Raw genomic sequence first — 227,921 nt, forward strand, 5'->3', positions numbered from 1 at the left:
TGACCGGCGACCGCAACCCCTGGAAATCGCCGATGATGAGGCGCCCGTTGACGCCTTCGGCATCGATCTCGGGAAGCCTGAGCGCTCCTGTGTTCTCGAAAACCGGTGCCACCTCTTCCTTGTCGTCCGGCAGCGCCAGCCATGTCTGCAGGCCGGATACCGACATCGGCGCGCCACGCAGTTCCTCCGGCGTACGCTCCGAATGGACGATGCCGCGGCCGGCGGTCATCAAATTCACGTCGCCGGGCTGAATGACCATTTCGGTGCCGAGTGAATCGCGATGCCGGATCTTGCCGTCGAACAGATAGGTGACCGTCGACAGGCCGATATGCGGATGCGGACGGACGTCGAGCGCCTGGCCGGCCCGCAGGATGGCAGGACCCATGCGGTCGAAGAAGATGAACGGCCCGACCAGCCGCCTTTTTGCCGTCGGCAGGGCACGGCGCACCTGAAAACCACCGATGTCCTTGGCGTTCGGAATGACCATCAATTCGATCTGGTCGCTGGCAAAGGCGTCGCCTGCCTCAGGGTCTTTCCCGGGGAAGAAGCTCATGGACTCTCCTTGTCGGCCGTCGAAGGCCGCCTGGCCGCGTCAGGCAAAGCGAATGGCCGCCTTTGCCCGCAGCTTGGCCGCCACCTCTCCGCGATTACGCGGATGCTGATGGGTTTCCAGGGAATCGAGCAGTTCGCGCGCCGAGGCCGCGATGGCTTCGACGGCATGGTCGAAGGCGTGCTGGTTCTGCTTCGAGGGCCGCGTCGTTCCGCTCAGCTTGCGGACGAACTGAAGAGCCGCGTCGCGCACCTCGTCAGGGGTTGCCGGCGGATCAAAATTGAACAGGGTCTTGATGTTTCTGCACATCGCTTCCGTATCTCCTCTTGTCCTTGAGCTCTTTCAATTGGGACGAGTTATATCCTCGATCATGATCATGTCCAAAAACCGGTGAGGCGAGGCCATCGTTCGGACCGGGCCTCAATCCGCGTCGAGCGGCTCCGTTCCGACCGGCTTGCCGTCGCGCGACAGCCTGATCTTCTCGACCTTGTCCTCGGCGGCCTTCAGCAGCCGGTCGCAATGCGCCTTCAGCGCCTCGCCACGTTCATAGATCTTGATCGACTGGTCGAGCGGCACGTCGCCACGCTCCAGATCATCGACGATCTTCTCCAGCGCATCGAGTGCCTGCTCGAAGCTCATCGCCTTGACGTCTTCGTTGGTCTCATCGGCCATCATTCATCCTTTCATCAGTCGCCCGACATGGGCGGCGACCGAAAATGCCAATCCCTGCAGATCGTAGCCGCCCTCGAGCAGGCTGACGAGCCGGTTGCCGCTGTGGCGTGCCGCGCGCTGCATCAGTTGGCCGGTCGCCCAATCGAAATCATCCTCGGTCAGATTGATCTCGGCCAGCGGATCGCGGTGGTGCGCGTCGAACCCCGCCGAAATGATAATCAGGTCGGGCGCGAAATTGTCGAGCGCGGGCAGGACGCGCGACAGGAAGGCATCGCGAAACACCTCGCTGCCAGTCTGCGGCGCCAGCGGCGCGTTGACGATGTTGCCGGCGCCCGTTTCGTTCTTCGCTCCGGTGCCGGGATAAAGCGGCATCTGGTGTGTCGAGCAATAGAGCACCGACGGATCGTCCCAGAAAATGTCCTGCGTGCCATTGCCGTGATGCACGTCCCAGTCGACGATGGCAACGCGTTCGACACCGTGTTTCTTCTGCGCATAACGCGCCGCGATCGCCGCCGTGTTGAACAGGCAGAAGCCCATGGCCGTGGTCTTTTCGGCATGATGGCCGGGCGGCCGGGCGGCGACGAAGACGTTGTCGGCGCGGCCCGAAAAGACGTCATCGACGGCGGCGTTGGCGGCGCCGATCGCGGTGATCGCCGCTTGCCAGCTCTTCGGACTGGCAGTGGTGTCGGCATCGATGCGGGCAATCCCCTCGTCGGGAATGGCGGCGCGCACGCGGGCGACGAAATCGGCGGGATGCGCGTAGAGGATGGTGGCCTCGTCGCCTTCCGGCGCCTGGATACGATCGAGCCCGGCAAAGGCTTCCTCATCGAGCACGCGCTCGATGGCACGCAAGCGGTCGGGCCGCTCGGGATGTCCGGGCGGCGTGAGATGCTCGAGGAAGATCGGATGGGTGTAGAGACGGGTGGTCATCGTCCTAATCTAGTGACCCGGATCGACAAAGGCCATGCACGGGCGGCCGATGACTGGGGAAAATCGCGACTGCGTCCATTCGCGTCGCTGCAAGCATTGGCGTCCTCAGCACTTCGGCGTAAGGTTTTTGGTACTGCCTGGTGCCCGCCGCAAGCGGGAGAATCGGGAACACGGTTGAATTCCGTGGCGTGCCCAACGCTGTGAGGGGGACCGCGCCGGTAAAATGCCACTGTCGATGACGGGAAGGCACCGGACGCGGGTTGATCCCGAGCCAGAAGACCGGCCTGGCAGGCATCGTCATCCGCATGGTCAGGCGGATGATATCAATTGCAATCGCAAGGGGACAAGCGATGCCGGAACACCTGACCGCTGCTGTTGGCGACGGATTTGACCAGAGTGCGCGCGATGCGGTCTATCGCGCCATGTTCACACGGCGCGACGTGCGCAGCCATTTCCTGCCCACCGCGATCGATGACGACGTGCTGGCGCGGCTGCTGCTTGCTGCCCATCACGCGCCATCGGTCGGCTTCATGCAGCCATGGAATTTCATTGTCATTCGTGACATCGAGCGACGGGCGGAGGTGCGCGACCTGTTCCTGGCCGCGCGCGAGCAGGAACTGCCGGCGATCGACGAAGAGCGGCAGGAACTCTACCGCAAGCTCAAGCTGGAAGGCATCTGCGAAAGCGCGCTCAACATCTGCATCACCTGCGACCGGCAGCGCTCGAAGGGTTCGCCGCTGGGACGCTGGCACAATCCGGAGATGGATCTCTACAGCACCGTCTGCGCGGTGCAGAATTTCTGGCTGGCCGCGCGTGCCGAGGGCGTCGGTGTAGGCTGGGTCAGTATCATCGAAGCGCAGGCGCTAAAGCGGCTGTTGGCCATTCCGGACCACGTAACGCCGATCGCCTATCTCTGCGTGGGCCGTGTTTCCGAGTTCGCTCCCAAACCGGACCTTGAAACGCATGGCTGGGGACGGCGGCTGCCGCTGCCGGAGCTGATCATGAGCGAGACCTTTTCCGGGCAAGGCGAGACACAGCTCAAATCCACCGTGGCGCGCCTCAACACCGTTTCTGCCTCACCAGACATCACCCGCCCGGCCGATCAGGGTGTGGCGCCGGCCGTAGCCCAGCGCGAACCGCCGAAGGAGGCGAGCGCCTTGTCCTTGAGCTCCCTGAACTTCGACGACGCCTCGGCCAGCCGGGCGTCCCAGGCCGGATCCGGCACCTGGCCCGCGATGGTCTTGAAATAGACCTGCATCAGGCAGGCGATGGCGAAGGGTTCAATGAACGCCGCCTTGAATGCCCAGGCGAAGACGATGGCGAGCACAAAAGCCCAGCCGGCGAGCTGGCCAGGCATCAGGAACAGAATCGCGCCGGCAGGCGCCAGCATCATCAGAAAGATGATGAACGACACGCCCCACATGATGACCGCCAGCCAGACGGCGTTCTTGACCATGACCTTGCCGTTCTGGGCATAGAGCACGACGCCCTGGCGCGCCGTCTCGAAGGGCGAGGCTGAATTGATGCGGATGTTGTAGCCGAGGATGATCTCGTCGACATAGGTCAGCGACAGGCGGATCACCGTGTTGATGAAGGAGACCAGGCCGCTCAGGCCCGGTATCGGCAGGAAGGCGGCGATGCCGCCGAGCAGGCCGGTGATGGCGCGGATGGCGCCCTTGACGAGTTGGTCGACGACGAAAAGGATGTTGGCCTCGGCGAAACGCTGGGTCACGATATCCCTGGCATAGGCGATCTGGTCCTGACCGCCGGGAATGTCGCGGCCGTCGATCAGATGAACCATGACGGCGATGTGGCCGGCCTTGACGACATAGAGGATGTATTCGCGGATCCAATACACAGCGATCGAGACGAGGCCAAACCCGACCACGCCGCCCCACAGGGCAAAGGACATGGGCCCGTCGGGATCAGTGGAGATATGGCCGACGCCATAGCCGACCGAGGCGCCGGTGCCCGTCGCCATAATGTAGGCCAGCGTGATGCCGAAATAGACGATCATGCGAAAGACGATGAACGGCCAGGTCCGCATCATGATGGACACCGACCGGCCGATCTCAAAATCCCACATGTGCCCCGAATCTCCGCCTCAGAGATGGTGGAAGAGGATGGACTCAACCCGGCGATTGTCAATTGACGGCCCTGACGCCAAAGGGCAACGAATTCGGGCTAACGGGTTTCTTCGGAGCCTTCGCCGGCGCGTAGGCTGACGGAGCATCAAACGAAAAACCCGCCTGTGCGGCGGGTCACTGGCGCAAATCAGCACCATGGACGAATATGTACCTTAGCTGAGGTCACCGAGTCAAGAAAAAATTCCTATCGTGAACAGCTGCCGGCACGAAAGCTCCGGTGAGAACTTCAATTCGACTGCGGATCCGGCTTCTTGAGCAGGCCTTCGAGCAGTTGCTTGAACGCCGTCACCACCTTCTTCGACGTCGCTTCGGGGTCGCTCGAATTGGCGATCCGTTGCGCTGCCTGGCTGCTCGCTCCGTTGATCAGTCGCGAGGCCGTCTCGGGGTCGAGGCTGGAGACAACGACCCCCTCCTCCTGCAGCGCGGTCAGATGGTCGGTCATTGAAGCGATGCACGCACTGCAATTCGGCCATTGCGCTGGATCCCCCAGCACGGCCGGGCCATCCCGGAACATGATGCGCTGGATTTCCGGCTCCAGCGCCATCTCGATATAGGTCGAGCACTCGTCGACGAAATGTTGCCAACGGGTCGGCGCTCTCGACGCGACCTCATTGATGCGCGCCGCCATCTCGCCGTCAATCTGGGCTATGACCGCCTGCAGCAGCCCCTTCTTGTCGCCGAAATGATGATAGAGCGCGCCGCGCGTCAGCCCGGCCGAAGCGGTGAAATCATCCATCGAGGCTTCCGCATAGCCTGTTGTGCCGAAGGCATGACGGGCCGCCGCGATCAGCTTGGCGCGCGTCTCGGCGATCATCTCCTTGCGGGGTCTGTGCATGGCTTCTGGCCCTATTCACATACGCAACGTATGCCAATTGACATACGCGACGTATGGCCTATTTAATGATCATACGCTCCGTATGTAATTGTCCAATCGTCCTTTGTCGAGGAACCAACCGATGCAAAATCCCTACGCGGAAATCTTTCGTGCCCCCGGCGCCAAGGGCTTTGCGGCCGCCGGCTTCATGGCGCGCCTGCCGATCGCCATGGCGCCAATCGGCATCGTGGCGATGCTGTCGCAGACGCGCGGCGAATACTGGCTGGCGGGTGCGGTCTCGGCGACATACGCGCTGGCCAACGCCTTCGCCGCGCCGCAGATATCGAGACTGGTGGACCGCCTGGGCCAGACACGAATCGTGGTGCCCACCACCATCATCGCGGTGCTGGCTTTCGCGGTCCTGATAGCGGCGGCCAACCAGAACTGGCCGGTTTGGACGCTGTTCGTATCGGCACTGCTGGCCTCCGCCATGCCAAGCATACCTGCGATGGTGCGCGCGCGCTGGACGGAGATTTTCCGGGGGCGGCCGCAGATGAACACCGCATTCGCCTTCGAGTCCGTGGCCGATGAACTGGTCTATATCGCCGGGGCATCGCTGTCGGTCGGCCTCAGTGCCGCCCTATTCCCGGAAGCCGGCGTTCTGGTGAGCACATTATTTCTCGCATTCGGATCAGCGGCCTTCATCCTGCAACGCTCGACGGAGCCGCAAGTGCGGCCGGTGGACCATAACTCAAGCGGCTCGGCGATCCGCCTGCGGCCGGTTCAGATCATCACCCTCGCCCTGATCTTCATCGGCGCGACCTTCGCGACGACGGAAGTGACCACCGTGGCGATCACCAAGGAGCTTGGCCAACCGGGCGCCGCCAGCCTTGTCATCGGCGTTTATGCGCTGGGATCGTTCGTGCTCGGCATCATCGTCGGCGCGCTCAGCCTGAAGGCGCCGCTGCAACGCCAGTTGGCCATCGCAGTCGCCCTCGTCGCGCTCGGCACGCTGTTGCCGCTCACCGCCGACACCGTGCCGCTGCTGGCGCTGACCGTGTTCATCAGCGGTGTGGCGATCTCGCCTACCTTCATCACCGCCTTCGGCCTGATCGAGCGGCATGTGCCGGAAGCGATGCTGACCGAAGGCATCACCTGGGTCATGACCGGCATCGGCATCGGCATGGCGCTGGGCTCGTTCGCCGCCGGTGCGATGGTCGATGCGTTCGGCGCCCAGAGCGGGTTCTGGGTGTCGGTGGCTTCAGGCACGATTGCACTGATCGCCGTACTGCTTGGCCAGCGCAGCCTTGCCACGACTGAGTGCGAGATGGACGGATGTGAAGCAGCCGCCGTTCCGGCCGAGTGACCGCCAGGATATGTTGAGATTCAGGTCAGGCCGAGCCGAAAATGATGGATTTCGAGAACCGGAGCGCAGCGGACTTCCCGGTCCGTGAGCACCGGAAAGCGCAGAAAGCCGCCATTTGCAGGCCGGCCTCACCTGAATATCGATATATCCTAAAGGATCTCGGTCTTGGCGATGTGGATGCCAAAACCTTCGAGGCCGACATAGTGGCGTTCGCGCGAGGCGATCAGGTTGATCGAGGAGATGCCGAGATCCTTGAGGATCTGCGCGCCAAGCCCGATCTCGCGCCACTCGTTTTCGCGGCGGCGGGCCTCTTCGTGATCCTCGCGGTCGCCGCTTGCCGGTCGTTTGCGCTCCTGATGCGCAACGCCGACGGAACCTTCTCTGAGATAGACGATGACACCGCGCCTGCGCTCGCCCATTTCCTTCATGATGGCGTCGAGCCGGTGGCTGGTGCCGAACACATCGGTCACCACATCCTCCGAATGCAGGCGCACCGGGACCTCCTCGCCGTCACGAATGTCGCCGAAGACGATGGCGACGTGGTGCATGGAGTCCCACGGCAGCGTGTAGGTGAAGACCTGTGCCTTGCCGCCGAGCGTGTCGATTTCCGAGCAAGCGACGCGTTCGACCAGAGTTTCCTTACGTTGCCGGTAGGCGATGAGGTCGGCGACCGAAACCTGCTTCAGCCCATGCTCCTCGGCGAAAGCCTGCACCTGCGGGCCGCGCTTGACGGTGCCGTCATCATTGACCAGCTCGGAAATGACGCCGACCGGCGGCAGGCCGGCGAGCTTGCACAGATCGACCGCTGCTTCGGTATGGCCGGAGCGCATCAGCACGCCGCCTTCGCGCGCGATCAGCGGGAAGATGTGGCCGGGGCGGACGAAATCCGAGCCACCGACATTGCCGTTGGCAAGATTGCGTACGGTCAAAGTGCGATCTTCGGCCGAGATGCCGGTCGTGGTGCCATGCTTGAAATCGACGCTGACGGTGAAAGCGGTGGTGTGGGCGGAATCGTTGTCGGCGACCATGGGCGCAAGGTTCAGCCGCTTGGCTTCTTCGCGCGGCATCGGCGTACAGACGATGCCGGAGGTGTGGCGAACGATGAACGCCATCTTTTCGGGCGTGCAGTGGACAGCGGCGACGATCAGATCGCCCTCGTTTTCGCGCCCGTCATCATCCATGACGACGACGATCTCGCCGCGTTCGAAAGCACGCAGGGCTTCGACGATTTTCTTCTGGTCGTAAGGCATGGGTACTCGCTTCGCTCGCAGGGGAATAAGGGAGTAGGGCAGTACGGGAGTAGGGAAAAGCAAAAAGATTGGCCGGCCGGGCTAAGAGCGCAACATATTCCCCTATTCCCTTATTCCCCTATTCCCCTATTCCCTTCCCGTCTGTCCCCGATGCCGCAGATAATGATCGGCGATAGCACAGGCAACCATTGCTTCGCCGATCGGCACGGCGCGGATGCCAACGCATGGATCGTGGCGGCCCTTGGTCATGATCTCGACGTCCCTGCCGTCCTTGTCGATAGACTTTCGCGGCGTCAGGATCGACGAGGTCGGCTTGACGGCGAAACGGGCGACGATCGCCTGGCCGGTCGAGATGCCACCGAGGATGCCGCCCGCATTGTTGGACAGGAACACCGGCTTGCCGTCATTGCCGATGCGCATCTCGTCGGCATTCTGTTCGCCGGTGATGCGGGCGGCCTCGAAGCCGTTGCCGATCTCGACGCCCTTGACCGCGTTGATCGACATCAGGCCGGAGGCGATGTCCTGATCGAGCTTGGCATAGATCGGCGCGCCGAGGCCTGGCGGAACGCCGTCGGCGACGATCTCGATCACCGCCCCGACCGAGGAGCCCGCCTTGCGGATGCCGTCGAGATACTGGGTGAAGACGGGTACGGAGGCCGGATCGGGGGTGAAGAACGGATTTTCGGCATCGCCGATGAAATTCCAGTTCCAGTTGGCGCGGTCTATGGATTTTTCGCCCATCGACACCAGCGCGCCGCGCACCACAACGCCCGGAACCACTTTGCGCGCCAAGGCACCGGCCGCCACCCTGGCTGCCGTCTCGCGGGCCGAGGAGCGGCCGCCACCGCGATAATCGCGCACGCCGTATTTGACCTCATAGGTGTAGTCGGCATGGCCCGGCCGGTATTGGCGGGCGATCTCGCCATAATCCTTTGAACGCTGGTCGACATTCTCGATCAGCATCGACACCGGCGTGCCGGTGGTGATCATCGTCTCGCCGTCCTCGTCGAAGATGAAGCCGGACAGCACCTTCACTTCATCCGGTTCGCGACGCTGCGTCACGAAACGTGATTGCCCCGGCCGGCGCTTGTCGAGGTCGGCCTGGATGTCGGCTCGAGTGAAGCGGATGCCGGGCGGGCAGCCGTCGACCACGCAGCCGAGCGACGGGCCATGGCTTTCGCCCCAGGTGGTGACGCGGAAAAGGTGCCCGAACGTGTTGTGAGACATGAAATGACCCTGCCCGGCAGCGGAGCCGGCTTGGCGCATGACCCCGAAAATCGGAGCGATTTTCGGAAAGGATCATGCGCAAAATCAACAATGCTACAGCGTCCTTTGCGCGTCCAAGAGGACGCGCGGCGCTGTAGGTTGCCTTCTATTGGCGTTTTTCACAGGGGTCAAACTGTGATCTGGCGGATTTAGTTTTGACACATTCGGTTGGTTTCTGCTCTGCTCCATCCGCCGTTGAACGCCCGCCGCCATGCCGGCGCAATGATAAAGAGGAACGATCATGCGTACCCTGATTGGCGCCATTGCCGCCACGCTGCTGCTTTCCACCGCCGCTTTCGCCGGCCAGACCGAAGGCCTGATCAAGAAGATCGACAAGGATACGGCGACGCTGACGCTGGATGACGGCAAGTCCTACAAGCTGAACGCCGAGACCGATCTCGACGCGCTGAAGCCGGGCATGGACATCGTCATCGCCTACGATGTGACCAATGGCGAAAACATCGTCACCGACATGGAACTGCCGGACAGCTCTGCCAACTAGAGCTTCCAACCTCAATTGAATGCTGTGTTTGCGGTTCAGCTTTCGCCGAGCCGCCTGCCAATGGCCTAAAGCGTGTCGCGTCTGAACGGATTCAGGCGACCCGCTTTAGGTCTTTGTTTTATGCATGCCGTTCTCCCAAAACCGGGGCCACTTTTGGGCGACATGCATTAAAGCCACTCCAGACTCTTGCCTTCGAGCTTGAGCAGGCGATCCTGCGGTATTTCCAGGTTCGCGGCCTCGTCCTCGGCCAGCCCCAGAACGAAGCGAAACAAGGTGCGCATGACGCCGCCATGGGTCACGCATATCGTCTGGCGTTCGATCGCGTCGAAGCATGGCCTCACCCGTTCGAGCAGCATCTGATAGCTCTCCGCACCTTCGCCGGGCGGCTGAAAGTTCCATTTGTCCAGAGCGCGCGTCCTGCTTGCTCCGGGATATCCTGTCTCGAGCTCGGGAAAGGTAAATCCCTGCCAATCGCCGAAATTGACTTCGACGAGGCGCGGATCGGTTCGATAGGCATCCGGATCGAGCTTCATCGCGGCGCGAACACGCTGCATCGTTTCGCGCGTCCGTTTCATCGGACTGGCGAGGAAATCGAATTCCCAGGGATTTGGGACCAACGCGGCTAGCCGAAGCCCGTTGCCGGTCGCCTGTTCGCGGCCAAGAGCGTTGAGATCGGTATCGGCCTGCCCCTGAAGTCGCATTTCGGCGTTCCACGCGGTCTGGCCGTGGCGCGCGATATAAACCAGCGGGTACATCAGGTCTTCCGGTGCGGGATCGGGACGGACGACGGTTGGCCGGGCGTTAGTCCTTGACCGTCGAAATATCAGGCGCGTCGACCGCCTTCATGCCGACGACGTGGTAGCCCGAATCGACGTGGTGCACTTCACCGGTGACGCCGCGCGACAGGTCGGACAGGAAATAGACGCCGGAATCGCCGACTTCCTCCTGCGTGACCGTCTGCTTCAGCGGCGAATTGTACTCGTTCCACTTCAGGATGTAGCGGAAATCGCCGATGCCGGAGGCGGCCAACGTCTTGATCGGGCCGGCCGAGATGGCGTTGACGCGGATCTTCTTGGCGCCGAGGTCGACCGCCAGGTAGCGCACGCTGGCCTCGAGCGCCGCCTTGGCGACACCCATGACGTTGTAGTGCGGCATGACCTTTTCGGCGCCGTAGTAGGTCAGCGTCAGCAACGAGCCGCCATCGGTCATCAGCGCCTCGGCGCGCTTGGCTATGGTGGTGAAGGAATAGACCGAAATGTCCATGGTGCGCAGGAAATTGTCGCGCGTCGTCTCGACATAGCGGCCGGTCAGTTCATCCTTGTCGGAGAAGGCGATGGCGTGGACCAGGAAATCAAGCTTGCCCCAATGTTTGGCGACATTGGCGAAAACCTCGTCCAGGCTCGCCGGATCGGTGACGTCGCAATGGCCGGCGACAAAGGCGCCCAGTTCCGCCGCCAGCGGCTCGACGCGCTTCTTGAACGCCTCGCCCTGATAGGTCAGCGCTATCTCGGCGCCATGGTCGACGCACGACTTGGCGATGCCATAGGCGATCGACCTATTGTTGGCGACGCCAAGAATGAGGCCGCGCTTGCCGGCCATTAGGCCCTGTCCACCCGCCATGTCAGCGCTCTCCGCAAGATTTCAGCTTTGTGGGTTGCCCTATCGCACAGGCACAGAGCCCCTTCAAGCGCTCAAACCGGACAGTTCAGGGGACAAAAGCCGCCGATCAGCCTTTTTGGCTGCGCAACAGCGCTTCGAGCGCGCTATCACCGCCTCCCGGCAGCATGATGCGCACATGAGCGTAGAGATCGCCGTGGCCGCCGGCCTTTTCCGGGAGGCCTCTGCCCTTCAGCCGCAGGACCTTGTCGGAGCTCGACCAGGCTGGAATGTTGACCGCGAGCCTGCCGGTCGGCGTCTCGACCGGCACCTTGGCGCCGAGCACCGCATCCGCCAGGGCCACCGGCAGATCGGCGTGCAGGTCGCGGCCCTCGATGCGGTAGCGTGGATGTCGGCGCAGATGGATCTTGACCAGCGCGTCGCCTGGCTGGCCCGGCCCCTGCTCGCCTTGGCCCTTGAGGCGGATGGTCTGGCCATCCTCGACATAGGCCGGCAGCTTGACCGCCACCTTGCGGCCGTCGGGGAACATCGCCGTCACCTTTTCGGCGGTCGCCGCTTCCTCGATGGTGACGTCGAGCGTCACGTTCAGATCGGCTGCTGTCGCCTGCTGGCGGCGATCGCCCGTGCCGGGACCGCGCGCGCCCGAAAAAGTGTCGCCAAAAATCTGGCTGAAGATGTCGCTGTTGCCGTCGAACGGATCGCCACCCGGTCGGCCGGAGCGGAATTCGAACCGCGAACCGCCCGGACCCTGCTGCCGGCGGAAGCCGCCGAAGGGATCGCCGCCACCGGCAGCGCCCTCAAAGCCCTGGAATCGCGGCTTGCCGTCGGCGTCGATCTCGCCGCGATCGAAAGCGGCGCGATTCTTTTCGTCGCCGACGATCTCGTAGGCCTGGTTGGCCGCGGCAAAACGGTCCTTCGCCTTGGGATCATTCGGATTCTGGTCCGGATGATGCTTCTTGGCGAGTTTCCGATACGCCGACTTTATGTCCTTGGACGATGCGTTCCTGGCAACGCCCAGCACCTCATAGGGGTCGCGCATGCTTACTGCCCTGGAGAAGAGTTGAGTCTCTGGTTGCCTCCTATATGCGCTCGCATAGGAAGAAATTCCAGTGCTGGAGCAGCATATCAGACGCGGAAAATCAGAGTGCCTTGAAGTCCTGCATGCGCCAGCCGCCGGCGCTGGCCAGGCACAGTTCGCCTTCGAACATGGCAACGCCGTCAAAGCTTTCGCGCGAGGCCTTGAAGCGGCGGCAGGTCTGGCCGTTGTCCTTCAATTCCGCCAGATCGGTGATGGAACCGCGCGAGCCGGTGCCGGCATTGGCCCACGGCACGGCCTGCCCGCCGAGCTGCTCGATATCGGCCGAGGAAACCGCATTGCCGATCGTCGTCTGGTCGGAGTCGCGATCCAAATTGGCCGGCGCGGCCGAGGCCGACGTGCTGCTGGTCAGGATCGAGCGGTCGACTTCGGCTTTTTCCAGGCTGAAGCCGCCGGCGCCACACGCGGCAAGCGGCAAGGCGACCGCCACGATCGCGGCTTTCGCGCTGGCCGAAGCGATAACGCTCCATTGCCTGCTGTCAAAAGCTTGCGCGATACGCGACAATCGGCAACCTCCCCCTTGCTTCGTTAAGAATCTTGGCTTTGTAAGATCTTGGCTTCGTGACAATTTGAGAAAAACTATGAGTGACACTGAGTTAACAAGCGGTGACTTTACCGAGGCTGCCGAGCCGTTTCGCCTCTTTGCCGCATGGCTGGACGACGCAACGAAAAGCGAGCCGAACGACCCCAACGGCGTGGCTCTGGCGACCGTCGATGCCGACGGCATGCCGGATGTGCGTATGGTGTTGCTCAAGGGGTTCGATGAAAGCGGGTTTGTCTTCTACACGAATTTCGAGAGTGCCAAGGGCCAGGAGATTCTTGGCAGCATGAAGGCGGCTATGTGTTTCCATTGGAAGTCGCTGCGCCGCCAGGTGCGCATTCGCGGACCGGTGGAGATCGTCAGCGACGCCGAAGCCGACGCCTATTACGCGACGCGGCCGCGCGGCAGCCGCATCGGCGCCTGGGCCTCGAAACAGTCGCGACCGCTGGAAAGCCGCTTTGCGCTGGAGAAGGCGGTGGCCGAATACACGGCACGCTATCCGATCGGCGAAATCCCGCGGCCAAAGCACTGGTCCGGCTTCCGCATCGTGCCCAGCACCATCGAGTTCTGGCACGACAGGCCGTTCCGGCTGCACGACCGGCTCGTTTTTACGCGCAGTGCGAAGGACGGCTGGGACAAGACCAGGCTTTATCCCTGAAGCGCCAATCTCCCCCCTCGTGGGGGAGATCGGCTGCTTCCACTTACGATTTCTTTCTCGTCATGAACGCGGTGAGCGCGGCGCGCGCCTCATCGGACTTCAGCCGCTCGCGAAAATGCTCGCTTTCCTCGCCGATGCGGGCGACGAGATCGTCGCGCGAACCACGCATCAGGTTGCGCGCGATCTTCAACGCCTGTGGCGGCTTGGCCGCGATCTGGCCGGCTGCCGCCAATACCGAAGCCTCCAGCGCTGCTTCCTCGACCACCTCGTAGATCAGGCCGGCGGCCTTGGCGCGCTCGGCCGAAAAACCCTCGCCAAGACCGAGCAGCGCGAAAGCGGCTTGCTGGCCCAGAATGCGCGGTGCCAGCAGGCTCGATCCCGCTTCAGGCACAAGGCCCAGGTCGACGAAAGGCGTCCTGAACACGGTGCGTGGCGTGGCGAAAGTCAGGTCGCAATGCAGGTTGAGCGTCGTGCCGATGCCGACCGCGATGCCGTCGACGCCGGAGACCATGGGTTTTTCGACCTTGGCCAGCGCCATCAGGAAATCCCAGACTTCGGTGCCGCCGTCGCCGCCGGTGGCGACGACCATGAAGTCGGCAAGGTCGTTGCCGGAGGAGAAGGCGCCGGGCACGCCGAGAAAGACATGGACGCGGATGGCCGGGTCGGCGTCGCCCTCGGCCAGGGTTTTTGACATTTTCGCATACATGGCGCGCGTCAGCGCGTTCTTCTTGTCCGGCCGATTCATGCGGATGATCTGGATGGCGCCCTGGCGCTCGACGAGGATATGGTCTGTCACGGTGTTTTCCTTGTGAAACGTCAGGCAGAGACGAGCGTCTTGCCGGCAGCGGCGAGGCTTTCGGCGCCATCGATGACGCGCGCCCTCAAGGCGCTGACCTCGCCGAGCAGGTTTTCGGCAAAGAAACGGCAAAGCGCTATGCGGTTGTGATCGGCAAGAGCACCGCGCGCCAGATAGGCGCCGCCGGCGGCAAGCGAGATCAGCCTGAGATAGGGCGTGGCGCCTGCCAGCGCCTCTTCCGATCGGCCATCGGCCGTCAGTTTTTGCAGGAAGCGGGTCGCTTCGCTGAGATCGCCAAGTGCCGCGTCGAGAGCGTCGGCGGTGCGGCCGAAACCCTGCATGTTCGAGGTCCGCACCGCTGCGGCCATATCAGCCAGTTCGGCGATGTAACCATGCACATGGTCGCCACCGCCGAGCGGCAGCTTGCGCATCACCAGATCGATCGCCTGGATACCGTTGGTGCCCTCGTAAATCGGGGCGATGCGCGCATCGCGATAGAAGGCGGCCGCTCCCGTCTCCTCGATGAAGCCCATGCCGCCATGAACCTGGAGGCCGAGCGAGGCAACCTCGACGCCGATATCGGTCGAGAACGCCTTGGCCAGCGGCGTCAGCAGATTGGCGCGATCGCGCCAGTATGCCGCCTCGTCACCGGCGGAGACACGGGCCATGTCGATGGCGTGGGCACAGGAATAGCTGATGGCGCGTGCGGTCTGGGTCAGCGCCTTCATGGTCAACAGGTTACGCTGGACATCGGGGTGATGGACGATAGGCGCCATACCCGTGCCAGTGTAGCTCGCGGCCTTGCCCTGCCGGCGCTCATTGGCATAGGCGATCGCCTTCTGCGTTGCGGCTTCCGCGACCGCCACCCCCTGCATGCCGACACAAAGCCGCGCATTGTTCATCATGGTGAACATGCAGGCGAGCCCCTTGTTCTCCTCGCCGATCAGCCAGCCGACGGCGCCGGGTTCGGCCCCTTCGAAGCCGTCGCCATAGATCATGGTGCAGGTCGGCGAGGCATGGATTCCGAGTTTATGCTCAAGTCCGGAACAGAAGACGTCGTTGCGGGCACCGAGCGCGCCATCGTCGCCAACCAGGAATTTCGGCACCAGGAACAACGATATGCCGCGCGTGCCGGCCGGTGCATCGGGCAGCCTTGCCAGCACGAGATGGATGATGTTGTCGGTGAAATCGTGCTCGCCATAGGTGATGAAGATTTTTTGGCCGAAGATGCGATAGCTGCCGTCACCCGCCGGCTCGGCGCGGGCGCGCAAGGCGGCGAGATCCGAGCCGGCTTGCGGCTCGGTCAGGTTCATCGTGCCCATCCACTCGCCGGAGACGAGCTTTTCGAGATATTTGGCCTTGAGGTCTTCGGAGGCGTGTTTGTCGAGCGCCTCGACCGCGCCCATGGTCAGCGTCGGGCCGATGCCGAAGGCCATGGCGGCGGAGTTCCACATTTCGAGCGCGGCGACGCCGAGCATGGTCGGCAGCGCCTCGCCGCCATATTCCTCAGGCCCCGAGAGCGCATTCCAGCCGCCATCGATCCAGCGGCGATAGAGTTCCTTCCAGCCGGGCGGTGTGGTGACGGCAGCGTCTTTCAGCACGGCACCTTGCCGATCGCCGATCTTGTAGAGCGGTGCGACTTCTTCGGTGGCGAAGCGGCCGGCCTCCCCAAGAACGGCATCGACCAGATCCTCGCCGAGATCGCCGAAGGTGCCGGCATCGAGCGCCGACTTCATGCCGGCCACGTGCTTGAGCGTGAAGGCGATATCCTCGACCGGTGCCCTATACATGCCGCCCACTCCTCCTGATGCCTCGGCCTGCCCAACCCTAGAACCGGTGCCGCTGCAAAACCACCCGCCGTATCAGCGGTCTCCCATCTTCTTTTTACGTAAACGTCAAATTTTGTCACGCGGATTTTGCAATCGCGGCGGCGCGTATTAAGTTCAACCCATGCCGGATCAAGTCGACCGGCGATGCAATCAGAACCAGCCAACCGGAACCGCCCATGCTTGCCAGACCCGACGCCTACCGCTGCATCGAATGCGGCCTGCCCTATCGAGCGGAGGGGTTCTGCTACCATGGGGGCAGACTGGACCATGGTGCCGCCTACTGGTCGGATCGCGGCATTTTGTGCTCGCCGCAATGCTCGCTCGCCCACCACCGCAAACGCGCCGCCGAAGGCACGCTGCGGCAAGAGCCGGCGCCTGACCCGTTTGAATTCTAGCGGCTGATGCGTCGCCAGCTCTTCTGGGAGCCAGCCCCCGAAAGCACTTCCTTAACCATAGGCGTTCAGGATTTGTTTTTGATCAACGGGGATTCCCTGTTTTGAAAAGGACGGCGCACCTCCTTCGCCGCTTGAAGAGTGTCGTACCGACACCCTTCAAGCCTCTGTTTCCTGCGCATGTCGTTGCCCCAAAACCGCTGCATACTTTTGGCCGGCATGCGCTGGCGATCCTCGCTCTTGCGGCGACGATGGCGCTTTCGACGGCGGCAACGGCCTCGGATTTTTCCGAGCCGTGGAAGAACGCCGACCGCGCTCTGGTCGTCGATGCCTACGAATATAATTCCATCGACTGGGCCCAGCTCGCCACCGACAAGCGGGTCGTCGGCTTCATCAACAAGGCCTCCGACGGCATGCCGCCGGCCTATTTCTGCCTGGGCAACGACATTGAGGTAAAGCTTTGCAAGGCGCTGTGGAAACGTCATGCGGTGACGCGCGAACTGTTCCAGACGCGCCGGGTGGTGGCCAAGGCACTCGGCCTGAAATGGGGCGCCTATCACCTTGCCCGTCCCGGCAATCCGGTCGAGCAGGCGAACAATTTCCTCGATTTCGCCGAGCCTGCGCCGGACGATCTCATGGCTCTCGACATCGAGGGCAATGACCCCTCGCAATGGATGTCGCTCGACGATGCCGAGGAGTTCGTACGCCAGGTGCATCGGCGCATCGGCCGTTTCCCGGTGCTGTACACCAACGGCAAGACCGCCCGCTACATTGCCGACAACAGCTACCGATACCGGCTCCTGTCGCGGCTGCCGCTTTGGTATGCGCGCTACACCAACGACATCGACGTGCATTTTCCGATGGGCAACTGGCAAGGCTACGCACTGTGGCAGTTTTCGGCGCAAGCCAATTGCGGCCGTTTCCGCTGCCCTTACAGGGTTGCCGGCACGCCTAACGACATAGACGTGAATGTCGCGCCGACAGACGCCGCCACGCTGCGCACGCAATGGCCGTTCGGTGGGCTTATCGACGTGCCGCCGGACTATCTCGCCTCGATACCGCTACCGGTTTCACGCGAGGCCGGCCTCGCCGGCAATGTCACCATCACCTATGCGTCTGTGGCCGCGCCGCCGACTCTCGAGGACATGGTTACAGCGTTGGGCACACGCTGGTCCCGTTTCCGCGACGGCTTCCGCATGCCAGTCGTGAAGACGGTGCCGCGACGGCCAAGCTTCGGCATTGTCCAATATGTCGCCTGGAAGCGGACCGAACGGCGTTCACCCGCACAACTCGACGCTGCCTTTGCCGTGTCCGATCCACTCAGCACCGCTTCCACCGAACTCGATCGCGGCCAGCGGTGAGCCAATGCGGAACTTCAGGTTCCCTGTTCGCGCGCTACGGCCTGCCAGCCGATATCGCGGCGGCAGAACCCGTCCGGCCAATCGATGCGGTCAAGCGCGGCATAGGCTCGTTTCTGTGCCTCGCCGACCGTGGCGCCTGATGCCGTCACGTTGAGGACGCGGCCGCCATTGGCAACCAGCGCGCCGCCATTGATGGCGGTACCGGCGTGGAAGATCTGGACGCCGTCGCTCGCCGCGTCTTCGACGCCGCGGATGACCGAGCCTTTTTCCGGCGTGCCGGGATAGCCTCTCGCCGCCATTACTACAGTGAGCGCGGCCTCGTCGCGCCAGCGCACCGAAGTATGCGCAAGCTGGCCGTCGGTCGCCGCATTGAGCAGGACCAGCAGATCATCCTTCAGCCGCATCATCAGCACTTGGCATTCCGGATCGCCGAAACGGGTGTTGTATTCGATCAACTTCGGTCCCTTGTCGGTGATCATCAGCCCGGCAAACAGCACGCCGGAGAACGGCGCGCCCAGTTCGGCCATGCCGCGCATGGTCGGCTCGATGATCTCGCGCATGGTGCGCTCGACCAGTTCCGGCGTCATCACCGGTGCCGGCGAATAGGCGCCCATGCCACCGGTGTTGGGACCGGTGTCGCCGTCGCCGACGCGCTTGTGGTCCTGCGCGGTACCGAAGGGCAGTGCGGTGGTGCCGTCGCAGAGGCAGAAGAAACTCGCCTCCTCGCCGGTCATGAACTCCTCGACCACAACTTCCGCGCCGGCGGCGCCGAAGGAACCGTCGAAGCAGGCATCGAGTGCTGCCTGTGCTTCACTGGGCGTCATGGCGACGGTGACGCCCTTGCCGGCAGCGAGCCCGTCGGCCTTGATGACGATCGGTGCTCCGGTCTTTTCGACATAGGCCTTGGCCGAGGCCAGGTCACTGAAACGGCCATAGGCGGCGGTCGGGATGTTGTAGCGGGCGCAGAGATCCTTGGTGAAACCTTTCGATCCTTCCAGCTGTGCGGCAGCCTTGGAGGGTCCGAAGACGCGAATGCCTTGCGCGCGCAGATCGTCGGCAATGCCGACGACCAGCGGCCCCTCCGGGCCGACCACGACGAGGTCGATTTTTTTCTCCCGGCAGAACGCGGCCACGGCGGCATGGTCGGCTAAATCCAGCTTCACCAGCTCAGCCTCGCTGCCGATGCCCGGATTGCCGGGAGCCGCATAGAGCTTTGTCAGCAGCGGTGATGCGGCGATCTTCCAGGCGAGCGCATGTTCGCGGCCGCCGGAGCCGAGAAGAAGAACGTTCATGGCCACCTCTTGATGCCGACTATCCGTTAGAGCACCCGCTATTGCTCTCTGGGCGACGGGTCAAGGCATCCGGGCGCATTGATGGGAACTGCGCACGGGAACGTTACCCCAGCCGAAAATCGGCGGCGCACATCGGCGTCGATTTTCTGGCCTCGCTTCAGCCCTGGTAGACCACCGGAAACCAGTCCTCGCGCAGCCTCTCGCCCGGCTGCATGCCGTGGCCATGATAGGGCGGCGAGGTGCGGCCCGGCCGCTCGACATAGCGCGCATCGTCACCCACCCAGCGCAGCGACAGCGCCCGGCGCCGCGCCGCGGTCAGGTTGCCGCGCGCGCCATGCGCGGTCCTGAAGTCGAACAGGATGGCGTCGCCCGGCTCCATTTCCCATTCGAGCACCTTCATCGACGGATCCTTGTCGGGATCTGGCACCGGGAGATAGTCGCCATCGCCGGCATAGAAATTGCTGTCGTCGAGCCAGCGCACTGGCAGGATCATCTTGTCCCATTTGTGCGAGCCGGCGATCAGGCGCAGCGTCGCCTCCTTCACCGGGTCGATGGGAATCCAGAAGCTCACGGTCTGCTGGCCATCGACGAAGTAATAGGGGATGTCCTGATGCCAGGGCGTCGGCTTCTGCGTACCCGGTTCCTTGACCAGCACATGATCGTGGAAGAACTGCGCGGTGCGCGACTGCATCACCGCGGCCGCCAGTTCGGCGGCCGGTGATTCCCGCACAACCTCGACGAATTCGGGAATGCGCTCCCAGTTGCAGTAGTCATCGAAGAAACTGCCGCGGCCGTTGGCGATGTCGGATGCGGTGACGCTGCGGTTCTGCATGTTGCGTTCGATGCCGGCGGCAATCGTGTCGACCCAGCCCTTGAAGGCGCCGCGAATGCAGACAGCGCCGTCACGCTGATAGTCGGCAATCGTGGACGCGCCGATCATGGTGGCGTCGATGGTGGCAGTCTGGGAAGCCATGGCGTTCTCCTCTGGAATGAAGCCACTATCGCAACACCTCTTCATTCGGTAAAATAATAACTTTCGATCTGACATATAGAGTGCCTCTATGAGTGTGACTCTCACGCAGCTGCGCTACCTGGTTGCCGTGGCGCGTCACGGCAGCGTCACCGGCGCGGCAAAGATGCTGAACGTCTCTCAGCCGTCGATTTCGGTGGCGATCGACGCGGTCGAAAAGAATTTCGGCCAGAAGCTGTTCGTCCGCCAGCGCGGAAGCGGCGTGTCGCCGACATCGTTCGGCCGCGCCGTCGTGGCCAAGGCAAGACAGGTTCTCACCGAAACGGAAGAACTCGTCGGCCTGGGTTCAAGCAAATCGGCTGTCAGCGGGGAACTCGTGCTGGGATGCTTCGAGGACCTGGCGCCGTTCTTCGCGCCGGCCCTGCTCCGCGCCTTCTCCGAACGCTATCCAGCCGTCAAGGTCGTCGTTCGCGACGAGACGTTCGAGACGCTGGGACGACGGCTGGGTGATGCGGCCATCGATCTCGGCCTGACTTATGATCTCAGCCTGCCGACGCATTTCGCCCGCATCCTGCTGCGCGAACTTCGCCCGCACGCGCTGTTGCCGGCAGGCCATGCCCTGGCGGACCGGCCAACGGTCAGCCTTGCCGATCTGGCCGCCTATCCGCTGATCACGACGGACCAGCCGCACAGCTGGCAGCACATGCTCGACCTGTTCCGCAGCCGCGGCCTTTCGCCGGTGGCCGATATGACGACAAGCTCGTTCGAACTGCAGCGTAGCATGGTCGCCAACGGCTTCGGCGTCGCGGTCAGCTATACCCGCCCGCACGGCGACCGCAGCTATGACGGCCTGCCGCTCATCTGCAAGCCGCTGTCCGATCCGCTGCCCATGCAGCGGATCCTGCTGACCTATGACACGCATCAGCGTGTGTCGAATGCAGCGCTGGCCTTCGTCGAGGTGGCCAGGGACTGGTTCGCTACCCGCGACATCTTTGCCTCGTGAAAGGCTGACGGGCACCACTCTCCCGCTTGCCGCTTGACGGTTTCTGCCGCTGCTGCCACTCCATGGACATGGAAAATATCCAGTCGAAAGCGGCCCAGGGCCGTGTCGCCGATGCGCCGAACGGCCATTGGGTCTACCGCGTGCTGCCGCACTCGATTTGGCCCTATGCGCAGCTTGCTCGATGGGACAGGCCGATCGGCTGGCAGTTGCTGCTGTGGCCGTGCTGGTGGTCGGCGGCCTTGGCGGCAAGCGCCTATCCGCGTCCGGGCGACCCGCTGCTCTCACTGCTGCCGGCACCAGTGTATCTCCTGCTGTTCCTGGTCGGGGCCATAGCCATGCGCGGCGCCGGCTGCACCTACAACGACCTCGTCGACGAGGACATCGACAGCCAGGTGGAGCGCACGCGCTCGCGACCGTTGCCGTCGGGCAAGGCGACGCGCCGGCGGGCATGGCTGTTTCTCGTCCTGCAGGCCCTGGTCGGCCTCGTCGTGCTCATCCAGTTCAACAGCTTCGCCGTCCTGCTCGGCATCTGCTCACTGGCGGTCATCGCCATCTATCCATTCATGAAGCGGATAACCAACTGGCCGCAACTGGTGCTTGGCCTTGCCTTTTCCTGGGGCGCGCTGATGGGATGGGCGGTCGAGTTCGGCGATCTCGATGGGCCTGCCATCATGCTTTATATCGGCTCGATCCTGTGGGTGATCGGCTACGACACGATCTACGCACATCAGGACAAGGAAGATGACGCCATTGTCGGCGTGCGCTCGACGGCACGCCTGTTTGGCGATAACACCAAATCGTGGCTGGCCGGGCTTTACGGCGGCGCGCTGATCTGCTTCGCCATCGCCTTCGCGTCGGCGCAAGCGCCGGTGGTGGCGCTGGCCGGACTGATCGCCGCCGGCGCCCATATGGCCCGACAGATCGCCGTGTTGGACATCGACAATCCGGACCAATGCCTGCGGCTGTTCAGGTCGAACAACCAGGTCGGCTGGCTGATCTTCCTTGGTCTGATCGGCGGCGCTGTGTGGGTGGCGCTGAAGCCGCTGGTTTAGTTGTCCAGCCGATAGATGGGTAACAGTTTGAACCGGATACATAGGTAACAGTTTTCCCCCTTATGATGGGTTCGCGGCAGCGCCAAGCGGTTGGGTTGGCGCGATGCCAGTCTCTCGCCAAACCATCGCCGGTCCTCCCGGCGGACAAGAAAACTGTCACCCATCTAATCAGTCCATTCTGTTACCTATCTATCCGGTTCGGACATAGTCTTCCTTCTCCCCGTCACTATACGGGGAGAAGGTGGCGGCAGCCGGATGAGGGGCAGCGCCGACCTTGGAGGGGAGGCAAGAGATTCATCGGCGACACAACGCATACCCAACTAAGTCTTAAAGTCGTGGCCAAACACTTAGGTCAGCGCTGCCCCTCATCGCCCTGCCGGGCACTTCTCCCCGTATAGGGACGGGGAGAAGAAGGCTAATCCCTCGAAATGATCTCCTGGCCGTCGATGACCAGCCTGAGACCGAGGGCGCCGGCCCTGCGGCGAGCGAGGAAACGCGGGCGGCGCGTGTTCGAAATCCGCCCCTTGCGCCGGTCCTGCGGCGGCAGCGTCTTGATGGCGGCACCGAGCGATTCTTCCAGGGTGCGGGCAACGCCGTCCGATTCGATCAGCAGCATCGGCAGACGGTAAGCGTCGGCCCAGGCGCGCCAGTCGGCGGCGACATCGTCGAGATCGTCGGCCACCAGCAGCGGCACCGACAGCATCGGGTCGTTGTGCAGGAGTTCCAGGGTCACCGTGACATTGCCGTCCGGGTCTTCCATGGCGCGGGCGGCAACGCCGCGGAACGCATTGGAGGGCAGAACGATGATCGCGGGCAGGCCGCTCATCTCGAGCAAGCGGCGGATCACGGCGCCGCGCTGGTCGATGGTGAAGGTTACATCGCCGTAGTCGTCGCGAGTCGCGTAGCTCACCACTTGCGGCAGGCGAAATGGGTCGAGACGCATGTTGCGTCCCGCCCAGACTGGCTTCAGTCCGGTGTTCATAGAGTGGCCTTCCTGTCTGTCTCCTGAGAGCCGGTGTCCGGTTCTCTCCGGGCCGGTTTTTCCAGCCTCGTTTGTATTGAGACAGTAGCGCGGGCTCCTTACCGCCCCGCTTAAGAAAGTCGGTTAAATTTTGCTGATCTCAGGGATGGTTATCGGAATCCCACCAGCCGCAACTTGTCGAAAGGTTCAGATAACCTTACCCGGATTCATGATGCCGGCCGGGTCGAAAGCGGCCTTCACCCTTCGCATCAGATCGATCGCCATTGGCGGCGCGGTGGCGATCAGTTCGTCGCGCTTCAACTGGCCGATGCCATGCTCGGCCGAGATCGAACCGTGCAGGCTGCGCACCACACCGTGCACCGCCTTGTTCATGGGGTGATAGAGAGCGAGGAACGCCTCATCGTCGCCGTCGACTGGCCGCGAAATGTTGTAGTGGAGATTGCCGTCGCCCATATGACCGAAGCAGACCACGCGGGCGCCTGCACTTACCGACGCCACGGCGCCGGCGGCTTCTTCGATGAAGCGCGGGATCGATGCAATAGGCACCGAAATGTCGTGCTTAATCGAGGCGCCTTCCGGCTTCTGCGCCTCGGGCAGCAGCTCGCGGAAATTCCAGAAGGCATCCCCCTGCCCGAGGCTCGCCGCAATGACGGCGTCGCCGACGAATTCCTGTTCAAGGCCGGCCGAGAGCACGTCCTCGATCAACGCCCGCGAATCCTCCGACGAACGGCCTGATGAAATCTGCATCAGCACATACCACGGCCAGTCCTCGATCAGCGGCCGCACCACGCCCTGGGCATGCGCCAGCGTGAAATCATATGGCCGTCTGCCGATCAGTTCGAAAGCGGTGAGTGCTGCCCCGGCACGGTCCATGGCCAGGCTGAACAGCGAAAGTGCGGCCTCGGGCGACGACAGGCCGGCGAAGGCGACTTCGCGCCCCTTCGGCTTCGGGAACAGCTTGAGCACGGCGGCGGTGATGACGCCGAGCGTGCCTTCGGCACCGACGAACAGGTTTTTCAGATCGTAGCCGGTGTTGTCCTTCTTCAGCTTGCGCAGATCGTCGAACACCTCGCCGGTCGGCAGCACCACCTCGACACCGAGACAGAGTTCGCGCGCATTGCCATAGGCAAGCACGCCGGTGCCGCCGGCATTGGAGGAAAGATTGCCGCCGATCTGGCAGGAGCCCTGCGCGGCCAGCGACAGCGGGAACAGCCGGTCGGCGGCGTCGGCTGCCTCCTGCAGCGTCTGCAGGATGACGCCGGCCTCGACCGTCACGGTGTTGGACAGGACGTCGATCTCGCGGATGCGGTTGAGCCGCGACAGCGACAGGACGATTTCGCGCCCGGACCTGTCCGGCACCTGCGCGCCGACCAGCCCGGTGTTGCCGCTTTGCGGCACGATCGGCGTTCCCGTCTCCGTCGCCAGCCGCATGATCCGGCTGACTTCGTCGACGCTGCCCGGCCGCAGCACCAGCGATGTCGCGCCGTGCCAGAGCCCGCGCCGCTCAATGAGGTAAGGCGCGATATCACGCTCGTCGCGCAGTGCATATTTGTCGCCGACGATCGCCGCGAAGCGATCGATGAGAGCGGGATCGAGTGTCTCTGTGATTTCGGTCATGGGGGAAAACTATGGTGTGGGCTGCGTGATGTCACGAGGGGCGGCGGCACGCGACAGCCGATCGTTGATGGCTTCACCGAGCCCGTCGAAGGGAATACGCTCGACGGCGATGGTCCGCGCGCCGCTGCGGTCGAGTTCCTGCATATAGGCGAACAGATTGCTCGCCGCTTCGCGCAGGTCCCCGGTTTCGGACAAATTGAGGAAGGCTTCGGCGCGGCGCCAGCCTTGTGCCCTCTGACCGCCGAAGCCGAGCAAAGCCTCGCCCTCGCCGACCGCGCCGGCATTGAGCCGCATCGCGGCACCCGGCGCGTAGTGCGAGGCGAGCATGCCCGGCGCCTCGACGCCGGCGGCACCGCCGCGCAACAATTCCATGCCGATGGCCGCCTCGATCTCCTCGGCGGCGATGCCGCCGGGCCTCAGCAGCCGCATTCTGTCCCCTTCGGCCTTGACAATGGTCGATTCCAGCCCGATCGGCGTCGCGCCGCCATCGACCACCAGCTTTATGCGCGTGCCGAGATCCGCCGCTACCGCTTGCGCGGTCGTTGCGCTGATTTTGCCGGATGAATTGGCGCTGGGCGCTGCAAGCGGGCGGCCGAGCCTGGCGATCAGCTCGCCGCCAAAGCCCCTCGGCATGCGCAAGGCAATCGTATCGAGCCCGGCGGTGACCAGCGGATGGATGCCGTTGCCGGGCCGTTGCGGCAGCACCAGCGTCAGCGGACCTGGCCAGAATGCCAGCGCCAGTTTCCTGGACAGCGGATCGAACAACGCGAGGCGCTCTGCCATCGCCATATCCGCGACATGGGCGATCAGCGGATTGAAGCGCGGGCGCCCCTTGGCTTCGAAGATGCGCGCCACGCCGATGCCGTTGGTGGCGTCGCCGGCCAGCCCGTAGACGGTTTCCGTCGGGATGGCGACGACATCGCCTTCCATGAGCAGCGCCAGCGCCCGCTCCAGCGCCTCGCCCGAGCCAAGTATTTCAGCCACTCTCGTCACCTCACAGATGCGGGGTGCGTAGTACGATGGCGGCCGTTGGGCAAGCCGCTGTTGGGTAACCGATTGTTGGCGAGCAGGAGCATTGGCGATTTATCAATCCCTAAAATGCTATGTTTCCACGAAAGCCGGCATCAATTCCGGCCTGCTATCGAAGAGCTTCTGGGCAAAGGGGAGCGACATCAGTGTCTGCGCGTATCCTGCTGGGTATCATTCTTGCTGTTGCGGCCGGCGAAGCCCAGGCGTCATCCCTGGTTTTTCCAGGCACGCCATCCTCCACACCATCGATCGTCAGGATCGGCGCCCCCAACCAGCCTGGAACCGCCGATGCGGTCAACGCCAGCGATGCGCTGTCGGTGGTGGCAAAAGGGGAAGCGCAGCCCGACGTCACCGATGAAAAGGTGGCGGCGATCCCGGACAAGCCCGCGACCGGGCACGGCTTCCAGCCAGGCCCGATGGTCATTCGTGGCGGCGTTACCGGTCCCGATTTCCCTGCACCGGCGCCAACCGCTGCACCAGCGACAGGTGCCGAGCCGGCCGCTGGCACGGCGCCGGCAACGGCCACCGCCTCCGCAGCCCCCTCAGGGAACGCCGAGAACCAACCCACGCCGCCGAGCGCTCCGGCGCCGGCAGCAGGGCAGCACATGCCTCCCAACGGCTACACCAAATAGCCCCGGCTCAAAGACAGCCGACATCGATGGCGTGACTTGACGGTGGTCTGGCGCCCGGCGCACCATTGCCAGGCAAACCCCGTTCTAGGCATTTCTGGCAGACGGGATTTCATCGCTAGGGGTAAAGGGGGTGATCATGAGAAAATCTGGAATCGTAACCGGGGCAGGCCTTCTGCTGGCGTCATTGCTTGGCGTCGTCGCGGCTCATGCCGACGATATGCTGGGATCCTATGTCGCGCGCATTTCCGATCGCGACCATCAGGCGAGTGACGGCTATGCGCTGGACAATGCCGCGCAGATGGTGCGGCAGGACCGCGCCAACTGGCACAAATTCCACCGCCGTGACAGCGACGACGAGGCTGATGGCTGGTTCAGGACCAACGGCCAGCGCGCCGACCTGCAACGCATGCTGGAACGCGGCGGTGCGATGAGTTCCTCGACCAAGCGCGCCATCGTCAATGGCGAACCGCTGATCCAGGTCGATGTCTACGAAAACAGCGTGCGCGTCAGCATTCTCGAGAACTGACCGTCGCCAGGGACGGCTGATCGTCGGCTTCGGGGACGGCTGATAGGAAAAGGCGGCGCCTCAGCGCCGCCTTGCCATCGATAGACTCGGCGGCCGAAAAAAATCAGGCCGCTTCTTCCTTATCATCATCTTCTTCGGACTCGTCGCCTTCAGCCTTCACGCTGTCCTCGGCGTCGTCTTCGTCCTCGTCTTCTTCCTCTTCATCTTCGTCGTCATCCGAGAGCGTGGCAGTTTCGGCGGACTCGTCGCCTTCCCCATCGTCGCCGTCTTCGTCGTCATCAGACAGGTCAGCGGCTTCGATCGCTGCGGCGGCGGCATGATCGAGGATGGTTTCGGAAGCGGATTCAAGCGCCCCGGCGGGAACCGGGGTTTCTTCTGTCACTTCGATTTCGTGATCGGAATTCATGGAAGCCTCCGTGGGGTTGGGGAACATGTCCCTTTTGCCACGGAGAGATCATCGCCATATGACTGTAAGCCGGCTCGAACGGCAGGTAGCAGAGAATATTTTCTTCGCCTTAACCTGCGATCCTGGAGAAATCCGCGACCTGGCCGGTGGCCGCGCGGATGCGGGCGAGCAGCGCGAGGCGGTTGGCACGCACCGCCTGATCCTCATCGTTTACAAGAACATGCTCAAAGAATGAATCAACCGGCTCGCGCAACACGCTAAGCGCCAGCAGGGCGCCGGAAAAGTCATCGTTTTGAATAGCTTCGCCGGCTTGCTTCTCAGCCTGATTCACCGCCGCAAACAGCGATTTCTCGGCATCCTCGCGCAAAAGTGCCGACTCAACGGTTTCGGCGACCACCGTTTTCTTCTTCTCCTCGGCGGCCAGAATGTTGGCCGCACGCTTGGTGCCGGCGAGCAGATTCTTACCGTCCTCGGTGTCGAGGAAGGAGCCCAGCGCCTCGACCCGGCGCACGATCTGCAGGAGATCGTCGGACTGCGATTGGCCAATCTCCCTCCTAGAGGGGGAGATGCCCGGCAGGGCAGAGGGGGGCGCTTCGCGCTGAGAGGTCGGCGGGACAGCGCCCCCCTCTGTCGGCTTCGCCGACATCTCCCCCTCTAGGGGGGAGATTGGGCGCGAACCTGTCGACAACACTGCGTCGATGAGATCATGCCGTGCGCCCTGGTCGCGCAGATAGACTTTTAGGCGGTCGTGGAAGAAGGCGAGGAGGTCGGAAGCCGTCCCGACAATGGATGTCAGCGCTAGTCGAATATTATTTTCGACCAATATTCTAACAACCCCGAGCGCGGCCCGCCGCAACGCATAAGGGTCCTTCGACCCCGTCGGCTTCTCGTCGATCGCCCAGAATCCGACCAGCGTGTCGAGCTTATCTGCGAGGGCCACTGCAACCGAGACCGGATCGCTCGGCACATAATCGGATGGGCCCTGCGGCTTGTAATGTTCCTCAATGGCAGCGGCCACGGACGGGTGTTCGCCCTGCAGCAATGCATATTTATGGCCCATGGCGCCCTGCAACTCGGGAAACTCGCCAACCACTTCGGTGGTGAGATCGGCCTTGGCGAGAACCGCGGCGCGAGCGGCAAGCGCGGTAATCTCCCCCCTCGAGGGGGAGATGTCGCCGAAGGCGACAGAGGGGGTCGGTACGACCGGACGCGACGCCCCATCGCGGTCAGAGGACGCCGGCGCTTCACGCGCGGCGACCCCCTCTGGCCTGCCGGCCATCTCCCCCTCAAGGGGGGAGATTGACTGCGCCACGATCGGCGCCAGTTCTTCCGCCAATCGCTTGATCCGCTCCACCCGTTCGCCCTGCGTGCCGAGCTTGGCGTGGAAAGTCACGCCGAGATGGTCGAGCCGGGCCATGCGCTGGTCGAGCGGCTTCTTGAGATCAAGCCCGAATTTTTCCGCCGATGCCTCGAGCTCAGCCAGGTCAGGCAAATCGCCCTGGTCGGTCGTCCAGAAATAAAGCGCGTCGGACAGGCGGGCGCGCACCACCTTGCCGTTGCCGTGGGCGATCTCCTTGCCGCCATCCTTCGCTTCGATATTGGCGGTGAGGACGAAGCGGTTGGAAAGCGCGTCGGCGACACCCTGTGGCCGCGTCACAAAGCATTTCTGGTTGGCGCGAATGGTCAGCCGGATCACCTCGGCCGGAATGGCGAGGAATGCCTCCTCGAACTCGCCCATCAGCACGACAGGCCATTCGACCAGCCCGGACACTTCCTCCAGTAGCCCTTCGTCCTCGACCAGATCAAGCCCGTTGGCGAAGGCGAGATTGCGGGCGTCGGCAAGGATGATCTCCTTGCGGCGGTCGGCATCGAGCACGACCTTGGCCGCTTCCAGCTTGGAAACATAGTCGTCGAAGCGGCGCACCGTAATGGCGTCAGGCGCATGGAAGCGGTGGCCGTAGGTGATGTTGCCGGAGCGGATGCCGTCGATCTCGAAATCGACCACGACAGGCTCCTCGGTTTCCGGACCGAAGGTGCACAGGATCGATTGCAGCGGCCGTACCCAGCGCAGTGAACCGGGCTTGGCCGAGGCCGGCCCCCAGCGCATCGATTTCGGCCACGGAAAATTGCGGATGATGCCCGGCACCAGGTCCGCGATGATCTCTTCCGCCGCCCTGCCCGGCTTCGAAATGTGGGCGACATAAAAATCGCCCTTCTTCGGATCGGAATGGACATGGGCCTCGGCGATCGAAGAAAGTCCGGCCTTGCGCAGGAAACCCTGGACTGCCTGTTCAGGCGCCGATGTCGAAGGCCCCTTGATCTCTTCGCTTATATCCTTCGAGCGCGCGGTGAGACCCCTGATATCGAGCGTCAGCCGGCGTGGCGTCCAGTACTCGCGCGCCGCCTCATAGGTCAACCCCGCCTCGACCAGGCCGTCGGTCAGCATCTTCCTGAGATCACCCGCCGCCTTGCGCTGCATGCGGGCAGGAATCTCTTCCGAGCGGAGTTCTAGAAGCAGGTCAGGCATGGATGGGGCTCACGCGGCAAAATGGTCCGGGCGGGGGCATAGCAACTCGGCTGGCCGCTGTCACCCTTTCCGCGCGGGGATCGCCGATTTGCGCCCGTTTCCAGAAATTTTGGCCGCCCTGTCGGGACAAGACCGCGCCACCCGTCCTTGGATCAAAAATTTCCATGAACCGAACGCAGCGCTGAAGCGACCCACGCTCAGGCAGGAAACTATTGGCTCAACGACCATGAAAACGGCATCCAGACTTCTGCAGATCCTCGCGCTCGGCGCCTGCTTCACGGCGCAGGCTCACGGTGCCTTCTCGATGCCGGGCGTTCGACAGGCATTGCGCACGATCGACGGTGCCGGCGGTCAGGCCGTACCGCCGATCAACGTTTCCCTCGAGATGATGAAGCGGGCCTGAAGCTCAGGCCGCCAAGCCACCCGCCTGCGTCTTCAAAAACGCTTCGCCGCAGGCCTTGGCCAGATTGCGCACCCGCAGGATGTAGCTCTGCCGCTCGGTGACCGAAATCACGCCGCGTGCGTCGAGCAGGTTGAAGACATGGCTGGCCTTGATGCACTGGTCGTAGGCCGGGAAAACCATGCGGTGCATCGGCAGATTGTCGTTCGATGCCGGCGCGCCGGCGTCGAGCAGCGCCTTGCACTCGGCCTCGGCGTCCTCGAAGTGGCGCAGAAGCATCGCCGTGTTGGCGTGTTCGAAGTTGTGGCGCGAATATTCCTGCTCGGCCTGCAGGAAGACATCGCCATAGGTGACCTTGTCGGCGCCTTCGCGGCCGTTGAAATTGAGGTCGTAGACATTGTCGACGCCCTGCACATACATGGCCAGTCGCTCCAGCCCGTAGGTGAGTTCGCCGGCCACCGGCGCGCATTCGATGCCGCAGACCTGCTGGAAGTAGGTGAACTGCGAGACTTCCATGCCGTCGCACCAGCATTCCCAGCCGAGACCCCAGGCGCCCAGCGTCGGGCTTTCCCAATCGTCCTCGACGAAGCGGATGTCGTGCAGCAGCGGATCGACGCCGATCGCCGCCAGCGAGCCGAGATAGAGTTCCTGTAAATTGGGCGGGTTCGGCTTCAGGATCACCTGGTACTGGTAATAATGCTGCAGCCGGTTCGGGTTCTCGCCATAACGCCCGTCCTTGGGACGACGCGAAGGCTGGACATAGGCAGCGTTCCAGCGTTTTGGGCCGAGCGCGCGCAGCGTCGTTGCCGGATGAAAGGTGCCGGCGCCGACTTCCATGTCGTAGGGTTGCAGGATGACGCAGCCATAGGCCGCCCAATAGTTGTGCAAGGTCAGGATCAGCCCCTGGAACGAGCGGCTGGGATGCATATGGGCGGGGATTTCAATTGTCACGGATGGCCTCGACAGCACAGGCTAGCTTGCCGGCACGTCCTAGAGACCCGGCAGCAAAGCGTCAAGCAAAGCACGCCGATGCGGTCACCCCGACATTATGGACAATGTTGAAAGCTTTGCAGGGGCTGGCCCATTGCCCATCTCTCGGGCCTGCGCTCTGTTCGCCTGTGCAGCAACGACAACAGGTTTCAGCCATGCCCAGCCCGATCGTCATCCGCCCTGTCGCGCGACAGGATTTCGAGCAATGGCTGCCGCTGTGGGACGGCTACAATGCGTTTTATGGCCGCTCGGGCGAAACGGCCCTGCCGGGTGAGATCACCCAGATGACATGGTCTCGTTTCTTCGATGCCTATGAGCCGGTCCACGCGCTGGTGGCCGAAGGCGAGGGACAGCTTCTCGGCCTCGTGCACTATCTCTTCCATCGCAGCACCACGGCGATCGCGCCGAATTGCTATCTGCAGGACCTTTTCACCACGCAGGCCTCGCGTGGCAAAGGCATCGGACGGGCGCTGATCGAGGGCGTCTACGAGCGCGCGCAGGCGGCCGGCTCAGGCCGGGTATACTGGCTGACGCATGAGACCAATCACACGGCGATGAAGCTTTACGACAAGGTCGCCGAACACTCCGGCTTCGTCGTCTATCGCAAGCTCTTCTGAGGCAGCCGGCCGAATCCGGTTCAAACGAAAACGGGACTCCGAAAAGAGCCCCGTTCGCCTTGAATTCAAATGGCTGACGTCACCCCTTCGGGGCGGGCACCGGCTCTGGCTTGACCTTCGGGGTTTCCTGCGCCGTGTTGGACTCGATCGGCGGCAGGCCCTTCATCAGCTTCTGCTGCAATTTGGCCAGCACATCGGGATCCGGCTTCAGGTCGCGAGCCTGGTTCCACTGGAAAGTGGCTTCCAGCTTGCGGCCGACGCGCCAGTAGGCGTCGCCGAGGTGATCGTTGAGAACCGGATCTTCCGGCTTCAGCGACACGGCGCGTTCCATTTCGCGCACCGCGTCATCGAACCTGCCGAGGCGGAAATAGGCCCAACCCAGCGAATCGACGATGTAACCGTCGCTCGGCCTGAGGTCGACGGCCTTTTGAATCATCGCCAGGCCTTCCTTGAGGTTCATGTTCATGTCGACCCAGGAATAGCCGAGATAGTTCAGCACCTGCGGCTGGTCGGGGAACAGTTCCAGCGCCTTGCGGAAGTTCGGCTCGGCCTTGGGCCATTCCTTCAGACGCTCATAAGCGATGCCGCGCTGGTAGAAGATGTTCCAGTTGGCCGCGGTCGGCGCCTTCAGCACCTCGACGGCCTTATCGTAGAGAGTGGCGGCCGAACGGAAATCGTCCTTCGAGGAATAGACGCCGCCGAGCGCCAGATAGGCGCGCATGTCATTGGGATGGGCGTCGACCAAGGCTTTCAGATGGGTGATCGCTTCTTCGTGACGGTCGAGATCGGCAAGATTGAGGCCGAGTTGCAGGTCCGAAAGCTCCTTCAGCGGCGAAGCGGCAGGAATCCGGCGATAGAGCGCGATGGCACCTTCGCCGTCCTTCAATTGCTCGGACACGGCGGCGAGTTGCACAAGGGCAGCGTCGCTGTCAGGCTTCAAAGCAAGCGCATATTGCAGATAGAGGCGCACGAACGGCTCGCCGCCGCCACGGTTGAGCGCGGTGGCGAGGTCGAGCAGGATTTCGGAGGCGCCATCGGATGGGCCGGCAACCAGCGGCGCAATCTTGTCGCCTTTTGCAATTCGGTCGCGCAAGGCGACGATTTCCAGCTTGCCCGGCGAAAACGCCTCGGCCTGGTCGAGCACCGACAGCGCCTTGGTCTTGTCGCCCTTGCGGACCAGGAACGAGGCGTAGGCCTGGGCATTGCGCATCCAGGTTTCGGGAGCGGCACCGCCGGCGGCGGTATCCTGCATGGTCGCGGCATAGATCGCCTCGGCCTTTTCGGGCATGCCGGATGCATCAGCGATCAGGGCGCGGTGGAACGACTTGAACAGGCCGAACCAATCCGGCCCCTGCAGCTTGTCGATGGACGCCATCGCATCGGCAGGCTCTCCGGCGCCTTGCTGCGCCCAGCCGGACATCACGCCGGAGATCAACCGGTCGAGATCGGATTCCAGCGACAGCTTGAGCCAGTACTGCGCCTTGGTGAAATCCTTCTTGTGGAAGGAATCGACGGCGAGCGCCAAGCGCGAGAAACGCTCGACGTCAGGCACTTCCTTGAGCTTGTCGGCATAGACCAGGGATTCGTCGAAGCGCCCTTGCGCGATCAGCGACAGCATCAGGCTCTGCTGCAGGCCGGTGTCGCTCGGGTCGAAGGCCAATGCTTGCTTGTAGTAGGCGATGGCGCTGTCGAGGTCGTTGTCGCCCTCGGCGATCCGGGCCGCCAGATAAGCGCCCGAAAACGACGTGATCTTGACCGGTTCGGTGGTTTGCTTGGCATAGGCCGGCAAAGCCGAGATCGCCATGCCGGTCACAATTGCCAGCCTTGTCAGCCAGCGCGCACGTCCTTGCCGCATCATATCCCTTTCAGCCAGGCGCCATCTCCGCATCAGCGGGATCGGCGTAGACTCGATCTTTCCAGGCAAAGCATGGCCTTTTTGGGGTCGCGCTTCAATCCGCCTCGAATTCACAATCCGGGCACCCGATTAACAAATCATGGCGACAGGCACCAGTTTTCCGGTCTTGAATTTCGGTGTTGGCCCTGCACGGCGCCGAAGATATCGCAGATTCGACCCCTGAGCTCGGCTTCGACCGCTAAGGCTCGGGGCCAATATCAACCCTCGGCTGGCGCGGCGGACCGCTGCACCAGCGTGTCGCTATATCCACCGGCCGCTATCGTGCTGCACAGTTCGTTCCATTCGCAGCCGCCGCAGGCCTTGCGTACAAGGCCAGCCGAAAACGCCTGCCGCATCCGGGCTAAGGTCCCCGTGTCGAGATCGAGGTGGGTGCCGACCCGGATTGGCCGCGCCAGCAATTCCTCTACATCCAGCCCGGCGAGCCGGTCCCGCTCGACGACGCTCTCGTTGAGGCAGTGAGGTTCCGTCTCGTCGAGCAATGGAGCGCAGACATCATCGGGGCCGGAAACGAGGAGGATGTCCTCGCCCCGGCCCAGGCGCTCCGCGACGCGATCATAATTGGCGGTGAAGGCGGGGCTGTATCCCTTGCCCACATAGGTGAGCAGGCAAAGGAGATGATGGGCGCGCAGCTTGATCGTCACGGATTGGCCGGCTTGGCCTTGCCGCCGGGAAGGGCCATGAGGGTCGCGGCACCCAGCGCTGACTTGAGCAAGCCGCCGACGATGAACGGCAGGAAGCCGAAGGTAACGGCCTGTTCGGCTCCAATCATGACGGCAAGCCATGCTGTGCCCAGCACAAGGCAGGCAAGGTTGCCAAGCAGCATGGCGACAAAGGCAAGCATCACCCTTTTGCCGTTCCAGCCGCGTTCTGCCAGCCAGCCGACCAAGGCGCCGACAAGCGGGAAGGCGAAGAGATAGCCACCCGTCGGCCCGACGAAATGCGCGGCACCCGCTGCCCCTCCGGACAGAACCGGAAAGCCGACCGCACCCTCGACCAGCCAGGCGACGATGGTGAGCGCGCCAAGCCGCCAGCCATAGAGCGCGCCGATCAGGGTCACGGCAAAGGTCTGCATGTTTACCGGGACCGGCACCATCGGCACCTCGATATAGGACGCCAGCGCCAGGAACAGGGTGCCAAGCACGACGGCTCCAACCTGCCAGGCAAGAGAACGATCCTGGAGCCGGAGCGGACTGAACGACGGCTTGCCGGGGGAGAATGCGACGTCTGTCATTGGGATTCCTTCGATCGATTGCAAATTATAGATAATTTCTGTTTTCGATCTATTATCGAATCCACAAATTCTGCGGGATAGCAAGCCTTGGCTTTTGCAGAAGTCGTTCAACCCACGATGGCAAAAGCTTCGCGCGTCGTCCCGGAGGCCGTCCTGACCGGCTTGCGGCCAATCCATTGGACGTGCCGCCCCAGTGTGACGGCCGCGGATTCGGTGTTTCCCTGCCGCAAGGCGGCGAGGATCGCGCGATGGTCCTGATCGGTGCGCGTCTCCCACTCCGACCGCCATGCCGCGAACAGGAAACGGGCGCTTGCCGCGTGCAGGTCGTCGATGGTCGCGAGCAGGCGCGGCATGCCGCATGGCGACAGGATCAAGCGGTGGAAGGCGCGGTTGGCCTCTTCCCACGACCTGACATCGCGGGACTTGTCGCCGGCCTTGGTCGCCTCCTCGGCGAGATCGAGAATGGCCGATGTCAGGTGCGGCGCGGCGTGGCGCAGCGCCAGCACCTCAAGGGCGGCGCGCATTTCGGCGACCTCCTTGACCTCGCCCAGATCGAAAGACGCGACGCGCACGCCGCGCCGCGGCTCGCCGATGGCCAGCCCTTGCGCCTCCAGACGCCGGAAGGCCTCGCGCACGGGAACATGGCTGGTTTGGAATTCCTCGGCGATATGATCCTGCCGAAGCCTGGCCCCCGGCTCGATCGCGCCCGAGATGATGCGGTCCGCCAGAACCTTGCTGATGCGCACCGCGATGGTCTCGTCCGTGCCCTTTGCCATGTTTTATAGATAATTTGCGGCAGGGCAGCTTGTCGAGCCAATTGCAGTCGAAATCGCGAGGCGCCAGAAGCAAGACTCAAGGCTGTGAGACGAAACCGTCGAGCGCAGGCATCGCCACGGTGACCAGGTCATGCAGCCGCTTCTTCGGCACCCCGTCGCGCGCCTGCACTGAGAGGCCAAACAACAGCGTGGTGTAGTAGTCGCCAAGCGCTTCCGGATCGGTATCCGGCTTGAGGTCGCCGTCGCGAACACCCTTTCTCAGGCGCTCCACAATCAATGCATTGCGCGCCAGTCGGCGCTCGGCCAGCCAATGCAGCACGCCGTCATTTTCGGTAGCGCAGTTGGTGGCGGCCGAGACAACCATGCAGCCCTTCGGCAGATCCGGCCTTGTGTAGATATCGATCGCATCGCGCAGCAGCCGCTCGACAAACCGCCGAGCGGTTGGTTCTTCGGCAAGGGCACCGGTGGCGAAGCTTCCTTCGCTGGTTTCGTAGAGAACAACGGCTTCGCGAAACAGATCCTCCTTCGAGCCAAAGGCGGCATAGATGCGCGCCGAGGCCAGGCCAAGCATGGAGACGAGGTCGGCCATCGAGGTGCCCTCGTAGCCGCGCATCCAGAAGGCATCGCGCGCTTTCTGCAGAGCCTGGGCTCTGTCGAACTCCCTTGGCCGTCCCGCCATCGCAACCTCCATTTCTTTATCGATCCACAAATAATCCGCTTGACTCAAGATTGCAAATTCAATTCTTTGTCGATCGATAAAGAATCGAAAGGAGACTGGCATGAGTTCACTCGATCAAGGGCTGCCATTCGGCGCCACTACGACACAGGGAGGGATTGGCGCGAAGCGCGGCGCCACGCTGGCATTGCTCGCCTTCGCCCAGCTTATCATCGCTCTCGACATCAACATCGTCTTCGTGGCGCTGCCCGAAATCGGGGCTGGGCTGGGCTTTTCCGGCCAGACCTTGCAATGGGTGGTGAGCGCCTACACCGTGTTTACCGGCGGTTTTCTACTGTTCGGCGGCCGCGCCGCCGACCTTATCGGTCAGCGCCGCATCTTCATCTTCGCGCTCTGGCTCTATGCGCTTTCGTCGCTGGTCGGCGGCCTCGCCTGGTCGCCGGAAATCATCATCGCTGCGCGTGCCGTGCAAGGCATCGGCGGCGCTTTCCTGTTCCCGGCGACGCTCTCGCTGATCAACCGCCTGTTTGCCGAAGGACCGGAACGCAACAGGGCGCTGGCGGTGTGGGGCGGTGCCGGCGCGAGCGGCCTTACCCTTGGCTCACTGGCCGGTGGAATCCTGACAGGCGCCTTCGGCTGGTCGTCGGTCTTCTACGTCAATGTGCTGCTGGCTGGCATCGCCATCATCGCCGCATTTGCCATCATTCCGCGCGATCCCAAGCGGCACCAGCACCGCAACTTCGATCTGCCGGGCGCGCTGACCGTCACCGCAGGCGCCACATTGCTGGTCTTCACGCTGGTCCAGGGACCTGAATATGGCTGGGGTTCGCCAGCGATCATCGCCAGCGCCGCACTGGCAGCGATCTTCGTTATCGCCTTCGCGCTGATTGAGGCGAAGAGCGCTGACCCGCTGATGCCGCTGCGGCTGTTCCGCAATCGCAGCCTCGTCGCCGGCATGACGATCACCTTCCTGTTCATGGGAACGTTCGGAGCCCTGCCCTATTTCCTGACCGTGCTGTTGCAGACCGTACATGGCTTCACCGCCCTGCAAACAGGCCTGGCGTTCCTGGTGCCGTCGATCGCCATCGCCGCCGGCACGCAGCTTGGTGAACGCCTGGCGACGCGCTTTTCTACACGCTCGACCCTGGTCGGCGGCATGATAGTCGGCGCAGCCGGCACAGCGCTGATGGTCCTTGGAGCATCAGCCGACAGCAGCTATGCCGCCATCGTTCCCGGCCTGATCATCTCCGGTGTCGGACAGGGCATCGTCTGGACCGCCATGTGGATCGCGGCCGCGTCGGGCGTGGCACACGACGAACAGGGCGTTGCCTCGGGAATGGCCTGCACGACGCTCAACATCGGCAACGCGATCGGCATGGCGACATTGATCGCGATCGCCAACAGCCATGTCGGCGGATTGACTGGCGATGCACTGAAGGCCGCGATCGCCGACGGCATACAGATCGCCTTCTGGCTGGCGGCGGCGGGCATCTTTGTCAGCCTGCTGGCCGCGTTCGCTTTGCCGGGAAAGGCGAAGCAGCCGGCAACCGGGTGACGCCGCTCAGTTCACCCGGCTGATGCAGAAATCGATGACGTCGATCAGCGCCGATTTCTGCGGCGTCGCTTCCAGCGGCGCCAGCGCGTCGCGGGCGATCTCGCCGAAATGGCGGGCTCGTCCGATCGTGTCGGCGATGGCGCCATGGCGGGTCATCAGGCCGATCGCCTTTTCCAGGCCGGCGTCATCGGTGACATTGTCCTCGATGGCACGCTTCCAGAAAGTGCGCTCGGCCTTCGTGCCCCGCCGATAGGCGAGAATGACCGGCAAGGTCACCTTGCCTTCGCGGAAATCGTCGCCGACATTCTTGCCGAGATCCTTGCTGGTGCCGCCATAGTCCAGCGCGTCATCGATCAGCTGGAAGGCAAGGCCGAGATTCATGCCGTAGGAGCGCAGCGCCGCACGATCGTTGCGGGTCGCCTGGGCAATGACGGGCCCGACCTCGGCAGCAGCCGAAAAAAGTGCGGCGGTCTTGGCCTTGATGACGGCGAAATGCTCGTCCTCGGTGGTTTCGAGGTTCTTGGCGGCGGCAAGCTGCATAACCTCGCCCTCGGCGATGATCGAGGCAGCACTCGACAGGATATCGAGCGCTTCGAGCGAGCCGACATCGACCATCATGCGGAAAGCCTGGCCGAGCAGGAAGTCGCCGACCAGCACGCTTGCCTGGTTGCCCCAGATCATGCGGGCGGTCTTCTTGCCGCGCCGCATGCCGCTTTCGTCGACGACATCGTCGTGCAGCAGCGTCGCCGTGTGCATGAATTCGACGGAGGTGGCGAGCTTGACGTGGCCTTCGCCGGCATAGCCGAACATCTGCGCGGCGGCCAGCGTCAGCATCGGCCGCAGCCGTTTGCCGCCGGACGAGATCAGATGATTGGCGACCTCCGGGATCATCTCGACGTCGGAGCCGGCCTTGGACAGGATCAATTCATTGACGCGCCCCATATCGGCCGCTGTCAGATCGATCAGATCCTTGATGGAGGCGGGCTCCCGCTTCCCGTTTTCGATGTTGAGAACGACACCCACGACAATCACTCCCGTCTTGGTATAGAGCGTGCGACGGCACCCTTAGTCCCTGCATGGACTCTAGGGCGGCGGACATGGCCACGGCAAGTGGCGAATTGGCGCGGCGTCGATGACGGAATGTCAACGACCACAGGGGGAACGGGGCTCTGCCTCGGAATCCCCTGCCCGTTTACATCAATAGCGCAAACTGCGAGTTTCATACGATGATAGAACTTGTCCGCACCAACGATGCCGTGATCATCTCCTTTGTGGAATCGCTGATGCGCGACGCCGGCATCGCCTGCTTTGTCGCCGATCAGAATATGAGCATTCTCGAAGGATCGATCGGTCTTTTGCAGAAACGCGTCATGGTCGACGCCGACCAGGCCGACGCGGCACGGCGCATCCTCAGGGATGCCGGTATCGCCAACGAGATCCGCGGAAAATAATGTCCGCCGCGCCCGCCGCCCTTGTTCCGGACACGCCGGCCCATACGGTCGACGCTTTCCATCGCGGCCGGTTCTGGCTCGTCCAGCCCAAGCAGGGCGGCCATCGCGCCGGCATGGATGCGATGATGCTGGCGGCATCCGTGCCATCGACCTTTGGCGGGCGCCTGGCCGATTTCGGCGCGGGAGCCGGAGCTGCCGGACTGGCGGTGCTGTCACGCTGCCCGGCGGCACAGGCGGTGCTTGTCGAACGAGCGCCGGAAATGGCGGCCTTCGCGGCGGCGACGCTTGCCCATCCCGGCAATGCCCATCTCAGCGATCGCGCATCCGTGCTGGTCGCCAATGTCACCGTATCGGGCCGGGCGCGGGCGGCCGCCGGCCTCGCCGACAACGACTTCGACTTCGTCATCATGAACCCGCCTTTCAATGCCCCCCGGGACCGCGCCACATCGGATCGCCTGCGAAAGGAAGCCCATGTCATGGAGGACGGGCTGTTCGAGAGCTGGATCAGAAGTGCGGCGGCGGTGGTGAGGCCGCGCGGCGGGCTCGCCGTAATCGCCCGGCCCGAACAGCTCGGCGCCATTCTCGATGCGATCGCCGGCCGCTTCGGCGATGCCGAGATGCTCGCCGTCCACCCTCGTCCCGATGCGGCGGCGATCCGCATCGTCGTGCGGGCAGCGCTCGGGGCGCGGGGAAAGCTTGCCATACGCCCGCCCCTAATGCTCCACACGCAGTCAGGCAACGGCCCCGACGAGCGCAGCGAAATGATCACCAACGGCCTCGCCTCGCTGTTCGGAGATTGAGCTATTCTGCCCGGCGACATTGCCGTTGGCCGGGAAATCCCTACATGCCTGCAACCCACCGACCGGAGACCGCGCCCTCGTGAAACGCCTTATCAACCGCCTGCTGCCGAAATCCTGGCGCTCCACCGTCGTCACCATTCCGGTCATCCGGCTGCACGGCACCATCATGGCAGGCGGTGGCCAGTTTCGGCCGAGCCTGTCGCTGGCTTCCACCGCCGGCCTCATCGAGAAGGCGTTCTCCTACGACGCGCCGGCGGTCGCCATCTCGATCAATTCGCCGGGCGGCTCGCCGGTGCAGTCTCGGCTGATCTTCAAGCGCATCCGTGACCTGGCCACGGAAAAGAACAAAAAGGTACTGGTCTTCGTCGAGGATGTCGCGGCGTCGGGCGGCTACATGATCGCGGTCGCCGGTGACGAGATCTTCGCCGATCCGTCGTCCATCGTCGGTTCGATCGGCGTGGTATCGGCCTCGTTCGGCTTCCCTGAACTGATGAAAAAGATCGGTGTCGAGCGCCGTGTCCACACCGCCGGCCAGAACAAGGCGGTGCTCGATCCGTTCAAGCCCGAGAAGAAGGAAGATGTCGAACGGCTGAAGGCGCTGCAGCTCGAGGTGCACGCAACCTTCATCGACCTCGTCAAGGAGCGGCGCGGCACGAAACTGAAGGACGACCCGGACCTGTTCACCGGCCTGTTCTGGACCGGCATCAAGGGCCTCGAACTCGGTCTGGTCGATGCGCTCGGCGACATGCGAACGGTGCTCAAGACCCGTTTCGGGGCGAAAACGCAGCTCAGGCTGATCACGACGCCGCGCGGTTTCCTTAGCCGCTTCGGCCTGTTCGGCTCAAGCAAGGGCTTTTCAGCGCCCGATATTGCCGCGGCTGCCGCCAGCGGCGTGATCGATGCGGCGGAAGAGCGCGCATTGTGGTCCCGCTTCGGGCTTTGAAAACCCGGCAAAACCGTCTAGCATGAGAGCTTGAGTTTCATGCATGTCGTGTCCCAAAAGCGGGTCGGCATGCATCAACCGACCCGACCGGCCGCCTTCGCCGGCCCAGCGTGGGAGGAGTTTTGGCATGCCGCAGATCATTTTCTTCGCCGTCGTTGGCGTTGCCGCTTATTTCGGCTACCGCACCTTCATTAGGGAAGCCGAGCGCGTGACCGCCAAGGTGCGGCGCACAGAAAAGCAGACGGCCAACGGCGCGATCGGCACTTTGATCAAGGATCCGAAGACCGGCGAATACCGGCTGGCCAAGGACTGAGCATCATCCCGCAGACGATTGTGGACACCGACATCGGGTCGCGTAGCTGGCACGCACACGCCAAAATCAATCTTGCGCTGCATGTCACCGGCAGGCGCCATGACGGCTATCATCTGATCGAAAGCCTGGCGGTGTTCACGCGTTTTGGCGACAGGGTCGAAATCGCGCTCGCCAACAGCGATGAGTTTGCCGTGTCCGGCCGCTACGCACCGGCCGTTCCAGTCGACGCAAGCAATCTTGTGCTTAGGGCGCGCGACGCCCTGCGACAGGCGGTCGGGCAAGAGCGCACACCGCCGGTTGCCATCCGGCTCGAAAAGAACCTGCCGGTTGCCTCCGGCGTCGGCGGCGGTTCGAGCGACGCGGCGACCGTGCTGCGCGGGCTGGTGGAGACATGGGCGCTGGACATCGACGGCGCAGAGCTGGCGCGGATCGGCCTTTCGCTTGGCGCCGATGTGCCGATGTGCCTGGCGGCAAAGCCGCTGGTAGCGCGCGGCATCGGGGATGAACTGTCGATGGTGCCGGATTTTCCGGCGCTTGGCCTGGTGCTGGTCAATCCAGGCACCCCGGTGTCGACGGCGGATGTCTTTGCAGCGCTTTCCCGGCGCGACAATGAGGCCTTGCCGCCGCTGCCGCGCGGCATCGATTTTCACAGCCTGCGCAACTGGCTGGAGATTACTCGCAACGATCTCGAGCCCGCGGCGCTGGCGATGCAGCCCGCCATCGGCAGGGCGCTTTCCTGGCTGAACAAGGCCGGATCGGGTTTTTCACGGATGTCCGGGTCCGGCGCCACCTGCTTCGGCCTGTTCGAGACCGGCAATGTCGCCAAGCGTGCCGCTGCCGAGATCCGCGGCCGCCAGCCCGACTGGTTCGTCGCGGCGACGCGCACCATCGCATCGGAGGGCGCAGATGGCCAGAATTGACGAGAGCCGCTCCTTCATTCCCGTGCGCATCGCGGTGCTGACCGTTTCGGACACGCGCAGCCTCGCCGACGACAAATCCGGCCAGACGCTGGCCGACCGCATCGCCGAGGCCGGCCATCTGCTGGCGGCCCGCAATATCGTCACCGACGACCGTGAGAAAATCCGCGACACAGTTCTGGCGTGGTCGCGGGATAAGAACATCGATGTCGTCATCACCACCGGCGGCACCGGCTTCACCGGCCGTGACGTGACGCCGGACGCGCTGGAGCCGATCTTCGAAAAGCGCATGGATGGCTTTTCGGAAGTGTTCCACCGCATTTCCTACGACAAGATCGGCACCTCGACGATCCAGAGCCGGGCGACCGGCGGCGTCGTCAACGCCACCTTCGTCTTCGTGCTGCCGGGCTCACCCGGCGCCTGCAAGGACGCCTGGGACAGCATCCTGAAGGCGCAGCTCGATTACCGGCACATGCCCTGCAACTTCGTCGAGATCATGCCGCGCCTGGACGAGCACTTGCGGCGCGGCAAATCGGCTCCGTAAAAGCCGAGGCAAAGCGCCGGTTCCACGCCGCGTTCGCCAGGCAAAACAGCACCGGCGCCTTTGAAACCCCATTCCAAACCGGACCTCGGAAAAGTACCTTGTCTGAAGGCGATCATCGCCGTTCACGACAAGGCAGCTACGATGACCGTGCACACCGGTGGATGCCATTGCGGCAACATACGCCTTGAATTTTCAACCGAGCTCGAGCCACCGCAAACCGAAGTTCGCGCTTGCCAATGCTCGTTCTGTGTCAGACATGGTTCGCGCGCCGTTGCCGATCCGAATGGCAGACTGGTCATCTCGGTCAAGGACGAGACGCAATTGCGGAGATATCAGTTCGGGCTGAGGACGGCCGACTATCTGATCTGCCGGCGGTGCGGTGTCTACGTCGCCGCAATCGCCAGAGATGACGATGCAAGGGCGATCGTCATCATCAACGCCCTGGACGACCGCGAACGGTTCAACCAGGAGCCGGTCCGCGTTGACTTCGATACGGAAAACAGGGCGCAGCGCCAAGCCAGACGCCGCACACACTGGACACCTGTCGAGATGAGCTTCGGATAGGCAGCTCTCAGCGGATGACCGGCTCGCCATGAAACCGTCGGCGCGACGGCGGCGATACGCCGAAGCCGACTTCCATCATCAGTCGCGGCGTGCGTGCCGGCACGGTGCCCATATGAAAGCCAAAGGGGTCCTCGACGAAGCCCAGACCGGCCTCGCCGGTGAGCGTCACCGGGCTCTGCTCGCCATAGACATCCAGCACCTGTTGCGCGGGATGGCCAACCAGAAGCGTGAGCTGATGCTTGAGGCTGCGGCGCTTGTGGCTGCCCCTGACATAGACATGCGGACCGGTGTCGGCGTCGACCGGCTTGAGGTAGAAGAAGAATTTCAGCATGCGCCAATCATCGAGGTCGAAATGATACTTGCCGAGCGAGGCGAGGTTCTTGTCGGCGTCCGAAGCCGCACCGGTTGGAAAACTCCACCAGACGCGCGTCGTGATCAGTTTTGCCTGGCCGCCGAGATAGTGCGCGGCAATATCCAGAAGCAGCGGATCGCGCTGGATGGCAAGCGCCGCCGGGCAGTCGAGGATGCGCTCGAAAAAATGCCCGCTAAGCAGCGAGCGGCCAAGGCGTTTCTCGGCCTCGGCATGTTCCCCCGGCATGAATTCGAGACGGCGGTCGAAATTGCCGAAGCAAGGCGTGCGCCCGGCGAAGTCGGCGATCTCTTCATGGATATCAGGCGGCAGGACCAAGCCTGAGAACAGCCCGTCGGAGCGCAACGCATCCACGACCGCTCCCCGTTCGACACCGGCAAACATCGTATCCCCGGCATTGGCGACCGGGCGGGCGCGTTTTGCGCCGAGCCAATGCATGCGGCGTCCAGGCATTGTGCGCGCCAGCACGAACATCGGCAGCCAGGCGGGGTTTTCGCGCAGGTCCGTCAGATAGGTTGGAATACGCACGGCGATGCGCCGCAACAGGCTGCCGTTGCGCGCAATGGCCTCGAGACTGGGCGCGCCGGATGTGTCGGGGGTTGAAAGCTTCATTGAGTCCTCGGCTATGAGAGCACCGCCGATGCCGCATCGGTGCTCGCCTCTCGGCATGACCCAAACCCAATTCCCGCTTGAACGGAAGCTAACCCCGCGTCAGATTTTGTGCAATGCACAATGACCTGAGCAACTGCAAAAATCACGTCGAGGAGCGGCGCTCCTGCTTGGCCGGCGCCATCCAGATCTCAGCGTCGAGCCGCTTCGTCGCGAGGCCGCGGGCGATGGACTCGGCACTGCCGGCGCTCTTTGCCGCGGCAGCCGCCTGACGCTTGCTGATCAGCAAGCCGTCGGCCAAGGCGCGGTTTCCCGAAAAGACCCGGGCCAGGAATGGCGTGCGACTGGCTCGCGTGCGCGAAAACCGTGCCGCCATGGTCTGCCTGGCCGTGTGGGCGACAACTTCATCGATCCAGCCCTCCACCAGCCGCGCGCCCGGCTCCAGGAGCAGCAACCAATCCCCCTTGGCCTGGCGGATGCCGGCAGCGACACCGCCCGTCACGTACTGACAGCCGGCATGCTCGGCCACATGATGCGTCTGATCGGTAGAGCCTGTGTCGCAAACGATGACTTCACGCACCACGCCTTCGACCGCGCCGCCAATCAGCGAGGCGAGCGTGCGGGCTAGGCCCTCCTCGTCATTGCGGGTTTCGATGAGAACACTGAGCATCCTCAGCCGAATAGCGGAAAGCGCCGGACAGCGCCAGTTTTTGCATCGCACCATAGAAAGTTCTTGCTTTGTTCTCTTCAACGAAATAGGAATAATTTCATGAGCAGAGCGATTCGACACAACATGGACAGTCCCTGGGAGCGGGCGAAGATGGAACAGATCGTGCGCGCCGACATTGCGGCTTTCGGAGCAGGAAGAGCCGAGATGGCCAACGCGATGGTCGAGCAGAGCGGCCTGCGTGTCCGCCCGGACCGCAACCGCGGCAGGTCAGCGGGCATCAATCCGTCCGGCCGGTTCGAGCCGGTCAGCCGGCACGTGTTCGACGATGGCTGGAATTCGCTGGAGGAACTGCCACCCTTCAAGACCGAAGTGCAGGTCGAGAAGCCGCGCACAATCATCACCCGCAACGAATCGCCCGACATTTCCTTCGATCGTTCGATCAATCCCTATCGCGGCTGCGAGCATGGCTGCGTCTATTGCTTTGCCCGCCCGACGCACGCTTTCATGGGCCTGTCGCCGGGTCTGGATTTCGAATCGAAGTTGTTCGCCAAGCCTGATGCGGCGCGCTTGCTTGACAAGGAGCTTTCGAAAGACAGCTATCAGCCGCGCACCATCGCCATCGGCACCAACACCGACCCCTACCAGCCGATCGAGAAGCAATACCGGATCATGCGCGAAATCCTCGAAGTGCTGGAAGCGCGCGGCCATCCAGTCGGCATCGTGACAAAGTCCGCTCTGGTGACGCGCGATATCGATATCCTGTCGCGAATGGCCGAACGCGGGCTGGCCAAGGTGGCGCTGTCGGTGACGACGCTCGACCGTATGCTGGCGCGCACCATGGAGCCGCGCGCGTCGACACCGACCAAGCGGCTGGAAGCGATCCGGCAGCTTTCGGATGCCGGCATCCCGGCCTCGGTCATGGTGGCGCCGATCATTCCGGGCCTGACCGACCCGGAAATGGAACGCATCCTCGATTCGGCACGCGCGGCCGGCGCGCGCGAAGCCGGCTACGTGATCCTGCGCCTGCCATTGGAGGTCAGCCCGATCTTCAAGGATTGGCTGCTGCGTCATTATCCCGACCGCTACCGCCATGTGATGTCGCTGGTCCGGTCGATGCGTGACGGCAAGGACTACGATTCGGAATGGGGCAAACGCATGAAGGGCGCCGGTCCCTATGCCTGGCAGATCGGCCGGCGCTTCGAGATCACAGCCAAGCGGCTCGGCCTCAATGCCGAACGGCGCACGCTGCGGACCGACCAGTTCGTTGCCGCCGGGAGAGACCAGGTGCAGCTGACGCTGCTTTGAGAGACAATTCGTCGCGGTGGTTTGATCCGTCGCGGCACCAGAATCCCGTCCGGCCTGCCCCGGCCTGCAGACGGTGCCCTCCCGGTCCGGCGCCCCACCCGACCCGGAGGGACTTGCGGAGAATCAGAGCCGATGCGAACCTCGCCGCAACATGGCTCGCGCGCGTTCTGATTCTCCGCCTCTCTTTGAGATCATCGAGAAGCCCGACTTCTCCTTCGAGACGAAGGCGATGGCGGAGGGCCTGTGGCCGGTTGCCGGGATGGACGAGGCCGGCCGTGGCCCCCTGGCCGGGCCGGTGGTCGCCGCGGCCGTGGTGCTCGATCCCGCCAACATTCCCGACGGCCTCGACGATTCCAAGCGCCTCAGCCATCTGCAGCGTGAAGCCTTGTTCCTGCGAATTCTCGGCTCTGCGCAGGCGATCTCAATGGCCTCCATCAGTGCCGAGGGTATCGACGGCAGCAACATCCTCAAGGCAAGCCTGGAAGCCATGCGCCGCGCCCTGGTAGGGCTGTCGGTCAGACCGAAGCTCGCCCTTGCCGATGGACGCGACGTGCCGCCTGGCCTGCCTTGTGAAGGGCGCGCGCTGATCAAGGGCGACCAGCGTTCGCAGTCCATCGCCGCCGCCTCGATCGTCGCCAAGGTGATGCGCGATCGCATGATGTGCGGCTGCGGCAACCATCACGATCGCTACGGCTTCGAAGTCCATATGGGCTACGCCACGCTTCGCCATCGCACGGCAATCGAGGCGCATGGCCCGGTGGCGCGGCTGCATCGCGTATCGTTTTCGCCGTTCAGGCTGGGTGGCGCTGAAGTGGTTGAGGAAGAGAGCTTCGTCGGAATGGACAGCTGATCTCCCCCCTCGAGGGGAGATGGCCGGCAGGCCAGAGGGGGTCGCCGCGCGTGAAACGCCGACCTTATCTGCGCTGCAAAATGACGTCGCGCCCGGTCGAGCCGCCCCCCTCTGTCGCCTTTGGCGACATCTCCCCCTCGAGGGGGGAGATTATCCCCGCCCACAACAAAAAAGCCGCCAGGTTGCCCGGGCGGCTTTCGATGATTGGCTAGAGGGACCCTCTAATTCAGCTTCGACTTCACGTCCGCAAGCGATGCCTTGAACAGATCGGCACCGGCCTTGGCGTCGATCTTGCCGGCAAGCAGCGCGCGCGCTGCCTCTACGGCGATGTCGACGGCGCTGGCGCGGACTTCGCTGATGGCGTCACGCTCGGCCTGGCCGATCTTCTGCTCGGCAAGCGCGGTGCGCCTGACAACATAGTCCTCGGTCTTCTTGTGCGCTTCGGCGGCAAGCAAGTCGGCTTCGCGCTTGGCGGCGGCGACGATGTCGGCGGCCTCCTGCTCGGCTTCCTTGCGCTTGCGCTGATACTGGCCAAGCAGTTGCTGGGCTTCCTCGCGCAGCCGGCGCGCTTCGTCGAGCTCGTTGCTGATCCTTTCGGCGCGGGCGTCGAGCGCCTTGGCGATCAGGCGAGGCACCTTGATGTAGACGGCAATGCCCAGGAAGATGACCAGGGCAACCGTGGCCCAGAGCGTCGCGAGAGATGTGGCGTCCATGATGCGCTCCTCACCGGGCCACGGATTTGACCGCGGCCGCGATCTCTGCCTTGCTGACCTTGCCGCCAACCAGGGCTTCGACAATCGCCGAAGCGGTGTCCTCGGCGATGCTGCCGACTTCCTTCATGGCATTGGCCTTGATGGAAGAAATGCGGGCCTCGGCTTCGCCAAGCTTGGCGTCGAGCGCGGCCTCGACCTTCTTGCGAGCGGTGTCGGCCTCGGCCTTAGCCGCGTCGTTGGCCTGCTGGCCGATCGCGTTGGCCTTGGTCTTGGCTTCCGCCAGTTCCTGCTCGTAGGCAGCAACGGCAGCGTCGGCCTCGCCCTTCAACTTGGCCGCCTGATCGAGATCCTGCGTGATGCGATCGTTGCGGACATCGATGATGCCGCCGACGCGCGGCATCACAACCCGCTTCAGGAAGAGATAGAACAGCCCGAAGGTGATCGCCAGCCACAGAAGCTGCGACGGGAACGTCGCCGGATCGAATGGCGGAAACGTGCCATGCGCTTCAGCAGGCACACCGGTGCTGGAATGCGTGTCGCCTTCCGTAGCAGCGTGGCTGGTATCGGCTGATGGCGCGGACTCTTGCGCAAAGGCAGATGTCACGAACATGGACTATCCCCGAAATTCAGGCCCGCCGCTCGCGCGGCCGGCCTGTCCAATCTTCCCGAGTGCTCAGCCGAACAGGGCCAGAAGCGCGATGAGAAGCGAGAAGATGCCCAGAGCTTCGGTCACGGCGAAACCGAAGATCAGGCGGCCGAACTGGCCATCGGCAGCCGACGGGTTGCGCAGTGCGCCCGCGAGGTAGCTGCCGAAGATGTTGCCGAGGCCAATGCCCGCACCACCCATGCCCAGGCAAGCGATGCCGGCGCCGATGTACTTTGCTGCTTCTGCGTCCATTTGTTCAACTCCTTTGGATCTAAAATTCCGTTGCGATTCCATCCGGCGCCAATGTTGGAAATTCTTGGGCCGGAAACTTTTGGACCTAGTGCCCGGGGTGCAGGGCGTCGTTGAGATACATGCAGGTCAACACGGCAAAGACGTAGGCCTGCAGGAAGGCGACCAGCAGTTCCAGTGCCGTCAGCGCCACCGCCATCGCCAGAGGCAGGATCGAGCCGGCGACGCCGACCGCGCCGAGCGCGCTCAGGCTGACCACGAAGCCGGAAAACACTTTCAGCGTGATGTGGCCGGCGAGCATGTTGGCGAACAGACGAACCGAGAGGCTGACCGGGCGCGACACGAAGGAGATCACTTCGATCAGCACCACCAGTGGCAGCAGGAAGACCGGCACGCCATGCGGCACGAACAGTTTCAGGAAGCCAAAACCATGCTTCATGAAGCCGTAGACGACCACGGTTGCGATCACCAGCACGGCAAGGCCGAAGGTGACGATGATGTGGCTGGTGACGGTGAAGAAATACGGGAACAGGCCAAGCAGATTGGCGACGAGCACGAACATGAACAGCGAGAACACGAGAGGGAAGAACTTCATGCCTTGCGTGCCGGCGGCATCGCGCAACATGTTGCCGACGAACTCGTAGGCCATCTCGGAGACCGACTGAAGCCGCCCGGGAACCAGGCTGCGGCTTGACGTCGTGAGAAACAGGAATCCAGCCGCGACGATAACGGTTGCGACCATGAACAGTGCCGAATTGGTGAAAGACAGGTCATAGCCGCCGATGTCGATCGGAATCAGCTTGTTGATATGGAACTGGTGGATCGGATCGACCTTGTCAGCTGCCACGTTCAAACCCCGTCAATGCCGCGTACGGCCTCGTTACCATTACCGCACATGGTGCGCGGTCATTTCTTGTCGTCTTGGCCACGGCGCGATTTATCGCCCTGTCCAAATTCTGCCACAACGCCGGCGGAACGCATCACATTGAGCACTCCGGCGCCAAAACCAAGCAGCAGAAACACGATCAGACCCCATGGCGATGTCCCCGCCAGACGGTCGATGATCCAGCCGATGCCGGCACCCACCACCACCCCGGCGATAAACTCGCTGGAGAGTTTGAGCGCCTGACCGTAACCGGCCACACTGCCCGCTTTCGCGTCGTCTTTCCCCTCGAGCCGGCCCGGCCGCCTTGTCGCAAGCGAAGCTTCCAGGTCACGGCGGCGCCGCTCAAGATCGTCGTCGCGGATATCGGGTTCATGCTGATTGCCGCGGCCGGTTTCTCCGGTTCCGTCTGGCCCATTCTTGTCGGCCATCGCAACCCCCCTGCCCGGTCAGACCATCACCGTCCGTCCGCTTCTAAAGTCGCCGGCAACATAGTTAGAGGGTTTGCGCCCGTCAAGCCACGGGCGGAAGTTCATTGCCATGTATTTTAGGCAATAAAATCAATGGATTACAAAGGTGCGACATCGTGCCCGCCATGATGACAAGGATGCATGGCGCGAATCCCCCGCGCAATGGCCCTTTGATCGGCTGCGCGCCACATCAAAGATCAGCGGCTGCTCCGCACTCAGCTCCAGCCGCCGCCATAGGTCCGATAGAAGATATGCAGGCCGATCTTGGTCATCTTCTGCATCGTGCGCGCCCAGCCGGGATGGACATATTGGGCATAGTAGTGGGTCGACGATCCGACCTCCGGGATAAAGATCTTGCCGGCAGTGACGGCCATGGCGATCTCCTGGGCGGTCTTGTAGGCGGCTGGGCTATCGATGCGCTTCTTCCTGCCGTCGCAGGCGAAGGAGAACTGGCAACGGTTGAACCAGCTGTCGTTCTGGTAGACGACGCCGCAGATCGAATTCGGATAGGTCGGATTGCGGACGCGGTTGAGGATGACCTGGGCGACGGCGGCCTGGCCGCGCACGGATTCGCTCCTCGCCTCGAAATAGATGCCGTTGGCAAGGCATGCCTGCTCCTTCTGGGAGAAGACACTGGCGGGCAGCGGGTTCTGGATCCACGAATGATCGCCCTTGGCCATCGGCGGAATGAAGCGGCCCTCATTGGGCTGCTCGTCCTGAAGCAGGGCTTCGAAGGGCGATGCCTTGGCATAGTCAGGCTCGGACTGCGCGTAGGCGGTGGCCAGCACGTCCGGATGGTCGTTGTTGACCAGCGCTGCCAGCATGGCCGGCACGCCGGGATCCGGCTTCTTGTCCTCGCGCGCATGGAATGCCGCGGCGATCTGGATTTCCTTGCCTTTGATCTGCGGCTTGGCGAAAGCCATTTTCAGGCCGCTGTCGATGCTGGGCCGCAGCAAGGAGGAGGTGCGCTCGAAGATCGAGCCGGCGTTGAAGTTCTTCGGCGGTGCGACGGGAGACATCTGGACGATGCGCCCTTTCTTCTCGGCGCGCACGACGCGGTCCTCATCGGGCGTGCCGCTGACCTTGCCGCCCTTTCCGCGAAACGACACGTTGCCGACACCGGCCAGGTGGACACCCGATCCGGAGATGGAGCCGGTGACATCAGAATCGACAAAGGGCATCTCGGCAGCATGGGTCGAGCCGGCGACGGATTTCTCGACATAGGAATTCCAGCGGGTGTTCGCTTCGAGGCCGGAGACAAGGCTCGTCATGTCCTGATAGGCGACGATGGTCGGAAAGCCGATCCAGATGCCGAGACCGATGACGAACGGGGGCAGAAAGCCACGTCTTCTCTCACCGGCGGCGGCAACCAGCCGCTTCAACACACGTCGATGCACGGAACACTCTCCAGGAACGCGACAGACCCCACTGGAGAGCAAAATGATGCATTAACCTTGATGGGACGTTAACGGCTTCGATCGGACTGTTCTCAGCCGGCTTCAGGTCGTGGTTCCGAAGTCGGGCGGTTTTGCGGCCGAACTCAGGCCGGACGCAGGAAGATCGGCCGGGCGATCAGCGCGCAGATGGCGGCCGCCAGCCAGACGCCGGACCAAGACCAAAGGTGCAAGAGCCCCGGAATGGCCACCGGCACCAGGAAGAAGCCTACGAAAACAAAGGTGTTGGCAAGGCTGAGCGCGGTCCCGACATGGCTGGCCCCGGCAAGGGTGGCAAGCTCGGTGTAGGCGACACCGTGCCAGGCGGAGACCGAGATGCCTGCGACAATAAGCACGACTGGAAGGACAGCCAACCAGATGAGCTGGCCGCCCGGAACGGTTGGGCCGAACAGGACCAGCAGCCAAAGCATGGCGAAGGCAAGGGCGCTGAACGCGCTGCACAAGCGAAGAAATTGGCGGCGGTTGCCGTGACGGTCGGTGAAGCGGCCGCTCCAGATGCGCATGACCATGGCGCCGATCTGAACGGCGGCGAGGCTCGCGCTGATTGCCGCCGTTCCCAACCCAACGAAATCGTGCAGGAATACGGAGGCGAAGGTGAGCACGGCCACCTGCGGAAAGCAGAGCAGGCCGATGGCGGTCGCGATACGCCAGACATCGCGATTGCGCAGCGGCGCCGGTCCGACCGCAGCCGAAGCGAGATGGCCCTCGCCCGCCGTCGGCGGCTCGTGCAGCCAGCGCCAGGCGAACAGGGCAGACAGAGCGGATGCGCCCGCCAGCACCCCGAACACCGCGCCAAAGCCGAAAGCCAGCGCAAGCGAGGGCAGCACGAGCGCGCCAAGGCCACCGCCAAGCGGCACCGCCGTCTGCCTGATGCTCATGGCAAAGCCGCGCTCGTTTTCCCGAAACCAGCCCATGATGGCGCGGCCGCTCGAACCGTTGACGCTGCCGCCGAGCAGTCCGGTGATGAGCAGGCTCGCGGAGAGCAGCGTGACGCCGGGAATACCGGCCTTTGTCGGCACAACCAGCATCGCCATGGCCAGGAGCCACACCGCCGTCGCGCCGAGCCCGATCAGGAGCACGCGGCGATCGCCCCAGCGATCGGTAAGCAGGCCCCAGGGCAACTCGCTGAGCGCGACCCCCAGCCCGAGAAGGCCGAGCGCCAGGCCGAGCTCGGCATTGCCCAAATGATAGCCCTGGCGAAGAACGACCGCCGTCGCCGGGATGCCGGAGAACGTAGCCGAGAAGGCGGCATTGGCGGCAACGCCGATGCCCAGAACCTTCCAGCGATGGCCCGGCTTGAAAACCCTCCCGGCGGAACCGGTATCTTCCAGGAGCTTCGGCGACTGCCGATCGGTGCAATTGACGATGGCGGACATGATTTCATTTCCCGTGCTGGCCAGTGGTCCGGCCTTGACGATCTGTCCCTACCGCCATAATTTCATCCTGAAAATCAGGAAGTTTTGAACTTACAATCCTGAAAATCGGGACTTCAGACATGCGACGCGTAACTTTCGACCTCGACGTCCTGCGCAGTTTCGTCACCGGTATGGAGCTGGGCAGCTTTGCCAAGGCCGCTGACCGGCTTGGCCGGTCGACGTCGGCGGTCAGCGCGCAATTGAAGAAACTGGAAGAACAGGCGGCGACGCCGATCTTCCGCAAATCAGGACGCGGCCTCGCTTTGACCGAGGCCGGCGAGACCATGCTCGGCTATGCGCGCCGGCTGATCGAATTGAATGACGAGGCGGCATCCGCCATCCATGATGTCGAGCTGGAAGGCTGGGTACGGCTCGGCTTGCAGGAAGATTTCGGCGAGGCGGTGCTGCCGGACGTGCTCGGCCGATTTGCCCGGGCGCACCCCAAGGTGAAGATCGAAGCCAGGATCGCACGCAGCCACGACCTTGCTGAAAGGGTCATGTCAGGCAGCCTCGACATCGCGCTCGCTTGGCACTGCGGCGAAACGCTGCCCTACAGCCAGCATGTCGCCGATGTGCCGATGCGCTGGATCGGGCCGGCAAAGCGCATCGAGACCAGCCTGCGCGACGGTGAGCCGCTGCCGCTGGTGGCGCTCGAAGCGCCATGCCTTCTGCGCACGGTGGCAACCGAAACGCTCGACCGCGCCGGGCTGTCGTGGCGGATGGCCTTTTCCAGCCCGAGCCTTGGCGGCATCTGGGCAGCCGTGGCGGCGGGGCTGGGGCTGACGATCCGCACCGACATCGGCCTGCCGGCCAGCGTCAGCGCGATGACGCCGGAGATCGCCGGGCTGCCGGCATTGCCCAAAATGGCGTTGGTGCTGCACCAGAAGGATGCTGAACTGGATCCGGTGGCAGCGCGGCTGGCCGACATATTGTTGCAGGCGGCGTTGCAGGCGCTGCCACGGGACGAGCGGTTGAAGGAGGTCGCTTAGACAGCCGGAACAGGTATCCAGTGTCGCGTTCCGTCCCCTCTGTCCTGCGGACATCTCCCCCGCAAGGGGGGAGATTGGATGTCGCGAGTGCTCTCGCGAATCTTCAACGTTGCAAGAAAGGCGCCGTCAGAACGAACTGCTGATCTCCCTCCTTGCGGGGGAGATGGCCGGCAGGCCAGAGGGGGGTGCTGTCCCGCCAATTTTGCGGAGAATTCCCGCGAGCAAAGGGGCTCATTCGAGCCCGACCGCTTATTTGCGCTTGTTCGACCTACCGGCGAACGGATTGTCCGACGTGCGCAGCGCAATGCGGATCGGCACGCCGGGCATGTCGAAGGCTTCGCGCAGGCTGTTGGAGAGATAGCGGACATAGGATTGCGGCATCGCATCGGGCCGCGAGCACTGGACAACGAAACCCGGCGGCCGGGTCTTGGCCTGGGTGACGTACTTGACCTTCAGCCGGCGTCCGGCCACGGCAGGCGGCGGGTGGTGCGCCAGGATGCCTTCCAACCAGCGGTTGAGCTTGCCGGTCGAGACGCGGCTGTTCCACACCTTGTGCGTCCTGATGACGGCATCCATCAGCTTGTCGAGGCCGCGCCCGGTCTCGCCGGAGACAGGTACGGCCTGGAGGCCGCGCGCCTGGGGAAGAAGCCGTTCCGTCTTCTCTCGCAGTTCGGCCAGAAGCTCCTGGGGATGGTCGATCAGATCCCATTTGTTGAAGGCGATCACCGGCGCCCGGCCTTCCCTGATGATCAGGTCGGCGATCTGCAGATCCTGCTTCTCGAAGGGGATGGTGGCGTCGAGCACGATGATGACGATCTCGGCAAACCGGATGGCGCGTAGACCGTCCTGCACCGACATCACTTCCAGCTTTTCATGAATCCTGGCCTTGCGGCGCATGCCGGCCGTGTCGAACAATTTCAGGCGGCGACCATGCCAATCCCAGTCGACCGAGATCGAATCACGGGTAATGCCGGCTTCCGGTCCGGTGAGCAGCCGCTCTTCGCCGATCAGCGCGTTGATCAGCGTCGACTTGCCGGCATTGGGACGGCCGACGACAGCGATGCGCATTGGCTTGGTGTCGTCATAGGTGTGCTCGGCATCCGGATCGGCGATATCCTCGCCGATCAGAACCTCGCCGGCAGCAACGTCTTCGTCTTCGCCTTCTGCTTCGCCGAAGGCGCGCGCTTCGCCGAGCGCGCCGATCACGGCGTCGCGCAAATCGGGCATGCCCTGGCCATGCTCGGCCGAAACAGGGATCGGCTCGCCAAGGCCGAGTTCCCAGGCTTCCAGCATGCCGCCCTGGGCGCCCTTCGCCTCGGCCTTGTTGGCGACCAGCACGACCGGCTTGCCGGACTTGCGCACGATCTCGGCGAAGGTCCTGTCGTCAGGCAAAAGCCCAGACTTGGCGTCGATGGTGAAGAAGATCAGGTCGGCCTCGCGGATGGCGATCTCGGTCTGCGCACGCATGCGGCCGGGCAAGGTCGAGGCGCCAGCGTCCTCGAAGCCGGCGGTGTCGATGACATCGAAGTGCAGGTCGTAAAGCTTGGCGGCATGGACGCGACGGTCGCGGGTGACGCCCGGCGTGTCGTCGACGAGCGCCAGCTTCCTTCCCACCAGCCGATTGAAAAGAGTCGATTTGCCGACGTTAGGTCTGCCGATGATGGCGACTTTGAAGGTCACGACGCACTGCCCGACCCGCGGATCAGCTCGGACATCAATGTTGCGCGCTCGCGGGTGTTGCGCGGGGCGCCGTCATCGGCGGCGATCTGGTCGAACAGTTTCAGCGCATCCTGCGTCTTGCCTTCCTTCCAGGCGGAAAGGCCGAGCGCCTCGCGCGCCGTGTGGCGCAGCGTGTTGGTGTCGGATGTCAGTGCCTCGACACGGCTGGACACGTCGGCGAAGGAGCCATGGTCGACGAGCAGCAGCGCTGCCCGCAGGCGCGCCATGTCGCGAATTCCCTGGGGAATGGCTGTGTCGGCGGCGACTTCGTCGAAATCCTTGACGGCGGCGGGAACATCGCCCTTGTTCGCCTTGACGGTCGCGCCGCGCATACGGGCGAGCAGCGGATAGGCGCCGTAGCCATCCTTCTCCAACTGATCGAGCGCAGTCAGCGCCTCATCGTTCTTGCCGTCATTGGCAAGCTTCAGCGCCTGCGAGAACGCATCGCCCGAGCGGTTGGCGCGCGTCTCGTCCCAATAGCGATAGCCGACGAAGGCGGCGGTGCCGAGCACCACGAGGACCGCAATGACAATCAAGGCCGGGCCAAAACGGTCCCACAGCGCCTGCGCCTGCTCGCGACGGATCTCGTCGTTGACTTCACGGATAAAACTGTCGTCGGACATCAATCAAACCATTCCTGCCCCGTCGGGCCTTTGTCAGCCCGCGTTTTAGCGAAATTTTGCCGGCATGGAAGGGGTTCAACCGGAAAATCGCCTATTGTCCGGGGCAAACGGATGTTTGCCCCGGACAAGCAGCCGAAAAGGCCAATCGCACCCACGCCACATTTAGGCGATAGCCGGCTTGCAGACGTTCCCCGAGTGAAGATCAGATTGCCTATGCTTCGTCCGTTCCGCGTTGTTGCGTTTTCGCTTGCGGCACTCGCCGCCGCCGGTGGGGCTTTGGCCGATCCACCGGCGCCGGCAAAGCCGAAACAGGTCGTCATCATCTCATTCGACAGTGCCCGCGACATTTCGCAGTGGAAACGCAGCCGGGCACTGGCTGAGCGCACCGGCGCGCACTTCACCTATTTTCTCTCCTGCGTCTTCCTGCTGTCGACGGAGACACGCAAGGAATACACCGCACCCGGCAAAGGCGCCGGCAAATCCAACATCGGCTTTGCCGCCTCGAAGCAGGAAGTCACCGAGCGGCTCGAACAGATCGGCCTTGCCGCGCATGAAGGCCACGATATCGCCAGCCATGGCTGTGGCCATTTCGACGGCAAGGACTGGAGCAAGGCCGACTGGCTGAAAGAGTTCAGTTCGTTCGAGCACATTCTCGAGAACGCCTATGCGATCAACGGCATTGCACCCGAACCACAGGGCTGGCGCGATTTCGCGCGGCATGCGGTGGTCGGCTTTCGCGCGCCGTATCTGTCGACCGGCAAGGCGCTTTACGAGGCGCTGCCGGCGGCCGGATATCAATTCGATGCCAGCGGCGTCTCGCAGGGCCCTGCCCGACCGACGGCCAGCAACGGCATCATGCACTTTTCCCTGCCGCAGATTCCGGAAGGACCGAAGTCGCGGCCGGTTATCGCCATGGACTACAATCTGTATGTCAGGCATTCCGGCGGCTTCGAGCGGCCAAGCCAGGCGGGCGAGTTCGCCAACCGGACCTATGCTGCCTTCCGCGCCGCCTTCGACAAGCAGTATGCGGGAAAACGCATTCCACTGGAACTCGGCTTCCACTTCGCGCTGATGAATGACGGCGCCTACTGGAACGCGCTGGAGCGCTTTGCCGGCGACGTCTGCGTCAAAGCCGATGTCGAATGCATCAGTTTTCGCGATTATGTTTCGCGACAGGACGCTGGCCAAAGGCAGGTCTCAATCGGCGGCTGAGCCGCCGACCCGGTTCGATTTCCAAAACCTTAGGCTGGGTCCTCGGCGCTCTGTCTTGCCAGATAGCGCTGGTCGATTTCAGGCAACGGCTCGCCTTGCAGCGTCGCTTCGAAGGCACGCAGGCGCTTGTGGACCGATTGCAGCTCGACGATGGTCGACCAGGACGTGAGCAGAAACTGCAGCGACCCCGTCACCTTGCCGAATGCGTTCGAAATCTGGTTCAGCGCGCCGAACGTTATCTTGTGCGCCACCAGTGAGGGACCAAGGATCAGCAGCGAGAAAATGTTGTCGGCCTGCAGGTAGGTGTAACGGACGACGTTGAAATAGATGTAGTGGAAATACAGCCTGAAATAATTGTGACGAACATTCTCGAACAGCTCGGCGGTGGTGGCCGGCTGGGCGCGGTCCGCATGATCCTCGCCGTAGACGAGTTCCTTGCGGTAGGCGGCTTCGACACGCTGGTTGCGGAACTGCAGCCCTGGAAGTTTCAGACCGGCAACCATGACCGAGATCGTCCCGAACAGACACCAGGCAAGGGCCGCGACAACCAATGGCTGCGGGATCGCGCCGATAATCGGCAACTCAGTGATATGGGCCTGCAACTGGATCATGACCGGCAGGAATGCGATCAATGTCATGATCGACTGGACGAAGCTGGAGCCGAGGTCTTCCATGATCTGCGAGAACCGCATCGTGTCTTCCTGGATACGCTGCGAGGCACCCTCGATATGGCGTAGCCTGCTCCAATTCTCGACGAAATAATTGTTCATCGCCGTGCGCCAGCGGAAAATCCAGTGGCTGACGATGAAGGCATTGACCACCTGCACATTCATGCCGACCAGCGCGAGCCACGAAAAATCCGCCAATCCGATATAAAATTCGCTGTTGGTCGACTTTCCAGTCCCCGACATCAGTCCCTGCACATAGTCGAAGAATGGTCCGTACCAGGCGTTGACGGCGACACTGACCTGCACATTGAAATAGATGAAGAACAGGATGACCGCGGTCATCAGGATCGACCAGCGCTGCCACGGATGCGGCGAATACCAGCTCCAGAATGCGTAGAAGACGGCCACGCAGAACACGAAATAGAGATAAAACCATAGAAACGGCGGCGACATGAGGATCGCGATGCCGATGATGGGCGGCGCGCCGGCCGCAGCCGGCGGCAATCCCAAAACCGCGCCCAATTGTTCACCACCGAAAAACCAGAACAGGATCGCCGCAAGGCTCCAGACGGCGGCCGAAGAGAAGAAGAGCTTCGGCTGCGGGAAAAAGGATACGAACACTGTGGCGAATTCCTCGATCTAGGCGCAAATCAGCTGACGGCAGCGGGCATAAAGTCACACATTAGTGGGAAAGAAAATGCCTGTGCCCGATGCCCGGCACAGCAAGCCCACAATCATGGCGATTTTGGCGCAGCCGACCATGTGATGGCCCCGGAGACGACCAGCGCGACCGCCGCGGTGATCGAGGCGAGGAAGAAATCGCCGGACATTTGCGCCAGAAATCCGGCCGCGACCGGCCCGATGATCTGGCCAAGGCCGAACGCAGCCGTCATCAGGGCAAAGATCCGGCGCGGCGCGCTTGGCGCCTGCTGCCGGGCGGCCTGCAGGCCAAAGGCGGTGATGGCAATGAAGGTGCCGCCGAGCAGCACGCCGGCAAGCAGCGGCCCGGTGGCGCCGCCGATGGCGACGCTGGCGGTGACGCCGGCAACTTCGATGAAGCACGCCAGCGCATAGGCGGCATAGAGGCCGGTCCGGGCCGCGATCTTCTGCCAGAGCCAGACCGAGGGAAAGCCAGCAAGACCGGCGACCATCCACACCATGGCCTCGAAGACGCGGCTGCCGCCGCCTTGCCGGACGATGGCGACCAGGAATGTCGCCGTCACCACATAGCCAAAGCCGAACAGGCCGTAGGCGATGATGACCTTGACCAACGACCGGTCCATCCGCAGTGCCGGCTCGCGGGCGACTTCGCCGCTGCCGAGCGGACCCTCATTGACCAACAGGGCCACGAGGACGAAACCGCAGGCCGAAATCGCCGCCGACCATAGCCAGCCTGCCGCCCAGCCGGAATGCTCGGCGACCAGCACCGCCATCATCGCCGCCGATGCCGCTATGCCGAGCCCGACGCCGCCGAAATGCCAGGCCTGCAGGTCGTTGCGACCGGCAGCCGCGATATGGCTGAACACGATGCTGGCCATGAACACCATGACGAAGGCGCTGGCCAGACCGGCCAGAAAGCGGATGGCGAGAAAGGCCGCCATCGCTTCGGTCAGCCCCATCAGCGCGGCAAGGACCGCACTGGCGCCAAGCCCCGCCAGCATCAGCAGGCGCTCGCGCCCATGCGCCCAGCCGCCCGCCGCCGCCAACGCGCCGACGAGGTAGCCGAGATAATTGGCAGAGGCGATCCAGCCGGCATCGGCAGGCGACAGATGCAGTTCCTGCATCATGCCGGGCAGGATCGGCGTGTAGACGAAACGGCCGATGCCCATGGCAATCGCCATGGCAATCATGCCAGCGAAGGCGAAACGCAGCGCTGTCGAGGTGGCTGATGTCATTGCACTGCACAATAAGTGCAGGGATCGCTGAAACAATCGCCATCTGTTGGGCCAGTGCGTGCGCGGGACGCGGTGCTCGCCTCGACTTTCCCCAAGCCGAACGCTTCGCGCCTGCTCAGCAGCGACCGCCGGCGCGTAGCGGAGCCGTTTCGTGCACTGTCCGCCGTGCCGTCAGCCTGAACGGCACATCGCCCAGTTCGCGCTCCGACATGGTGTTCAGCACCGGATGCGAAAGCGGATCGATCAGCCATCTCTGCGCCTCGCCGTCCGGGCGCGGCTCATACGGCCTGCTCGCAGTGAAAAAGACCTTCAGCGACGACGACAACATCCCTAACATTTCCGGCTCCACAGGTCTGTCTCTCCCGACAAAATCTGCCGTTTCGATATGCCTTTCAATTGAGATTTCAGCCGGATCAGTTTAGAAAAACTCAATGGCCATGCTCAACCGCGTCCATCTCAACGGCCTCCGCGCCGTCGAAACCGTTGCCCGTCTCGGATCACTGGCGGCGGCGGCCGGTGAACTCAACGTTTCCGTCAGCGCCGTCAGCCAGCAGATCAGCCGTACCGAAAAACAGCTCGGCCGGGCGCTGTTCGAGCGAACGGCGAGCGGTCTGGTGCTGACCGAATTCGGCGCCGTCTTCGCGGCCCGCCTCGGTGCTGGATTTCGTGAGCTTTCCCAGGCCGTGGCCCTGGCCGACGAGGCGACGCAATGCACATTGGTGGTTTCGGTGGCGCCGGCCTTTGCCTCGAAGTGGCTGTTGCCCAGGCTATCTCGCCACTTCGACCGGCATCCCAACGTGCTGCTGCGCATCGACGCTTCGGTGCGGCTGGCCAATCTCGATCACTCGGACATCGACATCGCCATCCGGCTCGGCGACGGCAAATGGCCTGGCGGGCGAACGGAACTGCTCTTGGCGCAGGAAGTCTTCCCGGTCTGCGCGCCGGCGATCGCCCAAAAACTGAAATCGATCGAGGACCTTGCCCAGACCTGCGCGATCACCGACGAGCGGGCGATGATCAACTGGGAAAGCTGGTTCGAGACGGCCGGTGTTCCACCTGTCACCTTCCTGAAAGGTGCGCGTTTCACCGACCCGATGCTGTGCCTGGAATCGGCGATTGCCGGTCATGGCGTGATGCTGGGCTGGCAATTGCTCGCCGCCGACGCGCTGGCCGACGGGCGGCTGGTGGCGCCTTTCGGAATCCGCGCCCAGAGCGGGCTCGGCTATTGGCTGGTGACCTCCAGCACCAAGGCCGAAAGCCGCAAGGTCCGGGACTTCAAGGCCTGGATCAGGGAAGAGATCGAGGCAACGATGGCGCGGTTCGGGTCCGCAAACGCTGAACCCGCCGGCGCGATCGCGGTGGAAAGCACCGCGCCGCCGCTCTATGGTAGGTCGGACATCAAACTACGACAGGCAGGATCATGACCACACATTCGCGCGGCGTTTCCGCATCGATCGACCCGGTGAAGCTCGACAGGCTGGCCGAGGTCGCCATCAAGGTCGGACTGCAATTGCAGCCAGGCCAGGATCTGGTGCTGACTTCATCGATCGCGGCACTGCCGTTGACCAGGCGGATCGTCGAGCACGCCTACAAGGCCGGCGCCGGCCTGGTGACACCGATCTTCAACGATGACGAGATGACGCTGGCCCGCTACCGCTTCGGCGCCGATGTGAGCTTCGACCGCGCCGCCGGCTGGCTCTATGAAGGCATGGCGAAGGCCTTTTCCAACAATGCGGCCAGGCTTGCCGTGCGCGGCGAGGATCCGTCGCTGCTCTCCGCTCAGGATCCGGCGAAAGTGGCGCGCGCCAACAAGGCGAATTCGATGGCCTACCAGCCGGCGCTGGAAAAGATCACCGGCTTCGACATCAACTGGAACATCGTCGCCTATCCGGACCTCGCCTGGGCCAAACAGGTCTTCCCCGGCGATGCCGACGATGTTGCGGTCGTGAAGCTCGCCGACGCCATCTTCGCCGCTTCGCGGGTCGATGTGGAGGACCCGATCGGCAATTGGAAGGCGCACAACGCGGCGCTGCGCAGCCGCACCGAATGGCTCAACGGCCATAATTTCCACGCGCTGCACTTCACCGGACCCGGCACCGACCTGACCGTTGGACTGGCAGACGGCCATGAATGGATGGGCGGCGCCTCGACCGCCAAGAACGGCATCACCTGCAACCCCAACATCCCGACCGAGGAGGTCTTCACCACGCCGCATGCAAGGCGGGTCGAGGGTCATGTCTCCTCGACCAAGCCGCTGTCCTACCAGGGCACGCTGATCGACGACATTTCGGTGCGTTTCGAAGAAGGCAGGATCGTCGAGGCCAAGGCATCGAAGGGCGAGGATGTGCTGAAGAAGGTGCTCGATACAGATGAGGGCGCGCGCCGCCTCGGCGAAGTGGCGCTGGTGCCGCATTCCTCGCCGATCTCGGCAAGCGGGCTGTTGTTCTTCAACACGCTGTTCGACGAGAACGCCGCCTGCCATATCGCGCTCGGCCAGTGCTATTCGAAGTGCTTCGTCGACGGCGCCTCGCTCAGCCAGGACGAGATCGCGGCGCGCGGCGGCAACAAGAGCTTCATCCACATCGACTGGATGATCGGTTCGGACAAGATCGACATCGATGGTGTCCACAAGGACGGCGCCCGCGTGCCCGTCATGCGCAAGGGTGAATGGGCTTGACCGTACGGAGGGTGCGATGGCCTTCGACCTGGCGGTCAAGCGTATCTACGAGCCACCCGCGCCCGATGACGGGCAGCGGGTTCTGGTCGACCGCATCTGGCCGCGCGGTGTCAGCAAGGAAGACGCTGCGCTGACGCTGTGGTTGAAGGACATCGCACCGAGCGACGACCTGCGAAAGTGGTTCGGCCATGCGCCGGCGCGCTGGCCGGAGTTTCAGGAGCGGTATCGTGCTGAGCTGGACGGGAACGGCGAGGCGGTGAGTGAATTGCGAGGCTTGATCAGCCACGGCAAGGTGACGCTGCTCTATGGCGCGCATGATGAAGCGCATAACAATGCGGTGGCGCTGGCGGGGTATCTCAGCGCAAGCGCTCACAATTAGCCATCGTTAGCCAGACCTTCGTCATCTTCGGGCTTGACCCGAGGATCCATGCCGCGACCTCAGTCGAAAGGCGCAGCGGAGCAGAATCTGCACCGTTGCAACACGGATAGATCACGGCATGGATCCTATGGTCTGCGCTGCGTCGCTCCGCTCCTTGCTTCGCCATAGGATGACGAAGTGAGGTGTATGCGCTGCCCTACTTCACCACCGCCTCATAAACATCAGCCTTGAACCCCACCAGAATCCGATCCCCAACCTCCAGCACCGGTCGCTTGATCACGGTCGGCTTGGCCAGCATCAGCGCCTTGGCCTTCTTTTCGTCGAGGCTCTGCTTGTCGTTGTCCGGCAGCTCGCGAAACGTGGTGCTACCCCTGTTGAGCAACTTTTCCCAGCCGACCTTGCCAACCCAGCCATCGAGCCGCTTCGCGTCCAGTCCCTCTGCCCTGAAATCGTGAAACCGGTAGGCCACGTCATGGCCATCCAGCCAAACCCGTGCCTTCCTGACCGTGTCGCAGGTGGTGATGCCGTACATGGTGATCGTCAAAACAGTGGCCCTTCGGATTTCGAATCTGACCGCAGATTAAGGACGCTCTGCGCGCTTTGCCAGCGCTGCCCCGGCAGGCCTTCGGTTTTGCCCTTGCCAACACTAAGGAATTTTCCTAAGTGTTTTGACAGCGCCTCAGGACCAATCAATGACAAGCCTCCAGACCCCAACTCCGAGCCCTCCACCGATCGACGGCATCTTTCGCGCTCTTGCCGACCCGACGCGACGCCGCGTTGTCGAGCGGCTGAACCGCAGTCCCGCCTCGGTCAGCGAACTCGCGCAGCCTTTCAAGATGGCGCTGCCGTCCTTCATCGAACATCTCAAGATTTTGGAAGGCTGCGGGCTGGTGCACTCGCAAAAGACCGGCCGGGTCAGGACCTATCAGCTGGCACCTGAGCCGCTGAAACTCGCCGAAAACTGGCTGGCCGAACAGCGCACGCTTTGGGAGCGCCGCCTCGACCAGTTCGACGCCTATGTGATGACCCTCAAGGAGACAGAAAAATGATCTATCCCCTCAAGCCGGATCCCAGGCTGGACCTCGTGCTGGAGCGCGTCATCGATGCGCCGCGCGAATTGCTGTGGCGCGCCTTGACGACGCCGGAGCACGTCAAGCAATGGTTCACGCCGAAGCCTTGGATGATCACCGACTGCGAGATCGACCTCAGGCCGGGCGGGCTGTTCCGCACGCGCATGCAGTCGCCCGACGGAACCGAGGTCAACGACCGCCATTGCTGCTATCTCGAAATCGTGCCGAACGAGCGGCTGGTGTGGACGGATGCATTGTTGCCGGGTTACCGGCCGTCAGGAGAACCCTTCATCACCGCTGTCATTTCCTTGCAGCCGGACGGCAAGGGCACGCGCTACACGCCACCGCCATCCATCGCGACGAGGCGACCCGCAACAACCATGAAGAGATGGGTTTCTTCGACGGCTGGGGCACGGTGGCCGATCAGCTTGCGCAGTATGTGAAGACGATCTGATCTTCCCACATGACGGCCAGGACGTTGTCTTGGCCGTCATGCTTGTTTTCAACCCGGCAGCGAAGAGAGCAGTCTCCCGGTGGCATTTCCGCCTCAATAATAGAAGCGCTCTTCGGTGATCTTGCCGTTCTTGACCGTGTAGAGGCCAACTTCATCCATGGTGACGCGCTCGCCGGTGGCCTTGGGCGTGATGTCGAACTTGAAGCGCACCGCGAACTGGTCTCCGTTGACATAGGGGCCCTCGACCGAGCCGCCATGCACTTCGTTGTTCTCCTGCCACCACTGGCCCTTCTGCCTGAGAGCCTCCTTGCCATGGGAGATGGCCATTGGCCCCGCCATGGCTTCGAGACTGACGATATCATCGGCATTGTACTTCTCGGCAGCAGCTTCGTTATCGCCCTGCTTGAGCAGCTCGGTGAAATCCTTGGCAATTTCCGCGATGGTCATTTGTGTTCCTCCTGTTCAGACGCACTGCAAGTAGGGAACAGCTTACTGCCCTGCCATCGTCGGGCCGCGTCGTAGCTGACAAGCGATGTCAGGATGATAATGTCGTGCAGATCGCGCTCCCGCACATCCGGTTGCGGACACAAGCCAATTCCGCAATTCTAGGTGAATGTGCAACCTCTACAATATTACCACGACGCAAGAGGCGGTCCGCCAATGGACACACACAATGCGCGACGTCAGCGGCAACCTTGAGCCTTCGCTTGACGTCTATCCCAATCAGCCTGGCCTAGTCGTTCGCAACACGGCGGATGGGGAGCGTGAGCTGGCGAAACTGCTTTGGGGTTTGCCAACGCCACCTGAACGCATAAAAGGCAAGGCGGACTACGGCACTACCAACGTGCGCAATCCGCAATATTCGCACTGGCAGCAATATGTCGGCGTCGAGCACAGATGCGTCGTGCCGGTGACCAGCTTTGCCGAACCCAGCCCTACCCCGAACGACAAAGACCCAGACACAGGCATCCAGCGCAATTATTGGTTTGCGCGTGACGAGAGCCGGCCGCTGTTCTTCTTCGCTGGTTTCTGGACCCGTTGGCAAGGCGTTAGAAAGGTCAAGGATGGTCCTGGCGACTTCGAGCTATTTGCCTTCATGACAACCAAGCCTAACGCCGTCATCGCGCCGATCCATGAGAAGGCTATGCCCGTGATCCTGACCACGCCGGAAGATGCCCAGGCCTGGCTTATAGCGCCGTGGGCAGAAGCGAGGCATTTGCAGCAGACAGCGCCGGACGATGCATTGGTGATTGTTGAGAAGCCCGCCACGCAGATCAAGTTTCCGCAGCAGGTGCCAACTCAAGGGTCTCTGTTCTAGGCCGCAGGATCGACTAATCAGCCGCTTTCTTAATCGTCGTCTCGCCAGATCACCCGGCGAACCATGCGGATTTCGACAAGGCGCCTGACCCGAATTTTCAAGCGTTCAGCGGCGCTCGGCAAAATAATGCTGGCATCAAGCTCGCGAAGCTTGCAGCGCTCGCACCGCATATGCCGTTCGACGTCCCAAAAGGGAATATCCCCCACAAGCTTTGCGAGATCGCCGGGCAGATAGTGCCGAGTGATGTTGCAGTGCCGGCATCGAACACGAATGAGTTGCCCGACTTCGTGCGCAAGGCACAGGGTCTGCACATTTCGGCGCGGTCGGCTGCTCAATTCCGGCATCGGCCAAACTAGGAATATATTCCCCGGCGAGTCAATCCTACTTAGTTCCATGGTCTTTTGTTCACAGCCGGCTGACAGGTCCACATAGTCAGGGCGACGACGGCCCGTAGCCGATGATGCCCTTGACCTCGAAGTTGGTCGCCCAATCGGCGTAGTGCTTGTAGCCACGGAGCGGCGCGAACGGATGCTTCGGTTTTTAACGTAGCTGAAACTAACCTGGTAGCACCGGGCAGTTGGCACCACGGCGCAGGCTGATATGCGCCACGTCTCCGACGCTGAATTGGGAACCCTCGGCCTGGCGCGGTGCATCGATGACAACAGGGGCGCCCTGCCCGAGTTCGGCATGCAGGCGCAGCGTGCGGCCGTGAAAGACGATGCTGTTGACGCGCGCCGGTGCGGTGCCGGGCGCAGCTTCGGTGGCCGCCAGCAGATCCTCCGGGCGCACGCCAATGGTGCGCATCTCGCCTTGCCCGGGTGACTGGCCCGTTTCAGCGATGGCCTCCAGCGGCAAGGTGCCAGCGGTGAAACGCAAGCGACCGCCATCGCGGCCGACAAACCGTGATTGCAGGAGATTCATGGTGCCGATGAAGCTCGCCACAAACTTCGTGGCGGGCCGGTCGTAAAGGGTGGCCGGCGGCGCGATCTGCTCGATGCGGCCCTTGTTCATGACGACGATGCGGTCGGAGATCGACAGCGCTTCGGTCTGGTCGTGGGTGACCATGACGAAGGTGGTGCCGAGCCGCGACTGCAGCCGCTTCAGTTCAACCTGCATCTGCTCGCGCAGATGCGCATCGAGCGCCGACAGCGGCTCGTCGAGCAGGAGCACGCGTGGTTCGCAGACGATGGCACGCGCCAGCGCGACACGCTGGCGCTGGCCGCCCGACAGTTCGGAGACGCGGGCGCCAAGCTTGTCGGCGAGACCGACCATGTCGAGGGCTTCGCCGGTGCGCTTTGCCTGTTCGGCTCCAGACAGTTTGCGCAGTGACAGACCGAAGCCGACATTTTCGGCGACATTCATGTGCGGGAACAGCGCATAATCCTGGAACACGGTGTTGACCGGCCGGTCGAAGGGCCGAAGGGCCGTGATATCGCGACCATCGAGCAACACCTTGCCGCTCGACGGGCTTTCGAAACCGGCGATGACGCGCAGGCTGGTGGTCTTGCCGCAACCCGACGGCCCGAGCAGCGTGACAAACTCGCCGCTGATAATGTCGAGATCGACGGCGTCGAGCCCGACGATGCCGCCAGGGAAAATCTTCGAGACCGCCTGCAGTCGCACGAGTGGATCAGGCGCCATCGCGAACCTCGGACGGCTTCGTGGTGTTGACCCAGAGGATCTGGCAACGCTCGGCGCCGGGATTGCGGAAGGCATGCAAAAGCGTGCTCTTGAACGCAAAGCTGTCGCCGGCCTTCAGCACGTAATTTGTCGAATCCACCACCAGTTCGACCTCGCCGGCCAGCACGAAGCCGAATTCATGGCCGGCATGGGCATAGGCTTCGGCCGTGCCGCCACTGGCTTCCACCGTCACCAACATGCCGGTCAGCGTCGCGCCCGGCGGCGACAGCAGCGCCTTGGCAATGCCTTCCGATTTCACCGGGATCTGCCGCCGCTTGTCGGCACGCACACAATAGAGATCGCTGACGGCATCGTTGCCGTCTGCGATCAGCGCAGACGGCTCTATGTCGAGAGCAGCGGCGAGCGGCCAGATCACCTTGACGCGCAGCGAGGACATGCCGCGCTCGATCTGGCTCAACGCACCGATCGACACCCCGGCTTTTGCAGCAAGATCGGCCAGCGACAGATTGCGCTCCAGCCGCAGCGCCCGCACGCGCCGGCCGACCCGCACATCGGCATCGTCCTTCGGCTTCTCAGCCGGTTCGTCCAGCATGTCCATCAATTCGTCCTCGTTTGCAGTCTATCCATCGGAGCGCGGCGAAGCGTCGATAAGCTCCCCCTTCTCCCCTTGTGGGAGAAGGTGTCGCCGCAGGCGACGGATGAGGGGTGCTCCAGCTTGGCGACGACGGCGATCCGCCACGCACCCCTCATCCGTCTCGGCGCTGCGCGCCGATCCACCTTCTCCCACAAGGGAGAAGGCAGGCCTCAACTCACCCGCCTGCCTTGACCTTTTCGAACATCTTGGCGAGGTCGTCATTCTGTTTCATCGGCCCGGTGAAGATGGTGGTCTTCAGCAACACCTCGGGATCGGATGGCAGCTGCAATTTCTCCAATTCCGCCTTCGGCACGGTGGCGAAGGCGGAGCTCAGCGAGCTGCCGTAACCATAGGCCTGGATCAGGTATTTGCCGGAGTCGGCATCCAGCCGGCTGTTGATGAAGTCATAGGCAAGATCGACATTCTTGGCGTCCTTGAGCATGACGAAGCCGCAGGCCCAGGTCAGCATGCCCTCCTTCGGCTTCATGAACTCGACCGGCACGCCCTGCTTCTTCAGCGACGTGGCGGACGCGTTCCAGGTCATGGCGGCGACCAATTGGCCGCTGGCCAACGCCTGTTCGACGGAGGTCATGTCGGTGGTGTAGTTGGAGAGCAGCGGGCGCTGCTCGCGCAGCTTCTCGGCCACCTTGTCCATTTGCTCCGGCGTCATGTCGAACGGATTGACGCCGGCGAGCAGCGCGGCCACCACAGGCGTGTCATGCACCGCGTCGATCGTCGCCATGCGGCCGGCATACTGCTTGTCCCACAAAAGGTTCCAGCTCGCTTCCGGGTTCTTCACCAGATCGGTGCGGTAGAGGATCGAGGTGTTGCCCCAGTCCCATGGCACCATCCAGACCTTGCCGTCGCCGGCCTGCAGGTCGGGCAGGTTCTTGAACACCGGGAAGATCGAATCCCAGTTCTTGATGCGCTTGGTGTCGATCGGCTGCAGCAGGCCTTCCTTGTTCCAGCGCGCCACCTTGTCATAACAGGGATGCGCGATGTCGGGGCGGAAGCCGGCCTTGACCTTGGTGAAGGCGTCATCGTCGTCACCGAAGATGGAGGCCTCGACGCCATCGGGATGCGCGGCGAGGAAGCTCTTGTTGAAATCGGGCAGTTCGTAGCCCGACCAGGTGAAATATTGCAGCTTGTCGCCGGCGAAAGCGACGGTCGACGACAGCGCCAGCGCGAACGCCGTCAATCCAGCGCAAACAGTCTTTGCAGAGATCGATTTCAGGTCGAATGCCATTGCAGTTCTCCTCTCTTGGTTTGTTTTGGTTGTGATGGATCCGCGGGCTTTGGCGCCGTGGCGGACAAGCCGCGATGGCGCAGGATTTCAGCTGCTGCAGCGATGATGAAGGACACAGCCAGGATCGAAGTGCCCAGCGCCATCACCGTCGGCAGCGACTTTGGAAAACGCAGCTGGCTCCAGATGTAGAGCGGCAGCGTCGGCTCGGTGCCGGCGAGGAAGAAGACAACGATGAATTCGTCGAAGGAGATCAGGAAGGCCAGCATGAAGGCCGAAATGATGGCCGGCAGGCTGAGCGGCAGCATGACCCGCCGGAACGTCGTCCAGTCGGAGGCGCCGAGATCGAGCGCCGCCTCGCGAATGGTTTTCGGGATGGCGGCGAAGCGGCTGCGCATGATCACCACGGTCGTCGGCAGCGCGACCAATATGTGGCCGAGAACGATGGCAATGCGCGATGGCCCCAGACCAATGAGGTTGATGAGGATCAGCAGCGATATGCCGACAATGACGCCGGGGATCAGGATCGGGAGCCTTGCGATGGCGCTGATGGTGGCGGCCAGCGGCGAGCGGCCGTAGAGGTCCATGTAGGATACGGTGATGCCGCACAGCGTCGCGCCCGTGGCGGCAATGGCGCCGATGACGAGGCTGTTCAAGAGTGCACCGGTCAGCGCCGAATTGCCGAACAGTGTCGCGTACCATTGTAAGGTGAAGCCTTGCAGCGGAAACGCTGCCTGGATCGAGTTGTTGAAGGAAAACAGCGGGATCAGCAGCACCGGCAGATAGAGAAAGACCAGATAGGCGATGACGTAGACGCCGAGCCAGCGGCCGCCTCCCTGCGTGCGTGCAGCGCTCATGTGCGGCTGCCAAATCTGCGGTCGGCGAAACGCGCGACCAGCACCACGGCAAGGATGACCAGCATGACGGCGACGGAGAGTGCGGCGCCAAACGGCCAGTCATTGGCCTTGCCGAACTGCGCCTGGATCAGCGTGCCGATCATGGTGCTGGCCGGGCCGCCGACGAGCGCCGGCGTGACATAGTCACCGACCGTCGGCACGAAGACGACAAGGGCTGCCGCCAGCACGCCCGGCATCGAATTGGGCAGCACGACCCGGCGGAAGGAAGTGAAGGGCCGCGCGCCGAGATCGGAAGCGGCCTCGATCAGCGATTTCGGGATGGTGTCCAGCGCCACGTAGATCGGCAGGATGGCGAAAGGCGCATAGGCGTGCGCTAACGTGACGACGACGGCCGCCGGCGTGTTGAGAAAGGCCAATGTCGGTTCGGACCAGATACCGCTTTCGATCAGCGCCGAGTTCAAAACGCCATTATAGGCGAGCACGATCTTCCAGGCGAAGACGCGCAGGAGATAGCTGGTCCAGAATGGCAGCGTCACCAGAAACAGCAGCAGGCCGCGCCGCCGGCCGGCGTGGAAGGCGAGGTAGTAGGCGACGGGATAAGCGGTGACGACCGTCGCCAGCGTGACCAGAGCGGCAATGATCAGCGAGCGCAGCGTCACCGTCCAGTACAGCGGATCGGACACCACGGTGACAAAATTCGCCACGGTGAAGCCGGCGCCGAGCAGCGAACCGTCATTGCCGCGGAAGGCGAGAAAAAGCACGAGGCCGAGGGCAAACAGGATCAGCAGGAAGGTGACCAGCGCGCCCGGCAGCAGCATGGCGACCCGGAAGCCCTGAGAAGACCGGGCCTCTGGCGCTGATGTTGCAACTAGGGCCGACATCGACCTGCCTATCGGAAATTTGAAATTATCTTAGAGTTTTTCATATTCATGAAACTGTCAAGCGGAATCCCAAACGGAACCCCATTGACAGGAATTGCTTTGGTCAGCGCTCCAACGCATCGAGCAGCCGGTACCAGGCGATGGTCGCGGCGACGCCAACCTGGCGGAAGGCGTGAAACGGGATCGGTCGGATCGGCGAGACCGGGAAGGGCAATTGCCTGACATCGCCACTCTGGAGATAGCCGGCGATGCGCTCGCCAAGCGCGGTCATCAGGCCGACACCACGACCCTGGCAGCCGGCCACGGCCAGCAGGCCCTGCTCCGGCTCATGGATGTGCGGCAGATGGTCCGGCGTCATCGCCACGCGGCCGAACCAGCGCTTCTCGATGGCGACACCGGACAGCACGGGATAGAGCCGCCGCAGCGCCCGCTCGAGATGCGCCCAGTCGCCGGCGCTCGTCGGCAGCGCCATGCGACCCCGGCCGCCAAGCACCAGCCGGCCGTCGGCGCTCTTGCGGTAGTAGACGAGGATGCGCCTGGAGTCCGACACCGCCTGTCCTTCCGGCAGGATCGTGGCCGCCAGGTTGGGCGGCAACGGCGCTGTAGCGATCTGGAAAGAATGCAGCGGCACGATCGTCTGGGCGAGACCGGGGATCAGACCGTCCGTGTAGGCGTTCGTCGCCAGCACGACCGCCTTTGCCTGCAATTGCACCCCGTTTTCAGTTGAAACACGCCAAACGCCGTCGCTTTTGTCTAGCCGCACCACCTTCTGATGTCCGGCTATCCTCACTCCAGCCGCGGTCGCGACCCGAGCAAGTTCCCACGTGTAGGCGAGCGGATCGATCACACCGGCGCGGCGGTCGAGCCAGCCGCCGAGATAACCCTGTGCACCGGTCTTGGCCGCGATCTCCGCCGCATCGAGCAACCGGACGTCGGCACCACGCGCCCGCCATTGCCGATCACGGTTTACCGCCGCCTTCAGTGCGGCCTCGGTGTGCGCAGCCTGGATCCAGCCATTGCGAACGAACGGCACCGCCAGTTTCTCGTCGCGGATCAGCTCGAACACCGCATCGGCGGTCGACGCCGCGAAATTGACAAGCGCCTCGCCGTGCTCCGGGCCAAAATGCTCCAGCAGCCATTCCGGATCGTATTTCAGGCCGGGAATGACCTGACCGCCATTCAAGCCTGATGCGCCCTGGCCGATCTCGCCAGCGTCCAGCACCTGCACCGACAGGCCAAGCCGGGCGGCATGCAAGGCGGTCGACAAGCCCATGATGCCACCGCCAACGATGGCGAGATCGACACGTTCGCCATTGGGAAGCGATTGAAACGTGGAAGCTGTCTGTGGCTTGCGCCAGATCGGATCGGAGAATGCTGTCGCCAAAGGTCACCTGAATGCGCTGCGATTGGTGAAAATCCTAGTCAGAATTTCACAATTTTGAAAGAGCGCCTTGGCTTTCGTCTGTGGACTGCCGCCGAGACGATCGGAGACCCAGAGTTTCCGATCGTCTGCGACGGGATAGACCTTTGACGGGAATCCGGTGAAAGTGCCGCGCCGATCCGGCCAGCCCACATTGACGATCACTTCGCCACATTGTCGATCACGCAGAGGACAGAGCGCTATGACGAACCCGACCCACCTGCCCACCGAGGGCCTTTTTGTCGGACGCGCCAGAAGCAGCGATGCCGCATACCCGCTGGTCGTCGCGGTGCGCGATGGCACGGTCTTCGACATCACCTTGCGTGCGGCACCAACCATGCGCGACCTTTGCGAGATGGCTGACCCGGCTGCGCATGTCCGCTCGGCCGAGGGCAGACCGATCGGATCGCTCGATGACATCGCCGCCAACAGTTTTGAGACCGGGCGCGATCCAGCAAAACCCTACCTGCTCTCACCGGTCGACCTGCAGGCGGTCAAGGCATCGGGCGTCACCTTCGTCGTCAGCCTGCTGGAACGGGTGATCGAGGAACAGGCGCGCGGTTCGGCTGAAAAAGCCGATGCCATCCGCGCCGACATCGCAGGACTGATCGGCCACGATCTGTCGAAGCTGAAGCCCGGTTCGCCCGAAGCGATGGAGATCAAGGCCAAGCTGATTTCGCGCGGCGCCTGGTCGCAATATCTGGAAGTGGGCATCGGCCCCGATGCCGAGATCTTCACCAAGTGCCAGCCGATGGCCTCGGTGGGCTTCGGCGCCGATGTCGGGCTGCACCCGGTGTCGACCTGGAATAATCCGGAACCCGAGATCGCCATGATCGCCGCCTCCAGCGGCCGGATCGTCGGCGCGACCATCGGCAACGACGTCAATCTGCGCGACGTCGAAGGGCGTTCGGCGCTGCTGCTCGGCAAGGCCAAGGACAACAATGCCTCGGCCTCACTCGGCCCCTTCATCCGCCTATTCGACGACAAATTCTCCATCGATGACGTCAAGCGCGCCGTCGTGCGCCTGAAAGTCGAGGGCGAGGACGGGTTCTCGCTGGAGGGCGCAAGCTCGATGGCGGAGATCAGCCGCTCGCCGGAGGAACTGGTCGCCGCGGCCATGGGGCCGCACCACCAGTATCCGGACGGGCTGGCGCTCTATCTCGGCACCATGTTCGTTCCGTCCAAGGATCGCGGCGAGAAGGGCAAGGGATTTACCCACAAGGTCGGCGACATCGTCACCATCTCGTCGGAAAAATTCGGCGCGCTGGTCAACCGCGTGCAGCTGTCGCCGGACTGCCCGCACTGGACCTATGGCGCCAGCCATCTGATGCGGGAGCTGGCCAGAGCCGATCTGATCTAGCAACTGGTGTCGTCGACGCCCTGCCAAGCGCTGCGGACCTGGCCCCGTGGGCGTAGGATGGTCGCCGGCGTGACCCTTGTCGGCGCAGGCCGCGTTCGCGCGACCCGAAGCAATCACGCCAATTATCAGACAGTCGGAAAATCACCTCAACTGATGCAATCTGATGGGACCGCTGATGACGCCCCGTCAGACGCCCACTACACCTGCAGATGGAGGCTTGGCAGATGGAGGCTTGCCATCCGTCGAAAAAGGGGATGCTCTGACGCATTCAACCGGCGCTGGCAAAAAGACGCGGAACAAGGGACGGATTTTGAACTGACGATCTACAAACGGGAGGAAATCAAATGCTGACACGGCTAAGACTCGTTCTATACGGCCTGTTGGTGGCGCTGATGGTGGTACCAGCAGCGGCACAGGCCAAGACGTTCTACTGGATTTCGCACGGCGGTCCGGCCGATCCGGTCTGGACCTATTTCCTGGCCGGCGCCAAGCAATGGGCCAAGGACACCGGCAACACCGTCAACACCTCGTTCCACAATGGCGATGTCGCCTCGCAGCAGGAAGCGGTTCGCGCCGCCCTCTCCGCCAAGGCCGATGGTATCGTCACGACGAGCCCCGATCCGGGCAGCCTGATCGAGATCGTCAAGGAAGCGCGTGCGGCGAAAGTGCCGATCATCAATTTCAACACGCCTGATCCGAAAGCCGACTTCAACGCCTATGTCGGCGGCGACAATGTCACCTTCGGCAAGCATTGGGCGCAGTATCTGGTCGACAAAGGCCTGGTGAAGAAAGGCGACTTCGTCTGGATGCCGGTCGAAATCCCCGGCGCCACCTATGGCGTGCAGGAAGAAGAAGGCATCAAGAGCGTCTTCGAGCCGCTCGGCATCACCTATGAAATCACGGAAGCCACGCTTGATCAGGCTGAAGTGATCAACCGCATGGTCGACTACCTCACGGCCAACAAGGCCAAGGTCAAGGCGATCATCGGACTGGGCGATCTCGTCACCGGCTCGATCAAGCGGGTGTTCGACCAGGTCGGCATCAAGCCGGGCGAAATCCCGGTCGTCGGCTGGGGCAACTCGCTCGACACCACCCAGGAAGTGCTGAACGGCTATGTCAATGCCGGCCAGTGGCAGGACCCGCAGGCGACCAGCTATGTCGCGCTTTCGCTGGCCAATATGGCCGCCGGCGGCATTCCTCCGGGCTTCAACGTCATCACCGGCGCGCTCTACGAAAAAGACACCGCGCAAATCTACGACGACATCCTGTCCGGCAAGTAACATCCAATCCTAGCAGTCGCGGCCGCCCAACGGTCGCGACTGGCTCTCCATTTCGCCGAGCCCTTCGCACGCGATGTGCAACGCTCAGCCTTCCACTCATGTCGCGGATTGCCTGTGGAAAATCATTCGCTCGTCCAACGCCTGATCGCACGGCCGGAATTCGGCCCGCTGGTGCTGCTCGTCGTCGAGATCGCCGTTTTCTGGAGTTTCAACCACGACTTCCTGTCGCCGCAGAACATCTCCAACACGCTGGCCTTCACGGTCGAACTCGGCCTGATCGCGCTGGCGATGACGCTGTTGATGACATCGGGCGAGTTCGACCTCTCGGTCGGCTCCCTGTTCGGCTTCTCGCCGGTCTTGATGTGGACCCTGTTCAACAGCGGCCTGACCTCCCTTGAGGTCGGCTTTGTCGCCGCGCTGCTGGTCGCCGCCTTCATCGGGCTGGTCAATGGCTGGTTCGTGACGCAGCTCAAGATCCCATCCTTCCTGGTGACGCTTGGCATGCTGCTGGTGGTGCGCGGCACCGCTCTTTTCGTCACCGATGGTTTTCCCCAGCGCACCTGGAGCGCGGAAGGCAGCTGGCTGGCGGAAGTGCTGGTCGGCGATTTCTTCATCGGCCCGTTCCGCATCTACATGTCGCTGTTCTGGTTCATCGCCGCGGCGATCGGGCTCGGCTATGTTCTGACGCAAAGCCGCACCGGCAACTGGATCCAGGCGGCCGGCGGCAACCCGAGTGCTGCAAGGGCGCGCGGCGTCAATGTCAGCGGCGTCAAGATCGGCCTGTTCGTGCTGTCGTCGGTCATGGCTTCGCTTGCCGGCGTCATCTCGTCGCTGCGCACTTCCGCCGCCAACCCCAACAGCGGCACCGGCTACGAACTGGAAGTCATCGCCATGGTGGTGATCGGCGGTACAGCACTTACTGGCGGGCGCGGCACAATCATCGGCACGGTGCTCGGCATCCTGATCCTGCGCGTGATGCGCAACGGCATCGTGCTGATCGGCGTGCCCGGTCTTGCCTACAACATCTTCATCGGCGCTATCATCCTTGGCATGATGGCGCTGCATTCATGGCTGGAACGCCGGCACCAGGCGGGGACTTGAACCATGGCCGAGCCACTGATCCGCATGACGAGCATCCGCAAGTCCTATGGCCGCGTGCAGGCGCTGGAGGATGCCAATTTCCATGTCAATGAACGGGAGATCGTCGGCTTGCTCGGCGACAATGGCGCCGGCAAGTCGACGCTGATCAAGGTGCTCTCGGGTGCCGTTCCGCTGACCAGCGGCGATATCTTCATCCGCGGCAAGAAGGTGAGCCTGCGCAGCACCAGCGACGCCATCGCCCACGGCATCGAGACGATCTACCAGGACTCGGCGCTGGTGACGCAACTGTCGATCGCCCGCAATCTGTTCCTCGGGCGCGAGCCGATCAAGCCGCCGCGCTTCCTCAACCGGATGGACCAGGATGCGATGAACACGGTTGCTCGCGACTTGCTCAAGCAGGTAGGCATCTCGAAGAACATCCCGTCGACGACGCCGATCGGCTCGCTCTCCGGCGGCGAGCGCCAGGCGGTGGCGATCGCGCGCGCCATGCATTTCGACAGCGACCTGATCATTCTCGACGAGCCGACCAACAATCTCGGCGTCGCCGAAACACAGGGTGTGCTGAGCTTCGTGCGCAGCGCCCGCGATTCCGGCCATTCCTGCATTTTCATCGCCCACAACATCCACCATGTCTTCCAGGTAGTCGACCGCATCGTCGTCATGCGCCGCGGCAAGGTGGTTGCTGACGACATAGACCCCAAGAAGACCAGCGTGGCGGAGGTCGAACGGATCATCACCGGCATGTCGGACAAGGAAATCCGCGATGCCATCGCCGATGGCAAGCCATCGCACTGAGAATGGTGATGGGCGGCAATCACCCGTCACCTCAGATCGCATCGCTTGTCTGACGCGCCACCGCATGGCGAACAGGATTGCAGCATGAAAGCCACAGTCTCGGATACCGCACGCAACTGCGGGCTGTGGGTTACGGCATGAAAGCCACTGTCTCCGATATCGCTCGTAGCTGCGGGCTGTCGACCGCAACGGTCGACCGGGTGCTCAACAACCGGCCGGGTGCGAGTGCGGCCAACCGCCAGCGCGTCATGGAGGCGGCCAAGCAAGTCGGCTATCTGCCGGTCGCCGATCAGGTGACGCTACCCTCGCGGCCCGCCCACCTTGAATTCCTGCTGCCGATCGGCAGCAATGCCTTCATGCGCGATCTCGCCGGGCACATCGAGGACTACGCCGCGCGCCTGCCGCTTGTCGCCTCGTGCCGGATCCACAACCTCGCCGGTGTCTCGCCGAACGCGCTGCAGAGCGCTGTCGAAAACCTGTCGCTCAGGGCCAATGGCGTCGGCGTGATCGCCGTCGATCATCCGCGTACGCGCAACATCCTGCGCGACATCGTCGATGCCGGCATGCGCCTGGTGACGCTGGTGTCCGATGTTCCGGCGGCACCGCGCGCGGCCTATGTCGGCATCGACAACCGGGTGGCGGGACGAACGGCGGCGCTGCTGATGGGACGCTTCCTTGGCGGCCGCACCGGTCATCTGGCGATGGTCGTCGGCTCACGTTCCTATCGCGGCCACGAGGAACGCGAGATGGGTTTCCGCTCGGTGCTCAGTGAGGAGTTTCCGAATCTGACCGTCAGCAGCGCCGTCGAGGTCAACGACGAGCCCGATGCCAGCTACACCGAGACCATGAAGGCGCTGCACGACGAGCCGGAACTGCTTGGCATCTATTGCGTTGGAGCTGGACATTCGGGCGTTGCAAAGGCGATCCGCGAGGCCAGGCCGAACCGCAAGCCGGTGTTCATCTGCCACGATCTGACCAAGGACACGCGCGGTCATCTCGTCGACGACCTGCTCGATGTCGTCATCGACCAGAATGCGCGGCTGATCGCGGAACAGTCGGTTATTCGCCTGCTCGGCTCGATCGCGTCGGCAGCGCCCTATCTGACCAAGAAGTTCATCGAACCGCGGCTGATTTTCAGGGAAAACGTCCCGGTGCAGTAATGCGAAATGGCTTGGCTAAACCGGGTTTCCGGATTTGTACGATAATTGGCACGGCAAATCTGCACAGCAGCTATGCAAGTTTCTTTGTTGCCGAATCGTTGGGCAACTCGTAGGTTCTGGTTGTCGGCCATCTACTCCTCCCAGATGCGATGCCGACGCTGAATGGGGTGCACCTCCTCCCGCGCCACATTCGAAAATCGAGCCCGCTGCCACCTCCTCCCGGCAGCGGGCTTTTTTCGTTTGGCCGACAGGGATGGCGGCACAGCGACACCAAAGCGCGCCCAGTCATCACGCGATGAATGGCGCACATGGACAGGCGACAGGTCACCTCAACCTGCGGCGGCGCCCCGGAAAGAAACGATCAATCCTTCAGCCATGCGCACGAACTGCGTGCTCGGACCTTCCGACCCTACGGTCTGCACGCTAACCCGCGCGCCCTCGAGCAGAAGCGACAGCGTATCGGCGAGCAGTTCAGCCTGGCCGATGCCCGCATCCCGACATAGCGTCACAAGGCGCTCGCGCTGGGCTTCCTTGAGCTCCTTGATCACCAGCCTGGCCGGATGGTCCGGCTCGGTCAGCTCAGCGGCGGCGTTGGCCATGTCGCAGCCGCGCCCGTCCGCATTGAGCATGGCAGCCGCCTTGCGAACCCAGGCATGCAGCTGGGCAAGCTTGTCACCAGGAAATTCGGCCTCGAACGCATCCCACATAGCGCCGGCCTTGGCCGCATTGGCGCGCAGGCATTCGACGATCAGTTCGTCCTTGGATTCGAAGTGACGATAGAGCGTCATCTTGTTCGTGCCGGCAGCTTCGGTGATGGCGTCGACGCCGACACCCTTGATGCCATGCTTGTGGAACATGTCGCGTGCCGTCTCCAGGATCCGATCCCGGGGACGAGAGCGCTCCACGATGCCGTCTGCCATCATGATCTCCTTTCGTTTCCAAAAAACCCTCGGCCACCTCTTGACTAGGGTGTTACCGGTCTGTAACTTCCAGAATGTTACTTACTGGTAACACCTATATCGTCCACCGTCAATAACAAGGCCGTGAACTGGCCCTGCCGACGAGAGGGACAAGAAACTGCCAATCATGCGGCCTCGGCCGGTGAAAAGATGAAAACGGTTCGCGAGCACGTGCTGCGAGTCGACAGACAAGGAGCCGGCCAATGCCACAGCGCCGCGATCTTACCATAGATGAAGCCGTCCGGGATCCGATGATCCGGCTGGTCATGAGAGCCGATGGCGTCGACCCGCGCGCCTTCGAGACGATGCTGCGCTCGCTTGCCGATGCGCAGCGCAACGAGGTGCCGTTGCTGCATTCGCGGGACGACCTCGGTGACAAGCGCGGTCAAAGACTGTCCAGCGTCGCCAGCGCCTTCGGGCGGGCAAGAGCAGCCGGGGAGGCTTGCGTCTCGTGGTAAACTTTTTCATCCACCGTCCGATCTTCGCCTCGGCGATCGCCATCATCATGGTGCTCGCCGGGTCGATTTGTTATTTCCTGCTGCCCGTCTCGCAGTTTCCCGACATCACGCCGCCGCAGGTCGTGGTCAGCGCCCACTATCCAGGCGCCAGCGCGCAAGTGGTGGCCGATACGGTGACAACGCCGCTGGAGCAGCAGATCAACGGCGTGCAGGGGATGACCTACATGTCGTCGACGAGCTCCAATGACGGCTCCTCGACCATCACCATCACCTTCGATGTCGGCTATTCGCTGAGCACCGCCGCCGTCGACGTGCAGAACCGCGTCTCGCAGGCCGCCTCGTCGCTGCCGGCGATCGTCAACCAGGGCGGCGTGACGATCAAGAAGCAGAACCCGAACTTCGTCCTCATCGTCAACCTGACTTCGCCCGACAGTTCGGTCGATCCGGTGGCGCTGAGCAACCTTGCCTATCTGCAGGTGGTCGATCCGCTGAAGCGCCTGCCCGGCGTCGGCGATGTGCAGATCTTCGGCGAGCGGCGCTATTCGATGCGCGTCTGGCTCGATCCCGACAAGCTCGCCAATCTCGGCATCACCGCGGTCGATGTGCAGAACGCCATCGCCGAGCAGAATGTCCAGGTGGCGGCCGGCAAGATCGGCCAATCGCCGGCACCCGCCGGCACCGCCTTCGAGATGCAGGTCAACGCCGTCGGCCGGTTGAGCGATCCAAAGGAATTCGGCGACATCGTCGTGCGCGCCAACACCGACACCGGCTCGCTGGTCAGGCTGCGCGACGTCGCCCGCATCGAGCTCGGCGCACTGCAATATTCGTCGTCGGCCTTCTTCGGCAAGGACCCGACCGTGGTGCTCGCCGTCTACCAGATGCCCGGCTCCAACGCGCTCGATCTGCAGCAGCGCGTCAAAGACAAGATGCAGGAGCTGTCGGGCCGCTTCCCGAAGGGCGTGTCCTATGCAATGCACTACGACACGACGCGCTTCGTCTCGGCGTCGATGCATGACGTGCTGATCACGCTCGGCGAAGCGCTGGTGCTGGTCGTCGCCGTGGTGTTCCTCTTCCTGCAAAGCTGGCGCACGACGATCATCCCGACCATCGCCATTCCGGTGTCGCTGGTGGCGACGCTGGTCGTCATGGAGATGCTCGGCTTCTCGCTCAACATGCTCTCCCTGCTCGGCATGGTGCTGGCGATCGGCCTCGTCGTCGACGACGCCATCGTCGTGGTTGAGAATGTCGAACGACAGCTGGAGGCCGGGCTCAAGCCGCTTGCGGCGACCAAGGCCGCAATGCGCGAGGTCACCGGACCGATCATCGCCACCACCGCGGTGCTGATGGCGGTGTTCGTGCCGGTCGCCTTCATTCCCGGCGTCTCCGGCAAGCTCTACAACCAGTTCGCGCTGACTGTGGCGATTTCCGTCGGCATCTCGGCCTTCAACTCGCTGACGCTCAGTCCCGCGCTCAGCGCGGCCTTCCTGCGGCATCGCGGCGAGACGCAGTTCGCTCCGTTCCGCTGGTTCAACACCGGCTTCGACAGGCTGTCGCACGCCTACGCCAATGGCGTACGCATTCTCATCCGCTTGCGCTGGATCATGCTCGGCCTGTTCGCGGCCGGCCTGGTCGCCACCTACTTCGTCTGGCAGCGCCTGCCCTCGACCTTCCTTCCGGTCGAGGACCAGGGCTATTTCTTCGTCGTCATCCAGTTGCCCGACGGCGCGTCGCTGGAACGCACCGACGCGGTGGCGCAGAAGGCGCGCGACATCCTGCAGGCGACGCCCGGCGTCGAGATTGTCGGCTCGATCAGCGGCCTGAATTTCCTGACCAGTGCGGCGCAGTCGAATTCGGCGGTCGAATTCGCCATCCTGAAGCCGTGGGAGGAGCGCGGCCCCGACCAGAGCGCGTCGAAGCTCGTCGCCGATGTGCGCGGCAAGCTGATGCAGATCCCTGAAGCTTTCGCGCTGAGCTTCGATCCGCCCTCTATCCCGGGTATCGGCACCACAGGCGGCTTCGAATTCGTCGTCGAGGATTTGACCGGCCGCGGCAGTTCAGCCCTCAACGATGCGACGCAAGCCGTGATCGCCGAGGCGCGCAAGCAGCCGGAAATCAACCCGCAGCAGCTGTTCTCGCCATTCTCGACCTCGACGCCGCAGTTCAACTACGACCTCGACCGCAGCAAGGCCAAGCTGCTCGGCCTCAATCTGCCCGATGTCTTCAACACGCTGCAGATCTATCTCGGCTCGCTCTACGTCAACGACTTCAACCTGTTCGGCCGCACCTTCCGGGTGACCATCCAGGCCGACAAGGATGCACGTGCGGGTGCCGCCGACATTTCGCGGCTCTATGTGCGCAATGCCTCCGGCGGCATGGTGCCGCTCTCGACGCTGGGCAAACTCGTGCCCTTCGTCGGCCCGGAGACCGTGCCGCATTACAACAACAATGCCTCGGCCTCGATCAATGGCGGTGCCGCACCCGGCTTTTCCTCGGGCCAGGCGGTTGCCGCGATGGAACGGGCCGCCGCCATTGCGCTGCCAAGGGATTTCGGTTTCGAATGGACCGGCATCACCTTCCAGGAGCTCAAGGCAGGATCGATCGCGTCCGTCGTCTTCGGCCTCGCCATCGTCTTCGTCTTCCTGATCCTGGCGATGCAGTATGAGAGCTGGGCGATGCCGTTCATGGTGCTGTTGGCGGTGCCACTGGCCCTGTTCGGCGCCTTCGTGGCCCTGTTGCTGCGTGGCATGCAGATCGACGTCTACTCGCAGATAGGCTTCGTCATGCTGATCGGCCTGGCGGCCAAGAACGCGATCCTGATCGTCGAGTTCGCAAGGCGACGGCGCGAAGAAGGCCTCAGCATCGTCGACGCGGCGATGGAGGCGGCACGGCTCAGGCTGCGGCCGATCCTGATGACGGCCTTCGCCTTCATCCTCGGCGTGCTGCCGCTGATGTTTGCGACCGGCGCCGGTGCGGCAAGCCGGCAGTCGATCGGCACCACCGTGTTCGGCGGCATGGTCGCGGCGACCATCCTGTCGCTGGTGTTCGTGCCGGTGTTCTACGCGGTCATCGAACAGCTGCGCGAACGCCGCGGCAATGACGAGCCCGCCTCTCAAGACAATGAACCAACGACTGAGCCCGCCTTGCGCCCCCTGGCGGAAGCGGCCGAATAAGATTGGAGACTGATCATGCGTAAATGGAAAATCGCGTTGGGAACGGCCGTCGCGCTGGGAGCGATCTCGGTGGCCAGCGTCCACCTGCTCGACATGGGCAACCTCAGCCTCAATGCCGGCACGGCCGCGGCGACGCCTGCTCCGGCGGCATTCGTCATGCCGGTGCCGGTGGTTAGTGTCGTCAAGAAGACGATCCCGATCTACCTGGACTATGCCGCGCGGACGGAACCGATCCGCAGCATCACCTTGCAGGCCAGGATTCCGGGCTATCTGCAGGAGCAGACCGCAGCCGACGGCGTCGACGTCCGGCAAGGCGACCTTCTCTACAAAATCTCGCCTGACGACTTCCAGGCGGCTCTCGACCAGGCCAAGGCGCAAGTGCAGCGCGATACGGCGACGCTCGACTATGCCCGCTCCAACCTCGGTCGCGGCACCGAGCTCGCCAAGAGCGGCTACCTCGCCAAGGACGGCTTCGACCAGCGCACCAGCACCTTGCGCGAGGCACAGGCGTCGCTGGCGGTCAACCAAGCGGCGGTCCGCACGGCAGAGCTCAATCTGAGCTACGCCGAAATCCGGGCGCCGTTTGCCGGGCGTCTCGGCCGCAACCAGGCTTCGGTCGGAACGCTGGTCAGCGTTGCCGGCACCGTGCTCAACACGCTGGTGCAACTCGATCCGATCTACGTCACCTTCAACCCGAGCGAGACGGATCTGGCCGAGATCGAGCAAGCCCGTGCGAACGGCCCGATCGAAGTGGAGGTGCTGCTCCCCGGCCAGACCGAGGCCAGCCAGAAGGGCGAGCTTACCTTCATCGACAATTCGGTCGACCGCTCGACCGGCACGATCACGGCGCGCGCAACGATCGGTAACGGCAAGTTCACGCTGCTGCCCGGCCAATATGTTCGTGTCCGGCTGCATGTGAGAGAGCAGGCCGACGCGCTGATGGTGCCGCAGACGGCGCTGGGCTCGAGCCAGCTCGGCAAATATCTCTATGTCGTCGGCAAGGACAACACGGTCGACCAGCGGCTGGTTTCGCTCGGACCGACGAGCGGCGGTCAGGTCGCCATCCTCAGCGGCGTCGCCGAGGGCGACCAGGTGATCACGGGCAATCTGCAGAAGATCGGACCCGGAGCGCCTGTATCGCCGATACCGGAAAAGCCGGCCACCTGAACACCCCCGTCAGGACCCGGCTTCAGCGCGGCGCCCCGACCTTCCCACAGGTCGCGGGCGCCGCTCGACTGAGCAGTTCCACCAGACCGGCAACATCGGCGCGGTCGGCCTTGGCCGGCGGCATGAATGCACAGTAGGGATGCCCGAGGCGCACCGAGACGGAGGAGAGCGCAATCAGCCGACCGGCCGCCAGATCGGCGCGCGCCATGACCCGCTGGCCAAGCGCGATGCCCAGGCCCAGCCTTGCCGAGGCGATCGCAAGGCTGGACAGGCCGACGCGCCGCCCGTGCGACGGGTTGGGTGAGCGGCTGCCGCCGGAGGCCGCAAACCAGTCAGCCCAGGTGGGGTGCGAGGCATAGTTCGGCCCCCAATTGGTGTGGATGAACTGGCTCTCGTGCAAATCCGCCAGACTGGTATCGCCATTGCCGTGCCGGTGCCAGAATTCCGGTGCGCAGACAGGCAGGACGTCGTCATGGACGAGACGGACGAGTTTCAATCCGGGATAGTGATAATCGCCATAGCTGATGCGCAGGTCGATGTTCTGGCGCATCAGGTCGACCGGATCGTCCTCGACCCGAACGTCGATCGCCATCTGCGGAAAGGCATCGAGAAGTACCGCCAGCCTCGGCGCCAGCCACAGTTCGGCCAGCGAGAACGGCACGCTGACGACCAGGCGCGTCCGCATCCCGCCCTCCAGCATGCGCTGGCCTATAGCGGCGATGTCTCCCAAAGCCTTCGCGGTCTGTGGATAGATGGCGTGGCCGGCATCGGTGAGCGCAATGCGGTTGCCGGTGCGCACGAACAATTGCTTGCCGAACCAGTTCTCAAGATTGCGTATCTGCTGGCTGACCGCTGCAGAGGACACGCCGAGTTCAGAAGCGGCCAAGGTGAAGCTGCCGGCACGGGCGGCAACTTCAAAAGCCTTGATCGCATTCAGCGGCGGCAACCGTTCCACAACAGATCCATAAGTTTTTCTTGCTCAATCCTAATTATTTTCGACGTTGAGAGAAAGATTTTTTTGCCGTCTCATAGGCTCGAAACCTTCGGAGCCATGACGATGAAAGACATCCTCGATCTCGACCGCTATCCGCTCGACCGCGAAGGCAGCGCCGAATGGCAGCGCCTTGTCGAACAATCCGTCGCCGCGCTCGAAGCCGACGGCATGTTCAATCTGGAAGGGTTTTTGCGCCCCGGCGTGGCGGAACAAGCCGTGCGCGAAATCCAGCCGGTGATGGCCGCGCGCTCGCATGTGCACAAGCGGATGCACAACATCTACTTCAAGCCTGACATCCCCGAGCTTGCACCCGACCATCCGGCGCTGCGCAAGGTGGAGACCATCAGCCACACCGTCTGTGCCGACCAGATTCCGGCCAGCGTCGTGCTCGCCATCTACGAATACGAACCGCTGCTGCGCTTCCTGGCGGCCACGATGGGCAAGACCAGGCTGCATGTCATGCAGGATCCGCTGGCGCGAACCAATGTCATGGCCTATCGCGCCGGCGAAGCTTTGAACTGGCATTTCGATCGTTCCGAATTCACGACGACGCTGCTGCTGCAGGCAGCGGAATACGGCGGCGACCTCGAATACCGCACCGATCTGCGATCTGACAGCAATCCCAACTATGACGGCGTCGCAAGGCTGCTGGACGGGCGCGACCCCGATGCAAAGATCCTGCGCATGAAGCCCGGCACGCTGAATGTCTTCCGCGGCAAAAACACCGCGCATCGCGTCACCACGGTCGAAGGCGAGCGCGAGCGCATGATCGCGGTGTTTTCCTACTATGAAAAGCCCGGCGTGATGTTCAGCCCCGAGGAGCGGGTCGGCTTCTACGGCCGTGCCGCCTGAGACCGAAAGGCCGACATGCCAACGGCCCCAAGAATCCGAAGATGACCTCTTGTTAGATTGTCGACAATCTGCTTGTCTTGCTTTCGATTTCCCTGGGAGTGGCCGAATGGCGAAAGCGGATTTCAGTCCGATTGCGGACACGACGCGACGCGCCGAGATCGTCGCGCTGTTGCGGCGCGCGATCCTGACCGGGCAGCTCGCACCCGGCCAGAAGCTCAACGAGCTGCGGATTTCCGAACAGATGCGGGTCAGCCGCGCGCCGTTGCGCGAGGCAATGCGCGAACTGGTCCAGGAAGGCATCCTGACCAGCATCCCCTATGCCGGCACCTTCGTCATCGAGGTCACAGCCAAGGACATCGACGATGCCTATTCGTTCAACAAGGTGATGGACGAACTGGCCATCGAGCGGGCGTGGCCGCTGCGCGACCAGCGCTTCTTCGACGAGCTCGACCGGCGTCACGAAGCCGTGAAGCAGGCGACCCGTGCGTTGGACACGACACGCCAAATCGAAACCGCGCTGCAACTGCATGGCCTGATCTACGAATGGGCCGACAATTCGGTGCTGCTGGAAACCTGGCAGCGGCTGACCAGCCGGCTGCAGATGTATTTTGCGCTCCACCAGCATGCCCGCAATGAGCCGGTGCCGGCCGAAGACGTTCACGAAACCTATGTGCGGTTGCTGAAGGGCAAGGACATGCGTGCAGCCCAGCGCCATGCCAGGGAGCACATCGATCTCGATTTCGAGGAGTTGCTTGCCTATGCGCGCGGCCTCGAACAACGCCCGTCGAGGGGCGCCTGACCCGTTCCCCACCATCACAGACAGCGGACAAGACACGTGCAGATCGAAACCATCAAGGCCTACCATGTCGTGCAGCCCTTCGTGGACGGGCCATACCGCATGTCGAAGGGGCGCGAGGCCGACGCTTTCGACGCGGTGATCGTGTCCATTGCATCAGACAGCGGTATCACCGGCTGGGGCGAGATGGCGCCGCTCGGCAATTTTTACTCGGCAGCCTTCCCGGCCGGCGTTCGCGCCGGCGTGGTCGAGATCGCGCCGCATCTGATCGGCCATGATCCGCGCGGACTAGCCAGCATCGGCCGGCTGATGGACACGGTGTTCAAGGGTCATCCCTACATCAAGTCGGCGCTCGACATGGCCTGCTGGGATCTGGCGGGGCGCGCCGCCGACGTGCCGCTGGTCACGCTGCTCGGCGGCAAGGAAAGCGACACCGCAGAACTCTATAAGGTCGTCACGCACGGCAGCGTCGACGCCATGGCCGCGCTGGCCAAGCGCATCGTCAAGGACGGCTTCCACCGGCTACAGGTCAAGGTCGGCGGCAATGTGCATGACGACATCGAGCGTGTCACCGCGGTCGCCGCCTCGGTGCCGAAAGGTACGGTCATCTTCTGCGACGCCAATGCCGGCTGGACGCCCTATCAGGCGCGCCAGTTCGCCGACGCGACGCGCGCCATCGACTACACGTTCGAGCAGCCCTGCACGACGATCGACGAGAACATGTCGGTTCGCCGCATGCTTGACAAACCGATGGTGCTCGACGAATCCGTCACCTCGCTCGAGGCGATGCTGGAAATTCATCGCCTGGGTGCGGCCGACGGGCTGACCCTGAAGATCTCGCGCCTTGGCGGGGTGACGAAGACGCGCCAGATCCGCGACGTTGCCGTCGACCTCGGCTTCATGATCACGGTCGAGGACACGGGCGGCGCCGAGATCGACACCGCGGCGATGGCGCATCTGTCGCTGTCGACGCCGGAAGAGCGCCGGCTGCATGCCATCGCCTTCCATGAATGGGTGACGGTGCGCACGGCGTCGAACATGCCCCCGGTCACCGGCAGCCGCATGGGCGTTCCAGATGGCCCCGGCCTTGGCATCGATGTCGTTCCCGATTTGCTCGGGAAGCCCTTCTTCGAGGTCGGCCGCTGAGATGAAGATCCGCAGCATCAAAGCCACGCCGATCAATTTGCGCCTCGAAGCGCCCTATGCCTGGGTGTTCGGCGAGCTCGACGGATTTTCGCCGACGATTGTCGAGGTCGAGACCGAGGATGGCTTGATTGGCCTTGGCGAAGCGCCGATGCCAGCGGCGGCCGCGATTATCAACGATGTCCTGGCGCCACGGCTGGTCGGCCGCGATGCCTTCGACATCGCCGGCGCCGAGCATGTCTGCCTGCCCTTTTGGACCGGCGTGCAGTCGATCAACGACCGCACCCGCATCATGGCCTTCGGCGCCATCGAGATGGCGTTGTGGGACCTGCGCGGGAAGGCGTGGAACCAGCCGCTCTACCAGTTGCTTGGCGGCGCCGTGCGCAAGGACATCCCGTTCACCGACTATTTTTCGCTGCGCGGTGACGGGCCGAAGGTGAAGGGCGAGACGACGCCCGAGGAAGTCGCCGACTATTGCGTCGAATTGCACGAGACGCATGGAACGACCTTCTTCGAAGGCAAGTTCTCGACCGAAGATCCGAAAGTCTCGCTCAGGATGGTCGAGCTGATCCGCAAGAAACTCGGCGACGATGCGATGATCCGTATCGATTCCAACCAGGCTTATTCACTCAGCACCGCGCGGCGGCTGGCGCGCCCGCTGGAAGAGTTGGGCGTGCGCAACTGGGAGGATCCGGTGGCGACGATCGAGGAGATGCGCGAATTGCGGCGCCATTGCTCGATCCCGTTCTCGACCCACAACATCGACATTGCGCGCGCCATGGAAACCAAGGTTCCGGACGCGTTCGTCGGCAACCCGACGACGCATGGCGGCATCGGCCGGCTACTGCGCTTCGTTGGCGCCTGCGAGCACGCCGGCATCGATTTCTGGTGCTACAGCGGCGACAGCGGCATCGGCAGTGCCGCCTATCTGCACCTGTGCGCGGCACTTGGTTGGATCAGGGAGCCGAACCAGTCGCTGTTTCGCATGCTGCCGATGGATGTCACCGAGGAAGGGCCGTTTTCGCCGAGAAACAATTTCGTGCGCGTTCCGGAAGGTCCCGGTCTCGGCGTCGCCTTGTCGCGCAAGAACCTCGCTGCCTGTCACAGAGACTTTACCGAGAAAGGACCGTGCAACAAGTATCATGACCCGGCAAAACCCGGAACCTATCGCCGTTTGCCGCTGAACTAGACGGCGGAAGCAGTGCAGCCAGGAAGCCGGCGCGTCCACGCCACGACTGGATGGACCGGACAAAACCGCATGCTAAGGTTCCTGTCGACAGGCCTCTCTGGCGGCGGGAAAATGGAGCAATCCACGAAATTTCGTCAACCATAAGAAATAGGGGAAAGGGTAAAAACCCATGAGCAAGAACTACAGCATTCTCGACCTGATCCGGCGCAATCGCACGCCGCTTGAAAATCACCTGATCGACGGCCTTGTCGACGGTCGTGTCAGCCGCCGCGACTTCGTCCGTCACGGCAGCCTGCTCGGCCTGTCGCTGCCGCTGCTGGGCCGTATCGGCATGGCAGCCGGCCTCGGCGGCATGCCGTCGCTGGCGCGCGCCCAGGGCGCGCCCGGCGCCACCATCCGTGTCGCCAGCAGCGTGCCGGCAGCGACGATCGACCCGGTCACCATTGCCGACGCCGGCGGCTTGCTTGTCATGCAGCAGGTTGCCGAGTTTCTCTGCGTCGACGGTCCCGATCTGGTGCTGCAGCCGGCGCTGGCCGAGAGCTGGAAGCCGAACGACAACGGCACGGTTTGGACCTTCAAGCTGCGCAAGGGCGTAAAATTCCACAGCGGCGGCGAGATGAAGGCCGAGGACGTCGTGGCCAGCATCGACCGCCTTGCCGATCCGGCAAACTCGTCCAACGCGCTGTCGGTGTTCAACGGCATCCTGCAGAAGGGCGCCTCCAAGAAGGTCGACGACTACACGGTGGAATTCCACCTCGATGCGCCGAACGGCAACTTCCCCTACATGCTGTCGTCCGACAACTACAACGCCGTCATCATCCCGGCGAGTTACAAGGGCGACTACGAGAAGAGCTTCGACGGCACCGGGCCGTTCAGAATAGAGAAATACACGGCAAAGGTCGGCGCCTCCTTCGTCCGCAACGAAGACTATTGGGGTCCGAAGGCACTGCCGGAACGCACCGAATTCACCTTCTTCACCGATATGCAGCCGCAGATCCTGGCGCTGCAGGGCGGACAGGTCGACATCATCAACCAGATGCCCGTGCTGGCCGGCGTCGCTCTGCTCAACGATCCCAACGTCGACATCATCAGCCTGAAGTCGTCGGCCCATCAGCAACTGCACATGCGCTGCGACGAGGGTCCGTTGAAGGATGCGCGCGTGCGCCGTGCCATTGCGCTCTGCCTCGATCGCGACAAGCTGGCCGCCGGCCTGATGAAGGGACGCTCCGCTCTAGGCAATGACAGCCCGTTCGCCGCCGTCTATCCTTCGACCGATACGAGCGTGCCGCAACGCAAGCAGGATATCGCCCAGGCCAAGCAGCTTATGGAAGCAGCCGGCCTTGGCCAGGGCTTCAAGATAACCCTGACCACCGAACGCTACCTGGAAATCCCCGAATACGCCCAGCTAATCCAAAACTGGGTCAAGGAGATCGGTGTCCAACTCGACCTCAACATCCTCGACCAAAGCGGCTATTACGGAGACGCGGTGTTCGGCAAGTCGAACTGGCTGGATTCGGTGATGGGCATCACCGACTATGGTCACCGCGGCGTGCCGAACGTCTATCTCGCGGCACCGCTGAAGAGTGAAGGCACCTGGAACGCGGCACACTTCAAGAACAAGGACTATGACGCGCTGGCGACCAGCTACATCGCAGCCCTCGACCTCGAGGCACAGAAGGCCGACGCCGGCAAGATCCAGAAGCTGCTGCTCGAGGAAACGCCTGTCATCTTCGGCTATTTCTACGACTATCTCACGGCGACGGCGAAGGGTGTGGCCGGCGTGCAGCCGACCGCCATGTCGCAGCTGTTCCTCGACAAGGCATCGAAGGCCTGAACGGAAGGGAAAGCCAATCCTCTAACAGCCAGCTCCCGCATGGGGGCTGGCTCCACAAGGAGTCCTAGCCATTCTCTCCTTCCTTGTCCGGCGTGTCTCGCTGTCGCTCGTCACGCTGTTCCTGCTCAGCATCATGGTGTTCCTGGGCGGCCAGGTGCTGCCCGGCAATGTCGGGCGCGCCATATTGGGCCCGTTCGCCGACCAGCGCGCGGTCGACGCGCTCAATCACACGCTCGGCGTCGATCGCCCGCTGCTAACGCAATACTGGAGCTGGATCTCCAACTTCGTCCAGGGCGACATGGGTACGTCCTACATCTTCCGCTCGCCGGTCGCGCCTTTCGTCATCGATGCGCTCGGCAATTCGATGAAGCTGGCGGCGGTCGCCTTCGTGCTGGTGGTGCCGATCGGCATCCTCGGCGGCGTCGTCGCCGCATTCAACCTCAACCGCCCGCTCGACCGCATCATCAGTCTCGGCGGCCTGTCGGTGACGGTGCTGCCGGAATTCGTCACCGGCATCATCCTGATCCTGATCTTTGGTGTCTGGCTGCGCTGGCTGCCGATATCGGCCGCATGGCCGCGCGACGCCGGCTTCTTCACGCAGCTCTATTACCTGATCCTGCCCTCGCTGCCGCTGTTCCTGGTGCTGTTCGGCTACATCGCCCGCATGGCACGCTCCGGCATGATCGAGGCGCTCGATTCCGACTACACGCGAACGGCCGTGCTGAAGGGCCTGCCCTGGCGCACGGTGATCTGGCGGCATGTGCTGCGCAATGCGCTGCTGCCGACCATCACCGTCATCGCGACGCAGACCGGCTACCTCATCGGCGGCCTTGTCGTCATCGAAACGCTGTTTCGCTACCAGGGCATCGGGTCGCTGATCTTCACCGCCGCGCGCGGCAAGGATTTCCCGATGCTGGAGTCGGGCATCCTCACCATCGGCATTGTCTATGCCTTGGCCACCCTTGTCGCCGACTTCCTCTATTCCGTGCTCAATCCGCGTATCCGTCTGGGGTCAGATCAATGAGCGCCGTCCAAACCAGCTCTCCGACACCAGACGACACGCGCCGGCGCGGCCCGCTGGCGGAGGTCTTTTTCTCGCTGCTGCGCTCGCGCACATTCCTTGTCGGTTTCGCCATCGTGCTGTTCTGGGTTGCCTGTGCGCTGTTGGGCGAGCATTTCGCACCTTACGATCCGCTCGCCGACGACATCATCAACGCGCTGGCGCCGCCCTCTTCCGAACACTGGTTCGGCACCGACCAGATCGGCCGCGACGTCTTCTCGCGCGTCATCGTCGGTTCGCGCGACATCCTGACCGTCGCACCGCTGGCAACCTTGCTGGCGACGGTAGCCGGCACGGCGCTTGGCCTCCTTACCGGCTATTTTCGCGGTCTCGTCGACGATGTCGTCAGCCGCATCCTCGAAGCCTTCATGGCGATCCCGGTGGTCATCGTTGCGCTGTTGGCCATCGTTGCGCTCGGCACCTCCAAGACGACGGTCATCGTCGTCATCGGTCTCAGCTTCGCGCCGATCATCGCGCGCACCGTGCGCTCGGCGGTGCTGGCCGAGCGCGAGCTCGACTATGTCGCCGCCGCACAGCTTCGGCATGAAAGTGCGCTGCATACGATGTTCGTCGAGATCCTGCCCAATGTCATCCCGCCGATCCTGGTCGAAACCACCGTGCGGCTCGGCTACGCCATTTTCGCGGTCGCCACGCTCTCCTTCATGGGTTTCGGCATCCAGCCGCCCTCACCCGACTGGGGGCTCTCGATCTCCAACAATTACGGCATGATCGGCGGCGGCTTCTGGTGGACGGTGCTGTTCGATGCGCTCGCCATCGCTTCGCTGGTGATCGGCGTCAATCTGGCGGCCGACGGCGTTCACGGAGCGCTCAATGACTAACTCCGCCAAGGCCGAAAACGCGCTCGAACTCATCGATCTTTCGGTTGCCTACCGCGTCGCCGGCCGCAATCGCGCCGTGCTGCGCAACCTCAGCCTCACCATCGGCCAGGGCGAAGCCTATGGGCTGGTCGGCGAGTCCGGTTGCGGCAAGTCGACAGTGGCGCTCACCGTCGTGCGCTATCTGCCGAGAAATGGCTCGATCACCGGCGGCGCGATCTCGCTCGACGGCCAGAATGTGATGAAACTTGACGCCGAAGCGCTCAGGCGGGCGCGCGCGGAAAGCGTCTCCATGGTCTATCAGGACCCGGGCAAGGCGCTGAACCCATCGATCCGCGTCGGCCGTCAGCTGACCGAGATTTTTGAACTCGGCGGCGTTTCGGGACGAGCGGCCACTGACCGGGCGATTGCGATGCTGAACCGAGTGCGCATCTCCGACCCCGTCAGCGTCATGCAGCGCTACCCGCACCAGCTTTCCGGCGGCATGCAGCAACGCGTGGCGATTGCCATGGCGCTGGCCAACGATCCGTCGATGCTGATCCTCGACGAGCCGACCACCGGCCTCGATGCGACGGTGGAGGCCGAAGTGCTCGACCTGATCGCACAGCTCAGGCAGGAACTGTCGGCCTCGATCCTGTTCATCAGCCACAACCTCGCCGTCGTTTCCAACATGTGCGACCGGGTCGGCGTGCTCTATGCCGGCATGCTGGTCGAGGAAGGGCCGACGGAGGTCGTGTTTAACGATCCGCGCCATCCCTACACGGTCGCCCTGCTGCGTTGCCTGCCGCGCGGCGGCCAACGCAAGGATCAGGGCCGGCTCGACACCATTCCGGGTTTCCTGCCCGGCATCGGGGCCGACATCAAGGGCTGCGCCTTCGCCGATCGCTGCGCGCTCGCCGACGATCCCTGCCGCAGCGAATTGCCGCCGCTCTATGATCTGGGCGGCCGGCTGTCGCGCTGCTTCCATCACGACAAGGCGCAAGCGCTGCCGCGTGCCACACCGAGCGATGTGGCGCCCGCCCCAAAGCCGGCGGCAGCACCGGTGCTGCGCGTCGCCGGGTTGAACAAGACCTATTCCAGCCACGGTCATGCACTGCGCGCCGTCAAGGATGTTTCGGTCGATTTGCGGCCCGGCGAGACGCTCGGGCTGGTCGGCGAATCCGGCAGCGGCAAGACGACCTTCGCCAGGCTGCTGCTCGGCCTGGTGCCGCCGGACGAAGGCGGCACCATCGAACTTGAGGGCAAGGCGCTGGCGCCCAGGCTGGAGAACCGCAGCGACGACCAGATCAAGGCGATGCAGATCGTCTTCCAGAACCCGGACTCCGCACTCAACCGCTCGCATTCGATTCGCCATCTGATCGGCCGGGCGCTGAAGCGGCTGGCCGGCCTCTCCGGCAAGGCGCTGGAGGCGCGCCTCAACGACCTCGTCCGCTCTGTGCGGCTCACCGACCGGCATCTGGCCGTCAAGCCGCGCCAGCTCTCCGGCGGCCTGAAGCAGCGCGTCGCCATTGCGCGCGCCTTCGCCGGCAATCCGCGCATCGTGGTGTGCGACGAGCCGACCTCGGCGCTCGACGTCTCGGTGCAGGCTGCGATCCTCAATCTGCTCGCCGACCTTCAGTCGAAGGAAGACGTCAGCTACATCTTCATCTCGCACGACCTTGCCGTGGTGCGTTACCTCTCCGACAAGATCGCCGTGCTCTATCTCGGCCGCATCATGGAACTCGGACCGTCGGAAGATGTCTTTTCCGGCCCGCATCACCCCTATACCGAGGCGCTTTTGTCGGCCGTGCCCAAACTCGACCAGACCGATACGGCACGCATTCGTCTCGACGGCGAGATCCCCAGCGCCACCAGCCCGCCGTCAGGCTGCGTGTTCCACACGCGCTGCCCGCGCAAGATCGGCCCGATCTGCGAGCAGCAGGAGCCGCCACTCGGCGAGGCCCAGCCCGGCCATTCCATCCGCTGCCACATTCCTTACTCCGAACTGGCCAGGCTGCAGAGAGCGGTCGTGACCGAGCCGGCATAGCGCTCTCGCTCGCGTGGCTTGGCCGGTCAGATCTGGTCGGCCATGCTGAGAGCACGGTCACCTTCTGAAAAGCCCTGCCCTCCGGCCCAGTCCCTGGCCAGCGTGCGCAGACCTGTGAGCGCGACATCCAGAACATCCGAGGACACGGGGTTCGAGGGATAGGCGAGGTAGATCGGCCGCTGGAATACCGGTGTGTTGTCGATGCGCCGCATCTCGCCGCGCTCGATATGACCGCTGACGGCACTGAGCGGCAGATAGGCGGCGGCCTGCTGCGACTGCACGTGCTGCAGCCCGATGAAGACCAGCCCGGCCGAAATCGCCGGCTTGACCATGCCGGCAAAGGCGCGGTCGTGCTCGATGCGGAACTCCAGTCCCCAGTCCATCAGGATATAGTTTTCGGTCCATGGCTTGGTCTGTGCGGCGTGCTGGACGAGCACGACCTGATCGACGGCCAGCGTCTCGTAGACAATGCCGGGATGCGGTCGCGGCAGATAGAGGATGCAGATGTCGAGCAGGCCTTCCGCCAGCTGGTCGATCGCCAGATCCGGGAAACTGCCTTCAAGCCGCAGCGCCACGTTCGGCCGCCTGGCGCGCATCCACTCGACCCATGGCGAGGTGATGCGGTCCCAGAGATAGGCAGGCGCGGTCAGCCGCAGCAAGGTCTCATAACCATCGGGAACGGCGATATCCTGCCGTGATTGCTCCCATGTGCGGGTGATAGACGATGCGTGCGGCAGGAACTGCCGGCCGGCCGGCGTCAGCGTGACGCCATCGCGGTCACGCACGAAAAGCCGGCGTCCCAGCTGATCCTCCAGTCCCCTGATCCGCGCACTGACCGTGGACTGGGCGAGGTTGAGCCGGCTGGCCGCGACGGTGAAGCTGCCATGGGTGGCGACTTCGAGAAAGCTGCGCAGATTCTCAGTGTCCATGCCCACCTCCTGCATCGAAAATTTCGATGACTCCTATCAAAAAATATCGCTTTCCGGCGACAGTCAACAATGAACTAGATGGCTGAACCCCAAGACAAGCGAGGAATCCAGCCATGCCCAAGCATTTCCGGATGATCGACAACGCTCGCAGAACACTCACTGCAATCGAAAATTCCGCTGTCGACGAATTGCTGGCCGGCAGGATGGACCGCCGTGACTTCCTGCGCCATGGCAGCGTGCTTGGGCTTTCCTTGCCGTTCCTGGGCAGTCTCGTCGCGGCGGCCGGCCTCGGCACACAGCAGGCCCGCGCCGAGGGCAAGCCGGGCGGCACGGTGCGCGCCGGCGTGGCGACGCCGGGCGGCGCCATCGATCCCGTCACCTACTATGACAGCGGCAGCTACCAGCTGGTTTTCCAAACCGCCGAGTTTCTCTGCATCACGCAGCCGGACCTCACTTTGAAGCCTGTGCTGGCAGAGAGCTGGGCGCCGAACGAGGATGGCAGCGTGTGGACCTTCAAGCTGCGCAAGGGCGTGAAATTCCACAATGGCGAGGATTTCAAGGCCGACGACGTCGTCGCGACCTTCGACCGGCTGGCCGATCCCAACGGCGCTTCCAACGCGCTTTCGGTGTTCAAAGGCCTTCTTTCGAAGGGCGGCACCCGGAAGGTCGACGACCACACCGTCGCCTTCCATCTCGATGCGCCGAATGGCAGCTTTCCCTATTCAGTGTCGATCGACAATTACAACGCCGTCATCCTGCCGGCGAGCTACAAGGGCGATTACGAAAAGACGTTCGAAGGCACCGGACCGTTCCGGTTGGAAAGCTACACGCCAAAGGTCGGCGCGACCTTCATCCGCAACCCCGACTATTGGGGTGAGAAGGCGCTGCCCGACCGGCTCGAATTCAAGTTCTACGGCGATGTGCAGCCGCGCATCCTGGCGCTGCAGGCCGGCGAGGTCGACATTCTCGATGCCGTCCCGCTCGATGTCAGCCAGGTCGTGCTGAACAGTCCTGATATCACCGTCTTGCGTGTCGCTTCGACCGCGCACCGCCAGTTGCACATGCGCTGCGACACCGGCCCCTTCACCGACAAGCGCGTGCGCCAGGCGCTGGCGCTGTGCATCGACCGCGCCAAGCTGGTCGACGGCTTGTGCCGCGGCATGGCGGCGACTGGCAATGACAGCCCGTTCGCGCCGGCCTTCCCGGCGACCGACAAGTCGGTGCCGCAACGCGTCCAGGACATCGCCAAGGCCAAGCAGTTGCTCGAGGCGGCGGGTCTCGCCGAAGGCTTCGACATCACGCTGACCACGCTGCGCTATTCCGACATTCCGGGCTATGCGCAATTGTTCCAGAATTTCGCCAAGGAGATCGGTGCGCGCATCTCGCTCAACATCGAGGACCAGGACAAATATTACGGCAAAGCGGTGTTCGGCCAGTCGGACTGGCTGGACAGCCCGCTCGGCATCACCGACTACGCGCATCGCAGCGTGCCAAACGTCTTCCTCAAGAGCCCGTTGGTCAGCGACGGCCCTTGGAACGCGGCGCATTTCAAGAGCCCGGCCTATGATGGCATGGTCACCAGCTATCTCAAGGCGCTCGATGCCGGCGCGCAGCGCGCTGCCGCCTCTGACATCCAGAAATTGCTGCTCGACGAGACGCCTGTCATCTTCAGCTATTTCCCCGATCTGCTGGTGCCGGTGCGCAAGAATGTCAGCGGCCTTCCGCCGATCGCGGCCGGCCTGCTGCTCGACCGCGTGTCGTTGAGCTGATCGTGCGCCAGCGCCCGATGACAAAAGAAACAAAACGGGAGACTACCATTCGCAAGCCCCATCTGCGCGGCCGTGGGCCGCATTTTCCGCTGCTCGACACCATCGTGCAGTATGAATTCGAGCCGGGCTACATAGCCTTCACCATGCCGACGCAGAAGCGCCTGCGTGTGCAGGTGGGATCGATGACCGTGGCCGATACGACCAATGCCTTGGTGTTCTACGAATCCGATCACCTGCCGGTCTACTACTTCCCGATCGGCGACGTTCGCGAGGAATTCCTGCTGCCGAGCAAGACGACGACAGAGGACCCGTTCAAGGGCACAGCCACCCACTATTCACTCAACACCGGCATCACGCTGGTCGAGGACGCGGCCTGGCGCTATCTCGATCCGGTCAAGGGCTGTCCGCCAATATCCGACTACATGTCGTTCACCTGGAGCAAGATGGGACACTGGTTCGAGGAGGACGAGGAGATCTTCGTCCACGCCCGCGATCCGTTCCGCCGGGTCGACTGCCTCCCGTCGTCGCGGCGCGTGCAGGTCATTCTCGACGGCGAACAGGTCGCCGATTCACGCCGCGGCGTGTTCCTGTTCGAGACCGGCCATCCGGTGCGCCACTATCTGCCGATCGCCGACACGCGGCTCGATATGTTCGCGCCCAGCCGCTACATTTCGCGCTGTCCTTACAAGGGCATCTCCAACTATTATCACGTGACGACCAAGGCCAAGCGTCACGAGAACCTGGTCTGGTATTATCCCGAGCCGGTGCACGAGGCGGAGCGCATCAAGGGGCTGGTCTGCTTCCACCACGAACTGGTCGACAAGATCCTGGTCGATGGCGTCGAAATCCCGAAGGAAGCCACGGCCGCGTCGAGCGGTTATTTCTGAGTATCGACGCCGCTTGAGCCATTTGCGCACGGGCGCTTGATCGAAGCACGGCTCAGCGCATACCCTCCCTGGGCCAGGGAGGGCACTCGATGGATCTTTTCAAACTGAACGGCGATGTCGCGCTGGTCACCGGCGCCGGCAGCGGCATCGGCCAGGCAATCGCGATCGGGCTCGCCGAGGCAGGCGCCGACGTCGCCTGTTTCGGCCATGCATCGAAGGGTGGGCTGGACGAAACCGCGCACCGGATCACGGCGCTCGGCCGCAAAGCGCTGGTGCTGACCGGTACAGTGACATCGCAGAGCGATCTCGCGACGGCGATCGATCGCGTCGAGAGCGAACTCGGTGCGCTCACCGTCGCCGTCAACAATGCCGGCATTGCCGGCTCCGAGCCCGCCGAGACGATGCCGCTGGAGACGTGGCAGAAGGTTCACGACGTCAATGTCGCCGGCGTGTTCCTGTCCTGTCAGGCCGAAGCGCGCAAGATGCTGGCGCGAGGCAAGGGCTCGATCATCAACATCGCCTCGATGTCGGGCACCATCGTCAACCGCGGCCTGACGCAGGCGCACTACAACTCTTCGAAGGCTGCCGTCATCCACATGTCCAGGAGCCTCGCCATGGAGTGGGCCGATCGCGGCCTGCGCGTCAATGTGGTTAGTCCCGGTTACACGCTGACGCCGATGAACAAGCGGCCAGAGGTGGCGGAAGAGGTGAAGATCTTCAAGCGCGACACGCCGATGGGGCGCATGGCGGCGCCGGAGGAAATGGTCGGGCCGACGGTGTTCCTCGCCAGCCGCGCAGCGAGCTTCGTCACCGGCCTCGACCTGATTGTCGATGGCGGCTACGTCTGCTGGTAAGAGCTCAGCTTCGCCTGCAGTCTGAATTTGTACGTCTCGCGAAGCGTTAGTCGTTGCGCGACATGAACCTTGGTATATATAATTTCATCCTATGAAACGGCCTTGGCGAGATGGGGCTTACCAGGCGGGTAGCCGAGATCATACGACCTTGATGGCTCGCACCTTGCAGGGCGCCGCAGGACTGGCATTCGATCCGCAGATGACCGCTCCCTCAGCGATCCGTCGGCAGTCATGACGCCGACACTCCGATCCTGTTCCATCATCACCAGAATTGAGCACCATCTTGCCTGCACTGGCCAAAGCCGGGGCAACAATTTGGCGCCGACGGCCTTGCGCAAAGACCAGTCTTTCCAACACAATCAAGAAAAGCCGCAAGAAGGGAACGAACGATAATTTTCACAGCTTGAAGGAGAACAAGCATGTCATTTCGCAGCCAGATCTCGAAACTCTCGATGAGCGCCGTCGCGCTCGCGACATTAAGCCTGCTGACACCTTCCGCCCAAGCCGCCGCACCGGAATCCAACGATCCGATCAAGATCGCGCTGTTCGACTGGACCAGCGTCAACCTCAACGCCAAGATCCTCGGCGGCATCCTGGAAAAGCTCGGCTACACAGTCGAGTATCCGACCGCCGACTATCTTTCCAGCCTGACCACAGGCCTCACCAATGGCGATCTCGATGTCGGCATGGAATTCTGGGACACGACCGCCGGCGAGGCCATGAAGGCCTCCGATGCGACAGGCCAGACCGAACGGCTGGGCAAGCTCGGCCCCAAGGCCAAGGAAGAATGGTGGTTTCCCGAATACATGAAGGAGAAGTGCCCCGGCCTGCCCAATTGGGAAGCGCTGAAGGATCCGAAATGCGCCGAAGCCTTCTCGACGGCGGAGACCGCACCGAAGGGGCGCTATCTCGGCGGCCCGGTAACATGGGAAGGCTTTGACGACGAGCGCGTCGAAGCGCTGAAACTGCCCTTCACCGTCATCCATGCCGGCACCGACGCGGCGATGTTCGCCGAGTTGGACTCGGCCTATCAGCGCAAAGCGCCGATCATGCTGTGGATCTATTCGCCGCATTGGGCGCCGGCCAAATACAAGGGCGAATGGGTTGAATTCCCCGAATACACGCCCGAGTGCTACAACGACCCGAAATGGGGCACCAACCCCGACGCCAAATATGATTGCGGCAAGCCGCATGGCGAGATCTGGAAGTACTCCTGGGCCGGCATGAAGGACAAATGGCCGGTCGCCTACAAGGTGGCGAAGGCCTACACGGTCGACACCGACGAGCTCAACAAGATGAGCGGCGAGATCGATCTCGGCGGCAAGACGCCGGAAGACGTCGCCGCCGCCTGGATCGCCGCCCACGAAGCCGACTGGAAAGCCTGGGCGCAGTGATCGTTCCGACTGGAATATGAGACCCGGCTGCTGATCAGCCGGGCCTCGGTTCTTGTGTTCCAGAAGGACGTTTGAATGACGGACAAGACTGAACAGGGCGCCAAGGGGGCGGGCACGCCAGAAGATGCCCGCCCGATAAAGCTTGCCTGCCGCAATGTCTGGAAGCTGTTCGGATCGAACGCGGCCAGTTTCATCCGCGAACGCGACGGCAAGGCCAGCATGGCCGACGTCACAGCTGCCGGACTTGTCGGCGCGGTGCGCGCCGTCGACCTCGAAATCCGCCAGGGCGAGATTTTCATCATCATGGGCCTGTCGGGCTCCGGCAAGTCAACGCTGGTGCGCTGCATGTCGAGGCTGATCGAGCCGACCCACGGCAAGGTCGAATTCGAAGGCAAGGATCTGCTGAAGATTTCGGATGCAGCGCTGATCGAGTTGCGACGCCATCGCATGGGCATGGTGTTCCAGAATTTTGCCCTGTTGCCGCATCTCAACGTGCTGGAGAACATCGCCTTCCCGCTCAGCATTCAGGGGCAGGACCGGCCGACACGCGAGGCACGGGCGCGCGAGGTCATCGAACTTGTCGGCCTGCGCGGCCGCGAGCATTTCTATCCGCGCGAATTGTCCGGCGGCCAGCAGCAGCGTGTGGGCATCGCCCGCAGCCTCGCGACAAAACCGGAAATCTGGTTCCTCGACGAGCCGTTCTCGGCGCTCGACCCGCTGATCCGCCGCGAAATGCAGGATGAGCTGATGCGGCTGCAGACCATGCTGCACAAGACCATCGTCTTCATCACCCATGATTTCGACGAGGCGATCCGATTGGCCGACCGCATCGCCATCATGAAGGATGGCGAGGTCATCCAGATCGGCACGCCGGAGGAGTTGGTGGTCAATCCGGCGACCGACTATGTCGCCGAGTTCACCCGCGACGTCGACCGCGCCAAGGTGATCTCGGCACGCAGCCTGATGCGCGCCTGCGACGGCTCGGAGCATGGCGGAACGGTGGCGCCGGAGGCCAAGGTCGCCAGCTTCTCTGCCGGTATCGTTGCCGCCAACAAGCCGTTCGCGGTGGTCAACGGCACCGGCAAGCCGATCGGCGAGGTGACGCCGCAGGCGGTGATCGATTTGCTGGCCGGCATCGATCGCTCAAGGGTTGGCGCATGACGGTGACGGCAAGCGCCAGCGAGGCAAGGTCGCGGCCGATCCAGGTCTGGCTGCTGATCTGGGCGTTCGCGCTTGCCGCCGTGCTTGTCGTGTTCTTGCTGCAGGACCGCCTGCCCTGGGCCGTCAACTATCCGGCAAGCGCCGTCGTGCCGGTCGCCGATTGGGTCAGCGCGATGATGCGCTGGATCAAGTCGAACCTGTCCTGGCTGACCCGCTCGATCACCGCGGTACTCGGCGTTCCCCTCGATTTCGCGCTCAATCTGCTGGCCAAGAATTTCAAGATCGGCCACGGCGCTGACGCCTCTGTCCTGCCGCGCCTGTCCTGGGTCGGCGTCTGCGCCGCCGCCTTCCTCGCCGGTCATGCCGCTGGCGGCAGAAAACTCAGCCTGCTGGTCGGCGGCTGCTTCCTCTACATCGCCCTGTTCGGCCAATGGACCAGCGCCATGCTGACGCTGGCGCTGATCTCCATCGCCGTGCCGTTCTGTATCGTCACCGGGCTGTTCGCCGGCATCTGGGCGTGGCGCAAGCCATGGGCCGAAAGGCTTATCGTCTCCCCTGCCCTCGACCTGATGCAGACGATTCCGACCTTCGCCTATCTCATCCCGATGCTGCTGCTGTTCGGCAACAGCCCGGTCTCGGCGATGATCGCGACCGCCATTTTCGCCACCCCGCCGATGGTGCGAGCGACGATGCTCGGCCTGTCGCGGGTGCCGTCGGAGATCGACGATTTCAGCGAGATGGCAGGCTGCACGGCGCGGCAGAAACTGTGGCGAGTGCTGCTGCCCTCGGCACGGCCGACACTGATGGTCGGCGTCAACCAGGTGATCATGCTGGCGCTGAACATGGTCATCATCGCCTCGATGATCGGCGCCGGCGGCCTCGGCTACGACGTGCTCCTGGCGCTGCGCGCACTGAAGGTTGGCGAGGCGATGGAAGCCGGCCTTGCCATCGTGGCACTGGCCATAGCGCTCGACCGGCTGAGCCAGGCCATCGCGCACAAGCAGGCCAAAGGCCATGCCCATCAGGAGATGAGCCCGAGCCTCTGGCAGCGTTACCCCAATCTGACGCTGGCCATCGCCATCCTTGTGGTGACGACACTTCTCGGCCTGTTCGTGCCGGCCTTCGCAGCGGTGCCGAAGGCGATCACCTTCACCACCGCGCCGCTGTGGAAAGCGGCCGTAAACTGGGTGACGATCAATTTCTTCGACACGATCGAAGCGTTCCGCGTGGCGCTGATCCTTAATTTGCTGAACCCGCTGCGTGCCTTTTGCGAAGGGTTTCCCTGGCTGGGCGCGGTGTTCCTGCTCGGCCTTGCCGGCTATCAGCTCTCCGGCCTGCGGCTGGCCGTGCTGGTGGCAGCGCTGACTGCCTTCTGCGCCATCACCGGCCTGTGGGAAAAGACCATGGCAACCGTCTATCTCTGCGGTATCTCGGCCTTCATCGCCTGCCTGGTCGGCATCCCGATCGGGCTGATGGCTTCGCGCAGCGACCGCTTCGAGAAGATCGTCACGCCGGTCATCGACACGCTGCAGGTGCTGCCATCCTTCTGCTTCATCATTCCGGTGGTGATGCTGTTTCGGGTCGGCGATGTCACGGCGATGATCGCCACCATTGCCTTCGCCGTGGTGCCGGCCATCCGCTACACCAATCACGGCATCAGGCAGGTGCCGCCGGCGCTGATCGAGGCGGCAAAGGTGTCGGGCTGCACGCCGCGCCAGACCTTCTTTCGCGTGCAACTGCCGCTGGCGCTGCCGGAGATCATGCTTGGCGTCAACCAGACGATCCTGATGGCGCTGGCGATGATCATCATCTGCGCCATGGTCGGCACCCGCGATCTCGGCCAGGAAGTGTTCATCGCGCTGTCCAAGGCCGATTCCGGCCGCGGCATCGTCGCGGGCCTGGCCATCGCCTTCATCGGCATTGTCGCCGACCGGCTGTTCGGCGCCTGGACGGCGAAAGCCAGGGCAAGGCTGGGGTAGCAGGCGCCGCCCTACTCCGCCGCGACGCCCTTCACCTCGAGATAGCTCTCCATCGAATCGTCCAGCGCCTGCAGCCACGGCGTATGATGCAGCGGCGCCATGGTCCCGGTCATCAGCGAGCGGTAGGCGTGGTCGCGGAAGCTCATAATGTCTTCGCCCTTGTGGTGTTCCCATTCCATGAAGGTCTGATTGACCGCCTCGACGTCGAAGCCCGGATAGTCGGTCTGGTCCATCAATTCCTTGGTGTAGTCGCCCTGGAACCAGATCATCTGCTCGGCGTCTTCGAGCGTTTCCTCACGCGCCCTCCATTTCGCGCCGTGCTCGGCCATTGCCTTGGCCGACGGCAGCTTGATGCGGCCCATGATGACGTCGCGGGCGAACCAGGCCTGCGCGTCGAACATGTTGAAGGTGTAGAACTGATCCTGCATGCCGATATAGGAAAGCTGCGGGTTCTTCTCCCAGACGACGCCTTCATAGAGATCGAGAGGCCACATGCGGTTGGCGGTCTTGAGCTTCAGATCGTCGGTGAGGAAGGGGAAGGAATGGAGATAGCCGGTGCACAGGATGATGGCATCAACGTCTTTCGTGGTGCCATCCTTGAAGTGCGCGGTTTTGCCGACGACCTTCTGTAAGAGCGGCACCTCTTTCCAATTCTCCGGCCATTTGAAACCCATCGGCTTCGAGCGGTAGCTGGAGGTGATGGATTTGGCGCCATATTTGTAGCATTGCGAGCCAATGTCCTCGGCCGAATAAGAGCGGCCGATGATCAATATATCCTTGCCCTTGAATTCCATCGCGTCGCGGAAATCGTGGCTATGCAGGATGCGGCCGTTGAAGGTCGAAAAGCCCTCGAAATAGGGCACGTTGGGCACCGAGAAATGCCCGGAAGCGACGACGACATTGTCGAACTCTTCGGAATAGGTGACGTCGTTGGTGCGGTCATGCGCGGTGACGGTGAATTTCTTCGTCTCGTCCGAAAACGTCACCATGCGCACCGGGCTGTTGAAGCGCACCCATTTGCGCAGGCCGGATTTCTCGACGCGGCCCTTGATGTAGTCCCACAGCACGGCGCGCGGCGGGTAGGAGCCGATCGGCCGGCCGAAATGCTCCTCGAAAGTGTAGTCGGCGAATTCCAGGCACTCCTTCGGTCCGTTCGACCAGAGATAGCGGTACATCGAGCCGTGCACCGGATCGCCATGCTCGTCGAGGCCCGTGCGCCAGGTGTAGTTCCACAGGCCGCCCCAGTCCGACTGCTTTTCGAAGCAGACGATCTCGGGAATGTCGGCGCCCTTGTCGGCCGCCGACTTGAAGGCCCTGAGCTGTGCCAGGCCGGACGGGCCGGCTCCGATGACGGCAACGCGACTTTTCATGGCAGGCCTCCCGATCTGGTTTCGACTTTTGTCTTGACGCAATTCCCAAGGGGAAAGCGCTATGCGCTTTTCCCGGAATTGCTCTTACGAAACAAATTTCACTCACAGGACAGTAATTGGCCCTTTCGTGCTGTCAACAGCCCGATGCTGAAACAAGGTTTCGCCGATGTGGATTTCCCGCGAAAAACCGGACGCGGCCGAACATCATTATCATGCGCATGCGCGTTCACGCGACTTGCCGTCGCAGTTGCGCTGCTGTATCGGCACCTGACATGTTCACCTAGAGTGAAATAAATCCGCAGGAGTGCCGGGGGCGACATGGCGAAGAAGGTTTCCGATTCCAAGGCTGGTCCCGGCGATGCAAAGGCCAAGCCGGCGCCAAAGGTTTCGGCCGATGGCAAGACCATCCGCGCGCCGCTGACGCAGAACCCGCATGCCATTCGCGACACCCGCGAAAAAGTGCTGGAGGTGGCGATCGGCCGCGAGGTGCGCGCCTTCCGCAAGAAGCTCGGCATCACTGTCGCTGATCTCGCGGTCGCCACCGACATTTCGCTCGGCATGCTGTCGAAGATCGAGAACGGTATCACCTCGCCGTCGCTGACCACCTTGCAGGCGCTGTCGCGGGCGCTCGGCGTTCCGGTCACCGCCTTCTTCCGCCGCTTCGAGGAAGAGCGCAGCGCCGTCTTCGTCAAGGCCGGCCAAGGCCTCGATGTCGAGCGCCGCGGCACCCGCGCCGGCCACCAGTACAACCTGCTCGGCCATATCGGCTCCAACACCAGCGGCGTCGTCGTCGAGCCCTATCTGATCACGCTGACCGAGGATTCCGATGTGTTCCCGACCTTCCAGCATGAGGGCATGGAGTTCCTCTACATGCTCGAAGGCGAGGTCGTTTACCGGCACGGCAGCAATCTCTACCCGATGAAGCCCGGCGACAGCCTGTTCTTCGACGCCGACGCGCCGCACGGGCCGGAGCAACTGACGAAACTGCCGATGCGCTATCTGTCGATTATTTGCTATCCGCAGAGCGCGGGTTAAGCGGGACTCGATCTCCCCTTGGTCTCTCGTGAGGAGATCGGCTTCGCGACGGCTCCTCTTTTGCACTGGTGATTGGCGAAAGCTGAAGTGACATTCGATCTCCCCCCTGGAGGGGGAGATGTCCGGCAGGACAGAGGGGGGCGAACCGCGATGACGCACAATCTGGTATCCGCCAACAGCCGCCGCAATGCGCGCACGATGCGCAAGGTGATGACCGATGCCGAACTCAAGCTTTGGAATGAGATCAGGGCACACAGGCTGATGGGACTGGGGTTTCGGCGCCAGATGCCTATCGCCGGCCATATCGTCGATTTTGCATGCCCGGACAAAAAGCTGATCGTCGAGCTTGATGGTTCCCAGCATGGCCGGGCCGAAACGTCGGAATCGGACGCTGCAAGAACCGCCAAATTCGAAGCGCTGGGCTGGACGGTCCTGCGCTTCTGGAACGACGATGTCATTCGCGATATCGACAATGTCTGCCAGCATGTCGTGATTGTGGCTGGGCTGGGCGACGCGTCGTAAGCGCGGAGGTGGAGATTGGGCAAGGCAGGCGCTCCACGGCGCCCCCCTCTGCCCTGCCGGGCATCTCCCCCTCTTGGGGGGAGATTGGCTGCTTTGGGGGCAGCGCCAACATCAGCTATTCAATCCGGCCCAAACCCTGGGCTCGTCGCGCTCCCATCGTCCAGCTTCGACAGCCACTCGACCAACGCCGGGCGATAGCGTGTCAGGCCCTTGTAGTTGGCGAGTTCGTCAGGCAGGTCGCGGATGACGCGGTGCAGGCGCCGTGCCCATTTTGGCTGCGTCGCCAGCTCGTCCATCTTGATCAGATAGCAGCGGATCGGGAAGACGATGCCGTTGGAGCGCGGCAGGCGCCAGAAGCTCTGCAGTTCGACGCGAAGATGCACCTTGTCGCCGACATTCTCCGGCGTCACCGTCGCCCGGTCCGGCCCCCATTTGTGGTAGTTCTCGGGGCTGGTGTCGAGGCGCGGATTGATGGTCATCGTCCAGTTCAGGCGCCGCGCCGGCTTGCCCTGCTGGATGTTGGTGAGGAATTTCAGCGCCCTGACGAAAATCCCCTTCTCATGCGCCAGCGGCACCGGCGCATGCCATTCGAAGAAGTTCATGCCGATGTCGAAATCGAGCGACCAGTCGGCCTGGGTGGTGACCATGCCGGCATCCATCCACAGATTGCCGTCGCGCTGGTCGAGGATGCAGAAATCGCCCTGGCTTTGCCGGGTGATGTATTCCATCGGGCCGTAAGGCAGCGTCGAGGTGTCGCCGAAAGTGAAGGTGTCGTCGATACCGAGCGGCCGGTTGATCCAGCGCCAGCGATCGCCGTCGCGGATCAGCGTGAAATGCTCGGGATAGCCCAGCGCCTGCTGCTCCATCAAAAGCTCGAGCAGGTCCCAGCCGGCCAGCGTCATGTGCGGCAGCGACTGGCAGCGCAGCGGATCCTCGGCCAGGACCAGCGCGCGGTCCTGCATCTCGGCGACATAGTGCTCGTCGACGTCGATCAGGTTTTCCAGCACGCTGCCCCTGGGCCCGACGACATGCGGCTCGATGTTGACCGCATACATGTAGGCGTCTTCGTGGAACGGGAACGGGAAGCGCCTGATGTGCTCAGGGCTGTTCTTGAAGGTGAAGTCGTCGCGGAACGTTTCCTTGCGAAAGGTGATGCCCATGATTTTCTCCTAGAGCGGGCTGCCCGCTCTATCTCTTTGTTTTAGCCGCATTTCTGCGACGCCAAGTGTATCCACTTGGCTGCAAAATGCTCTACCGTTCCAGGACCAGCGACCGGCCTTCGAAGCGCGACACGCACGGCATGATCTTCTTGCCCGAACGGTGCTCTTCCTCGCTCAGCCAGTGGTCGTTGTGGATGAACCTGCCGTCGCAAGAGATGACGTTGGTTTCGCACTGGCCGCAGACGCCGCCGCGGCAGAGATAGGGCGGATCGACGCCGGCCGCCTCGATCGCTTCCAAGAGGCTCTGCTGCTCATCGACCCTGATCGACTTGCCGCTGACGGCAAGCCTCACGTCGAACGGCAGTCCGGGCTGGGGTGCCGCGAAATGCTCGAAATGCACGGTTTCCGCCGGCCAGCCGAGGCTTGCCGCGCGATCGCGCACCCAGTTGATCATGCCGGCCGGGCCGCAGACATAGAGATGCGTGCCGAGCGGCTGTGTCGACAGCAACCGGTCGAGTTCGATGCGCTCCTCAAGGTCGTCATGATAGAGCCTGACCCGGCGGTCGTAGCGCTCGCGCAGCACATCGGCATAGGTGCCGAGCGATGCGGTGCGGCAGGTGTAGTGCAGTTCGAAATTGCCGCCTTCCGCCGCAAGCTGAGCGGTCTGTGCCATGAACGGCGTGATGCCGATGCCGCCGGCCAGCATCAGATGCTTTTTGGCGCGCAGGTCGAGCGAGAACAGGTTGACGGGGTAGCTGACCACCATCTCCATGCCCGGCTTGACGCTCCGGTGCATGAACAGCGAGCCGCCACGGCCGACATCGTCGCGCCGCACCGAGATCGTGTATTCGCGCGTATCGAGCGGCGAGCCCATCAGCGAATAGGGATTGAGCCTGGTGCGTTCGCCGTCGCGCATCTCGACCACGACATGGGCGCCGCCGGAAAAAGTCGGCAAAAGCTCGCCGTCGCGCCGGCGAAAATGGAAGCGGGTGACGAGGTCGTTGACCGGGACGACGTCGCTGACGACGACATCGAGTTTTGTGGTGCCGGTGCTCATCGAAAAATCTCCTCCATCGGAGCAATCTCCGAGCGATCTTCCGCATTGATGCAGACGCCCTGGAAGGCTGCGATGCGCCTGGAATAATGATCGCGCACCAGAAGCAGCAGGCCGCAATGCGCGCAGGTCGCCGGCTGCGTCGTCACATTCTCGGTGATGCCCTTGCAATGGACACATTGCATGCGCCGCGCCAGCGAGCCGCGGTGCTCGGTCTGGATCGAAGTGTGGTCGATGCCGGCTTCAAGCGCCACCTGCATGGCCTGGCCGATCAGACCCTCGGTGCCAGCGAGGTAGAGGCGCAAGCCCATATGCGCGTTGGCCAGTGTCTGCCTGAGCCGGGGCAGCAGGCTGGCGAAGGACGGCGCCAGATGGAGCTGGGCCGGCTTCAACGCTTCGAGCGCGACGGCATGTTTGCCGTCAAGCCCGGGAATGAAGACGATTTCGGCGTCGTCGAAAAACCCGGGCGGCGCCCTCCCGGCCATCTCCGCTATCGCCAGCGCCCCTTCCGCGTCCGCGATGAAAAGATGATGCTTGCCGGGTTGCGGAGACAAGGTTCCGTAGACGGGCCGGCTGATGATACTTTTGGCTGCCATTTAAGTCTTCGTGCCTCGAACCCCTCGCCGTTGACTATGCCTCAACCTTTCGCCGTGCGCTTGGTCTTCTTGGGATCGTCGAATGGCAATGGCTGCGCCGTCGCCTTGATGGCACCGCTCTTGTTGCGGATTTCGAGCTTGGTGTCCTTGACCGCGCAGTCGACGTCGAGGCGGGCGATGCCCATCGATTTCTCGACCAGCGGCGAATACATGGCGCAGGTCACCACGCCCACCTTTTTGCCGTCGCGGTAGACCGGCGCGCCTTCATCGGCCGGCTCCTTGCCGTCGAGCAGCACGCCATAGATCTTGAAGCGTTCCTTGCCTTTCAGGCGGTAATGCTCCTCGGCGCCGCGAAAGCCGGTCTTGCCGGGGCTGACGGTGAAGTCGAGGCCGAGTTCCCACAGCGTGTCGCCCGGACCTTCGTTCTCAAACGGATATTTCTGCGAATTGTCGTAGGGGTAGAAGAGCAGATAACTTTCGACGCGCAGCATGTCGAGCGTGGTGAAGCGGCACGGAATGATGCCGGCGCTCTTGCCCTCGTCGAGGATCCTGTCCCAGATCGTGCCGGCATCCTGGCCGCGGCAGAAGATCTCGTAGCCGCGCTCGCCGGTATAGCCGGTGCGCGAAATCATGACGGGCAAGCCGAACAGTTGCGTCTGCATGTGATGGAAATAGTTGAGGTCGCGAATGCCCGGCACATGCTTGGCCAGATAGTCGACTGCTGTCGGACCCTGCAGCGACAGATCGTGCAGATTGTCATCGAAGCGCAGCGAGACGTCGCGCCCTACCGAAGCACGCTGCAACTCCTCATGGCCGGTGCCCGAACCATGCACGACCATCCATGCATTGGGGCCGGTGCGGTAGAGGATGCAATCGTCGGTGAATTTTCCCGCCTCGTTCAGCATGCAGGCATAGGCCGACTTGCCGGGATAGATCTTTTCGACATCGCGTGTGGTGGCGAGGTCGATGAGATGCGAGGCGTGCGGCCCTGATATGTGGACCTTCTTGAGGCCGGAGACATCCATCAGACCAGCCTTGGTGCGGATGGCGATGTACTCCTCGTCGGCATCCTTGTCGTAGGTCCAGGCGGTTCCCATGCCGCTCCAGTCTTCGAGCTTCGAACCGAGCGCTCGGTGCCGATCCGCCAGGGTCGAAAATCTCCAGGATGCCGTCATCCGCTCGTCCTCCGTTTCGATAATGCTCTGCTGTTCCCTGCCCCCTGCGCAGCGGCGGGAGCTTTGGCCGAATATTGATCGCAAACCTCCGGGCGCCGCAATACCCATAAGCAATTAATTTCATTGTCAGGCAAAATCCGCCGCGCAAACCAAACGGTTAACCCCACGTAAATCGCGCTTGACAATTGCGAGATTCAGACAGAATTTATGAAAAAAATTTCACTCTGTTGAAAGAGGACGACGGACGGGGATTCGGAACCGGACGGCGGAAAAGGGGAGAAACCGATGTCAGACATGCAACAGCGCATCGAAGCGCTGTATCGTTCCGACGTGCGCGGAGCCGCGCTCCTGATCGTCTGCCTGTGGGCGACGATCCTCTTCGTCCTCCTCATGACATGGCCCTACATCCCGCACAGCGGCATCAAGGCCGTGGTCGCGATCGCCGCCGCCGCCGTGCTGATCTTCAACACGGCCGCCATCCTGGCGATGGTCAAGCACTACAAGGAAGACAAGGAATTCATCTACGGGCTCGATATCAAGAACGCCGACGCGTTCCGCAACCGCAAGTCCTGAGGGGTAAAAGAGATGTCCCGCTACACGCCGCCGGAACAAAGCAAGGCCGGGCAGGTTTTCGACATCGCCGTCGTCGTCGTTGCCATTTTCGTGGCACTGTGGCTACCGCTCAAGCTGGGCCTCGCCGGCGCGGCGAAATCCATCGACGCGCTCGACGCCAAGACCTGGGAAGCGCTAGGCCAGAACCCGACCATGGCGTCTATCTGGGAAAAGCTCGGCTATACGCCCGAGACCGCGCACGACATCATCCAGAACCGCTTCCACTATGTCATCGACTGGCCGACGCTGATCATCATGGCGGCGGTGCTGATCGGTTATTTCGTCTTCCTGTTTCGTGCATCAGACCGCGAATATCGCGACGTCATCAACGAAAAATTCGACGACAAGTAAGAGTTCTGAGGACGATTTAATCGGGGGACACGATCATGTGGGTAGCACTCTCTTACGCATGCTGGGGCATCTCGATCGTGCTCGCTTTGTGGATGCTCTACGACTGGTTCAAGGTTGACACGACCTTCTCCGAAGAGGTGCTGACCTCGTCTCGCGAGGGCGAACTGGAAGCCACTTCCGAAAAACACCGGATCTGAGTGAGGATTGAACAATGACGATCGCACTTGAACCGGCTGCCCCGGCTGCCCAAGGGGACAGAGTTTCACTCCTGCGCGTGCTCGGACCGGCCCATGTCTGGGCGCTCGGCGTCGGCATCGTCCTGGTCGGCGAATTCACCGGCTGGAATTTCTCGGCGGACAAGGGTGGCGCACTGGCCGCGCTGATCGTCTGCTGGGTCGTGGGATTGCTCTACACCTCGGTCGCCATGATCGATTCCGAGGTGACATCGACCGTGGCCGCCGCCGGCGGCCAGTATGCGCAGGCAAAGCACATCGTCGGACCGCTGATGGCGTTCAACGTCGCGCTGTTCCTGGTCTTTGCCTACACCATGCTCGAAGTATCCGACGCCATCCTGCTCGGCGACACCATCGTCGCCAAGGCCGGCGTCGAAGGGCTCACCCACAATTCCTTCATCGCCGCGACCATCGTCGTGCTGGCGTGGCTGAACTATCGCGGCGTGCTGATGACGCTCAATGTCAACTTCGTCATCACAGCGGTCGCCTATATCTCGATCGTCATCCTGTTCTTTTCGGTCAGCCCGTGGACGCAAGGCGCCGTGCTGAAGCTGAACGAGCTGGTCACGCCAGGCAATGCGCTCCCCTATGGCTGGATCGGCGTCATCGCCGCCTTCCAGTTCGGCATCTGGTACTATCTCGGCATCGAAGGCACCACACAGGCCGCCGAGGAAGTGCGCTCGCCGGCCCGCTCGCTGCCTTACGGCACCATGGCCGGCATGATCACGCTTTTGATCGCCGCCGCCATGACCTGGTATGTCTGCGCCTCGATGATGCCATGGGAATATCTCGGCATCACCTATTATCCGCTGTGGGACGCCGGCAAGCTGACTGGCAGCCCGCTGCTCGAGAACCTGTTGTTCGTCGCCACGCTGCTTGCTGCAATGGCCTCCGCCAATGGCTGCATCAACGATGCGGCGCGCGCCTGGTTCTCGCTCGGCCGCGACCGCTATCTGCCGACATGGTTCTCGGCCGTGCATCCGAGATATCGCACGCCCTATCGTTCGATCCTGTTCCTGCTGCCGATCGCGCTGGCCTTCGCCTTCATCGCCGACCTCAACCAGGCGATCACCTTCTCGATCCTGTCGGGCGTGCTGCAATACACGTTCATGAGCATCAACATCATCATGTTCCGCAAGAAGTGGCCGCTCGGCTCGATCCGCCGCGGCTACACGCACCCCTTCCACCCGATCCCGGCCATCGTGCTGTTTTGCCTGTGCGTGGTGACCTTCTTCGCCATCTTCCTCGGCTTCGGCTCGCAACTGATCGCCATGGTCGCCTTCTATTTCCTGATCTCACTGTGGTTCCATTTCTATCGCTACAAATTCGTGCGGCGCGGCGATCAGTTCACCATGCCGTGGCCGAAGCCGCAGGGTTATTGATGGGAGTAGGCCGGTCCGTATCCTGGATGGGCGTGGCATGAGAAAATGTCCGAGCTGACATCAGCACTGCTGGCCGGAGCCATTGTCCTGGCTATCGTTCTCCACCTTGCCTGGCAGGCGCGTGCCAGCCGCAACAGGGCATCGATGGCGCTTGCCGTCGAGCAGGACCGCATCCGCACAGCCATCGCCGACGCAGCCAATGTCTCGGACGGCACCGCCGGTGTCATCACCTGGGAAGGGTCCTGGAACAGCAAACGTGTCCAGGTGCGCACCATCGTCGACACACTGGCGACGCGGAAACTGCCGGCGCGCTGGCTCAGTGTTTCGATCACCGAGCCGGTGGCCGTGCCCGGCACCTTCGATATGATGATGCGGCCGGGGTCGCCGACGACCTTCTCCAATTTCGATCATCTCGACCACACGCTGCCGAAGAGTTCGGCATTTCCGGCCGAGGCCGTGTTGCGGACGGATCGCAGGGGCGTCCACTTCCCACTGGAGACCATCGCCGGCCACCTCGGGATTTTTTCCGAAGGGCGCGCCAAGGAACTGCTGATCACCCCGAAAGGGGTACGCATCGTGTGGCTGCTGGCCGAAGCCGAACGGGCGCGCTACGGTGTGTTCAGGCAGGCCGAATTTGGCGACGCCACACTCGATCCCGCGCTGATCGAAAGACTGCTGGTGTCGGTGTCGGCGCTTCGCGACGCCATCAACAAAAGCGAACGCCAAGCCGCATGACCATTCCCACCACGGCACCCACCAATCCTTATCTGGTTCTCGGCGCCGCAATCGTGCTGCCGGGAAGCGGGCACGTCATTCTCGGCGTGCCGGTGCGCGGCCTTCAGTTCCTTTTCTTCATGGTGATCCTGGCATGGGTGACGGCCAAGATCGCACCGTCGGATGCCAGCTTTGTCGGCCGTCACGCCGGCGGCTTCCTGATCTATGCCTTGTCGATTCTCGACGCCTACAAGCTCGCCCGCATCCGCACCGCCAAATGGGTTCACAATGCCCGGCGAGACGGCGACAGTGCGCAGAGCGGCATTGAGCCGCATAGGTAACTGGAGGAATATTTTTTTCATACGATTGAATTTGTGCGGCTCATTCGATACATCCTCTCTTAGCTACAAACGATCTCTTAGCTACAAACATCGGGAGGCTGACATGTGTGGAATTGTCGGACTGTTTTTGAAGGACAAGTCGCTGGAACCCCAGCTTGGTGCGATGCTGTCGCAGATGCTGATCTCCCTCAGCGACCGCGGTCCCGATAGCGCCGGTATCGCCATCTATGGCGCGCCTTCCAAGAATGAGGCCAAGATCACCATCCAGTCAGCCAGGCCCGACCGCGATTTCCGCGGCCTCGAGGCGGAGCTCGCCAAGGCCATCGGCACGCCGGTGACGATCGCGGTGAAATCCACCCATGCCGTCGTCAGGACCACGCCGGCCAAGATCGATGAAGCGCGCGAAACCATCCAGGCGCTGCGCCCCGACATCCGCATCATGGGCGCCGGCGACGTTGTCGAGATCTACAAGGAAGTCGGCCTGCCGGAGGCCGTCGTCGAGCGCTTCGATGTCCGCAAGATGACCGGCACGCATGGCATCGGCCATACCCGCATGGCAACGGAATCGGCGGTGACGACGATGGGCGCGCACCCGTTCTCGACCGGCGCCGACCAGTGCCTGGTGCACAATGGCTCGCTGTCGAACCACAACAACGTCCGCCGCGAGTTGATCCGTGAAGGCATGACCTTCGAGACCGAGAACGACACTGAAGTGGCCGCCGCCTATCTTTCGTCGCAGATGGCGCATGGCAAGAATCTCGGCGAGGCGCTGGAAGGCACGCTCTCCGACCTCGACGGCTTCTTCACCTTCGTCGTCGGCACCAAGAACGGTTTTGGCGTGGTGCGCGATCCGATCGCCTGCAAGCCTGCCGTGATGGCCGAAACCGACCAGTATGTCGCCTTCGGCTCGGAATATCGCGCGCTGACCAAACTACCCGGCATAGACAATGCGAGGGTCTGGGAACCCGAGCCCGCAACCGTCTATTTCTGGGAGCATTGAATTCATGTCGGCAACCACGCTTTCAAAGACCGCAGCACATGACCCTCGGGTCTTCGATCTTGACCAATCGTCGCTGCGCGAACTCAACCAGGCGCTGCACAATCTGTCGCCCGGCTCGAATGAAACGGCCTGGGAAGTGCTGAACCCGAAAGGCAGCCATTCGGTCGCCGTTGGCGTCGACCAGCCTGTTGCCATCGATGTGCGTGGCAGCGTCGGCTATTATTGCGGCGGCATGAATTCCGGCAGCACCATCACCGTGCATGGCTCGGCGGGTCCCGGCGTCGGCGAGAACATGATGTCGGGCTCGATCACCATCAAAGGCGACGCCAGCCAGTATGCCGGCGCCACCGGCAAGGGCGGCCTGCTGGTCATCGAAGGCAATGCCTCGTCGCGCTGCGGCATCTCGATGAAGGGCATCGACATCGTCGTGCACGGCAATATCGGCCACATGTCGGCCTTCATGGCGCAGTCGGGCAATCTGGTGGTGCTGGGCGATGCCGGCGACGCGCTGGGCGATTCCATCTACGAGGCGCGGCTCTTCGTGCGCGGCAAGGTCGACAGCCTGGGTGCCGACTGCATCGCCAAGGAGATGCGGGCTGAGCATCTGGAATTGCTGCAAGGCCTGCTCGACCGCGCCGGTGTCACCGGCGTCAAGCCGTCGGAGTTCAAGCGCTACGGCTCGGCGCGCACGCTCTACAATTTCAATATCGACAACGCCGACGCGTATTGAGGCAGCATGACCTATCGCAACCCTCCGACGACGCCGCGCAAATCCGCGACCTTCGACGACTATACGCTTTCCGAAATCCGCCGTGCCGCGGCGACCGGCATCTATGACATCCGCGGCGCCGGCGCCAAGCGCAAGCTGCCGCATTTCGACGACCTTCTGTTCCTCGGCGCATCGATCTCGCGCTATCCGCTCGAAGGCTATCGCGAGCGCTGCGACACATCAGTCGTGCTCGGCTCTCGCCATGCCAAGAAGCCGATCGAGCTGAAGATCCCGATCACCATCGCCGGCATGAGCTTCGGCTCACTGTCAGGCCCCGCCAAGGAGGCACTCGGGCGCGGCGCGACCCTGTCGGGCACCTCGACCACGACGGGCGACGGCGGCATGACCGAGGAAGAGCGCGGCCATTCAAAGCAGCTGGTCTATCAATATCTGCCGTCGCGCTACGGCATGAACCCGCGCGATTTGCGCCGCGCCGATGCGATCGAAGTCGTCGTCGGCCAGGGTGCCAAACCGGGTGGTGGCGGCATGCTGCTTGGCCAGAAGATTTCGGATCGCGTCGCCGAAATGCGCACGCTGCCGAAAGGCATCGACCAGCGCTCGGCCTCCCGCCACCCCGACTGGACCGGCCCCGACGATCTCGAGATCAAGATCCTCGAGCTGCGCGAGATCACCGACTGGGAAAAGCCGATCTACGTCAAGGTCGGCGGCGCCCGGCCCTACTACGACACCGCGCTTGCCGTGAAGGCCGGCGCCGATGTCGTTGTCGTCGACGGCATGCAGGGCGGCACCGCCGCCACCCAGGAAGTGTTCATCGAAAATGTCGGTATGCCGACGCTTGCCTGCATCAGGCCGGCGGTACAGGCGCTGCAGGATCTGGGCATGCACCGCAAGGTGCAGCTGATCGTCTCCGGCGGCATCCGCAACGGCGCCGATGTCGCCAAGGCGCTGGCGCTCGGCGTCGACGCGGTCTCGATCGGCACGGCTGCCCTCGTCGCGCTCGGCGACAACGATCCCCGCTGGGAGGCCGAGTATAACGAGCTCGGCACCACGGCCGGCGCCTATGACGACTGGCACGAGGGGCGCGACCCCGCCGGCATCACCACGCAGGACCCGGAATTGATGAAGCGGGTCGACCCGGTGGCTGCCGGGCGCCGGCTGGCGAACTACCTCAAGGTGATGACGCTGGAAGCGCAGACCATCGCGCGTGCGTGCGGCAAGAACAGCCTGCACAATCTTGAACCCGAGGACCTCGTCGCGCTGACGATCGAGGCAGCCGCCATGGCCGGCGTGCCGCTGGCCGGCACCAACTGGATACCGGGGAAGAACGGCTTCTGATCAACGAAGGGCCGACTCCCGCATACTCGGGAACAACAATCGATAAAAATGGGGAACTAGCGTGGCAACTGATCTTGCAGAATTCGCAAGGGCGAAAAACGTCAAATATTTCATGATTTCCTACACTGACCTGTTCAGTGGCCAGCGTGCCAAGCTGGTGCCGGCGCAGGCAATCGCCGACATGCAGAAGGACGGCGCCGGCTTTGCCGGGTTCGCCACCTGGCTGGACCTGACGCCGGCACATCCCGACATGCTGGCGGTGCCGGATCCGGATTCGGTGATCCAGCTGCCGTGGAAGCCTGAGGTCGCCTGGGTCGCGGCCAACTGCATCATGGACGACAAGGAGGTCGACCAGGCGCCGCGCAACACGCTGAAGCGGCTGATCGCAGAGGCCGCCAGCGACGGCATGCACGTCAAGACCGGCGTCGAGGCCGAGTTCTTCCTGATCTCGCCGGATGGCAAGACGATTTCCGACGAATACGACACGGCCTCAAAGCCCTGCTACGACCAGCAAGCGGTGATGCGCCGCTATGACGTCATCGCCGAGATCTGCGACCACATGCTGGCGCTCGGCTGGGGCGCCTACCAGAACGACCACGAGGATGCCAACGGCCAATTCGAGATGAACTGGGCCTTCGACGACGCGCTGGCGACCGCCGACAAGCACTCGTTCTTCAAGTTCATGGTCAAGTCGATCGCCGAGAAGCACGGCCTGCGCGCGACTTTCATGCCCAAACCCTTCCAGGGCCTGACCGGCAATGGCTGCCATGCCCATATCTCGGTCTGGGACAAATCGGGCAAGACCAACGTTTTCGCCGACAAAGCGATGGAGCTCGGCCTGTCGGCCAAGGGCCGGAATTTCCTCGGCGGCATCATGAAGCATGCTTCCGCGCTTGCCGCGATCACCAACCCGACGGTGAATTCCTACAAGCGCATCAACGCGCCACGCACGATTTCGGGCGCCACCTGGGCGCCGAACACGGTGACCTGGACCGGCAACAACCGCACCCACATGGTGCGCGTGCCCGGCCCCGGCCGCTTCGAGCTGCGGCTGCCGGATGGTGCTGCCAACCCTTATCTGCTGCAGGCGGTTATCATCGCCGCCGGCCTCGACGGCATCCGCTCGAAGGCCGATCCCGGCAAGCGCTATGACATCGACATGTACCAGCATGGGCACACGGTGAAGGGCGCGCCAAAACTGCCGCTCAACCTGCTCGACGCCTTGCGCGAGTTCGACAAGGACAAATCGCTCAAGGCGGCGCTGGGTGAGGAATTCTCGTCGGCCTACCTAAAGCTGAAGCACCAGGAATGGAATTCCTATGCTTCGCACTTCACGCAATGGGAGCGCGACCACACGCTGGATATCTGACCACCAGCGCGGTGCGAGCGACCTCGGAATGAACTGATGAAATATTCGATCTTCTCGCTCGCCCGCGCCGCCCTGTCCGGCCACAAGAACTGGCAGCGCACCTGGCGCGACGCCACGCCGAAGGATCGCTACGACGTGGTGATCATCGGCGGCGGCGGCCACGGACTTGCCACCGCCTGGTTTCTCGCCAGCGAGTACGGCATCAAGAATGTCGCCGTACTCGAAAAAGGCTGGATCGGCTCCGGCAATGCCGGCCGCAACACCACCATCATCCGCTCCAATTACGGCCTGCCCGGCAATACCGGCTTCTACGAATTGTCGATGAAGCTGTGGGAGCGGATGGAGCAGGACCTCAACTACAACACGATGGTCAGCCAGCGCGGCGTCATCAACCTCTACCACTCCGACGCGCAGCGCGACGCTTATGCGCGGCGCGGCAACACCATGCGCATCAACGGCATCGACGCCGAACTGCTCGACCTCGCCGCGGTCAAGAAGATGATACCGTTCCTGAACTTCGACAATGCGCGCTTTCCCGTGCAAGGCGGGCTGTTGCAGCGGCGCGGCGGCACGGCGCGGCACGATGCTGTTATCTGGGGCTATGCCCATGCGGCGAGCGAACTCGGCGTCGACATCATCCAGAATTGCGAAGTCACCGGCTTCGTCAGGGACGCCAATGGCAAGGTGACCGGCGTCGAGACATCGCGCGGCAAGATCGGCGCCGGCAAGGTCGGCATGGCTGTTGCCGGAAGTTCGTCGCGCGTCGCGGCAATGGCCGGCCTGCGCCTGCCGATCGAAAGCCATGTGCTGCAGGCCTTCGTCTCCGAGGCGATCAAACCGCTTATCCCTGGTGTCATGACCTTCGGCGCCGGCCATTTCTATGTCAGCCAGTCGGACAAGGGCGGGCTGGTCTTCGGCGGCGATATAGACGGCTACAATTCCTACGCCCAGCGCGGCAACATGCCTGTGATGGAGGACGTCTGCGAGGGCGGCATGGCGCTTATGCCGATGATCGGCCGCGTGCGCCTGCTGCGCCAGTGGGGCGGCATCATGGACATGTCGATGGACGGCTCGCCGATCATCGACAAGAGCCCGGTCGACGGGCTCTATATCAACGCTGGCTGGTGCTATGGCGGCTTCAAGGCGACACCAGGCTCCGGCTTTGTCTTTGCCCATCTTCTGGCCCGCGATGAATCGCACGAAGAAGCCGCGCGGTTCCGCCTCGATCGGTTCCGAACTGGCGCCACGATCGACGAAAAGGGCCAGGGCGCCCAACCGAACCTGCATTGAAGGCGGTCTAGAACAGCATGCGCATTGTCTGTCCCTTCTGCGGCGAACGCGAACTCGGCGAGTTCACCTATCTCGGCGACGCCAAGCCGGTGCGCCCCGAAGCCGGCGCCTCGGAAGACGAGGTCTTCGACTATGTCTATCTGCGCGACAATGTCGCCGGGCAGACCAGCGAATACTGGTACCATGGCGGCGGCTGCCGGGCCTGGCTGAAGGTCACCCGCAACACGCTGACGCACGAGATTTCCGCCGTTGAGCCGGCGGCTGGCGTGGGTGCGAGGCAGGTCGCGAAATGAATTTTCTTGTGCAAGTCAGCGCCGCCCCTCACCTGCCTGCCGGCATCCTCTCCCCGTATAGAGACTGGGAGAGGGACGCTGGCCGCAACCTGGCCGCTATTCCTGCAGCGTTGATGATTGGCGAAATCGTGGACGAGAGCGTCCTTCTCCCCGTCACTATACGGGGAGAAGTGCCCGGCAGGGCGATGAGGGGCGGCTCGACGCTGCCGCATGACATCGAAGCGACGAAGGGTCGGCAATCGTGACTTCCAGCCAATCCCACCGTCTCACCTCCGGCGGTCTCATCGACCGCTCGGTGCCACTGAACTTCCGTTTCGACGGCAAGGCTTTCCTCGGCTTCCAGGGCGATACGCTCGCCTCCGCGCTGATCGCCAACGGCGTCAAGCTGGTCGGCCGCTCGTTCAAATACCATCGCCCGCGCGGTATTCTCACCGCTGGTTCGGAAGAACCCAACGCGCTGGTCGAGCTGCGCACCGGCGCACGGCGCGAGCCGAACACCAAGGCGACGACAGCCGAACTCTATGACGGGCTCGAGGCCGCCAGCCAGAACCGATGGCCGTCGCTGCGCCACGATGTGATGTCGGTGAACCAGCTGTTCGCGCCGATCTTCGTCGCCGGCTTCTACTACAAGACCTTCATGTGGCCGGCGAAGTTCTGGGAAGCGATCTACGAGCCGGCGATCCGCCGCGCCGCCGGCCTCGGCCGTGCCTCAGGCATCGCCGATCCCGATCACTACGACAAGGCATGGGCGCATTGCGATGTGCTGATCGCCGGTTCAGGTCCGGCCGGTCTGGCCGCGGCATTGGCAGCCGGCCGCGCTGGTGCCCGCGTCATCCTGTGCGAAGAGGATTTTGTCCCCGGCGGCCGCCTGCTGTCGGATGGCGGCACGATCGATGGTGTGCCGGCAGCCGAATGGCTGTCGCGGACGCTGGCTGAATTGGCCGATATGCCCGATGTCCGCATCATGACCCGCACGACATTGTTCGGGGTCTATGATGGCGGTACCTATGGCGCGATCGAGCGGGTCAACGACCACCTGCCCTCGCCGCCTCAGCATCAGGTGCGCCAGCGGCTGTGGCGGATCGTGGCGAAGCGCTGCGTTGTCGCGGCCGGCGCCATCGAACGGCCGATCGTCTTTGCCGGCAACGACACGCCCGGTGTTATGATGGCGTCCGCCATGCGCACCTATGTCGCGCGCTATGCGGCGACACCGGCAAAGCGCCTCGCGCTGTTCACCAACAATGAGGATGGCTGGCGCACGGTCGAGACTGCACTCGGTGCCGGCCTGCAGATCGCGGCGGTCATCGATGCACGGTCCGAAGTGTCGCCGGCGCATCGTTCGCTGGCCTCCAAGGGTGGCTTCCCGGTGCTGCATGGTTCCGTCAGCGGGGTCGATGGCGGCAAGGATGGCGTCAGGAAAATCGCGGTCTCGCTGACCGGTGGCGCGCGCGCCGAGGTCGAAGCGGACGGCCTCGCAGTCTCCGGCGGCTGGAACCCGGCGGTCGGGCTGACTTCCTACCATCGTGGCCGGCCGAAATGGCAGAACGACATATCTGCCTTCGTGCCGGACGGCGCGCCTCCCGGCATGGTCGCCGCGGGTGCCGCCAATGGCGATTTCGGCCTCGGCGCCTGCCTGAGCCAGGGATTTGCCGCCGGCGCGGCAGCGGCGCGTGACACGGGACATAGCGACACAGTGGGTATCGCGCCTGCCGCCGACGACGAGGCATTCTCGCTGACGCCGCTATGGCACGTCGCCGGCAAGGGCAAGGCTTTTGTCGATTACCAGCACGACGTCACCGCCTCCGACATCGAACTGGCGCAGCGCGAAGGCTTTGAATCGGTCGAGCACCTGAAGCGCTACACGACGCTCGGCATGGCGACCGACCAGGGCAAGACCTCGAATGTCGCCGGCCTTGCCATCATGGCCGCGGTCAGCGGCCGTTCGATCCCCGAGACCGGCACGACAATCTACCGGCCGCCTTACGTGCCGGTCGCCATCGGCGCCGTCGCCGGCCATCACCGCGACGAGACGTTCCATGCGACACGGCTGACGCCGTCGCATCACTGGGCGGCCGAACAGGGCGCCGTCTTCGTCGACACCGGCCTGTGGAAGCGTGCGCAATGGTACCCTCGCGCCGGCGAGAAGGACTGGCTGGAATCGGTGACCCGCGAGGTCAAGGCGGTGCGCGGCGGCGTCGGCTTCTGCGATGTCTCGACGCTCGGCAAGATCGACGTGCACGGCCCGGATGCCGGCGCTTTCCTGGATCGCGTCTACATCAACACCTTCTCCAATCTTGCGGTGGGAAAAGCGCGTTACGGGCTCATGCTGCGCGAGGACGGCATCGTCTATGACGATGGCACGACATCGCGGCTGGCCGAGGATCATTACTTCCTGACCACCACCACGGCCAAGGCCGGGCTGGTGATGCAGCATCTCGAATTCTGCCGCCAGGTGCTGTTCCCGGAGCTCGACGTGCAGCTCACTTCCGTCTCGGACCAGTGGGCGCAATTCTCGATCGCCGGGCCGAAGACACGCGATCTGCTCAGGGAAATCGTCGACCCGGTCGAAGACCTTTCCAACGAAGGCTTTCCATTCATGGGCGCGCGCGAAGTAGCACTCCGCGGCGGCCTGAGGGCACGGCTGTTCCGTATCTCGTTCTCAGGCGAGATGGCTTTCGAGATTTCGGTGCCGGCGCGCTTTGGCGATGCCATGGCGCGCAATTTGATGCTGGCCGGCGCGCCGTTCGGCGTGACGCCTTACGGCACCGAGGCGCTCGGCGTCATGCGCGTCGAAAAGGGCCACATTGCCGGACCGGAACTGAGCGGCACGACGACGGCGGCCGATCTTGGCCTGGGCAAGATGATGTCGACCAAGAAAGACTATATCGGCCGCGTCATGGCCGGACGCGAGGCGCTGGTAGCCCCGGACCGGCAGGTCGTCGTCGGCATCAAGCCGACGGACAAGGCACGCCGGCTGCGCTCCGGCGCACACATCATCCCGAAGGGACAGACACCCGGCCCCGGCAACGACCAGGGCTATGTCACCTCGGTCTGCTTCTCGCCGACGTTGGATCAGTGGATCGGGCTCGCGCTTGTCGAACGCGGCCGCGAACGCATCGGCGAGATCGTGCATGCGCATGACCCGTTGCGCGGCGAAGACTACGATGTCGAACTCTGCAATCCCGTCTTCTACGATCCGGATGGAGGGCGCCAGCGTGGTTGATTCTTCCTGGGCTCCCCACAGTCCCCTTGAAAAGGCGCTTGTTGCCGGCGTGCATGGTGCACGCGGTATCGAGGCCGGCGTCTCGCTGACCGAGATTCGCAATTTTGATCTCGTCCAGGTGATGGCGCGGCGCGGCCAAGGGGCTGATCTGGCGAAAGCGGCCAAGGCCCGTTTCGGCGCGGTGCCACCGGATGCGCCGAAGGCGGTACAGACTCCGGATGCCACGCTGATCTGGTCGGGGCCGGATCAGTTCTTCGTTCTGTCAAACGGCGGCAAGCACACGACGCAGACGTTGACGCCGGCATTCTCCGGCTCCGCCTCGCTGTCGGATCAGTCGCATGCACGGGTCTTGATCAGCATTTCGGGCGTCAAGGCACGCACCATGCTGGCGAAACTGTCTTCGATCGACTTGCACCCAACGACGTTCCCGGTCGGCGCCGCCGCCGCGACATCGATGGATCACACCAGCGTCACGCTCTGGCGCGGCGGCGATCGGCCGGATGGGCAGGCGGTGTTCAACCTTCTGGTGTTTGCGACCTTCGCCGAAAGCCTTTGGCATACGGTGCTGGATTCGGGTGCGGAGTACGGAGTTGCTATCAGCCACTCTGACGGAGTTTAGGTCGCTAATTGTAGATCTCGGCGCTGCCCCTCATTGCCCTGCCGGGCATTTCTCCCCGTAAACGGGGCGAAAAGACGCTGGCTGCAATGCCGCGCCATCTCCTTAGCGTCGGCACTTGGCGAAACCGATGACGACAGCGCCCTTCGCCCCGTTTACGGGGAGAAGATGGCGGCAGCCAGATGAGGGGCGGCGCCGACGTTCGGAGACAAGGCTGATTGGCGAAATTCAACCTGAGCCGACTACGTCCGAAACGCCACCTTCGCCTTGCCAAACGCACGCGCACTGCTATTCTTACCGCTAAAATAATTTCACACACAGGCAAACTTGTTTCTCGAACCGCAAGGCTGAAATGAGCCAGTCGCCCTACCCCGCAATTGCTGCCGGACCGCCGCGGCCGAGCCTCATCCTGAGGCCCGGCCAGATCACGCTGCCGCCGGGCATGGAGCGTTATACGATCCATGGCAATGGCGCGGTGCTCATCGATATCGAGGCCGGCGACACGATCACCGTGCGCAATGTCGAGGGTGGCCAGGCCTGCGAGTTGCTGGCCTGGGACAGGACCGGCGCGACCGATCCCGGCATTTTCGGTGAAACATCGAACAGCAACGCTGCCGGCATCAAGGCGCTGTTGGCCGAGGACGACGACAGCCTCGCATCGCTACGGAGCGGGCTCGCGCGCCGGCAGGTGCAGCTTGACCATGCCAAGGCGGTTCGCGTGTTCGGCGGCGCGACGCCCGCCGGCACCGAACAGGCTTTCACCGTCGCGCGCGATGGCGCGATGCTGATTGCGGCCCCCGGCGGGCCGATGCTGGTCGATGGCCACGACACGGCGACGCCGCTGATTGCCATCGTTCGCCGTGCCACGATCCGCCCGGCGGCGAAATCGCTACTGGCCGATCCGCTGGCCGACCCGGTTCTCGATTTGCGCGTCCATTCGGCGACGGCGGAATCCTATTTCGTCAAGGCTGGCGACTATCTCCAGATCATCGATGTCGACGGGCGCCAGTGCACCGATTTCCAGTGCTTTTCGGCGCACAAGCTGGACAGGGGATTGGATCATCCGCTCGACGTGACGACGACTCGCACGCTGATGGGTGCGAGCTACCCGATGCCCGGCCTGCATTCCAAATACTTTGACCAGGACATGGAGCCACTGGTCGAGGTGGTGCAGGACACATGCGGCCGGCACGACGCCTTCGCGCTCGCCTGCGCCGCCAAATATTACGACGACATCGGCTATCCCGGCCACACCAACTGCTCGGAGAATTTCAACGGCGCTCTGGCCGGCAAGGGCGTCAATCCCCGCGCGGGCTGGATGGCGATCAACTTCTTCTTCAACACGGCGATCGACGCGCATGGCGTCATGGTGTCCGACGAGCCGTGGTCGCGGGCGGGTGACTATGTGCTGCTCAGGGCGCTCACCGACATCGTCTGCGTGTCCTCCGCCTGCCCCGACGACACGACGCCGGCCAATGGCTGGAACCCGACCGACATCCATGTGCGGACCTATTCCGGCCAGCACAAATTCTCGCGAGCGATCGCCAGACGCATGACGCCCGATTCGGAACAGAAAATGACCCGCGAGACAGCTTTTCATTCGAGCTTTGCCAAGCACACCCGCAACTTCGGCGAGTACAGGGGCTATTGGCTCGCCAATTCCTTCGCCAAGGACGGGCCGATCGCGGAATACTGGGCGTGCCGCCAGGACGCGGTGATCATGGACCTGTCGCCGCTGCGCAAGTTCGAGGTTACCGGCCCGGATTCCGAGGCGCTGCTGCAATACACGCTGACCCGCGACGTCAAGAAGCTTGGCGTCGGCCAGGTCGTCTACTCCGCCATGTGCTACGAGCATGGCGGCATGATCGATGACGGCACGCTGCTGCGGCTCGGCAAGGACAATTTCCGCTGGGTCGGCGGTGACGATCTGTCCGGCGAATGGCTGCGCGAGACGGCGACGAAGCTCGGCCTCAACGTGCTGGTGCGCTCGTCAACCGACCAGATGCACAACGTCGCCGTCCAGGGTCCGAAGAGCCGCGACATCCTGCGAGAAGTGATCTGGACTTCGCCATTGCAGCCGTCGATCGACGAGCTCGAATGGTTCCGCTTCGCCGTCGCCCGCATTGGTGGCGGCAACGGCATTCCGGTCGTCGTCTCGCGCACCGGCTATACCGGCGAACTCGGCTACGAGATCTGGTGCCATCCGCGCGACGCCGAAAAGGTGTTCGACGCCATCTGGGAAGCCGGCCAGCCGCATGGGCTGAAGCCGATGGGGCTGCAGGCGCTGGACATGGTGCGCATCGAGGCCGGGCTGATCTTCGCCGGCTACGAATTCTCCGACCAGACCGATCCGTTCGAGGCCGGCATCGGCTTCACCGTGCCGCTGAAGAGCAAGACCGACGATTTCATCGGCCGCGAGGCGCTGATCCGCCGCAAGGAGCACCCGCAGACGAAGCTGGTCGGCCTCGACATCGAGGCCAATGTCGACGTCGGCCATGGCGACTGCGTGCATGTCGGCCGCGCCCAGATCGGCGTGGTCACGTCGGGCATGCGTTCTCCGGTGCTGAACAAGACCATCGCGCTGGCCAGGCTCGATGTCACCCATTCGGCTGTCGGTACCGAGGTCGAGATCGGCAAGCTCGACGGCCATGCCAAGCGGCTGCCGGCGCGCGTCGTCGCCTTCGCTCACTACGATCCGCAAAAGACCAAACCACGCTCCTGACGGCCTTCCTCCCAAGACAGTGAGGCCGTGCTGGCAGCCTGATAGGAATTTTTTCTTGACCTGCTGAGGGCAGCTATGCTACATATTCGTCCATGGTGCTGATTTGCGCCGGAACCCGCCTCCGGCGGTTTTTTCGTTTCCAGACCCCTGGTCCTTTTCCGAACAATCCTGCCCGCCAGTGTGAAGCTGACATGTTTCGCAAGCGTGATGTGCACGGCGCGACAATTCGCTTGACGTGAAAGCGCGCCGGATCAATCTTCACTCCTAAGAAAAAAATACGACTGAGTGGAAACACCAGCAGTCGATCAATGCATGCGTCGATGGTGAGCCTAGCGAAGCCGCGGCGGTCACGAACGGGGAACATCAAAATGGGGAACAGAGACATATGAGCACGATAACGACTGTCCTGGAGCCGCTTGCCGAAGGCAAGTTGCACCGAAATATCGACTGGCGCGGCGCCTTCTGGGTGGCGAGCGGCGTGCCTGCCCTCGTCCTGTTCTCGATCGGCGGCATTGCCGGCACGACCGGCACGCTGGCCTTCGCGATCTGGATCTTCTCCATGATCATGGGCTTCCTGCAATCCTTCACCTATGCCGAAATCGCCGGCCTGTTTCCGAACAAGTCGGGCGGCGCGTCGATCTATGGCGCCACCGCATGGCTGCGCTATTCCAAGTTCATCGCGCCGCTGTCGGTCTGGTGCAACTGGTTCGCCTGGTCGCCGGTGCTGTCGCTCGGCTGCTCGATCGCCGCCGCCTATATCCTCAACGCGTTGGCGCCGGTGCCGCTGTTCACCGATGCCTCGCCCGACGTCGTCGCCTATATCGCCGCGCATGCCGGGACGAGTGCCGCCGACGCCATCACGGCGGTGACCGCCGCGGCAACGCCGGTGATCCGCAACTGGACGCTCTACAGCCACACGCTGGGGCCGGTCTCGTTCACCCTCAACGCGACTTTCTTCATCGGCGCGGTGCTGATGCTGATCATCTTCGCCATCCAGCATCGCGGCATCCTCGGCACTGCCAATGTGCAGAAATATATCGGCCTGCTGGTCATCATCCCGATGCTGATCGTCGGCGTGGTGCCGATCGTCACCGGCCAGATCAACTGGGCGAATTTTTCGCCGCTGGTGCCGCTGGCGGCCGCCTATGCGCCCGAGCCCGGCGCCTGGAACATTGCCGGCTGGACGCTGGTGCTTGGCGGCATGTTCATCGCCGCCTGGTCGACCTACGGCTTCGAGACCGCCGTCTGCTACACCTCGGAGTTCAAGAACCCGGGCACCGACACGTTCAAGGCCATCTTCTATTCCGGCCTTTTGTGCATGCTGCTGTTCATCCTGGTGCCGTTCACCTTCCAGGGCGTGCTTGGCCTCAACGGCATGCTGGCGACACCGATCGTCGACGGCTCCGGTGTCGCCGACGCGCTGGCCGGCATGGTCGGCGGCGGCGCACTGATCCACAGCCTTTTGGTGATGCTGATGATCCTGGCTCTGGTTCTGTGCATCATGACGGCCATGGCCGGCTCTTCACGCACGCTCTACCAGGGCTCGGTCGATGGCTGGCTGCCGCGCTATCTCAGCCATGTCAACGAACATGGCGCGCCGACGCGGGCAATGTGGACCGATCTCGTCTTCAACCTGATCGTGCTGGCCATCGCCTCTGCCGACGCGACGAGCTTCTTCTTCATCCTCGCCGTGTCGAACTGCGGCTATATCATCTTCAACTTCCTCAACCTCAATGCCGGCTGGATCCACCGCATCGACAACGGCCATATCGCCCGGCCTTGGAAAGCACCGAGCTGGTTGCTCGGCGTCGGCGCGATCTTCGCCTATGTCAACATGATCTTCATGGGCGCGGGAGCCAAAGTTTGGAACCCGATGGCGCTGTGGGCCGGCCTGATCACGGCAGCCCTGATTATCCCGGTGTTCTGCTTCCGCCATTACATCCAGGACAAGGGCAAGTTCCCCGACCACATGCTGGCCGATCTCGGCATGACGGGGGCCGACCTCTCGGTCAAAAAGGCGGGCATACTGCCCTACCTGACCCTGGTAGCCGGCGTGGTGGTGATGCTGCTCGCCAACTGGTTCTTCGTCATCTGACCTCGTAAAAGTGAAAAGGATCGGGCGCGCTTCGGCGCGCCCGATCCTTTTCGACTGGCGTGATCGGTCTATTCGGCGGCCAGCGCCAGTTGCGGCTTTTCGGCTTCCTGGCTCAGTTCCAGATCGTCGGTCCGCCCCTCCGCCCCGCGCTTCTTCGGCTCCCGGCCGAAGAACAGGGCGTAGCCGGCAGGCAGGACCAGGATGGTCAGCACCGTGGCAACGAGGATGCCGCCCATCATGGCGTAGGCGAGCGGACCCCAGAAGACGCCGCGCGAGATCGGGATCAGCGCCAGCACCGCCGTCAGCGCCGTCAGCGTGATCGGCCGGAAACGGCGCACGGCCGAACCGATGATCGCCTCGTAGCGGTCCATGCCCGCGGCGATGTCCTGGTCGATCTGGTCGACCAGGATGATCGAGTTGCGCATGATGATGCCGAGCAGCGCGATGACGCCGAGAATGGCGACAAAGCCGAACGGCGCGCCGCTGATCAAGAGTGCCGCGGCAGCACCGATAATGCCAAGCGGACCGGTCGCCAGCACCAGCATCGCCTTGCCGAAGTTCTGCAGCTGGATCATCAAAAGCACGACGATGACGGCCAGCATGATCGGCGCCTTGGCGGCGATCGAAGCCTGGCTTTCCGCCGAATCCTCCGCACCGCCCTGGATCTCGACCTTGTAGCCGGGCGCCAATCCGTCACGCAGGCCCTGCATATCCTTGTACAGTTTGGTGACGACGTCATTGGACTGCACGCCGTCGGGCAGCGTTGCCCGCACACTGATGGTCGGCAGACGGTCGCGGCGCCACTCGATGCCTTGCTCCAGCACCGGCACCACCTTGGCAACCTGCGACAGCGGCACGAAGCCACCGAAGTCGGTCGGGATATAGACCGAGTCGACCGAGGACAGCAGGCTGCGGCTGGCATCCGGCTCGCGGGCGACGATGGACACCGTCTCCTCGCCGTCGCGGAAGTCGTCGAGCGGCGCGCCGGACATTGCCGCCTGCAGCATCTGGCGGATGCGCTGCGAGGTGACGCCGAGTGCGCGGGCACGATCCTGGTCGATGACCAGCTTCATCGCCGGAACCGGCTCCAGCCAGTCATCATGCACGGCGCCAAGCAGCGGATCCTCACGGAACTTCGCCTTCACCTGGTCGGCGATGCGGCGCACCTCCTGGCGATCCGGCCCCATGACGCGCATCTGCACCGGCCAGCCGGTCGGCGGGCCGAGGAACAGACGATCGACCTTGGCACGGATGGATGGGAAGTCTTCAGCCAGAACGGTGCGCAACTTGACGATCAGCCGTTCGCGGGCCGGTTCGTCATTGGCCATGACGAGCAGCTGGGCGAAGTTGGGGTTGCTCAGCTGCTGGTCGAGCGGCAGGAAGAAGCGCGGCGCGCCTTCGCCGATATAGGTGGCGATGAAACGCTTGTCCTTGTCGTCCATCATCTTGGTTTCGAGCGCCTTGGCCTGCGCCTCGACTTCCTTGATGCTGGTGCCTTCCGGCAGCCAAAGGTCGACGAGGATTTCCGGCCGCGACGATTGCGGGAAGAAGTTCTGCGGAATGAACTGGAAAGCCCACAGGCTGGTGCCGAAGGTGACCAGCGTCATCACCAGGACGATGATGCGATGGCGCACGGCCCAGCTGACGGTAGCACGAAGCCGGCGATAGAAACGCGTGTCGAAGACATCGTGATGGCTGCCGGCATGCTTGCGCTGCTTGAGGATCATATTGCCGAGCCATGGCGTGAAATAGACCGCGACGAACCAGGAGACGATCAGCGCGATGCCGACGACATAGAACAGGGTGCGGACATATTCGCCGGCGGTCGAGGCCGCGAAGCCGACCGGAATGAAGCCGGCTGTGGTGATCAGCGTGCCGGTCAGCATCGGGAAGGCGGTCGAGGAATAGGCGAAACTCGCCGCCTCGACCTTGACCATCCCCTCCTCCAGCTTGCGCTCCATCATCTCGACGACGATCATCGCGTCGTCGACCAGAAGACCGAGCGCGATGATCAGCGCGCCGAGCGAGATGCGCTGCAGGTCGATGCCGAGTTCGTACATGATGGCGAAGGTCGCAGCCAGCACCAGCGGGATGGCGATGGCGATGACCAGGCCAGAACGCCAGCCTATCGACAGGAACGAGACGACGAGCACGATCAGCAGCGCTTCGCCGAGCGCATGCATGAACTCGGCCACCGCATCGGTGACGACGCCCGGCTGGTCGGAGATCTGGTCGACCGCAACGCCGTAGGGCAGCGCCTCTTCGAAGCGCTTGTAGGTGGCCTCGACATCCTTGCCGACGTCGGTAACCTTGAAGCCCTTGGCCATGACGACGCCCAACTGCACGCTGTCGTGACCGTTGAAGCGGTATTTGCGCTGGAACGGATCTTCCAGCCCCGAGGTCACCGTGGCGATGTCGCCCAGCCTTGTGACCTGGCCGCCGGCGCGCAGGCGCAGGTTCCGGATATCCTCGACCTTGCCGACATCGCCCTCGACGGAGATGCGTACCGAGTTGGTGCCGGTATCGACGGAGCCGGCCGGGTCGACATTGTTCTGTCCCTTGATCGCATTCTGCAGATCGGTCAGCGTCAGGCCGCGTTCGGCCAGGGCCTTGGACGAGACGTCGATATAGAGCTTTTCCGGCTGGTCGCCGATGATGACGGCCTTCTCGACGCCGGGCGTCGTCAAAAGCATGTCGCGCGCCTGGATGGCGAACTTCTTCAGTTCGGGATAGCTGAAGCCGTCGCCGCTGATCGAATGCAAGGTGATGAAGGTGTCGCCGAACTCGTCGTTGAAATACGGGCCGAGCAGGCCCTGCGGCAGGTCGCCCTGGATATCGCCCACCTTCTTGCGCACCTGGTAGAAGGCGTCGGTCACCTCGGCGGTGTTGGTGTCGCCCTTGATCTGCACGGTGATGATGGCGCTGCCGGCGCGGGTGAAGGAGCGCACGAAATCGAGATGCGGCGTTTCCTGCAGCTTGCGTTCGATCTTGTTGACGACCTGGTCTTCCATCTCCTTGATCGAGGAGCCCGGCCAGATCGCCTGGACGACCATGATCCGGAAGGTGAAATCGGGATCTTCCTTCTGGCCCATACGCATCAGGCCGAGCGCGCCGGAAATGATGATCAGGCCGAACAGGAACCGCGCAATGGCGGGATGGCCGATTGCCCAGCGCGACAGGTTGAAGGGCCGCTTCTCTTCCGTGGAATTGGTCATCGACGCTGGTCCATCTATCTAGCGCATCAAAATCGAGGTTTCATAGTGGCTTCCGGGCGGCAAGGCTCTCCGAGCGGAGAAGCACTCATCGCGGTGGGACGCGAGATCGATGTGGGGGTTACATCAATCGAGCGTCTCGGTCGGGCGCCTGCCGCCCGGAAACCAACGACTGCGGGAACGCGCAGCCGGTTGTCTGTCGTCAGCGCACCTGCTTGGCGTCGCCGTCTGCCGCGGATGCCGATTGCAGCGCCGCATCACCAGCGAGCTTCACCTTCAGGTTTTCGGTCATGAATTGCGTGCCGGCGGCGACCACGACATCGCCGGGTTTCAAACCCTCTGCAACACGCACGCCATCGGCGGCGAACTCGGCAACCTTGATCGGACGGGCATGAACGGTGTCGGCGCCACGATCGACGGTCCAGACGATCGATTGGGTGCCTTGCTCGGCCAATGCGCTCAGCGGGATCGAGACCAGCTGCCGCTCATTGGCCGCCGAGGCTTCGATGCTGGCGGTCATGCCGAGCAGCACACGCGGATCGTTTGGCAGGCTGACGCGGACGGCAAAGGTGCGTGACTGCGGATCGGCGCTACCGGCGACTTCGCGGACCTTGCCATCGAGCGCCAGCGCATCGTCGGACCAGAAGCCCGCCTTGACTGCCTTGCCCGGCCTGAATTCGGCGATTTCCATTTCGGGGACGGCGATCAGCACTTCCTTCTCGCCGTCGACGGCGACAGTGACAACCGGCGTACCGGAACCGACGACCTGACCGACGTCGGCACTGACCGTGGTGACGATGCCATCCCTGTCGGCCTTGAGATCGGTATAGCCGACCTGGTTCTTCGCCTGAGCAAGTGTCGAAAGGGCGGAATCACGGGTGGCGACCGCTTGGTCATAGGTCAAGGTCGCCTGTTCGAGCTGTGATTTCGGGGCAAAATTCTTGGCAAAAAGCTGCTCGGCTCGCTTGCGGGCAAGCTCCACGGTCTCGACCTGCCGCTCGGCGGCATCGAGCGCTGCCTGCGCGCTCTTGACCGAGAGGTCGTAGTCAATGGGATCGATGCGGGCGAGCACATCGCCCGCGGCCACATGCTGGCCGATATCGACGAGGCGCTCGGTGATCTTGCCATTGACGCGGAACGCCAGAGCGCTCTCGGTGCGGGCTCGCACCGAGCCGGAATAGGAGAGCGTGCGGGTGTCGTGCACCTTCGCGATCTCGACAACCTTGACGGGACGGATGATATCCTTGACTTCGGCTTTTTCCTGGCTGCAGCCGGCAAGCCCGAGAGTGGCGACGATCAGGCCGGCAACTGGCAGCTTGCGAAGGATGGAATTGGACAAAGACATCTTGGTACTCCGACTGGAGATGAATGGTCGACAACCGGCTGGCGGGGGCTATTACTTCAGAGCTCTGATCGCATAGTCGATCAGATCGTCGGGCATCGCCCGGTTGGTCTTGGCAAGGCACTGCGCCACCATTTGCGGATGGCACAGGATGACCGTTGCGGCACCGAAGCAGCGCGACGCGGTCACCGGGTCCTGTTGTCTGAACTCACCGGCCTCGATGCCGTCGCGGATCACCTCCGCAAACAGGTCGTGGATGCTGTCGACATGCTTGTCGATCACACCCCAGTCCCGTTCGAGGGCGACGATGACCATCTCGTGGACCTTCTGGTCGTCGAGCATGACCTCCATCGTCATCTTGTATTGCGCATGCACGTAACGCCTAAGCCGCTCCTCGGCGCTGATCGGCAGGCGCGAAATCTCGTAGGCCATCTTGTAGCTGGCGCCGAGCATACGGCCGCAGACGGCCTGGTGGATTTCGACCTTGGAGGCGAAGAAACGGTAGATGTTGGCGGGCGACATGCCGAGCTCACGCGCGATGTCGGCGACATTGGTCTTGCCGTAGCCATAGTGCCGGAACAGGCGCTCGGCGCAATCGAGAATGCGCGTTACATTTTCCTGTCGGGCGGCTTCGGCGACTATGGTGGCGGCTTCGGACATGATCCTCTATCGATTTACGAGTGATGAATTTCGATTTTCGTCACTCGTAAATTGAAAAGAGCGACCTGTCAATGCGGATTCGGTGTACACGTACGAATGGTGACAGATGGTGACAGGGAACCGACGAAAGTCGCGGAGGCTTTGCCCAATCGCAAAGGTCGTAACTGGAGGAGAGCAGCGACGAGGCTTAAGTCCCCCTCGCCATCTCGCGCAACCGGAATTTCTGGATCTTGCCGGTCGAGGTCTTCGGGATTTCGGCGAAGATGACCGCCTTCGGCACCTTGAACCGGGCAAGCAGCGCGCGGCAGTGATCGATGATCTCGGCTTCGGTCGCGACCTTGCCGGGCTTCAGCTCGACATAGGCAACAGGCACTTCGCCCCATTTGTCGTCGGGCCTGGCGACGACGCCGCAAGAGCCAACCGACGGGTGCTTGTAGAGCGCGTCCTCGACCTCGATAGAGGAGATGTTCTCGCCACCGGAGATGATGATGTCCTTGGAGCGGTCCTTGAGCTGGATGTAGCCGTCGGGGTGCATGACGCCGAGATCGCCGGAGTGGAACCAGCCGCCGGCGAAGGCCTCGTCGCTCGCCTTGCGGTTCTTCAAATAGCCTTTCATGACGATGTTGCCGCGGAACATGACCTCGCCGATGGTCTCACCATCGGCCGGTGTGGTCCGCATCGTCTCGGGGTCCATGACGGTCAGGCCTTCGAGCGCCGCATAGCGCACGCCCTGCCGCGCCTTCCTGGCACTGCGCTCGCCCTTTTCGAGATCATCCCAGGCGCCATGCCATTCGTTGACGACCGCCGGACCATAGGTCTCGGTCAGGCCGTAGAGGTGGGTGACGGCAAAGCCGGCATCGGCCATCCCCGACAGCACCGCTTCCGGTGGCGGAGCTGCCGCGGTGTTGAAGGTGACAGTCTGCGGGAATTCGCGCTTGTCCTCCTCCCTGGCATTGATCAGCACCGACATGACGACCGGGGCGCCGCACAGATGGGTGACGCCGTGATCGGCAATCGCATCGTAGATCGGCTTCGGCCGCACCCAGCGCAGGCAGACATGGGTGCCGGCCTGGACAGCGAGCGTCCAGGGAAAGCACCAGCCATTGCAGTGGAACATCGGCAGCGTCCAGAGATAGACCGCGTGCTTGGCCATGCCCGCATGAATGGTGTTGGTGTAGGCCATCAGCGCGGCACCGCGATGGTGGTAGACGACGCCCTTCGGATTGCCTGTCGTTCCGGAAGTGTAGTTGAGCGAGATGGCGTCCCACTCGTCGTCGGGCATCGACCAGGCGAAATCCTCGGCGCCGCCTGCGACAAACGCCTCATAGTCCAGCGTGCCAACCCGCTCGCCCTTCGGATACGGCGCGTCGTCGGCGTATTCGGGATCGTCATAGTCGATGACCAGCGGCTTGACCTCGGTCAGTTCTAGGGCCTGCCTGACAACGCCGGAGAATTCGCGGTCCACGATCAGCACCTTGGTCTCGGCATGATCGAGTTGGAAGGCGATGACCGCGGCATCGAGGCGGGTGTTGAGCGAATGCAGCACCGCCTTGGTCATCGGCACGCCGAAATGCGCCTCCAGCATCGGCGGCGTGTTGGACAGCATGACGGTGACGGTGTCGCCCTTGCCGATGCCGCGCCTGTCGAGCGCGGAGGCAAGCTTCAGCGACCGATGCCAGAAAGTGCGATAGTCGATGCGCTGGCGGCCGTGAATGATGGCGACATGGTCGGGATAGGTCTTGGCCGCGCGCTCAAGATAGGTGAGCGGTGTCAGCGGTTGATGGTTGGCCGCGTTCTTGTCGAGATCCTGTTCGTAAGGACTGCCCATCCCATGCTCCCCCCGCGGTTTCTTTCAGACGTTCTAATCACAGGCTCGGGCCGCGTCACCACAAACGATGCCACGAGAGAGCGCATTTGGCACAATGATGAACCAGATTCGGCGTAAGCGGGAGTATCGCATACCTCTGCCCAGTTTGACTTTTGTCGAGAGCCGTGAATAATGTCAGCCGAGGAGACGGCATGGCGATCCGACCGGCAGAACAACTCATCCACAAGGCCGCCTGGCTCTACTATGCCCATGGCCTGCGGCAGGACCAGGTGGCGAGCCAGCTTAACATTTCCCGTGCCTCGGTCGCCATGTATCTGCGCAAGGCGCGCGAGACCGGCATCGTCAACATCTCGACCTCGACCCAGCTTTTCACCGACGACGTGCTGGCGCGCAAGCTCGAGGATGCGTTGAGCCTCGACGCCGTCTGGATCGCGCCGGAGAATGATCATATTGCCGACCCATCGACGGAAATCGCCGTGCTGGCGGCGAGCGTCTTTCTCGAACTGGTCAAGAAGGGCGACCGCATCGGCGTCGCCTGGGGCCGCACCGTCTATATGATCGCCGACGTGATGTCCTATGCCGATCTACAGGATGTCACGGTGGTGCAGCTCTGCGGCAATCTCGGCGCGCCCTATTCCTATCGCCCCGACCAATGCACCATGGAAATCGCGCGGCGGCTCAACGCCAAGGGGCTCAATTTCTACGCGCCGCTGGTGCTGTCGACGGAAGAACTCGCGCGGGCGCTGCGTGCCGAGCCGGTGATCCGGGAACAATTGTCGGGTGTCAGCGAATGCGACCTGGCGTTATACTCGGTCGGCGCGGTCGACGCCGACAGCCATCTGGTCAAATGCGGCGCGCTGACGCCAAACGAAATGGCGGATTTGCGTAGCCAAGGCGCTGCCGGCGTGATTGCCGGGCAGATCATAGACGCCGAAGGCAAGGTGCTCGGCTGCGGTTATAACCGCCGGGTGATCTCCGCCGAACTTGCCTCGCTGCGCGCCATCACCAGGCGGTTGGTGGTGGTGCAGGAGGACAGCAAGTTCGAACCGCTGCTCGCGGCGATCGCCGGCGGCCTTTGCACGCATCTGGTGGTCGGCGCGCACATGGCGCAGCGGCTCCTGGACCATGCGGCTGCCACCATAGAAAAGGCCTCCTAGAAATCCTCCTCTCCGCTGCCGGCGCATTGTCATCAAAGCGTCGCGGCAATCCTGTTTCACCAACAAAGACAGCAACCGGACGAAGCGAACATGAAGAATTTGTGGAATGACGAAGCAGCCGAAAATCTCGTCGCAGACTACGCGAAAAAGGGTGTCGGCCGCGACCTGGCGCTGCGCGTCTACACGACCCGGCTGCTCGGCGGCGAACCACGGCTGGTCCTGCATGGCGGCGGCAACACCTCTTGCAAGACGACGGCAACCGACCTCGTCGGCGACCAGTGGGACGTGCTGTGCGTCAAGGGCAGCGGCTGGGATATGGGCGTCATCGAGCCGCAGGGCCTGCCGGCGGTCAAGCTCAAGCCGTTGCTCAAGGCGCGCGCGCTGAACAGGCTGGCCGACGAGGACATGGTTGCCCTGCAACGCGTCAACCTCATCGATCCGTCCTCGCCCAACCCGTCGGTCGAGACGCTGCTGCATGCCTTCCTGCCGCACAAATTCGTCGACCACACGCACTCGACCGCCATCCTCGCCATCGTCGACCAGGAGGACTCCAAACCTCTGGTGAAGACGGTTTTCGGCAGCAGGATGGGCTATGTGCCTTACATCATGCCCGGCTTCGACCTCGCCAAGGCGGCGGCCGACATCTTCGACGCCGACCCTGATGTCGAAGGCCTGATCCTGGACAAGCACGGCATTTTCACCTTCGGCGACGACGCCAAACAGGCCTACGACCGGATGATCCACTATGTGAATGTCGCCGAGGACTTCATTGCCGCAAGCGGCAAGCCGAAGGCGGCAAAGGCGGCCTTGCCGGCAAGCCTCGCGACACCGGCGTCCATCGCGCCGATGCTGCGTGGTGCGGTGGCGGTGGCGCGCGGCGAAGGCCGCTTCGACCGCATGGTCAGCGATTTCCGCACTTCGCCGGCAATTGTCGATTTCATCAATTCGGCCGAGATCGCCGACTATGCCGGACGCGGCGTGTCGACACCGGATCTGTCGATCCGCATCAAGACCGGCCCGATGGCGCTGCCGGCGCCCGATGCTGACAAGGCCGGCGACTACAAGGCGGTGATCAAGAGCCATGTCGACGCGTTCGCCAAGGATTATCGCGCCTATTTCGAAACCAATGATGCGCTCGACGACGTCAAGCGCACCATGCTCGACCAGATGCCGCGGCTGACGCTGGTGCCGGGCCTCGGCATGTTCGGCCATGGCCGCACGCTGAAGGACGCGAAGATCGCCTCGGACATCGGCGAGATGTGGATCGAGGCGGTGCGCGGCGCCGAGGCGGTCGGCCGTTTCCACCCGCTCTCCAAGGCCGATCTGTTCCCGCTGGAATACTGGTCGCTGGAACAGGCCAAGCTCGCCTCCAACAAGCCGAAGCCACTGACTGGCCAGGTGGTGCTGATCACCGGCGGCGCCGGCGCGATCGGTGCAGCGACAGCCAAATTGTTCGCCGACAATGGCGCCCATGCCGTCGTCGTCGATCTCGACGCCGAAAAGGCTGCCGATGCGGCGAAGAAAGCCGGCAACAATTCGATCGGCGTCGCCGCCGACATCACCGACCCGGCGCAGGTGCGTGCCGCCTTCGACAGGGCGGTCGCCGTGTTCGGCGGTGTCGACATCCTGGTTTCCAATGCCGGCGCCGCCTGGGAAGGCCGCATCGGCGAGCTCGACGACGCACTCCTGCGCAAGAGTTTCGAGCTCAATTTCTTCGCCCACCAATCGGTGGCGCAGAATGCCGTGCGCATCATGCTCGAGCAGGGCACAGGCGGCGTGCTTTTGTTCAACACCTCCAAACAGGCGGTGAACCCCGGCCCGAAGTTCGGCGCCTATGGCGTGCCGAAGGCGGCGACACTGTTCCTGTCCAGGCAATACGCGCTTGACTATGGCGCGCATGGCATCCGCTCCAACGCCGTCAACGCCGACCGCATCCGCTCGGGGCTTCTGACCGACGCCATGATCGCCAGCCGCTCAGGCGCGCGCGGCGTGTCGGAGAAGGACTACATGTCCGGCAATCTGCTCGGCCAGGAAGTGACGGCGCAGGACGTGGCGCAGGCCTTCCTGCATCACGCGCTGGCCGACCGCACCACCGCCGATGTGACGACCGTCGACGGCGGTAATATCGCGGCAGCGTTGCGCTGACGTAGAGATCCGTCCAGACGAAAGGTGCGGTGCAACTCCGAAGCTTGCTCGAGAAGGGGCGGTTGGGAACTTTCGACCCGACCGGCCATTGAGATCGAGCAAGGTCAAGCAGCTAAATTGTTGCCGGGAGTTCCCTCATGCCAACCGATGACTGGTCCCTGCCCGAACGCTTTATTTTTTCGGGTCACCCGATCGCATGGGGAACGATCGGCGACGGGCCGCCGGCGGTCTTGCTTCATGGTACCCCGTTCTCGTCGGTGGAATGGCGGCGGATTGCAGCTTGGCTCGGGCAACGGCGCCGGATCTACTATTTCGACATGCTCGGCTACGGGCAATCCGCCAAGCCCGACGCGGACGTGTCGCGCGGCTTTCAAAACGAGTTGTTCGCGGCGCTCTACGCTCACTGGGAGCTGGAGTGGCCCGACATCGTGGCGCATGACTTCGGCGGCTCCGTCGCGTTGCGCGGCCACCTGCTCAACGGGCTCGATTATCGCTCTCTGGTGCTGATTGATCCGGTCGCGATCAGCCCTCAGGGATCGCCCTTGGTTCAAGCGGCAAAAGAACACGAGAAAGCGTTTGCCGGTCTGCCGGCCTATATCCATGAAGCCATGCTTCGCGCCTATATCGGCGGCTCTGTCGCGAACGCGTTGCGCGCGGACGAAATGCAGCTCTATCTGCAGCCATGGCTTGGAGACGAGGGACAGAAGGCTTTTTGGCGTCAGATCGCACAGATGGACGACAAGTACAGTCGAGAGGTCGAGTGGCGGTACGACGAGATACGTTGCCCTGTGACGATCCTGTGGGGTGAAGACGACGAGTGGATTCCGCTCGACGACGGGCGAGAACTGGCGCGCCGCATCCCCGGTGCGCCGTTCATCACAGTTCCAAATGCCAAACATCTCGTTCAGGAAGACGCGCCGGAGGCAATAATCTCGACTGTGCTCGACTTCTGGAACGACCAGCATCCTTCGGCCGCCGCGAAACCCCTGCTACAGCAACTCTAGAATGTGTTTCCAGGCCCTGGTTCCCAGCCTCGAATCAGCCTCGTCACTGCCGCCATGCTCATGCGACACCGAGCGCGGCGTGGTTTCCCCCGGCAAGAGAATACGGTGCCCCGCATCCGGCAATGAAACGAGGTGGGTGACCTTGCCGGCTTTGCCGCGCCGCCGGACAATCTCTTCCGCGAACCATAGGGAGGGCCACAGCGCATCGTCGCCACCCGCGACAAGCACAATCTCGGCCGATATCTTTTCCACGGGAATGGTCGCGGCATTCGCCTCCCGCTTGAAGGTTTTCATGCTGCGTTCGAATAACCCGCTGTAAGACACCAGACCATCCACCTGCTTGGGTGCCCAATCCGGATCTGTCGGCACGAATGGCAGGGGAATACCGTCGAGCGACCATGAGGATCGTTCAGGCCAGCTGAAGCCATCCCGGCCCGCGCCGATATTTCCCCAAACCACCGATGACGGGCTGATCGCGACCACAGCGTTGACACGCTGATCATGGACCGCTGCGCACAATGCGGCCTCGGCACCCTTGGATGTGCCGACATAGACGATGCGGTGGCATCCCGTTCCAATGAGATAGTCGGTCGCCGCAAAGAAGGTTTCGAGGGGAATTTCGCATATTCCAGGAGGCTGTCCCTCACCGCCAAACCATCGCAGGGCAAGGGCCGACGAACCCTGGTTTGCAAAGAGCCGTGCGCGCCCGACATCGATGCGGCCACTCGACCCACCCAACACCACGACACCGGTGGTGGCCTGCGGGCATCGAAACAAGGTTCCGGCGACGGCGCCGGACAGGTCTTCCTCGATTGCCGCCTGGACTTCCATATAAGCACCGTACCTTGGGCCGGAGCCTGGCGCCGGCTGCAGATATTCAGCAAAAAGGCCGCCTGCAGCAAGCGGCTGCAGGCGGCCTTCGATAGCGAAACCTACTTGGCGTTCGGGTTCGGCATCCAGGCCGGCATCGCGACATCGGCATGGGCGAACTGCGGCAGCTTGGCCGACAGGTCCTCCATGTTCTTGATGTCCTTGTCGATGAGGTCCTTTTGGGTGATCAGCGTCGGCGGCACGACGACGTTGTGGCCGGGATCTTCACCGGCCAGCAGCTGCGCCAGCGCACGCACCGAGACCTGGCCGACGACAGCCGGATTGGTCGCGGCGGTCGCGGCCCAGGCGCTGTCGGGCTCACGCATCGCAGCGATATCGGACGTCGAAATGTCGGCCGAATAGATCTTGATGCCCTTGTTCAAGCCCGCTTCGTCGACGGCGATCTTCACGCCCTTGGCGAATTCGTCATAGGGAGCGAACATCACCTTGATGTCGGGATGCGCCGTCAGCACCGAACGCGCCTGGTTGGCGACGGAGTTGGCGATCGGATTGTCGAGCGTGCCGAACATCGCGACTTCCTTGATGCCGGCATACTTCTTCTTCACGTCGACCCAGGTCTCGTTGCGGCGGTCGAGCGGCGCGATGCCGGCGACATAGACATAGCCGGCATTCCAGCTCTCGCCATTGTCCTTGACAGCCTGCTCGAGCGCGAGGCGCGCCAGGTCGCGGTCGGACTGTTCGATCTGCGGGATCTTGGGATTTTCGACATTGACGTCGAAGGCCACCACCTTGATGCCGGCGTCGACCGCACGCTGTGCGGCGTCCTTCATCGATTCCGTCAGGCCGTGCTGGATGATGATGCCCTGCACGCCGAGCGCGATGGCCTGATCGACCATGTCGGACTGAAGGGCAGCATCCTGGCGGCTGTCGAGGACACGCAGGTCGATGCCGAGCGCCTTCGACTGCGCCTCGACGCCCGACAGATAGGCCTGGAAGAAGTCGCCGGTCGAGAGATAACGCACCAGCGCGATCTTCACGCCGGGCTTGTCGAAAGGCGCCGGCTTGTCCGCGGCAAAAGCCGGGACCTGCATCAGCATGGTTGCGCCGGCCAATCCGAGCGCCACCTTCCCCAGAAGTCTTTTTGTAATGCTCACTTTGTTTTCCTCCACTCTTGTTGAACCCAAATCCTGTTCCGGTCGAAAGCTACCTCCTGCCCCTGCCCGAAAGCGCAAAGGTGAAGACAAGGGCGACGACCAGAACCACGCCCTTGACGAAATCCTGCGTATAGTAAGGCGCGTTCATCATCGTCAGGCCTTGCAGCAAGATGCCGACGAACAGCGCACCGATGGCAGTGCCGAAGGCGTTCGGCTTGGCGGCACCTAGCACCGCGTAGCCGATCAGTGCCGCGGCGACCGCATCGAGCAGCAGATTATTACCCGAGGCGATGTCGCCGCGTCCAAGCCGGGCAGCGAGCAAAATACCGCCGATCGAGGCAAAAACTCCTGAAATAACGTAGGCCCAGATCTTGTATGCCTTGACAGGCGCACCGGCGAGTTCGGCGGCGCGCTCATTGCTGCCGACGGCATACATCATGCGACCGAAGCGGGTGTATTCGAGGAAGAACCAGATCAGCACGGCGAGCACGAGCAGCACGACTACCGACACCGGAATCAGGTTCGGGATGAAGAAGTCGAAGCGGTGGCGGCCGAGCGCCAGGAAGGCGTCGGAGAATTTGCCGTTGGCGACCGAACCGTCCGGCATGGTCATGCCGGTGGCGATCGAGCGGCCTTCGGTTGGAATGCGCTGCAGGCCGACGAGCAGGAACATCATGCCGAGCGTCGCCAGCAGATCGGGCACGCGCATGTAGACGATCAGCCAGCCATTGATCAGGCCGACAATTGCGCCGATGAGCAGGCAGACGACGACCGCGACAAGGGCGTTCTGCTCCAGCACCACCATCACATAGGCCGCCGCCATCATGGCTGACGTGGCGACGGAGCCGATCGAGAGATCGAAGCCGCCGACGACCAGCGTGGCGGTGACGCCGAGCGCCAGCACGCCGGTGATGGCGACTGACTGGAAGATGAAAACGGCACTTTGCGGCGAAACGAAACCGTCGGCAGCGATCGAGAAATAGGCGACGAGCCCGAACAAGAGCACGATGAACCCGTAGCGGATGGCGTGGTCGCGCAATGTCATCCGGCGCTCCCGCGCGCTGCTGCCGTCTTTACCCAACCCGAACCCATGCTCTCTCCATTCCAATTCCTATAGCCCGCGCTCAGGCCGCACTGTGCAGCGGCCCGCCGGCGACCTCGGCCAGCAGGCGGTCGAGATCGACATCGGCATTGCGGTGTTCGCCGACGATGGTCTGTTCCGACATGACCAGGATGCGATCGGCGGTTTCCAGGGCCTCGTCGAGTTCGGTGACGAACAAAAGCGTGGCGCGTCCGTTTGCACTCGCCCTGAGCTTGGCGGCAATGTCGCGCCGGGCCGAGATATCGACGCCCTGAAACGGCTCATCCAGGATGAACAGCCTTGCATCCTGCGCCATCCAGCGGGCGACCATCACCTTCTGCTGGTTGCCGCCGGACAGCTCCGACATCTCGTCCTTCTCGGAACGGCAGACGATGCTCAGTTCCTCGATCTGCCGGCGTGCCGTGGTGCGTTCGAGGCGGCGCCTCAGGATGCCGAAGCGCGACATGCGCTTGTGAAACGGCAGGCTGATATTTTCCTGGATGTTGAAGCCTTGGACGATGCCATTCTCGCCGCGGTCCTTGGCGACCAGGAACACGCCGGCAGCGATCGCTTCGCCGGCTGTTTCAGGTGCATAAGGCCTGCCGTTCAGCGTCATGGTGCCGGCGAGCGGCCGGCGCACACCAAACAGCGTCTCGGCAAGCGCCGTCTTGCCGACGCCGACGAGGCCGGTGATGGCAACGACCTCGCCGTCGCCGAGCGTCAGCGAGATCGGCCGGGCGCCCGGCGCAATGCGTAGACCCTCGATCGTCACGACTGCCTTGGCCGAATTCCTGACGACGATCTGGTCGAGATGGATCTTGCGGCCGAGCATGGCGTTGACCGCGCCTTCATAGTCGAGCGGTTTCTTGTCGAAAATGCCTGAGATGATCCCGTCACGCATCGAGACGATGCGGTCGGCAAGCCGCCTGATGTCCGACATGCGATGCGAGATGTAGAGGATCGCCACGCCCTGCTCGCGCAGCCTGTCGATCAGCGCGAACAGCCGGTCGGCCTCGGCGCTGGACAGCGACGAGGTCGGCTCGTCGAGGATCAGCACTTTCGGCTTGTGCGCCAGCGCGCGGGCAATCGCCACCATCTGGCGATCGGCCAGCGACAGATCGCTCACCCGCGCCTTCAAATCGATGGCCAGCCCCATGCGGTCGGCAACCGCCTTGGCCTCCCGCCGCACGCGCATTGGGTTGAATAGGGTCGGCGCGCCGCTGCCGCTCAGCCGGTCGAGGGTCAGGTTGGTGGCGACGTCGAGGTCGGCGACGACACCGTCGTTGATATTCTGGTGCACGGTGACGACGCCGGCGCGGATCGCTTCGGCCGGGGTTTTCGGTGCGAAATCCTGGTCGGCGAGCGCCATCGTGCCGCCGCCGCGTTCGTAGACACCGGAGATGATCTTGACGAGGGTGGATTTGCCGGCACCGTTGGCGCCCATCAGCACGGTGACTTCGCCGGCATGCAATTCGACCGAGACGCCGCCTAGCACCTCGTTATGGCCAAAGGATTTCCTCAGTCCCTCTACGCGGAACACGGCATTACCGAACATGCGTTCCTCCCTGACATGACGCTATGGGCTGCATCGGCAATTGTCAACACGATTGACAATTGCCAGATCGCTTCCTAGCTTGGCCCAGCCGCCTCGCCTCCGTTATGTTCGGAGCGCATAAGCGGGAGGATGACGATGACTGAAAAATTGCCGTTCGAAGCACTATCGGTCGAAACCCTGGCTGCACGCCTTGGCGGCAACGAGGCGCTATGCGCGAAGATCGGCAAGGACACTGGCGCCTGGAAGGTCCGCGAGGTCGGCGACGGCAATCTCAACCTGGTGTTCATCGTCGAGGGCGCCAGCGGTGCAGCCGTGGTCAAGCAAGCCCTGCCCTATGTTCGCCTGGTCGGCGACAGCTGGCCGCTGCCGTTGAAGCGCTCCTTCTTCGAATATCATGCACTGACCAGGCAAGAGGCACGCGCGCCAGGCTCGGTGCCGGCGATCCATTATTTCGATGAAGGCCAGGCGCTGATCATCATGGAATATCTTGCGCCGCCGCACATCATCCTGCGCCGCGCCCTGATCGACGGCCGCCAGCTGCCGAACATTGCCCGGGACATCGGCCTGTTCATGGCCCGGACGCTGTTTCGCGGCTCCGACCTGCACATGGCCGCCAAGGACCGCAAGGCCGATCTGGCGCTGTTCGCCGACAATGTCGAGCTCTGCGACATCACCGAGAGCCTGGTGTTTTCCGACCCCTATTTCGACGCCAAGATGAACCGGCACACCTCGCCGCAGCTCGACGGCCTGGTCGCCGAACTGCGCACCGACCGCGACCTCAAGGTCGAGGCGCAGCGGCTGAAGCACATCTTCGCCGCCAATGCCGAAACGCTGCTGCATGGCGATCTGCATTCCGGATCGATCATGGTCACCGACAGCGAAACCCGGATGATCGATCCGGAGTTCGCCTTCTACGGCCCGATGGCTTTCGACGTCGGCATGCTGCTTGCCAATTTCTGGATGTCGTTCTTCTCGCAGCGCGGCCACGAACAGGAGGGAAAGCGCGACGCCATGCGCGCCTATCTGCTCGGGGTGACGACCGAGACCTGGGCGGTGTTCCGCGCCGAGTTCTCGCATCTATGGCGCACCGAGCGCACCGGCATGCTCTATCAGAAGAGCCTGTTCGAGGATCAGGGCGACAGGCTCGGCGCCGAGCAGGCGCTCGACCATGTGCTGCACCAGATGTGGACCGACCTGCTCGGCTTTGCCGGCATCGAGGTTCATCGGCGTATCCTCGGCCTCGCCCACAATGCCGATTTCGAGACCATTGCCGACGAGGATCTGCGCGCCAGTTGTGAAGCAAAGGCGCTGAAATTCGGCCGCCACCTCGCCGTCAACCGGCGCCAGATCCACAGCATCGACGAGGTCAACCAACTGGCCTCGCTGATCGAACAGGAGAGCAGCATTTGAACGTCGGCGACCGCCACTATCGCACCATCTGGCTGAGCGACGACGGCCGTTCGGTCGATATCATCGACCAGCGCTGGCTGCCGCATGATTTCCGCATCGAAACGATCGTCACGGTCGACGCCATCGCCACCGCCATCCGCGACATGTGGGTACGCGGCGCGCCGCTGATCGGCGTCACCGCTGCCTACGGCGTCGCCATGCAGATGGCTGACGATCCGTCGGATGCAGCGCTCGATGCCGTGTGGGAGACCCTGCACGAGACGCGGCCAACCGCGATCAATCTGCGCTGGGCGCTGGACGAGATGCGGCGCTTCCTGCGGCCTTTGCCTCCCGAACAACGCCCGGCAGCCGCCTATCGGCGGGCCAGTGAGATCGCCGACGAGGATGTCGGCCTCAACCGCGCCATCGGCGAGAACGGTCTTGCCATCATCAAGGCGATCGCGGCGCGCAAGCAGAAGGGCGAACCCGTCAACATCCTGACCCACTGCAATGCCGGCTGGCTGGCCACGGTCGACTACGGCACCGCCACGGCGCCGATCTACCTGGCCACAGAAGCCGGCATTCCGGTCCATGTCTATGTCGATGAAACGCGGCCGCGTAACCAGGGCGCACAGCTCACCGCCTGGGAGATGGCCGGGCACGGCGTGCCGCACACACTGATCGTCGACAATGCCGGCGGCCATCTGATGCAGCGCGGCGCAATCGACATGGTCATCGTCGGCACCGACCGCACAACGGCCGACGGCGATGTCTGCAACAAGATCGGCACCTATCTGAAGGCGCTCGCCGCCGCCGACAATGATGTGCCGTTCTATGTCGCACTGCCGTCGCCGACCATCGACTGGACCGTGCATGACGGACTGGCCGAGATCCCGATCGAGCAGCGCTCGGCCGACGAGGTCTCGCTGGTCTGGGGCAAGACCGCCGCCGGCGAGATTGCCCAGGTGCGCATTTCGCCGGAGACGACGCCTGCGGCCAACCCGGCCTTCGATGTGACGCCGGCGCGGCTGGTCACCGGCTTGATCACCGAGCGCGGCGTTGCCAAGGCATCGCGCGAGGGATTGAAGGCGATGTTCCCCGAGCGGGCGTAGCCCACGTCCCTAGTACAGAGGCTCGGCCATATGCTTCGGTGTCGGCCATGTCTCGGTAATGCCCGGCTGCACCGGCCGCTCCAGATAGGTCGATAAAACCACATAGCTGCGCGTCGAGGTGACCCCCGGCGTTTCGTACAGGCGCGCCAAAAGGCCTTCGAGTGCTCTGGTGTCTTCCGTGCGGACCTTCAGCAGCATGCAGGTATCACCGGCGACCGTATGGATCTCCTCGACTTCGGGATATTGGGAGACCGCCATCAGTTCCGGCGTCTTTCCCCAGCCCCTGGTGTCGATATGGACAAAGGCAAGCAAAGGCTTTTTCACCGCCCGGGGATCGATGATGGCGACTGTGTTGCGGATGGCGCCGCTGCGACGGAGCCGTTTGACCCGCTCATGCGCTGCGGGTGGCGACAAGCCGACGCGATCGCCGAGTTCGGCGTAGCTGATCGTGGCGTCATCGACCAGGACACCTAATATTCTTCGGTCTATCGCGTCGAGATCGCGGGCCGCGGGCCTGTTCTGCAGAATGCCATCTGTTTCTTCATCCATGGCGAAATTCCTGGTTCTCCGCTGAATAGAATACGGCCATTATGCTGATATGTCGAACATTGATCAAGTTGCGCCATTGACTGCCCGAGCCCCGATCCCGGCGCTTGCCTATCTGCTGACGGGCTGCATCGCCGTCATCGGCTCGAACTCGCTAGTGCTGGGTCCGATTGCACCGGCTGTCGCCTCGTCGTTCGGCACCAGCGTGCCGGCCGTGATGATTGCGGCGGCAGCGTTCGGCCTTGGCACCTCCGCAAGCGCCCTGTTCCTGGCCCGCTACATCGACCGGCTCGGCGCCCGCCGGATGCTGCAGGGGGCTTTGTTGCTGCTGGCACTGGCGCTGGTTGCGAGTGCCGCTGCACCCACGGTGATCATGCTGGTCGCGGCACAGTTACTCGCCGGCATCGCTGCCGGCATCGCCATGCCCGCGATCTATGCCAGCGCCGCGGCCATCGCCCCACCGGGCAGGGAGAGCGGCACGATCGGCGTCGTGCTGACCGGATGGACGCTCAGCATGGTGGCCGGCGTTTCGCTTTCGGCCGTGCTTGCCGATCTTGTGCATTGGCGCGCCGTTTTCGCAGCGGTCGCGGTGCTTGCGGCCCTTGCATGGATGGGGCTGACAGTGACGTCGCTCAGCGACATCAGGAAGGCCGGACCGGCGCCCGCCCCGCTGGAAGCGCTCGGCATTCCCGGAATCCTGCCGCTGCTGGTCGCGTGCGCGGCCTTCATGACTTCATTCTACGGCGTCTATGGCTATCTCGGCGACCATCTTCATGTCGGGCTTGGACAGCCGGTGAGCGCCAATGGCCTGGCAGCACTTGCCTACGGCATAGGCTTCGGGACGGCTGCTCTGCTCGACGGCGTCATCGACAGACTGGGTGCGCGGCGCGTCATGCCGTTTGCCTATCTTCTGGTCGCCGTCGTCTATGTCGCGATGGCCGCGACGAGCGGCAGTTTCGGGCTGACCTTGACCATGGTGGCAATCTGGGGACTGGCCAATCATTTCGGCCTGAATGTCCTGGTAATGCGCCTGTCTGCGCTCGATCCGTCGCGGCGCGGCACGATCATGGGCCTGAACAGTGCGGTGACTTACCTCGCGGTCTTCGTCGGCACCACCAGCTTCGGGCCGCTCTACTCCAGCTTTGGTTTTGCCACTTGCGCAACGGTCGCAGCATCGCTGATGCTGATCGCCGCATCGGCGGCGGCATGGCGCTAGTCGACAGAACGGGATTGGCTATCCGTCTTCCAGAGCAGTCGCTTCAGGTTTCAAATTCGCCCGTCACCCTTTACGGGCGCTGGCGCCGCCCCTCACCTGCCTGCCGGCATCCTCTCCCCGTATAGTGACGGGGAGAGGGGTTCTCTCATCGGCGATTTCGCCAATCGCCAGCGTCGCAAGAAGGGCGCCGAGGTTGCGGCCAGCCTCTTTCTCCCCGTCACTATACGGGGAGAAATGCCCGGCAGGGCAATGAGGGGCGGCGCCGACTCGGCAATTGGTGGTCTCCGCCACAAGTCGGAACCTCTCATTGGTTCTGGAGCGATTGCCCTGATAGGTCTCCCCGGTTGACAGCAGCGCCCTGCCCTTTCATACAAAGCCGTTAATGTTCTCAGGGCGGGGTGAAAGTCCCCACCGGCGGTAAAGGTTTCGACCCAAGCCCGCGAGCGCTTTCCGGTTTCGGAAAGGTCAGCAGATCCGGTGTGATTCCGGAGCCGACGGTTAGAGTCCGGATGGAAGAGAACGAAACGGAAGCCGGCCCGCTCTTCGCGGGCTTAATCCGTATCGTGCGTCCTGATTCTGGTTCGAAACGGAAGGATGGACCCATGAATCAGCATTCCCATAAAGACTACGAAAAGACTCGCATCGCCGTTATCCGCGCGCGCTGGCATGCCGACATCGTCGACCAGTGCGTGCAGGCCTTCGAAGCGGCACTGGCTGACATCGGAGGCGAGCGCTTCACCGTTGACGTCTTCGACGTGCCGGGCGCCTATGAAATCCCCCTGCATGCCAAGACCCTGGCCGGGACCGGCCGCTATGCCGCGATCCTCGGCGCCGCCTTCGTCGTCAATGGCGGCATCTACCGGCATGAGTTTGTCGCCAGTGCTGTCATCGACGGCATGATGAACGTGCAGCTGTCGACCGGCGTGCCGGTGCTTTCGGCGGTTCTCACCCCGCACAACTACCACGACAGCGCCGAGCACCACCGCTTCTTCTTCGAGCACTTCACGGTCAAGGGCAAGGAAGCGGCGAACGCCTGCGTGCAACTCCTGGCGGCGCGGGAGTTGATCGCGGCTTAAGTCACCAAAACGGCCGGATTTCAGCCCTGCAACAAGAATTGCGATCGAGAAGAGTTCTGAAGGTTGCGGTTCCGTTGAAATCCCGCCAGAAGCATCAAGGGCCGACCGGCAACCGGCCGGCCCGCGACGTTGCGCTTGAAACCAGATACGGGAGACTATTGGGTGGCTCGCATAACACTGAGACAATTGCTCGACCACGCCGCCGAATACGGCTACGGCGTGCCCGCTTTCAACATGAACAATATGGAACAGGGCCTCGCCATCATGGAGGCCGCCGAGGAGACCAAGTCGCCGGTCATCCTGCAGGCCAGCCGCGGCGCCCGCGCCTATGCCAATGACGTGGTGCTGGCCAAGCTGATCGACGCGCTGGTCGAAATCCATCCCGACATTCCGGTCTGCATGCATCTCGACCATGGCAACAACGAAGCCACCTGCGTCACCGCTATCCAGTACGGCTTCACCTCGGTCATGATGGACGGGTCGCTGAAGGAAGACGGCAAGACGCCGGCCGACTACGCCTACAATTCCGGCATCACCAAGCGCGTCGTCGACATGGCGCATTGGGGCGGCGTGTCCGTCGAAGGCGAGATCGGCGTGCTCGGCTCGCTGGAGAGCGGCGGCGGCGAGCAGGAAGACGGCCACGGCGTCGAAGGCGCCATCAGCCACGACCAGCTTTTGACCGATCCGGAACAGGCGGTCGAGTTCGTCAAGGACACCCATGTCGATGCGCTGGCGGTTGCCATGGGCACCAGCCATGGCGCCTACAAATTCTCGCGCAAGCCCGACGGCGCGGTGCTGGCCATGAACGTCATTGAGGAGATCCACCGCCGGCTGCCGAACATGCATCTGGTCATGCACGGCTCGTCCTCGGTGCCCGAGGACCTGCAGGAGATCATCAACAAATATGGCGGCCAGATGAAGCCGACCTGGGGCGTGCCGGTCGAGGAAATCCAGCGCGGCATCAAGCACGGCGTGCGCAAGATCAACATCGACACCGACAACCGCATGGCGCTGACAGGCGCCATCCGCAAGGTGCTGACCGAGAACCCGAGCGAGTTCGATCCGCGCAAATATTTGACACCGGCCATGGCCGCCATGCGCAAGCTCTGCAAGGAGCGCTTCGAACAGTTCGGCACCGCCGGCAATGCGCAGAAGATCAAGCCGCTGCCGGTCGCCGAAATGGCCAAGCGCTATAAGTCGGGCAGCCTCGACCCGAAGTTCGGCTGAGCTCCAGCCATTTATCCCAGAGCTGCCAGAAGCATCCTGGCAGCTCTGGCTCTGGCGACGGCTGTTTTACTCCGGAGTCTCGGCCTCGGCGCGAACCAGCTTGATATCGGCGCCGGCCGCCCATGAGCCGATATCTTCCCGACGCAATGCCGCCGCCATCATGTCTGGAAACAGATCCGGCGTGCAGGCAAAGACCGGAATGCCGAGGGCGGCCACCGAGCCTGCCATCTTCGGGTCATAACCCGGCCTGCCCTGGTCGGTCAGCGCCAGGAGCACCACGACGTTGACGCCGGAGCGAACGAGTGCAGCAAGCCGCTGCAGCAATTCCTGCCCGTTGCCGCCCTCATAAAGGTCGGTGATCAGCACCATATGTGACTTGGTCGGCCGTTCGATGCGGTCTGCGCAATAGGCCACGGCCTGGTTGATGTCGGTGCCGCCGCCCAGCTGCACGCCGAACAGGACTTCGACAGGATCGCTGAGCTCCTCGGTCAGATCGACGATGGCCGTGTCGAAGCAGACAAGCTTGGTCCGCACGACCGGCAGGGAAGCCATCACCGCGGCGAAGATGGAGGCGTAGATCACCGAGCTTGCCATCGAGCCCGACTGGTCGACGCACAGCACCACCTCATCCAGGTCGACCAGCCTTCGCTGTTTGCGCATGAAGCCGACCAGCTTCTCCGGCACGATGGTTTTGTGCTCGGGCTGGTAATGGCGAAGGTTGGCTGAGATCGTACGCGGCCAGTCGATGTCGCGCTGACGTGGGCGGTTGGTGCGCTGCGACCGGTCGACCGCGCCGCGGATCGCCTCGGCTGTCTTCTGCTCCAGCCGCTGCATCAGCTTGGCGACGATATCGGCGATGATCGTACGCGCAATGTCCTTGGTCTTGGCCGGCATGACCGAGCGCAGCGAAATCAGGTCGGCGACGAGATTGACGTCGGCCTCGATCGCCTTGAGGAATTCCGGCTCCATCAGCATCTGCTTCAGGTTGAGCCGTTCGAAGGCATCCTTCTGGACGATCTGGACGACCTGTGCGGGAAAGAACGATCTGATATCGCCCATCCACTGTGCCACCCTTGGCGCCGAGCGGCCGAGGCCGCCGCGCCGCTTGCGCGGATCGGCAGCCGCATCGCCGGCACCATCGCCGTAAAGCGCATCGAGCGCCGCGGAAAGCCGCTTGTCGGTGTCGGACAGCGCTGACGAGGTTTCCTCATCGGCACCGATCGCCAGGCGCCAGCGGCGCTCCCGTCCGTCGCCGGCCTGGATTGGCTCGCTCATTTCAGCCTCGTCATCCATTGCCGCTCCCGCCCGTCAGCAAGGGTCCGAGCCGTTCAAGATGGCGGCGCCACGCTTCGCCGCCATCCGGAGTCGGCGTCAGTCCGGCAGGCAGGCGTGCGGCGCGGCCGAGCACCGCTTCGATCAACCGCCGCCGCTCCATCGAGTCCAGATGCGAAAAGACCCGGCGCAGCAACGGCAGATGCGCAATGAAGGCGTCTTCGTCGAGGGATGCGAGCCAGGCATCCACCGCACCGCGCAGGCCCTCGTCGTAGATCAGCCGTTGGCCGGCAGTGCTGAAGAAACCCTCGAAGAACCCTGCAGCCTCGGTGACCGGCGTTCCTGGAGACAGACGTCGTGCGATCAGACCGGTTGCCGCGTCGGCTGACAGATGGCCGGCTTCGTAGAGCAGATGCGCGGCACAGCCTGCCACCAGCGCCGTCGAGCGCGATCCATCGAGGACCGCAGCCAGCCCATTGCGCCAGGCGTCCAGCACGTCCTGTTCAGGCTCGACCAGACTGATCGCTTCGTCGGCCTTGCGCATGGCGCCGACCAGCGTCGTGGACGCCTGGGCATCGAGGTCGCGGGCGGCATAGGCGAGCGCGATCCCGCCTTCGACGATCAGCCGCTCCAGCAGACCGGACAGACGGGCGGTTTCCGTCTTGCGAGCCTCGCCATAGCGGATGATGTCGGCGAGCGGCGGCACCGATGTCAGGATTTCCAAGCATTCGCTGCTGCGGGCTGCCCGGTCCTCCAAGGCCGCGAGACCGGCGATCGACGCTTCCGACAGGTTTGCCGTGATGGCGCCCTGGACCAGTGCGGCCATCGCATCAAGAGACGTTGCCGCGCCGATCATCTGGATCAGCCGGCCATTGGCCGCCTTTTCGATGGTTGGTCCGTAGACCAGGTTCTCCACCAGTCGAACGGCATATTCAGGTTCCCACGACAGCGTCCAACGCTCGCGAAAGGTGCCGCGGCTACGGCCGCTGTCGGTGAGTTTGCCCCAATGCACGCCAAGCACGGACAGCCGGTGCAGCAAGGTCGACCGAAACAGCCCGCTCTCGCTGCGCAGATCGACCGATAATTCGCGCTCCAGCGCCTCGGGCTTCAGCCGCGCCGCCTTCTGGTTGCGCTGCAGGTCCTCGATCAGCGGCGCCAGCGGAGTATCGGGCGGAATTTCACCGACATCGGCGCCCAGCAGCAATTCGGCTTCGACCAGCGCCCACAGCAGCGCTTCCCCGTTGAACAGGGCGGCGATCGCGGCGTCACGCAATTCCTCGAAACCGGGCTTTGGCCGCTCACGGATCACAGCCAGCGTGCGGGCCAGCCGTTCGGCTTCGATCAGCGAGGCGGTCGAGACCATGTGCCCCTTCGCCCTCAGGACCGCCGCGATCTTCGCCAGCCACAGGACCGAGGAGTCGCCTTGCCCGCGCGTCTGCCACAGATGCTTGCACCAGCCGGGCGCGACAACGCCGGCGCCATAACCGAAGCCCAGCGCCAGGCGCGGCCCCGTCCATGGCGCCCAGGTCATCATGCTCTTGCGGCGGGCGAGCCCCTTGAGTAGCGCCTGGTCTTCCTTCAGCGGCCGCGTCGCCTGCAGTGCCGGCACATGGAAAGCACCGCAAACGATAGCGATCGGCCCATCGAATTCCTTTCGCGCGGCGGCGATCTCAAGCCGCATATGCGCTTCGCGTTTCGCCTCAAACGCCGCAAGCGGACCTTCGCCGTCCCGCAGCGTCGTCATCGCGTCGGCTATTGCCGCGAAGATTGGACCCGGCTGCGGGTTCTGCTCGATGATATCAGACCACCAGCTTTCGCCATCTTCATAGCCGGCAGCTTGTGCCAGCGTTCCGATCGGGTCCCGCAGATGCGGCGCCAAGTCAGCCTCGACGTTGGCTTCCGTTCCATCGCTCTCGGTTTCCCCCACGGCCTCAATCGGCGCAGTGCGGGCTGACGACGGCAAATCGATGAAGCGCACTGCTGCGTTGTTGGCGACGGCCCAGAGCGTCGCCTGGTACTCCGGCGAGAATTCGGCGAAGGGCCAGAAGCTTGTCGAGGCCGGATCGTCTTCGGGATAGCAGAGCAGCGCCACCGGCGGCTGCATTTCGGGGCGGGCGAGCAACGGCAACAGCGGGCTGGCGTCGGCCGGTCCTTCGATCAGCACGGCGACCGGTTTCAACTCCTGCAACGCCTGCACCAGGCTGTCGGCGGAGCCGGGCCCGTGATGGCGTATGCCGAAATAGGAAACGTCGCTGAGCGCCATGGCGTCAGATTGCCGCGTTCAAGGCCGCGTAGTAGCCGGCATAGTCTGGCCGCTTCTTGAGCACGGTTTCCAGATATTCTTCCAGCACCAGTTTGTCCTGCACCGGATCCTTGACGATCGCGCCGACGAGGCTGGCGGCAAGGCCTTCGGCGCCGAGCTTGCCGCTGTCGAACCAGGCCGCCTGGCTGAGGCCGCCGACCATTGTGGCAATGGCTTCGGCCGTGGACAGCGAACCGGACGGCGTCTTCAACGTCACCTTGCCGTCGGCTGTAGCGCCGGAGCGCAACTCGCGAAAAATGGTCAGCACGCGCGCGATCTCCTCGCCGACATTCTTCGGCACCGGCAGGTCGAGACCGCCGGCCATCTCTCCGACCCGCTTGGAGACGATTGCCACTTCCTCCGCCATGTCTTCGGGCAAGGGCAGTACGACGACATTGAAGCGGCGCTTCAACGCCGAGGACAGCTCGTTGACGCCCTTGTCGCGGTTGTTGGCGGTGGCGATGATGTTGAAGCCGCGCTGCGCGTAGATCGAGGTGTTCAGTTCCGGGATCGGCATCATCTTTTCGGACAGCACGGTGATCAGCGTGTCCTGCACATCGGAGCCCATGCGCGTCAGCTCCTCGAGGCGGCAAAGCTTGCCGTCCTGCATGGCGCGGTAGAGCGGCGTCGGCACCAGCGCGTCCTGGCTCGGGCCCTTTGCCAGAAGCTGCGCGTAGTTCCAGCCATAGCGGATCTGGTTCTCGTCGGTGCCGGCCGTGCACTGCACGATCAGGGTCGAATCGCCCATGATGGCGGCGGCGAGATGTTCCGACACCCAGGATTTGGCCGTGCCGGGGACACCCAGCAGCAACAGCGCGCGATCGGTGGCGAGCGTCGCGACCGCGGTTTCCATCAGCCGGCGCCGGCCGACATATTTGGGCGTTATCACTGTCCCGTTGTCAGCCTTTCCGCCGAGCAGGTAGGTCAACACGGCCTTGGGCGACAGGCTCCAGCCGGCGGGCCTTTGCCGGTCATCGTTGCGCGAGAGCGCCTGCAATTCGGCGGCATAGGCCTGCTCGACCGGAAGACGGATGGCTGCGTTCATTTGCTGTTCTCCGGATTGATCATATGTTGGTTCGATGCTCGGCCAGTGACGCGTTGAGCCGCAGAAGACCGAGAGACGGCGCCGCCGGCGCCATACCGGCCGCAACAACGTCTCCGATCAATTTCTCCGCCGTCGCCGCCGTGGCGAGAAAGCCCATAGTTTCCAGAAGCTGGTCGACGCCTCGCTTCACAGCGTCATCGTTTCCTGCAACAGCGGAGCGAAGCGCCGGGAGCATCTGGCCGTTTGTCAGGTCGGCCCATTCCAGCCAGCTTGCTTCGAGGCCCTCGGCCAGATTGAGCGCGCCGAGATGTTGCGTGTCTTTCAGGATCGACCTGACCAGGACACGCTTCCTGCGGCTGTCCAGACGCGCCATGAGGTGGAGGACGAAGAGTGTGGGCTTGCCACCTTCGGCGACAAGCGTATCCGCCATGTGCGTCACCGCGGCGTCGCTGCCCGACGCGGCGACCATTCGGGCAACAAGGATATCGGCATTGCTCTCGGCGCCGAATTGCCACGCCCCGATAAACTCGGATTCGGTGGTGCCGAAGCGCGTGGCGAGGTCGACCAGGTTACAGGTCTCGAACAGTTCGGCGCGACGTCTTTCCTGCGCCGGCGATTTGAGTTTTGCCGGCGTGTAGGTGGTGCGGCGGCGGATGAAGCCGGATTTGCCTTCAGCGATGAAGGCAGCGAGTTCGGCCGTCGGAGCTTCCGGCCCGCCATCGCCTGGCGAGCCGTGCTCTCCCAATCTTGCCAGCAACCGGCCAGCGAGTTCGCGCAGCTTCCCGGAACGATCGGCGGAGAGGCTCTTCAGGAATGGCACGTCATCGGCGCCCAGGCCGAAGCGCAACAGGTCGACGAGTGCAATCCTGATCTCCGCCGGCTCTCCGGAGGCCTTGGTTTCGATCAGTTGCCGAGCCGAAGCCGGTGCGGTGCGGCGCATATCGGCGAGCGCGGTGCGGCGTGCGGCGGGATAGAAGTCATCCCAGTTTTCCACCGTCAGATGCTCCTGGCTTGCAGGTTTTTCGCCGTCCGCGCCTGCCTGCCAGTCGACCCAGGGTGCATAAACGTCCGGACTGCTCTGATCCGACGCGGCTGGCATCCAGTCCATCGGATGCAGCACGAAGCCGCGGCTGGCGACGAGCGTGACCACACGCGACTTGCTTCTTGTGTCGGCGGCATGCTTGAGCGCGGCTCGCAAGAGCGGCCGCAGCCGTTCCGGCAGCATCGGCAAGGCGAGTTCGGGCAATTGCGGGCGGCGTTTCAGCGTCTTCGGCGCGGCTGGCCGCAAGGCAATGTCGAGAGCTTGTGCGGCGATCGCCAGCAGCCGGCGTTCGCGCTCGTCGGGGCTGGCACCGCCGGCGATCTCCTTCCACGCGCCCGGAGCCAGGTCGAAGGTGGTCCCGCCGGTGATCCAGCAGTCGCGCATGGCCGCCAGGCCGGTCTGCTCGATCTCGTTCACGACAAGTCAAGCCTCCCGAAACCGCTTTGCGCTGCCAGCAGGTCAAGCCGGCTGCCATTCCAAAGTGCTGCCGTTGCCATAAGGTCCAGCCCAAGCAGCGTTGGATTGACGGTGTCGGCAATCGGCAAGGCGATACCATGCGGATCGTCGGCGGCTTGCCACCAGGCAGCGCCCCGATCGTCCAGCAGGATCGCGCCGGGCGGCAGCATGACAGGACAATCGGTGAGCCAAGGGGCTGTGTTCTGGTGAGCAGCATGCGCCGCGAGCGGATCGGCTGTGCGAAAGCCGAAATCGGGCCACTCACCTGTCGAGACGTCGCCCTTGCGGTCCGCCACCAAGGCCCGCAGCGGCTGGCGTGCCGGGTAAAAGACCAGCCTGGCATCGAACCGGTCGCCCGGTGTGAAGGCGTTCGACCGGCGACCGGCCGAGGCCGGAAAATAGTCGAGCAAGAGAGCAAATTGCGGGCTCGCGCTCTTCAGGTCGAGGAGCCAGGTCGAATGGCTGACGAGACCGTCACGGCGCGACTCGATCTTCTCGCCAAGCACCTCCCAGACGCTTTCGACCTGTTTGGCATCGGGATTGGCCAGAACCTGCTCACGGCTTTCGGACGTCGATACGAGCCGCCTCAGTTCGGCGTCGCCTGGTGTCGATCGCCAGGCCTTGGCCACCAGCACGAGCTTGCCGAGTTCGCGGATCGCCGCGTCCGGGCGCTCCTCGCTGCGCAGCCCCATCAGCCGTGACGGAATCTCGTCGATGCGGCCGGCAAGCGCTGTCGCCTTCATGTCGACCAGCCGTGCCGCAATCCGGCGGCAACGATCACTGCTTTTGTCGACAAAACCGGCCAGGCCAAGCCGCAACTGGTCAGCGATCCATTGATCCAGCTCATCCAACGCCGCCGACACCGCGGATTGCGTATCCAGCGTCCGCTTGCGCTGCGCTGCCTCGCGGCGCTCGACCGCAGCGGCGTCCTCGACATCAGCGCTTTCGTCGTCGCGCGAGGCCTCGCCAATGCTCTTGCCTCCCGCACCGGGCGCTTGCGCCGCCGGCTGCGGCGAGACCTTCCTGCGGCGGCCGAGCCAATCATTCACCCATTCCGGGGTCGAGCCTGCGGCGGTAAAACTGGCCGGCGTGGTGGCTGCAATCCACATCAGCGCCAAAGTGTGCTTGCAGGGAAATTTCCGCGACGGACAGGTGCATTTGTAGCCATGGTCGCCGGTGTCGACGACCACACGGTAGGGATTGGAGCCGGAACCCTGGCATTCCCCCCAGAGGAGCCCCAGTTGATCGCTCTTTTCGAGCCGTGGCCAGTTCGATTGCCTGGTCAACCTGGACGCGGCGCTCAACGACGCCTGATCGGGCGCAAGCGCTTCGATGGTTTTCAAGTCGAATTCCAAGCCGCGCCTCTCGTCGCTCGAACGATACGGGTAGCCAGTATAGATGGCCGTCTATGACGGATTCTTGTAGCAGCAGCGGCACCGAGATCGATACAGCTGAACACAATAGTTGCGCCAGTCAATCTGATCCGTCGGCAATGCAATTGCTATTCAGCGATGTCTCCCCGAGAAATTATCTCCTGGCGAGAACAAACGCGCGATACGACCTATTGAAGCGTGCGTGCCGGCTGACCGGCGTGGTCGCGGGCGATGCCGGCTTCGGCATCCTCCACCCCAAACGCACGGTCGAGACCCGTCGCCACCACCGAGACCCTGAAGCGGCCTTCCATGCCCTTGTCGAAGATGGCGCCAACGATGATGTCGGCATCCTCGTAGACCTCTTCGCGAATGCGGGTGGCGGCCTCGTCGACCTCGAACAGGGTCATGTCCCTGCCGCCCGATATCGAGACCAGAACGCCCTTGGCGCCTTTCATCGACACTTCGTCGAGCAGCGGGTTGGCGATCGCGGCTTCGGCCGCCTTCATTGCCCGACCCTCGCCGGAGGCCTCACCGGTGCCCATCATGGCGCGGCCCATATCGCGCATCACCGATTTGACATCGGCGAAGTCGAGATTGATCAAGCCTTCCTTGACGATGAGATCGGTGATGCAGCTGACGCCGGCATAGAGCACCCGGTCGGCAATCACGAACGCATCGGCGAAGGTGGTCTTGGCATCGGCGATCCGAAACAGGTTCTGGTTCGGGATGACGATCACCGTGTCGGCGCTCTCGCGCAGCCGCTCGATGCCCTCTTCGGCCATCTGCATGCGGCGCCGGCCCTCGAAGGCGAAAGGCTTGGTGACGACGCCCACCGTCAGGATGCCGGCCTTGCGCGCCGCCTGGGCGATGATCGGAGCCGCACCGGTTCCCGTGCCGCCGCCCATGCCGGCGGTGACGAAACACATATGCGTGCCGGCCAGATGGTCCATGATCTCGTCGAGCGATTCCTCGGCCGCGGCTCGGCCGATCTCGGGAAGCGATCCGGCGCCCAATCCTTCGGTGACGTGGGCGCCAAGCTGGATCAGCCGCGTCGCCTTCGACATGGTCAGCGCCTGGGCGTCGGTGTTGGCGGCGATGAATTCAGTGCCCTGAAGCTGCTCGGCGATCATGTTGTTGACGGCATTGCCACCGCCGCCGCCAACGCCGATCACGGTGATCTTGGGTCTCATCTCGGAGATTTCGGGCTTCTTGAACTCGGCCATGCCTGTGTCTCCTTCGCCAATTGCGCGCGCTTCACGACCCACCCGCAGACTGCCTTGAAACCTTGCAATCGAGTGGCATGATGCGAATCACTCCGTTGCGATGGGTAGCCCAAAAAGCCAGACAGCGGCCAGAGGTGCAAGTGCATGCGAGGTCAAGATTTGTGATGACCGTTTTGCACAGCGTGGCAGAGACGCCGTGTGCCTGACAATCAAGCCGTGAGCCTTGGCGCGACGCGTCGCTTGCCGCGCAACGATCGAAGCGTCTATCATGTGCTTGATAAGTCGCTGACTTCGGCGTTCTCGCCGGGCTCGGCCACGCAGAATCCCCAGCGGCGAAACCAGCCGGCCGCACAGATTTCTGAACCGATGAAGCAGCGCCCCGCCGATGGCCGACAAAACACAATTCGGGTTGACCGCCGTCGACACCGTTCCCTTGCATGAAAAAGTCTATCTTGAGCTTGTGCGGGCACTGATGTCCGGCCAGTTCACGCCGGGCCAGAAGCTGACATCGCGAAAACTCGCAAGGGAACTCGGCACCAGCGACATGCCGGTGCGCAGCGCCTTCATGCGGCTGCAAGCGCTGCGGGCGCTCAGCCCAATGCCGAACGGCAGCGTCGAAGTGCCGGCAATATCGGCCGACCGGTTTTCGCAATTGACCGCGGTGCGGACTATCCTCGAAGGCTCGGCGACCGAGCTGGCGACAACACGCATCAACGGCAACAATCTGCGCACGATCCGACGCCACGCCACCGAACTGACATTGGCGGCTCGCAAGGGCGATATCGACGATTATCTGCGCAAGAACCACGACTTCAAATTCTCGATCTATCGCCATTGCGGCAACGAGCAGATGATCTTCCTGATCGAGACCGTATGGATGCAGGTCGGCCCGTTTCTCAGGAATCTCGCCACGGGGTTCGAGGATGACCTCGCCTCCATTCTCGACATTGACTTTCACGAGGAAGTCGTAGCGGCGATCGAGGCTCAGGATGGCGAGCGCGCCCGCGCCGCCATCGTGCGCGACATCGACGAAGGCGCCTCGCACATCCTGCAGCAGGCGAGATTTTCGAAGATGAGAAGCTAGAATCGCCGGGCGACAATTGTTCGATCGAAGGCCCAGCCATGTTGTCTCGGTGGCGAACCCAGAACGTCGAATGCCGGTAGTCGGTCAGTGCGAAATTGGCGATAGCAGAAGCCGCGCAAGCTGGCCGTCGATAGGAAAGTGGATTTGCGGCGTGGACAGCATATGGACTACCTCTTTCGTCCGGTCTTCTGCGAACTCGATATCATCTCGCATTTCAACAAGATCGGCCCATTCCTCGACGTCCTTCGCCTCGAGGTTCCCGGCTAGAAAGCGCAAGAGAACGCTTCGAATGTGATCGTAGGTCAGCGTGACCAGCGCAGTTGGATAGTCCCAGGGAAGCGGCGCCAAAAGCTTTTCAAGCTCTGCAACCGGCCGATCTAGCTCAACCAGTGAGCGGATAATAGAACGCCGTTCTTCATCTTTCCTGCTTTCGCCTTGGCGGCGCGGGCGCTTCGGGTGGTTATCAGTCACAATCGCCACACCTCGCCCGCTCTGACCCCAGCCTGTCAGCGGCCCCATGCCAACAATATGACACTCCGAGGGGATTGTTTGAAGGTTGAATTTCAAACTAACCCACAGTTTGAATGCCACTTGGCTTTCCGACCTCTTGCCTCTATGTTGCGATCGCAGATCGCGCAATTGGTTTTGAAATGCCTCCCGACATCCCAGCTAGTGACTTGAAAAAATAAGGAAAAGCGCTTGGCGACAGCCAAGTTTGTTTTCCTAAAACTCACAAGCTATTTTTATCAGGGACAGTGCAGCCGGTCAGGTTGCGGCACCTTCGAAAACCAGAGGTCATAAATTGAGCGATGCAATTGCGGACGTTTTGAACTGGCTTGACAGCAGGACCGACATCCAGAGCCTGAGAGCCGCGGTGTGCGACCTCAACGGCATCATGCGCGGCAAGCGCATTCCCGTCGAGCAGGCAAGAAAGGCGCTGGAAGGCAAGCTGCGCATGCCTTTTTCGCTGATCGGGCTCGATGTGTGGGGCGAGGACATCGAAGGCAACACGCTGGTATTCTCGACCGGCGATGCCGACGGACTGTGCCAGTGGACGGGCCGCGGCATTCTGCCGGTGGCCTGGACGGCGCATCCGACAGCGCTTGTCCCGCTCTGGCTGGCCGACGAAAGCGGCGCGCCCTATCTCGGCGACCCGCGACGGGCGCTGGCCCGCATCCTCGATCGCTACAAGGCCTTGGGCCTGACCCCGGTCGCGGCAACGGAACTCGAATTCTACCTCGTCGATCCGCAATCGCAACGGCCGGTCGGACCGGTCTCCCCGGTGACCGGACGCCGTCTCGATTCCGACGCGGCGCTGTCGATCGACGAGATCGACGACTTCGAATCCTTCATCCATGACGTCTACGAGGCCTGCCGGACGCAAGGCATTCCCGTCGACACGGCCATCGCCGAAAACGGCGTCGGTCAGTTCGAAATCAATCTGAACCATGTCGCGGACGCCTTGCGGGCGGCTGACGATGCGGTGCTGTTCAAGCGCACGGTGAAGGGCATTGCCCGCAAGCACGGCTTTGCCGCCTGCTTCATGGCCAAGCCCTATGGCGACCGCGCAGGCAACGGCTTTCACGTTCATTTCAGCCTGATCGACGGCGAAGGGCGCAACGTCTTCGATGACGGCACCGACCAGGGTTCTGAGACCATGCGCCATGCGGTCGGCGGCCTGCTTGCGGCAATGGCCGAAAGCACGCTGGTGTTCGCGCCGCACTTCAACTCCTACCGCAGGCTGCGCCCGAGATCCTATGCGCCGACCGCAGTCGCCTGGGGTTATGAGAACCGTATGGTGGCGATCCGCATTCCCGGCGGGCCAACCGGTGCGCGCCGCATCGAGCATCGCGTTTCGGGAGCCGACGCCAATCCCTATCTGGTGCTAGCGGCCATATTGGGCGCCGCACTGACGGGCATTGAAAGACAAATATCGCCAGGCGATCCGATCGGCACCGACGGCCAGGGACTCCCGCCGGCAAAGCTGCCGCCGGACTGGGCATCCGCGATCGCCGCCTTCGAGAGCGGGACGCATGTGGCGGAGATTTTTCCAGCCATCCTGCGCGACTCCTTCGTTGCCTGCAAACGCCAGGAATTGAACACGTTCGCGCTCAATGTCAGCGATTTCGAAATCGAGACATACCTCGAAAGTGTTTGAGGCCTGACGGCCCCAGCGGTATTGGTTCCGGCCGATTTTCGAGCAGCCGCAAAGCACTTGCGGTGGGGTCGCTAACCGGGCATAAACATGATGGTTTTTATCATGTTATGGTTGGGATCACAGGGTTTGAACTTCGTTCCGCGCATGGAGAGCAGTATTCAGGGCTTTTCAGTCATTGGCGATCTGAAATGGCATGTCTGGGACGGCGTGGTCGCCGACCTCTGGGATGTCTCATGCGGTGACAAGGCCGAAGGCTATTACGTCTCTCCCGACCCCCGGCTGTTCGTCGCGCTCGATGTGGATGGCGACGGCGCTTTCTTCGTCGAAGGCGCCAAGGGCGAATTGCGCCGCCACGACCAGGCTTTTTCCATGGCCTACATACCGGCCGGCGTGCCGATCCGCGGCCGGGTCGAGGGGCTGCGGCGGATCCGGCATCTCGACCTGCATTTCGACGCCCCAGCGCTGACGCGCCGCTTCGGCCGCAGCCTTGACCACGAGGCCTTGCGGATGTCGCGCTTCCAGTTTCGCGACGACCGGATCGCCATGCTTGCCGGCATGATTGCCGCCGAATGCGGCAACGACCGGCCTCTGCATGATCTCTATGGCGAGGGCTTGCTCAATGCCTTGTTCGCAAGCCTGTTCCAGATAGACCAGCCTGATACCGCCAGGCGACGGTCGCCGCTCTCGCGCCGCAAGCTGCGCCTCGTCACCGACTACATCGACGCGCATTGCCTGGACAGGATCCGGCTTGCCGATCTCGCCGCGCTGACCGGCCTGTCCGAAACCGCGATGAGCCATGCCTTCAAGGCGGCGACGGGCGTGCCGCCGCATCGCTGGCAAATGCAGGCGCGGGTCGACAGGGCCAAGGCGATGATGGCGCGCGACGTCGCTTCACTTGGCGACATCGCCGAGGCAACGGGTTTTTTCGACCAGGCGCACCTGACGCGTGTGTTCAAGTCGATTGTCGGCGTGACACCCGGCGCCTGGATGAGGAGCACCAGTCGCCAGTGACATTTCCGCAACATCATACCGTGATGTCCCTCGTTTGGACAAGAATGGACAAACCGCCCAATTCCGTCCAATGACCCGCAGTTAAGTTGAGGTAAATGATCAAGTATCTCAATGTCGACAGGCGGGGACTTTCCTGATGAGCAGAACTTACCGGATGAAGGCGCTTCTGGCGGCCAGCGTCGCCGCAGCCGCGATGATCCCGCCAATGGCCGCGTTCGCGCAGTCGGTGCAAACCAGCACCCAGCTTGAACCGGTGGTGGTCGAGGGCGAGGCCGGCGACGGCGCGACCGGACCGGTTAAAGGCGTCGTCGCCAAAAAAAGCAGGACCGGCTCCAAGACGGCGACCGACATCAAGGATATCCCGCAATCCGTGTCGGTGGTCGGCCGTCAAGAGATCGACGACCAGGGCGCACAGAAGGCCGACGAAGCCTTGCGCTACACGGCCGGCGTCTTCGCGCAGCCCTTCGGCCCCGACAGCGACACCAACTGGCTGTACATCCGTGGTTTCCAGGCGACGGCCACCGGCACCTACATGGATGGGCTGCAGCTGTTCAGCTACGGCTTCGGCGGCTTTTATGTCGACAGCTTCGGGTTGGAGCGCATCGAGGTGCTGAAGGGACCGGCCTCCGTACTCTACGGCGGCAGTAATCCCGGTGGCCTGGTCAACTATGTCAGCAAGCGGCCGGACTTCGAACGCACGCGCTATGTCGAGACCGGCGTCAACGACGCAGGCAATGTCTATCTCGGCTTCGACATCGGCGACGTGGCCAAGGATGGCGCGGTCAGCTACCGGATGACGGGCAAGGTCGCCGGCGGCGATACCTACAGCGACCTGCAAAATGGCTGGCGCGGCTTCATCTCGCCAAGTATTACGTGGAAGCCGGACGAAGCAACCACGCTGACCATCCTGGCCAATTACAGCCACATCGACGAAAACCACAATGGCGGCAGCTTCCTGCCCTATAGCGGGACGGTGACGGACCACATTGTGGACGGCGTGAATTATGGCCGCATCGACCCGGATGCGAATTTCACCGAGCCGAGCGTCGATCTCTACAAGCGGGAACAGGGCTCGATAGGCTACGAGTTCGAACACACATTCGACAATGACTGGACGGTGCGCTCCAACACTCGATTTAGTGCCGCTTCCATCAACGAAGTCAGCGTCTACCCCAATGGCTGGTCCCGAGATACGAATCCTGCAGCGAGCCCCAGTGCGCTGGATCGCATCAATTTCGACCATGACACCGACGCGATGACATTCCTGTCGGACCTGCAGATCGAGGGCAAGGTGGAGACCGGGCCAGTCGAACACACGCTGCTGGCCGTCATCGACTACAAATATTACAACATCGACCAAGTGCAGTCGTCGGCGGAATTTGGGCTTACTCCGCCAATCGACGCGTTCGACCCCGTCTACGGTTCGCCGCTGACGCCCCGCGTCAGCTATCTTAACCAGGACCTGACGCAGAAGCAGCTCGGTTTCTATGCGCAAGACCAATTGCGTTTCGGCGATGGCTGGCTGGTGACGCTGAATGGGCGATATGATCGCGGCTGGCTCGATGCCGACAATCGCCCGACCTATTACACGGAGAAATTCAATCTCCCGGTCATTGATTTGAGCCAGACCGTCGGCGACATCTCCGGGCGAGCTGGGCTGGCCTATGAATTCGACAACGGCGTCACCCCCTATGTCAGTTTTGCCACCTTCTTCAACCCAATCATCGGAACGACTGCGACCGGCGACTTGTTCAAGCCGGAGACAGGCCAGCAATACGAGGTTGGGGTCAAATATGTGCCGACCTTCATCGACGGCCTGTTCACCGTGTCGCTCTTCGACCTCACCCGTCAAAATGTGGCTTCGAACGTTGACGCATTCGCGCAGATCCAGACCGGCGAAGTACGCTCGCGGGGCATCGAACTCGAAGGCAAGGTAAATGTCACCGAGGACTTCCGGGTGACGGGCGCATTCACTGCCTACGACATCAAGATCCTCAAGGACGTGGACGCATTCAAGGACGATACCGGTATCTCGGTGATCGGCAAAACGCCCTTCATCGTGCCCGAAGTCATGGCTTCCGCCTCGGTCGACTATACGTTCCGCGGCGACTGGTATGACGGCATCTCGATCGGCGGCGGCCTGCGTTATGTTGGCTCTTCGTGGGCCGACAATGAGAACACGGCCAAAGTGCCGGCGGTCACGCTGGCCGATCTGAAACTCGGCTACGAGAAGGAGAATTGGGGGATCGATCTCAACATCACCAACCTCTTCGACAAGACCTATGTGTCGAGCTGCCAGACGACGCTGACCTGTTCCTATGGCGAAGGCCGCTCGTTCAAGCTGAAGGCGCATACGACTTGGTAGTCGACTTGGTTACAGCTTGCCAAACAAGCCAGTGATGATCCATCTGCCCAACAGAAGGCAGGTGCTTGCGCTGGCGGCCGCGGCATTGCTGCCACCGGTCGCCGCCAGGGCTGCTACACCACGCGTTGCAGCGATCGACTGGGGCATGCTGGAGACGTTGCTGGCACTCGGCATCGAGCCGGTGGCGGCGACCGAACTGATCCAGTTTCGCAAGATCGCGGTCGAGCCGGCAGTGCCCCAATCGGTGACCGATCTCGGGCTGCGCGGCGCGCCCAATTACGAGCTGCTGCGCATCGTCGCGCCTGATGTCATCGTGATCTCCAATTTCTACGAATACCAGCGCCCGATGCTCGAACGCATCGCGCCGGTGTTTGCGCAAACGGTCTACGAGGCCGGCGTGCCGCCTTATGTGCTCGCCGAGGCAGCGACACTGGCGCTTGGCGAAAAGCTGGGGCGGCAGGCCGAGGCGGAGCGCTATACCGACGAGACCGCTGATGAAATCGCGCGGCTGCGCGGCACCTTGCCGCGCGCTTCCGGGCGTCCGGTCTTCGTCATCAGCCTAGGCGATAGCAGGCATTTTCGCGCCTTTGGCCGCGACTCCATGTTCGGCGATGTGCTGACGCTTCTCGGCCTGGTCAATGCATGGACCGACGAGACGAGCTACAGCGCGGCGGCACCCGTCGGACTGGAGGCGCTGGCGCGCGTGCCCGAGGCGTCGATCCTGATCGTTTCGCCACTGCCGGCGGATGTCGGGCGTTCGCTTCCGACAAATGCCTTGTGGAACGCTCTGCCGGCGGTGCGCCAGAACCGCGTTGCCGTCCTGGAGCCGGTCAACCACTTTGGCTGCCTGCCATCGGCACGCCGCTTCGCGCGCCTGGCGACGGCAGCTATTGCCGGGCAAAGCCATGGCTGAGCGCGCAGTCGGCCACCGCGCCACGACGAGTGCCGCGCTGTCGCCAATCGCCCTGTGGAGCTTCCTGGCGGCGCTGGCAGCGCTCCTGTTCGCATGGCGGGTCGGCATGCAGTGGCCGGCCGCGCCGCCGGGCGACGGCATTGATCTCGATCGTGTCATCCTGCTCTACAGCACGTTGCCGCGCGCCGCCGTGGCGGTGCTGGCCGGCGCCGTGCTCGGCCTGTCCGGCCTGCTGTTGCAGCATGTGCTGCGCAACCCGCTGGCCGAACCGTCGACGCTCGGTATTTCGGCTGGTGCGCAACTGGCGATGACGATCGCCTCGCTTTACGCACCGCTGCTGATGGAGCGGTCGCAGGGCCTGGTCGCCTTCGCCGGTGGCATCGCCGCGGTGCTGCTGGTGCTGGCATTGACCTGGCGGCGCGGGCTGGAGCCGGTGTCGGTCATGCTCGCCGGGATGATGGTGGCGCTGACCGCCAGTTCCGTCAGCGCAGCACTGATCCTCGCCAATGGCGATTACCTGTTTTCGCTGTTCATCTGGGGCGGCGGATCGCTGGTCCAGCAGGACTGGGAGCCGACCATCGCGCTGACGGTCAGGCTGGTGGCCGGCGCGGTTGCCGCATTGATGCTGCTGCGGCCGCTGACCATTCTTGGTCTCGACGATGCCTCGGCACGCGGCCTGGGCGTCGCCCGTCACTCAAGCCGCTTTCTCATCATCGCGCTTGCCGTGTGGATGGCGACGTCAGTCGCGGCAGAGGTTGGCGTCATCGGGTTCGTCGGTCTTGCAGCGCCGGCGCTGGCCACGCTTTCGGGCGCCCGCACACTGCGCCAAAAACTGATCGCCGCGCCGCTGATCGGCGCCGTGCTGCTGTGGCTGACGGACGGGCTGGTACAGCTGGCCGCCGGTTCCGGTGGCGAACGCATTCCGACCGGCGCCGGCACCGCCCTGTTAGGCGGCCCGCTGCTGCTGTGGCTGTTGCCGCGGCTGCGCCTTTTCGAGTGGCCGCATCTCGGTTCGAATGGTACCGCACCGCGCAAGGCCAGCCGGCCCTGGCTGATCATCCTGCTTCTGTTTGCGCTGGCGCTTGTCGCTGCCACCGTGGCGCTTGTCGTCGGGCGCGGTCCGGACGGCTGGACTATTGCTGGGGGAGACCTGTTAACCGATCTCGCCGCGTGGCGTGCGCCGCGGATCGGCGTGGCGGCCGCCGCCGGCGCCATGCTCTCGGCCGCCGGCGTCGTCATCCAGCGGGTCACCGGCAACCCGCTGGCGAGCCCCGAAGTGCTTGGCGTCGGCACCGGCGCCGGTGCCGGCCTGACAGCCGTGCTGATGGTCAGCGCCACGGCCGATCTCGGCTGGCAGCTCGCCGGCTCAGCCCTGGGCTCACTGGTGGCCTTGATTGCCATGCTGGCCCTTGCCGCACGAGCAAAGTTCGGTGCCGAGCGGCTGCTGCTTGCCGGGATCGCCATGAGCGCGCTCTGCAGCGCTGCGATCACCGCGACGATCGCCATGGGCAACGCGCAGTCCTACATCCTGTTGCGCTGGCTGAGCGGCTCGACCGGCCAGGCGTCGACGCTCGATGCAGGGCTGGCACTCGCCTGTCTGTTGCCGCTGACATTGCCGCTGTTTCTTGCCGCCCGCTGGCTGGACATCCTGCCGCTCGGGTCCGACAGCGCACGCGGGCTGGGCGTGCCGGTCGCCGGCGGACGGCTGATGCTGATCATCGTTGCCGCGCTGCTGACCGCGCTGGCCGCCATGGTCGTCGGGCCATTGAGCTTCGTCGGCCTGATCGCGCCACACCTTGCCCGTCTGGTCGGCTTTTCCCGCGCCCGCGTCCATCTCGCCGGAGCGATGCTTCTGGGCGCCTTGCTGATGATCGTATCGGACTGGCTGTCGCGCATGGCGGCCTTTCCCTACGAACTGCCCGCCGGCCTGTTCGCTTCGCTGCTTGGCGGGCCGTATCTCGTCTACCTGCTTGCCAAGGGCGTGCCGCGCCAGGGCTGACGGGTTCCGAAATGCTATGAGGTTCTATCCATAGGGCTAGGCCAGTGCGGCCAAGCTGGCGCGCATCGATCGGTCATGTTCCGGCAGCCGTGATACGGTCGGCAGGCCGCGGGCTTCCTGGGCACCAAAGCCCAACCGTGTCAGACAGGCTCGCGCCAAGGCCGCATTGCTGTCGATGACGACCAATCCATTGAGACCGTTGAGGCTGGCGGCCACCACCGACAGTTCGGTGCAGCCGAGCAGGGCTGCATCGGCGCCGGCCGCTTGCGCGATGTCGAGCGCGCGCTCGGTTTCAACCGCCGCATCCGCGATCGAACCCGCCTTGACGAGGCTGATCGCGCTGTCGACGCAGGCCTGAAACTCGGTGTTCGCGGGAAGGCAGAGCTCAAATCCCGCTGCCGACATCCTGTCCTGATAGAAGCCGGAGACCAGCGTGCCTTGAGTGGCGAGAACAGCAACCCGGCCCTGATCCAGGCTGCGACGCGTCTCCGTCACCACAGCGTCTCCGATATGGATGATTTCCGCGTGCGAATTCGCCGCCAGTTGGCCGTACCAATGGTGGGCGGTGTTGCACGGCATCGCGATGCGGGCGACGCCGAGCGCATTGAGCGTCGCGACCGCGGCTTTCAAAGGCGCCAGCGGCCCGTCATGGCCGGCAAGGATCGCTTCGGTCCTGTCGGGCAGCTGCGGGACACTGAGGATCACCGCAGGCACATGTTCGTTGTCTCTGAGCGCCTGGGTCATCCGGGTCAGCTTGAAGTAGAAATCAGCCGAAGCAAGCGGCCCAAGACCGCCGATAATGCCGAGCTGGGGACGGATGCTGTCGTCGATCATCTGACAGGCTCGGCTTCGAGCTGGTCCGAGGCGGCGTCAGGCTGCGTCGTCTCCCTGTGGCTGGGAGCGATCATTGCCGTGCTCGCCGCGACGGTGCAGACGCTGGCCAGCGTCATGAACGTGTCGACGGCTGCATCCACCGCGACGAACAGGACGAACGCCGCCTCGAAGGGAAGCTTCAGGTAGCCGCAGACGATGGACATCTGGGACAGGATGAGCAGGCTGCCCATGCCGCCGGTGGTGAGCGCGAGAAGCGCTGAGATGATGCCGACGAGCACGAGGTCCGAGACTGCAAGCTGGTGGCCGTAAAGCTGGGCGATGAACAGCGCACCCGAGGTGTAGAGCAGCGCTGGGCCTGTACGCAGCAATGCCGCCTGCAGCGGCACGAGCAGTTCGACCACCACCAGGCTGAACCGCAGGCGCTCGCTCAAAAGGTTGATGACCCACGGCAGCGAGGCGACCGTAGAGCGTGTCGTGATGGCCACCATGAGAAGGGGCTGGCAGGTCTTGATCGTGGTCCAGTAGCTTCGTCGCGACCGGATGGCGATAATGGCAAAAGCCCCGGCGACGAATATGAGGCAGGAAAGGCCCATCACCAGCAGGTAACCGCCCATCAGCGTGAGCGGCTTGGTTCCGGTCGACGCGGTCTGGTCCGCGATCAGGATGAAGGTTGCAAAGGGCAACCCCCAGATGAACCAGTTGGTGAGCACCGTGCAGGCCCGGTAGACCGCGTTGAGCGCCTGGGTCAGGCTCATGGACGAAGGCTGGGGAATCTTTCCCATCGCGAGCCCGAAAAGCAGGCAGAACAGCAAAACCTGGATGGTCTGGCCCGAGGCCAGCGCGTTGAAGACGTTGTTCGGCACCAGGTCGAGCAGGATCGAGTGCCCGCCATTGGGGTCGCCATTGGAGGGCGGCGGCTGGAACGGGAAGGCGAGATCGGTGGACACGCTGCCTTGCGAATTGATGAACTCGCCAAGCTCGATGCGCGACTGCGGATTCTCGATCTGGCCCGGCTGCAGGATCAACGACAAGGTGCCGCTCACCAGCACGCTCAGGAACGACACGACCAGCACGGCCATACCTACCTTGCCGAGGTAGCGGACCGATTTGGGATCCTGGACCATTGCCGTGATGGAGAAGATGACCGACGAGACCAAATAGGGCAGGACGACCATCTTGAGGAAATTCAGGTAGAGCTGTGCGACAGGGCTGATCGCATGGGCAAAGTCTGGATAGTAGAGGCCGCACAATATCCCTGCAGCAATCATCACAATCGTCGTCACCGGAGATCGCAGGATACGCCTTGCCGCGAGGCGCCAGTCGAAAGGCAGGGGTCCGGCTACCTCGGAGATGGCCATGTCAGGCTTTGCTCCCCAGGCGATAGCGGGCGATGATCTCATCCGTGTTGAGAATCTGCTGACCCCGCGCGAGATCGAGATAGAGATCGACAAAGGCCGCGAGGTGCGGATTGTCGGGCCGCACGCCGACTGCGATCGTATCGACCTTGTCGGTCAGCGTGATCGAGCGCGCGACGACCGTCATCGACGGATCGTCGACCATCAGCTTCTTGATCTCGAAATCATCGCGATAGGCCATGTCGATCGTCCCGTTTCGGATCGCATCGATGATCAGATCCCAGCTTGCCAGGCGGTGGATTTGCGCATGCGGGAAGGTCGTGGCCGCATAGGTGGCGAATGAAGAGCCCTCGATCACGCCAAGATCGCCTGAGAAATCACGGACGATCTGTTCGGCCGGTTTGCCTTGCGCGATACGCGCCAGGTTGAGGCGGTTGGCGATCAGCCCTTGTCGCAGCATGGCGTAGGGGCGGGAATATATGATCGACCGGCCGCGCTGAAGCGTCCGGCTAAGCTTGCCAATCGCCATGTCGGCCTGTCCGGAACTGACCTGTCTGACGATATCGTCGAACGTTGCGGCGGATCGGTCGAATACCGGCTCGACGCCAAGGGCCGCGGCGATGCCGTGGGCCAACTCCATGTCTATGCCATCGTCCCCCGATCCGTCGGACGGAAAGAACGGATTGGAAGCGAAGGCCGGCATTGCGATGCGCAATGCATCGCCGCTCGCGATAGGTTGAGGGGCGTTCTCCGCCTGCTGTCCCGGAGTGCTGGCTGCGCGGGCTTGCGAGATCAGCAACCCGCCGCTCCCGGCCGCAAGCAGTGTACGACGTGTAACCGACATGCGCGTTCTCAATTAACCCGGGAAAGCTGCAACATGCACAACCCGCGTTAAACAAACGTATATATTACACTGTGCCTTTTTATGTATTGGACAAGCAGCTTAGCGCCACAAAATATCAGCATTGCCTAATATATAGGAAAAGCGGAAGGATCGCGTTGCTTCCCGCCGGGCGATCGTCTGGATTGTCAAAACGTCTCGACCCAAGGCCGTAACTCAAGCTCCGAGCTCCAGGCGCTGCGATGCTGGCGATGGACCGCGAGATAGGCCTCGGCGATGGCATCCGGCGACAGGCGGCGGTCCTGTAGGTCGGGATCGGCTGCCTGTCCGGGCGGCGCGATCTGGCCGTCGAGAATGAAATGGGCGACGTGGATGTTCTGCGGGGCGAGTTCGCGGGCCATGGACTGCGCCAGGCCGCGCAGGCCGAATTTCGGCAGGGCAAAGCCGGCCGAGCCGGGAAAGCCCTTCACACTGGCGGTGGCGCCGGTGAACAGGATCGAACCGGATCCCCGGACAAGCAGCCGGCGCGCCGCCTGCTGGCCGACCAGGAAGCCGCCATAGGCGCCGACCAGCAATGCCTGTTTGACCGCTTCCGCATCGAGCTCGGCGATCGGGCCGCGGGTGCGTGCGCTGGCGTTGAACACCACGAGCGCCAGCGTGCCGGCCTTGTCGGCGGTGTCGAACAGCCTGGCGACGGACGCAGCGTCGGCGACATCCGTCTCAACGGCCAGAGCACCGGTTTCGTCGATCAGAGCGCTGAGCTTCTCGACGTTGCGAGCGGCCAGAACCACGCGAATGCCTTCGCGGGTGAGAAGGCGCGCAAGCGAGGCGCTCAGACCAGCGCCCGCGCCTGCAATAACGGCCACATCGGATGAGGTCATGATTTTCTCTCCCTTGCGGATTTCGGCGGAAGCGTTCGCCAGATCAGACAAGGTCGCGCCTTCGGGGCTGACAGGCAAGAGGTGGCATCTCGGTGGCTGTTGAACCAGACGGGCTGCAGAAACGACGTTGCGCGGTCCAACATCGCCTGTGGAGCTACGAAAGCCGCTCGGCCTTCAGCACCGAGACCGCCACTTCGAAAGGGACAAGGCTTGGACCTTGCCCGCCGCCCGGATTCATTAGACCAACATTTTGGCGGTAGAATCGTCAGGTTTCGCAAAGCTGTCGGCGATCTCATCAATGGGACTGGAGCGTGGTCCCGAAAAGTGGGAAACGGTTTCGGAAAGATTATGCTCAACAAGGAAACGATTATGGAACCAATCTGGGCCGTCGGCCTGATGACCGGCACGGTGCTGGACGGCAACATCGACGTCGCGCTGATCAAGACCGACGGCGAACGTATCGAGGATTTCGGCACCTATCGGCTGATGCCCTATCCTCCGTCGATCCGCTCCCTGCTGGAAGAGACGCTGACGGAGGCGCGGGCGTGGAACTTTGACGGGCCGGAGCCGGCGATCTTCCGCACCGCGGAGGAAGCCCTGACGCGTGCCCAGTCAGCAGCCGTCAAGGAATTGGTCGAAGGCTATGGCATGACGATGGCCGATATCGGCGTCGTCGGTTTTCACGGCCAGACCGTTCTGCATCGCGCGCCGCAGGTTGGACGGCTGGGCCAGACAAGGCAACTCGGCGATGGTGAGCTGATGCATGCCATATTGGGTACCAAGGTCGCTTACGATTTCCGCTCGGCCGACATGCGCGCCGGGGGGCAAGGCGCGCCGCTGGCCGCGGTCTATCACACGGCGTTGATGCGCGGCGCCGGCGCCAATGGCGAGGTGGCCGTACTCAATCTCGGCGGCGTCGCCAACATCACCTGGTGGGATGGCGCCGACAATGTCGTTGCCTTCGACACCGGCCCCGCCAACGCGCCGCTGAACGATTTCATCAAGTCGAAGGGGCTCGGCGAGATGGACCGCGACGGCGCGCTCGGCGGTGCGGGCAAGGTGGACGAGGCGCGGCTGGCCAAGCTGCTGCAGCACCCCTATCTCACCAAGCCCTATCCCAAATCGCTGGACCGTTTCGACTTCGGCGCCGCCATGGCGGACGGGCTGGATGCGGAGGATGGCGCGGCACTGCTGACCGCCTTTACCGCTGGAGCCGTCGGCAAGGCACTCGACCTCTTACCAAGCCGTCCGAAAAAACTGGTGGTCAGCGGCGGCGGCCGCCACAACCCGACCATGATGGCGATGCTGACCAGCCGTGCCGGCGTCGAAGTGGTGCAGGCCGAGAGCCTCGGCTGGAGCGGCGACGCGGTCGAGGCGGAGTGTTTTGCGTTCCTCGCGGTGCGCGTGCTGCGCGGCCTGCCGATCAGCTTTCCGAGCACGACCGGCGCACCGCGGCCGATGCAGGGCGGAAAACTCGCCGGTTAGAGCCTCTTCCATCCCGGAACGGGATGGGATGACCTTTCCCGCCCGGCCGACTTTCAGGCGATGCGGCTTTTTGCTCAGGTTTTGCAGTCGAAAGGTCTTCGGAATAGTCGAAAAGCTTTTCCGCCGGGACCCACTGTCATCCAACCGTTAAGAAGAATTAATACAAGACAACAGCGATCTTGTTTTCAGCTGACGCCTCATTTCGCAGGCGTATGGCCATCGATGCGCGCCTGCATAGCGGCGGCAGTATAGTTGGGATTCAATTTATGTTGTCAGCAGGTTTAGCCTTATTGCGCGGTGCACGGCCGACGGTTTCGGGGGCGGCAGCTGCGCTCGCCCTTGCAATCATCGGGGCCATGATCGGATCCGCTGCGCGGGCTGAGCCCATTCGCGGTGCGGGGTCGACACTGGCCGCGCCGATCATCGGCAAGTGGGCAACGACATACAAGGCTGCACGCGCCGACGGCGGCGACTTCTTCACGCTGGACTGGACCGTCGATTATGAACCGGTCGGATCCCTTGCCGGCCTGATGCGGCTTGCGCAGCCCGAACTGGATTTCGCCGCCACGGATGTTCCCGTGCAGGCTGATGATCTCGCCAGGAACGGCCAGCAGCAATTTCCGATCGTCATGGGCGGGATCGCGGTGGTCGCCAATCTCGATGGCCTGCCGGAGCAAGGTCTGCACCTCTCCGGCCCGGTGATCGCCGACATCTATCTGGGCAAGATAAAGTCCTGGTCCGATCCTGCGATAAGGGTGCTCAATCCCGACATAGCCCTTCCCGATCTCGCCATCAGCGTCATCCACCGGCAGGACGGTTCGGGCTCAACCTATGTCTTCACCGAGTTTCTGTCATCGACAAGCGAAGACTGGAAGACGAAGCTTGGAGCCGACACTCTGATCGACTGGCCGCTCGGGACAGGCGCGGAAGGTACGCAAGCGCTTCTTCGTGCCGTGGCTGCGAGCAAGGGGGCGATTGCCTACGCCGAATACGGCCAGGTTCTTCGCGCCGGCCTTCCCTTCGCAGCGGTCCAGAACAAATCCGGCAAGTTCGTCAAACCGGACCCGCAGGGCGTGCAAGCAGCGGCCACCTCCGTCGCCTGGGGGGAAACGACCGACTTCTTCGCCTCCCTCACCAATCGCAGCGGAGATGGTGCGTACCCGATCAGCACGGCGGTGTTCGCCGTTGTCCAGGTCGCGGGGCGTTCGGAACATCGCTATCGCCGCGTGCATGATCTTTTCCGGCTCGCCTTCGCGCAAGGTGCCGGCGACGCCACCGCACTCGGCTATGTGCCGCTGCCGAAAGCGCTCATTGGCCAGATCGAACAGTATTGGGCAAGGCAATTGCCGGTCGCAAACTGACCCGAACGAAGCTGCCTTGCGCAGCAACTGAACTTCATACCGCGTCGTCGTGGCGACTTGTTGGGGACTGCCTGAAATGGACATAGATATCTTCAAGGACATCCTCGTGCCGGTGATCGGCGGCTTGGGCATCTTCATGCTCGGTCTGGATTTCATGGCAAACGGCATCCAGGCGCTGTCGGTCAACCGGATGCGCGACTTTCTCGCCAAGGCAGCCGGTACGCCGGTCAAAGGCGTGCTGGCGGGAACGCTGATCACGGGCGTCATCCAGTCGTCGACGGCGATGAGCGTCATGGTCGTCGGGCTGGTCAATGCCGGTGTCATCGCCCTGCGGCCGGCGATCAGCGTGATCATGGGCGCCAACATCGGCACCACGCTCGGCAACGGGCTCATCGCCCTGCCGCTCGGTCCGCTCGGATTGATCCTGGCCGGCGTGTTCTCGCTGGTCTACTGCTTCGCCAAAAGCGAAAAGGTGAAGAACATAGCGCTCGCCTGCATGGGTTTCGCTCTGATCTTCTACGGCCTCAATTTGATGACCGGCGGCCTGCGTCCGCTTCGCAACCTGCCGGAAGTCATGGCGCTGCTGCAGACGCTGACGGCCGACTCCTACCTCAACCTTTTCAAATGCGTGTTCATCGCCGCCGGCGTGACCGCGATGATCCACTCGTCCTCGGCGACGATCGGCATCGTCATGGGCCTTGGCGCGGCGGGCATTCTCGACTGGACAACCGCCGTCGCCTTCTCGCTCGGCGCCGATCTCGGCACCACGATCACATCCTGGATGGCTTCCCTCAACCTTTCGAAGAACGCCAAGCGGACCGCCTATGCGCACATCTCGTTCAACATCATCGGGGTGTGCATCACCATCCCTCTGTTCTTCGTCTCCATCCAGGTGCTGGAATGGGCCATGCAGTTCTTCGGCGGCGATCCGGCCGTTCCGGTGATTGTCGACGGCAAGGAGACCTTCCCCTTGGTGCCGGTCGCGGTCGGCCTCTACTCGACCTTCTTCAACGTCTTCAACACAGTGCTGCTGTTCCCGTTCATCGGCGTGTTCGAGCGGGTGCTATCGCGTGTCGGCCACACGGATGCCGACGACGCGGAGGATTTCTCGACGCCGAAATTCCTCGACCGCAAACTGGCCAGCGATTTTGCCAAGGCCATTCCTGCCGTGCAGCAAGAGACGGCCCGCCATCTGGAGGCCGGCGCCATGTTCCTCGACATCGCACGCTCTTCCAAGAAGGCGCCGTCGGATCCGGGCGAGCACTATCTGGCGACCGACATCCTCAGCCGCGATATCCGCGCCTACACCGCCGCGCTGATGAAGGAGGATCTGCCTTACGAACAGCTCGATCTGATCGCCAGCCTGATCGAGGAAGCCGACTTCACGGCCGCCCTGACGGAATCGATGCATCAGGTGGCGCGCCGCGTCAGGCGCGAGAAGTTCAGCAACCCGGCGCAAGCCATCGTCGACGTCGCGCTGAACAAGCTCGATATCTCACTGCGCGAGATCTTGCCGACTTATGGCATCTCCCATCCGCAGATGCCGGCCGGCCATGTAAATCTGCCCGGGGTCGAGGAACTGCGTGCCCGCACGCTGGCGCTCGGACCGAATGCCGGTGCCGCCGAACGCGGCACGATCCTGGCCCTGCTCGGGTCGATCGAGCGTGCGGAAATCCTGATCCATCGCATCGATGCCGAGCGCAGATCCGTAAACCGCCAAAGCGTGCTTGCCCGTGCGTCGGCACGCAAGGAAACCAGAGCAAGCCCGATGGGAGACCCAGGCCTGGTTCCGGCCGAGTAGCGGTCCGCCGGACCATAACCACCTTCGTTCGGATTGCGGGTCAGGCAGGAAGACAGTCCATCCCGGTTCCGCCGGGACGGATCAGGCCAACGCCAGCCTCTTCTGTAAAAAGATGCGGCTGCGGCCGATAGGGAAATCGGCGAGCGTTCCAAAGGGTTCGTAACCCTGACGCTGGTAGACCTTGGCGGCATTCGGATTGAAGGTGTCGATCCAGGCATTCCGGCAACCGCGTGCCATGGCTTCCTGTTCGGCCGCATCCAGCATCTTGCCGGCCATGTGCTGGCCGCGCAGCCGCTCATCGACCCAGAGCCATTGCACGTAGAGCCAGCCCCAGGCGGTGTAACCGGAAATGCCGGCGACGACCGCGCCATCCTCGTCGCGCACAAACACGGCAAGCGCCTTCCTTTCGGATGCGCCGACATCGCCGTCGTTGAACGCCGTCAGCCGTTCACCGAGAAAGGCGAGTTCTTCCGGCAAGGGATTTGCCGTCGTTTCAAGCGTCGTGTTCATCGCTTTTCCGAGATGGTTGCGTGTCGGCGTCGCCGCCATTGCGAAACTCTGATGCGGCAATGCCGTAGCGCTTGAGCTTGTCATAAAAGGTCTTGCGCGGTACGCCGAGCGCATCGATGGCGCTGCGCACCTCGCCACCATGGTCGCGCAGCGCGTCGCGGATGAGCTGTGCTTCGTATTGGCCGACCCGTTCGGGCAATGCTGCCGTAGGCTCCGGCGAATGCGCGGAGACCGCCCTCCTCCCATCTTCCGGACCGAGGCCGAGCGCAACACGGTCGGCAAAATGGGCAAGCTCGCGGACATTGCCTGGCCAGTCATGCGACTGGAGATGATCGCTGACCGCAGCGTTCACCTTGGCGACGGGCCGGCCGAACCGTTCTGCCGCCTTGCCGAGGAAATGCCCAAACAGCATCGGGATATCGCCGCGACGCTCGCGCAGCGGCGGGATGCGCAGCGTCACCACGTTAAGGCGAAAATACAGATCCTCGCGAAAATCACCGCGCTGGTCCGACCGCCCCAGATCGACCTTGGTCGCGGCGACGACCCTGAGATCGATGCGCCTGATGTCGTTCGAGCCAAGTGGAGTGAGGCTGCGCGTTTCGAGCACGCGCAGCAGCTTGACCTGGAGCGCCGGCGGCATGGATTCGATCTCGTCGAGAAACAGCGTGCCGCCGCTGGAATGCTCGATGCTGCCGATCCGCCGCCGCTGCGCGCCGGTGAACGCGCCCGCCTCATGGCCAAACAACTCGCTCTCGATGACCGTCTCCGGCAGCGCACCGCAATTCAGTGCCACGAAGGGTTTTGCGCGCCGTCGCCCCCATCTGTGCAGGAGGTCCGCCACCACTTCCTTGCCGGTTCCCGTTTCTCCCTCGACCAGCACATCGACGTTCATGTCGGCAATCTGGCGCAAGGTCTCGCGCAGCCGCTTGATGGCAGGAGCCTCGCCGATCAGCGGCAGGCCGTCAGTGGCGAGGGCCGCGGCTTCGCGCAGCCGCCGGTTCTCCATCACCAGCCGTCGCTTCTCACTCGCCCGTTTCAGCGCCTCGACAAGGCGGTCGCCGGCATAGGGTTTCGAGATGAAATCGTAGACACCGTCCTTGAGCGCGGCCACTGCGAGATCGACGTCGCCATGGCCGGTGACCAGGATCACGGGTATGTCCGGGTCGATCGCCTTGATGCGATCGAACAGCTGCAGCCCGTTCATGCCCGGCATGCGGATGTCGCTGACCACCACGCCTTCAAAGGTCCTGTCGACAACGGCAAGCGCTGCCTCGGCGGCGTCGCGCGCGACCACAGCGAAGCCGGCAAGCTCGAGCAATTGCGTTGTGGCGTGCAGCAGGTCCGCATCGTCGTCGACGAGCGCCACCAGCCCTGATCCCTCAATCATTCAATTCGCCTCAAATCGATGGTGAAGGATGCGCCGATGCCATTGCCGGGATCGAGCCGCAGCGTGCCGCCCAATTCCTGGGCGATCTCCTGCGAGATCACCAGCCCGAGACCAAGCCCCTTCTCCTTGGTGGTCTGGAACGGCATGAACAGATTGCCGGCTGCTTCCGGGCCGAGACCTGGGCCGTTGTCGCGCACCGAAATCAGCACCCTGTCGTCGCGCTCGGCAAGCTCGATCTCGATGCGCGGATCGGGCTGGTCCTTCATAGCGTCCAGCGCATTCTGCAACAGATTGACCAGGATCTGTTCCAGCCGGATGCGGCTGGCCATGACCACCGGCGAGGCATTGCCGCGCGGCTTGACGATGGTCACGCCGGAATCACGGATGCGGCCCGACAGCAGCGACAGCGCGCCGTCAATTGCCTCGCGCACCGGCAGCGGCGAAGCGGCAACCCCGGGTCGACGGGCGAAAGTGCGCAAGGTGCCGGTGATCGCGCCGATGCGCTCGGTCATCGACACGATCGACGTCAGATTGCCGCTGGCCGGTTCGGTTTTGCCGGTTTCGAGAAAGCGGCCCGCATTCTCGGCATAGGTGCGGATAGCGGCGACCGGCTGGTTGATCTCGTGCGCCACGCCGGCGGCGATTTGGCCGAGGATGGAAAGCCGGTTGGCCTGGGCGAGGTCGTCGCGCAGCCGGCGCACCTTGGCTTCAGCATTCTCGCGCTCGGCGATTTCACCGGCAAGTGCGGTGTTGGAGCGGGTCAGCTCGGCCGTTCGCGTGCTGACCCGACTCTCCAGTTCGGCATTCATCCGCGCCAGCGCCTCCTGCCTCAGCCTGCGCGTTCGCCGGCGCCGGGTCAGCACGTAGGCAAGCAGGCCCATCAGCAGCAGACCGAGCAAGGTGGTGAGCCGCGCCGTGTTGGCGGCCGATGAAAGAGCAGCGTCGGCGGGAGTGAGCAGCCAAAGACGCCAGCCAGGAACAGCACCGGGCAAATCCTGCACCACCTCGACGAACTGGCGCGGTTTTCCCGCGTTGTCGATCGTCGCCAGGCCGTCACCAGCGCCGCGCCGGATCGGCAGCGGCTCGAAGCCTGCATCGGCCAACTGGAGCTGCTCGTGGGCTGCGGCGGTGTCCTCGGCCGACAGTGGCGCCAGCGCACGGAACCGCCAGTCGGGCTGGCTGGTAGCCAGCACCACGCCGCGTTCATCAGTGATGAACACAAGGAAACCGCTGGAACGCCAATTGGCTTCGACGCCGTCGAGTTCGACCTTCAGCACCGCAACGCCAAGCGGCTTGCCGCCATCGTCGACGCGGCTGGCAAGGTACAGCCCCGGTCTGCCGCTGATTGTGCCGAGGCCATATTGGCTGGCAGCACCCTTGCTCATCGCTTCCTGGAAGTAGTGCCGAAAATTGTAGTCGATGCCGACAAAGCTCGCCGGTTCGTCGGCATTGCTGGCTGATATGGCGATGCCTGCCGTATCGATGATGTAGATGGCGGATGCCGAGGCATCGCCGGCAATCGACTTGAGCTTGTCGTTGAGGGCCTTTTCTTTCATTTTTCCGGCCCGGCGCAGAGCGCCGCGCACCGCGTCGTCTCGGGCCAACACCAGTGGAACCAGGCGCTGCTTTTCGATTTCGCCGGTCAGGGTTCCCGCCGCCAGCGGCAGTGCGGCGAGTGCCGTCTCGCGCAGATTATCGGCCGCCTGGCCGGAGGCGATGCGCCCGGCAATGGCGATCGCGCCGGCCAGAAAGGCACAAGCAACGACCACGGCAACCCAGCGGCCATCGCGCAGCCGCGCTACCGCCTCGCGCAGCAATTCACGGCCGGCAAATCCTTGGGATTTGCTATCGGTGCCTGCTTGCGGCGTCTGCCCTCTCCCCTTTGCTCGCGGCCTTTCGGCCAATGTAATGCGAAAATCCGCCCAGGCAAACACTGCCTGTGCGGAAATCCGCACAGGCTTTGCCCGCATGACGTCAGACAAAGGCGGAAATCCCGTGGTTCCGGCCTTTCCGCGAACTGGCACAGCGCTTGCAAAACTCCCTGGCAGCGGCGTGCGACCGGAGCGCCGCGATGGGAGAAGTCACGCAGGGCGCTCCGCCCCATCCGGCCAGGGAGAGTTCGATGCACATCGCAGACCAATCAGGCGCGCTTGCCGCGCAGCGCAAGCCTTTCTATGCCCAACTCTACGTGCAGGTGCTCGTCGCGATCACCCTCGGCATCCTGCTCGGCCATTTCTATCCGTCGGTCGGCGAGAGCATGAAGCCGCTCGGCGACGCCTTTATCAAGCTGGTCAAGATGATCATCGCCCCGGTCATTTTCCTGACCGTGACTACGGGCATTGCCGGCATGAGCGACCTGCAGAAGGTCGGACGTGTCGCCGGCAAGGCGATGCTCTATTTTCTCACCTTTTCGACGCTGGCTCTGATCATCGGCCTTGTCGTCGCCAATGTCGTGCAGCCGGGCGCCGGCTTCAACATCGACCCGGCGACGCTCGACGCCTCGACCATCAGCAATTACGCCGCCAAGGCGCACGACCAGTCGGTCACCGGCTTCCTGATGAACATCATCCCGTCGACCATCGTCGGCGCCTTCGCCGACGGCGACATCCTGCAGGTGCTGTTCTTCTCGGTGCTGTTCGGCATTGCGCTGGCGTTGGTCGGCGACAAGGGCACGCCCGTGCTCAATTTCCTGCAGGCGCTGACGACGCCGATCTTCAAGCTGGTCAGCGTGCTGATGAAGGCGGCCCCCATCGGTGCCTTCGGCGCGATGGCCTTCACCATCGGCAAATACGGCATCGGCGCGGTGATCAATCTCGCTATGCTGGTCGGCACCTTCTACGTGACGTCGTTCCTGTTCGTGTTCGTCGTGCTTGGCGCGGTCTGCCGCTACAACGGGTTCTCCATCCTGTCGCTGATCCGCTATATCAAGGAAGAGCTGCTTTTGGTGCTGGGCACCTCCTCATCGGAAGCCGCCCTGCCCTCGCTGATGGAAAAGATGGAGAAGGCCGGCGCCAAGCGCTCGGTCGTCGGCCTGGTCATCCCAACCGGCTATTCCTTCAACCTCGACGGCACCAACATCTACATGACGCTGGCGGCGCTGTTCATCGCACAGGCGACCAACATCCACCTGTCGATGGGTGACCAGATCCTGCTGCTGCTGGTGGCCATGCTTTCCTCCAAGGGTGCCGCCGGCATCACCGGGGCCGGCTTCATCACCCTTGCGGCGACGCTTTCGGTGGTTCCGGCGGTGCCGGTCGCCGGCATGGCGCTGATCCTCGGCGTCGACCGCTTCATGTCGGAGTGCCGGGCGTTGACCAACTTCGTCGGCAATGCTGTCGCCACGCTGGTGGTGGCTCGCTGGGAAGGCGAACTCGACGAGGCCAAGCTGGCCAGAGCGCTGGCGGGCACGGCCGACGATAGCCTGCCGGCGGACGTTGTTCCCGCCGAGTAATGACGCGCGGTCAATGCGTAAAAGGCCGGAGGCGTGCTGCCTCTGGCCTTTGTCATGCAGGTCGCAACGTCAGACCGTGCCGGTCTTGCTCAGCGGCGTGTCCGGAAACGTGCTTGGGCCGACAGGCATGCGGGCTGCCAAAGTGCCCCCCTCGTCGAACAGCACAAGGCTGGCGGCGCCGACGAGCCCGGCATGGCGGCCGAGCTGGGCCTGAACGACCGGCACGTCGCGATAGGCGCGCATAGCCCGTTGCCTGATGGTCGCCTCGATGGTCGGCAGCATCAGATCGAGCCCATTGGCGATGCCACCGCCGACGACCAGCACATCGGGCGAATAGAGATGCAGGAGATTGGTGAAGCCAATGCCCAGCCAGCGCGCTTCCTCCTCCAGCAAGGCCGAGGCAAGAGCGTCCTGCAGCCGTGCCGCCTCGACGACGTGGCGGCCGGTCACCTCCGCGTCCGCTGACAAGCGTCGCAAGGTAGAGCCGTCTCCGGCTGCCGTGGCGGCGCTGGCGCGGCGGCCAAGTGCCGTTCCCGAGGCGATGGCCTCGAAGCAGCCAACGACACCGCATACGCAGCGCTCGCCTTCATTGGTGATGGTCATGTGACCGATCTCGGCGGCAAGGCCACGGCGGCCATGCAGGATGCGCCCGTCGACGACGACACCGCCGCCGATGCCGGTGGAAACCGTGACGAAGACCAGCGAGCGAGCGCCATGGCCGGCGCCGAAGCGCCATTCGCCGAGCGCCGCGGCATTGGCGTCGTTCTCCAGCCGCACCGGCAGGCCGAGCCGCCGTTCCAGGATGTCGGCAAGCGGCACGTCCAGCCAGCCGGCGAGCGTCGGCGGGCCGACGGCGATGCCGGCCAGCGGATCGAGCGGCCCCGGTGCACCGACGCCGACGCCGACGATCGAAAGTGCCGGGGCCTCGGCATGGACTGTCGCCGCCAACGCCTCGATCTGGCCGATCACCACATCGGGACCGGCCTGCGCCTGCGTCGGCACCGCCGCGAATGCCAGGATCTTGCCGTCGCGGTCGACCAAGGCGGCGCGAAGCTCCGTCCCGCCAAGATCGATCGCAAGGGCGGCTTCTGATGTCATGCCGCGACCTTCAAGCCGTGCAGCCAGCCGATGCGGCCGGCGAGGTCCTTGTCACCGAAGGCGAGCGAACCGAGAACCACGGTTTCGGCCCCGGCGGCACGCAGCAACGGCACGGTCTCGTGGCGGATGCCGCCATCGGCCGCCAGAACCACTTGCGCCTCGCAGCCGGCCTCTCTCAGGATGGCGCGGGCAGCGCCCAGCCTGTCGCAGGCCTTGTCCGACAGGCTCTGTCCCTTGACGCCGATTGCGGTTCCAAGAAGCGTCACGAAGGCGACTTCCGGGACGAAGGCCGTCACTGCTTCCACAGGCGTCTCCAGCCTGAGTACGACGCCGGCCTCGGCGCCGAGCTCCCGCGCCAGCCGCACGGCGCGCAATCCGGCTTCGCCATTCTCGGCATGGACGCTGATCATGTCGGCGCCGGCTTCGATGAACTGGCGCGTCTGCGCCTCGACGATTGCTTCATCGACCATCAGGTGGACATGGATGGGTTTCGCCGTCAGCCCCGCAATGCGGGCGACGAGATCGGGGAAGAACAGGAAGGACGGTGCGAAATGACCGTCCGCCACATCGATATGATGAAGATCGACATAGGGCTCGATGCGCTTCAAGTCGTTTTCGAAATTGGCGAGATTGGCCGACCAGAGCGAGAATTCGGCGATCATCCGGTCGCGCGGCAATGCGGCGATGGCGGCCGGGCCTGAGAGAGGTTTCGAGGTCATGACTGGTCCTGGTTGTTGAAATTCATGTCGAGAAAGTCCGCGATGGCGGCGCGAATTTCGGCGAAATGGCACTCCTTGTCGGTGGCCTTCGGCATCACCTCGGCAAAGGTCGCATTGGGGATGGCGTCGGCGAGGCTGCGGGCGGCGGCCAGCGGATGGACGAGATCGATGCCGCTGCCGATGACGAGCGTAGGGAACGCAAGGCCAGCGGCGGCTGCCCGCGTCACGCCAGGTCCATCCTCTGCGATCGCCTGCATCACCTCGGCGAAGACGGGCGCGTTTTCGCGCGCGAAGAAGCCGAGCAGGGAAGCAAGATTGTCCGGCGCTTCGGTGTGAAAGCGGGCGGCCGTCGCGGACGCCGCGAAGATATCTCGCGCCTCCGATAAAGGACGGCTGAGGATGAGCTCCGCCACTTCCACGTAAGGGCGCATGTTTTGCGGCGCCGCATCGAAAGCCCAGGCAGGGCGCACAAGCACGAGACCGGCGACCCGGTCCGGGTGCCGGGCGGCAAGCTGCAAGGCAATGGCCGCACCCATCGAGATGCCGCCGGCGACGAAACGGTCGAGGCCGGCCGCATCCGCGGCGGCCAGCACATCATCGGCGAACATCGCGATCGAAAACGGGCGCTTGCTACCGGCGCCGGAACCGCCCTGCGCTCGGCATTCGACGGTCAGCCGACGGTATGAAGGACCATCGGGAAAGTTCTGCGCGACCTGCGCTGCGTCACCGCCGAGGCCATGCTGGAAGACGACGGGAAGCCTGCCCTGCCCCGTGTCGAAGACACGAAGCGCTGCATCGTCGCGAAGCAGGATCGTCGGGGCGGCGCCCATCAGAGGAGCCTTCGCAGAAAGGCGGCGACATCGGGGGCTTCGTCGGCGGACAGGCCGTGGGTGACAAGCGGTCCGTCGAAGCCCGCTGCCTTCAGCCGCGCGCCGAAATCCGGGAAATCGACGATGCCATGCCCTGATGTGGCAAAGCGACCGTCACCATGACGGTCCTTGGCATGCGCCATGGCGAAGTGGCCGGCGGCCTCGTCGATCGCGGCGGCAACGATAGCGCGCGCCTCGCCGGGCGTGGCGTGTTCGAACAGGTTTGCCGGATCGAGCACGATCTTCAGATGCTTCGATCCCATCTGGGCGATCAGCCGGGTCGCATCCCTGGCCGAGGTGACGATGTTGGCCTGCTCAGGCTCGATGCCGAGATCGACACCGGCACCTTCGGCCAGCGCCAGCGCCTTCGCCATCTCGGCGGCCATGTCGGACCAGGCGGCCGGATCGGCATTGTCGGGATGATATGCCCACTGATCGGCGGCGTTGCGCGAGCCGGTGCAGAGCGTGACCAGCGGGATGCCGAGGGCAGCAGCAGCCTCGATGACAACGGCGAGGCGCCTGAGGCCGTCGTCGCGCACGGCTTTGTCGGGATGCGCCATGTTGTAGGTGCCCGACAGTGCTGCGAGTGAAACGCCGTTCGACTGCGCGGCGGCACGGACGGAGGCGATGGCGTCCGCCGGCACAGCATCCGGCATCGACGGCAGGCCGGCACAGGCCAGATTGAACTGCGTCGTCTCATAGCCAGCTTGCCGCACCGCAGCCAGCACGGCGGCCGGATCGGTGCCGGCAAAGGTCTTGGCGAAAATGCCGAGACGCATCACACCGCCCCCGACACCGAGGCGAGTTCGACTCGCTCGCCTGATACCACCGAACGCGCGATGGCGACCATGGCGCGGATCGAGGCGATGCCGTCCTCGACATTGGCGCCACGCATCGGCGTGCCGTTCAGGACTGTGTCGGCAAGACCTTCCAGCTGGCGGCGGAAGAAATGGCCATCGGCGCCGAGCGGCTTGTGGGCCGTGGCGGTCTTCTCGTGAAATATCTCCACCTCGCTGGCGCGGAAGTACCAAGGGTTGAATGTCCTGGCGATAACGGAGCCGTTCTCGCCATAGAGCTGAAAACCTTCGTGCCAGTCCATGCGCACGGCAACCGTCAGGTCGAGATGGCCGAGCGCGCCGCTGGCGAACTCGGTTTCGACGAACCAGCAATAGGCGCCGAATTTCTCATTGAGGCGGGCGCGCACGGCGACGATATCGCCGCACAGGAAACGCGCCGTGTCGACGAGATGCGAGCCATGGGCCAGCATGAAGTATTGCCTGAGATCGGCCTTGGGATTTCCGGCTGGCTTCCTGGCTAGCCTGCTGGTGACGGGCAGCGGCTGCACGGCATCGGTGTTGGTGTAGCGATGGGTGGAATCGCAGTACCAGGCCTTCAGCGCCAGCACTTCGCCGATCTCGTCGCGAACGAAGTCGCGCGCGGCCTCCAGTGCCGGATCGAAGCGCTTCATGTGGCCGACCTGCAGGATCTTGCCCGAGCGCCTGACCGCTTCGGCCAGCGCCTCGCCCTCCTCGACCGAGGTGCCGATCGGCTTTTCACAGAGAACATGCTTGCCGGCGTTGAGCGCCCTGATCGACATCGGCACATGATAGGCGTCCGACGTGGCGACGATCACCGCTTCCAGCTCGGGATCGGCGAGCATTGCCTCATAGTCGGAATACATTTTCTGCGGTTCGTAAGTGGCGCCCATGCGCGCAAGCAGATCGGGTGCCGCGTCGCAGATGGCGTAGAGGTCGGCATTGCCGGCCTTGACGCAGGATTCCAGATGCGCGAACTGCGCGATGGGGCCGCAGCCGAGCACGCCGACCCTGAGGCGTCTGTCCTGTTTCTTGATCATCGTCTCGTTCTTCAGGCGCCGTAGCTGCGCATAGTCTGGCGGTTGGTCTTGACCGCGCCGGCAGGATCGGCGGCGGCCGTTTCGGATTCTTCCTCCAGCACCAGCCAGCCGTTGAAGCGCGGTGCGGTGTTGGCGATCTCGATGACCGCCGGGGTGTCGCAGACGCCCTTGCCGAGCATGGCCCAGGTACCGTTGGCATCGACGTCCTTGAGGTGGATGTAGCGGATGCGGTCGCGGTAGGTGCGCAGCGTATCGGACATGTCCTTGTGGCCGCGCAGGATATGGCCGGTATCCGGCACCCAGCCGACCAGGTCGGGGTCGAGCAAGGCAAAGATCGTGTCGTAATCGGCGCGGTCGAATAGCAGCGTGTTGTGGTGCGAGCTTGGATGCACCGCAACCTGGACGCCGGCCTTGCGTCCGATCTCGCCGGCCTTGTTGTAGACCTCGGCCGCGATGGCGAACTTGTCCTCGCGCGGGCCGTCGGACACCGCCGTTGCAGAGCCCATCGACACCAGCGCGCCGGGGAAGGCGCCGGCGAAATCGATCCAGCGCTTGGCGGTTTCGAGGTCGGCGCCGATCTCCTCCTTCAGCGTAAAACCACTGTTCGAGCCAAAGGCGAAGGAAACCAGCGTCAGCCCCGACGCCTTCAGCGCGGCGGCGAACTCCTCCGGCTTGTCGCCATAATGTCCGATCATGGTGTCGGTGATCTCGATGCCGGCATAGCCACCATCGGCGATCGCCTTCAGCAGATCGTCGGGGCCGCCGGTAAACCGGTCTCCCAGCATTTCCCAGGTGAAGGTCTGGCAGCCGACTTTGAGCTCTTTCACGTTCGTCCTTTCATTCCTTGGTATCGCCTATTGCTTGATGCCACCCTGCGTCGCCGTGGGATGGACGTCCTACTTGACCGAGCCCGCGGTCATGCCGGCGAGGAAGTACCTCTGGGCAACGAGGTAGATGAGCAAGAGCGGTAGCGAGCCGAGCACACTCATTGCCATCATCTGGTTCCATTCGAAGGCATGCTGCCCCATCAACAGCTGGATGCCGATCGGGACGGTGCGCATGGACGTCGATTTCGTCAGCGTCAGCGCAAAGAGAAATTCGTTCCAGCACAACAGGAAGGTGTAGACCGACGTCGCCACGATACCAGGCAGTGAAATCGGGACAATCACCCGCCAAAGCGCTGTCCAACTGGAGCCGCCATCGACAGCCACGGCTTCATCGAGATCGCGGGGCAAGGTGTTCAGATATCCCGTCATCAGCAGGATCGCGTAGGGCAGCGTAAACACCAGGTAAGTCAGGATCAGTGCGACGTAGGTATCGAAGATGCCGTATGAGACGACAAGTCCGAAGAAGGGGATCAAAAGTGTGATCGGCGGAATCGTCTGCGTGCTGATGATGATTGTGTTCAGGATGCCCTTGCCGCGGAAGTTGAAGCGGCTGAACCCGTAGGCCGCCAGCAAGGCGATCAGCACCGTCAGCACGGTCACCGCTCCCGCCACGAAATAGCTGTTGAAGAAGAAGCGCAGCTTTACCGGGTCGCCAAGGATGGCTGCATACGCTTCCAGCGTAAACGCCTTTGGCAGGATGGTTGGTGGCAAGGCAAAGATTTCGGTATTCGATTTGAACGAGCTGCTCAGCATCCAGTAGATCGGAGATGCCGCGAAAAAGAGCCCCGCTGCAAGCGCTACATGGAGCGCGACGGTGATCAGCCTGTCTTTCGGCGTATGCCTTTTCCTCATGATGACTACCGAGCCTTCTGATAGCGAATATAGAACAGCGTCAGGCCGAGAGAGATCAACAAGATGACCACAGCGCTGGCTGAAGCCTGCGACAGGTTGTAGCTCGAAAACGCCAGCTTGTACGTGTAGGTGCTGAGGACCTCGGTCGAGTAGATCGGGCCACCGCCCGTCGTTATCCAGATTAACGGGAAGACCTGCATGGTCCAGATGAAGTCAAGCAGCGAGATGCTGATGATGATCGGCATCAGCTGCGGAATGGTGATGAAGATCAGCTTCTGGTAGGCTTTCGCCCCGTCGATATCGGCAGCCTCGTAGAAATCCTTGGGAATGCCCTGCAAACCCGCGAGCAGGCTGACCATGAAGAGCGGATAGCCCGCCCAGATGTTGGCAAAGGTGACCGCGTGCAGCGCGGTCTCAGGCGAGGAAAACCATTCGACCTTGGAACCGATGATGCCGATTTGCATGAGAATGCTATTCACGACACCGTTCGGCTCAAGCAGCAGGCGCCAGATCACGGCGATAATCACCGCGGTGAACAGCCAAGGCAGTATATAGAGCACGCGCAGGATATTGCGCAGCGTCGGATTGATGCGGTCGCTGTTCAGCATGAGCGCGAAGGCCATGCCGATGGTCATGTGGAAAATGACACTCATGCATGTGAAGTAGAGCGTGTGCCACAGCGAAGCCCAGAACACGGGGTCGTCGAAGATCGCCTGGTAGTGTTTCAGTCCGGCAAAGGATGGGTCACGACGCAGCACCGCGCTGTTCTGGAACGAGTAGCCAATCACCGTCACCATCGGCAGCAGCATCAGAAGCCCGATTATGAGCAGCGAGGGCGACAGATAGAGGTAGGGTGCGACCGCTCGTTTGAGCTTATGGTGGGAACGCTTTTGCCGGGTCATGTGCCAACCTTGGGATACGCCTTCAAGAGAAGGTAAGCTTCAAAAACAGGTCCACTCAAATTGCCGATCCGTTGTTGCCGGGTGGCCTGCCCGAAGTCAGGCCACCCGGTCGAAGATAGCAAACGGGAACAGGCCGATCAGAATTTCGCCATCCAGCCCTTCTGAGCGGCGGCGGCTGCTTGTTCCGGAGATTGCTCGCCGGCGAGCATCTTTTGGGCTTGCACGTCGAACTGGGTCATCAGGTCTTCTGCCACCGGCAGGCCCGTGAACTCATTGGCGAGATAACCGGTCTTGAAGATTTCGAAAGCCTTGCCGAAAGCCTTGTCCGAGGTCACGAAATCGGGCTTGGCGTTGACGTTGCCGGGGAAGGCGTTTGCAAGCGATACGAGCTTGGCGTTCACCTTTTCACTCATCACATATTGGACGAGTTTCCAGGCCTCTTCCTGATGTTTCGAGGCAGCAGAGATGCCGATGCCCCAGGAGGCATAGGGAAGGCCGCGCTTGCCGGTATAGTTTTCCACGACCGGGACCGGGATGAGGTCGAAGTTCAGCTTGGGATTGCGCTTGCGGATGAGGTTCACATGCGCGAGCGAGTCGATCATCATCCCGACGCGGTTGTTGACGAACTCCTCGACCTTTTCCTGCTCGGTCTTGGTGGCGATGCCGGGCGAGATGGTTCCGGCGTCGTTGAGAGATTTGACGAAGGTGAGCATGTCCACCACCGGTTTGCCCTCAAGGTCCGGCTTGCCGTTCGCCATCATCGACTGACCCGAAGCCCAAACCCACGACATCATGTCGTTCTGGACGCCGGATGGCGTTTGCAGCGAGAGGGGCAGCACCCAGCCATACTGGTTCTTGTCGGCGATCGTCATCTTCTTGGCGGCTTCGAGAAACTCCGCACGGGTCGACGGCAGCTTGGTCACGCCTGCCTGGGCGGCGAGGTCCAAATTCACGAAGACCGGATAGACGAAGGAAGCCACGGGAAACATCACCGCCTTGCCGTCCACCTTGATGATGTCCGCGACCTGGCTCTTGTCGAAAGCGCTCGCATCCATCATCGGATTCATGTCGGCGAGTGCGCTCTGCGCATTCAGATTGTTCACCCAGGCACCGTCGAGACCGACGACGTCGCTGAGCGTTCCGGTTGCAGCACCAACCGAGATCTGGTCTCGCGTGGTCGCGTAGGGCCCACTGACCAGCGTCACTTTGATTCCGGGATTTGCGGCCTCGAAGTCATCCATGATTGCCCTGAGCGAGCCGGCCGGCAATTCGGGCTCCCACCATTGGGTGAATTCCAGCGTCGTATCCGCCATGGCGCCGGTTGCGCCAAGCAACCATGCGGCTGCGGCTATTTTCAGCATCGCGGGTTTTATACGAAACGTCATCTTCTCCTCCTTCTTTATATTCGACCGCACAATGCGGCCGATCGTCTGGTTATTCACAAATCTTCTTATGCAGGTGCCTCACCCTCACCCGCGGGTCTTATCGCTGATATTCAAATTGCCAGATGCGTCTCCGGGTCGAAGAAATGGAGCTTGGCGTCATCCATGGCCAACCTGATTTCCGAGCCGGAGCGGACTGTGCTGGTCGGTTCGAATTTCGCCACCGCATTCGACGCCAGGCCGAAATCCTGCACCGCGTCAGGGTCGCCGGAGTCCACCCGGACCGCGTCGATGTCGAGATGGACGATTTGTTCGGATCCAAGTTCTTCGATCGAGGTCACCTTTGCCGGTATCGTCTGATACTTGCGGCCGGATTCGAGGCTGCTGTCATAGAGATCCTCCGGTCGTATGCCGAACACGACCTTGCGCCCCGCATACGACCTCAAGCCCGGCCTGCGCACGAAGGCTGCATCCTGCAGCCGGATGGCCAGGGCGCCGGACATCAGTTCGTCGCCCGTCAGGGTTGCCTCGAAAAGGTTCATCGAAGGAGACCCGATGAAGCCGGCAACGAAGGCGTTCACCGGCGATTCATAGAGCCTCTTGGGTGTGTCGACCTGCTGCAGCACGCCGCCTTTCAACACCGCGACCCTGTCGCCCATCGTCATGGCTTCGGTTTGGTCGTGGGTCACATATATGGTCGTTACGCCGAGCTGCTTTTGCAGACTGGTGATTTCGGCGCGCATTTGAACACGCAGTTTCGCATCCAGATTGGAAAGCGGTTCGTCCATGAGAAAGGCTGCCGGCTCGCGCACCATGGCGCGGCCCATGGCAACCCTTTGACGCTGCCCGCCTGAAAGGTTCGCGGGTTTGCTGTCCAGCAGAGACGTCAGTTGAAGGGTTTTGGCGATCTCGTCCACGCGCTTTTTGCGCTCGGCCTTCGGCTTGCCTGCCAGCCGCATCGAAAAGCCGATGTTTTCGAACACCGTCATATGCGGGTAGAGGGCGTAGCTCTGGAAGACCATCGCGATGTCGCGGTCCTTGGGCGGCATGTCGACGACGTCTATTCCGCCGATCCGAAGGCTGCCGCTGGTGACGTCCTCCAATCCCGCGATCATCCGCAGCGCGGTGGATTTGCCACAGCCGGACGGCCCGACGAGAATCAAGAACTCACCGTCCTTGACCGACAGGTTCAATTGGTCGATTGCGTGAAAATTGTTCCCGTATGTCTTGCAGATATTTTCAAGAACGACTTCTGCCATATTCCTCCCTCCACAAGTCTAAGCCACTGATTTTTATGATTGTCTTCGGCTTACGTTCACCTGCGAAATATTTCCTCGGATAGTTCGGGCTATGTTCCGGTATCGAGCCGCGCATATTTCAGTTCGACTGCCGACGGCGCGTTCGTCGATGCCAGGAGTTCCGTGACCTGGGCGTCGGTCGGAAGCGCCTCGCGCCCGCCCCGCCCCGTTATCGAAAGGGCCGCCGCCGCGGCCGCGAATGCGACCCGGCCTGCGGTGTCGGCCCCGCGTGTCAATGCAAGGGCATAGGCGCCATGAAAGCAGTCACCGGCGCCGGTCGAGTCGACGACGGCAACCTGGTGCGGAGGCAGGTGCCAGAGCCCTGTCTCGTCGCGTCCGCGATAGAAGACGCCCCTGCCGCCATCCGTCAGAACCACGGCGGAGCGCGACGGCAACCACAATGCATCGAGTATCTCGGCCGGCGACTGGCGGCCGGTGGCGGTCCGCGCGAAGCCGAGCGGAAGAATGAGATGGTCGCAGAGCCCGATCAGTCTCTCGGTGGCCGGGCCGTGGCTCCATTCGACATCGCCGAGGATCGCAAGGCCGAGATCGCGAGCCCGAGCCACGACATCCAGCGACCCGATCCCGTAACTGTCGACGATCAGGACTGTCGCGCGGCTGAGAACCTCGTCCGGAAAGTCCGGCGCGGTGCCCAGCATCGCTTCGTCGTCATACGCGATGAATCGCTCCCCATCCGAACCGACGGTGATCCGCGAGCGCACCGGGCGCGCGTGCGGGTGGCGCGGCGCAAACGCGGTTTCAACGCCGCTCGCAACGAGATCGCACAACACGGCGTCGTCGGCGGCACTGCCCAGCCATCCGACGAACCCGGCGCTTCCGCCGAGCCGCGCGACGGCGGCAAGTGCCGTCGCGACATTTCCCCCGAAAGCTCGGGCACTTTGCAGAACCTTCCCCTTGCCCGCCGACAACGGCTGATCGACATAGACGATGTCGTCGATCGCAATAGCTCCGAAGCCGAGGATTGAAGGGACGGCGGGCATGGTTCAGGCACCCGCCTTCGCCAGGGCGTCTTGCGCCGAAAGGCCGTCATGGATGACGCCCCGAAAGGCGATCGCTGCCTTTTCCGGATCGCCGTGCCCCCAGAGATTGCGGCCCACCACGGCACCGCGCGCGCCGGCACGGATGGCGTCCGCCGTCTGCTGAAGGGCGCCGAGCAGCGTGTCGGTCTTCGGACCACCGGCGATCACAACCGGCACCGGGCAGGTCCGAACGGTCTCTCGGAACGACTCGAAATCGCCCGTGTAACCGATCTTGATCACATCGACGCCGGACTCGTAGCCGATGCGTGCCGCATAGGCGATCTCGTCGGGGGTGAAAACGATTTTTGCCCCGTCGGTGAAATCGCGAGGGTAGATATGCGCCACCACCGGCATGCCGTAACGGGCCGCCGCGTTCACCGAATCGGTCAGCCAGCGTATGTATTTGCCCTCGGTCGCGCCGCGCACCGGAATGGCCACGGCCAACGCATCGGCGCCAGCGCGCACCGCATCCTCGGGCGTTGCAATCAGTTCACTGATGCGATCGTCCGGGGTGAAGCAGCCGGCCTGGATCACCAGGCAAGCCTTGCCCGCGTATTGCGGCCACAGATGGCGCGCGGTGCCGGGCTGGATGCTGACGTAGTCGGGTTTGCCTACCATGACGCGTGCAAGGGCGCCCGGCAGATCGGCAAGACCTCCTTTGCGCACGTCGCCATAGCCGACAAAGTGGTCGACCGCGCCGCCAAAAAGATTCCCCGATGGATGTGAGAAGAGGCGCGCCAGGCGCACCTTGGTTCCGAGGCTCATGAGTCCAAAATTCTCCAATCGATTGATTTCAAAATCCTGCACCCAGTGTTTGCGAAAGAAACGACAAATGCAATCTTTCGAAAGCTTTCGAATTCGCATATTTTTGGTAGAGTGAACCGAGGCCAGGGTGATTGCTTGGCGGATGGAGGCAAGGACAGGGCAATGTTGTCAGAGCAGAGACGCCAATCGATCCTGGGTGAAGTGCAACGTAGCGGACAGGTCCGCATCAAGGACCTGTCAGACGATTTTGGCGTATCGGAAGTCACGGTGCGCTCCGACCTCGAGATACTGGACCGCAAGGGACTGCTGACCAAGACCCGCGGAGGCGCGGTGACCCGGACCACGGATTCGACCACGGCCGCGTTCGCCCGGCGGATGCAAACCAACCTCGATGCAAAGAAACGCATCGCCCGGGCAGCGGTAGAACTGTTCGAGGACAACCAATCGGTCATCTTCGACGGCGGCTCGACATTGATGCAGGTTGCCATGCTGTTACCGCCGCTCAGCAATGTCGTGGTCGCGGCCACGGCGATGAATATCGTGCAGCATCTGATGCATCGGCCCGGGCTCGACGTTCACATGATCGGCGGCCGGGTCTATCCAGACACGGTGAGCACACTGATCACCGATGCCGACACGGCTCTCGGCGGCTTGGTAGCGCATCAGGTCTTTGTTGGAGCGCATGCGATTGACTCGTCACTGGATGTGGTCGACGTGAACGAAGACATGGCGCGAACGAAGCGAAACCTCGTGCGCATGGCCCGGCGCGTTGTCCTCCTTGCGGATTCGAGCAAATGGGGCGTCAGCGGGACGTCCAAGGCCTTTTCGCTGTCGAGCGTCGATGTCGTGATCACCGACGATAGCCTGTCGGGTCCGATACGCAGCCAGCTTGATAGGACCGGGGCCAAGGTGATCTATGCCTGACCCAGTCGCGGTCCCTGGCCGCGGCGGAAATATCCGATGCGCGCATGAGCCACGGGATCCGCATAGGCGGCCGTTCTTTCGGTCATTTTCTCCTCCCAGGGCTGGCGGCCTCCCCGATATCGCACCAGCATTTTCGCATGTTGTATAAAAATTTTACGCGCGTCAATATTTAAAATGTTGTATAGCCTTTTGCGAATGCGATCCGTCTAACGGCTGGGCGGATCCGGCGGGCCATGAGCGCTTTGGGAGGCAGGATCGAAATGCACGGAACATCAAAGACCAAACTCGGGATCGGCGTCATCGGATGCGGCAACATCTCGATGACTTACCTGCGCAACGCCGGGCTTTTTGGCGGGATCGAATTGCGCGCCTGTGCCGATATTTCGGCCGACATGGCGGCGGTGCGGGCGAAGGAATATGGCATACGGGCACTCGGCGTCGATGCGTTGCTGGCCGACCCGGAGATCGATCTTGTCCTCAACCTGACTATTCCGGCGGCGCATTTCGATATTTCGTTTGCCGCGCTTTCGGCCGGCAAGCACGTCTTCACCGAAAAGCCGCTCGCCACCTCGGCCGCCGACGGACAACGCCTGGTCAACGAGGCGCGGTCGCGCGGCCTGCTGCTCGGCTCGGCGCCCGACACGTTCCTCGGTGCTGCCGGGCGCCGTGCGCGCCGGTTGATGAATGACGGCGCCATCGGCCGTCCGGTCACCGGCACCGCCTTCATGATGGGCCGCGGCATGGAGCACTGGCACCCCAACCCGCAATTCTACTACCAGCCAGGCGGTGGCCCCGTGTTCGACATGGGTCCGTACTATCTGACCATGCTGGTCAATCTGCTCGGCCCGGTCGAGCGCGTCATGGCAATGGCGACACGCGGCCAGGAAGAAAGGCTGATCACCGCCGAAGGGCCATTCAAGAACACCACATTCAAGGTCGGCACGCCGACCAATGTGCTGTCGCTGCTCGAGTTCCGCTCCGGCGCGACCGTCACCTTCGGCGCCTCGTGGGACGTCTTTCGCCACTCCAACCATCCGATCGAACTGCACGGCACGGAGGGCTCGCTGCGCCTGCCCGACCCCGACACGTTCGGCGGCACGGTGTCGCTGTCGGAACGCGGCACCGACTGGCAGGATTTCGCCAGCGAGGGCGATCTCTACGGCGCCCGCAACTGGCCTTATGCGGCACCCGATCGCGCCAATTACCGCATGCTCGGCGTCGCCGATCTGGTGCGCTCGCTTCAAACCGGCAACACCCCACGGGCCTCCGGCAGCCTCGCGCTGCATGTACTGGAGATCATGGAGGCTATCCTGCGCTCCGGTGAAACACAGGGATCAATCGCCATCGCGGGCGATGTCGTGCAGCCGGCCCTGCTGACCGAGGAAGAGGCGAGCAGCCTGCTGGCCTGAGGATATGACGATGACGCTCGATCCGGATGCGCTGCGCGTCCTCGAAATCGGTCGCGCGGCCGGCGGCGAGCCGTTCGAGACCGGCAGCGTGGTGGCGGCACGCGCCGCTTACAATGCCTCGTTCCCAACGCTGCAGGGCGAGCACGAGCCGGTTGCAACGACTTTGGAACAGCAAATCCAAGCGCCGAACGGGCCCATTGCGCTCCGCATCCATCGCGGCATTGGCGCACCGCAAAGCGGGGCGCCGACGCTGCTCTATCTGCATGGCGGCGGCTGGGTCGTCGGCAACCTCGATTCGCATGACGAGATCTGTCGCCTGATGGCCAATCTCGGCGGCGCCGTCATTGTCTGTCCCGATTATCGCCTGGCGCCAGAGCACAAATTTCCCGCCGGGCTCGAGGATTGCCTGGCAACACTGCGCTTCATAGCGGAGAATGCCGCAGGTCTCGGCATCGACATCAGACGCATCGGCGTTGCCGGCGACAGCGCCGGCGGCAATCTCGCCACGGTGCTGGCGCTGCTTGCCCGCGATGGGCTTGCGCCTCCGCTTGCGGCGCAACTCCTGATCTATCCCAACACCGACGCTCGGCAGGCATCGAATAGCTACCAGCGTTTCGGCGACGGCTTCGGGCTCACCGCAACCACCATGGCATGGTTCCGCGACCACTATGTGCGAACGCCCGAGGACATCATGGACTGGCGCGTCTCGCCCTTGCTGGCGCCTGACCTCGCCCGCGTTGCGCCGACCTTTGTAGCGCTTGCCGGCTGCGACATCCTCGCCGACGAAGGGGCAGCCTATGCGGCGCGCCTGCAAGCCGCGGGCGTTCCGCTCATCCTGCGGCAATGGCCGGGCCAGATCCACGGCTTCGTCTCAATGGGACGCCATATCCCCGCTGCCCGGCAAGCGGTGGCCGAGGCGGTGGCTGCCTGGCGCCAGTTCGAGAAAAGCTGACGCCGGTCGCTCAGGCTGACTGACGCATCACCAGGGTGGCGCCGAGCTTGACGGTGCGCGCCATGTCCTGCTTCGGCGGATCGGCCTCGTCCAGCAAGGCCAGCAGGATCTCGACACTGCGGCCGGCCATGGCGGCGAAATCCTGCGCCATGGTGGTCAGCGCCGGGCAGGTGTAGCGGCTCAGCGGATGATCGTCGTGTGCTGCAACCCGCAGATCGCAATCGGGCCTGCGGCCGACCTTCAGGCCGCGCGAGTACGCAGCCGCCATCACGCCAAAGGCGAGACGATCATTGGCGCACAGGATGGTGCGGCCGGGCAAGGCGCCGGCCTCCAGCATTTTTTCCGTCTGCTCGTAGCCGATGCGTTCGAAGTCCCAGGTGTAATCGCGGGTGCCTTCGATGACGACCGGCTTGAACCCGGCGGTCTCCATCGCGACGATGTAGCTTTCCTGGCGTTCGCCGGAGTTGTGGTTGACGTGTGGGATGTCGAGATAGACCGGCGGCTCACCCGAACGGCAGAGATAGTCGACGATGGTCGAGACGCTCTGCCGGTTGTCGTTGCCGACGAACGGCGTATCGCCCTCGATATAGGTGTCGAAATAGACAATCGGAATATCCTGCCCGAGCTTGTCGAAGACGCCGCGGTCGGAAGCCAGACCCAGTGGGGCGATGATCGCGCCGGCGACCTTCAGGGACAGCAGCGTCCTGACCGACTCCGCCTCCAGCTTCGGCGAACCATGCGAGGAGATGACGATCGGCCAGTAGCCTTCGTCGCGGCAGCGAAATTCGATGCGGCTGACCATCTCGGCGTAGAACGGATCGGTGATCGTCGGCACGACGATGCCGATGTTGCGGGTGCGCTTGCGGTTGAGATTTCGGGCGAAAAGGTTGGGCTGATAGTCCGAGGAGCGCAGGGCGGCTTCGATGCGCGCCCGCGTCGCCGGCTTCACGCTCGCCGGATCGTCGAAATATTTGGACAACGTCGGCCGGGACACCCCGCATGCCTGGGCGAAGTCATCCATCGTGCGGTGCGTCTTCTCCGCCATCGATATATTCCTGATCCCTGTCATGATCGGCCCGCCCCAGTCATGCGGCCGTTGACCGGATGCGACAATGCTGGATGGAACTTATTCAGTCAATTTTCACAGTTACCAATAGAACCCAAAAACATTGCATGCGTCAAATTATTCGTTAACGTTTCAAAATTGAGGCGGCTCGCCGCCGTTTTTTCCCGCCAAACGCTTTCGGATAGCGCTGTTTCATCGACTTGATCGTCAGTTCGACGATCGAGGGATGGGCTGCAGAAGCTTGCCGCTCGCTCTCGGCTCCGGGCCTGCTTGCCAAATGCCGCCATGCCGCCCATACAGCTGGGCAATTGCCCACCCCGTCCGCGCCTCACCTGCCAGGGATACTCTCCGATGTCCGCGACGCCGTGGTCAAAGCCGTGACGGACCACTCCATGCCATCGCTTGCCGGCCTGGGCTGGACGGATTTTTTTGGCGACCAGCTCGAACCCGACGACGCCGATCTTGTCCCGACGCGGATCGCCACCGTCCACCGCGATCGCCTGACCGGCCTGACCCAGGCAGGGCCGGTCGATCTGACGCTGCCGGCGCAGGCGAACACCGGCGACTATGCGGTCGGCGACTGGGTACTGGTCGATGGGCATGAACACCTTGTGCAGCGCCGCCTGGTCCGCAAGACGGTGCTGGAGCGCCGCACCCAGGGCGGCAGGGTGCCGCAGCTTGCCGCGGCCAATGTCGACACGCTGTTCATCGTCACCTCTTGCAATGCCGACTTCAATCCCGCCCGGCTCGAGCGTTATCTGGCACTCGCCAATGAGGCCGGAACGACGCCAGTGATCCTGCTGACCAAGGCCGATACCGCTGAAGACGCCGAGACATATGCAAGGCAGGCTGCCGCGTTGCAGCGTGGATTGCCGGTCGTGACGCTGAACCCCCGGACATCGGATGCGGCAACCATCCTGGCTGCCTGGTGCGGTGTCGGCCAGACGGTGGCGCTGATCGGCTCCTCCGGCGTCGGCAAATCGACGCTGGTCAACACGCTGGCCGGATCGGGGCAGCAATCGCCGCAGCAGACCGGAGGCATACGCGAGCACGATGCCAAGGGACGCCACACCACCACGTCGCGATCGCTGCACGCCATTGCCGGCGGCGGCTGGGTGATCGACACGCCGGGAATGCGGACGCTGCAAGTCAGCGACGTCGGCTATGGCATCGACACGCTGTTTGCCGAAATCACCGAGCTCGCGCCGCTCTGCAAGTTCCGCGACTGCACGCATGTGCATGAGCCGGGCTGTGCTGTGCAGGCTGCCTTGAAGGCCGGGACGCTCGATCCCGAGCGCCTTGCCCGCTGGCGCAAGCTGTCCGACGAAAACCAGAACAACACGCCGGCTCAGAGCGGACCCCGCGGAGCCAAGTCTCCCGGAGGTCGCGGGAAGAGGCGTTGAACGATTGGGGTTGATCTGGCCTCGGACTAGAGCCGCGCCGTCCCGAAAACGCGATCCCAGAACGCCGACGTCACACCGAAATTGGCCGTTTCCTCGATGTGGTGATGGACCGCGTGGCGACGCTTGAGCGTGTAGAGATAGCTCGGATGCGCGGGATGCCAGTGATGGATCATGTGGTGGATGCTGATGTACCAGAGGTACCCCAGCATCAACCCGCAGCTTACCGCGCTAGCGGTGGCGAAATCCGAGATCATCCATAGCGGCAGGAACGCGACCAGCGCATGCACCCCGAGGCTGAGCCAGGTCGGCGTGCCCACCGAACTGCGCTCCTCGACATGGTGACGGTCGTGCAGGTCCTTGATGTAGGGAATGTGGTGAAGAACGAACCTGTGCAGCACATACTCGATCAGCGTCCAGAGGCCGAGACAGGCGAGGACCGTGCCTATCCAGCCCGGCGCACCCTCTTCGCCGGCTTCGAGCAGCCCGGCCACTGCCAGCACGGCGATTACCAGCGGATACACGACGAAGTCGCTGTAGTAGCCAATAAGACCGAGTTGCATCGTCACCTAGCCTTCGAGCCGCCAAATAGGCGATGGTATCAGATTGCCGGACTCGCGGGTGAGGTGCAATGCAGCCGCGCCTGACATAGCGTCGCAATCCCTTGGTGCAAGGTTCGCGTCAACGATTCAAGGAACCAGTGGCAGGCTGCCGGCTTCGCAGACGGACATATAAAATGGCAAAACGGAGTGCGGGATTGCTGATCCATCGCCGCGAAGACGGTGGTCTCAAAGTGTTGCTGGTTCACCCGGGCGGCCCCTTCTGGGCGAAGAAGGACGATGGTGCGTGGTCGATACCGAAGGGTCTTGTCGACGAAAACGAGGACGAGTTGACGGCAGCGCAACGCGAGACCGAGGAAGAGCTTGGCGTCAAGGTCGATGGATACTTCACTCGTCTCGGCGACTACAGGCAACCGGGCGGCAAGATCGTCTCGGCCTGGTCCGTCGAGGCGACCATCGACATCGATGTGACCTCCATCAAGAGCAACAGCTTCACCATGGAATGGCCGCCAAGGTCGGGATCCCTGAAGGAGTTCCCGGAGGTCGACAGAGCGGGCTGGTTCACCTTGCCCGAGGCCGAGGTGAAAATCCTCAAGGGGCAGCGCCCGATGCTTTTGGATTTTGCCAGGCAGCAAGGCGCTGGATGATCCGCAGCCCTCAATAAGGCAGGCCGACATAGTTCTCGGCGAGCGCGGTCGATGCGGCGCGCGAGTGCACGAGGTAGTCGAGTTCGGCCTCCTGGATGCGTTGCCCGAAATCGCCGGTGTCGGGAAAACGGTGCAGCATCGTCGTCATCCACCAGGAAAAGCGCACCGCCTTCCAGACCCGTGCCAGCGCCTTGCCGGAATAGGCGTCGATGCCATCATGTGACTTCTCGACGTAGAAGTCGCGCAAACCTGCGAAGAGATAGCGCACGTCGCTGGCGGCGAGGTTGAGGCCTTTCGCCCCGGTCGGCGGTACGATATGGGCGGCGTCGCCAACCAGGAACATCCTGCCGAAGCGCATTGGCTCGGCAACGAAGGAGCGCAGCGGCGCGATCGATTTCTCGAAAGATGGGCCGGTGACGACATTTGCCGCGGTCTGCTCCGGCAAGCGGCGGCGCAACTCGTCCCAGAAGCGCTCATCCGACCACGCCTCCACGCGATCGTCCTGGGGGCATTGCACATAGTAGCGGCTGCGATGCGTCGAGCGCATCGAGCACAGCGCAAAACCCCGCTCGTGATTGGCGTAGACCAGTTCGCGGTCGGCTGGCGGCACCTCGGCCAGCACGCCGAGCCAGCCGAACGGATACTGCCGCTCGAAGATTTTTAGGGTACGCTCGGGCACCGATTTGCGGCTGACGCCATGATAACCGTCGCAGCCGGCAACGAAGTCGCAGTCGATGCGATGCGTGACGCCATCCTTGTCATAGGTGGCGAAAGGCGCGGTGCCGTCGAAATCGTGCAGAGCGACATTTGCCGCCTCGTAGATCGTGGTCAGCCCAGCCGCGTCGCGCTTGTCCATCAAATCATGCGTCACCTCGGTCTGGCCATAGACGGTGACATGCCTGCCGTCGGTCAGCGCCTTGAGGTCGATGCGATGCAAGCGTCCGTCGAAGGCGAGCGAGATGCCAGTATGCGGCAGCCCTTCGGCATGCAGCCTTGCCGCCGCGCCGGCCTGTTCCAGCAATTCGACGGTGCCCTGTTCGAGCACCCCTGCCCGCACGCGGCCAAGCACGTGCTCGCGGCTTGCGCGTTCCAGAATGACCGTCTCGACGCCGATGCCGGCCAGCAATTGCCCAAGCAGCAGCCCGGACGGCCCGGACCCGATGACGACGATTTGCGTGCGCATCAGTGGCCGAGACTTTCGACCTGTGCGGCCAGTTCGGCGGCAAGGCGCAGCGACGCTGCCGTTGCGACGACCATCTGCGGCAGCAATAGCCACTCCAGCGTCCATGCAGCACCCGACCGCTCCTGCTCATGCACGAGCGCGTGATGCAGGCCGGCAAGCTGCGTGGCGTTGAAGCGGGCAAGCGCCACCAGCGCTTCGGCCTTCACCGGGTTCTGCTTGTGAGGCATGGTAGACGAGCCGCCACCGCCGGAAAGTTTGATTTCGGTTCCACCTTGCGCCAGCAGAGCGATGTCCTGGCCGAATTTGCCGAGGCTGCCGGTCAGCAGCGATAACCAACCGGCAAAATCGGCGAGAGCGTCGCGCTGGTTCTGCCATTGCGGTGCGTCGCCAAGACCAAGCCTGACGGCCAGGGCTGCGCGCACTGCCTTTCCTTTGTCGCCTAGTTTTTCCAGTGTGCCGGCGGCACCGCCGAACTGCACCACCAGCAAGCGTCTCGACTGTTCCGGCAGCCTTTCCTGATGCCGTTGCAGCGGCCCCTGCCACGCTGCCACACGATCCTGCACTTTGATCTGAATCGCCTTCTGCATACGCGTCATGCCGGTCAGCGCCCTGCCGCCAAAACGCTCTTCGAGCGAGGCGAGGCGCATGACGGTTTCGGTCAACAGCAGATCGAGATGCTCGACGACGGGTTTCAGCCGAAGCATCAGGCCCGTGTCGACGACGTCCTGACTGGTCGCGCCGAAATGCACTTTCTGGCCATGCGGTTCGCCGACCGCCGCCCTGATCTGGCGCACCAACTCCGGCACCATGACGCCGTCTTTGGCGACCCCGGCTCGCAGCAGAGCCGTGTTCGGCCGGAACGTGCCAAGCGCCGCCACGATAGCTGCCTCGGCATCTTTGGAGATTATCCCGTTATCGGCCTCCGCTTGCGACAGCGCCTGTTCAAAGGCCAACATGGCCTCGATTTCCGCCTCGACGGAAAAATGCCTCGCCGCTTCTTCGTCGCCGAGAAGAGCGGAGAGCAGCGGATGGTCGAAAGGCGATACAGTCATGTCACAGGCCTCCTGAGCATCAGCTATCGAAGAAGACCGTTTCCTTCTCCCCCTGGAGATGGACGTCGAAGACATACATATCGCCTTGGCGCTCGGCGATCAGCGTCGGCACGCGAAGGCGGTGCTCGACCCGCGCAAGGATCGGATCTTCAGCATTGGCCTTTTCCTCATCGGAAAAATACAGTCTTGTGTGCAGGCCGAGATTGATGCCGCGGGCGACGATCCAGAGCGTGATATGCGGCGCCATCAGGCGACCATCGTTGAACGGGACGCGGCCAGGCTTGATCGTCTCGAACGCACACAGGCCGGTGTCCATGTCGGTCGGGCAACGGCCCCAGCCGAAGAAGTTGGGATCGGCCGTGCCGCGCGGTTCTGCCGGCGAATTGTAGAGCCCGTCGGCATCCGCCTGCCAGATCTCGATCAGCGCATCCTTGAGCGGCGTGCCGGTGCCGTCGAGCACCCGGATGCGCAGGCCGATGCGCTCGCCCCTGGTCTTGTCGTTGACCATGGTGGCGCCAAGGTCGGTCGGATAGACACCGCCGATGCCGCAGAAATTGGGTGTCAGCCCGATATGGACGTACGGTCCGGCGGTCTGCGAGGGGCTCTCCCTGAGCCGGTCGAGCGACTGAGCCATCAATTGCCCTCCAGCCTGTTTTCGAACCGCGACGCGCGGCGCCCGCGCAGAACGATGTCGAACTTGTAGGCGCGCGCGTCGAAGGGGATCGTCGCTTGCATGTCGAGCGTTGCGATCAGCGTCTCAATGGCCGCCTTGTCGGGGATGCCGCGCACGATCGGGCAGTGCCAGATCAGCGGATCGCCCTCGAAATACATCTGCGTGATCAGCCGCTGCGCAAAGCCGTGACCAAAGACAGAGAAATGGATGTGCGAAGGCCGCCAGTCGTTCGGCCCGTTCGGCCAGGGATAGGGACCGGGCTTGACGGTACGAAACGCATAGAAGCCATCCTCGCCTGTAATAGTTCGGCCACAACCGCCAAAATTCGGATCGAGTGGCGCCAGATAGCCATCCCTCTTATGGCGATAGCGGCCACCGGCATTGGCCTGCCAGAACTCAAGCAGCGCGCCGGGCACGCCAACGCCGCGTTCGTCGAGCACCCGCCCATAGACGAGGATGCGCTCACCGAGCGCGCTCTCGCCGGGCCTGGCGAAATTGTGGATCAGGTCGGCGTCGAGTTCGCCGAGCATGGCGTGACCGAAGACCGGGCCTGCAATCTCCGATAGCGTGTTGTCGAACGACAGCGGCGCCTTTTGCGGTGAGCGCAGCACCGAGGTTTTATAGTTCGGCGTCAGAGCCGGCGGATGCCATGTCCGGTCGCGCTGGAAGAAGGCGCCGGTCTCGGGCCTCCGGGTCGAGCCGGACTCAGCGGGCATTCTGGCTCCCGTCCATTTCCGAAAACACCTCCTTGGCGATCTTGAAGGCACGGTTGGCGGCCGGCACGCCGGCATAGATGGCGACATGCAGGAACGCCTCGCAGATGTCGTCGCGCGACGCACCGGTGTTGGCGGTGGCGCGCACATGCATGGCGATCTCCTCATCATGGCCGAGTGCGGCCAGCAGCGCCAGCGTGACGATCGAACGCTCACGCTTGGTGAAGCCCGGCCGCGCCCACACGGTTCCCCAGGCAGCCTCGGTGATCAGCTCCTGGAAAGGCTGGTCGAAATCGGTGGCGGCGATTTCGGCCCGGTCGACATGCCGGTCGCCGAGTACCGAGCGCCGCACCGCGAGCCCCTTGCGATATCTGGCTGCGTCGCCGGGGACTTCATCCATGAGTTTCTGCTCCAGGGGCAAGCGACGCGATAAAACTGCGGATTAGGGCGACCAGCGCTTCGGGTTGTTCGACGCAAGGAATGTGTCCGGCGTCGCGGATGATCTCGAAGCGCGCGGCGGGGATCAGCTCGGCCAGCGAGCGGACGAGATCGGGCGGCGTCGAGCCATCCTGGTCGCCCGCGACACAGAGTGTCGGCACCGCGATGCGGCGTGCGGCATCGGTGAAATCGGCATCGCGAACGGCAACGCAGGTCCCGATGTAACCGGCGAGCGCTTGCCTGGTCATCATGTTCCTATAGCCGTCGAGCTCGGCTGGACGCGCCGCGTGGAAGGCGGGGGTGAACCACATTTTGAGCACGCCATCGGCAATCGCCTGGATGCCCTTGCTTTCGACCGTTGCGATGCGTGTGTTCCAGCTGTCCGTCGTGCCGATCTTGTGCGCCGTGTCGCAAAGGATCAGGCCTTCGACGATTTCAGGTCGCCTGGCATAGAGCCCCTGCGCGATCATGCCGCCGACCGACAGGCCGCACAGCACGACTTTGCTCAATTCGAAATGATCGATGAGGCCCGAGAGATCATCGACATGATCGTCGATCGACCTGATGTCGCCGATGTCGGACAGCCCGTGACCGCGCTTGTCATAGACCAGCAGCGGCATTTCACCATCGAGCGCCGAGACAATTTCGTCCCAGATCCGGAAGTCGGTGCCCAGTGAATTGATGAATATGATAGGGCGCGCATTGCCGCTCGCCTTGATGTGGCGATGGTGCAGCGTGATGCCGCCGATGGTGAGGAATGGCACGGTTTCGGTCCTTTGCCCCCACATTGCACAAGGCGTTTGGTTCAGTAAAATGATATTTTGCGTCGTTTCATTAACTCATGGGTTATTAATTCATGTCTGAGAGCCGGATCCGGTTCCGCCATTTGCAGGCATTCCTGGAGGTCGCGCGGCAGGGAAGCGTGGCACGAGCGGCTGACTTGCTGCATGTCAGCCCGCCGGCAGTGACCAAGACATTGCGCGAGCTGGAAGGGGCGCTGGGGGTTGCGGTGGTCGAGCGCGACGGCCGCGGCATCCGACTGACGCGCATCGGCGAGATCTTTCTTCGCCATGCCGGAACGGCGATCACGGCACTCAAGCAAGGCATCGATTCCGTCCGCCAGGACGGAGCGGTCAGCCGGCACCCGATCCGCATCGGCGCGCTGCCGACAGTGTCGGCGCGGGTGATACCGCTCGCCATGGGTCTGTTCCTCGAGGAGGACACAGGTGCGGCGATCAAGATCGTCACCGGCGAGAACGCCGTGCTGCTCGAACAGTTGCGCACCGGCGCGCTCGATCTTGTCGTCGGACGGCTGGCGGCGCCGGAAAACATGACCGGCTTCTTCTTCGAGCACCTCTATTCTGAACCGGTGCTGTTCGTGGTGCGAGCCGGACATCCGCTGCTCGATCCGGGACAGGATGTGTTCGCACGGCTCGACGAATTCCCGATGCTGATGCCGACGCGGGAATCGGTCATCCGCCCCTTCGTCGACCGCCTGTTCATCACCAACGGCATGACGGCGCCGGCAACCGAGATCGAAACCGTCTCGGACTCCTTCGGCCGCGCCTTCCTGCGGCAAAGCAATGCCGTCTGGATCATTTCGGCTGGCGTCGTTGCCAATGAACTCGGCAGCGGCGCCTTCGTCGCCCTGCCGGTCAACACCGAGGAAACCAAGGGACCGGTCGGCCTGACCATGCGGACCGACACCGCGCCCTCGCCGGCCTTTTCCATCCTGCTGCAGACCATCCGCGAAGCGGCAAGGCAAAGCGGCTGATGCGTCAGGCTGTGCGGGATCGTCATCGGCAGAAGGCAGTCGGGTCGAGGTCGAAGACCCGTCCCGGATTGAGGATGTTTCTCGGGTCAAGCGCTGCGTTCAGCCGCCGCATCGTGGCGATCTCGGCGTCGCTGCGGACCAGATGCAGCCACTTCTTCTTGTCGAGACCGATGCCATGTTCGGCCGAAACGCCGCCTGCCGGGCAAACGCTCGTCCACGCAAAGCGACGTCGTCCGTGTCCGTCGGCAATGTAAAACAGGACAATCGTCCGGTATCGATCACGATGGATCGTGATCGATACCGGAGAGTTGTCTTACTGAAGCTTGGCTTGCAGCGCGTTGACATCGTCGGTGGTCATTTCACCGTCCGTTGCCACCTTGCCGTCGACGATCTTCCACAGGCGGAACGGGCCGGTGATGTCGCCATATTTATCGAAGGCGACAGGGCCGATGACACCTTCATAGCGGATCGGCTTGCCGTCCTTGATCAGGCCGAGCGCCTTGGCGAATTCTTCCTTGCCGGCAAAGATCGGCGTGCCGGTAGGATCGACGGCCTTGTACATCGCGTCCTTGATCTTGGCCGGATCCTCCGAACCGGCGATGGCGATGGCCAGACCAACAATCGCGCCGGCGTCATAGGAGCGGTCGGCCGCCGGATTGGTCGGTTCGATGCCGGAGAATTCCTTGTAGTTCTTGGTGAAATACTCCGTCGAGGCCGTCGGGCTGGTGCCGGAGGACGTGCCGTAGGCTTCCTTCAGATAATCGGCGCCGACGGATTCGATGAAGTCCGGGCTGTTCATGCCGTCATTGAGCAGGAATTTCTGCACGCCGCCCTGCGAGATCCAGGTACGGGCGACCGTAGCGCCGTCGACCGGCGTGCTGACGAGGTAAAGACCGTCCGGTTCGCCGGCCATTGCCGCCGTGACTTCCGAGGCATAGCTCGACTGCTTCTCATTGTAGGGCGTGTCGGAGACGATGGTGCCGCCGAGCGCTTTGTAGGCACGTGAGAATTCGGCCACCATGTTGACGCCGAAATCGTTGTTGACATGGATGATCGACAGCTTCTTGAAACCCTTGTCGACGGCGTATTTGGCGGCGGCGACGCCCTGCAGCGCATCCGAGGTGATGGTGCGGAAGAAGATGCCGTTGGTCTTGCCGTCGCGGCCGAGCGCGGTCAGCGTCGGCGAGGACGAAGCCGGCGAGACCTGGACGATCTTGGCTGGTGCGGTGACCGAAGTCAGGATCGGGATCGACACCGAGGAGATGATGCCGCCGATGATGACCGGCACCTTCTTGACCTGAACCAGCTGGGTGGCGGCGTCAACGGCGACGTTGCCCTGGCTCTGGCTGTCGCGCGTGTCGGTGACGAGATCGCAGCCGCGCACACCGCCGGCTCCGTTGATGTCGCGGAAGGCCATCTCGACCGACTTGGCGCCGGCCTGGCCGTATTCGCCGGCCGGGCCGGTCAGCTCCATGACGAGGCCGACGGTGATCTTGCAATCGGCGGCTTGCGCAGCACCCGCCATCGTGACGAGGGCGAGCGCGGTGGTGAGTTGGAGTATCGTCTTTGTCATTGTTGTTCCCCTTTCGTTACTCGACTGTATTTGAATTCTGGAGCCTGTTCAGCGTTCCGGCACCTGCAGCCAGGTCTCATGCAGATGTCGCCATTCAACGCCGTTGGGCGCCGATGAACTGGTGGTGAAGACGGCACTGGACTGGCGGCGGCTGTGCTTGCCTGCGCGCAGCTGCGCTTCGACATAGAGGACGACGATGGTATCGGCGTCCTGCCAGCCGGGCCGGATGTCCTCGATCGAAATGGCAAAACCATCGTCGCAGGAAGCGCGGCTTGCGCGGACATGATCGATGACCGCTTCGCGGTCGAGGATCTGCCCGTCCGGCGCCACCATGCTGAGGTCTTTGCCCATGGCGCGTTCGAAGCGGCCGAAGTCCACCGTGTTGGCGCGCGCAGCGACGAACCAGTCGACGAAGAAGCGGTGCAGGTCGATGATTTCGGCGCTGGCGCGTGAAAACAGGGAGGGCTCGTCGCTCATTTCTTCCCCGCATTGAGGTTGTAGTGCATGATTGAGCCGTGACGGCCGTGACGGTCGCGCTCCAGCGTGTAGACGTCGCCCTCGAGACCGGTGCCTTGCGCGATGACGGCGGCAATCCGCGCCCGGTCTTCGGCGTCGAGCGCAACGTCCATGATCTTTGCATTGGCCAGCGCATGCGCCTGGTTGCGGGCGCCGACGATGACGGCCGCCACTTGCGGCTGCTCCAGCACCCAGGCGCTGGCGATGGTGGCGATGTCGACGCCGTGGCGGTCGCCAACGGCCTTCAGCGCCTGAAGCAGGTGCTGGAAAAGGCCCCAGCCGCCGAAATCGTCGATGATCAGCTTGTATTTCACCAGCGAGCGGTTTTCGAGCGGCGTGGCCGGTTCGGCCACGCCGAGCCATTTGTCGCTGAGAAAGCCGCCGGCCACCGAGCCATAGCAGAGGAAGCTGACGCCGTGTTTGGCGGCGAGGTTCGCCAAGCTGTTGCCAGGCCGCTGGTCGAGCACCGAATATTGCAGCTGCTGGCTGACCAGCGGTATGCCGGCGGCAAGGATTTCAGCCAGGCGCGGCGTGTCGAAATTGGTGGTGCCGAGATTGCGCACCTTGCCTTCAAGCCGAAGCTCGTCGAGCCAGCCCATCGCCTCGACATAGCGAGGCTGGTCATAATCCCACCAGTGGAACTGAACGAGATCGAGCCGCTCGGTCTTCAGCCGCCGCAATGACTGGTCGACGATGCTCCTGATGTAGTCGCGGCTGATGCTGGCCAGCCGTTCGAGGTCGGGCACCAGCTTGGTGTGCACCTTCATCCGGGCGGCGACATCGAGGCCGCGCTCACTGGCCAGTCGCAGGCGCGCGGCGCCGATCAATTCCTCGACGCCGGTGTAGATGTCGGCGCAATCATAGGTCCAGATGCCGGCATCGAAGGTGGCGATCAGATCGGCCACCGCCTGGCTGCGGTCGATGGCGCCGTGGCCGCCGGCCAGCTGCCAACCGCCGCGGATGACGCGCGAGATGGTGTAGCCAGAGCCGAGTTCGAAGGTCTTGGCACTCATCTCAGGTCATCCTCTTTAGGCAGCGGCACCGCCGTGGTCTCGGCGTGGCTGAACCGCCGCTTGGCCATCCTGACGATCCTCAGCCGGCTGGCGCAATTGGGATCGGGACAAGCGATCTCCGCGTCCGAGGTCATCCAGTCGTTCGGGTGGGTTGGGCGCTGCTTGGCCGCCAGCAGAGGCAAGACGGCGGCGAGCGAATAGATCGAAAAACCCTGCCCTGCCGGCATCGACAGCATCTCGCCCTTAAGTTCGAAATAGTCGCCTTCCTTGGCGCCGCAATAGATCGGCTTGCCCTCCGGGATGACCGCCTCGACGCGAAGATCGAACAGCTCGAAACTGTCGTCGGCCATTCAAGCCTCCATCAGGCTGAAGGTAACATCGCAGGCGCCGTTGCGGCGGATGACACCGCAAGCGGCGGCGAACCGGTCACGCTCTTCGACGCGCACTTGCGCCACCACGCTGCCGGCCAGCCAGCCGATCGGGAACAAGAGCCGCGCGCCCTGCCCGTAGTAGAGGCCGATGTCGAAGATCGCATTGGGATTGCCGCCCCACATGCGTGGCGGCACGTAGGAAAGCACGATGTCGCCCGGCTGCGGCGTCAGCGTCGCGTTCTCGGCCGGCAACGGTTTCGCATAGGCCTGGCCCTCGAGATCGGCCGCGGGAACCGGACAGGAGATTTCCGGCCCCGTCCACATCGCATGGATGCCAGGGACGACACGTGGCGTGCCGAGATAGGCCGAGAGGAAGGCAGCGTTTTCCGGTGCCTTCTCGGGCAGCAGCAGCGCCGTGACGGAAAGCTGCGAGCGCGGCTCGGTGATCCTGATGGCGGTCATGTCTGGTCTTTCGCGGCGGCGGCCTGCAGCTTGCTGCGCAGGAAGGTGAAGGGGCGGCTGATGTCGGCGACAAGCGATTCGCGCGCCGCCTGCGCATCCTGCGTGGACAGCGCCATGACGATGCGGCGGTGATACTGGGCGGTGTCGACTTCGCCGGCCTCCGAGAAGGCATAGATAGCGACGCGGATGCAGGGCCCCGATTGCAGCCACAGGCTCTCGATCATCGGGATCAGCACGGCCGAGCCGCAGGAGCGGTAGATCTTGAAATGAAAGCTCTGATTGAGCGTCACTTCGCGATCGACGTCCTTCTTGTGTTTCAGCGCCCGCATCTCGTCCCATTCGCCGAGAATGGTTTCGATGGTGGCGATCTGGCGCGGGCCCATGCGGGCGGCGGCCAGCGCGATCGCTTCGCCCTCGATCAGGATGCGGGCACGCAAGAGATCATCCAGCCGTTCCAATGTGATCGGCGGCACACGCACCGAACGGTTGGGCAGCGCCTCCAGCGCCTTTTCCGTGATCAGCCTGCCGAGCGCCTCGCGCACCGGCATGGTCGAGGTGACCAAGGCGTCAGCTAGGCCACGGATGGTCAGCACCTGGCTCGGCTCGAACAGGCCGCCGATCAAGGCGCGGCGCAATTCCGAGTAGACGCGGTCCTGCACAGTTTCGCGGCCGACTGGCGCAAGCTGGGCCGCGATCGCCTCGTTGTTCTTTTCGATGGCAGCCTTTTGCATGGAATTCCGTTCTTGGCCGGTTTTCGGCTTGCGGATGAAATTAAAGCCGAATAGCGTGATCAAAGCAAGTGTGATCACAAATCATAATCAGGAGACGGCAACGATCGTCTTCGGCCAGAGGGTTTGATGAGCGAGGCAACCAAACGGCAAGGGGAAACCCGCGCGCCGGTTCTGACGGCAAGGAATGTCGTCAGGCGGTTCGGCGGCCTTGTCGCGGTCAACGATGTCTCGTTTGACGTCAAAGCGGGAGAAATCCTCGGCTTGATCGGCCCCAATGGTGCAGGCAAAACGACGATGTTCGACCTGCTCGCCGGCAGCATCCTGCCGACCAGCGGCGAGATCCTACTCAACGGCACGCCTGTCTCGGGCGAAGCCGCGCATCTGCGCATCGGTCATGGCCTTGGCCGAACTTTTCAGATCCCGCGCCCGCTGCCCAATCTGACGCTGATCGAAAACATTATGCTGGCCGCACAGGGCCAGGCCGGCGAAAAGCTGCTCGCCAATTTCATCACGCCATGGCGCGTCGCCGCGCAGGAAAGAGCCGCCAGGACAAAGGCGCTCGAACTGCTGGAACTGGTCACCCTCACCCATCTCGCGCATGAGCCGGCGCGGGTGCTTTCCGGCGGCCAGCGCAAGCTGCTCGAACTCGCCCGCGTGATGATGGCCGACCCGGCGATCATACTGCTCGACGAACCGGCGGCCGGCGTCAACGCGACGCTGCTGGAGGTCATCATCGACCGCATCCGGGACATCAACGCGCGTGGCATCACCTTCCTGCTGATCGAGCACAATATCGATATGGTGACGCGGCTTTGCCATCGCGTCCTCGTCATGGCGAGCGGCCAGCTGCTCAGCGAAGGCACGGCCGAAGAAGTCGCTCGCGACCCACGTGTCATCGAGGCCTATCTCGGAGGCGCGGCATGAGCGAGATCGTCCTCGATGTCCGCGACCTCGAAGCCGGTTACGAGCCCGGCGTGCCGATCGTGCGCGGCGCCTCGATCACTGTCAAAAAAGGCGAGATCGTCGTCGTGCTGGGCCCCAACGGCGCCGGCAAGTCGAGCTTCATCAAGGCCATCGCCGGCCTCGTCCCGATCACCGGTGGCACGGTGTTTCTGGACGGCAAGGACATTACCGCTGCGCCTGCCCACACCATGGTGCGGCTTGGACTGGCCTTCGTGCCGCAGACCGAAAACATCTTCCCGCTGATGTCGGTCGAGGACAATCTCAGGGTCGCCTGCGGCGTCCTCGAGCGGCGCGAAATCCCTGCCCGCATCGAGGAGATGTATGCCGCCTTCCCAGACCTCGTCCGCCAGCGCCGCACCGCCGCCGGCAATTTGTCGGGCGGACAGCGGCAGATGCTCGCTGTCGCACGGGCGCTGATCGTCCACCCCAGAGTGCTGGTGCTGGACGAGCCGTCGGCCGGCCTGTCGCCGAAATTCGTCTCGATGGTGTTCGAGATGCTGGCCGGCATCCGCAAGTCCGGCGTCACCATCCTGCTGGTCGAACAGAATGCCAAGGCGGCGCTCGCCATCGGCGACCGCGCCTATGTCCTGGTCGAAGGCAAGGACCGGCACGAGGGCATCGCCTCCGAATTGTGGAACGATCCGGTGGTCGCCGAACTCTATCTCGGCCAGCGCCCATCTAAGGCAGGGAAAGGAGGTGAGGCATGAGCCTGCAATTTGTCGTCGACGGATTGCTGACGGGTTCGATGATCGGCCTCGGCGCCATCGGCGTGACGCTTACCTATTCGATCCTGCGCTTCTCGAACTTCGCCCATGGCGACTTCATGGCATGGGGCACCTATGCGACGCTGGCCGTCGTCAGCGCCATCGGTGCGACAGTAGGCAAGGTGGCGCCGATCGCACCGCTGTCCTTCGGCTGGCCGCTCATTGTTGCGCTCGTTATCGGCATGGCCTTCACCGCGCTCTTGGCGCTGCTGCTCGACAAGGTGCTGTTTTCGCGGCTTCGCTCGCAAGGCCAGGCGATCATCGTGGTGATGGCGAGCTTCGGCGCCTCGATGGCGCTGAGAAGCCTGCTCGAATTCACCTTCACCTCGCGGCCGACCTATTTCAGCCGCGCGATCCAGATCGCCATGCCGGTCGGCTTCGGCATCCGCATCACACCCGACCAGATCGCGCTTTTGCTGCTGACCGCGGTGCTGGTGCTCGGCGTGCATCTGTTGATAACGCGCACGCAGACCGGCCGCTCGATGCAGGCCTTGAGCCAGAACGCGGCGCTGGCCCGCATCGTCGGCATCGATGTCGCCAGCGTGGTGCGCGTCACCTGGGTCATCGGCGGCGCTCTCGCCTGCGTCGCCGGCGTGATGATCGGCATTCTGGTGCAGATCCGCCCGTTCATGGGCTTCGACATGCTGCTGCCGATGTTCGCCGCCGCCATTCTCGGCGGCATCGGCAGCATTCCCGGTGCGGTGCTCGGCGGCCTGATCATCGGGCTCGCCGAGGCTGGTGCGGTGCAGTTGATCGGCGCCGAGTGGCGCGCCGCCGTTTCCTTCATCATCCTGATGGCGGTGCTGTTCGTGCGGCCGATCGGCCTGTTTGGTGTGAGGGAACGCTGATGGACCTGCTCGGCTACGGCGCCTTCTTCCTGACCACAGCGCTGATCTTCTCGCTGGTCACGCTAGGGCTCAATTTGCAGTGGGGCCTGACCGGGCTGTTCAATGTCGGCCTCGCCGGCTTCGTCGCCATCGGCGCCTACACATCGGCGCTGCTGACCACACCGGACGATGCCGCGCGGCTGGGCGGCTTCGGCCTGCCGATCCTTGTCGGCTGGGCGGGCGCCATGGTCGTCGGCGGCATCGCTGCAGCGCTTACCGGCATGGCAACGCTGCGGCTGAAATCCGACTATCTGGCGATCACCACCTTCGGCGTCGCCGTCGTCGTGCAACTGGTCGCGCTCAACGCGCAGAAACTGACCGGCGGCCCGTTCGGCATCGGTTTTATTCCGCGCCCCTTCGGCAGCCTTGCCGAGACGCCGCTGCTGTTCAACCTGTCCAACCTTGGCGTGGTCTCGGTGGTGACGCTGATCGCCTATCTCGCCTTGGAACATTTGTCGCGCAGCCCGTGGGGGCGGGTCTTGAAGGCGTTGCGCGAGGATGAGCGGGCGGCGATCTCGCTTGGCAAGAGCGCGCGTTTCTACCGCGTCCAGGCCTTTGCCGTCGGCGGCGCCATCATGGCGCTGGCCGGCGCGCTGCAGGCGCATTTCACCGGCTTCATCGCGCCGGACAATTATCTGCCGATCCTGACCTTCCAGGTCTGGGTGATGCTGATCGTCGGCGGTTCCGGCAGCAATCTCGGCGCCGTCATCGGCAGCATCCTGGTGTGGGCGATATGGGCCGGATCGGGCACGCTGACCAGCATCCTCTTCCCGCCGGAACAGCAGGCTCGCGCCGCCGCGCTGCAGATCGCTGCCATCGGCGTCATGCTCTGCGTCATACTGCTGATCCGGCCGAACGGCCTATTCGGCGACAGACCGCGGCGGTCCTGGTTAGGTAAGCGGGCGAAGGCGGCGACGGCCAGGAGCATTTCGCCGTCATGAATGCCACGGTTCGGCGGGAAACGCATGGCGCTTCGCTGTGGCATGCCGTCAGCCGCAACCGCCGCGAGCGGCCGGCGCTGCAGAGCGGGCTCGCTGTCGACCTGGCCATCGTCGGCGGTGGCTTTTCCGGTCTTTCCACCGCGCTGCACGCGGCGGGGAAAGGCCTTTCCGTCGCCGTTCTCGAAGCCGAATTCATCGCCTGGGGTGCGACCGGCAGGAATGCGGGCTTTGTCGTGCCGAACTTCGCCAAAATGGATCCAGTCGACATACTGGCCCATCTCGGACCGTCGCGCGGCGAAAGGCTGATCGATTTCGCCGCCGGCAGCGCCGACCTGGTCTTCCGCCTGATCCGGCAGCACGGCATCGACTGCGACGCCGTGCAGAACGGATGGATCCAGCCTGCGCATTCGCCTGCCGCCTTCGAGAAGGTCAAGTCACGTGCCGGGCAATGGGCACAGCTTGGCCGGCCGGCAGTCACATTGGACCGGCAGGAAATCGAAGCCCTGACGGGCGTGCCGGGCTATGCCGGCGGCTGGATGGATCGTTGCGGCGGCGTGCTCAATCCGGTCGCCTATGCGCGCGGGCTTGCCGATGCGGCGGAGAAAGCCGGCGCGAAGGTCTTCGAGCAGACGCGCGTCGCCTCGGTTGATCGCATAGCCGATGGCTGGATGCTAAAAACCCCATCTGGCTCAGTACGCGCCGGCAAGGTGCTGATCGCCACCAACGCCTATGGCTGGTCCCTCAATCCGTCATTGCAGCGAACCTATTTCCCGCTGAAAGTCTTCCAGACCGCGACAGCGCCATTGCCTCGTGAAGTACGCAGCCGGTTGCTTCCCGGCGGGCAAGGCGTCGGTGACACCAGACGCAATCTGTTCACCTTCCGCTTCGACGCCGAAAACCGGCTGATCAGCGGCGGCATGAACATCCTTGGCGCTGGTGCCGACACGCGCGTACCGCAGACGATTTGGCGAAGGCTTGGTCGGCATCTCGGTCTGCCCGACCTGCCGCCGCTTGCCTACAGCTGGTCGGGAATGGCAGCGGTTGAACCGGATTTCCTGCCGCACCTGATCGACCTCGGTCCGGGCCTGATCGCCGGACGCGCCTGCAACGGCCGCGGCATCGCGATGACAACGGCGATGGGCAAGGTGCTGGCGGACTGGGCCTCTGGAACCGAGGCCCGCGACCTGCCGCTGCCCTATGCGTCGCCGGCGCCAATCCCGTTCCATGCCTTGCTGCGGCACGCGCCCAACATGCTGCTCGGCTGGAGCATGCTGCGCGACCGGCTGGACGGGACGAGCTAGGCCGACGGCTACCTGGCAGCGTCAAGGTTTGCCGACAGCACGGCGGCCGCCATCGCGATGTCCTCTTCTATGAAGACCCGCACAGTGGGGCCGCTGCGCTGCTCCAGTGCGGCGACGATCTTGCGATGCGCGTCGTTGGAGTGCGGGATGTAGCGATCGGCCTGCATCAGCAGCTTGAGATAAGGCCCAACCCGCCCCCAGAGGTCGCGGATCATGTTCAAAAGGATCGGCGCGCCGGCATGCTGGTAGATGGCGAAGTGGAACGCCTCGTTCAACGAGAGATAGGCCCTGGCGTCGCCGGCCTCGATGGCACGCTGCATGCCGGCGAGCGTCGCCTGTATGTCAGCCAGCCCGCTTTCGCTCATCCTGGTCGCCGCCATCTCGCCCGCCAGTCCCTCGACGGCGATACGGATGCGCGTCAGTTCCTCGAAGGCAGGCGCGGACAGCAACGGCACGATGACCGAGCGGTTGTTCTGCATCTCGAGCAGTCGCTCGGCGACAAGCCGCTGCAGCGCCTCGCGGATTGGCGTGGTCGAGATGCCGAACGTCTCGGCGAGCTTGCGTATAACCAGCGTCTGCCCCGGGCTGAAACCACCCGAAATCAATTCCTGCTTGAGCGCACCATAGGCGCGGTCATTCAGGGTCTGATGTTCGAGCTTCAGCATGCGCGGCCCGCTCCGATCACTAGTTCGACAAAGCGCGATCGAGCGTCTCGGCCAGTTGCTCGGCATTGTCCCTGGCAAACGGCAGTGGCGGCCTGATCTTCAGCACATTGCCGCGCGGACCGCAGGACGAGATCAGCACGCCGTCCTCGCGCATGGCTTCGACGACCGCCGATGTCTTGGTGGCGGCCAGCGCCTCGTCACCGTCCGCCGTCAGCTCGACACCGAAATAGAGGCCGTTGTGCCTGATATCGGCGACCGCGCCATGCCGGCTCTGCAGGGCGCGCAGCAGCTCAGCCGTATAGGCGCCGACATTGCGCGCATTCTCGATCAGTCCTTCGCCTTCGATCACCTCCAGAACGGCGAGGCCGACGGCGGCAGCGACCGGATTGCCGCCAAAAGTGTTGAAGTAACCGGTGTTCGAGCCGAAGGAGGCGACAAGTTGCGGCCGCACCAGCACGGCACCCATCGGGTGCCCATCGCCGATCGGCTTGCCCATCGTGACGATGTCGGGCTCGACGCCGTAATTCGCGAAGCCCCACATGCCCTGGCCGAGCCGGCCGAAGCCAGACTGGACCTCATCGGCAATGACGATGCCGCCGGCCTTTTTTACATGGTCGGCCGCCTCGCGCATTACCGCCGCATCCGGAAAGAAGATGCCATCGCTGGAAAAGGCCGAGTCGAGAAGCAATGCGGCCGGCCGGATATTCTTTGCGCGCATATCTTCGATGGCGGCAGCGACATTTCTGGCGAAATCATGTGCGGCCCGGCCATGGTCGCGGAACGTGTCCGGCGCTGTCACGGTGCGGTGCTGCGCGGGCACGCCCTTTGCCCCGACCGCCGCCGGCGACAGCTGCGCCGTCGCGATGGTGGCGCCGTGATAGGCAAAGTCGGTGATGATCACCCCGGTGCCGCCGCTGGAATGCTGGGCGATGCGGATGGCGAGGTCGTTGGCCTCGCTGCCGGTGCAGGTGAACATGGCATGGCCGAGATGGGCCGGCACGGTGCCGAGAAGTTTCTCCGCGTAGTCGAGGATGATCTCGCTGAGATAGCGTGTGTGGGTGTTGAGCGTGGCGGCCTGCGCCGACAGCGCCTCGACGACACGCGGATGGCAGTGTCCGACCGAGGCGACGTTGTTATAGGCGTCGAGGAATCTGCGACCCTGGGCATCGTAGAGCCACACACCGCTGCCACGCACCAGATGGATCGGGTTGCGGTAGAAGGCGCGATAAGTCGGCCCGAGCAGCCTGGCGCGGCGCTCGAGCAGCGCGCGCTCCGATGCTGCCGCGTCGGCATTTGAAGGATATGGCGAGGACTGGGACACGAGCATTTACTCCGGATTGGAATTGTCGAGAAAATAGCGGCGGGCATCGGTGGATGACAGACCATCCAGCTTTTCAAGCGAGGCCCAGACCTCGGTGGCGAGGCGCAGCACATAGTCGCGCTTGGCCGGGAAGCGCTCGGCCTGCCAACTGGCGATATTGACGATGAGCGCAAGGCGGGCACGGATCAGATTGAAGAGAATGCTGATCTCTTCCTCCTCGAGCGGCTGCACGGACTGATAGCCGGCGACGAAGCGCGCGGCCGGCGCCAGCGGATGGCCTTCCGCCGGCCAGCGATAGACGGCGCCGACGGCGAGGTCGCAGATCAGCGGCGAATGGATCATGTCGCCGAAATCGAGGATGCCGCTGACGATTTCCGGCCGCGACGCGTCCATCACCACATTGTAGGAGTTCATGTCGTTGTGGACGATCTGCGCGCGCAGGGTGGGGATGACCGGCGCCGCATGCTGCTCGAAGGAGTCGATCGCGCGCTCGACCATCGCCCGCCGGCTCGGATCACTGATATGCGCCATCATCGGCCGTGTCTTGGCGACCTTGCGGATGTCCCAGAGCAGGTCGCTGCCGGCGGCCGGGTGGAAGAAGCCGCGCAGCGCCCGGCCAAGGCGGGCGAGGAAGATGCCGAGATTGCGATCCTGCGCATCGGAAGTCGGCGAGCGCGACAGCAGCTGACCGGGCAGATAAGCCACCAGCCGGATGATGCGCGGCGCCGATCCACCAACACTGGCTGCAAATTGCGGCTCGCCTTCAAGGCTTTTGCGCACCGAGGGAACCGGCAAGGTGGAGTCGACTGCAAGGATGTGGTCGAGCGCCTTGTTCTGGAAATCGGTGAAGCCGGCCTCTTCCGCCGGATGGGAGATCTTTAGAACGAACTCACGCTCGCCGTCGGCCTGGATGTGGAAATTGTGGTCGCGTTCGCCAGGCAGCGGACGCGCGGTGCCGGTCAGCCCATAGTACCGGCGCAGGATGGCGAGCGCTTCGGCCGCCGAAACATCAGGCGCGTCCTCGGCGAGTGTTTCGCCGAACGCATCGGGGACGGCCGCATTCATGGCTTAGCCTCGATAGGTTCAAGCCCGCACCAGTCGGCGATGAACAGCGCGATGGTCTGGGTGACCTTGCGCACCGAGTCGAGATCGACCGCCTCGTCATAACCATGCGGCATGCGGCAGATCGGGCCATAGACGATCGCCGGCGTGTCGGCATAGAGGCCGAAGAAGCGTGCATCCGTCGTCGCCGAGGTGACGTGTTCCGTCAGCGGCTCGCCCCAGACGGCGGTATGGCTGCGGCGCAGCACGGATTCCATCTCGTCGGCATCCTCCAGCACATAGCCTTCGGCCATGAAGCCGTTGTAGGTGAGGCTCGGCGGACGATTGGCCAGGAACGGATCGGCACGCGCCGCTTCGGCGATACAGGCCTCGAGCTCGGCTCTCGCGTCTTCGAGCCTCTGGCCGGGATAGGTGGCGACGCGCATCTCGAAGACACATCGCGCCGGAACGCTCGATGTCCATTCGCCCCCTTCGATCTTGCCGAGATTGAAGCGGATCGGGTGCGGGTGATCATGGAAATGCTTGTCGTCGACCTTGCGCGCGTTCCAGACGATTTCGAGTTGCTTCAGCGCCTGGATGATGACAAATGCCTTTTCGATGGCATTGGCCCCGGCCGAAAATGCACCCGACGCATGCTGCGGGTCGCCGTCGACCTCGACCCGGAACCAGATCGGCCCGACCTGCGCCCGCATCAGCCTCGGCTCCAGCGGTTCGGGAATGAAGGCGGCGTCGGCGCGGTAGCCGCGCTGCAGGCAGGCAAGCGCGCCATTGCCGGTGCATTCTTCCTCGACCACCGACTGCAGGTAAACGTTCGCGGCCGGCTGATAGCCAAGGCTGCGCAAGGCGGCCAGCGCATAGAGACAGGCGGACAGGCCGGCCTTCATGTCGCCGGCGCCGCGGCCATGCATCCAGCCGTCCTCGATCACCGGGTCGTAGGGATCGCGCACCCAGCGGTCGAGCGGTCCGGTCGGAACGACATCGATATGGCCGTTGAGGATCAGCGAGCGGCCGGTCGCGTTTCGCGGCGTATGCGTGGCAACGACATTGAAGGCGTCGTCATAAGAAACTGCCACGGGTGAAAAACCCGGCAGGTCGCGAATCGCATCGACATCGACGCGCCACATGTCGACGGCATAGCCGTCAGCCTCAAAGGCAGCCGCCATGAACGATTGTGCGGCATGTTCCTCGCCACGCTGCGAAGGAAAACGCACGAGCTCTTGCAGAAACGCTACCTGCCGCGCGAAGCCGTCATCGACCGCGCTCAGAATGGCCTCGTCCGCAATCCGCTCAGGCATAATATTTCACTTTCTTCTGAATGGTGTATCATATCTCATATGCCATTCCTGTGAAATGCAAGAGGCATACGCGCCAAACTTTCAGTCCAAGGTTTGCCGTTCGATGCTGCCATGGTCTTGGGGAGTTGGCATCGGATGCAGCAAGCCGATACTGCTATCTCTGGAAGACATGACGGGGAATGCGTTGATCACCGAAGACATGATGCCGGCCGAAATCACCGATCTCGCCATTGGCTACCATCGCCTGCCGGCGGGCAAGCTTGCCAATGCCGTGACGTGGATGGAGGCGCGCTCGCCGCAGCCCGATCTCGCGCACCCCTTGGCCATGACACGGATCACGACGCCCGACTGCGCTTCCTATCGGGCGATCTTCCTCGAGATCGGCGCGCCCTGGCTTTGGGACCGTGTTTCCGAAATGTCCGATGCCGAAATCACCGAGCATTTCGCCGACCCGCGCCAGCATCTCTACTACGGCCATGACGAGACCGGCGCCCATCTCGGTATGGTCGAATTCTTCGTCGCCGACAGCAGCGAGATCGAGATCATCTATTTTGGCCTGTTCCCGTCCCTGACCGGCAGGGGTTTCGGCAAACGGCTGATGGCCGGGGCACTGGACCTCGCATGGTGTCTCAACCCGAGCCGCATCTGGCTGCATACAAGCAGCTTCGATCATCACAGTGTCATCGGGTTCTACAGTGCCTGCGGGTTCGTGCCGTTCGCGACCGGATTTGAGATCGTCGACGATCCCCGGATCAAGGGAACCTTGCCGCGCGATGCCGCACCGCAGATTCCGCTGATCGAAACGGAGTGGAGCAATGGCAAGGGAGCCGCGCTTTCCCCGGAAAAGCGACAAGTTGCGCGGACCTAGATGAGAACAGCCCCGCAATCCGTCAGCCAAGCGTCGCCGCACCATCGCCGATGGGTGCGCCGCGAGACCATCCTGTCGACGCTGGAGCGCCATATCGACACGCGCATCGTGCTGTTCGCCGCGCCGGCCGGCTTCGGCAAATCGACGACGATGTCGCAATGGGCCGCGGAAGTCGCGCGCCACGGCCGTCTGACCGCATGGCTGTCCTGCGAGGCAACCGACAATGACGAGGGCGCCTTCCTGTCGCATCTGGTTGGCGCGCTCCGCCATCTCGTCCAGAGCCCAGCGGAACTCGACCTCGCCTTCCAGTCGAGCCCGATCCCCCAGCTCGATGTCGTGCTCTCGGCACTTGTGGCGGGTCTGGCGGCGCGCCAGGCCGACATCACCCTGTTCTTCGACGATTACCACGCCGTCGAGGCGCCGGCGGTGAAGCGGTTCATGGAGCGTCTGACCCGGCAGGCGCCGGCAAACGTCGCCTTCGTCATCGGCTCGCGCAGCCTGCCCGACCTGCAGCTCGGCAAGCTCCGGGTGCTTGGCGACGTCTTCGAAATCGGCCCGGACGATCTGCGCTTCGCCTCGTCAGAAGCGGAAGCCTTCTTCAACGACAAGCTGGGCTTGAGCGTCAGCAGCGGTGCGGTGGAAACCCTGTGCTCGCGCACCGAAGGATGGGCCGCCGGCCTGCAACTGGCCTCGCTGTCGCTGAGTGCCGCACATGCACCCGAAACCGTCATCGGCAACTTCACCGGCGCCAACCGAAACGTCGCCGACTTCCTGATGGGCGAAGTGTTCCTGGAACTGCCGCCGGCAATCGCAAAATTCCTGCTCTACAGTTCGATCTTCGAACGCTTCAGTGCCGAGGCCTGCCGAGCGGTGATGCGGGCGGCCGATGCCGAGGCGGCGATTACCGAGATCGAGACGCGCAACCTGTTCCTGGTGCCGCTCGACGAAGAACGGCGCTGGTTCCGCTACCATCATCTGTTCCGCGATTTCCTCAGCCGCGAAATGGAGCGGCGCGAACCGGAGATGATCGCGCCGCTGCATCTGGCGGCCGCCGAATGGTTCGGCGAGCGCAAGATGCTGACAGAGGCGATCGGGCACGCGTTGGCCGCCGGCGACCATGCCCGCGCGGCGGTGTTCGTCGAGAACAATGCGCTCGACCTCATCGCCCAGTGCCAGCTCCTCTATGTGCGTCAGTTGCTTGCGCTGCTGCCGAGGACGCTGATTGACCAGCGCATCCGGCTGCAACTCGTCGTGCTGTGGCTGGCGGTGCACAGCAGCCAACCCGAGATTGCGCAGCAGACGCTTAGCAACGCGCGCAAGCTGGTCGAGGCCGGACCGGCCGACGGCAGTGACCCGGGCACCATGACCGGCACGACGATAAAGGCCGAGCTCGTGGTCCTCGCCGCTGCCGTGCACAGCACGCTGGAGCAGTTCGATCAGGCGCGCGACACAGCCCTTGCGGCCCTGCGCGTCATTGCGCCCGATGCCTGGTTCATGGAGGGCGCGACCGCCAACGTCATAGGCTACAACCTCTATGCGCTGGGCGACCTCGAAGGTGCCCGCGCCGCGATCGACGCGGCACGACGGGCGCACGAGCGAAGCGGCAGCCTGCTCGGCGTCACCATCGCCAATTGCTACATGGCCGTGATCGAGCGTTCGGCGGGCCGCCTGCCCGCCGCAGAGCGGCTGCTGCGCAACGCCATCATCGAGGCCAGGGCGCGGATCGGTGCAAACTCCTATGCCGAAGCCCTAGCCGGAACGCTGCTTGCCGAACTCGCCTACGAGACCAATGCGTCGGGCGAGGCGTTGACGCTGGTCGAGAATCTCGGACCGCAGATCGAAGGCGCTGCGGTGATCGTCTATCCCTTGGCCAGCGTGCCGACCTATGCCCGCGTGCTGCAGCTGACCGGCCGCACCGAAGCGGCACTGGATATGCTTGAGCGCATCTATCAACGCGTGCGCGGCACCGTCTATCGCCGCCTGGCATCGATGATCGTGCATGACCGCATACGTGTGCTGCTCGACCAGAACCGCAATGTCGAGGCGCGCGCGCTGCTGACCGAGCATCGCGGCGAAGGGACCGAGGCTTCGATGGCCATCACCACAGCCAACGAGTTCGAGTTCTTCGCCGAAGGCCGCCTGCTGACGGCCGAGAAATCCTATGCCGCGGCCGCCCGAATTTTCGACGAATTGTTGGTGCGAACGAAAAGCAGCGGGCGCATGCGCCGCCATATCCTCGCGCTGATCCTGGACGCCAAGGCTGCCAGCGCTGCCCACGACCAACGCGAGGCAGACCGCAATCTCCTCGAAGCACTGCGTCTTGCCCAGCCGTCAGGCTTCATCCGTTCCTTCGTCGACGAGGGAAGGCCTGTCGTCGAAGGGTTGAGGCGGCTGCGTGCGGCTCAGGCGAAGACCGATCCCGCGCTGTCAGCCTATGCGACGCGCATCATCGATGCCGCGCAGGCGATGCCTGTCGCGACAAGCAAACTGACCGCACCAACCGCTGAGAAGGAACAGCTCACCCAGCGCGAGGCCGAACTGCTGCGCTATCTCACTGAGGGCATGTCCAATCGCGATATCGCCTTGGCGCTGTCGGTGAGCGAAACCACGGTGAAATGGCACCTGAAGAACATTTTCGGCAAGCTTGCGGTATCCAACCGGGTGCAGGCGGTGCGCGCCGCGCAAGGGTCAGCAGGCGCCCATCCCCCTCCGAAAGGAGGGGTATAGAATAACGGGCACAACCCCTCTTTCGGGTCGGGCCACATGATCGTCAGCCTGCTAGCGTCACCTGGTTTTCGGAGGACGCTGCGGATGGCGACAGGCTACGTTTTTCACGAACAGCTGATGTGGCACGACACCGGCCCCAGCGCCGACATGATGCCGCCCGGCCGTTTCGTGGAACCCGGCCGCCATCTGGAATCGCCCGGCTCGAAGCGCCGGCTGAACAACCTCATCCAGGTCAGTGGCCTGTCGCGTCATCTGGTGCCGATCATCCCAGAGCCAGTCTCGATCGAGGACCTGCTGCGCGTGCACACGCAACGCCATGTCGACGATATCCGCATGCTGAGCGAGCGTGGCTCCGGTTTCGCCGGACCACAGGCGCCGATCGGTCTCAACAGCTTCGACATCGCGCTGCTGTCTGCCGGCACCACCTATGCCGCCATGCGCGCGGTGCTGACCGGCCGCGTCGACAATGCCTATGCGTTGGCGCGGCCGCCGGGGCATCATGCCGAACCCGACCAGGCGATGGGCAACTGCCTGTTCTCCAACATCGGCGTTGCTGTCCGCCGGCTGCAGCATGAAGGTTTGCTCGGGCGCGCGGCGATAGTCGACTGGGATGTGCACCACGGCAACGGTACCGAGACGGTGTTCTATTCCGACCCGTCGGTGCTGACCATTTCCGTGCATCAGGACAATCTCTACCCGACCGGGCGCGGTGCGCTGGCCGACAACGGGAAAGATGCCGGCAAAGGCTACAACATGAACATACCTCTGCCGGGGGGCAGCGGCACCGGCGCCTATGAAGCGGCTTTCGACCGCGTCATCGCACCTGCGCTGCGCGCCTACAGACCGGACCTCGTCATCGTCGCTTCCGGCTTCGATGCGTCAGGCTTTGATCCGCTCGGCCGCATGATGCTCAACAGCGAATGCTTCAGGCGGCTCGCCGCGCGCATGGTGGCGTTGGCCGCGGAAACATCGCAAGGACGCCTGATCATGACCCATGAGGGCGGCTACTCCGAAGGTTATGTGCCGTTCTGCGGCCATGCCGTCATCGAGACGCTGGCCAATCACCGTACCGAAGTGGTCGATCCGCTGTCGGACCATATCGACGAGTGGGCTGGGCAGGATCTGCAGCCACACCAGGCTGCTGCGATCGATGCCGCAGAGGGGCTGCTCGCCGGCCTGCGCCAACGTCTCGCAAGCGCGGCCTGACGCGATGGATTTTCTCATCACCACGCTGCTCAATGCTCTGACGCTGATCAGCATCCTGATGCTGGTCGGGCTCGGGCTGGCGATCAGCTTCGGCCTGATGAACGTCACCAATTTGGCGCATGGCGAGTTCGTCACCGTCGGTGCTTTCGCGGTCTATTTCGTCCAGAGCATGGGCGGCTCGTTCTGGCTGGGATTGGCTGCGGCGCCCATCGCCGGCGCGGTGGTCGGCTGTATCCTCGAATTCGCCATCATCCGCCATCTCTATTCCAGGCCTGTCTCGACCGTGCTCGCCACCTGGGGCGTCAGCCTGATCCTGCAGCAAGGGCTGGAACTGACCTTCGGCCTCGGCGCCAAGCCGGTGACGCCGCCGATCGAGGGCACGCTCGATCTCGTCTTCACCGTCTATCCGGCCTACCGGCTGATCCTGATCGGCATCGCCATGCTGACCTTGCTCGGCGTCATCCTGCTGATCAGCCGGACGCCCTTCGGCCTCGATATCCGAACCGTCATCCAGAACCGCGAGATGGCCGAGGGCGTCGGCATCAACACGCGGCGTACCTACGCCATTGCCTTCACCTTCGGCGCGGCCATCGCCGGGCTTGCCGGCGGACTGGTCGCGCCACTGGCGATCGTGCTGCCGCAGATGGGGGTGAACTATCTCGCCAACGCCTTCTTCGTCGTCATCGTCGGTGGCGTCGGCTCGATTGGCGGCCTTGTCGCCGGCAGCGTCTTCGTCGGCGGGCTGACCAGCATCCTCAATTATCAGATCTCGCCGTCGCTGGCGCAGGCGATCGTGCTGCTGGCTGCTATCGTCGCTGTCCGTCTGCGGCCCAACGGTCTGTTCAACGGAGCGTCGCGATGATCGCCCGTGATCGCAACTGGCTGCTGATCTTCGCCACCTGCGTGGCGCTCG

Annotated in this window: 214 protein-coding genes, 3 pseudogenes and 2 riboswitches (2 of these 219 cut by a window edge); of the genes and pseudogenes, 104 read left to right on the top strand and 113 right to left on the bottom strand. The window is 63.3% G+C overall.

The window, feature by feature from the left end:
• The 4 genes from EJ079_RS30880 to EJ079_RS30895 form a co-directional block, all read right to left on the bottom strand.
• Positions 1–553 carry the 5' portion of a pirin family protein gene (locus EJ079_RS30880; protein WP_127811008.1) on the bottom strand. Its footprint begins 368 nt before the window's first position, so 553 of the gene's 921 nt are visible here — the first part of the coding sequence; its start codon is at positions 551–553; its stop codon lies off the left edge, out of view.
• Between the two features lie 39 nt (positions 554–592).
• Positions 593–859 carry a DUF2277 domain-containing protein gene (locus EJ079_RS30885; RefSeq protein ID WP_127811009.1) on the bottom strand — a complete coding sequence of 89 codons (267 nt, stop codon included), beginning with the start codon at positions 857–859 and terminating at the stop codon, positions 593–595.
• 111 nt (positions 860–970) lie between these two features.
• Positions 971–1,222 carry an exodeoxyribonuclease VII small subunit gene (locus EJ079_RS30890; RefSeq protein WP_127268720.1) on the bottom strand — a complete coding sequence of 84 codons (252 nt, stop codon included), beginning with the start codon at positions 1,220–1,222 and terminating at the stop codon, positions 971–973.
• A gap of 3 nt (positions 1,223–1,225) precedes the next feature.
• Positions 1,226–2,152: a histone deacetylase family protein gene (locus tag EJ079_RS30895; RefSeq protein ID WP_127270331.1), complete on the bottom strand. Its 927-nt coding sequence runs from the start codon at positions 2,150–2,152 to the stop codon at positions 1,226–1,228.
• Positions 2,153–2,273: 121 nt separating this feature from the next.
• A riboswitch (cobalamin riboswitch) is annotated at positions 2,274–2,455 on the top strand.
• A 47-nt stretch (positions 2,456–2,502) separates the two neighbouring features.
• Between EJ079_RS30895 and bluB the strand changes: the two are divergent.
• Positions 2,503–3,132: pseudogene (gene bluB, locus EJ079_RS34095) on the top strand (5,6-dimethylbenzimidazole synthase); the annotation flags it as partial.
• 122 nt (positions 3,133–3,254) lie between these two features.
• Here the strand turns inward: bluB and EJ079_RS30905 are convergent.
• Positions 3,255–4,238, bottom strand: a complete 984-nt coding sequence (locus EJ079_RS30905; RefSeq protein ID WP_245481765.1) for a hypothetical protein — start codon at positions 4,236–4,238, stop codon at positions 3,255–3,257.
• Positions 4,239–4,525: 287 nt separating this feature from the next.
• A complete protein-coding gene (locus EJ079_RS30910) occupies positions 4,526–5,134 on the bottom strand; it encodes a TetR/AcrR family transcriptional regulator (protein ID WP_127268181.1) in 609 nt (202 codons plus the stop codon).
• A gap of 121 nt (positions 5,135–5,255) precedes the next feature.
• Here EJ079_RS30910 and EJ079_RS30915 point away from each other — a divergent pair, with 121 nt between their 5' ends.
• Positions 5,256–6,479 (top strand): MFS transporter, encoded by a 1,224-nt coding sequence (locus EJ079_RS30915; RefSeq protein ID WP_127811010.1) that lies wholly within the window; start codon positions 5,256–5,258, stop codon positions 6,477–6,479.
• Positions 6,480–6,628: 149 nt separating this feature from the next.
• Here the strand turns inward: EJ079_RS30915 and ribB are convergent, their stop codons facing one another.
• A complete protein-coding gene (gene ribB, locus EJ079_RS30920) occupies positions 6,629–7,729 on the bottom strand; it encodes a 3,4-dihydroxy-2-butanone-4-phosphate synthase (protein ID WP_127811011.1) in 1,101 nt (366 codons plus the stop codon).
• 126 nt (positions 7,730–7,855) lie between these two features.
• Positions 7,856–8,956, bottom strand: coding sequence for a chorismate synthase (gene aroC, locus EJ079_RS30925; protein ID WP_127811012.1), 1,101 nt, complete (start codon positions 8,954–8,956; stop codon positions 7,856–7,858).
• A 280-nt stretch (positions 8,957–9,236) separates the two neighbouring features.
• Between aroC and EJ079_RS30930 the strand changes: the two genes are divergently transcribed.
• Positions 9,237–9,497 (top strand): DUF1344 domain-containing protein, encoded by a 261-nt coding sequence (locus EJ079_RS30930; RefSeq protein ID WP_027035965.1) that lies wholly within the window; start codon positions 9,237–9,239, stop codon positions 9,495–9,497.
• Between the two features lie 167 nt (positions 9,498–9,664).
• On the opposite strand, the gene EJ079_RS30935 is transcribed toward EJ079_RS30930, so the two are convergent.
• From EJ079_RS30935 to EJ079_RS30950, 4 genes are all read right to left on the bottom strand, one after another.
• A complete protein-coding gene (locus EJ079_RS30935; protein WP_127397647.1) occupies positions 9,665–10,252 on the bottom strand; it encodes a histidine phosphatase family protein in 588 nt (195 codons plus the stop codon).
• 46 nt (positions 10,253–10,298) lie between these two features.
• The gene (gene fabI / locus EJ079_RS30940) at positions 10,299–11,117 is read right to left on the bottom strand and encodes an enoyl-ACP reductase FabI (RefSeq protein ID WP_127397646.1); all 819 of its coding nucleotides are present in this window, start codon (positions 11,115–11,117) and stop codon (positions 10,299–10,301) included.
• Positions 11,118–11,223: 106 nt separating this feature from the next.
• On the bottom strand, positions 11,224–12,153 hold the full coding sequence (locus EJ079_RS30945) for a J domain-containing protein (protein WP_127397645.1): 930 nt from the start codon (positions 12,151–12,153) through the stop codon (positions 11,224–11,226).
• A 100-nt stretch (positions 12,154–12,253) separates the two neighbouring features.
• Entirely contained in the window at positions 12,254–12,715 is a 462-nt protein-coding gene (locus EJ079_RS30950) for an RT0821/Lpp0805 family surface protein (RefSeq protein ID WP_027035968.1), read from the bottom strand.
• Between the two features lie 76 nt (positions 12,716–12,791).
• Between EJ079_RS30950 and pdxH the strand changes: the two genes are divergently transcribed.
• Complete coding sequence (gene pdxH, locus EJ079_RS30955) at positions 12,792–13,409, top strand: pyridoxamine 5'-phosphate oxidase (RefSeq protein WP_127270335.1); 618 nt, start codon at positions 12,792–12,794, stop codon at positions 13,407–13,409.
• A 43-nt stretch (positions 13,410–13,452) separates the two neighbouring features.
• Here the strand turns inward: pdxH and EJ079_RS30960 are convergent, their stop codons facing one another.
• Positions 13,453–14,205, bottom strand: coding sequence for a crotonase/enoyl-CoA hydratase family protein (locus EJ079_RS30960; RefSeq protein WP_127397666.1), 753 nt, complete (start codon positions 14,203–14,205; stop codon positions 13,453–13,455).
• 20 nt (positions 14,206–14,225) lie between these two features.
• The gene (locus tag EJ079_RS30965) at positions 14,226–15,995 is read right to left on the bottom strand and encodes an acyl-CoA dehydrogenase (RefSeq protein WP_127397667.1); all 1,770 of its coding nucleotides are present in this window, start codon (positions 15,993–15,995) and stop codon (positions 14,226–14,228) included.
• Positions 15,996–16,210: 215 nt separating this feature from the next.
• Between EJ079_RS30965 and EJ079_RS30975 the strand changes: the two genes are divergently transcribed.
• Positions 16,211–16,429, top strand: coding sequence for a hypothetical protein (locus EJ079_RS30975; protein ID WP_013532811.1), 219 nt, complete (start codon positions 16,211–16,213; stop codon positions 16,427–16,429).
• 248 nt (positions 16,430–16,677) lie between these two features.
• Positions 16,678–17,787, top strand: coding sequence for a glycoside hydrolase family 25 protein (locus EJ079_RS30980; protein ID WP_164874017.1), 1,110 nt, complete (start codon positions 16,678–16,680; stop codon positions 17,785–17,787).
• A 14-nt stretch (positions 17,788–17,801) separates the two neighbouring features.
• Here EJ079_RS30980 and purD read toward each other — a convergent pair whose 3' ends face one another.
• On the bottom strand, positions 17,802–19,079 hold the full coding sequence (gene purD / locus EJ079_RS30985) for a phosphoribosylamine--glycine ligase (RefSeq protein WP_127396941.1): 1,278 nt from the start codon (positions 19,077–19,079) through the stop codon (positions 17,802–17,804).
• A 157-nt stretch (positions 19,080–19,236) separates the two neighbouring features.
• Positions 19,237–20,052, bottom strand: coding sequence for a phytanoyl-CoA dioxygenase family protein (locus EJ079_RS30990; protein ID WP_127811014.1), 816 nt, complete (start codon positions 20,050–20,052; stop codon positions 19,237–19,239).
• An 88-nt stretch (positions 20,053–20,140) separates the two neighbouring features.
• Here EJ079_RS30990 and EJ079_RS30995 point away from each other — a divergent pair, with 88 nt between their 5' ends.
• Together EJ079_RS30995 and ubiA are read left to right on the top strand one after the other, a co-directional pair.
• Entirely contained in the window at positions 20,141–21,052 is a 912-nt protein-coding gene (locus EJ079_RS30995; RefSeq protein WP_127396939.1) for a LysR family transcriptional regulator, read from the top strand.
• 68 nt (positions 21,053–21,120) lie between these two features.
• Positions 21,121–22,104, top strand: a complete 984-nt coding sequence (gene ubiA, locus EJ079_RS31000) for a 4-hydroxybenzoate octaprenyltransferase (protein ID WP_164874018.1) — start codon at positions 21,121–21,123, stop codon at positions 22,102–22,104.
• Positions 22,105–22,519: 415 nt separating this feature from the next.
• On the opposite strand, the gene EJ079_RS31005 is transcribed toward ubiA, so the two are convergent.
• The 3 genes from EJ079_RS31005 to EJ079_RS31015 all read right to left on the bottom strand — a co-directional run bounded on the left by EJ079_RS31005 (position 22,520) and on the right by EJ079_RS31015 (position 25,687).
• Entirely contained in the window at positions 22,520–23,086 is a 567-nt protein-coding gene (locus EJ079_RS31005) for a DUF6101 family protein (protein WP_127328402.1), read from the bottom strand.
• 186 nt (positions 23,087–23,272) lie between these two features.
• A complete protein-coding gene (locus EJ079_RS31010) occupies positions 23,273–24,703 on the bottom strand; it encodes an FAD-binding oxidoreductase (protein WP_127811015.1) in 1,431 nt (476 codons plus the stop codon).
• 9 nt (positions 24,704–24,712) lie between these two features.
• A complete protein-coding gene (locus tag EJ079_RS31015; protein ID WP_127811016.1) occupies positions 24,713–25,687 on the bottom strand; it encodes an L-threonylcarbamoyladenylate synthase in 975 nt (324 codons plus the stop codon).
• Positions 25,688–25,878: 191 nt separating this feature from the next.
• On the opposite strand from EJ079_RS31015, the gene EJ079_RS31020 reads away from it, so the two are divergent.
• A complete protein-coding gene (locus EJ079_RS31020) occupies positions 25,879–26,364 on the top strand; it encodes a hypothetical protein (protein ID WP_127398982.1) in 486 nt (161 codons plus the stop codon).
• Between the two features lie 136 nt (positions 26,365–26,500).
• Positions 26,501–26,890, top strand: a complete 390-nt coding sequence (locus EJ079_RS31025; RefSeq protein WP_127271781.1) for a hypothetical protein — start codon at positions 26,501–26,503, stop codon at positions 26,888–26,890.
• Positions 26,891–26,993: 103 nt separating this feature from the next.
• Here EJ079_RS31025 and EJ079_RS31030 read toward each other — a convergent pair whose 3' ends face one another.
• Together EJ079_RS31030 and glyS are read right to left on the bottom strand one after the other, a co-directional pair.
• Positions 26,994–27,296, bottom strand: coding sequence for an ATPase (locus EJ079_RS31030; RefSeq protein WP_127811017.1), 303 nt, complete (start codon positions 27,294–27,296; stop codon positions 26,994–26,996).
• A 109-nt stretch (positions 27,297–27,405) separates the two neighbouring features.
• On the bottom strand, positions 27,406–29,823 hold the full coding sequence (glyS, locus tag EJ079_RS31035) for a glycine--tRNA ligase subunit beta (protein ID WP_127811018.1): 2,418 nt from the start codon (positions 29,821–29,823) through the stop codon (positions 27,406–27,408).
• Between glyS and EJ079_RS31040 the strand changes: the two genes are divergently transcribed.
• Entirely contained in the window at positions 29,822–30,226 is a 405-nt protein-coding gene (locus EJ079_RS31040; protein ID WP_210214679.1) for a hypothetical protein, read from the top strand. The genes glyS and EJ079_RS31040 overlap by 2 nt on opposite strands.
• 3 nt (positions 30,227–30,229) lie before the next feature.
• Here EJ079_RS31040 and EJ079_RS31045 read toward each other — a convergent pair whose 3' ends face one another.
• On the bottom strand, positions 30,230–31,150 hold the full coding sequence (locus EJ079_RS31045) for a glycine--tRNA ligase subunit alpha (protein ID WP_174800366.1): 921 nt from the start codon (positions 31,148–31,150) through the stop codon (positions 30,230–30,232).
• Between the two features lie 218 nt (positions 31,151–31,368).
• On the opposite strand from EJ079_RS31045, the gene EJ079_RS31050 reads away from it, so the two are divergent.
• Positions 31,369–31,830 carry a GNAT family N-acetyltransferase gene (locus EJ079_RS31050; protein ID WP_023808656.1) on the top strand — a complete coding sequence of 154 codons (462 nt, stop codon included), beginning with the start codon at positions 31,369–31,371 and terminating at the stop codon, positions 31,828–31,830.
• A gap of 79 nt (positions 31,831–31,909) precedes the next feature.
• Here the strand turns inward: EJ079_RS31050 and EJ079_RS31055 are convergent, their stop codons facing one another.
• The 5 genes from EJ079_RS31055 to EJ079_RS31075 all read right to left on the bottom strand — a co-directional run bounded on the left by EJ079_RS31055 (position 31,910) and on the right by EJ079_RS31075 (position 36,431).
• Positions 31,910–33,685: a tetratricopeptide repeat protein gene (locus EJ079_RS31055; protein WP_127328420.1), complete on the bottom strand. Its 1,776-nt coding sequence runs from the start codon at positions 33,683–33,685 to the stop codon at positions 31,910–31,912.
• 257 nt (positions 33,686–33,942) lie between these two features.
• A complete protein-coding gene (locus tag EJ079_RS31060; RefSeq protein WP_127811020.1) occupies positions 33,943–34,386 on the bottom strand; it encodes a DUF1284 domain-containing protein in 444 nt (147 codons plus the stop codon).
• On the bottom strand, positions 34,383–34,976 hold the full coding sequence (locus EJ079_RS31065; protein ID WP_127328424.1) for a biotin transporter BioY: 594 nt from the start codon (positions 34,974–34,976) through the stop codon (positions 34,383–34,385). The genes EJ079_RS31060 and EJ079_RS31065 overlap by 4 nt, the downstream gene beginning before the upstream one ends.
• Before the next feature lie 107 nt (positions 34,977–35,083).
• Positions 35,084–35,752 (bottom strand): GntR family transcriptional regulator, encoded by a 669-nt coding sequence (locus EJ079_RS31070; RefSeq protein ID WP_127811021.1) that lies wholly within the window; start codon positions 35,750–35,752, stop codon positions 35,084–35,086.
• Between the two features lie 76 nt (positions 35,753–35,828).
• Entirely contained in the window at positions 35,829–36,431 is a 603-nt protein-coding gene (locus EJ079_RS31075; protein ID WP_127268976.1) for a TetR/AcrR family transcriptional regulator, read from the bottom strand.
• A 100-nt stretch (positions 36,432–36,531) separates the two neighbouring features.
• On the opposite strand from EJ079_RS31075, the gene EJ079_RS31080 reads away from it, so the two are divergent.
• Positions 36,532–37,983 carry an MFS transporter gene (locus EJ079_RS31080; RefSeq protein WP_127811022.1) on the top strand — a complete coding sequence of 484 codons (1,452 nt, stop codon included), beginning with the start codon at positions 36,532–36,534 and terminating at the stop codon, positions 37,981–37,983.
• A gap of 6 nt (positions 37,984–37,989) precedes the next feature.
• On the opposite strand, the gene EJ079_RS31085 is transcribed toward EJ079_RS31080, so the two are convergent.
• A complete protein-coding gene (locus tag EJ079_RS31085) occupies positions 37,990–39,006 on the bottom strand; it encodes a polyprenyl synthetase family protein (RefSeq protein WP_127272280.1) in 1,017 nt (338 codons plus the stop codon).
• 203 nt (positions 39,007–39,209) lie between these two features.
• Here EJ079_RS31085 and EJ079_RS31090 point away from each other — a divergent pair, with 203 nt between their 5' ends.
• From EJ079_RS31090 to EJ079_RS31120, 7 genes are all read left to right on the top strand, one after another.
• Positions 39,210–39,434: a DUF2007 domain-containing protein gene (locus tag EJ079_RS31090; RefSeq protein ID WP_063167652.1), complete on the top strand. Its 225-nt coding sequence runs from the start codon at positions 39,210–39,212 to the stop codon at positions 39,432–39,434.
• A complete protein-coding gene (locus tag EJ079_RS31095; RefSeq protein WP_127811023.1) occupies positions 39,434–40,234 on the top strand; it encodes a methyltransferase in 801 nt (266 codons plus the stop codon). Before EJ079_RS31090 ends, EJ079_RS31095 begins: the two co-directional genes overlap by 1 nt.
• A gap of 79 nt (positions 40,235–40,313) precedes the next feature.
• Entirely contained in the window at positions 40,314–41,177 is an 864-nt protein-coding gene (locus EJ079_RS31100; RefSeq protein ID WP_127811024.1) for a S49 family peptidase, read from the top strand.
• Positions 41,178–41,304: 127 nt separating this feature from the next.
• Positions 41,305–41,490, top strand: a complete 186-nt coding sequence (locus EJ079_RS31105; RefSeq protein ID WP_127811025.1) for a hypothetical protein — start codon at positions 41,305–41,307, stop codon at positions 41,488–41,490.
• Positions 41,491–41,510: 20 nt separating this feature from the next.
• Positions 41,511–42,410 carry a 4-(cytidine 5'-diphospho)-2-C-methyl-D-erythritol kinase gene (locus tag EJ079_RS31110; RefSeq protein WP_127811026.1) on the top strand — a complete coding sequence of 300 codons (900 nt, stop codon included), beginning with the start codon at positions 41,511–41,513 and terminating at the stop codon, positions 42,408–42,410.
• The gene (gene moaB, locus EJ079_RS31115; protein ID WP_127811027.1) at positions 42,397–42,951 is read left to right on the top strand and encodes a molybdenum cofactor biosynthesis protein B; all 555 of its coding nucleotides are present in this window, start codon (positions 42,397–42,399) and stop codon (positions 42,949–42,951) included. Before EJ079_RS31110 ends, moaB begins: the two co-directional genes overlap by 14 nt.
• A gap of 141 nt (positions 42,952–43,092) precedes the next feature.
• Positions 43,093–43,515 (top strand): aldehyde-activating protein, encoded by a 423-nt coding sequence (locus EJ079_RS31120; RefSeq protein ID WP_127269627.1) that lies wholly within the window; start codon positions 43,093–43,095, stop codon positions 43,513–43,515.
• 7 nt (positions 43,516–43,522) lie between these two features.
• Here the strand turns inward: EJ079_RS31120 and EJ079_RS31125 are convergent, their stop codons facing one another.
• Positions 43,523–44,497 carry a hypothetical protein gene (locus EJ079_RS31125; RefSeq protein WP_127322392.1) on the bottom strand — a complete coding sequence of 325 codons (975 nt, stop codon included), beginning with the start codon at positions 44,495–44,497 and terminating at the stop codon, positions 43,523–43,525.
• Positions 44,498–44,639: 142 nt separating this feature from the next.
• On the bottom strand, positions 44,640–45,164 hold the full coding sequence (locus EJ079_RS31130) for a glycosyltransferase (RefSeq protein ID WP_127811028.1): 525 nt from the start codon (positions 45,162–45,164) through the stop codon (positions 44,640–44,642).
• Positions 45,165–45,314: 150 nt separating this feature from the next.
• On the opposite strand from EJ079_RS31130, the gene EJ079_RS31135 reads away from it, so the two are divergent.
• Together EJ079_RS31135 and EJ079_RS31140 are read left to right on the top strand one after the other, a co-directional pair.
• A complete protein-coding gene (locus EJ079_RS31135; RefSeq protein ID WP_127811420.1) occupies positions 45,315–46,469 on the top strand; it encodes a PA0069 family radical SAM protein in 1,155 nt (384 codons plus the stop codon).
• Between the two features lie 151 nt (positions 46,470–46,620).
• The gene (locus EJ079_RS31140; protein ID WP_127811029.1) at positions 46,621–47,319 is read left to right on the top strand and encodes a ribonuclease HII; all 699 of its coding nucleotides are present in this window, start codon (positions 46,621–46,623) and stop codon (positions 47,317–47,319) included.
• Between the two features lie 221 nt (positions 47,320–47,540).
• Here EJ079_RS31140 and EJ079_RS31145 read toward each other — a convergent pair whose 3' ends face one another.
• The 7 genes from EJ079_RS31145 to EJ079_RS31175 all read right to left on the bottom strand — a co-directional run bounded on the left by EJ079_RS31145 (position 47,541) and on the right by EJ079_RS31175 (position 53,110).
• Entirely contained in the window at positions 47,541–48,032 is a 492-nt protein-coding gene (locus EJ079_RS31145) for a F0F1 ATP synthase subunit B (RefSeq protein WP_127270951.1), read from the bottom strand.
• 10 nt (positions 48,033–48,042) lie between these two features.
• Positions 48,043–48,642 (bottom strand): F0F1 ATP synthase subunit B, encoded by a 600-nt coding sequence (locus EJ079_RS31150; RefSeq protein ID WP_127811030.1) that lies wholly within the window; start codon positions 48,640–48,642, stop codon positions 48,043–48,045.
• Between the two features lie 63 nt (positions 48,643–48,705).
• The gene (locus EJ079_RS31155) at positions 48,706–48,930 is read right to left on the bottom strand and encodes a F0F1 ATP synthase subunit C (RefSeq protein WP_006206606.1); all 225 of its coding nucleotides are present in this window, start codon (positions 48,928–48,930) and stop codon (positions 48,706–48,708) included.
• A gap of 85 nt (positions 48,931–49,015) precedes the next feature.
• Entirely contained in the window at positions 49,016–49,774 is a 759-nt protein-coding gene (locus tag EJ079_RS31160) for a F0F1 ATP synthase subunit A (RefSeq protein ID WP_023808677.1), read from the bottom strand.
• A gap of 59 nt (positions 49,775–49,833) precedes the next feature.
• A complete protein-coding gene (locus EJ079_RS31165; RefSeq protein WP_127397544.1) occupies positions 49,834–50,241 on the bottom strand; it encodes an AtpZ/AtpI family protein in 408 nt (135 codons plus the stop codon).
• A 254-nt stretch (positions 50,242–50,495) separates the two neighbouring features.
• Positions 50,496–51,677, bottom strand: a complete 1,182-nt coding sequence (locus EJ079_RS31170; RefSeq protein WP_127811031.1) for a cell wall hydrolase — start codon at positions 51,675–51,677, stop codon at positions 50,496–50,498.
• 143 nt (positions 51,678–51,820) lie between these two features.
• On the bottom strand, positions 51,821–53,110 hold the full coding sequence (locus EJ079_RS31175; RefSeq protein ID WP_127811032.1) for an MFS transporter: 1,290 nt from the start codon (positions 53,108–53,110) through the stop codon (positions 51,821–51,823).
• Positions 53,111–53,229: 119 nt separating this feature from the next.
• On the opposite strand from EJ079_RS31175, the gene EJ079_RS31180 reads away from it, so the two are divergent.
• Positions 53,230–54,138 carry a LysR substrate-binding domain-containing protein gene (locus EJ079_RS31180; protein ID WP_027036003.1) on the top strand — a complete coding sequence of 303 codons (909 nt, stop codon included), beginning with the start codon at positions 53,230–53,232 and terminating at the stop codon, positions 54,136–54,138.
• 249 nt (positions 54,139–54,387) lie between these two features.
• Here EJ079_RS31180 and der read toward each other — a convergent pair whose 3' ends face one another.
• On the bottom strand, positions 54,388–55,818 hold the full coding sequence (der, locus tag EJ079_RS31185; RefSeq protein ID WP_127396280.1) for a ribosome biogenesis GTPase Der: 1,431 nt from the start codon (positions 55,816–55,818) through the stop codon (positions 54,388–54,390).
• Positions 55,815–56,480 carry a tetratricopeptide repeat protein gene (locus EJ079_RS31190; protein ID WP_127811033.1) on the bottom strand — a complete coding sequence of 222 codons (666 nt, stop codon included), beginning with the start codon at positions 56,478–56,480 and terminating at the stop codon, positions 55,815–55,817. The genes der and EJ079_RS31190 overlap by 4 nt, the downstream gene beginning before the upstream one ends.
• Positions 56,481–56,693: 213 nt before the next feature.
• Here EJ079_RS31190 and EJ079_RS31195 point away from each other — a divergent pair, with 213 nt between their 5' ends.
• On the top strand, positions 56,694–57,692 hold the full coding sequence (locus tag EJ079_RS31195) for a polysaccharide deacetylase (RefSeq protein ID WP_127811421.1): 999 nt from the start codon (positions 56,694–56,696) through the stop codon (positions 57,690–57,692).
• 29 nt (positions 57,693–57,721) lie between these two features.
• Here the strand turns inward: EJ079_RS31195 and sbmA are convergent, their stop codons facing one another.
• The 3 genes from sbmA to EJ079_RS31210 form a co-directional block, all read right to left on the bottom strand.
• Positions 57,722–58,981: a peptide antibiotic transporter SbmA gene (gene sbmA, locus EJ079_RS31200; protein ID WP_127328446.1), complete on the bottom strand. Its 1,260-nt coding sequence runs from the start codon at positions 58,979–58,981 to the stop codon at positions 57,722–57,724.
• A 113-nt stretch (positions 58,982–59,094) separates the two neighbouring features.
• Positions 59,095–60,255 (bottom strand): YbfB/YjiJ family MFS transporter, encoded by a 1,161-nt coding sequence (locus tag EJ079_RS31205; protein WP_127811034.1) that lies wholly within the window; start codon positions 60,253–60,255, stop codon positions 59,095–59,097.
• Between the two features lie 115 nt (positions 60,256–60,370).
• Entirely contained in the window at positions 60,371–60,592 is a 222-nt protein-coding gene (locus EJ079_RS31210; RefSeq protein WP_127811035.1) for a hypothetical protein, read from the bottom strand.
• 94 nt (positions 60,593–60,686) lie between these two features.
• On the opposite strand from EJ079_RS31210, the gene EJ079_RS31215 reads away from it, so the two are divergent.
• The 3 genes from EJ079_RS31215 to EJ079_RS31225 are packed head-to-tail and all read left to right on the top strand — an operon-like array spanning position 60,687 to position 63,311.
• Complete coding sequence (locus tag EJ079_RS31215) at positions 60,687–61,679, top strand: LysR substrate-binding domain-containing protein (protein ID WP_127811036.1); 993 nt, start codon at positions 60,687–60,689, stop codon at positions 61,677–61,679.
• On the top strand, positions 61,676–62,932 hold the full coding sequence (locus EJ079_RS31220; protein ID WP_127811037.1) for an aminopeptidase: 1,257 nt from the start codon (positions 61,676–61,678) through the stop codon (positions 62,930–62,932). The genes EJ079_RS31215 and EJ079_RS31220 overlap by 4 nt, the downstream gene beginning before the upstream one ends.
• 16 nt (positions 62,933–62,948) lie before the next feature.
• Positions 62,949–63,311: a DUF488 domain-containing protein gene (locus EJ079_RS31225; RefSeq protein WP_127270292.1), complete on the top strand. Its 363-nt coding sequence runs from the start codon at positions 62,949–62,951 to the stop codon at positions 63,309–63,311.
• 196 nt (positions 63,312–63,507) lie between these two features.
• Here EJ079_RS31225 and EJ079_RS31230 read toward each other — a convergent pair whose 3' ends face one another.
• Positions 63,508–63,843: an ArsC family reductase gene (locus EJ079_RS31230; RefSeq protein ID WP_245481766.1), complete on the bottom strand. Its 336-nt coding sequence runs from the start codon at positions 63,841–63,843 to the stop codon at positions 63,508–63,510.
• Between the two features lie 160 nt (positions 63,844–64,003).
• Here EJ079_RS31230 and EJ079_RS31235 point away from each other — a divergent pair, with 160 nt between their 5' ends.
• Both EJ079_RS31235 and EJ079_RS31240 read left to right on the top strand, forming a co-directional pair.
• Complete coding sequence (locus EJ079_RS31235) at positions 64,004–64,360, top strand: metalloregulator ArsR/SmtB family transcription factor (protein ID WP_127397642.1); 357 nt, start codon at positions 64,004–64,006, stop codon at positions 64,358–64,360.
• Positions 64,357–64,835: pseudogene (locus EJ079_RS31240) on the top strand (SRPBCC family protein). The gene EJ079_RS31235 and the pseudogene EJ079_RS31240 overlap by 4 nt, the downstream one beginning before the upstream one ends.
• 93 nt (positions 64,836–64,928) lie before the next feature.
• Here EJ079_RS31240 and EJ079_RS31245 read toward each other — a convergent pair.
• Positions 64,929–65,282 carry a nuclear transport factor 2 family protein gene (locus tag EJ079_RS31245; protein WP_127261632.1) on the bottom strand — a complete coding sequence of 118 codons (354 nt, stop codon included), beginning with the start codon at positions 65,280–65,282 and terminating at the stop codon, positions 64,929–64,931.
• Positions 65,283–65,448: 166 nt separating this feature from the next.
• Between EJ079_RS31245 and EJ079_RS31250 the strand changes: the two genes are divergently transcribed.
• Positions 65,449–66,153 (top strand): SOS response-associated peptidase, encoded by a 705-nt coding sequence (locus tag EJ079_RS31250; protein WP_127320782.1) that lies wholly within the window; start codon positions 65,449–65,451, stop codon positions 66,151–66,153.
• A gap of 29 nt (positions 66,154–66,182) precedes the next feature.
• Here EJ079_RS31250 and EJ079_RS31255 read toward each other — a convergent pair whose 3' ends face one another.
• The 7 genes from EJ079_RS31255 to EJ079_RS31285 all read right to left on the bottom strand — a co-directional run bounded on the left by EJ079_RS31255 (position 66,183) and on the right by EJ079_RS31285 (position 72,793).
• Positions 66,183–66,497, bottom strand: coding sequence for a hypothetical protein (locus tag EJ079_RS31255; protein ID WP_027036017.1), 315 nt, complete (start codon positions 66,495–66,497; stop codon positions 66,183–66,185).
• A 211-nt stretch (positions 66,498–66,708) separates the two neighbouring features.
• Positions 66,709–67,794 carry an ABC transporter ATP-binding protein gene (locus EJ079_RS31260; RefSeq protein WP_127811038.1) on the bottom strand — a complete coding sequence of 362 codons (1,086 nt, stop codon included), beginning with the start codon at positions 67,792–67,794 and terminating at the stop codon, positions 66,709–66,711.
• Positions 67,784–68,392, bottom strand: coding sequence for a cupin domain-containing protein (locus EJ079_RS31265; protein WP_127328457.1), 609 nt, complete (start codon positions 68,390–68,392; stop codon positions 67,784–67,786). Before EJ079_RS31265 ends, EJ079_RS31260 begins: the two co-directional genes overlap by 11 nt.
• A gap of 211 nt (positions 68,393–68,603) precedes the next feature.
• Complete coding sequence (locus tag EJ079_RS31270; protein ID WP_127396838.1) at positions 68,604–69,674, bottom strand: ABC transporter substrate-binding protein; 1,071 nt, start codon at positions 69,672–69,674, stop codon at positions 68,604–68,606.
• Positions 69,659–70,528: an ABC transporter permease gene (locus tag EJ079_RS31275; RefSeq protein WP_127396839.1), complete on the bottom strand. Its 870-nt coding sequence runs from the start codon at positions 70,526–70,528 to the stop codon at positions 69,659–69,661. The genes EJ079_RS31270 and EJ079_RS31275 overlap by 16 nt, the downstream gene beginning before the upstream one ends.
• Entirely contained in the window at positions 70,525–71,409 is an 885-nt protein-coding gene (locus tag EJ079_RS31280; RefSeq protein ID WP_127396840.1) for an ABC transporter permease, read from the bottom strand. The genes EJ079_RS31275 and EJ079_RS31280 overlap by 4 nt, the downstream gene beginning before the upstream one ends.
• 103 nt (positions 71,410–71,512) lie before the next feature.
• Positions 71,513–72,793: an FAD-dependent oxidoreductase gene (locus EJ079_RS31285; RefSeq protein WP_127396841.1), complete on the bottom strand. Its 1,281-nt coding sequence runs from the start codon at positions 72,791–72,793 to the stop codon at positions 71,513–71,515.
• Between the two features lie 238 nt (positions 72,794–73,031).
• On the opposite strand from EJ079_RS31285, the gene EJ079_RS31290 reads away from it, so the two are divergent.
• The 5 genes from EJ079_RS31290 (at position 73,032) to EJ079_RS31310 (ending at position 78,525) form a co-directional block, all read left to right on the top strand.
• Positions 73,032–74,189, top strand: a complete 1,158-nt coding sequence (locus EJ079_RS31290) for a fumarylacetoacetate hydrolase family protein (RefSeq protein WP_127396915.1) — start codon at positions 73,032–73,034, stop codon at positions 74,187–74,189.
• Between the two features lie 344 nt (positions 74,190–74,533).
• Entirely contained in the window at positions 74,534–75,469 is a 936-nt protein-coding gene (locus EJ079_RS31295) for a substrate-binding domain-containing protein (protein WP_013532868.1), read from the top strand.
• A gap of 114 nt (positions 75,470–75,583) precedes the next feature.
• Entirely contained in the window at positions 75,584–76,570 is a 987-nt protein-coding gene (locus EJ079_RS31300) for an ABC transporter permease (RefSeq protein ID WP_127396914.1), read from the top strand.
• Positions 76,571–76,573: 3 nt separating this feature from the next.
• Positions 76,574–77,365 (top strand): ATP-binding cassette domain-containing protein, encoded by a 792-nt coding sequence (locus EJ079_RS31305; RefSeq protein WP_127396913.1) that lies wholly within the window; start codon positions 76,574–76,576, stop codon positions 77,363–77,365.
• A gap of 137 nt (positions 77,366–77,502) precedes the next feature.
• Positions 77,503–78,525, top strand: a complete 1,023-nt coding sequence (locus EJ079_RS31310) for a LacI family DNA-binding transcriptional regulator (protein ID WP_127811039.1) — start codon at positions 77,503–77,505, stop codon at positions 78,523–78,525.
• 329 nt (positions 78,526–78,854) lie between these two features.
• On the opposite strand, the gene EJ079_RS31325 is transcribed toward EJ079_RS31310, so the two are convergent.
• Positions 78,855–79,445: a TetR/AcrR family transcriptional regulator gene (locus tag EJ079_RS31325; protein ID WP_127270239.1), complete on the bottom strand. Its 591-nt coding sequence runs from the start codon at positions 79,443–79,445 to the stop codon at positions 78,855–78,857.
• A 242-nt stretch (positions 79,446–79,687) separates the two neighbouring features.
• On the opposite strand from EJ079_RS31325, the gene EJ079_RS31330 reads away from it, so the two are divergent.
• From EJ079_RS31330 to EJ079_RS31340, 3 genes are read left to right on the top strand one after another with little or no spacing between them, the layout of a single operon-like run.
• The gene (locus EJ079_RS31330; RefSeq protein WP_127270242.1) at positions 79,688–79,942 is read left to right on the top strand and encodes a hypothetical protein; all 255 of its coding nucleotides are present in this window, start codon (positions 79,688–79,690) and stop codon (positions 79,940–79,942) included.
• Positions 79,936–83,112: a multidrug efflux RND transporter permease subunit gene (locus EJ079_RS31335; RefSeq protein WP_127270244.1), complete on the top strand. Its 3,177-nt coding sequence runs from the start codon at positions 79,936–79,938 to the stop codon at positions 83,110–83,112. The genes EJ079_RS31330 and EJ079_RS31335 overlap by 7 nt, the downstream gene beginning before the upstream one ends.
• Positions 83,113–83,127: 15 nt before the next feature.
• Positions 83,128–84,279 (top strand): efflux RND transporter periplasmic adaptor subunit, encoded by a 1,152-nt coding sequence (locus tag EJ079_RS31340; protein ID WP_127320305.1) that lies wholly within the window; start codon positions 83,128–83,130, stop codon positions 84,277–84,279.
• A gap of 22 nt (positions 84,280–84,301) precedes the next feature.
• Here EJ079_RS31340 and EJ079_RS31345 read toward each other — a convergent pair whose 3' ends face one another.
• On the bottom strand, positions 84,302–85,234 hold the full coding sequence (locus tag EJ079_RS31345; protein ID WP_127811042.1) for a LysR substrate-binding domain-containing protein: 933 nt from the start codon (positions 85,232–85,234) through the stop codon (positions 84,302–84,304).
• A 102-nt stretch (positions 85,235–85,336) separates the two neighbouring features.
• Here EJ079_RS31345 and EJ079_RS31350 point away from each other — a divergent pair, with 102 nt between their 5' ends.
• The 8 genes from EJ079_RS31350 (at position 85,337) to EJ079_RS31385 (ending at position 95,009) form a co-directional block, all read left to right on the top strand.
• Positions 85,337–86,125 (top strand): 2OG-Fe(II) oxygenase, encoded by a 789-nt coding sequence (locus EJ079_RS31350; protein ID WP_127811043.1) that lies wholly within the window; start codon positions 85,337–85,339, stop codon positions 86,123–86,125.
• Positions 86,126–86,231: 106 nt separating this feature from the next.
• On the top strand, positions 86,232–86,924 hold the full coding sequence (locus EJ079_RS31355) for a GntR family transcriptional regulator (protein WP_023808713.1): 693 nt from the start codon (positions 86,232–86,234) through the stop codon (positions 86,922–86,924).
• Between the two features lie 36 nt (positions 86,925–86,960).
• Complete coding sequence (locus tag EJ079_RS31360; RefSeq protein ID WP_127811044.1) at positions 86,961–88,067, top strand: mandelate racemase/muconate lactonizing enzyme family protein; 1,107 nt, start codon at positions 86,961–86,963, stop codon at positions 88,065–88,067.
• Between the two features lies 1 nt (position 88,068).
• Positions 88,069–89,253: a mandelate racemase/muconate lactonizing enzyme family protein gene (locus EJ079_RS31365; RefSeq protein WP_127811045.1), complete on the top strand. Its 1,185-nt coding sequence runs from the start codon at positions 88,069–88,071 to the stop codon at positions 89,251–89,253.
• A 169-nt stretch (positions 89,254–89,422) separates the two neighbouring features.
• Positions 89,423–91,087 (top strand): ABC transporter substrate-binding protein, encoded by a 1,665-nt coding sequence (locus tag EJ079_RS31370; RefSeq protein ID WP_127811046.1) that lies wholly within the window; start codon positions 89,423–89,425, stop codon positions 91,085–91,087.
• A 70-nt stretch (positions 91,088–91,157) separates the two neighbouring features.
• Positions 91,158–92,111 carry an ABC transporter permease gene (locus tag EJ079_RS31375; protein WP_127811047.1) on the top strand — a complete coding sequence of 318 codons (954 nt, stop codon included), beginning with the start codon at positions 91,158–91,160 and terminating at the stop codon, positions 92,109–92,111.
• Positions 92,108–92,986, top strand: coding sequence for an ABC transporter permease (locus EJ079_RS31380; protein WP_127398729.1), 879 nt, complete (start codon positions 92,108–92,110; stop codon positions 92,984–92,986). Before EJ079_RS31375 ends, EJ079_RS31380 begins: the two co-directional genes overlap by 4 nt.
• Positions 92,979–95,009 (top strand): ABC transporter ATP-binding protein, encoded by a 2,031-nt coding sequence (locus EJ079_RS31385; protein WP_127811048.1) that lies wholly within the window; start codon positions 92,979–92,981, stop codon positions 95,007–95,009. The genes EJ079_RS31380 and EJ079_RS31385 overlap by 8 nt, the downstream gene beginning before the upstream one ends.
• Before the next feature lie 26 nt (positions 95,010–95,035).
• Here the strand turns inward: EJ079_RS31385 and EJ079_RS31390 are convergent, their stop codons facing one another.
• Entirely contained in the window at positions 95,036–95,938 is a 903-nt protein-coding gene (locus tag EJ079_RS31390; RefSeq protein WP_127811049.1) for a LysR family transcriptional regulator, read from the bottom strand.
• A gap of 113 nt (positions 95,939–96,051) precedes the next feature.
• Between EJ079_RS31390 and EJ079_RS31395 the strand changes: the two genes are divergently transcribed.
• The 6 genes from EJ079_RS31395 to EJ079_RS31420 all read left to right on the top strand — a co-directional run bounded on the left by EJ079_RS31395 (position 96,052) and on the right by EJ079_RS31420 (position 103,982).
• Complete coding sequence (locus EJ079_RS31395) at positions 96,052–97,707, top strand: ABC transporter substrate-binding protein (RefSeq protein ID WP_127811050.1); 1,656 nt, start codon at positions 96,052–96,054, stop codon at positions 97,705–97,707.
• Positions 97,704–98,594 (top strand): DUF427 domain-containing protein, encoded by an 891-nt coding sequence (locus EJ079_RS31400; protein WP_164874019.1) that lies wholly within the window; start codon positions 97,704–97,706, stop codon positions 98,592–98,594. The genes EJ079_RS31395 and EJ079_RS31400 overlap by 4 nt, the downstream gene beginning before the upstream one ends.
• A gap of 89 nt (positions 98,595–98,683) precedes the next feature.
• Positions 98,684–99,448, top strand: coding sequence for an SDR family oxidoreductase (locus tag EJ079_RS31405; protein ID WP_127270269.1), 765 nt, complete (start codon positions 98,684–98,686; stop codon positions 99,446–99,448).
• A gap of 419 nt (positions 99,449–99,867) precedes the next feature.
• A complete protein-coding gene (locus EJ079_RS31410) occupies positions 99,868–100,842 on the top strand; it encodes an ABC transporter substrate-binding protein (RefSeq protein WP_127328478.1) in 975 nt (324 codons plus the stop codon).
• A gap of 75 nt (positions 100,843–100,917) precedes the next feature.
• The gene (locus tag EJ079_RS31415) at positions 100,918–102,003 is read left to right on the top strand and encodes a glycine betaine/L-proline ABC transporter ATP-binding protein (RefSeq protein ID WP_127396302.1); all 1,086 of its coding nucleotides are present in this window, start codon (positions 100,918–100,920) and stop codon (positions 102,001–102,003) included.
• The gene (locus EJ079_RS31420) at positions 102,000–103,982 is read left to right on the top strand and encodes an ABC transporter permease subunit (protein WP_127811051.1); all 1,983 of its coding nucleotides are present in this window, start codon (positions 102,000–102,002) and stop codon (positions 103,980–103,982) included. Before EJ079_RS31415 ends, EJ079_RS31420 begins: the two co-directional genes overlap by 4 nt.
• An 11-nt stretch (positions 103,983–103,993) precedes the next feature.
• Here EJ079_RS31420 and EJ079_RS31425 read toward each other — a convergent pair whose 3' ends face one another.
• Entirely contained in the window at positions 103,994–105,352 is a 1,359-nt protein-coding gene (locus tag EJ079_RS31425; protein WP_127811052.1) for an NAD(P)/FAD-dependent oxidoreductase, read from the bottom strand.
• A gap of 318 nt (positions 105,353–105,670) precedes the next feature.
• Between EJ079_RS31425 and EJ079_RS31430 the strand changes: the two genes are divergently transcribed.
• Both EJ079_RS31430 and EJ079_RS31440 read left to right on the top strand, forming a co-directional pair.
• Positions 105,671–106,387 (top strand): XRE family transcriptional regulator, encoded by a 717-nt coding sequence (locus EJ079_RS31430; RefSeq protein ID WP_127811053.1) that lies wholly within the window; start codon positions 105,671–105,673, stop codon positions 106,385–106,387.
• A gap of 150 nt (positions 106,388–106,537) precedes the next feature.
• Positions 106,538–106,909 carry an endonuclease domain-containing protein gene (locus EJ079_RS31440; protein WP_127320072.1) on the top strand — a complete coding sequence of 124 codons (372 nt, stop codon included), beginning with the start codon at positions 106,538–106,540 and terminating at the stop codon, positions 106,907–106,909.
• 119 nt (positions 106,910–107,028) lie between these two features.
• Here the strand turns inward: EJ079_RS31440 and EJ079_RS31445 are convergent, their stop codons facing one another.
• The 4 genes from EJ079_RS31445 to EJ079_RS31460 all read right to left on the bottom strand — a co-directional run bounded on the left by EJ079_RS31445 (position 107,029) and on the right by EJ079_RS31460 (position 110,894).
• On the bottom strand, positions 107,029–108,069 hold the full coding sequence (locus EJ079_RS31445; protein ID WP_127811054.1) for a DUF3445 domain-containing protein: 1,041 nt from the start codon (positions 108,067–108,069) through the stop codon (positions 107,029–107,031).
• 91 nt (positions 108,070–108,160) lie between these two features.
• Complete coding sequence (locus EJ079_RS31450; protein WP_127397043.1) at positions 108,161–109,126, bottom strand: PDR/VanB family oxidoreductase; 966 nt, start codon at positions 109,124–109,126, stop codon at positions 108,161–108,163.
• Entirely contained in the window at positions 109,123–109,719 is a 597-nt protein-coding gene (locus EJ079_RS31455) for a dimethylamine monooxygenase subunit DmmA family protein (RefSeq protein WP_127811055.1), read from the bottom strand. The genes EJ079_RS31450 and EJ079_RS31455 overlap by 4 nt, the downstream gene beginning before the upstream one ends.
• A gap of 41 nt (positions 109,720–109,760) precedes the next feature.
• Complete coding sequence (locus tag EJ079_RS31460; RefSeq protein WP_127320064.1) at positions 109,761–110,894, bottom strand: aminomethyltransferase family protein; 1,134 nt, start codon at positions 110,892–110,894, stop codon at positions 109,761–109,763.
• A 285-nt stretch (positions 110,895–111,179) separates the two neighbouring features.
• Here EJ079_RS31460 and EJ079_RS31465 point away from each other — a divergent pair, with 285 nt between their 5' ends.
• The 16 genes from EJ079_RS31465 to EJ079_RS31545 all read left to right on the top strand — a co-directional run bounded on the left by EJ079_RS31465 (position 111,180) and on the right by EJ079_RS31545 (position 129,200).
• A complete protein-coding gene (locus EJ079_RS31465) occupies positions 111,180–111,467 on the top strand; it encodes a hypothetical protein (protein WP_027036059.1) in 288 nt (95 codons plus the stop codon).
• 12 nt (positions 111,468–111,479) lie between these two features.
• On the top strand, positions 111,480–111,857 hold the full coding sequence (locus EJ079_RS31470) for a hypothetical protein (RefSeq protein WP_013532899.1): 378 nt from the start codon (positions 111,480–111,482) through the stop codon (positions 111,855–111,857).
• Positions 111,858–111,892: 35 nt separating this feature from the next.
• Positions 111,893–112,054 (top strand): hypothetical protein, encoded by a 162-nt coding sequence (locus tag EJ079_RS31475; RefSeq protein WP_013532900.1) that lies wholly within the window; start codon positions 111,893–111,895, stop codon positions 112,052–112,054.
• 14 nt (positions 112,055–112,068) lie between these two features.
• The gene (locus EJ079_RS31480; RefSeq protein ID WP_023808735.1) at positions 112,069–113,472 is read left to right on the top strand and encodes an amino acid permease; all 1,404 of its coding nucleotides are present in this window, start codon (positions 112,069–112,071) and stop codon (positions 113,470–113,472) included.
• 45 nt (positions 113,473–113,517) lie between these two features.
• Entirely contained in the window at positions 113,518–114,207 is a 690-nt protein-coding gene (locus tag EJ079_RS31485; protein WP_164873888.1) for a hypothetical protein, read from the top strand.
• Positions 114,204–114,527, top strand: a complete 324-nt coding sequence (locus EJ079_RS31490; protein WP_127397719.1) for a hypothetical protein — start codon at positions 114,204–114,206, stop codon at positions 114,525–114,527. The genes EJ079_RS31485 and EJ079_RS31490 overlap by 4 nt, the downstream gene beginning before the upstream one ends.
• Before the next feature lie 103 nt (positions 114,528–114,630).
• Positions 114,631–115,527 (top strand): glutamine amidotransferase family protein, encoded by an 897-nt coding sequence (locus tag EJ079_RS31495; protein ID WP_127397720.1) that lies wholly within the window; start codon positions 114,631–114,633, stop codon positions 115,525–115,527.
• A gap of 4 nt (positions 115,528–115,531) precedes the next feature.
• Entirely contained in the window at positions 115,532–116,257 is a 726-nt protein-coding gene (locus tag EJ079_RS31500) for a GXGXG domain-containing protein (RefSeq protein ID WP_127811056.1), read from the top strand.
• Positions 116,258–116,263: 6 nt separating this feature from the next.
• Positions 116,264–117,592: an FMN-binding glutamate synthase family protein gene (locus EJ079_RS31505; RefSeq protein ID WP_127255237.1), complete on the top strand. Its 1,329-nt coding sequence runs from the start codon at positions 116,264–116,266 to the stop codon at positions 117,590–117,592.
• Positions 117,593–117,653: 61 nt separating this feature from the next.
• Positions 117,654–118,961: a type III glutamate--ammonia ligase gene (gene glnT / locus EJ079_RS31510; protein ID WP_127811057.1), complete on the top strand. Its 1,308-nt coding sequence runs from the start codon at positions 117,654–117,656 to the stop codon at positions 118,959–118,961.
• Between the two features lie 36 nt (positions 118,962–118,997).
• A complete protein-coding gene (locus EJ079_RS31515) occupies positions 118,998–120,251 on the top strand; it encodes a sarcosine oxidase subunit beta family protein (protein ID WP_127811058.1) in 1,254 nt (417 codons plus the stop codon).
• A gap of 17 nt (positions 120,252–120,268) precedes the next feature.
• Positions 120,269–120,544 (top strand): sarcosine oxidase subunit delta family protein, encoded by a 276-nt coding sequence (locus tag EJ079_RS31520; RefSeq protein WP_127811059.1) that lies wholly within the window; start codon positions 120,269–120,271, stop codon positions 120,542–120,544.
• Positions 120,545–120,785: 241 nt separating this feature from the next.
• Positions 120,786–123,767: a sarcosine oxidase subunit alpha gene (locus EJ079_RS31530; RefSeq protein ID WP_127811061.1), complete on the top strand. Its 2,982-nt coding sequence runs from the start codon at positions 120,786–120,788 to the stop codon at positions 123,765–123,767.
• On the top strand, positions 123,745–124,386 hold the full coding sequence (locus EJ079_RS31535) for a sarcosine oxidase subunit gamma family protein (RefSeq protein WP_164874020.1): 642 nt from the start codon (positions 123,745–123,747) through the stop codon (positions 124,384–124,386). The genes EJ079_RS31530 and EJ079_RS31535 overlap by 23 nt, the downstream gene beginning before the upstream one ends.
• 349 nt (positions 124,387–124,735) lie before the next feature.
• On the top strand, positions 124,736–127,105 hold the full coding sequence (locus tag EJ079_RS31540; protein WP_127811063.1) for an aminomethyltransferase family protein: 2,370 nt from the start codon (positions 124,736–124,738) through the stop codon (positions 127,103–127,105).
• A gap of 385 nt (positions 127,106–127,490) precedes the next feature.
• Positions 127,491–129,200, top strand: coding sequence for an APC family permease (locus EJ079_RS31545; protein WP_127811064.1), 1,710 nt, complete (start codon positions 127,491–127,493; stop codon positions 129,198–129,200).
• Between the two features lie 68 nt (positions 129,201–129,268).
• Here the strand turns inward: EJ079_RS31545 and EJ079_RS31550 are convergent, their stop codons facing one another.
• The 4 genes from EJ079_RS31550 to EJ079_RS31565 all read right to left on the bottom strand — a co-directional run bounded on the left by EJ079_RS31550 (position 129,269) and on the right by EJ079_RS31565 (position 136,242).
• A complete protein-coding gene (locus EJ079_RS31550; RefSeq protein ID WP_127328496.1) occupies positions 129,269–132,415 on the bottom strand; it encodes an efflux RND transporter permease subunit in 3,147 nt (1,048 codons plus the stop codon).
• A gap of 199 nt (positions 132,416–132,614) precedes the next feature.
• The gene (locus EJ079_RS31555; RefSeq protein WP_127269134.1) at positions 132,615–133,757 is read right to left on the bottom strand and encodes an efflux RND transporter periplasmic adaptor subunit; all 1,143 of its coding nucleotides are present in this window, start codon (positions 133,755–133,757) and stop codon (positions 132,615–132,617) included.
• A 51-nt stretch (positions 133,758–133,808) separates the two neighbouring features.
• Entirely contained in the window at positions 133,809–134,414 is a 606-nt protein-coding gene (locus EJ079_RS31560) for a TetR family transcriptional regulator (RefSeq protein WP_027036073.1), read from the bottom strand.
• A 187-nt stretch (positions 134,415–134,601) separates the two neighbouring features.
• The gene (locus EJ079_RS31565; protein ID WP_127811065.1) at positions 134,602–136,242 is read right to left on the bottom strand and encodes an acyl-CoA synthetase; all 1,641 of its coding nucleotides are present in this window, start codon (positions 136,240–136,242) and stop codon (positions 134,602–134,604) included.
• A gap of 191 nt (positions 136,243–136,433) precedes the next feature.
• Here EJ079_RS31565 and EJ079_RS31570 point away from each other — a divergent pair, with 191 nt between their 5' ends.
• From EJ079_RS31570 to EJ079_RS31580, 3 genes are all read left to right on the top strand, one after another.
• The gene (locus EJ079_RS31570; RefSeq protein WP_127396099.1) at positions 136,434–137,399 is read left to right on the top strand and encodes a sugar-binding transcriptional regulator; all 966 of its coding nucleotides are present in this window, start codon (positions 136,434–136,436) and stop codon (positions 137,397–137,399) included.
• Positions 137,400–137,489: 90 nt separating this feature from the next.
• The gene (locus EJ079_RS31575) at positions 137,490–139,544 is read left to right on the top strand and encodes a bifunctional aldolase/short-chain dehydrogenase (protein ID WP_127811066.1); all 2,055 of its coding nucleotides are present in this window, start codon (positions 137,490–137,492) and stop codon (positions 139,542–139,544) included.
• A gap of 137 nt (positions 139,545–139,681) precedes the next feature.
• On the top strand, positions 139,682–140,548 hold the full coding sequence (locus EJ079_RS31580; RefSeq protein WP_127811067.1) for an alpha/beta hydrolase: 867 nt from the start codon (positions 139,682–139,684) through the stop codon (positions 140,546–140,548).
• Here the strand turns inward: EJ079_RS31580 and EJ079_RS31585 are convergent.
• The 4 genes from EJ079_RS31585 to EJ079_RS31600 all read right to left on the bottom strand — a co-directional run bounded on the left by EJ079_RS31585 (position 140,534) and on the right by EJ079_RS31600 (position 145,169).
• The gene (locus EJ079_RS31585; RefSeq protein WP_127811068.1) at positions 140,534–141,379 is read right to left on the bottom strand and encodes an acyl-CoA thioester hydrolase/BAAT C-terminal domain-containing protein; all 846 of its coding nucleotides are present in this window, start codon (positions 141,377–141,379) and stop codon (positions 140,534–140,536) included. The two genes, EJ079_RS31580 and EJ079_RS31585, sit on opposite strands and share 15 nt — an antisense overlap.
• Before the next feature lie 101 nt (positions 141,380–141,480).
• Positions 141,481–142,533: a substrate-binding domain-containing protein gene (locus EJ079_RS31590; protein WP_127811069.1), complete on the bottom strand. Its 1,053-nt coding sequence runs from the start codon at positions 142,531–142,533 to the stop codon at positions 141,481–141,483.
• Positions 142,534–142,582: 49 nt separating this feature from the next.
• Complete coding sequence (locus tag EJ079_RS31595; protein WP_023808756.1) at positions 142,583–143,578, bottom strand: ABC transporter permease; 996 nt, start codon at positions 143,576–143,578, stop codon at positions 142,583–142,585.
• 79 nt (positions 143,579–143,657) lie between these two features.
• Positions 143,658–145,169, bottom strand: coding sequence for a sugar ABC transporter ATP-binding protein (locus tag EJ079_RS31600; protein ID WP_127811070.1), 1,512 nt, complete (start codon positions 145,167–145,169; stop codon positions 143,658–143,660).
• Positions 145,170–145,304: 135 nt separating this feature from the next.
• Here EJ079_RS31600 and mtnK point away from each other — a divergent pair, with 135 nt between their 5' ends.
• Both mtnK and mtnA read left to right on the top strand, forming a co-directional pair.
• The gene (mtnK, locus tag EJ079_RS31605) at positions 145,305–146,579 is read left to right on the top strand and encodes an S-methyl-5-thioribose kinase (protein WP_127811071.1); all 1,275 of its coding nucleotides are present in this window, start codon (positions 145,305–145,307) and stop codon (positions 146,577–146,579) included.
• Complete coding sequence (gene mtnA, locus EJ079_RS31610; RefSeq protein ID WP_127811072.1) at positions 146,576–147,670, top strand: S-methyl-5-thioribose-1-phosphate isomerase; 1,095 nt, start codon at positions 146,576–146,578, stop codon at positions 147,668–147,670. The genes mtnK and mtnA overlap by 4 nt, the downstream gene beginning before the upstream one ends.
• A 9-nt stretch (positions 147,671–147,679) precedes the next feature.
• Here the strand turns inward: mtnA and EJ079_RS31615 are convergent, their stop codons facing one another.
• On the bottom strand, positions 147,680–148,219 hold the full coding sequence (locus EJ079_RS31615; RefSeq protein ID WP_127320961.1) for an Lrp/AsnC family transcriptional regulator: 540 nt from the start codon (positions 148,217–148,219) through the stop codon (positions 147,680–147,682).
• Between the two features lie 49 nt (positions 148,220–148,268).
• On the opposite strand from EJ079_RS31615, the gene EJ079_RS31620 reads away from it, so the two are divergent.
• From EJ079_RS31620 to fba, 3 genes are all read left to right on the top strand, one after another.
• Positions 148,269–149,432 carry an MFS transporter gene (locus tag EJ079_RS31620; protein ID WP_127811073.1) on the top strand — a complete coding sequence of 388 codons (1,164 nt, stop codon included), beginning with the start codon at positions 148,269–148,271 and terminating at the stop codon, positions 149,430–149,432.
• Between the two features lie 380 nt (positions 149,433–149,812).
• Positions 149,813–149,957: riboswitch (FMN riboswitch) on the top strand.
• 77 nt (positions 149,958–150,034) lie between these two features.
• Positions 150,035–150,508 carry a 6,7-dimethyl-8-ribityllumazine synthase gene (locus EJ079_RS31630; protein WP_127811074.1) on the top strand — a complete coding sequence of 158 codons (474 nt, stop codon included), beginning with the start codon at positions 150,035–150,037 and terminating at the stop codon, positions 150,506–150,508.
• A gap of 162 nt (positions 150,509–150,670) precedes the next feature.
• Complete coding sequence (fba, locus tag EJ079_RS31635) at positions 150,671–151,735, top strand: class II fructose-bisphosphate aldolase (RefSeq protein ID WP_013532928.1); 1,065 nt, start codon at positions 150,671–150,673, stop codon at positions 151,733–151,735.
• 66 nt (positions 151,736–151,801) lie between these two features.
• On the opposite strand, the gene EJ079_RS31640 is transcribed toward fba, so the two are convergent.
• From EJ079_RS31640 to ftsZ, 6 genes are all read right to left on the bottom strand, one after another.
• Complete coding sequence (locus EJ079_RS31640) at positions 151,802–153,028, bottom strand: VWA domain-containing protein (RefSeq protein WP_127811075.1); 1,227 nt, start codon at positions 153,026–153,028, stop codon at positions 151,802–151,804.
• The gene (locus EJ079_RS31645; protein ID WP_127811076.1) at positions 153,021–155,270 is read right to left on the bottom strand and encodes a DUF5682 family protein; all 2,250 of its coding nucleotides are present in this window, start codon (positions 155,268–155,270) and stop codon (positions 153,021–153,023) included. The genes EJ079_RS31640 and EJ079_RS31645 overlap by 8 nt, the downstream gene beginning before the upstream one ends.
• Positions 155,271–155,274: 4 nt before the next feature.
• Positions 155,275–156,354 carry an AAA family ATPase gene (locus EJ079_RS31650; protein WP_127398719.1) on the bottom strand — a complete coding sequence of 360 codons (1,080 nt, stop codon included), beginning with the start codon at positions 156,352–156,354 and terminating at the stop codon, positions 155,275–155,277.
• A gap of 19 nt (positions 156,355–156,373) precedes the next feature.
• Positions 156,374–157,813 (bottom strand): DUF5691 domain-containing protein, encoded by a 1,440-nt coding sequence (locus EJ079_RS31655; RefSeq protein WP_127811077.1) that lies wholly within the window; start codon positions 157,811–157,813, stop codon positions 156,374–156,376.
• On the bottom strand, positions 157,810–159,195 hold the full coding sequence (locus EJ079_RS31660; protein WP_245481767.1) for an SWIM zinc finger family protein: 1,386 nt from the start codon (positions 159,193–159,195) through the stop codon (positions 157,810–157,812). Before EJ079_RS31660 ends, EJ079_RS31655 begins: the two co-directional genes overlap by 4 nt.
• Before the next feature lie 218 nt (positions 159,196–159,413).
• The gene (gene ftsZ, locus EJ079_RS31665; protein ID WP_127270104.1) at positions 159,414–160,448 is read right to left on the bottom strand and encodes a cell division protein FtsZ; all 1,035 of its coding nucleotides are present in this window, start codon (positions 160,446–160,448) and stop codon (positions 159,414–159,416) included.
• Positions 160,449–160,833: 385 nt separating this feature from the next.
• Between ftsZ and EJ079_RS31670 the strand changes: the two genes are divergently transcribed.
• Positions 160,834–161,532: a GntR family transcriptional regulator gene (locus EJ079_RS31670; RefSeq protein ID WP_127811079.1), complete on the top strand. Its 699-nt coding sequence runs from the start codon at positions 160,834–160,836 to the stop codon at positions 161,530–161,532.
• Between the two features lie 84 nt (positions 161,533–161,616).
• Here EJ079_RS31670 and EJ079_RS31675 read toward each other — a convergent pair whose 3' ends face one another.
• Positions 161,617–162,123, bottom strand: a complete 507-nt coding sequence (locus EJ079_RS31675) for a hypothetical protein (RefSeq protein WP_127811080.1) — start codon at positions 162,121–162,123, stop codon at positions 161,617–161,619.
• A 211-nt stretch (positions 162,124–162,334) separates the two neighbouring features.
• Here EJ079_RS31675 and EJ079_RS31680 point away from each other — a divergent pair, with 211 nt between their 5' ends.
• The 5 genes from EJ079_RS31680 (at position 162,335) to fhuB (ending at position 169,978) form a co-directional block, all read left to right on the top strand.
• Positions 162,335–163,690, top strand: coding sequence for a glutamine synthetase family protein (locus tag EJ079_RS31680; RefSeq protein ID WP_127268594.1), 1,356 nt, complete (start codon positions 162,335–162,337; stop codon positions 163,688–163,690).
• Between the two features lie 126 nt (positions 163,691–163,816).
• Positions 163,817–164,701 carry an AraC family transcriptional regulator gene (locus EJ079_RS31685; protein WP_164873889.1) on the top strand — a complete coding sequence of 295 codons (885 nt, stop codon included), beginning with the start codon at positions 163,817–163,819 and terminating at the stop codon, positions 164,699–164,701.
• A 136-nt stretch (positions 164,702–164,837) separates the two neighbouring features.
• Positions 164,838–167,066 carry a TonB-dependent siderophore receptor gene (locus EJ079_RS31690; RefSeq protein ID WP_245481768.1) on the top strand — a complete coding sequence of 743 codons (2,229 nt, stop codon included), beginning with the start codon at positions 164,838–164,840 and terminating at the stop codon, positions 167,064–167,066.
• A 34-nt stretch (positions 167,067–167,100) separates the two neighbouring features.
• Positions 167,101–167,979, top strand: coding sequence for an ABC transporter substrate-binding protein (locus EJ079_RS31695; protein ID WP_127811424.1), 879 nt, complete (start codon positions 167,101–167,103; stop codon positions 167,977–167,979).
• On the top strand, positions 167,972–169,978 hold the full coding sequence (gene fhuB, locus EJ079_RS31700; RefSeq protein ID WP_127811081.1) for a Fe(3+)-hydroxamate ABC transporter permease FhuB: 2,007 nt from the start codon (positions 167,972–167,974) through the stop codon (positions 169,976–169,978). Before EJ079_RS31695 ends, fhuB begins: the two co-directional genes overlap by 8 nt.
• Before the next feature lie 36 nt (positions 169,979–170,014).
• On the opposite strand, the gene EJ079_RS31705 is transcribed toward fhuB, so the two are convergent.
• The 4 genes from EJ079_RS31705 to EJ079_RS31720 form a co-directional block, all read right to left on the bottom strand.
• Positions 170,015–170,812, bottom strand: coding sequence for an amino acid racemase (locus tag EJ079_RS31705; RefSeq protein WP_127811082.1), 798 nt, complete (start codon positions 170,810–170,812; stop codon positions 170,015–170,017).
• Entirely contained in the window at positions 170,809–172,170 is a 1,362-nt protein-coding gene (locus EJ079_RS31710) for a cation:dicarboxylase symporter family transporter (protein ID WP_127268227.1), read from the bottom strand. Before EJ079_RS31710 ends, EJ079_RS31705 begins: the two co-directional genes overlap by 4 nt.
• A gap of 1 nt (position 172,171) precedes the next feature.
• The gene (locus EJ079_RS31715; RefSeq protein ID WP_164873890.1) at positions 172,172–173,011 is read right to left on the bottom strand and encodes a transporter substrate-binding domain-containing protein; all 840 of its coding nucleotides are present in this window, start codon (positions 173,009–173,011) and stop codon (positions 172,172–172,174) included.
• A gap of 185 nt (positions 173,012–173,196) precedes the next feature.
• Positions 173,197–173,889 carry an SDR family NAD(P)-dependent oxidoreductase gene (locus EJ079_RS31720; RefSeq protein ID WP_127811083.1) on the bottom strand — a complete coding sequence of 231 codons (693 nt, stop codon included), beginning with the start codon at positions 173,887–173,889 and terminating at the stop codon, positions 173,197–173,199.
• 369 nt (positions 173,890–174,258) lie between these two features.
• On the opposite strand from EJ079_RS31720, the gene EJ079_RS31725 reads away from it, so the two are divergent.
• The 3 genes from EJ079_RS31725 to EJ079_RS31735 all read left to right on the top strand — a co-directional run bounded on the left by EJ079_RS31725 (position 174,259) and on the right by EJ079_RS31735 (position 178,536).
• Positions 174,259–175,374, top strand: a complete 1,116-nt coding sequence (locus tag EJ079_RS31725; protein ID WP_127811084.1) for an anhydro-N-acetylmuramic acid kinase — start codon at positions 174,259–174,261, stop codon at positions 175,372–175,374.
• Between the two features lie 212 nt (positions 175,375–175,586).
• Positions 175,587–176,735, top strand: coding sequence for a phosphate ABC transporter substrate-binding protein PstS (gene pstS, locus EJ079_RS31730; RefSeq protein WP_245481769.1), 1,149 nt, complete (start codon positions 175,587–175,589; stop codon positions 176,733–176,735).
• Between the two features lie 76 nt (positions 176,736–176,811).
• Positions 176,812–178,536: a Na/Pi symporter gene (locus EJ079_RS31735; RefSeq protein WP_127811085.1), complete on the top strand. Its 1,725-nt coding sequence runs from the start codon at positions 176,812–176,814 to the stop codon at positions 178,534–178,536.
• A gap of 81 nt (positions 178,537–178,617) precedes the next feature.
• On the opposite strand, the gene EJ079_RS31740 is transcribed toward EJ079_RS31735, so the two are convergent.
• Genes EJ079_RS31740 through EJ079_RS31750 form a run of 3 tightly spaced genes read right to left on the bottom strand, consistent with a single transcriptional unit; the run spans position 178,618 to position 182,388 of the window.
• The gene (locus tag EJ079_RS31740; RefSeq protein ID WP_127811086.1) at positions 178,618–179,046 is read right to left on the bottom strand and encodes a GNAT family N-acetyltransferase; all 429 of its coding nucleotides are present in this window, start codon (positions 179,044–179,046) and stop codon (positions 178,618–178,620) included.
• Positions 179,030–180,433: a sigma-54 dependent transcriptional regulator gene (locus EJ079_RS31745; RefSeq protein ID WP_127811087.1), complete on the bottom strand. Its 1,404-nt coding sequence runs from the start codon at positions 180,431–180,433 to the stop codon at positions 179,030–179,032. Before EJ079_RS31745 ends, EJ079_RS31740 begins: the two co-directional genes overlap by 17 nt.
• Positions 180,430–182,388: a sensor histidine kinase gene (locus EJ079_RS31750; protein ID WP_127811427.1), complete on the bottom strand. Its 1,959-nt coding sequence runs from the start codon at positions 182,386–182,388 to the stop codon at positions 180,430–180,432. Before EJ079_RS31750 ends, EJ079_RS31745 begins: the two co-directional genes overlap by 4 nt.
• Before the next feature lie 167 nt (positions 182,389–182,555).
• Here EJ079_RS31750 and EJ079_RS31755 point away from each other — a divergent pair, with 167 nt between their 5' ends.
• The gene (locus EJ079_RS31755) at positions 182,556–183,884 is read left to right on the top strand and encodes a dicarboxylate/amino acid:cation symporter (protein ID WP_127811088.1); all 1,329 of its coding nucleotides are present in this window, start codon (positions 182,556–182,558) and stop codon (positions 183,882–183,884) included.
• A 69-nt stretch (positions 183,885–183,953) separates the two neighbouring features.
• Here the strand turns inward: EJ079_RS31755 and EJ079_RS31760 are convergent, their stop codons facing one another.
• The 12 genes from EJ079_RS31760 to EJ079_RS31815 all read right to left on the bottom strand — a co-directional run bounded on the left by EJ079_RS31760 (position 183,954) and on the right by EJ079_RS31815 (position 195,551).
• Complete coding sequence (locus EJ079_RS31760; RefSeq protein ID WP_127811089.1) at positions 183,954–184,982, bottom strand: ROK family protein; 1,029 nt, start codon at positions 184,980–184,982, stop codon at positions 183,954–183,956.
• On the bottom strand, positions 184,979–185,701 hold the full coding sequence (locus EJ079_RS31765; RefSeq protein ID WP_127811090.1) for a ribulose-phosphate 3-epimerase: 723 nt from the start codon (positions 185,699–185,701) through the stop codon (positions 184,979–184,981). The genes EJ079_RS31760 and EJ079_RS31765 overlap by 4 nt, the downstream gene beginning before the upstream one ends.
• The gene (locus tag EJ079_RS31770; protein ID WP_127811091.1) at positions 185,698–186,531 is read right to left on the bottom strand and encodes an alpha/beta hydrolase; all 834 of its coding nucleotides are present in this window, start codon (positions 186,529–186,531) and stop codon (positions 185,698–185,700) included. The genes EJ079_RS31765 and EJ079_RS31770 overlap by 4 nt, the downstream gene beginning before the upstream one ends.
• A complete protein-coding gene (locus EJ079_RS31775) occupies positions 186,531–187,349 on the bottom strand; it encodes a sugar phosphate isomerase/epimerase (RefSeq protein WP_127811092.1) in 819 nt (272 codons plus the stop codon). The genes EJ079_RS31770 and EJ079_RS31775 overlap by 1 nt, the downstream gene beginning before the upstream one ends.
• Positions 187,349–188,425: a Gfo/Idh/MocA family oxidoreductase gene (locus EJ079_RS31780; RefSeq protein ID WP_127319216.1), complete on the bottom strand. Its 1,077-nt coding sequence runs from the start codon at positions 188,423–188,425 to the stop codon at positions 187,349–187,351. The genes EJ079_RS31775 and EJ079_RS31780 overlap by 1 nt, the downstream gene beginning before the upstream one ends.
• Before the next feature lie 11 nt (positions 188,426–188,436).
• Positions 188,437–189,210 (bottom strand): sugar phosphate isomerase/epimerase, encoded by a 774-nt coding sequence (locus EJ079_RS31785; protein ID WP_127811428.1) that lies wholly within the window; start codon positions 189,208–189,210, stop codon positions 188,437–188,439.
• A gap of 111 nt (positions 189,211–189,321) precedes the next feature.
• Complete coding sequence (locus EJ079_RS31790; RefSeq protein WP_127811093.1) at positions 189,322–190,164, bottom strand: carbohydrate ABC transporter permease; 843 nt, start codon at positions 190,162–190,164, stop codon at positions 189,322–189,324.
• A gap of 5 nt (positions 190,165–190,169) precedes the next feature.
• A complete protein-coding gene (locus EJ079_RS31795; RefSeq protein ID WP_023808791.1) occupies positions 190,170–191,066 on the bottom strand; it encodes a sugar ABC transporter permease in 897 nt (298 codons plus the stop codon).
• 137 nt (positions 191,067–191,203) lie between these two features.
• A complete protein-coding gene (locus EJ079_RS31800) occupies positions 191,204–192,451 on the bottom strand; it encodes a sugar ABC transporter substrate-binding protein (RefSeq protein ID WP_127811094.1) in 1,248 nt (415 codons plus the stop codon).
• Positions 192,452–192,561: 110 nt separating this feature from the next.
• Positions 192,562–193,707 (bottom strand): ABC transporter ATP-binding protein, encoded by a 1,146-nt coding sequence (locus EJ079_RS31805; protein WP_127811095.1) that lies wholly within the window; start codon positions 193,705–193,707, stop codon positions 192,562–192,564.
• An 89-nt stretch (positions 193,708–193,796) separates the two neighbouring features.
• Positions 193,797–194,747 (bottom strand): PfkB family carbohydrate kinase, encoded by a 951-nt coding sequence (locus tag EJ079_RS31810; RefSeq protein ID WP_127811096.1) that lies wholly within the window; start codon positions 194,745–194,747, stop codon positions 193,797–193,799.
• Positions 194,748–194,750: 3 nt separating this feature from the next.
• Positions 194,751–195,551 carry a class I fructose-bisphosphate aldolase gene (locus EJ079_RS31815; RefSeq protein WP_127255183.1) on the bottom strand — a complete coding sequence of 267 codons (801 nt, stop codon included), beginning with the start codon at positions 195,549–195,551 and terminating at the stop codon, positions 194,751–194,753.
• Between the two features lie 162 nt (positions 195,552–195,713).
• Here EJ079_RS31815 and EJ079_RS31820 point away from each other — a divergent pair, with 162 nt between their 5' ends.
• The 3 genes from EJ079_RS31820 (at position 195,714) to EJ079_RS31830 (ending at position 198,836) form a co-directional block, all read left to right on the top strand.
• Positions 195,714–196,475: a DeoR/GlpR family DNA-binding transcription regulator gene (locus EJ079_RS31820; protein WP_127266572.1), complete on the top strand. Its 762-nt coding sequence runs from the start codon at positions 195,714–195,716 to the stop codon at positions 196,473–196,475.
• A gap of 260 nt (positions 196,476–196,735) precedes the next feature.
• Positions 196,736–197,884: a Gfo/Idh/MocA family oxidoreductase gene (locus tag EJ079_RS31825; RefSeq protein ID WP_127811097.1), complete on the top strand. Its 1,149-nt coding sequence runs from the start codon at positions 196,736–196,738 to the stop codon at positions 197,882–197,884.
• Between the two features lie 10 nt (positions 197,885–197,894).
• The gene (locus EJ079_RS31830; RefSeq protein ID WP_127811098.1) at positions 197,895–198,836 is read left to right on the top strand and encodes an alpha/beta hydrolase; all 942 of its coding nucleotides are present in this window, start codon (positions 197,895–197,897) and stop codon (positions 198,834–198,836) included.
• A 10-nt stretch (positions 198,837–198,846) separates the two neighbouring features.
• Here the strand turns inward: EJ079_RS31830 and EJ079_RS31835 are convergent, their stop codons facing one another.
• Positions 198,847–199,881, bottom strand: a complete 1,035-nt coding sequence (locus EJ079_RS31835) for a LacI family DNA-binding transcriptional regulator (protein ID WP_127811099.1) — start codon at positions 199,879–199,881, stop codon at positions 198,847–198,849.
• A 413-nt stretch (positions 199,882–200,294) separates the two neighbouring features.
• Between EJ079_RS31835 and rsgA the strand changes: the two genes are divergently transcribed.
• A complete protein-coding gene (rsgA, locus tag EJ079_RS31840) occupies positions 200,295–201,305 on the top strand; it encodes a ribosome small subunit-dependent GTPase A (RefSeq protein WP_164873892.1) in 1,011 nt (336 codons plus the stop codon).
• A gap of 26 nt (positions 201,306–201,331) precedes the next feature.
• On the opposite strand, the gene EJ079_RS31845 is transcribed toward rsgA, so the two are convergent.
• Entirely contained in the window at positions 201,332–201,865 is a 534-nt protein-coding gene (locus tag EJ079_RS31845) for a sterol desaturase family protein (RefSeq protein ID WP_127811100.1), read from the bottom strand.
• A gap of 173 nt (positions 201,866–202,038) precedes the next feature.
• Between EJ079_RS31845 and EJ079_RS31850 the strand changes: the two genes are divergently transcribed.
• On the top strand, positions 202,039–202,509 hold the full coding sequence (locus EJ079_RS31850) for an NUDIX domain-containing protein (protein WP_127397441.1): 471 nt from the start codon (positions 202,039–202,041) through the stop codon (positions 202,507–202,509).
• 10 nt (positions 202,510–202,519) lie between these two features.
• Here the strand turns inward: EJ079_RS31850 and pobA are convergent, their stop codons facing one another.
• The 6 genes from pobA to pcaD are packed head-to-tail and all read right to left on the bottom strand — an operon-like array spanning position 202,520 to position 207,332.
• Positions 202,520–203,692, bottom strand: a complete 1,173-nt coding sequence (pobA, locus tag EJ079_RS31855; protein ID WP_127811101.1) for a 4-hydroxybenzoate 3-monooxygenase — start codon at positions 203,690–203,692, stop codon at positions 202,520–202,522.
• The gene (locus tag EJ079_RS31860) at positions 203,692–204,744 is read right to left on the bottom strand and encodes a 3-carboxy-cis,cis-muconate cycloisomerase (RefSeq protein WP_127811102.1); all 1,053 of its coding nucleotides are present in this window, start codon (positions 204,742–204,744) and stop codon (positions 203,692–203,694) included. Before EJ079_RS31860 ends, pobA begins: the two co-directional genes overlap by 1 nt.
• A 19-nt stretch (positions 204,745–204,763) precedes the next feature.
• Positions 204,764–205,378: a protocatechuate 3,4-dioxygenase subunit alpha gene (pcaG, locus tag EJ079_RS31865; protein ID WP_127396354.1), complete on the bottom strand. Its 615-nt coding sequence runs from the start codon at positions 205,376–205,378 to the stop codon at positions 204,764–204,766.
• On the bottom strand, positions 205,378–206,133 hold the full coding sequence (pcaH, locus tag EJ079_RS31870; RefSeq protein WP_127318461.1) for a protocatechuate 3,4-dioxygenase subunit beta: 756 nt from the start codon (positions 206,131–206,133) through the stop codon (positions 205,378–205,380). Before pcaH ends, pcaG begins: the two co-directional genes overlap by 1 nt.
• A complete protein-coding gene (pcaC, locus tag EJ079_RS31875; protein WP_127318459.1) occupies positions 206,123–206,530 on the bottom strand; it encodes a 4-carboxymuconolactone decarboxylase in 408 nt (135 codons plus the stop codon). Before pcaC ends, pcaH begins: the two co-directional genes overlap by 11 nt.
• Positions 206,523–207,332 (bottom strand): 3-oxoadipate enol-lactonase, encoded by an 810-nt coding sequence (gene pcaD / locus EJ079_RS31880; protein ID WP_127811103.1) that lies wholly within the window; start codon positions 207,330–207,332, stop codon positions 206,523–206,525. The genes pcaC and pcaD overlap by 8 nt, the downstream gene beginning before the upstream one ends.
• A gap of 92 nt (positions 207,333–207,424) precedes the next feature.
• Here pcaD and pcaQ point away from each other — a divergent pair, with 92 nt between their 5' ends.
• Positions 207,425–208,342 (top strand): pca operon transcription factor PcaQ, encoded by a 918-nt coding sequence (pcaQ, locus tag EJ079_RS31885; protein WP_127396356.1) that lies wholly within the window; start codon positions 207,425–207,427, stop codon positions 208,340–208,342.
• 22 nt (positions 208,343–208,364) lie between these two features.
• Here the strand turns inward: pcaQ and EJ079_RS31890 are convergent.
• The 7 genes and pseudogenes from EJ079_RS31890 to EJ079_RS31920 form a co-directional block, all read right to left on the bottom strand.
• Positions 208,365–208,538 (bottom strand): annotated as a pseudogene (locus tag EJ079_RS31890) (FAD-linked oxidase C-terminal domain-containing protein); the annotation flags it as partial.
• A gap of 117 nt (positions 208,539–208,655) precedes the next feature.
• Positions 208,656–209,915, bottom strand: a complete 1,260-nt coding sequence (locus tag EJ079_RS31895) for an ABC transporter substrate-binding protein (protein WP_127396357.1) — start codon at positions 209,913–209,915, stop codon at positions 208,656–208,658.
• A gap of 48 nt (positions 209,916–209,963) precedes the next feature.
• On the bottom strand, positions 209,964–210,392 hold the full coding sequence (locus EJ079_RS31900; protein WP_127266587.1) for a DUF4440 domain-containing protein: 429 nt from the start codon (positions 210,390–210,392) through the stop codon (positions 209,964–209,966).
• Positions 210,389–211,444 carry an aldo/keto reductase gene (locus tag EJ079_RS31905; protein ID WP_127811104.1) on the bottom strand — a complete coding sequence of 352 codons (1,056 nt, stop codon included), beginning with the start codon at positions 211,442–211,444 and terminating at the stop codon, positions 210,389–210,391. Before EJ079_RS31905 ends, EJ079_RS31900 begins: the two co-directional genes overlap by 4 nt.
• Positions 211,441–211,794: a TIGR04076 family protein gene (locus tag EJ079_RS31910; protein ID WP_127270671.1), complete on the bottom strand. Its 354-nt coding sequence runs from the start codon at positions 211,792–211,794 to the stop codon at positions 211,441–211,443. The genes EJ079_RS31905 and EJ079_RS31910 overlap by 4 nt, the downstream gene beginning before the upstream one ends.
• Complete coding sequence (locus EJ079_RS31915) at positions 211,795–212,277, bottom strand: DUF3830 family protein (protein ID WP_127270673.1); 483 nt, start codon at positions 212,275–212,277, stop codon at positions 211,795–211,797.
• Complete coding sequence (locus EJ079_RS31920) at positions 212,274–213,008, bottom strand: GntR family transcriptional regulator (RefSeq protein ID WP_127811105.1); 735 nt, start codon at positions 213,006–213,008, stop codon at positions 212,274–212,276. Before EJ079_RS31920 ends, EJ079_RS31915 begins: the two co-directional genes overlap by 4 nt.
• A 126-nt stretch (positions 213,009–213,134) precedes the next feature.
• On the opposite strand from EJ079_RS31920, the gene EJ079_RS31925 reads away from it, so the two are divergent.
• Genes EJ079_RS31925 through EJ079_RS31945 form a run of 5 tightly spaced genes read left to right on the top strand, consistent with a single transcriptional unit; the run spans position 213,135 to position 217,864 of the window.
• Entirely contained in the window at positions 213,135–213,932 is a 798-nt protein-coding gene (locus EJ079_RS31925; protein WP_127398307.1) for an ABC transporter ATP-binding protein, read from the top strand.
• Entirely contained in the window at positions 213,929–214,678 is a 750-nt protein-coding gene (locus EJ079_RS31930) for an ABC transporter ATP-binding protein (RefSeq protein WP_127381440.1), read from the top strand. Before EJ079_RS31925 ends, EJ079_RS31930 begins: the two co-directional genes overlap by 4 nt.
• Positions 214,675–215,583, top strand: a complete 909-nt coding sequence (locus tag EJ079_RS31935) for a branched-chain amino acid ABC transporter permease (protein ID WP_127327031.1) — start codon at positions 214,675–214,677, stop codon at positions 215,581–215,583. The genes EJ079_RS31930 and EJ079_RS31935 overlap by 4 nt, the downstream gene beginning before the upstream one ends.
• A complete protein-coding gene (locus EJ079_RS31940) occupies positions 215,580–216,563 on the top strand; it encodes a branched-chain amino acid ABC transporter permease (RefSeq protein ID WP_164874023.1) in 984 nt (327 codons plus the stop codon). The genes EJ079_RS31935 and EJ079_RS31940 overlap by 4 nt, the downstream gene beginning before the upstream one ends.
• Positions 216,560–217,864, top strand: coding sequence for an FAD-dependent oxidoreductase (locus EJ079_RS31945; RefSeq protein WP_127398651.1), 1,305 nt, complete (start codon positions 216,560–216,562; stop codon positions 217,862–217,864). Before EJ079_RS31940 ends, EJ079_RS31945 begins: the two co-directional genes overlap by 4 nt.
• Before the next feature lie 8 nt (positions 217,865–217,872).
• Here EJ079_RS31945 and EJ079_RS31950 read toward each other — a convergent pair whose 3' ends face one another.
• The 4 genes from EJ079_RS31950 to EJ079_RS31965 are packed head-to-tail and all read right to left on the bottom strand — an operon-like array spanning position 217,873 to position 222,207.
• A complete protein-coding gene (locus EJ079_RS31950) occupies positions 217,873–218,529 on the bottom strand; it encodes a GntR family transcriptional regulator (RefSeq protein WP_127327028.1) in 657 nt (218 codons plus the stop codon).
• 19 nt (positions 218,530–218,548) lie between these two features.
• Positions 218,549–219,856: an aspartate aminotransferase family protein gene (locus EJ079_RS31955; protein ID WP_164873893.1), complete on the bottom strand. Its 1,308-nt coding sequence runs from the start codon at positions 219,854–219,856 to the stop codon at positions 218,549–218,551.
• Positions 219,857–220,915, bottom strand: a complete 1,059-nt coding sequence (locus EJ079_RS31960; protein WP_127811107.1) for a phosphotransferase — start codon at positions 220,913–220,915, stop codon at positions 219,857–219,859.
• Positions 220,912–222,207, bottom strand: a complete 1,296-nt coding sequence (locus EJ079_RS31965) for an ArgE/DapE family deacylase (RefSeq protein WP_164873894.1) — start codon at positions 222,205–222,207, stop codon at positions 220,912–220,914. Before EJ079_RS31965 ends, EJ079_RS31960 begins: the two co-directional genes overlap by 4 nt.
• 169 nt (positions 222,208–222,376) lie before the next feature.
• Between EJ079_RS31965 and EJ079_RS31970 the strand changes: the two genes are divergently transcribed.
• The 5 genes from EJ079_RS31970 to EJ079_RS31990 all read left to right on the top strand — a co-directional run.
• A complete protein-coding gene (locus EJ079_RS31970) occupies positions 222,377–223,075 on the top strand; it encodes a GNAT family N-acetyltransferase (protein WP_127811109.1) in 699 nt (232 codons plus the stop codon).
• Positions 223,076–225,802: a LuxR C-terminal-related transcriptional regulator gene (locus EJ079_RS31975; RefSeq protein WP_127811110.1), complete on the top strand. Its 2,727-nt coding sequence runs from the start codon at positions 223,076–223,078 to the stop codon at positions 225,800–225,802.
• Positions 225,803–225,886: 84 nt separating this feature from the next.
• A complete protein-coding gene (locus EJ079_RS31980; RefSeq protein WP_127267844.1) occupies positions 225,887–227,008 on the top strand; it encodes a class II histone deacetylase in 1,122 nt (373 codons plus the stop codon).
• A 4-nt stretch (positions 227,009–227,012) separates the two neighbouring features.
• Positions 227,013–227,870, top strand: a complete 858-nt coding sequence (gene urtB / locus EJ079_RS31985) for an urea ABC transporter permease subunit UrtB (RefSeq protein ID WP_127270111.1) — start codon at positions 227,013–227,015, stop codon at positions 227,868–227,870.
• Positions 227,867–227,921: the 5' end (the start) of a branched-chain amino acid ABC transporter permease gene (locus EJ079_RS31990; RefSeq protein ID WP_127811111.1), read on the top strand. It continues 932 nt past the right edge of the window; the window shows 55 of its 987 coding nt (coding positions 1–55); it begins with the start codon at positions 227,867–227,869; the stop codon falls past the right edge of the window. The genes urtB and EJ079_RS31990 overlap by 4 nt, the downstream gene beginning before the upstream one ends.

The sequence above is a fragment of the Mesorhizobium sp. M7A.F.Ce.TU.012.03.2.1 genome (assembly GCF_004006095.1).
Lineage (GTDB): Bacteria > Pseudomonadota > Alphaproteobacteria > Rhizobiales > Rhizobiaceae > Mesorhizobium.

Bases quoted from the DNA above. Each gene is read 5' to 3' on its own strand.
- EJ079_RS31690 (WP_245481768.1), top strand. From the start codon at position 164,838: ATGAGCAGAACTTACCGGATGAAGGCGCTTCTGGCGGCCAGCGTCGCC.
- EJ079_RS31800 (WP_127811094.1), bottom strand. From the start codon at position 192,451: ATGACGTTTCGTATAAAACCCGCGATGCTGAAAATAGCCGCAGCCGCA.
- EJ079_RS31785 (WP_127811428.1), bottom strand. From the start codon at position 189,210: ATGCTGGGAGACCGGTTTACCGGCGGCCCCGACGATCTGCTGAAGGCG.
- EJ079_RS31705 (WP_127811082.1), bottom strand. From the start codon at position 170,812: ATGATCGACGACAGCATCCGTCCCCAGCTCGGCATTATCGGCGGTCTT.
- EJ079_RS31585 (WP_127811068.1), bottom strand. From the start codon at position 141,379: ATGGAAGTCCAGGCGGCAATCGAGGAAGACCTGTCCGGCGCCGTCGCC.
- EJ079_RS31980 (WP_127267844.1), top strand. From the start codon at position 225,887: ATGGCGACAGGCTACGTTTTTCACGAACAGCTGATGTGGCACGACACC.
- EJ079_RS31495 (WP_127397720.1), top strand. From the start codon at position 114,631: ATGTGTGGAATTGTCGGACTGTTTTTGAAGGACAAGTCGCTGGAACCC.
- EJ079_RS31570 (WP_127396099.1), top strand. From the start codon at position 136,434: ATGGCGATCCGACCGGCAGAACAACTCATCCACAAGGCCGCCTGGCTC.
- EJ079_RS31080 (WP_127811022.1), top strand. From the start codon at position 36,532: ATGAGTTCACTCGATCAAGGGCTGCCATTCGGCGCCACTACGACACAG.
- moaB (WP_127811027.1), top strand. From the start codon at position 42,397: ATGGCCAGAATTGACGAGAGCCGCTCCTTCATTCCCGTGCGCATCGCG.
- EJ079_RS31025 (WP_127271781.1), top strand. From the start codon at position 26,501: ATGAGAAAATCTGGAATCGTAACCGGGGCAGGCCTTCTGCTGGCGTCA.
- EJ079_RS31795 (WP_023808791.1), bottom strand. From the start codon at position 191,066: ATGACCCGGCAAAAGCGTTCCCACCATAAGCTCAAACGAGCGGTCGCA.
- ribB (WP_127811011.1), bottom strand. From the start codon at position 7,729: ATGCCTTACGACCAGAAGAAAATCGTCGAAGCCCTGCGTGCTTTCGAA.
- EJ079_RS31095 (WP_127811023.1), top strand. From the start codon at position 39,434: ATGTCCGCCGCGCCCGCCGCCCTTGTTCCGGACACGCCGGCCCATACG.
- EJ079_RS31960 (WP_127811107.1), bottom strand. From the start codon at position 220,915: ATGAATGCGGCCGTCCCCGATGCGTTCGGCGAAACACTCGCCGAGGAC.
- EJ079_RS31440 (WP_127320072.1), top strand. From the start codon at position 106,538: ATGACGCACAATCTGGTATCCGCCAACAGCCGCCGCAATGCGCGCACG.
- EJ079_RS31280 (WP_127396840.1), bottom strand. From the start codon at position 71,409: ATGTCGGCCCTAGTTGCAACATCAGCGCCAGAGGCCCGGTCTTCTCAG.
- EJ079_RS31330 (WP_127270242.1), top strand. From the start codon at position 79,688: ATGCCACAGCGCCGCGATCTTACCATAGATGAAGCCGTCCGGGATCCG.
- EJ079_RS31975 (WP_127811110.1), top strand. From the start codon at position 223,076: ATGAGAACAGCCCCGCAATCCGTCAGCCAAGCGTCGCCGCACCATCGC.
- EJ079_RS31445 (WP_127811054.1), bottom strand. From the start codon at position 108,069: ATGGGCATCACCTTTCGCAAGGAAACGTTCCGCGACGACTTCACCTTC.
- pcaC (WP_127318459.1), bottom strand. From the start codon at position 206,530: ATGGATGAAGTCCCCGGCGACGCAGCCAGATATCGCAAGGGGCTCGCG.
- EJ079_RS31560 (WP_027036073.1), bottom strand. From the start codon at position 134,414: ATGTCCGAAGCCGCCACCATAGTCGCCGAAGCCGCCCGACAGGAAAAT.
- EJ079_RS31535 (WP_164874020.1), top strand. From the start codon at position 123,745: ATGGAGGGCGCCAGCGTGGTTGATTCTTCCTGGGCTCCCCACAGTCCC.
- EJ079_RS31725 (WP_127811084.1), top strand. From the start codon at position 174,259: ATGGAACCAATCTGGGCCGTCGGCCTGATGACCGGCACGGTGCTGGAC.
- EJ079_RS31695 (WP_127811424.1), top strand. From the start codon at position 167,101: ATGATCCATCTGCCCAACAGAAGGCAGGTGCTTGCGCTGGCGGCCGCG.
- EJ079_RS31465 (WP_027036059.1), top strand. From the start codon at position 111,180: ATGTCAGACATGCAACAGCGCATCGAAGCGCTGTATCGTTCCGACGTG.
- EJ079_RS31460 (WP_127320064.1), bottom strand. From the start codon at position 110,894: ATGACGGCATCCTGGAGATTTTCGACCCTGGCGGATCGGCACCGAGCG.
- EJ079_RS31235 (WP_127397642.1), top strand. From the start codon at position 64,004: ATGACAAGCCTCCAGACCCCAACTCCGAGCCCTCCACCGATCGACGGC.
- EJ079_RS31745 (WP_127811087.1), bottom strand. From the start codon at position 180,433: ATGATTGAGGGATCAGGGCTGGTGGCGCTCGTCGACGACGATGCGGAC.
- EJ079_RS30965 (WP_127397667.1), bottom strand. From the start codon at position 15,995: ATGTATAGGGCACCGGTCGAGGATATCGCCTTCACGCTCAAGCACGTG.
- EJ079_RS31210 (WP_127811035.1), bottom strand. From the start codon at position 60,592: ATGTTAGGGATGTTGTCGTCGTCGCTGAAGGTCTTTTTCACTGCGAGC.
- rsgA (WP_164873892.1), top strand. From the start codon at position 200,295: ATGCCATCGCTTGCCGGCCTGGGCTGGACGGATTTTTTTGGCGACCAG.
- EJ079_RS30905 (WP_245481765.1), bottom strand. From the start codon at position 4,238: ATGTGGGATTTTGAGATCGGCCGGTCGGTGTCCATCATGATGCGGACC.
- EJ079_RS31720 (WP_127811083.1), bottom strand. From the start codon at position 173,889: ATGACCTCATCCGATGTGGCCGTTATTGCAGGCGCGGGCGCTGGTCTG.
- EJ079_RS31770 (WP_127811091.1), bottom strand. From the start codon at position 186,531: ATGGGCGCCGCCCCGACGATCCTGCTTCGCGACGATGCAGCGCTTCGT.
- EJ079_RS31640 (WP_127811075.1), bottom strand. From the start codon at position 153,028: ATGGATGACGAGGCTGAAATGAGCGAGCCAATCCAGGCCGGCGACGGA.
- EJ079_RS31215 (WP_127811036.1), top strand. From the start codon at position 60,687: ATGGCCATGCTCAACCGCGTCCATCTCAACGGCCTCCGCGCCGTCGAA.
- EJ079_RS31905 (WP_127811104.1), bottom strand. From the start codon at position 211,444: ATGAGTGCCAAGACCTTCGAACTCGGCTCTGGCTACACCATCTCGCGC.
- EJ079_RS31500 (WP_127811056.1), top strand. From the start codon at position 115,532: ATGTCGGCAACCACGCTTTCAAAGACCGCAGCACATGACCCTCGGGTC.
- ftsZ (WP_127270104.1), bottom strand. From the start codon at position 160,448: ATGGCCGAGTTCAAGAAGCCCGAAATCTCCGAGATGAGACCCAAGATC.
- EJ079_RS31010 (WP_127811015.1), bottom strand. From the start codon at position 24,703: ATGACCGAAATCACAGAGACACTCGATCCCGCTCTCATCGATCGCTTC.
- purD (WP_127396941.1), bottom strand. From the start codon at position 19,079: ATGAACGTTCTTCTTCTCGGCTCCGGCGGCCGCGAACATGCGCTCGCC.
- EJ079_RS31860 (WP_127811102.1), bottom strand. From the start codon at position 204,744: ATGACTGTATCGCCTTTCGACCATCCGCTGCTCTCCGCTCTTCTCGGC.
- EJ079_RS31075 (WP_127268976.1), bottom strand. From the start codon at position 36,431: ATGGCGGGACGGCCAAGGGAGTTCGACAGAGCCCAGGCTCTGCAGAAA.
- EJ079_RS31555 (WP_127269134.1), bottom strand. From the start codon at position 133,757: ATGTCTTTGTCCAATTCCATCCTTCGCAAGCTGCCAGTTGCCGGCCTG.
- EJ079_RS30910 (WP_127268181.1), bottom strand. From the start codon at position 5,134: ATGCACAGACCCCGCAAGGAGATGATCGCCGAGACGCGCGCCAAGCTG.
- EJ079_RS31515 (WP_127811058.1), top strand. From the start codon at position 118,998: ATGAAATATTCGATCTTCTCGCTCGCCCGCGCCGCCCTGTCCGGCCAC.
- EJ079_RS31645 (WP_127811076.1), bottom strand. From the start codon at position 155,270: ATGGCGCTCAGCGACGTTTCCTATTTCGGCATACGCCATCACGGGCCC.
- EJ079_RS31305 (WP_127396913.1), top strand. From the start codon at position 76,574: ATGGCCGAGCCACTGATCCGCATGACGAGCATCCGCAAGTCCTATGGC.
- pstS (WP_245481769.1), top strand. From the start codon at position 175,587: ATGGCCATCGATGCGCGCCTGCATAGCGGCGGCAGTATAGTTGGGATT.
- EJ079_RS31270 (WP_127396838.1), bottom strand. From the start codon at position 69,674: ATGGCATTCGACCTGAAATCGATCTCTGCAAAGACTGTTTGCGCTGGA.
- EJ079_RS31595 (WP_023808756.1), bottom strand. From the start codon at position 143,578: ATGACATTGCGCGACCACGCCATCCGCTACGGGTTCATCGTGCTCTTG.
- EJ079_RS31385 (WP_127811048.1), top strand. From the start codon at position 92,979: ATGACTAACTCCGCCAAGGCCGAAAACGCGCTCGAACTCATCGATCTT.
- mtnK (WP_127811071.1), top strand. From the start codon at position 145,305: ATGACTGAAAAATTGCCGTTCGAAGCACTATCGGTCGAAACCCTGGCT.
- EJ079_RS31310 (WP_127811039.1), top strand. From the start codon at position 77,503: ATGAAAGCCACTGTCTCCGATATCGCTCGTAGCTGCGGGCTGTCGACC.
- EJ079_RS31710 (WP_127268227.1), bottom strand. From the start codon at position 172,170: ATGGCCATCTCCGAGGTAGCCGGACCCCTGCCTTTCGACTGGCGCCTC.
- EJ079_RS31005 (WP_127328402.1), bottom strand. From the start codon at position 23,086: ATGAACACCGGACTGAAGCCAGTCTGGGCGGGACGCAACATGCGTCTC.
- EJ079_RS31295 (WP_013532868.1), top strand. From the start codon at position 74,534: ATGCTGACACGGCTAAGACTCGTTCTATACGGCCTGTTGGTGGCGCTG.
- EJ079_RS31920 (WP_127811105.1), bottom strand. From the start codon at position 213,008: ATGCAAAAGGCTGCCATCGAAAAGAACAACGAGGCGATCGCGGCCCAG.
- EJ079_RS31540 (WP_127811063.1), top strand. From the start codon at position 124,736: ATGAGCCAGTCGCCCTACCCCGCAATTGCTGCCGGACCGCCGCGGCCG.
- EJ079_RS30915 (WP_127811010.1), top strand. From the start codon at position 5,256: ATGCAAAATCCCTACGCGGAAATCTTTCGTGCCCCCGGCGCCAAGGGC.
- EJ079_RS31030 (WP_127811017.1), bottom strand. From the start codon at position 27,296: ATGAATTCCGATCACGAAATCGAAGTGACAGAAGAAACCCCGGTTCCC.
- EJ079_RS31135 (WP_127811420.1), top strand. From the start codon at position 45,315: ATGGAACAGATCGTGCGCGCCGACATTGCGGCTTTCGGAGCAGGAAGA.
- EJ079_RS31970 (WP_127811109.1), top strand. From the start codon at position 222,377: ATGACGGGGAATGCGTTGATCACCGAAGACATGATGCCGGCCGAAATC.
- EJ079_RS31165 (WP_127397544.1), bottom strand. From the start codon at position 50,241: ATGGCCGACAAGAATGGGCCAGACGGAACCGGAGAAACCGGCCGCGGC.
- EJ079_RS31155 (WP_006206606.1), bottom strand. From the start codon at position 48,930: ATGGACGCAGAAGCAGCAAAGTACATCGGCGCCGGCATCGCTTGCCTG.
- EJ079_RS31630 (WP_127811074.1), top strand. From the start codon at position 150,035: ATGAATCAGCATTCCCATAAAGACTACGAAAAGACTCGCATCGCCGTT.
- EJ079_RS31055 (WP_127328420.1), bottom strand. From the start codon at position 33,685: ATGCGGCAAGGACGTGCGCGCTGGCTGACAAGGCTGGCAATTGTGACC.
- EJ079_RS31370 (WP_127811046.1), top strand. From the start codon at position 89,423: ATGAGCAAGAACTACAGCATTCTCGACCTGATCCGGCGCAATCGCACG.
- EJ079_RS31390 (WP_127811049.1), bottom strand. From the start codon at position 95,938: ATGGACACTGAGAATCTGCGCAGCTTTCTCGAAGTCGCCACCCATGGC.
- EJ079_RS31965 (WP_164873894.1), bottom strand. From the start codon at position 222,207: ATGCCTGAGCGGATTGCGGACGAGGCCATTCTGAGCGCGGTCGATGAC.
- EJ079_RS31520 (WP_127811059.1), top strand. From the start codon at position 120,269: ATGCGCATTGTCTGTCCCTTCTGCGGCGAACGCGAACTCGGCGAGTTC.
- EJ079_RS31070 (WP_127811021.1), bottom strand. From the start codon at position 35,752: ATGGCAAAGGGCACGGACGAGACCATCGCGGTGCGCATCAGCAAGGTT.
- EJ079_RS31290 (WP_127396915.1), top strand. From the start codon at position 73,032: ATGACGAACCCGACCCACCTGCCCACCGAGGGCCTTTTTGTCGGACGC.
- EJ079_RS31125 (WP_127322392.1), bottom strand. From the start codon at position 44,497: ATGAAGCTTTCAACCCCCGACACATCCGGCGCGCCCAGTCTCGAGGCC.
- EJ079_RS31340 (WP_127320305.1), top strand. From the start codon at position 83,128: ATGCGTAAATGGAAAATCGCGTTGGGAACGGCCGTCGCGCTGGGAGCG.
- pcaG (WP_127396354.1), bottom strand. From the start codon at position 205,378: ATGGCTCAGTCGCTCGACCGGCTCAGGGAGAGCCCCTCGCAGACCGCC.
- EJ079_RS30890 (WP_127268720.1), bottom strand. From the start codon at position 1,222: ATGGCCGATGAGACCAACGAAGACGTCAAGGCGATGAGCTTCGAGCAG.
- EJ079_RS31140 (WP_127811029.1), top strand. From the start codon at position 46,621: ATGGCTCGCGCGCGTTCTGATTCTCCGCCTCTCTTTGAGATCATCGAG.
- pobA (WP_127811101.1), bottom strand. From the start codon at position 203,692: ATGCGCACGCAAATCGTCGTCATCGGGTCCGGGCCGTCCGGGCTGCTG.
- EJ079_RS31230 (WP_245481766.1), bottom strand. From the start codon at position 63,843: ATGTACGGCATCACCACCTGCGACACGGTCAGGAAGGCACGGGTTTGG.
- EJ079_RS31490 (WP_127397719.1), top strand. From the start codon at position 114,204: ATGACCATTCCCACCACGGCACCCACCAATCCTTATCTGGTTCTCGGC.
- EJ079_RS31950 (WP_127327028.1), bottom strand. From the start codon at position 218,529: ATGCTGAAGCTCGAACATCAGACCCTGAATGACCGCGCCTATGGTGCG.
- glyS (WP_127811018.1), bottom strand. From the start codon at position 29,823: ATGCCTGACCTGCTTCTAGAACTCCGCTCGGAAGAGATTCCTGCCCGC.
- EJ079_RS31895 (WP_127396357.1), bottom strand. From the start codon at position 209,915: ATGACAAAGACGATACTCCAACTCACCACCGCGCTCGCCCTCGTCACG.
- EJ079_RS31620 (WP_127811073.1), top strand. From the start codon at position 148,269: ATGTCGAACATTGATCAAGTTGCGCCATTGACTGCCCGAGCCCCGATC.
- EJ079_RS31740 (WP_127811086.1), bottom strand. From the start codon at position 179,046: ATGAACACGACGCTTGAAACGACGGCAAATCCCTTGCCGGAAGAACTC.
- EJ079_RS31175 (WP_127811032.1), bottom strand. From the start codon at position 53,110: ATGTCCGCCATCGTCAATTGCACCGATCGGCAGTCGCCGAAGCTCCTG.
- EJ079_RS31425 (WP_127811052.1), bottom strand. From the start codon at position 105,352: ATGAAAAGTCGCGTTGCCGTCATCGGAGCCGGCCCGTCCGGCCTGGCA.
- EJ079_RS31355 (WP_023808713.1), top strand. From the start codon at position 86,232: ATGGCGAAAGCGGATTTCAGTCCGATTGCGGACACGACGCGACGCGCC.
- EJ079_RS31180 (WP_027036003.1), top strand. From the start codon at position 53,230: ATGCGACGCGTAACTTTCGACCTCGACGTCCTGCGCAGTTTCGTCACC.
- EJ079_RS31765 (WP_127811090.1), bottom strand. From the start codon at position 185,701: ATGACCTCGAAACCTCTCTCAGGCCCGGCCGCCATCGCCGCATTGCCG.
- EJ079_RS31455 (WP_127811055.1), bottom strand. From the start codon at position 109,719: ATGGCAGCCAAAAGTATCATCAGCCGGCCCGTCTACGGAACCTTGTCT.
- EJ079_RS31915 (WP_127270673.1), bottom strand. From the start codon at position 212,277: ATGACCGCCATCAGGATCACCGAGCCGCGCTCGCAGCTTTCCGTCACG.
- EJ079_RS31790 (WP_127811093.1), bottom strand. From the start codon at position 190,164: ATGAGGAAAAGGCATACGCCGAAAGACAGGCTGATCACCGTCGCGCTC.
- EJ079_RS31820 (WP_127266572.1), top strand. From the start codon at position 195,714: ATGTTGTCAGAGCAGAGACGCCAATCGATCCTGGGTGAAGTGCAACGT.
- EJ079_RS31415 (WP_127396302.1), top strand. From the start codon at position 100,918: ATGACGGACAAGACTGAACAGGGCGCCAAGGGGGCGGGCACGCCAGAA.
- EJ079_RS31410 (WP_127328478.1), top strand. From the start codon at position 99,868: ATGTCATTTCGCAGCCAGATCTCGAAACTCTCGATGAGCGCCGTCGCG.
- EJ079_RS31195 (WP_127811421.1), top strand. From the start codon at position 56,694: ATGCTTCGTCCGTTCCGCGTTGTTGCGTTTTCGCTTGCGGCACTCGCC.
- EJ079_RS30995 (WP_127396939.1), top strand. From the start codon at position 20,141: ATGAGTGTGACTCTCACGCAGCTGCGCTACCTGGTTGCCGTGGCGCGT.
- EJ079_RS31565 (WP_127811065.1), bottom strand. From the start codon at position 136,242: ATGGGCAGTCCTTACGAACAGGATCTCGACAAGAACGCGGCCAACCAT.
- fhuB (WP_127811081.1), top strand. From the start codon at position 167,972: ATGGCTGAGCGCGCAGTCGGCCACCGCGCCACGACGAGTGCCGCGCTG.
- EJ079_RS31090 (WP_063167652.1), top strand. From the start codon at position 39,210: ATGATAGAACTTGTCCGCACCAACGATGCCGTGATCATCTCCTTTGTG.
- EJ079_RS31930 (WP_127381440.1), top strand. From the start codon at position 213,929: ATGAGCGAGATCGTCCTCGATGTCCGCGACCTCGAAGCCGGTTACGAG.
- pcaH (WP_127318461.1), bottom strand. From the start codon at position 206,133: ATGCCCGCTGAGTCCGGCTCGACCCGGAGGCCCGAGACCGGCGCCTTC.
- EJ079_RS30980 (WP_164874017.1), top strand. From the start codon at position 16,678: ATGGCGCTTTCGACGGCGGCAACGGCCTCGGATTTTTCCGAGCCGTGG.
- EJ079_RS31405 (WP_127270269.1), top strand. From the start codon at position 98,684: ATGGATCTTTTCAAACTGAACGGCGATGTCGCGCTGGTCACCGGCGCC.
- EJ079_RS31350 (WP_127811043.1), top strand. From the start codon at position 85,337: ATGAAAGACATCCTCGATCTCGACCGCTATCCGCTCGACCGCGAAGGC.
- EJ079_RS31550 (WP_127328496.1), bottom strand. From the start codon at position 132,415: ATGACCAATTCCACGGAAGAGAAGCGGCCCTTCAACCTGTCGCGCTGG.
- EJ079_RS31470 (WP_013532899.1), top strand. From the start codon at position 111,480: ATGTCCCGCTACACGCCGCCGGAACAAAGCAAGGCCGGGCAGGTTTTC.
- EJ079_RS31150 (WP_127811030.1), bottom strand. From the start codon at position 48,642: ATGTTCGTGACATCTGCCTTTGCGCAAGAGTCCGCGCCATCAGCCGAT.
- EJ079_RS31670 (WP_127811079.1), top strand. From the start codon at position 160,834: ATGGCCGACAAAACACAATTCGGGTTGACCGCCGTCGACACCGTTCCC.
- EJ079_RS30930 (WP_027035965.1), top strand. From the start codon at position 9,237: ATGCGTACCCTGATTGGCGCCATTGCCGCCACGCTGCTGCTTTCCACC.
- EJ079_RS31505 (WP_127255237.1), top strand. From the start codon at position 116,264: ATGACCTATCGCAACCCTCCGACGACGCCGCGCAAATCCGCGACCTTC.
- EJ079_RS30945 (WP_127397645.1), bottom strand. From the start codon at position 12,153: ATGCGCGACCCCTATGAGGTGCTGGGCGTTGCCAGGAACGCATCGTCC.
- EJ079_RS31365 (WP_127811045.1), top strand. From the start codon at position 88,069: ATGAAGATCCGCAGCATCAAAGCCACGCCGATCAATTTGCGCCTCGAA.
- EJ079_RS31810 (WP_127811096.1), bottom strand. From the start codon at position 194,747: ATGCCCGCCGTCCCTTCAATCCTCGGCTTCGGAGCTATTGCGATCGAC.
- EJ079_RS31250 (WP_127320782.1), top strand. From the start codon at position 65,449: ATGTGCAACCTCTACAATATTACCACGACGCAAGAGGCGGTCCGCCAA.
- EJ079_RS31600 (WP_127811070.1), bottom strand. From the start codon at position 145,169: ATGTTCGGTAATGCCGTGTTCCGCGTAGAGGGACTGAGGAAATCCTTT.
- EJ079_RS31780 (WP_127319216.1), bottom strand. From the start codon at position 188,425: ATGATCAAGAAACAGGACAGACGCCTCAGGGTCGGCGTGCTCGGCTGC.
- EJ079_RS31120 (WP_127269627.1), top strand. From the start codon at position 43,093: ATGACCGTGCACACCGGTGGATGCCATTGCGGCAACATACGCCTTGAA.
- EJ079_RS31935 (WP_127327031.1), top strand. From the start codon at position 214,675: ATGAGCCTGCAATTTGTCGTCGACGGATTGCTGACGGGTTCGATGATC.
- EJ079_RS31575 (WP_127811066.1), top strand. From the start codon at position 137,490: ATGAAGAATTTGTGGAATGACGAAGCAGCCGAAAATCTCGTCGCAGAC.
- EJ079_RS31715 (WP_164873890.1), bottom strand. From the start codon at position 173,011: ATGTCGGTTACACGTCGTACACTGCTTGCGGCCGGGAGCGGCGGGTTG.
- EJ079_RS31955 (WP_164873893.1), bottom strand. From the start codon at position 219,856: ATGCTCGTGTCCCAGTCCTCGCCATATCCTTCAAATGCCGACGCGGCA.
- ubiA (WP_164874018.1), top strand. From the start codon at position 21,121: ATGGAAAATATCCAGTCGAAAGCGGCCCAGGGCCGTGTCGCCGATGCG.
- EJ079_RS31205 (WP_127811034.1), bottom strand. From the start codon at position 60,255: ATGACATCAGCCACCTCGACAGCGCTGCGTTTCGCCTTCGCTGGCATG.
- EJ079_RS31420 (WP_127811051.1), top strand. From the start codon at position 102,000: ATGACGGTGACGGCAAGCGCCAGCGAGGCAAGGTCGCGGCCGATCCAG.
- fabI (WP_127397646.1), bottom strand. From the start codon at position 11,117: ATGGCGGGTGGACAGGGCCTAATGGCCGGCAAGCGCGGCCTCATTCTT.
- EJ079_RS31255 (WP_027036017.1), bottom strand. From the start codon at position 66,497: ATGCCGGAATTGAGCAGCCGACCGCGCCGAAATGTGCAGACCCTGTGC.
- EJ079_RS31265 (WP_127328457.1), bottom strand. From the start codon at position 68,392: ATGGACATGCTGGACGAACCGGCTGAGAAGCCGAAGGACGATGCCGAT.
- urtB (WP_127270111.1), top strand. From the start codon at position 227,013: ATGGATTTTCTCATCACCACGCTGCTCAATGCTCTGACGCTGATCAGC.
- EJ079_RS31615 (WP_127320961.1), bottom strand. From the start codon at position 148,219: ATGGATGAAGAAACAGATGGCATTCTGCAGAACAGGCCCGCGGCCCGC.
- EJ079_RS31545 (WP_127811064.1), top strand. From the start codon at position 127,491: ATGAGCACGATAACGACTGTCCTGGAGCCGCTTGCCGAAGGCAAGTTG.
- EJ079_RS31475 (WP_013532900.1), top strand. From the start codon at position 111,893: ATGTGGGTAGCACTCTCTTACGCATGCTGGGGCATCTCGATCGTGCTC.
- EJ079_RS31760 (WP_127811089.1), bottom strand. From the start codon at position 184,982: ATGACATCAGAAGCCGCCCTTGCGATCGATCTTGGCGGGACGGAGCTT.
- EJ079_RS31245 (WP_127261632.1), bottom strand. From the start codon at position 65,282: ATGACCATCGCGGAAATTGCCAAGGATTTCACCGAGCTGCTCAAGCAG.
- EJ079_RS31480 (WP_023808735.1), top strand. From the start codon at position 112,069: ATGACGATCGCACTTGAACCGGCTGCCCCGGCTGCCCAAGGGGACAGA.
- EJ079_RS31805 (WP_127811095.1), bottom strand. From the start codon at position 193,707: ATGGCAGAAGTCGTTCTTGAAAATATCTGCAAGACATACGGGAACAAT.
- EJ079_RS31755 (WP_127811088.1), top strand. From the start codon at position 182,556: ATGCACATCGCAGACCAATCAGGCGCGCTTGCCGCGCAGCGCAAGCCT.
- EJ079_RS31325 (WP_127270239.1), bottom strand. From the start codon at position 79,445: ATGGCAGACGGCATCGTGGAGCGCTCTCGTCCCCGGGATCGGATCCTG.
- EJ079_RS31190 (WP_127811033.1), bottom strand. From the start codon at position 56,480: ATGTCCGACGACAGTTTTATCCGTGAAGTCAACGACGAGATCCGTCGC.
- EJ079_RS31275 (WP_127396839.1), bottom strand. From the start codon at position 70,528: ATGAGCGCTGCACGCACGCAGGGAGGCGGCCGCTGGCTCGGCGTCTAC.
- EJ079_RS31650 (WP_127398719.1), bottom strand. From the start codon at position 156,354: ATGAACGCAGCCATCCGTCTTCCGGTCGAGCAGGCCTATGCCGCCGAA.
- EJ079_RS31580 (WP_127811067.1), top strand. From the start codon at position 139,682: ATGCCAACCGATGACTGGTCCCTGCCCGAACGCTTTATTTTTTCGGGT.
- EJ079_RS30990 (WP_127811014.1), bottom strand. From the start codon at position 20,052: ATGGCTTCCCAGACTGCCACCATCGACGCCACCATGATCGGCGCGTCC.
- EJ079_RS31220 (WP_127811037.1), top strand. From the start codon at position 61,676: ATGACCACACATTCGCGCGGCGTTTCCGCATCGATCGACCCGGTGAAG.
- EJ079_RS30885 (WP_127811009.1), bottom strand. From the start codon at position 859: ATGTGCAGAAACATCAAGACCCTGTTCAATTTTGATCCGCCGGCAACC.
- EJ079_RS31225 (WP_127270292.1), top strand. From the start codon at position 62,949: ATGGCCTTCGACCTGGCGGTCAAGCGTATCTACGAGCCACCCGCGCCC.
- EJ079_RS31735 (WP_127811085.1), top strand. From the start codon at position 176,812: ATGGACATAGATATCTTCAAGGACATCCTCGTGCCGGTGATCGGCGGC.
- EJ079_RS31105 (WP_127811025.1), top strand. From the start codon at position 41,305: ATGCCGCAGATCATTTTCTTCGCCGTCGTTGGCGTTGCCGCTTATTTC.
- EJ079_RS31395 (WP_127811050.1), top strand. From the start codon at position 96,052: ATGCCCAAGCATTTCCGGATGATCGACAACGCTCGCAGAACACTCACT.
- EJ079_RS31130 (WP_127811028.1), bottom strand. From the start codon at position 45,164: ATGCTCAGTGTTCTCATCGAAACCCGCAATGACGAGGAGGGCCTAGCC.
- EJ079_RS31040 (WP_210214679.1), top strand. From the start codon at position 29,822: ATGGATGGGGCTCACGCGGCAAAATGGTCCGGGCGGGGGCATAGCAAC.
- EJ079_RS31485 (WP_164873888.1), top strand. From the start codon at position 113,518: ATGTCCGAGCTGACATCAGCACTGCTGGCCGGAGCCATTGTCCTGGCT.
- EJ079_RS31815 (WP_127255183.1), bottom strand. From the start codon at position 195,551: ATGAGCCTCGGAACCAAGGTGCGCCTGGCGCGCCTCTTCTCACATCCA.
- EJ079_RS30935 (WP_127397647.1), bottom strand. From the start codon at position 10,252: ATGTACCCGCTGGTTTATATCGCGCGCCACGGCCAGACCGCGTGGAAC.
- EJ079_RS31045 (WP_174800366.1), bottom strand. From the start codon at position 31,150: ATGCATCCCAGCCGCTCGTTCCAGGGGCTGATCCTGACCTTGCACAAC.
- EJ079_RS31380 (WP_127398729.1), top strand. From the start codon at position 92,108: ATGAGCGCCGTCCAAACCAGCTCTCCGACACCAGACGACACGCGCCGG.
- EJ079_RS31450 (WP_127397043.1), bottom strand. From the start codon at position 109,126: ATGAGCACCGGCACCACAAAACTCGATGTCGTCGTCAGCGACGTCGTC.
- EJ079_RS31850 (WP_127397441.1), top strand. From the start codon at position 202,039: ATGGCAAAACGGAGTGCGGGATTGCTGATCCATCGCCGCGAAGACGGT.
- EJ079_RS31910 (WP_127270671.1), bottom strand. From the start codon at position 211,794: ATGGCCGACGACAGTTTCGAGCTGTTCGATCTTCGCGTCGAGGCGGTC.
- EJ079_RS31830 (WP_127811098.1), top strand. From the start codon at position 197,895: ATGACGCTCGATCCGGATGCGCTGCGCGTCCTCGAAATCGGTCGCGCG.
- EJ079_RS31835 (WP_127811099.1), bottom strand. From the start codon at position 199,881: ATGGCGGAGAAGACGCACCGCACGATGGATGACTTCGCCCAGGCATGC.
- EJ079_RS31050 (WP_023808656.1), top strand. From the start codon at position 31,369: ATGCCCAGCCCGATCGTCATCCGCCCTGTCGCGCGACAGGATTTCGAG.
- EJ079_RS31430 (WP_127811053.1), top strand. From the start codon at position 105,671: ATGGCGAAGAAGGTTTCCGATTCCAAGGCTGGTCCCGGCGATGCAAAG.
- EJ079_RS31065 (WP_127328424.1), bottom strand. From the start codon at position 34,976: ATGACAGACGTCGCATTCTCCCCCGGCAAGCCGTCGTTCAGTCCGCTC.
- EJ079_RS31945 (WP_127398651.1), top strand. From the start codon at position 216,560: ATGAATGCCACGGTTCGGCGGGAAACGCATGGCGCTTCGCTGTGGCAT.
- EJ079_RS31825 (WP_127811097.1), top strand. From the start codon at position 196,736: ATGCACGGAACATCAAAGACCAAACTCGGGATCGGCGTCATCGGATGC.
- EJ079_RS31900 (WP_127266587.1), bottom strand. From the start codon at position 210,392: ATGAGCGACGAGCCCTCCCTGTTTTCACGCGCCAGCGCCGAAATCATC.
- pcaQ (WP_127396356.1), top strand. From the start codon at position 207,425: ATGTCTGAGAGCCGGATCCGGTTCCGCCATTTGCAGGCATTCCTGGAG.
- EJ079_RS31845 (WP_127811100.1), bottom strand. From the start codon at position 201,865: ATGCAACTCGGTCTTATTGGCTACTACAGCGACTTCGTCGTGTATCCG.
- EJ079_RS31260 (WP_127811038.1), bottom strand. From the start codon at position 67,794: ATGGCGCCTGATCCACTCGTGCGACTGCAGGCGGTCTCGAAGATTTTC.
- EJ079_RS30895 (WP_127270331.1), bottom strand. From the start codon at position 2,152: ATGACCACCCGTCTCTACACCCATCCGATCTTCCTCGAGCATCTCACG.
- EJ079_RS31775 (WP_127811092.1), bottom strand. From the start codon at position 187,349: ATGCGTCTCGGCATTTTCGCCAAGACCTTTGCCGGCACCGATCCGGCC.
- EJ079_RS30975 (WP_013532811.1), top strand. From the start codon at position 16,211: ATGCTTGCCAGACCCGACGCCTACCGCTGCATCGAATGCGGCCTGCCC.
- EJ079_RS31925 (WP_127398307.1), top strand. From the start codon at position 213,135: ATGAGCGAGGCAACCAAACGGCAAGGGGAAACCCGCGCGCCGGTTCTG.
- aroC (WP_127811012.1), bottom strand. From the start codon at position 8,956: ATGTCTCACAACACGTTCGGGCACCTTTTCCGCGTCACCACCTGGGGC.
- EJ079_RS31145 (WP_127270951.1), bottom strand. From the start codon at position 48,032: ATGGACGCCACATCTCTCGCGACGCTCTGGGCCACGGTTGCCCTGGTC.
- pdxH (WP_127270335.1), top strand. From the start codon at position 12,792: ATGAGTGACACTGAGTTAACAAGCGGTGACTTTACCGAGGCTGCCGAG.